Genomic DNA, 230,686 nt, shown 5'->3' on the forward strand with positions numbered 1-230,686 from the left:
AATAATACTTTCAGGCTAAAAAATTAAAACGATTACACTTACAGATAAAACACCAACTCAGCATAGCCATTATACATGACTATAGATCAATAAAAGCAGAGTGAGTTTCTTATGAAATCACCCTGCCATTTATTGATTAACTGATAATTAAATCACATCTCTGAGAATACATTCATAATAATACCACCAGAGATGATCAGCCCCATGGCAAATATTGCCGGGAAGTCAGGCTTTTGCTTATACAAAATCATGGAGACAATTGTCACACCAACGATACCAAATCCACACCATAGTGAATAAGCGATACCGACCGGCACATATCCCATCGCTTTAGTTAAAGCAAAATAACATAAGCAATAAGAAAAAATAACCAGCACAGAAGGAGCTAATTTACGAAAATTATTCGTCTTCTTAATCATTGAAGTACCGGTAATTTCCGAGCCAATCGATAAAGCCAACCATAAAAATCCGACGCTAAGCATAATTCACTCCTTCCTTATTCTTCCGTTCCCATTTTAGAACAGAGATTCATAATAATAATGCCACTGGCAATAACAACCATACCAATAATCGCCGGAAGATCCGGATGCTGGCCGTAAAAAACCATCCCTAATGTCGAAACCATTAAAATACCGGTACCCGACCAAGTAGCATAAGCCAATCCAACCGGTAGATATTTAACAACGTTAGATAAGGAATAATAACAAATGCAATACAATACAACGATCAATGCTAATAATAATATTTTGGTCGTCCCTTCACTATTATCAAACATTTTTAACGTTGATGTTGCCGAGGTTTCTGACGCAATAACCAAGAGTAACCATAGCCATGACTTAGCCTTTGATGACATAAATACACCCCTTATCATTTATTGATAATATTAATAGAATTGTAAATTTTAAAAATGTTGCCCAACCTGTATTAAAATTATTTTTTATTTGATTTTAAATACTCTATCGCCAAATCCGTTAATCTGGTATCCGAATGAATATCGTATCCTCCATGATTATTCATCACATCATTTAATGTAATATACCGATAAGATAAAGCGTCATTATTACCTTGCTCTTGCTCATCAACTGAAGGTATTAATAGCCGCTGCTCCATTTCATTTGCCGAACAAAATTGAATACCGGAAGCGATCAATATTTTTCGATTATTCTCAATCTGGGCCAAGTGAGGCGCATCTGACGCCATGCCCAATATCTGATTCAGCTCACTTTGCGGATTACAGTTATAATCCAAAGCTACCACCGTCATGGCGCGCATCAACGCATAGTTAATCGTTTTAGCACCATCACGACAAAACAGGCCATTCGCAATCTCACCCATGGTGGCAAAATCCATGAAAGGCACCAACACCCCATCATATTTTGCCAATATCGCGGGCAATAAATCAGCACTCGGCTTAATGATCTCGCCGATCCGGCTCCATTTCTCTTCACCGTGATAAATATGGGCATCATCGGTAATCATAACGGAGAAAGAGAAACGCTCGCACTGGCTAAGGCGGGTATATATCTCGTCTTTATAGCCGCCGGCATTGGTCAGTACTATCAGCACTTTTTTTCTGAGCCTTTTCAGGACCTCATCAACCAAACCGTCTATGACTTTCTCATCCATATCCCCACCTGCTTCAACATCATGCAACGATAAATACGCTGTCATTGGATTTTAGCCCTGCTGCATTGGCTTCATCGGTATCAATATGAAACTCCAAAGCAAAGCTCGGCTTAACGCGAACCACCACCTCATCAAATATCAGACTGCGCTGCCCTGCGGTTTTTACCCGTACCGTTTGCCCATTAGTAACATTCAACATTTGGGCATCTCGCTCATTCATATGAATATGTCTTTGAGCACAAATAACCTGAGATTTAAGATGAACATGCCCAGCGGGACCAACCAATAACGCATCGGCAGAATCCGGTAAATCACCAGACTCACGCACCGGTGCTTTCACCCCCAGCACAAAACAATCGGCTTTAGAGATTTCCAATTGGGTTTTATCCCGTGCCGGGCCGAGTACTCGGACATTGGTGATATTGCCTTTTGGCCCGACGATCATCACGCACTCTTTTGCCGCATATTGACCCGGTTGTTTTAGCTCTTTAAACGGTGTTAGTTGATAGCCCGGGCCAAACAATGCCTCAATATCGCCCGCAGAAAGATGCACATGACGATTAGACACACCAATCGGAATTGAGGCTGATGCACTATTTACATTTGCCGTAAAACCGGGCAGTTTTTGATGAATCTTGGCCAGTAAAGACTGATTTATCATTAATTTAACCTCTTGAATAAATTAGCTATTCAAAAATAATCACTTAACCCTATTTTTTGCTTTTCTTACCTTCCGGCTTTTTATCCTTAACGGGATGATTAACAACCGGAGGTTCAACGGGTTGGCTGGCCAAAACAGGCTCAATTACCGGTGCCACCTCAACCGGTGCCTTAACGGCGACCGGTTTTTTTTCAACGTCCATACTCCCTTTTTTACGACCAAACTGATTAAGCAGCTTTACAACGCTACTATCCGGTCGAGCAATCACTAATGAAGAAACCACCAAATCTGCTGGTCTAACGGCAGCAACCCCGTTTTCTATTGCGGCCTGCACCGCGCTCACTTCCCCCTGGAAGCAAACGGTCACTAATCCAGAACCTACTTTTTTATAGCCGATAATCTCTACGCTGGCAGACTTACAAGCTGCATCAGCCGCGCTAATGGTGGCCGTAAGGCCGCGTGTTTCAATAAGTCCAAGACTCATATTCATCATCATCTCCTGATTAGTGCCTGACCAATCTGATATCAAAATCGAACTGGGTAAAGAAATCCGCTAATCGATCTAACTCTTCATCGCTGTAGCTCGGATCGCCTTTGACCGGATAAATCATGTCCAGCTTTTCATACTTGGTTTTACCCAGCTGATGAAAAGGCAGAATATCAATACGCTGGATTTTGCCTCTCTTCGCCAGCTCCATGACATAGTGAATAGCGCCGGTAATGGCATCATAAGAATCGTTGTAGCCTCTGACTAAAGGCATTCTCACCACGATATTGGCGTTAAGTTCCACCAACCGTTCCAGATTCCTTATCACCCCTTCGTTACCAACACCAAATAACGCTTTATGTTGTTCGGTATCAATATGCTTAACATCGAAAAGAAAAAGGTCGGTACACTCAGCCAATTTTTCATAATTAGCCAGGTTCGTAGTGCCATTGGTTTCAATGGCGGTGTTAATCATCATTTTTTTACATTGGGTCAGCAGTGCCGCGGCAAAATCTGCCTGTAGGCTTAATTCACCACCGCCTAACGTCACGCCACCGCCGGAGGCCTGATAAAAGTCATAATCCTGCATAATGACATCCATCATTTCCCGTACCGTAACGTCCTTACCGACGATATCCAGTGCGTTGGTGATACAAACTTCTTCACATTTACGGCAGCCAATACACTCTGCCGTGCGATCGATACGATGAACCGGATTACCTGCTGCATCGGACTGACGGTAGTGCACTCCGGTAGGACATACCTCAACGCATTTACCACAGTTCACACATCTATCCTGTGAGAACATCACTTGAAAAGCGCTGCTAAGCCCTTCAGGGTTGGCACACCAGTCACAACGGATATTACATCCCTTTAAAAAAATCAGCGTACGAATGCCGTCACCATCATAGATAGAGTATTTTTGGACATTAAAAATTCGTCCTTTTTTCTCCAGGATGTCATCCATTGCTCTTTCTCCTCAAAAAAATCAGCTGACAAAAAATCAATTTCAATCGTCATTAAGTGTTTATTGGCCGGTAAAACCGAAGTCTTACCGGCAACAACGTTAGAACTTCTCAATGACCGTACGGCTGATAATTTCGTTCTGTACTTCTTTACATAATTCAACGAAATAGGCGCTATAGCCGGCAACTCGCACAATCAGGTCGCGGTATTTCTCTGGTTCCTTCTGTGCTTGCTTTAATACTTCATTATCAACATAGCTAAATTGCATCTGGCCATTCCCCAGAATCGAAGCGGTTCTCAACAGAGTAATCAAACCGTTTCTACCTTCTGGCGTATCCAGCAAGCCTTTCAGGAATTTGAAGTTATGAACCATACCGATATTCATGGTTTCAACGTTCATTTTACTGACCGACTTGATAATGGCCGTAGGCCCTTGCTTATCCGCACCCTGCGTTGGACTAATACCATCGGATAATGGCATCCAGGCCAAACGACCATTTGGCGTAGCGGCGGTTAATTCACCAATCGGTGTATTATTGGAAATGGACAAGGTGCCGTGGCTAAGCTTGGAATAAAGCATCTGATATTTGCCGCACTCCTTCTCCGTCCACTCGGTAATATCCAGCGCGAACAGGTCGACAGTATCATCGTCATTACCGTATTTCGGTGCGTTCAAGCAGTCTCTTTTCAGCTCATCATAGCCTTCAAAGTTAGCCAGCAAACCATCACGGATATATTCCAGCGTGTACTTCTTATCTTCGTATACCAGCTTACGAATCGCCGCCATGGAGTCGACATAAGTTGCCAAACCGGAGAAGATTAGACCTGGGCCATAGTTTCTTACCGCGCCACCCGCGGCCACATCCAGCCCTTTCTCCATACAGCCTTCCACTAACAGGGACATCAGCGGTTTTGGTGCGACTTCTTTGTGAACTCGCTGACTGATTACCGTACCGATAGCAGATAACTTAACGATATGGGAAATCTGAGTTTTGACCGCACGCTCGAAATCTTCAAAGGTTTTCAGTGAGCTAAGTTCACCCGTATCAATACCCTGATGGCTATCAAACAGAATCATCCGACCACGGTTAAGCACGAACTCAATCGCAATTGGCCATTGGGTATAGCCGGTTGATGTCCACTGGTAGATTCGCCCAGACTTCTGCGGTTCAACACAGCCCATCAGACAGTAGTCTCTGGCATCCTCAAAGCTGAAGCCTTTACCTAACATCATCTTGATATGCGAGTCATCAAAGTGACAGGCCGGGAATCCCATACCCGCTTTCACCACATCAACAATTTTCTCCATGTACTGTTGTGGTGATTGGTTATGAATACGACATGCCAGCGATGGCTGATACACTTTAACGAAGCGAACCGCATCCATAATCAGATAGGTTAAATCGTTCGTTGCGTCTCCACCGGTTCTCTTCTGTCCGCCAACCGTCAGGTTGATAAACGGCTGGTAACCCGCAAAGTATTTCGCCCCCAGTTCGCTGGACATCCACATTAACTCTGCACACTTCAGGATAAATGCCTGTAGCAGTTCTAATGCCTGATCTTGTGTAATACGACCGGATTCAATATCGGCCTGATACATTGGATAACAATATTGGTCTAAGCGACCTAAGGACAATCCGGTTTGGTTTTCTTCCACTTCAAACAGCGACTCTACCGTCCAAACGCTTTGCAGCGCTTCCTGTAGGGTTTTCGGTGGGTTAGCCGGCACATTTTCGTTAGTTTGCGCGATGGTTAGCAGTTCAGCCCGACGAACCGGATCATTCTCAACAGCCGCTAATTCTCTGGCTCGGTCAGCGATGCGCTTAGCATAGGCAACCACCCCTTCACAGGTTTCAATGGCGGCTTTATAGAAATAGATCTTCTCGATATCGCCAGGATTTTCCATGCTCAAGGCCGCCAGTCGCTCTTGCGCGTCGGCTTTAATGCCATTCATCCCTTTAGTGAACAACAGCACGTCATAGCCTGGACAGGTATCGCCACCACCGTTAATTTGGTGATATGACAGGTCACTGACATAGGTTTCACCGCTGAATGCCCAAATTCCGGCTTCGCGATACTGCGCTTCACAAATTTCATCCAGTGAGCGACCTTCCCAGAAAGGTACAATTTCCTCTCTGATCACTTTTTTATCTTCTTCCGAGATGACAAACGGATCCTGAGGGCGAGTCCCCATGGTATCCAGCTCATCTTTCACCCAACGCCAGGCAATATCTGGAGAGAACGCACCCGCTCTAGGCTTACCACACGGATGGCCGACGATCAGCTCTTCATTTTGAATCAGGATAGGTGCCGTTTCACACGATGCTCTGAAGGCCTTGGCCCGTAGCAGAATCGGCGGTAAACCCAAGTTCTTTTTCGTTACTTCAGTAAACGTCACTGCACGATAGATAGAAACGCTAGGACGAGCCTGTAAATAGTTGTCGCGCAGACGCTTCATTCTTGGCGTCAGCCCTTCCATTTCGGAAGTAGAACTTTGATAAGTTGCCGCTGGGGCTGACTGAGACATTGATTCAACGAACTGTGGCTGCCCTGACTGGTGACTGCTAAAGAGTCTGACCTGTAGTCCGTTGTTGTAAGATGCAATGTTCTGACGCGCTGCAAGTAGCATCGCCGACAGTTCGTTTTGCACTACTTCTTTATCATTGAGGCTACCACCGTGTAATAGCCAATCAAACATTGGATAGCCATCCACTTCGCGAGTTGCTCTGACTTCTGATAGTTCACACAGTTTTAGCCATAAGCACTCAATAATTTCATAAGCCTGCTGTGGCGTTAACTTACCGGAGTTAATATCCTGTTGGTACAGCGGATATAGCGCTTTATCAAACCCCATTGGGTTTACCGCAAAGCTGCCGTTCTCCAAATGTAATACCAGTTGGAATAAATAGAATGCCTGACAGGCTTCCTTAAAACTTCCCGCCGGATTAGCCGGCACTTTATTCAGAATTTCAGCAGTTTCCAGCAGTTCAGCTTTACGATAGGGATTACTTTCCATGGTGGCTTGGCTAGCGGCTTTATTCGCAAAAGCCAGAGCCAGATTCATCGCGGCACTACAAGCATAGATAGCAGCTTTGCACTGATTAACTTCATCCAGCGCACTACGGCTAACCGCGCTGCCCAAGCTGCGAACGCGGTCTTCCATACGGGCTTCAATCGCCAAAAAACCTTTGGTGATCACTTCCATATAATCCGGCGATATCACGCTGGCGTTATGGCAGAGAAAGTTAAATACCGAAGGATTTTTCAGCTCTGCTTCACTGTGGAAAATCACGCCGCGCGGATTGGAAGATTGGCTACCCACAATTAATTCATCCTGACCAATGTAGGTCGGGAATTTTTTGACAAATTCATTTAATAATCTGGCATTTTTTATCACCTGCGGCATACCAGAAATTTCATTTGCTAACGCAGCAATAACACTCGCCCGTTCAGTACTGATAGAACTATTTTTAGTTAGTAATCTTTCTGCCAGCAGTTTTACCCGAGGCGTGAGTGAAAATGTAGCCATAATAGAACCTCTCCTGATATTCTTTTTGCGCCGTTTTTATCAAGCTATGAACCTGTCACATTTCAACTCAGCAGCGCTAATAACGTTTATATTCTGTATGTGTTGTCCGTTAATCCGCTTAGGACATGGCAACACCGGCATAGGCTTGTTGGTAAAGTGTTTCCATATCCCAGGCGCTGACGTCACGTGGATTCGTTGGCGTACAGTTATCCTTTAGCGCTTGGTGTACTAAGCTGCTCAGACGCTCAGAGAACGCCGATTCACTAATCCCGACCGCCTTGATACTGGTTGGAATATTCATTTCTTCTTTCAGCACGTTAATGGCCACAATAAGGCTGTTGACTCCCTGTCGGGTTGTCTCGGCGGGTAAAGCCAGCATACGTGCCAGTTCGGCATATTTTCGTGCCGCTTGGTTATCGCAACTGCCGTAAAAATCGGCATTAAACGCAACCACATAAGACATCAATAAAGCATTCGCTTTGCCGTGAGGAATCGCGAACATGCCACCTAATGCGTGAGCCAAACTATGGGTAATGCCTAGCGATGCATTCGTAAATGACATGCCAGCGATACATGAAGCGTTATGCATCTTCTCTCTGGCTAGCGCATTGTTACCGTTGTTGTAGCAATCAATCAGATGACCAAATACCAACTTGACGGTTTTCTCGGCCAGCGCATCGGTAAAGTCATTAGCCTGTCGAGAGACATAAGCCTCAAGCGCATGGCATAACACATCCATTCCGGTATCTGCCGTGATGGCCGGAGGAACAGATTGCACCAATGAAGGGTCGAGAATGGCAATATCAGGCAGCATAAACTCATCAACAATGACCAGCTTTTCGGTGCGGGATTTAATCACCGAGAAGGACGTCACTTCAGAGCCGGTGCCACTGGTAGTGGGAATAGCAATGAAGCAAGGCTTGGTCAGGCCGGTGTCCTTGCGGCAATGCCATAAGGCATAGATAACGGCTTTTGCAGCATCAATCACCGAACCACCACCCAAAGCAATCACCAGGTCAGGGAAGTTTTCATCCATCAATTTCATCCCTTTTACGATGGCTGAAATATCCGGATCGGAGGCCACATCATCATAAAGGCGATAGTTAATCTGCTTTCTTTGCAAAATGGCACAGACTTTGTCCGTCAGGCCAAATTTCACCATCGCTTTATCCGTCACGATAAAAGCATTGCGGCCATCCAGCGTTTCAATACATTCAAGTGCATTGGCGCCAAAATAAATTTTAGGTTTGATCAGAAATTCATTCATATCAGCATCAACTCCTTAACAGTCCCGCTGGACCTTTTCTACGATGGCGACAATCGACATCGCTTTATAACGATCTTTGTTCAGTGCGAAATACTCCTCGACCAGAACCAGATCGCCAGTCCCTGCACCTACACTGTCTACCGCTACGTAAGTCTTATCTTTAATTAACGTCTGATCGTCCCCGATGGCCGTCACTAAAAGTAAATTACAACCTCTCAGTTCATCACTTTTTTGCGTTGCCACAACATGCCCTGTTACCTTTGCGAGAATCATGGTTTTTATCCCAATATAATCAATGCTGCCTGAAACCGCGGTTATCGCCCTATCCGGCCTAAAACCTCTTTAATAATCCGCTCGACGCTCTCTTCGGTAATTTCACCTTTTGCTTCACTGATGGCACATGCACCAAAGCGATCGTCACCGTTGGCATATAACGCTGCCGGCTGGGACGTTGCAGGTATGGCCGCACCGGAGGTAAAGCGATGATCGTCAAAGATACTGGTATTGCTGCTGCAGGCTGGTGCCGTCGCAACCACTGGCTCATTAGCCGATTCCACCACCGGATGTCTCAGATCGTTGATGCTTCTGACGCCATATCCCACTTTACGGACGTTAATCAGGTTTAATGGCCCGACGTTGTCTGAAGTAGAACCGCCGCCAACCGCGCCACACCCAAGGGTTAATGCAGGTATGAGGTTGGTTGTTGCACCAATGCCGCCCAATGCAGCCGGGGTATTGATCAAAATACGGTGAACCGGTTTTTCCAGCGCGAACTGACGAATGACGTCCTGATTCTGAGTATGAATAACCAGCGTGTGCCCCAATCCTTCATTGGTCAGAAGCTCTACCACGCGATCGCAGGCCTTCATCCAATCTTCTTCGATATACAGTCCGAGAACCGGACACAGTTTCTCTCTGGAGTAAGGATTTTTATGCGATACGCTGTCTTGCAGGGAGATCAGCACTCGAGTATCAGCCGGAACGGAAAAACCAGCCCGCTCGCTCAGAGAGATCGCTGTTTTACCGACGATCGCTGGGTTAATCATGCCGTTCGGACGGAGAAGAATGCCGGCAAGTTTGTTCGACTCATCGTCATTCATAAAGTAAGCACCCTGACTGAGTAGCTCACGATGAACATCGTTATAAATACAGCGTTCGACAATAATCGATTGCTCTGATGCGCAAATAACGCCGTTGTCGAAGGTCTTACTGGTGATAATGTCGTTGACGGCCTGCTTAATATCGGCACTTCTTTCAATAAACGCCGGACCATTACCTGGACCACCACTGATGGTTGGTGTGCCCGAGCTATAGGCTGCCCGAACCATACCTTCACCACCAGTTGCCAGAATCAACGAGACATCTTTACTGTGCATCAGTGCCTTGGTCGCTTCCAGGGTCAGTAGCGATAACCCATCAACAATACCTGCTGGTGCTCCGGCTTCTTCTGCCGCTTTTCTCACAATATCGATCGCCCGGCGACTACATTGCTGAGCATTAGGATGGGGGGAAAAAATGATGGCGTTGCCCGCTTTTAAAGCAATGAGCGTTTTATAAAAAATAGTAGAAGTCGGGTTAGTTGAAGGTACCAGCGCGGTCACAATACCCAGCGGCACACCAACTTCCATCACTTTATTGACCCGATCATCGTTGATGATACCAACCGTTTTCAGGTTTTTGATATGCTCATAGACCCGACTGGAAGCAAACACGTTTTTCAGTACCTTATCCTGCCAGTTACCAAAACCCGTTTCTTCATTGGCTAACTTAGCCAATTCTTCTGCGTGCAGATAGGCTTCACGAGCAATATGTTTAACGATACTGTCTATTTTTTCCTGCGAAAACTTTGCATAAATGGACTGAGCTTTTTTAGCGTTTCTAATCAGCTCACGGGCATTTTGTACCGATTGCAGATCGTTATCTAATGCGATCATTAATCATCCCCCATACAGACATTAAATGCGGGCTTAATCAGCCCGGTTATTGATTGTTGAGATTAAGCCTTATGCTGCGAGGCGATTTTCTCGATATCATTATGCGGACGGGCGATAACCCTGGATGACACCACCACACCAATTTTGCCTGCGGCTTCAACCCCGGATTCGACAGCAGCATTCACTGCGCCAACGTCCCCTTTAACCATGACGGTAACCAGACCCGATCCCACATTCTCATAGCCAATAAGCTGTATATTGGCGGCTTTACACATTGAGTCTGCGGCTTCAATTGCAGGTACCAGCCCTTTGGTTTCGATAAGTCCTAGCGCTTCTTTCATCAGTGATACCTTTTATTCAATCACTTTGTACTGGGAAACGATTTTCTGAATATCGTTATGAGGACGAGCAATAACCAGTGAAGTGACCACCTCACCTACTCGTTTGGCTGACTCGGTACCAGACTCTACCGCCGCTTTTACCGCGCCGACATCACCCTTAACCATCGCCGTTACCAGACCTGAGCCCACATTTTCATAACCAATTAATTCAACATTGGCGGCTTTACACATGGCATCGGCCGCTTCAATACAGGCAACCAAACCTTTTGTTTCAATCAACCCTAATGCATCACCCATACTTTCATCCTCCAGAAGACAGGTTTAAGCCTTATGCTTAATCACAATCTTGTTAATATCGTTATGCGGACGGGCAATCACCAGCGACGTCACAACTTCACCAACGCGCTGTGCAGACTCTACGCCAGAATCCACTGCGGCCTTCACTGCGCCGACATCACCCTTAACCATTGCGGTTACCAGACCTGAGCCCACATTTTCATAACCAATCAATTCAACGTTGGCGGCTTTACACATGGCATCGGCTGCTTCAATACAGGCAACCAGACCTTTTGTTTCAATTAACCCTAATGCATCACCCATTTTCATTTCCTCCGTAGAGCAGGTTTATGACTTCACTATATTCAGTCGGCATCTCCCGACTCGATTTGACCCGTTCATAAACATGATTCAATTCACTCGCGAGCCGTTCAAAACCCACTATACCCAGCGCCCCCTGAAACGAAATTTAAATTCAACAAATTGCAATAAATAGAGTTTAATTTTGTTATTTATCTAACCACCCCCAGCTATTTATTTAATCTCTCTAAAAAACAAATAAAAACAGCACTACCAGCCTCGCACTTAAAACGCAGTTATTGATTAAAAAAAACGCTAAAAATCATTGTTAATGGAATGTATCAAAGATGAAAAATACCAGTGGAAGGTGCATTTTTTTCGTCGATTTTTACCCTGACCAGATCAAGTTTGATAAAAAACAATTAAGCCTGTTTTTCACCAAAAATGAGGCAGGTCAAAAGACGAGAAATAACGCTAAATTGATACGGTTATCCAATACATGAAGAAATGGCCAACTGTTGATATCGGATGTTTCAGACAGGCAGTGCTGGGCTTACTGAGGGGAAACCGTTGGCAAACTGGGCGCGGTATCATGAAAAATCATGCAGTGACCATCATTCCCAAGGGTAAAATCGTAGAAACAACGACACGAGGCATGATAAAAAGTCGTCGAATAGTTGTAATACTGAAAATGCGATCGTTGAGTTTTATCTTTTACCCTTTCTATTGAGCGCTAGAATTCAGCCGACAGCTAAGTGAAGCGCTGCTTTGTCTGACTAAATGGCATTAGCCATTTTGAACAACACTTGTGCTGGCCCGTTAGGGAGGGTCTTATGAAATAAGTCGAATAACCAAATCAGCGCCGGTACGTTAACCCAAGCGAAGACACTGAGGGCTGAGGGTGGTCCCCGCTTTCGCAGGGATGACGGTATAAATGTGGGAATGACAATATAAATCATAGTTAAGAATTCATGTTTATTTTTCTGGGGATTCCTCAGCGCTTTCGCAGGGATGACGGTATAAATGCGGGAATGACAATATAAATCATAGTTAAGAATTCATGTTTATTTTTCTGGAAAGCCTTCAATGCAGAGGGCGTTCCCCTAACGCCCTCTACTCGACCACGTATATTGATACTGATTTATTCTCGTGCTGATAGTGGACGACATTTTCGCGGTCATTGAGTTGAACGAACCATCATCAACCCAATGATTACCATTCACCAAAAAACCAATATTCAATAAATTATCTAATGGGTTTTAATGCACAGATATAGAGCGGAGAGTTCAAAGAACTGAGCAACAGCGTTTTATCATTCATCTTTTGCGCTTTAAGCAATAAACCATCATGGCTATCCGACATCTCGCGCATAAAATAATCAAAAACAACGTCAGGTGACTGATCGATAGAGGATTTACTGGCCTGCCAACTTTTCACTCGGTAATAACGTTCCAGTGGAGAAATTCGCTCGGAGGTATAATCAAACTGAACATACCGTTGCAAATAGAGATAACCTTCAGTGGAAGTGGTATACCCTTCAACCACAATTGAGCCTTTCCCTTTGCCAAAAAAGCTGAAATGGATATTGGCGTTTACCGATTGCATTTTTGTATCTTCAAAATGCATGATCGCTTTAGTTGAACAGCTCATCGCGCCATCGCGTATCGGTAACATACGCCATGCTATCGGCAATGAAGTAAATATCAGCATAAAAAGCGCGGCAAAAAAGAATAATTTTCCACAATGATGTTTTACGCTCATCCTTTACTTCCATGCATAATAAAAGTAGTTCTCACAGTAACTAAAGGGATTGTCTTCATGCTTGGCACAGTGCGCCAAAAAAGTTCGCCCTAGTCCGTTGGTTTGTAACTTGTCACCGTAATAAAATAAAAACCGTTCATCTTCCCCACAGTTAATAGAAAGCCGGGTTCGCACCGCGTCGAAACTCTTAATAAACCCTTCTTTAACGGCCGTATTGATCATCTTTTCTATCGACAATAACTCGCATCTGTCATGATCAACCGCCGTCAATTTGATACCTTGGGGCGAAGCGCTTTCTGAAAGGTGGGATATAAAAAACATCACACAGGCAAAAATAAAAATGAATAGCCCGGCATAACCCCAGTTTTTATCAACAGAAATTTCCGTACTCTTTTCTTGTTTCGCTTTATCTGATGTTTCTTGCTGTTTATCGGCCAATTCATCATGAATTAATTGCTGTTGTAAAACCGGGTGAAGGATATTGTTATCAATTACTTCAATCGTCAGAGTCGGATTAATTTCCAGACGGCCTTTCGGTATTGTCACAATAATGTTCTCAATACCATAATTACGAAATGTTTTACGTAGCAGGCTAATATATTGATTTAAATTACTATTTGAAGAAACCAATCCATTATCATCCCAGACCTGCTTCATAACGCTATCGCGCGTCATGACGCCCGGATTTTGGATTAATACATACAGCAGAGCGTTGGCCGTAATTGACAGCGTAGTATCGGATGTACCGTTATCGTCTAACTTTAGTGAACCTTCAGTAGCGTCATAATAGAGAAAGGCATTAATTTTATATTTCATTACAGCCCCCTTTGCTTATGTTACCAACGCCTACTTGTGGTCGGGGAGAACGATGTTTTCATTGCCTCCCCGCGTCATATCCGCCAATCTGCTAACCAGAGCCTGACGTTCAATGGGTGTCATGGTGGGCCCCTCGGTCAATTCAGAAAGCCACAGCCCATCTGCGGCATAGCGCACCAGATTACCAATATAGCTCCGATCAATTTCATCACCGTGCCTGAGATGTTCCAGCATCCAGTCTCTCCAGCACTTACGCAGCACCGTTTCTTTTGGCATAGCGAGTGAAAGTAAGGCTAACTCTCTACTCTCATCCGTCTCGCCCAAGCCAGCAATGTACATCAGATAGGCTCGACTAAAGCGCCCTTCCGGTAGTGGATCCTCTTGCTCAAGGGCGACAATTTTCTTTTCCATTCGGCCAAGAAGATTAGAGAATAAAGCATGAATCAATTCCTGTTTTCCAGGAAAGTGGTGTAATAACCCTCCTTTACTGACGCCAGCTTGCAGCGCAACAGCATTCAGAGAAAGCGCAGCAATACCATCTCGGGCGGCAATAACGCTCGCCGCTTGAAGTAATTGCTCCTGCATACGTTCAGGATCTTTTTTGCGTTGGTAGTTATTATTCATGCGAGGAATCATACCGACTGGTCGGTATGATTGATGTTGATCGAAATCAATCTGTCTGGCGTCGTGTGAAAGTAATCACTCGATATGTTAGCTGGCTCACAATTGGCGGTAGGATTAAAGCAATTCTATAATTTTATTAGCTTTTTATTATCTCCACTTGGGTCTATTCTCCCCACGCTCTCCCTCTATTTTCAATTCAACTGCGCTATTCGACGGCTTAATGATGCACATAAAAAAGCCCGCTAAGCGAACAACAATGACGCGATGCGGGCTTAAAAAATAAACCTATCACTATGATTGATTCATCCCCAATCGCTTTATCTCAATCTTAGGGCACAGATTCATCACCACTTTCAATCCGGCACTCTGTGCCAGTGCTTCCGCCTCATGATTAATCACGCCAATCTGCATCCACAGAACGCTAGCCTTAATCGCAATGGCTTCCTGTGCAATCTCATAAGCTGCATCCGAATGACGAAAGACATCCACCATATCAACCGGACGCGGTATATCCTTCAGGTTAGCAAATACCGGTTGCCCCAACAGCATTTGCCCAGCCAATTTGGGACTAACGGGTATTACGTCATAACCTTGAGATAATAAAAATTCCATAACCACATAGCTGGGACGATCTGGCTTATCGCTGGCACCCACTAAGGCAATGGTCTTCACCTCTCTTAAAATAGTCCATATGTCACGGTCTTCCATCGCGCTCCCCCTCTAATGTTCTTATTTCTATCGCTATTCAGATAAACGAGATTTGTCAGAAACCCATGTCATCTGAACATTAAAATTAGCTAAATGCACACTTTTATCCATTATCCCTTTTTTCTGAAACGGAGTTTCAGTAGTCTATGGGACATAATTATTTCAATAAGGGGTTTGACTGCATATGCAACTGACAACGCGGATAATTTCAGTAGAAAAAAACATTGCCTTGGTTGCTCACGACCACTGTAAACAGTATTTGCTAAAATGGGCTGAGGACAATAAAAACACCTTAGCCAAGCATAAACTTTTTGCCACTGGCACTACCGGTAATTTAATTCAACGAGCAACAGAAATCCCGGTTCACAGTATGCTTAGCGGCCCAATGGGCGGCGATCAGCAGATTGGTGCGATGATTTCAGAAGGTAAAATTGATGTGCTGATTTTCTTTTGGGATCCCCTTAATGCCGTGCCACACGACCCCGATGTGAAAGCGCTTCTTCGTTTAGCTACCGTTTGGAATATTCCTGTTGCCACTAACCGCTCAACGGCAGATATGCTGATTAATTCAGGCCTCTTTGAAAAAGAGATAGAAATCGCCATTCCTGATTATCAAAAATACTTACAGGAACGTTTAAAATAAAACGCCCTCGCTAATTAAGCATCATGTAAAAAGCCTGCCTGTCAGGCTTTTTTAAGGTTTACGTTTCACCGCTACGCCAATATCCGCTAACTGTTTCACAAAAACCGAGGGCGATGCCGTATCCTGCATTAGCCAAACTTGGTGTTTCGCCCGGGTCAGGGCCACGTAGAGTAATCGACGTTCTTCCGCATAGGGAAAGTCGTCAACTTCCGGTAAGAGCACCTGTTCAATCACGGAATGATTCTCCGTTGCCGGAAATCCATCCCTATCGGCGCTCAAACCAAGAATAATCACATATTCTGCCTGCTGCCCTTTACTGGCATGCATGGTCATAAATTCCATATTCAGCTTCGGCCAACGCGTTGATGCATTCGCCAACACTTCCGGTTTGGAATAGTGGTAACGCCCTAAGATCAGGACTTTTTCTTCCGGCCTCACATAACCGCTTAATTTATTCAACAGGGCTTCTAACTGGCTATCCGGCAAGATGGTGATGGCATTTTTATCCCCTTGGTACAAGCTGCCAATTTTGCGCTTAATCTGCGCCGGGTTCTGCTGGATATAACGACTGGTGATATCGTTAATCCCCTGATTAAAACGATAAGTCAGATCCAACGCACACTGTTCGCCCATCCCAAAAATTCGGTTGAAATCGGCTACCAGAGATTGTTCAGACCCGCTGAAACGGTAAATGGACTGCCAGTCATCCCCCACCGCAAATAAGCTACTATCCTGTTGTTGACGACGCAGTGCATTCACTAACGCGGCGCGCTGAGGAGAGATATCCTGAAATTCATCCACCAAAATATGGCGCCACGGGCTAATAAACTTACCTTTCTCGATCAAATTAACCGCCTGATGAAGCAGGCCAGCAAAATCTACCGCTCCCTCTTCTTTTAAGGCTTTCTTCCAGGCTTTAAGTAGCGGAGCCAGTAAGCGCAATTTTTTCTGAAAATCTGTACGTAGATCTTCCGGTGCCAGCGCTAGCATTTCAGCCTGGCTACCACCGTGATTGCGCATTAGTCCGATCCAATAATCTAAACGCGTCGCTAACCGCTCGGATAATCCGCTGTTTTTCCAGAATGCCCCTTCATCCAAAGACCAACCCATATCCTGTGACAGCCAGGTTCGCCAGCCGGACGCCTGACTTTTCTTTTCCGCACACTGAGAGTGCCACTGCTCAATCAGAAAATGCTGGCGAGCTTTACTGCTGGTTTCCAGTTTACTAATAACTGGCACTTTTTTACTGGATTGACTAATAATCGACAGCGCCAGAGCGTGAAAAGTTTTCGCCTGTATCTCCGTCGTCGCCAAGCGCTGTTGAATCCGCGCATTCATTTCATCGGCGGCTTTACGCCCAAACGCTAACAGAAGAATATCTTCGGCTTTAGCCTCTTTACGGTATAACAGCCAGCCGGCACGAGCTACCAATACCGAGGTCTTACCGCTCCCAGCGCCAGCTAAAACCAGAACATTTTTTTCACCGCTAATCACCGCACGACACTGGGTTGGGTTCAACGGTTGAGATTCAATATGTTGGAAAAATGCCTGATGTTGCTGCAACATACGCTGAACCCAACGTTGGTTAGTCGCATCAATGATGTCGGTACCTGAATCTATCCATTCCACACAGCGTTGATAATGCGGATGACAATTAGGGAACTCATGTAAGCGTTCTTTGGGTAGCGGAAGCGAAACAAGGGAAGTATGAATTTCAGCTTGAATGTCGACTAAGTCCTGATGCGTCAACCATCGTTCCTGCTGCAGGCGCTGATCAATCTTTTCCATCTGTTTGAGTAAAACATCGGCGGCAATTTGGCTCATTTCTAAGCCCCACAACTGCCATACCTGCATAAGGTGATGGTAAAAACGTTGAGTTTCATGCCATTCCGTACCGTGAAGTCGCACCACCTTTTGCTGCGGTAGCTCAAACTCCAGCTCTCCCCAGACCAATCCTCTTTTGCAACGAATAGCAATTAACTGATTAAATGGAATGGTATAAGTGTGCTTGGGGCCGCTGACTTCAACGCCAGCGTGGAGCATTTTGACTTTATTATAGGGGTGCTGGGCCAAATGTTGACCAACAGAAGTTGACTTCAATTCCATCACGTTATGCACCACCTATTTCTGTACGTCTGACCATAATGATTCAGTTTACCTTTTATTCCACTCTGCTCTCCAGTTGGAATAGCATAAAAGCGCTGTATTTATAGGCTAAAAAAATGCCAATGTCTCTTTTCCATTGAGTAAAGTGCTATAAACCGTAACAATAGGTACCGGCTATACTTTTATATCCGTTACCTTTTGACGCTTATATGGAGCAACCTGATGCGCAGTATATTAAATATACTCAATTTTATTCTGGGTGGGGTTTTTACTACTTTAGGATGGCTTTTTGCCACTGTTTTAACCGTTGTTTTGATTTTTACGCTGCCATTAACCCGCTCTTGCTGGGAAATTACCAAACTGTCCCTATTTCCATTTGGTAATGAAGCCATACACGTTGACGATCTTAATCCTAATGAACGTAACGCTTTAATGAATGCTGGCGGAACGGCATTGAACGTTTTTTGGCTGGTATTTTTTGGCTGGTGGCTATGCTTGGCCCATATCTGCGCAGGCATCGCCCAATGTATTACCATCATTGGTATTCCGGTCGGCATCGCTAACTTCAAGATTGCCGTTATTGCACTATGGCCGGTCGGTCGCCGAGTGGTGCCTGTTGAAGTTGCTCAGCAAGCTCGTATCGCCAAAGCCAAACGTCAGTTTCAACAATAAAGCTCGCTGAGTCATAGTATTCGCGCAATAAGGTATTGATGTAATGTCATTTATATTAGGGTTACGCCGTTACTTTTATAACAGCAACTTGCTCTATAGCATCCGTATTTTTATTGCGCTTAGCGGCGTGGTATTTGTTCCCTGGTGGTATGGGGAAAGTCTGTTCACCATTCCTCTAACTTTAGGCGTGGTGGCCGCCGCGCTCACCGATCTTGATGACCGTTTAACCGGGCGATTGCGTAATCTGGTGATTACGCTAGCCTGCTTTTTTATTGCCTCAGTCTCAATTGAGCTGCTATTCCCCTATCCGTGGCTGTTTGCCCTTGGCTTATTATTGTCCACCGCCAGCTTTATTTTGCTTGGTTCTTTAGGACAACGCTATGCAACTATCGCTTTTGGTGCCCTGCTTATCGCAATCTATACCATGTTGGGCGTATCCATGTACGACGTCTGGTATGTACAGCCGTTATTACTGTTAATCGGCGCCATTTGGTATAACCTGATTACATTACTTGGCCACCTGATTTTGCCTATTCGTCCCTTACAGGACAATCTGGCCCGCTGTTTTGAAGATCTGGCCCGCTATCTCGATGCCAAATCAATGTTGTTTGATCCCGATGAAGAACACCAGTTTACCGATCAGTTGATTCACGCCACCATGGCCAATGGCAACTTGGTTAACACGCTTAACCAAACCAAAGTCTCATTGCTGACCCGACTGAAAGGCGATCGCGGACAGCGCAACACTCGTCGCATGTTACGCTATTATTTTGTGGCTCAAGATATTCATGAACAAGCCAGCTCTTCCCACGCCCAATACCAGCAACTAAGCAAAAAATTACGCTATACCGATATTCTGTTCCGCTTTCAGCGCTTGATGACGCTACAGTCGAAGGCCTGTCTGAGCATTGCTTACTCAATTCGTTTTCATCAGAAATACGTTTATGATACCTATCAGACGCAGGCCTTAGCCCATTTGGAAAAAAGCTTATCTAACTTACAGGCTAACCGAGACTTACCATCAAGTCTGATTCAATCTTTACATCATTTATTAAAAAATCTGAAAGGTATTGATACTCAGTTGAGCAATATTGAATCAGAACAGACGGTGAATACCCCATCGCCCCAAGATAATACGCTGGCGGATGATAAGCTCACCGGAATAAAAGATATCTGGTCACGCATCGCTCAAAACTTAACGCCTCAGTCTGAACTATTTCGTCATGCCGTCAGGATGTCGATCGTACTTTTTATCGGATACGCCATTATTCAGCTGGCCCATTTACAAAATGGCTACTGGATTATGCTAACCAGTCTGTTTGTCTGCCAGCCTAACTATAACGCGACTCGTGCTCGCCTGACGCTTAGAGTATTAGGAACTATTGCCGGTATTCTGCTCGGCTTACCTATTCTCTACTTCGTCCCTTCTCAGGAAGGACAGTTGATATTAATTGTGATTAGCGGAGTCTTGTTTTTTGCCTTCCGTAACGTTCGATATGCCTATGCCACCATGTTTATTACCTTGCTGGTACTATTTTGCTTTAATTTGCTGGGAGAGGGTTTCCGGGTTGCAATACCGCGCGTTATTGATACGTTGATTGGTTGCGGGATTGCTTGGGCTGCGGTCAGTTTTATCTGGCCAGACTGGAAATTCAGACATATTTCGCTGGTACTTAAAAAAGCCATTGATGCCAACTGCCGTTATCTTGATGCCATTCTCGAGCAATATCATCAGGGTAAAAACAATAGTGTAGATTATAGAATTGTACGCCGTAACGCCCATAACCGAGATGCTGAGTTAGCCTCCGTTATCTCCAGCATGGCAGCAGAACCCCGAAAAGATACGCAACAATTAGATCAGGGCTTTCGTTTGCTGTGTTTAAACCACTCTTTATTAGGATACATCTCGGCCTTAGGTGCCCACCGTGAAAAATTGACCGAAAGCCCTGCAATATTATCCTTATTGGATGATGCAGTTTGTTATATCTGTGATGCTTTGCAGGTTAATTCAGATGATACTCAATCAACAATGCTAGCCTTAGAAAAAATCAATCAACAAATAACCGAAATGAACAGTGCCAGTAGTAAAAACCCACTAGTCACACAACAGTTAGCGTTAATTATAGGATTACTGCCCGAGTTTATTACACTGTCAGATAAGATTTACACGGATATAAAGCAATAAACGCCAGCAACCTCATCATCGCGTAATATATTGAATGATATTGCTCAAACTAAGCAAAGTGGAGATTGAGACAATAAACAGTCAGGAAGTAAAGTCATTCTATTATTAAGTTTGGTGACCGTCTGGGCGATCACCTTTAATATGCAGGTTGTTACACAGAATAATTTACCAGCTCTTTATATTTCGTTTGATCGTGTGTTCTGAGCTGTTCTATCAATTCATTACGTAATGAGTTAGGCAAGGCAGCAACGTGGCAACCTTTGATTGCGCCAGCCAAAGAGAAAAGCAAATCCAACTTAACATCTCGCTTAAATTCACGAAGTTTTATATAAGTCCTTAACGCCCCTAAATGCATTAAATCTTCACGAGTTCTGACGCCTACTTGCCTGAGTAATCTTTCTATTCCGATATTGAGATTTGGCAGATCTTTTAAACGAAGATATTCCTGTATCAGCCTTTCTTCCATATCCGTCATCGCGGAGGACAAAGCATAAGTGACAAATCGTTTTAATATTTCTTCATTCTGCCAGAGTGACTCATTAACATGGTAATACTTCATCAATACCGGTACGCCGCGTTTATTATAGATAAACTGTGACATGCCATAACTAATGAATACCGATTCAAGATACTTGTTTGCCCTTAAATAAAATTTATCGTCAGAAACCAGACCAAACATGACTTTATTTTTACAAATACCATACCCACCAAACATCGAACGGGAGGTGAGTTCACCTAGTTCACTAAAATACCCGATAACATCTTTGACTAAACTTTTTGTATCTTCTCTATTCATACATCTTCTCCGCCTTGAGATTAAAGAGTGAGTAAAAATTAGTGAAACCTGTAACGAGAAACACTTACTCGATTAAATCACACTCAACTTAATTGATTATCAAAATATATCTATAATTAATAGTTAGTTAACGATAATTTGATATAAAATATGCGAAGTACCCTGAAAATAGTTGATTTTCTCCCTCGCCTCTTATACTGTATAAAAACACAGTATATGGAGAGGTCACCAATTTATGCGCTCAACTCAGCAAACTTACAGTAACGCTTTACATACATTGATTAACCCAATGGATAAAAGCTCGCTCGGTCGCTATGGTGCGAATCTGGTTAGCGAAATTGTGTACGACCCACAAAATCCATTTACTCTGCATTTATTGCTTCCTTTCCTGCAACAGCTAGGCCAACAACCACGCTGGCAACTTTGGCTTTCACCTGAACGTCGCTTAAACCGCTATTGGATAAACAGCCTGGGTTTGCCTGAAAAAAAGACGGTTGCTTTAAATACAACCTCTATCGAAATGAGTGTGGAGATGATTGAAAAAGCGTTAAAAAGTGGAAATTTTAGTTCTGTTATAGCCTGGTTACCGTCAATGGCACCGAATGTTAAAGAAAAACTTCGCCAAGCAGCTGTCGATGGGGATTGCTACTGCTTCATTCTGCAACCTTTATCGGCAAATCAAGGGCAATTTTACCAGCCTGACTTATTCAATAGAGCCCATTGGCATTAAAACCACATAGAATAGAGACAATATAACTTTTTCACTTTATCCTGATATGAATGAGCTCAGGCACATTAAGCCTATATTGTTTGAAAACATTCTTTTCTATCAATTAATTGAAATATTAGTTTTGCGTTAAGTTATTACTCAATAAATCACAATAAACAAGTAATGCTTACCAAGAAAAATATAAATCAAGCACTAGCTTAATTAAGAGGCATTATAAATAATTTCTTATAACCGTTAGTAAATAATCACCCAATGTTAATTTAAAAATGATTATCTTCTAATCCCTCTGTCTAACCCGCACTCTTTTTATTTTTACCATTCCCCACTCTTTATCAATCCCCCCCTACTTGATAACACCTAAACCGTCATCTTTACTTAAACTAACATAACATTACATAACGGAAGGTAATGTAATTTTATGTTACATAAAACAATTTCAAAAAATCGTAACACGTTCAATGAGATAATTATCTATTCGTATAACCCTTCATTTATCTCGCTAATAAATGAATCTTTCAATTGTTCTAATATTTGAACAGCGCGCTTAATTAAGTATCAATCTGTAGGTAAATGCATGTTAATATTTATACTAATCATGGTATTTTTATGTTCTTTTAGAACTCAAGACTTGTAACTTTCCTGACACGTTGTAAACTTTACCTTGATTAGGTTGCTTTATGGTTCCGGATTCTCGATGTCAGTCATGGATTGACGTGGGTACTTTATCTTCGAACTTTAAAACCAGAACCGCAAAGCATTAACTTATATCACTACTATTTTAGATGATAACGAGGCGCAAAATGAAAAAGACAGCAATTGCTTTAGCAATGGCATTAACCGGTTTCGCTACTGCAGCGACAGCCGCTCCTCTTGATAACACTTGGTACACCGGTGCTAAAGTTGGTTGGTCTAGCTACCACGACACTGGCTTCTATGATGGCGTACCTAGCAACAACAATGACCACCCTAACCAATTAGGTGCTGGTGCATATGTTGGTTATCAAGCTAATCAATATTTAGGCTTCGAGTTTGGTTATGACTGGTTAGGTCGTATGACTTACCGTGGCGACACCAGCGGTGCTTATAAAGCACAAGGCATCCAATTATCAGCTAAACTGAGCTATCCAGTAATGAACGATCTGGATATCTACACTCGTTTAGGTGCTATGGGATGGCGTGCAGATTCTAAAGTACATTACTCTACCGGTGGTTCTTGGTCAGATAACGATACTGGCGTTTCTCCACTGGCAGCAGTTGGTGTTGAATATGCAATCACTCCAAGCATCGCTACCCGTCTGGATTACCAGTGGGTTAACAACATCGGTGATGGTGATTCAGTTGGTACTCGTCCAGACAACGGCATGCTGAGCTTAGGCGTTGCTTACCGTTTCGGTCAAAACCAACCAGCTCCAGTAGCTGTAGCGGTTCCAGTTGTTGAAACTAAGCGTTTCACTCTGAAATCAGACGTTCTGTTTGCTTTCAACAAATCAAACCTGAAAGCTGAAGGTCAACAAGCTCTGGATCAACTGTACGGTGAGTTAAACTCAATCAGACCACAAGACGGTTCTATCGTGGTTCTGGGTTATACCGACCGTATCGGTTCTGAAAAATACAACCAAAAACTGTCTGAGCAACGTGCTCACAGCGTTGTTAGCTACTTAGTATCTAAAGGTATTCCAGCTGATAAGATTTCTGCTCGTGGTTTAGGCAAATCTAACCCAGTTACTGGTTCTACCTGTGACGGTATGAAGCGTGGCGCAGCTCTGATCGATTGTCTGGCTCCAGATCGTCGTGTAGAGATCGAAGTTAAAGGCGCTAAAGACGTTGTAACTCAAGTTACCGAAGCTGCTAAAGAAGTTATCAAAGCAGTTAAGTAAGTCTTCGAGTTAAAAATTATGAAAACCCCGCTTAGCGGGGTTTTTTTTACTCAAAATTTATTTGCTCAAGCTAAGAAACAACAACAGCACTATTTCATCAAATTGGTACTATTTGTCCTGAGTAAGAATGGCTTTTAGATCCTGTTTCAATAGTGACATCTGATTGGCGTATTGTTCTTTTCTCTCCGCATCTTCAATCAGTTGAACAATTGTCTCCGACAACGTACTTCCTCGACGCTGCGATAATGCGGAAAGCCGCTGCCAAACCAGAAACTCAAGATCGATAGATTTTTTCCGCGTACTCTGATGTTCAGCGTTGAAATGCCGTTTACGACGGGCGCGAATCGTTTGCTTTAACCGATTCAATAAATCAGGATTGATATGCGCATTGATCCACTCTTGTACTTTATGTGGCTCATTTTCCAGTCGTAACAATTCATCGACCATTTCCTGAGCAGCGCTGTACTCCAGATAGCGGGTTATCGCTTCACCTTCACGATGCTTTTTTACTAAATACTTCCACTTCCACCCGCTTTCAAGATTATCTAATTGCTGATATTTCATAATGCACCCAATGAGTGACCGCGTAACATTTGTAGCATAGCAGCTTTTTTAACCTTCTCAAGCCCCTATCCCGATCGTTTTGCTATCATTGTCTATAATATTGTACAGATATAGAGCTAACTGAACACGAGAGTATGAACTCTGCCCGTTTCTTGTATAATCTCGTTTTCCTTTTTGAATAAAACAGCGAATACTTTGACTATCAATCGACTTGAATGGCAACAATTATTGCCCAATACCGCAGACTATAAGAACTTATTCGAACGAGAATATCGTCGCGAGCCGTTAGATATCGCGTTGACTCAACCTCGCTTAAAAAAGTCTTTAGCAACATTTTGTCATCAACATGCCAGCGGCTCACCGTTTATGCTGGTCAAGGCCGTAGACAGTCGTCCCTATCTTGCTTTAATCCATGATGCACTCCAAAGCATCATATCGCCTAAAAATGATGTTATTGGCAGCCGATATGACATCAATAACGGCGTTATTACCCGCTCCGATGCACAGCATCGCGATGATAACTTCGCCGCCACCAGTCACTGTCTATATGAAGAATGGCTGGAAACGGAGCAATTATTCGGTTGCTTACGTAAACAAGGCGATCAATATACTTTAGAGCCGGGTTTAATACATAAAGCTAACGGTGGAATCCTTATTTTATCGGTGCGGACTTTACTCACGCAGCCGCATTTATGGTTCCGTTTAAAACAGGCCGTTACCAGCAAACGTTTTCAATGGTTCTCCGCTGACGATACGCGTCCTTTAGCTTTATCTATTCCCGCTATGCCGCTTGACCTAAAAGTCATTCTTGTCGGTGACCGTTACGGATTAGGTGAACTACAGGAGTTAGAGCCAGAACTGACTGAGCAGGTTCTGTATACCGAATTTGAAACCGACCTGCTTATTAACGAAGAAAGCGATATTGCTACCTGGTGCGAATATGTAAATTCAGTAGCCTGCCACTATCAATTACCAGTTATCGATGCCAGCGCCTATCCTTCGTTGATCAATGCCTCCGTTAGAAAAAGTGGCGATCAGGAAAAGCTTCCCCTGTGCCCTCAAGTGTTAAGCCAAATGCTGAGTGAAGCAACACCGTTTGCCTCACCAAGCATTACGGCAGATGCGATTACTCAAGCCGAGCAAGAAAAACTGTGGCGAGAAAGTTATCTGTCAGAAATGGTGCAAGATGATATCGACCTGGGGCAAGTACACATTGAAACCGATGGATTCGTCATTGGCCAAATTAACGGATTATCCGTTTTAGAATATCCCGGCCATCCGCGTGCCATGGGTGAACCATCACGTATTAGCTGCGTGGTTCATCTGGGCGATGGCGAAATTATGGATGTCGAACGTAAGGCTGAGTTGGGCGGTAATCTTCATGCTAAAGGCATCATGATTATGCAGGCGTTTATTGCCGCAGAGTTAGCCTCTGACCAACAGTTCCCTTTCTCAAGTTCAATCGTGTTTGAGCAATCCTACGGGGAAGTTGATGGTGACAGCGCCTCTTTGGCCGGTTTATGCGCCCTGATCAGCGCGCTATCACTACAGCCAATTAATCAACAAATTGCCGTAACAGGCTCTGTTGACCAGTTTGGCAATGTTCAGACTATCGGCGGCATCAATGAAAAAATTGAAGGTTTCTTTGATGTTTGTAATCGTCGGGAACTAACCGGTTCCCAAGGGGTAATTTTACCCTTAACTAACGTTCGTCACTTATGTTTAAAGAGTGAGATTGTGGAAGCGGTAAAACAGGAGCGTTTTCATCTATGGGGCATTGAGCACGTTCACGATGCATTACCATTATTGATAGGCTTACCTTACGTTGATGAAAACAAACCAAGCATTCTTAGCGCTATTCAGGAAAGAATTTTACAGGCTGGTGGCAATGACCGTAACCGGTTACCGTGGGCTTTACGCTGGCTCAACTGGTTTAATCGTGGCTGATCGGACTTGTTCAGCTTACAACTGTAAGCTAATCTAACCCGATAATATTTCAGGCTACACCGCCATTTTACATTTTCAAAAAATAAGGCTAGTTCAAATATGTTTGAAAAACGCGAATCCTATACGAAAGAAGACCTGCTTGCGTCAGGCCGTGGTGAATTATTTGGTGCAGGCGGACCACCGCTACCAGCACCAAGCATGCTGATGATGGATCGCATTGTAAAAATGACCGAAACCGGCGGACAGTACGACAAAGGCTATGTCGAAGCTGAACTGGATATCAATCCTGACCTGTGGTTTTTTGGCTGTCATTTTATCGGTGACCCAGTTATGCCTGGTTGCTTAGGCCTCGATGCTCTATGGCAATTAGTTGGCTTCTACTTAGGTTGGCTTGGTGGCGAAGGTAAAGGCCGCGCTCTGGGCGTTGGTGAAGTAAAACTGATGGGACAAATTCTGCCTACGGCAACTAAAGTCACCTACCGCTTACACTTAAAGCGTGTGATTAACCGTCGTTTAATTATGGGAATGGCTGATGGCGAAGTATTGGTTGATGGCAAAGTCATTTATACCGCTACCGACCTAAAAGTGGGTCTGTTTAAAGATACCAGCAGCTTTTAATCAATAATTCCTATCTATATAATTTAAAAGGTGATTATCTTAATTGATATCACCTTTTTTATATTGAGTGATATACGGTAATTTCCCTAAAATTAAAATCTCTTAAAATACAACTCAACAAAAAACCTCCCGAAGGAGGTGTCATGGCTTAAATTAATTGAATTACTTTGTTCGCCACATTCGATATTGTCCAGCAACTCCAATTTCAGTTTCATATTCCTGAGTAGCCCCGTCAGCCACAAGGGTGACAGACTTCTTCCATTCTGTTAGAGCACACTTAAATTTTACAGATAAAGAGTGCTCACCGTTTGGTAAATACAAATCTACAAACTGATTCTGCTGCAATCCGACTACATCAATACCATCAACTTTAAGAACCAAAGGACAATCATCAGGAAGACCGGATCCTGATATTTGATTTACTCGATGTATCCTTACGTGTGTCTTGCTTTTGTTCTCAACAAGATATCTAGAATCATAAGTTTCATGAGCGGCCGTGTATGGTCTAGCAGTACATGCTATTCCCATCATGACTGCAATTAATAAAAATAGCTTTTTCATTAAATTATCCTGTTGATATATTTTTTTCATCATATCAACCTGAAGCCAATCAATCACCTGTCGTTGTTACTAGAAATAAAAAACCTCCCGAAGGAGGTTTGATTTATGCGGCTAAAACACATGCGCCGATCTGTTTTATCTTCTCAGTTATCATCCCGTAAGCATCGAACTTCTGTGTTATTGATGCTTTATAGAAAAATATTATGAATTGGTAAGGAATGAAGGAATCGAACGCTCATAAGCGGGGTTGGAAGCCGCCGTAATACTCACTTACTCTCTATTCGTGATATTCCGCCTAGCCCCGGTTCGACCGGATTTTTAACATCTGTCATTTATGGTTACTTGTAATGCAACCAATTAAAAATTTTAGAATATGTAACCCCACAGGCACAGAAACTACGATTATAATGACTAAAGTTGTATATTTGGTGATATTGAGAATGTTTTCCACACTCATGTAATGCATTAGAGGTGTTCGCACTAAGATCTGAAACCCAACTATATAAAATCCGGCCAGAAATATATAAGCAAGTACACTCTTAAACATGAAAATCAGCAATGGCTTTAACCCAAGCTTACATCTCCAATTGAAAGCCTCTTTAACTGTACTAAAGTAATCAAGCATCCTCTATCCTATTGTATTCATGCCAACATGCTTATTTTATTAAAACTATATTATTATCAAGTCCTCTCAGTGAATGAGCCTTGAAATGAAAAGGCCCTGATATCTGAAAAGGCTAAAATTTTCTTCATCGCTGAAATGTTCCTGAATAACTAATTTGCCGTCAGGCGAAAAGCGTCAACGCGGTTATGGTAGAAAATAGAATAGATAATCATTTCACAATGATGGCAGCAAATAGAGCTTTCCCAGACTTCATTTTTATAAGGTGCTCTGGATAAGAGAACTTGCTGACAGTAAGGGCAGTGGTATGACAAAGAAAAGTCATCGCCTTCAGTTTGAACGGTGTTTTTGTGACTACGCATATATTCCTTCTTTAATTCATCTATTCATATCCATCGAATAAAGTTAAAGACGTCACGATAACTAAATAACTTAAATTTTATCTTACAGATGTGTGGGTAAAATTATCGAACCCTACTCTTATCTTTATTTACCGTCGTTTACCCTCACCGTCTAAATACCTTAATCTCCATCAAATCCTGTCAGGTATCTGTAGACTTAACCCCCAACTAATCGCCATAATGGTAAAATTATTCAGTTGCTATGGGGCCATGATGAATCAGGAAAAACTCTACATTGAAAAAGAGCTTAGCTGGTTATCGTTTAATGAACGGGTATTGCAGGAAGCTGCCGATAAAAGTAACCCTCTAATTGAACGCATCCGTTTTTTAGGTATCTATTCCAGCAATTTGGATGAATTCTATAAGGTACGTTTTGCCGATGTGAAACGCCGCATCCTGATTAAAGAAGAGCAAGGCTCCGCCTCCAGTTCCAGACATGTCCTGAAGAAAATTCAGGCTAAAGTACTCAAAACCGATCTGGAGTTTGACAATCTGTATAACGAACTGCTGTTGGAAATGGCACGTAATCAGGTTTTTCTGATTAATGAACGTCAACTATCCGAAAACCAGCAACTATGGCTACGTCACTATTTTAAAAACCATCTCAGACAGCATATTACGCCAATCCTGTTGAATAACGATATTAGCCTGCTTGAATTCCTGAAAGATGATTACACCTATTTAGCGGTTGAAATTATCGTTAACGCTGAGAAAAAAGAGTATGCGCTGTTGGAAATTCCCTCCAACAAAGTCTCTCGTTTCATTACATTACCACCAGAGCCACCGCGCCGCCGCAAGCCGATGATTTTGTTAGACAACATTATCCGCTTTTGTCTGGACGATATCTTTAAAGGCTTCTTTGATTATGATTCATTAAATGCCTACTCGATGAAAATGACTCGGGATGCCGAATATGATTTGGTGAATGAAATGGAGTCTAGTTGGCTGGAGCTGATGTCTTCCAGCCTGAAGCAACGTCTAACGGCTGAGCCAGTGCGTTTCGTTTATCAGCGCGATATGCCGAATGATATGGTAGAAATATTACGTAGGAAACTGGGTATCTCCTCCTATGACTCGGTTATTCCAGGCGGTCGCTATCATAACTTTAAAGACTTCATCAGTTTTCCTAACGTTGGCAAAGCTAATTTGGTCAACAAACCGCTACCACGTTTAAGACACATTTGGTTTAGTCATTTTCGCAATGGGTTTGATGCCATTAAAGAACGAGATGTCTTACTGTATTATCCTTACCATACCTTTGAGCATGTATTGGAATTAGTGCGTCAGGCCTCATTCGACCCTAGCGTACTAGCCATAAAAATTAATATTTATCGTGTCGCAAAAGATTCACGCATTGTGGAATCGATGATCAATGCCGCGCATAACGGTAAAAAGGTTACGGTGGTCGTTGAACTACAGGCGCGCTTTGACGAAGAGGCGAATATTCACTGGGCCAAGCGGTTAACCGAAGCCGGTGTACACGTCATTTTCTCTGCCCCTGGTCTGAAAATTCACGCCAAGCTCTTTTTAATTTCGCGCATTGAAGATGGGCAGATTGTACGCTATGCCCATATCGGTACTGGAAACTTCAACGAAAAAACCGCCCGCTTATATACCGACTTCTCTTTGTTAACCGCGGATTCGCGCATTACTAATGAAGTCCGCCGTGTCTTTAACTTTATTGAAAACCCCTACCGCCCGGTCAGCTTTGAGCATCTGTTAGTTTCACCACAAAACTCACGCTTAATGCTTAATAAATTAATCGATCGAGAAATTTCCTTTGCCCAAGCCGGCCTGAGTGCAGGAATTACATTAAAAGTTAACAGTCTGGTTGATAAAGAGCTGATTGACCGACTGTATGCGGCTTCCGGCGCTGGCGTAAAAATTCGTTTGATTGTACGCGGCATGTGTGCGCTGGTACCGAATATTCCTGGCGTAAGCGAAAACATTCAGGTTACCAGCATCGTTGACCGTTTTCTGGAACATGCTCGCGTCTATATTTTTGACAATCAAGGGGATAACCAAGTATTTATTTCCTCTGCAGATTGGATGACCCGTAACATTGATTACCGTATTGAAGTGGGTGTCGCTATTCTCGATCCGGTATTAAAGCAACGAGTTCTGGATATTATTGACCTACAGCTTGCCGATACGGTAAAAGCTCGAATTATTGATAAAGATCTGAGTAACCAATACGTTCCCAGAGGTAACCGCAGAAAAGTACGCTCACAAATTGCGATTTATGATTACCTAAAAAACCTTGAGCAATCACCCGCTTCAGAATTACCAGATTCAGCAGAGTAATAATAATGCCTTTGAACGACTCAATAACAACAAAACCACAAGAGATCGCAGCGATTGATTTGGGTTCCAACAGTTTTCATATGATTATCGCCCGGGTAGTTAACGGTGCACTGCAAGTTTTAGGCAGGGTCAAACAACGGGTCTATTTAGCCGATGGACTGGATAAAGACAATTACCTGAGTGAAGAGGCCATGGCCCGTGGATTAAGCTGCCTCAGTCTGTTTGCTGAGCGATTACAGGGGTTCTCACCGGATAGTGTACGAGTTGTTGGTACCCATACGCTTCGGCTAGCCGTCAATGGTCAGGAGTTTCTTCAGCGGGCCACCGAGATCCTGCCCTATCCTATTGAGATTATTTCTGGTCAGGAAGAAGCTCGTCTGATCTACATGGGGGTGGCCCATACACAACCAGAGAAAGGCAAAAAGCTAGTCATCGATATTGGCGGTGGTTCTACCGAATTAGTTATTGGTGAAGACTTCTCCCCTATTCTGGCAGAAAGTCGCCGCATGGGCTGCGTGAGTTTTTCTAAACAATTTTTCCCTAATGAAGAGATTAGCAAACAAAATTTTCATAAGGCTCAGCTGGCCACAGAACAAAAATTAGAGAATCTGGCCTGGCAATACCGTCTTCAAGGCTGGCAATACGCTTTAGGCGCTTCAGGTACCATTAAAGCGGTTCATAACGTTATCGTTGAAGAGCTGGCTGAACGGGATGGCATCATCACGCCGGAAAGACTGGCTCAAGTGGTCAACTTAACACTGAAATTTAAATCGTTTAGATCAATCGATCTGGATGGATTATCACCCGATCGCCAGAGCGTATTTGTGCCTGGGCTGGCAATTTTATGCGGTGTTTTTAATGCGCTGGATATTAAAGAGCTTAGATTGTCAGATGGAGCACTGCGTGAAGGCGTTCTGTATGAAATGGAAAGCCGTTTCCGCCATCAGGATATCAGAAGTCGGACAGCCATTAGTCTGGCGGAACACTATAATATCGACAGAGAACAAGCCAGCCGCGTTTTAGACACTACACAACAGCTCTATGCCCAATGGCTAGCCCAGAATAGTTCTCTGGCTAATCCACAATTGGAAGCGCTGCTTGGTTGGGCGGCTATGCTACATGAAGTGGGTTTAAGCATTAACCATAGTAATATGCAACGCCACTCCGCCTATATTCTCCAGAATACCAATCTACCTGGGTTTAATCAGGAGCATCAGCTGCTGTTGGCAACGTTGGTACGTTTTCACCGTAAAGGTATTAAGCTGGATGAACTTCCCAGTTTTAATCTGGTTAAAAAACGTCAGGTTATTCCCCTTATCCAATTGCTTCGTTTAGCCATTTTATTGAGTAATCAACGACAGGCCACGACAGCGCCGGAATACTTATGCCTTATTAGCGATGATTACCATATCACGCTGATTTTCCCTCAAGGCTATATGGATAAAAACAGTCTGGTTGCTGCTGACTTAGAACGGGAACAGGAATATTGGCAAGATGTCGCCGGCTGGAAGTTAAAATTGAAAAGCGATGACGAAAAAGTGAGAGCTGATTAACCCAATAAAAAACGCCAACAAATATGTTGGCGTTTTTTATTTCTTATAACATCGTGGCGATGATTAGAACTTATAACCTACACCGAACATAAATGCCCACGGATCAAGGCGAGTGCTGATGCTGTGATTAGTACGATTACCTGCGGCATCGGTAGAGGTAAAGTTAACGTCAGTATCGATGTTCATCCACCATACTGAAGTATTCACCATCCAGTTCTTATCAATGTTGTAGTCAACACCGGCCTGCAGTGCAACGCCCCAAGAATCATCAACGCTCAGGTTGCTTAAACCAGCGCCTTTACCGGTGTTATTAAATTCTTCACTAAAGAAGGTTGTATAGTTAATACCGGCTCCCAGATATGGACGCCATTGGCTCTCTTTAGTACCGAAATAATACTGTGCCATCAGAGATGGTGGTAAATGTTTAACTGTCGCAATGGTACCCGTCGCTTTTAAACCCACATCGTGTTTAAACGGAGTTGCGCCTAACAGTTCAATACCAATGTTATCTGTCACCATATAACCAAAGGTTAAACCTAGCTGGGTGTCATTATTAACGTTAAATGAACCTAAACCCATTACGTTGTCCGAACCTTCATTTGGTCTTACTGTGACTGACCCGGCACGGAAAAGAAAATCACCAGCTTGATGAGCAAAAGTCAGTGAAGGTGCAAGCGTGGCAGCAATTAAACAAACCAAAGGGAGTTTTTTCATTATCCATATTCCTTGAAGGGTTAATATGCGTGTGAATATACCTATTTAGAAGTAAAATTGATCCAACCCAGATCACAGTTCCTGACAAAAATTGACAAAATAGTGAACTAAACAAGTTAATTGTTTTCCTTTATATTCATATATTTGATTTGGATCAATCTTTCAAAAAACAACTCATGTGAATAAGTATCATGATTAAAATAATCTAAGTGCTAACAGTAACGCTTGTCAGTTAAAATTAATAACAACGAAAGTTTCGCCCACTATCAGTGCAGAGAATAATTTAACGTTGGTATACGTAGCCGAGCAAAGGGCGTTAGGGCGAACGCCCTCTGCATTGAAGGCTCCCCAGCGAAAACTGGGACCTCGACCTTAGGCCAAGCGTGAACATTAAGCTAAAACCTGGATTCCGGTTTTCACCGGAATGACGATAAATCTATGCCGTCATCCCAGCAAAAGCTGGGACCTCACCCTTAGGCCAAGCGTGGACATTAAGCTAAAACCTGGATTTCGGTTTTCACCGGAATGACGATAAATCTATGCCGTCATCCCAGCAAAAGCTGGGACCTCGCCCTTAGGCCAAACGTGGACATTAAGTTAAAACCTGGATTCCGGTTTTCACCGGAATGACAATAAATCTATGCCATCATCCCAGCAAAAGCTGGGACCTCGTCCTTAGGCCAAGCGTGGATATTAAGTTAAAACCTGGATTCCGGTTTTCACCAGAATGACGATAAATCGATGCCGTCATCCCAGCGAAAGCTGGGGAGCTCGACCTTAGGCCAAGCGTGGGCATTAAGCTCCTAGCCATCATATTTATTCCCTGTTATATCGGCAGTATAAACCTCGCTATATTTATTATCCCTTGATGACACAATAAACAGACCCCGCAGTGACAATAAGATGCAAGAGTTATGGCTAACAGGTTACAATCCTTCCCAGCGAACCAAATACCACCATCAACAGGAGACATTATGCCCATCACGGCCAATTCCCTCTTCCGTGACAGCGTAAACTTTATACGTAACCAACTATCCAGTTTTATTATGCTGGCATTACTGGCGTCATTTATTTCTTATATGCTATTTCAGGCCTTGGTACCCAATACCACTGAGCTACATAAAATCATTACTGATGCCATTGGCACCTCTCAAGTCAGTCGCTCAGAACTTCAGAGTGTGATAAATGGCATGTCTCGTGAGCAGCAGTTAAGCATTGTTGAAGCGGCAATGCCGTTATTTGGCGCAATGGGGCTGAGTTTTTTATTGAGTAACTTGTTGCTAATTGGTGGTGTAGTCACGCTGATTATGCAGGTTTCACAAGGCCACAAAACCAGCGCTCTACGGTCAATCGGTTCATCTGCAGCTTCTCTCCCCATGTTGTTGCTATTACTGGTGATTTCACTGCCGCTGATTTTCTTTGGTTTTTCTCTTTATCTGTTACCTGGAATATTTTTTATCTTTGTGTTGGTTATGGCACCCATTATCCTACTGGAGTCCAAACAGGGTCTGATTCATGCGATATCCACCAGTTGGAGCATGGCATTCAGCAACGTTAAGATTATCCTGCCGATAGTGCTATTTACTTTATCAGTTAAATTTATTCTATTTATACTGTCGGTTAATGTAGCGGCCTCATCACCCGTCGCTATCTCACTACTCGTAGATGCCATCAGCTATTTGGTTACCGCATTTATGTTTGTTTATCTATTTCGTCTGTATATGCAGGTCAAAGGTTAATCAGTCAACTAAAACCAAGATCCTGGTTTCCACCGGGATCTTGGTTAATCGGTCATAATGTACAGAGTGAAAATGCTTAATTAGCTGACATTGGGTGTAAACCGGCTTTTACTACACCCACAGCGCTAGACTCACTACTGTTCTTCTGGATTATGAGCACTTTCTTTACTTTGAATGAGTTTCAATGCCAGATAGAGATCCGGTACCAGCAATATATCTTCTTCTTTCATTGCTGGCCGGTTATCTTTAAACCATCGGGTCAGTTCCGTGCGACGCCCCGCCAACACTAATTTAACCTGACGAATCTTAAGATCGCGCTTCAATTCATCAATAGAAGCCAACACACTAATATCCGCATAGGTAAAGCTGGCTACGGCATCAATCACCACCCAACGCGGCTGAAATGGCGTACTGTCGACTAAATTCAAGATCCGGCGTTTAAAATAAGCCACATTAAAATAAGTTAGCGGTGAATTAAAACGATACATCATGACGCCCGGAACGGCTTTAATCGTATTGGTATTTCCTAACGAATGGATCATCCCGTCCTCATTAACACCTAAGAGCTGTTCTGTCGGCCGGAATACCGTGCGTAAGAACTGTAAGAGCCCCAATAGCACGGCTAAACCAATCCCTTGGATCACACCAATAAGCAACACGCAAACAAACGTAAAAATAGCCAGACTAAACGCTTGGCGGTTACGTCGCCGCAGGTTCCAAATGCCCTTGAGATCCATCAATGACCATGCGGCATAAACCAAAACTACGCCAAGAGCGGAAACCGGAATATATTGCAGTGGCTGAGTGAAAAAGATCACCACTAGCCCAATCACTAACGCAGCAATAATTGAGACCAGTTGGCTTTTCCCACCGTTGGCGTCATTGACGGCGGTTCGGGAATCCGCTCCGCTGATAGCAAATCCTTGCGACAATCCCGACATAATATTGGCGATTCCTAAGGCTCTAAACTCCGCATCAGCCTCAATATCATAGCCATTTTTAGCGGCAAAACTTCGAGCTGTCAGCATCAGACTAACAAAACTAATCAATGCCAGGTTTAGCGCGGGTATTACCAACTCACGAATCAAACCCGGCTGAAAACTGCCCCAGTGAACCACCGGTAAGCCAGAATCAAAACCCGAAGAACCAATCGTTTCCACCCCATATTGTTGAAGAGAGAAACCCCAAGCCAAAGCTGTGGCGACAATAATGGCAATCAATGGTGCAGGCCACTGACTGCGGAATTTTTTTATAATGATTAATAGCAGTAAGGTTAATGCAGACATACCCAACGTGGGCAGATGGCTATCCATAATTTGTAGCGGAATAGCCATCATTTTTTCGATCAACTGATTGGCATTGATTTGAATCCCCAAAATCTTAGCCACTTGCCCCACCATAATGGTAACGGCTACCCCATTTAGCAAACCGGTTAATATTGGCTGTGAGAGTAAATCAGCTAAAGCACCTAATCTGAATTTGCTGGCGAGTATGCACCACCCTCCCATAATCAGGGTCATAATAATGGTGAGTTGCCACTGTATTTCACTGTTCCCCGCCGCTAAAGGTGTCACTACCGCAGCAATAACGGCGCAGGTGGTCGCATCCGGTCCAACAATCAATTGACGAGAAGATCCAAATAGTGCATACGCAATCATCGGCAGAACGCAGGAATAAAGACCCACAATCGCCCCCACGTTGGCCAATTCAGCGTAAGCAATAGCGACAGGTAGCGCAACCGCTGCGACAGATAGTCCAGCCCGAACGTCTGCTTTCAGCCAACTTTTATCGTAGGCCAATAGGTTCTGTAATCCTGGCATCCATTTTAAAAGTGCTTTTGAAAACATATTATCCTCAGTGACCGGCCATTCAGCTATTCGGCAACCCTCATCCCAAACATACTACATAATGCATGGTTATCGCGGTTTAACAAAGTGTTGCGTGACTTATTATGCTTATTTTATAACGGGATGACGCTAATTTATGGTTTTGCTTCAGCAGCTCTTAAGTAAAAAACACAAAATATGCTTTCCGATTGCTATAAGAATATATCAACCGCTAAAATTAGCGTTGTTGGGCTAGGTATAATTCCTATTCATCGTTACCATGTGATGAATCACACCGTAATGATGCTTTACCGGCATACTTGGCAATAAATGAGTCGTTCGATAATTCGGCGATAGTGTAAACCTGATGCCAAATCCGGTATAGTCAGCGGCTTACTGACCAATGGAAAGATTTATGAAGCAGTTTTTAGACTTTTTACCCCTGATTGTATTTTTTACCTTTTATAAGCTTTACGACATTTTTGTTGCGTCAGGCGCCCTGATTGTTGCTACTGCCTTGGCTGTGGTTTATAGCCTGATAAAATATCGTAAAGTAGAAAAAATGATGCTCGTGACGTTTGCCATGGTGGTTGTTTTTGGCACGCTAACCATCGTTTTCCACTCCGATGAGTTTATCAAGTGGAAAGTTACCGCGATCTACACCCTATTCTCTCTGGCCCTACTCTTCAGTCAATTGGTTCTGAAAAAGATCTTGATAAAAAGTATGTTGGGGAAAGAAATCACTCTGCCTGAACATGTCTGGTCAAAATTAAACATTGCCTGGGCAGTATTCTTTCTAGGCTGCGGTTTACTCAATATCTATATTGCTTTCTGGCTATCGCTGGATATTTGGATGAACTTTAAAGTATTTGGATTAACCGGTATGACACTGGTCTTTACACTATTAAGCGGAATCTATATTTATCGTCATATTCCAGACGAGCAAAAAAATCCGGCAAAGAATAGGCAAGACTAGGTTGTAGAACCGCAATACTGGATCATAATACAAGAATAACGCTTTAACTTATGCGACTACTCCATCGAGAGTAGCGATGAGTTATGTAAAAATAATGAAAATTGTCGAATCATGGCTGACTAAATCAGCCATTATCTTTAACCAATAACGAACCGAATCAGAAATATATTATGAGTACACAAGAACGCACTCCTCGCGGAGAATTAGTCCTTCGAACCTTAGCTATGCCGGCAGATACTAATGCTAATGGTGATATCTTCGGTGGATGGATTATGTCACAGATGGATATTGGCGGCGCCATTATGGCCAAAGAGATAGCCCGAGGACGAGTGGTTACCGTTGCCGTGGATGCCATTACTTTTCTAAAACCCGTTACGGTGGGTGATGTGGTTTGCTGCTATGCCCACTGCCTTCGCACTGGCCGCAGTTCAATTACGGTCAACATGGAAGTTTGGGTTAAGAAGGTATCGTCAGAACCTATTGGTCAGCGTTATTGTGTCACTGAAGCCGTATTTACTTATGTTGCAGTTAACGATCTCAGTAAAGCCCGCTCTCTGCCTGAAGACAAGAAAAACCTGTCATTTGACTAATCATTGATGAGTTCTGATACATAACCAGCTATATCAGGACTCATCCATTAAGTCAGTTAACGGATCTGAGCCCCACCATCAATCTTGAACACAATAGTCATCTTCTTATCTTTCACCACCACCGGCGTATAGCGCCATTTCTTCAAGGCCGCTTTAATATCCCTCTCAAACATTCGTGGTGGATTAGCAGAAAGAATACGCACGTTCTCAACCCGACCGTCGTCATTGATATCAAACATAATTTCAACCTGCCCTTCAATCCGTCGATCGAAAGCCTGTTTTGGATAAGAAGGTTCTACCTGTTTTAACACTTTAGAGCCACTGGATGGTGCCGCCCCCAAAGTTGATGAGGTTGGGCCACTGGCTACCGGAGCAGTATTAGGACTTACCGCTGTACTTGTCGCCGGTTTATCTACGTTTGACTGCTGAACCGCCTCTTTTTTAGGCTCTTTTTTAGGTTCTTTTTTTCGTTCTTTCTTTGGCTGCGGTTTCGGCTGAGGAACGGGTTTTGGTTCAGGCTTAGGTTTAGGTTTTTCTATTTCAATCGGTTTTGGCTCTGGAATTGGCTCAGGTACAGGGTCTGGTATCGGTTCAACAACTTCAGGTTCACTTTTCGCTTCCGTTGCTGGCACATTTTGCTCCGCAGTCTCCGCTGGAGTCGCAAACATGGCTGGATTGACCATGATTACGTTCATTGGTGCGGATTCTTCAGCAATGGGAAGCATCATCTGATCTTTTATCGACGCGAAAACAAGTCCACCGATAAGCGATGCATGTAAGCAGATTGAAAACGTGAGCGGCCAGGAAAATCGACGCGCTAAAAAGAACTTTTTCAAAAAAGAGCCACTTTTAGGTTTTATGATAGCAATGATTCTAAATGAAAATGGTAATGATATTCAATATCAATTTGATGCTAATCTCAATGCACTGCCGTATCCATATCTAACGTAACATTTTGATTTTCATTTGTTGGCAACCGTAGCCGGCCATAAATTAGCATTGATGTCTTCTCAGAAATCACATAACTTACCCGCTGACGTAACTAACAATAACATTGAGGATGATACCGTGTTATATCTGATTTATGCTGAAGATGTCGCTAATACCCTTGAACAACGTCTTGCCGCTCGCCCTGCCCACTTAGCCCGTATGCAATTATTAAAAGATGCTGACAGATTAGTCCTTGCCGGTCCAAATCCCATTGCTGATAGTGAAGATCCTGGCAGCGCGGGTTTTTCTGGTTCAGTGATTATTGCCGACTTCACGAATTTGGAAGAAGCAAAAGCATGGGCCAGCAAGGATCCGTATATTGAAGCAGGCGTATACCAAAATGTGACGGTTAAACCATTTAAGCGGGTTTTCTAACTCAATCAGGGGTTCTGTTCCAGTACTATTTTGCAGAACCCCAATAAGCATGCTCGCAATATGTTAACACTGCTACTCATAGCTCTGTGCATAAAGCAATGAACGCTGCTGACGACCAAGCTGTTTTTCTGTCCTAATGTGGTGTATTCGGCTATTCCTGCGGGATTGTCCTTCCAACCAGCGGTTACGGCGACGTTGTGCCTGCCGTAGCATACGCCAGCGTCCAACTTCAGTACGGGATCTGTGCATAGTGACCAACATACTTCTGACAAACAAATGGTGGATTATTGTAGCGCATTTGATTTTGACTTTTAGCCAATTAAATCAAAAATTGAGTAACAAAAATCTACCGCTAAAAGTGAAGAAATGTTTTACCTTTTCATTACACTGCGTACACTCAACCTTCTACCACTAAAAGAAAACAGGATAGCGAATCTCCGATGACCACTTTTTATACGGTATTGAGCTGGTTACTGGTATTAGGTTACTGGTTATTAATTGCCGGTGTAACGTTAAGAGTGTTGATGAAACGGCGCTCCGTTCCATCCGCCATGGCCTGGTTGCTGGTCATTTATATTCTTCCATTAGTGGGTATCATTGCTTATCTATTATTTGGTGAACTACATCTGGGTAAGCGTCGCGCAGAGCGTGCTAAAGAGATGTGGCCTTCTACCGCAACTTGGCTGAGTGAATTAAAAAACTGCAAAAATATTTTTGCTACTCATATCAGCCCAGTTTCAGAACCACTGTTTCAACTTTGTGCTCACCGGCACGGTGTACCTGCGGTACGAGGTAACCAGCTTCAACTGCTAACCAGCACCGAAGACACCATGAAATCGCTGATTCGTGATATTGAATTAGCTGAACACAGCATCGAAATGGTGTTCTATATTTGGCAAAGCGGTGGGATGGTCGATAACGTAGCGGAAGCGCTGATGGCGGCTGCTCGTCGTGGTGTTCAATGCCGTTTGATGCTCGACTCAGCAGGCAGCATGCACTTTTTTCGTACCCCCTATCCAGCACTGATGCGCGAATCCGGAATTGAACTGGTCGAAGCCCTAAAGGTTAACGTTTTACGGGTTTTCTTGCGCCGTATGGATCTACGCCAGCACCGTAAAATCGTCATTATCGATAATAATATCGCCTATACCGGCAGCATGAATATGGTCGATCCTCGCTTCTTTAAACAAGGTGCCGGCGTTGGTCAGTGGATTGACTTAATGGCGCGGGCAGAAGGCCCTGCTGCAACAATGTTAGGCATCATTTATGCCTGCGACTGGGAAATTGAGACCGGTAAGCGCCAGCTTCCTGCTCCTCCTGATACCGCGATATTGCCGTTTGAGCAAGAAGCGGGTCATACTGTTCAGGTAATTGCTTCTGGCCCAGGGTTCCCAGAAGAAATGATTCATCAGGCGCTACTGACCTCCGTTTACTCTTCCAGAAAACAGCTCATTATGACCACACCTTATCTGGTGCCCAGTGATGACTTATTGCATGCCATTTGTACTGCCGCTTTGCGGGGAGTCGATGTTAATATTATCGTACCGAAAAAAAATGATTCCCTGATGGTGGGCTGGGCCAGCCGCTCATTTTTCTCAGAACTGCTCGAAGCTGGTGTCAAAATCTATCAGTTCGAAGATGGATTGCTACATACCAAAAGTGTGTTGGTTGATGGGCAGTTAAGCCTTGTTGGTACCGTCAATCTGGATATTCGTAGCCTGTGGTTAAACTTTGAAGTTACCATTGTTGTTGATGATAAAGCGTTTGGTGAAGATCTGGCCTGTGTACAAGAAGATTACATTGCCCGTTCAACATTATTAAACCCTGAAGAATGGTCAAAACGTCCAATGTGGCAACGAATCATAGAACGTTTGTTTTATTTCTTCAGTCCATTACTATAGCGACAAATTTCGACTTACTATTTTTATGGGTACACTAAATGGATATCACAGACTTTGATTTAAATAACCGATTAGATGAAGACGAAACGCTGGATCAAGCGTACGACATCTTTTTGGAACTGGCCTCAGACAACCTTGATCCTGCGGATGTCATCCTGTTTAACCTTCAATTTGAAGATCGTGGTGCTGCAGAACTTCACGATCCTTCAGATGAGTGGATTGAGCACGTAGACTTCGACTTAAATCCAGACTTCTTTGCTGAAGTGCTCATCGGGCTAACTAACGAACAGGATGAAGTTGATGACATTTTTGCCCGGATACTCATTAGCCGGGAAAAAGATCATAAATTCTGTCATATTCTGTGGAAAGAGTAATGTTTCTCTGAATGACCGGTTCAACAGATAATAAAAACCCCGTTGGTTTTAGCCAACGGGGTTTTTATTTGTCATCGTGAAATTAAGCCACTAAACCCGGAAAAGAAACTTTAATGCCGGTGATAATAAACTCAATGCCTAACGACATGAGTAATAAGCCCATAATACGAGTAACAACGTTAATACCCGTCTGACCTAATATACGCACTAACAGCGGTGCCGCTCTAAACAATAACCAGCAACAGAATGAGAAAAAGGCAATAGCAATAAAAAAACCTAGATAATCCATCCAGGTATTATAACGAGTACTCCAGACAATCGTTGAGCTGATCGCCCCCGGACCGGCCATTAACGGCAATGCTAATGGCACCACCCCGACATTATCACGAATAGCGGTTTCCGTTTTTTCCTGTTTATTCTGTTTGTCTTCCCCCAGTTTTCCACTAATCATCGACATCGCAATGGTGACAATCAAAATACCGCCAGCAATACGGAAAGAATCAATAGAAATGCCGAATAAATGTAATATTGCATCCCCCAGAAACAGAGAGCACCACAAAATAATCGCGACGGAAAGGTTGGCCGTTAGATTTGTTTTATCTCTGGCTGCTGGCGACTGATAGTTAGTCATACTAATGAAAACCGGAAGAATACCTACCGGATTAACCAATGCAAACATACCAACAAGGAACTTAATGTATCCCGATAAATCCAGCATGGCATGACCCATTTGGACTCCCTATAAAATAGAACAGTGGGTAAACAACCTAAACGGCGCTAATGTAATTGAGTTATCTTTTAAGGTCTAGCGCAAAAATCAGTTATAGAACCGAATAACCGAAAAAGTACTTAAGTATAAATCTAATATAGCAAAGCTGTTTTTCAAAAACTTAGCATCATCCTCGAAAAACAGTAAAAAACAGCCAAAAACCAAAAGCTGAATGGTGTCAGCATGGCATTATTGTGATACAGATCACGATATAAGCCAATATGAATAGGTAAGCTGTATCACAAGTCATCCATAAGCAGGTTGGGATAATATATTTTAGCTGCTATCAATAAAATATCTTCTGATAACAATAGATTAAGTTAAATTTTTTCAGTAAGTAAATCGTGTTGATATATTAAAACGTTCACCATACTTAATACTGACACCGCGGCCTACTCACTAAAAAAATTTATCAATCTTAGGAGAGTCCCATGATAGTAAGTAACGCTACTGAACTTAATGCACTGGTTGCTCGAGTGAAAAAAGCGCAACGCGAGTATGCTAATTACACTCAGGAACAAGTCGATAAAATCTTCAGAGCAGCTGCGCTGGCTGCGGCAAATGCGCGGATTCCTCTGGCTAAAATGGCCGTTGAAGAGTCAGGTATGGGAATTGTCGAAGATAAAGTGATTAAAAATCACTTTGCATCCGAATACATTTATAACAAATACAAAGACGAAAAAACCTGCGGTATTCTGGAAGAAGATGAGACTTTTGGAACCATTACTATCGCCGAGCCCACTGGCATTATCTGCGGCATTGTTCCAACCACCAACCCAACGTCTACTGCCATTTTCAAGGCACTGATTAGTCTAAAGACTCGTAACGGTATTATTTTCTCACCCCATCCTCGTGCCAAGAATGCAACCAATGAAGCCGCAAATATTGTGCTACAGGCAGCCATTGCGGCAGGAGCACCAAAAGATATTATTGGCTGGATCGACGTACCCAGCGTAGAACTGTCTAATCAGTTAATGCATCACCCTGATATTAACCTGATTCTTGCCACCGGCGGCCCAGGTATGGTTAAGGCGGCTTATAGCTCAGGTAAACCCGCTATTGGCGTTGGCGCAGGTAATTCTCCAGTAGTGATTGATGAAACCGCTGATATTAAGCGTGCTGTTGCCTCTATTCTGATGTCTAAAACCTTTGATAATGGCGTTATCTGCGCATCAGAGCAGTCTGTTATCGTGATAGATAAAATTTATGATGCCGTGCGTGAGCGTTTTGCCTCTCACGGTGGCTATATGCTACAAGGCAAAGAATTAAAAGCCGTTCAAGGCATTATCCTTAAAAACGGTGGGATCAATGCGGCTATCGTTGGTCAGCCAGCGGTTAAAATCGCAGAGATGGCAGGTATTAACGTTCCGGCAACCACAAAAGTACTGATTGGTGAAGTCACTGACGTTGATGAATCAGAACCTTTTGCTCATGAAAAACTTTCCCCCATGTTAGCCATGTATCGGGCTAAAAACTTTAACGATGCCGTTGATAAAGCTGAAAAACTGGTGGCTATGGGCGGTATCGGTCATACCTCTGGCCTGTATACCGATCAAGATAATCAAAGTGAACGTATCGCTTATTTCGGCGATAAGATGAAGACCGCTCGTATTCTCATTAATACCCCGACATCTCAGGGCGGTATTGGTGACCTTTATAACTTTAAGCTGGCACCATCATTAACTTTAGGCTGTGGTTCATGGGGAGGAAACTCTATATCTGAAAACGTGGGTCCTAAACATCTTATTAATAAGAAGACCGTCGCTAAGCGAGCTGAAAATATGTTATGGCATAAACTTCCTAAATCAATCTACTTCCGCCGAGGTTCACTACCTATTGCTTTAGAAGAAGTGGCAACTGATGGTGCTAAGCGCGCATTTATCGTTACCGACCGTTTCTTATTCAATAATGGTTATGCCGATCAAATCACTAATGTGTTAAAACAACACGGTGTTGAAACAGAGGTTTTCTTTGAAGTCGAAGCCGATCCTACGCTGAGCATAGTGCGCAAGGGAGCGGAACAAATGCACTCCTTTAAGCCTGATGTCATTATTGCATTAGGCGGCGGTTCGCCTATGGATGCGGCGAAAATTATGTGGGTGATGTATGAACATCCAGAGACCCATTTTGAAGAGCTAGCCTTAAGATTTATGGATATCCGGAAACGCATCTATAAATTCCCTAAAATGGGTGTGAAAGCGAAAATGATTGCGATCACCACAACATCAGGTACCGGCTCAGAAGTCACCCCATTTGCCGTCGTCACCGATGATAAAACCGGTATGAAATATCCATTGGCTGATTACGCCTTAACACCAGATATGGCGATAGTTGATGCTAATCTGGTTATGGATATGCCTAAATCATTATGTGCTTTTGGTGGTCTGGATGCGGTCACCCACGCTCTGGAAGCCTATGTTTCCGTATTAGCCAACGAATATACCGATGGCCAAGCGCTACAGGCATTAAAACTGCTGAAGGAGTATCTACCCCTTAGCTATAAAGAAGGCGCTAAAAACCCGGTAGCGCGTGAGCGGGTACATAATGCCGCCACCATTGCAGGCATTGCTTTCGCAAACGCTTTCCTTGGCGTTTGCCATTCAATGGCGCATAAACTAGGTTCAGAGTTTCATTTACCACATGGTTTAGCCAACGCCTTGTTGATTTGTAACGTCATTCGCTATAACGCCAATGATAATCCAACAAAGCAGACAGCCTTCAGTCAATACGATCGCCCGCAATCCCGTCGCCAGTATGCAGAAATTGCCGATCACCTTGGTCTTTCTGCTGTAGGCGACCGCACTGGCGCTAAAATCGAGAAACTATTAGATTGGCTTGATGATATTAAGAAACAATTAGATATCCCGGCATCAATTCGTGAAGCGGGAGTGTCTGAAGCTGACTTCTTGGCCAAGGTCGATAAATTATCTGAAGATGCGTTCGACGATCAGTGTACCGGCGCTAATCCGCGTTATCCGCTGATTTCTGAATTGAAAACAATTCTTCTGGATACTTACTATGGCCGCAACTACATGGAACAACAACAGTCCCAAATCGTTGTGGAAACCAAAGCGAAATCCTCAGTGAAAAAGAATAAAAAGTAGTGTGATAAATATCGTTAACAACCGCCTTCACTTCACGAAGGCGGTTTTTTTTATTCTGTTAACCCGTTCATTATCTCGTTTGTGAGTACGTTAAGTACGCTTCATGCTTGCTGACCATGGTGAAACTGCATTATCCAGCCACTGCCTCCCTCTGCTGACTCCATAAGAACAAACTGGCAACACATCTAGTCAGCTTACAAATAGGACAAGGAATATAGTCTTAAAATTAACATATTGATTTTTCTATACTAAAAATAACTCTTAGTTTTTATCATATTAAGTTAAGAATTATGAAGAATTATAAATAAATGTAACATTAGCCAACAACGTCTCTAACATAACCACAATGAGATAAAACACATCATCGCCATATGATGTGACTATCTTAACAATCACTCAGACTCCTCTCTGATATCACCAAAAACATTTTTTCCTTTAAATAGAGAGAGTAACCAGAATAACGCTCAATATTGGCTAATATATATGAGCCCACACCATAATAAGTTGACTCAAAAATGATAAGATTGATAAGGATGTAACGTATATTCTCTACGGGAAAATGACACGATATTACAACATAAACCTAATTTTGATTTTATTTTGAAAGGACTGGAAACATATACCCATTGGTCCTGAGACATAAACAATGGTACCCACCTAAAAAAGCCCCTAGCCCCGGTATTCACGCCACTAAAACGGGAGCCCATGTTTTGATTACATAAAATATATGACGCATGTAAACACGTTAATCCATAGCGGCAAAAAATTTGCACGCTAAGTATTTTTCCTAGAACTATATCTTAAACTCACACTTTTTTATTTACTTACCGGCTATAAAATCACTCATCGTTATAAATATCCCTGCTGATAAATAAACTTTTAACATATCGCCCTCCAACCGATGAAAACCTAGCTAACTTATTAAAATTCAAGATAGTTAGCATTTACAAATAGCAATAATTAAAATTTACGTTAGTCAGTAACCTAATTTATAACTAACCATTATTGATGATTTATGTCTTTTTATTAGTGAAAATCATAACATTAATAGCTTAAATATCTCTTTCCGACTATTATCTATGTGAATTAAAACGCCCTTTAACTGGTCAGGGGATATAGGCCGAAATTTGTTAATCCAGACGAAATGTGTTTTTTTGACCTATTTTCCTCCTTACATTGACAATATTTGACTATCGCTTATAAATAAATTAACTTTATTTATGTAATACCCTATTGCAGAATTTAATTCAGCGTTTTATTATTGATGAAAATTTCAATCCATAATTAATTTGAGAACGATACAATGAGCGAAGCATTAAAAGTCCTTAACAACATCCGTACTTTGCGTGCTCAAGCAAGAGAATGCTCTCTTGAGACTTTAGAAGAAATGTTAGAAAAAATGGAAGTTGTAGTAAAAGAGCGTCGTGAAGAAGAACAGGCTAGCCAAGCTGAAATTCAAGAACGCACTCGTAAATTACAACAATATCGTGAAATGCTGATCGCTGATGGCATTGATCCTAATGAATTACTTCAAACTCTTTCTGCAGCTAAAATCTCAAGTAAGTCTAAGCGCGCAGCTCGCCCAGCTAAATATCAGTTCACTGATGAAAACGGTGAGCTAAAAACCTGGACTGGCCAAGGCCGTACACCAGCAGTTATTAAGAAAGCTATTGAAGAACAAGGTAAATCCCTAGACGATTTCCTGCTGTAATTAGCTAATATTATCCTTAAAAGCCTCCATTTTATGGGGGCTTTTATCTTTTCGGGTGCTAAATATAATATTGTTCTTCTAATCCTTTGCTAAGTATTGAATATTTTACCGGGCCTGTATTAAATCAGCACGCATTCAACGACGCTTCAGTAAATATTCCTAAACATTTTTAGATAATTACAATTGTAACAATACCAATTACAACCAAATGCGTTGATTTTTCCCATATCCGTTATTAAGTATCAATAATAATTAATAAAAAAAGGGCAAAGCCCTTTTTAAATATCATCAGGTAAATATTACCCACTATTGATAAAAGCTCCGGTACCAATCAACAAATCTCTGTACGCCATCTTCAACAGACGTTTGCGGTTTAAAGCCGATCGCTTTATCTAATGCGGAAGTATCCGCACTCGTTTCCAAAACGTCACCTGGTTGCATTGGCAACAAATTCTTTTTAGCTATTTTCCCTAATGCTCTTTCAAGAGATTCAATATATTCCATCAAACGTACAGGTTGGCTATTGCCAATATTATATATGGCATAAGGAGCAGAGCTTGTCGCTGGCGAACCTGTTTCAACCGTCCATGATGGATTAGCTGCTGGGATAACCGCCTGTATACGAACTATCGACTCAACAATATCATCGATATAGGTAAAGTCCCTGCGCATATCCCCATGGTTATAAACATCAATACTTCGTCCTTCAATAATCGCCTTGGTAAACTTGAATAAGGCCATATCAGGACGCCCCCAAGGGCCATAGACGGTAAAAAAGCGCAATCCGGTAGTCGGCAAATTAAACAGATGGGAATATGAGTGAGACATTAGCTCATTGGCTTTTTTAGTCGCCGCATACAGCGAAATAGGATGATCAACCGTATCATTCGTAGAGAATGGTAGCTTACGATTTAATCCATACACTGAACTTGAAGAAGCGTATAGAAGGTGCTCAATTTTATGATGTCGGCACCCTTCCAGAATATTTAAGTGGCCGATAAGGTTTGCATCAGCATAAGCATGAGGATTCTCTAACGAATAGCGCACCCCAGCCTGAGCTGCCAGATGAATCACCCGCTGGAATCCCTCAGCAGCAAACAATGCGGCCATCCCCTCTCTATCAGCTAAATCGAGCTTGATAAAGCGAAACTGAGGGTGTTCTTCAATCAGTGCAAGGCGAGCCTCCTTGAGGCTCACATCATAATAATCGTTAAGGTTGTCGATACCGACAACCTCATGACCTAACGAAAGAAGGCGCTGGCTAACGTGAAAACCAATAAAACCAGCAGCGCCAGTAACTAAAAATTTCATCATAGACCTTAAATAACGGGATTAACGGAGGCTCCGCGGCCGATACCATAATAGGTAAACCCACGTTGGTTCATTCTTTCCGGTTCGTACAGATTACGCCCGTCAAAAACAACAGGATGTTTAAGCGTAGCTTTAATCAAGTCAAAATCTGGCGCACGGAAATTTTGCCATTCCGTACAAATAATTAATGCATCAGCGTTATGCAATGTTGCCTCTTTCGTGCCCATTAAGAGCAAATCGTCACGATTGCCATATATGCGCTGGGCTTCTTCCATGGCTTCTGGATCGAAAGCCTGAACTTTAGCTCCGGCTTGCCATAACGCTTCCATAAGAACCCGACTGGATGACTCTCTCATATCGTCAGTATTTGGTTTAAATGCCAGTCCCCACAGCGCAAACGTCCGACCTTTTAGATCGCCATTAAAATGGCGCTGTACGAAACTAAATAGTTTATGTTTTTGTCTGGCATTAACGGCTTCAACAGCCTGAAGTAGTTCTGGCTGATATCCGATATGTTGAGCAGTACGGATTAACGCTTGTACGTCTTTAGGGAAGCAAGAACCGCCGTAGCCACAACCAGGATAAATAAAATGGTAGCCAATACGAGAATCCGAACCAATACCTTGACGAACTTTCTCGATATCAGCACCCAGCATCTCGGCTAAATTAGACATCTCATTCATAAAGCTGATTTTAGTCGCCAGCATACAGTTGGCGGCATATTTAGTCAGCTCGGCGCTGCGGATATCCATAATCACCATTCTGTCATGATTACGGTTAAAAGGACTGTACAGCTCACGAATCAAATCCAATACTTGCTCATTATCCGTACCGATAACAATGCGCTCCGGTTTCATACAGTCAGAAACAGCGGCACCTTCTTTGAGGAATTCAGGATTTGACACAACGTCAAACGATAGTTCTGACTGACGTTTTTTCAAGGTTTCACTAACAACTTCATGGACTTTGTCTGCGGTTCCTACCGGCACGGTAGATTTGTCAATAATCACTTTATAACTTGTCATATGCTCAGCAATGGTGCGAGCAACAGCGGTGACATATTTTAAGTCAGCGGAACCATCTTCATCCGGTGGAGTACCAACAGCGATAAATTGAATTTCGCCATGAGCAACGCCTTGTTTAGCATCGGTGGTGAAAATCAGCCGTCCTGCTTCATAATTTTCTTTAACCAAAGGGGTTAGCCCTGGTTCAAAAATAGGAATAATACCTTTTTTAAGATTGGCGACTTTAGTTTCATCAATGTCAACGCACATCACATCATGGCCAACTTCAGCCAATACGGCGGCCTGAACCAAACCAACATAACCAATACCAAAAACTGTTACTTTCATCTTATGATATCCACATATACCGTTAATTAGTTCTTCGCAGACAGTTGCAGCTGTTGCAACCAAGAATGAAATTCGCTACCCAGACTTGCATGACGTAAGCCATACTCCACAAAAGCCTGCATATACCCCATCTTGTTGCCGCAATCGTGGCTGCGCCCTCTAATGTGATAAGCATCCACCGGCTGGGACTCCATTAATAATGCAATCGCATCAGTTAACTGGATTTCATCACCTGCTCCCGGTGGAATTTTAGATAACAGCGGCCAAATATCAGCAGACAGGACATAGCGCCCCACAATCGACAGATTGGATGGAGCCTCAGTGACGCTTGGTTTCTCTACCACTTTAATAATTGGCGCACTTTCTCCCGCTGTCAGGGCATAACCATCACAATCAACAATACCGTAATCACTCACTTCGTTAATCGGAACAGGTTCAACCATAATTTGGCTATGTCCAGTTTCTTCATAACGAGAAAGCATCTCACTGAGATTATCTTTCTTCGGATTAGAGTCATACTCATCAATAATCACGTCAGGCAGCACGACGGCAAAAGGCTCATGTCCTACTAGCGGATATGCGCACATAATGGCATGACCTAACCCTTTTGCCAGCCCTTGACGTACATGCATAATGGTCACATTACTGGGGCAAATAGCCTGTACTTCATCTAGTAATTGGCGCTTAACTCGCTTTTCCAAAATAGCTTCCAACTCAAAGCTGGTATCAAAATGGTTTTCTATCGAGTTTTTAGAAGAATGGGTTACCAATACAATATGATCAATTCCGGCCGCAATACATTCATTCACCACATACTGAATAAGCGGCTTATCAACCAGCGGTAACATCTCTTTCGGAATGGCTTTGGTCGCGGGTAGCATCCTGGTTCCTAATCCAGCAACCGGTATGATGGCTTTTTTGATCTTAGGCTGTGACATAGAGTAAATTCTCACTATTCAAAATATCAAGGGCCTGTTCAGAGATAAGACGCTCTGGCGTTCATAACATGAATCCGGCCTTGTTCAGCATTGTCCTGCCCCATATTTAGACATTCAGTGTCATAAGATTATGGAGTATAGCTATTCAGAACAAATAGTTGCCTCAGTATATCAGGTAAGGTGATATTATCCGATAAACTTCCTTATCTTAATAATGCGATAAATCATCAATATCTATGATTAAGGCGTGACATTTAGCTGTAGGCGGCCGCCATTTCCCCATATACGACAACTCCAACGTTCGGCCACCAAACTGGTTTGGCTGGGATAGAGGGTTTGTAATGTTCCCATAGGAACACTATCATTTAATTCGTATTTTCGATCGTTAGCATCAATAGAAATATGCAATCCCGCGGAAACAACCAGTAGCTTTTGCTTCGGCACATGGTAATAGCCAGCTAAAAATGGAAACTGCCCTTCCAGATAAGATTGATGTAATAACTTATTGATACGATTAAGTACCGTCGACATTTGCGGCAAGGCTTCATTCTGCTCGGCTAAATGTTCTTGCAATAAATTATTGAATAAGGCGCGTAACATTAATGCCGCCAGTACCCCTTTATTACCAACTTTAGAGATGTCCAGACAGTAAAAAGCGAAGTCATCGTTAGATAGCGCTGCGATGTCAAAAACAATACCTGGACGATCTACCAACGTTAATTGACGATAGTTGATATTACAGCCAGAAACGACCTGTTGTGCCGGAGGTTGTAACTGCTGCAGCAAGTGCAATGCTTCTTGCGGTTTTTCGCTTAAATCTGCCCAATCTTCCAACATGGCGATTTCATCGCTGGCAGGAGACGAGAAGAGATAGGGATAAAAACAGGCTAATAGTGCCTCTCTCAGGTGATTTAAATCAGAGATTGGCTTGAGTAAAACATCATGAACACCGAGGCGCAGCATTTTATCGACATCGGTGATTTTCTCCGTGGCCGAAATGACAATAACCGGGATCTGACATCCCTGATGTCTCAGGCGGTCAACTAAGGTAATACCGTCCATATTCGGCATATTTAAATCACAAATCATCAATTCCGGTTGAAACTGTTCAACATAGACTAATGCTTGCTCACCATCTTCCGCTTCACCAATGACGGCCCCAAGTGAAGTAAGGTATCCAGCCAGCATTGAGCGGAATACAGCATCATCTTCAACAAGCAATATGTGTTTATTAACTAAAGGGGGTGTCATATCAACTTCCATGCTTCACGGTTTATTATATTTTGGTCCAAAATTGGCACTTATGCCTGCTAAATTCATTATTTATTCTTGATAATTATTATTGTTAGGCTTTTCAATCTTCATCATGAGATTCCTCATTGCAGTTTTCCTGCCACTCTGTTTAAGTTAAAGTTCTGGCTAATCATCTTTCTTATGACACAAAGGAGTTCATATTGTTCAACCCGTGCCCTTGCGATAGTTTAAAAGAGTTCAGTTTATGCTGTCAGCCTCTTATATTAGGACAAACTATCGCATTAACCACGCTGGATTTAATGAAATCCCGTTACAGTGCCTATGTCAAACATGACGTTAATTATTTAATCTCCACATGGCATCCGGACTATCGTCATCCTGAGTTAGCGGAGTCCCTCACCCACAGCTTTGAGAATACTGAATGGCTGGGATTAACCATCATCTCAACCGCAGACGGCTTAAATGAAGGATACGTTGAGTTTATCGCTAAATTTCGTGATACCCAGACACAAGAGCATCATGCCATTCATGAACGTTCTCATTTTATAAAACAGAAAGACAGTTGGTACTATACCTCGGGTGTTAAACCTTCGTTTGGACGTAATGAGCTATGCCCTTGCCATTCTGGAAAAAAATATAAAAAATGTTGCGGAAAATAATTGAATCAAACCATCGGCTATTGAATCGCGGTATGCCACAATGAACGCCGGTTTATACCTATAACCCCCCTTATAATAAAATAAGTAACAGCACACATCCAAAGGCCAGAAAAAACATGCAAAAGAAAATACTACGTACCATTTGCCCTGATGCTAAAGGACTTATCGCCAAGATAACCAACATTTGTTACAAGCATCAATTGAACATTGTGCAAAATAATGAATTCGTCGACCATCGCACTGGCCACTTTTTTATGCGTACAGAGCTTGAGGGATATTTTAACGATCAAACTCTGTTGGCCGATTTAGACGGTGCCTTACCTGAAGGCTCCATCCGCGAGTTGAATGAGGCCGGTAAACAAAAAATCGTTATTTTAGTCACCAAAGAAGCCCACTGTTTGGGCGATTTACTGATGAAGAGCACTTACGGTGGTTTGGATGTTGAAATTGCTGCGGTTATCGGCAACCATGATACATTGCGCACTTTGGTGGAACGCTTTGATATTCCATTTCATCTGATTAGCCATGAAGGCTTAACCCGTGATGAACATGACAAATTAGTGGTTGAGGCGATTGACGAGATTGCTCCTGACTATGTGGTTCTAGCCAAGTATATGCGTATCCTGACCCCTGACTTTGTGCGCCACTATCCTAATCGTATCATTAATATTCACCATTCATTTCTACCAGCCTTTATCGGTGCGCGTCCTTATCACCAAGCTTATGAACGTGGCGTGAAAATTATTGGTGCAACGGCTCATTTTGTTAATGATAATCTTGATGAAGGACCAATTATCATGCAGGACGTTATCCACGTCGACCACACATACAGCGCAGAAGATATGATGCGTGCCGGTCGGGATGTTGAAAAGAATGTATTAAGCCACGGCTTACATCATGTGCTCACTCAGCGAGTTTTTGTTTACGGTAATAGAACCGTCATTCTTTAATTACAATCCTCACTGAAAGTCAGGCGGCATGTCTTGTTCATGCCGCTATAATCAAAAGTACAGTAAACCACCGCTTCACGTTGGAAAAATCAGCAATCACTTATTTTTTCCATCAGAATGCTTTACAGTCCGCCGGACTTTGGTATGATGCGCGTCCCTGCTGTAAAGCAGAATAATAAATATCGTTATTGGTGGGATTCCCGAGCGGCCAAAGGGAGCAGACTGTAAATCTGCCGTCACAGACTTCGAAGGTTCGAATCCTTCTCCCACCACCATCTTATTTGATTCTTATCTTTACCCCATTACTACTCTTGCGCCAATCATTTCTCCTTAGGAGAAGGTTGAGAAGCTTCGACCAAGGTTCGAGCCGAGCAACGCGAGACAACGTTGCGATCAGCAACGGCCCGTAGGGCGAATCACAACGTGATGAGTCATCCTTCTCCCACCACCATCCTTATTCAAGCATCTGGTTTACTCCGCAACTTCTCTGGTGATTATTACTCCTCGGGAGAAGGTGAGAAGCTTCGATTAAGGTTCGAGCCGAGCAACGCGAGACAACGTTGCGATCAGCAACGGCCCATAGGGCGAATCACAACGTGATGAGTCATCCTTCTCCCACCACCATCTTATTTGATTCTTAGTTTTACCTCACCACTCTTATTCCAAAGTGATGCATTAATAGCATCAACAATTCATCGATTTTTTCATCCCTAACTTGAAGCGAGAGATTAAATAAGCTATACCAAGCCCCTTATATTCATTTATCAGGGTGTCTCATGCGTAAAAATATTTGTGTTTATTGTGGTGCTAGCACCGGGAATAATCCTGTCTATGCTGAAGCGGCTCAACAACTTGGAAAAGCCATTGCACAACAAGGTCGTCGCTTAATTTATGGTGGTGGTAACAAAGGTCTGATGGGCATTTTGGCTAATTCAGTATTAGAGGCTGGCGGTGAAGTAACCGGCGTTATTCCTGAGCTTTTGGTTGAGGCCGAAACCGCGCACCATGGTTTAACCAAGCTGGAAATTGTGGCCGATATGCACATTCGCAAAGCACGCATGAGTGAGTTGGCCGATGGGTTTATTGCCCTTCCTGGTGGCATTGGTACCTTTGAAGAGCTATTTGAGGTGTGGACCTGGAGCCAAATTGGCTACCATAAAAATCCGGTTGGCTTATTGAATATTCAAGATTTTTACTCACCGATGAGTCAATTCTTGCAGCATGTTGTTGATGAAGGATTTGTACGCCAGAGCTATCTGAATACGCTATTAGTCAGTGATTCGGCTCATCAGCTGCTGGAACAGTTTGATCAATACCAGCCACATAACCTCGATCGCTGGGCTAAATAATTAGCCTCTGATCTGGCCGATGTAGTCAACAATACTACATCGGTTAATGTAACAATAAGACTCAATCTCTGTTACTATTGTTCAACCTTCTTGGCAGATAAAAGACGATACTCATGAAATTTATATCATTTAATATCAATGGATTAAGAGCCCGCCCGCACCAGCTTGCTGCGATTATTGAACAGCACCAGCCGGATGTGATCGGATTACAGGAAACCAAAGTCCATGATGATATGTTTCCGCTTGAGGAAGTGAGTCAACACGGTTATCACGTCTTTTACCATGGTCAAAAAGGCCATTATGGCGTAGCTCTGTTAACCAAAGCAGAACCACTCGCGGTAAGAAAAGGGTTTCCAACCGATGATGATGAAGCCCAGCGCCGTATTATCATGGCCGATCTCGCTACCCCAATGGGTACATTAACCGTTATCAATGGTTATTTCCCTCAGGGTGAGAGCCGCGATCACGCCACAAAATTCCCTGCTAAACAGAAATTCTACGCCGACTTACAGTCCTATCTGGAACAACAGTTAGATCCGGCTAATCCAGTAGTGATTATGGGCGATATGAACATTAGCCCAACCGATAACGATATTGGCATCGGTGAAGATAGCCGTAAACGTTGGTTACGTACTGGAAAATGCTCATTCCTACCGGAAGAGCGGGAGTGGATGGCTAAACTATTGGACTGGGGATTAGTGGATACTTTCCGTCATGCCCACCAAGAAACAACCGACCGATATTCATGGTTTGACTATCGCTCTCGTGGATTTGATGAAAACCGCGGACTGCGTATCGATCTGGTATTAGCCAGTCAGGCCTTAGCTCCCCACTGCATCGCTACCGGTATTGATTACGATATTCGAGCCATGGAAAAACCTTCCGACCACGCTCCTATATGGGCTGAGTTTAAGCTCTGAACTCCTCAATAGACTAACTGCCTTTCCCTCCCGGGAAGGGCATACCTTTGCTGACCATCATGAAAATCATTAATGTTGTCGCTGCAATTATTGAGCATCAAGATCATATCTTAATCGCCCAACGGGATAACCAAAGCGATCTTGCTGGCTACTGGGAATTCCCGGGTGGCAAAATTGAAGCTAATGAAACACCTCAGCAGGCACTCTGCCGTGAGCTGTATGAGGAGTTGAATATTGAACAGGTAAAGGTCACCGATTACATCGCAACCAGCCACATTCGGCTGCCTGAACGCATAATACAGCTACAGGCATGGAAAGTTGTCGCCTATCAGGGAAATATCCAGCTACATTGCCATACTGACTATCGTTGGGTAACCCCCGATGAGGCTCGACATTACCTGCTGGCTCCGGCAGATATTCCCTTGTTAAACGCCTATTGTCTTACGTTGCTAAAAAAATAGGCTGAATTACTCTTCACTCTTTTTTTTGCTGGTTTTAGCGCGTTTCTTTTTCGGCTTACTTTCCGCTTCGTCTACCGTTGTCTGTATGCCTTTAAACACCTTTGGCATGCGATTACGCTTAGCCTGATAGATCAGTTCCTGCAATGTGATGACCATCGGCTGCATAAAATCCTGATAGCGGCACTGCTTTTCACTAATTTGGGTCAAGGTAGATTCCCAGTGTGCTGTCATATCAGGCCGGGCAGCGGTTTCTGGTAAACAATGGATCAATGCACGTCCCGCTTCCGTAGCGGTAATCGCTCGTCCTTTTTTCTGCAAAAAGCGGCGCTTAAACAACAATTCAATAATACCTGCCCGCGTTGCTTCAGTACCAAGTCCATCCGTTGCTCGCAGGATCTTCTTTAAATCTTTATCCTGAACAAAACGGGCAATTCCCGTCATAGCTGAAAGCAATGATGCATCGGTAAAAGGTCGAGGTGGCTGAGTCTGTTTCTCAACCACTTCGCCATTTTCACACAATAACTCATCACCCTTAGCCACCACTGGTAACGGGGTACCTTCATTCTCTTCATCCCGTTCTTTACTGCCTAATAACACTCGCCAGCCGGCTTCTGCCAGAAAACGGGCTTTGGCAATGAATTTTCCACCGGCGATATCCAGCTCAATCACACACTTGCGGAAAATAGCATCCGGACAAAACTGCATCAGATACTGTCGAGAAACTAACTCATAAATTTTCTGTTCATCCGCTGACAAAGAGACTGATGAACTGCGGGCGGTAGGAATGATCGCATGGTGGGCATCCACTTTTTTGTCATCCCAGCAGCGATTACGTTTTTCAGTATCCATCACCGACAGGGGGAAAAGCTGCGGCTGATGAATTTCAATAGCAGCCAATACCGCATGACGATCGGCAAAATGCTCTTCCGGTAAATAGCGGCTATCGGAACGAGGATAAGTAATTAATTTATGCGTTTCATACAAGCGCTGACACAGATCCAACACTTGCTGGGCGCTTAATCCGTGACGTTTTGCCGCTTCAATTTGTAAGGCAGAAAGAGAGAATGGCAACGGTGCAATATCTGACTCTCGCTTATCATTGTATTCTGTCACATATGCTGGCTGGCCAGTGATGCGTTTAACCACATGCTCCGCCAGAGCACGATTTAATAACCGCCCTTCTTCATCCTGATGAGACTCACAGGATTCACTGGGTTGCCAAATCGCAGTAAAGCGTTCTTCAGCCGGGGTAACAATATGCGCTTTGACCTCAAAAAAATCTTTCGGTACAAAGTTCTCAATTTCTTCATCGCGGCGCACCACCAGCCCAAGCACCGGCGTTTGTACCCGACCTACGGATAACACACCATCATACCCAGCATTGCGCCCTAACAGCGTGTAAGCCCGGGTCATATTAATACCGTAGAGCCAGTCAGCGCGGGCGCGAGCCAAAGCAGAAACACACAAGGGAATAAATTCACGATTATAGCGAAGCTTATCTATCGCCCGGGTAACCGCTTGCGGGTTCAAGTCATTAATCAAACAGCGCTTAACCTGTTGACGTTTTTCCGAATCCAGCTCAAGAAAGTCGAGTACTTCATCGACCAATAGTTGCCCTTCTCTATCCGGGTCACCGGCATGTACCACTTCGCTAGCTTCGGTTAGCAACCGTTTGATCACATTAAGCTGTTTTGCGACCGACTCTCTCGGTTTTAATTGCCATTTTTCAGGAATAATCGGTAGGTCGGCCAGCGACCAACGCGCGTAGCGGGCATCATATTGATCCGGCTGAGCCTGTTCCAGCAAATGACCCACGCACCAGGTTACAACCTGATCGCTGCCACAAACGATATAGCCGTCCTGACGCTTATGCGGTTTAGGTAATACATCTGCAATAGCCCGTGCCAAACTCGGTTTTTCGGCAATAAACAAACGCATTAGTGAATATCATTCAATAAAAAGTCACGAACTTCAGCAAAGTTGCCACGGAAAATAATGCGATCGGCTTTTTTACTAAGCTGATACGCATACATCGGATCATAGTACTCAATCAGTAAAGGCACCAACCAGCTTTCATGTTGTGTACTACCCTTACCTTGTTTCTGAGCTAACAGCGCCATATCCAACTCGTTAAGCAGCACCTGATAACGCTCCATGCCTAATCGCTTACGAATAGCAAACATGCCGTGGCGCAGATATTCGCAGAATTTCTCCCAACCGGATTCAATACCGTAAACCCGTTCAAATTCAGCGCTCATATTATCGATATATTCTTGCTGTAAACGCGCCAGACGAACCTCAAACGGATCTTCAATCACCGCCATCCCCGCTTGCTGCATAGACTCATACATCTCTAACGGAACATGATTTGAGCCGATAGTTTTCCCTTCATCCTCAATCACCCAACGGTTAATACCTGCATGGTGTTTTTTCAGCAAGGTTACCGCGATTCGGTGCTCAAAATTGATCTGGGTACTTTGGCTCACCAGCGTTCGCCCAAAAGAAGAGCCCCGGTGTCGGGCTGCCCCTTCCAAATCAAGACCAAAAGGTAAATCACGAACCAACAGGGTTTTTCCGCATCCGGTATTGCCGCCAATAACCCGTAATGGCATCGTCGCAGCCTGACGATTAATGTCCATCAGACAGTTTCTTAATGCCTTATAACCGCCCTTAACCAGAGGATAATCTACGCCAGCCTCACGTAGCCAGCGTTGGGTTATATGGGAACGTAAGCCACCGCGCAGGCAGTACAAGTATCCCTGCGGATGCTGACGGCAAAAATCTCGCCACTGCTCAATACGTTGTTCACGCGTTTCACCGCTAACCAGCTGTTCTCCCAACGCGATGGCCGCATCCTGCCCCTGCTGCTTATAACAGATACCGACAGCCTGACGCTCATCGTCATTCATCAACGGTAGATTGGTCGCGTGTTCAAACGCACCTTGGATAAATTCAATCGGGGCACGTACGTCTACCAAGGGAAGATCGTTCAGAAAAATATGCTGATAGTCAGCGCTGTCACCACGAAACATCAACAAACCTCAATCAGAGCGCGATCTTGCTGAGCTTCAACTAACTCACCAATAGCCGTTAAGGTTATCTGATGGCGTTCAGCTATTTTACGCACTTCATCTTCAGCCTCAGGCATAACGGCAATTAACAATCCACCAGAAGTTTGCGGGTCACATAATAAATTGCGCTGTAAATCCGTTAATTTACCCACCAAGTGCCCATAACTATCAAAGTTACGTTGGGTACCGCCGGGAACACAGCCTTCTGCAATATATTGTTCAACATCCGGCAGTTTTGGTACCGCGTCAAACCAAACATTAGCCTGAAGCCCGGAACCCTGACAAATCTCGCTTAAATGGCCTAATAAGCCAAACCCGGTGACATCCGTCATGGCCGTTACGCCATCAACTTTAGCTAATTCCGCACCAGGCTTGTTTAATTGGCACATCGTTTCAGTGGCAATACCCTGATGAATATCTTTCAGCTTACTTTTCTTCTCGGCCGTCGTCAGTACACCAATGCCAAGAGGCTTAGTCAGAAATAATTTACAGCCGACTATTGCTGCGCTGTTTTTCTTAATTTGATCGGTACTGACTATGCCGGTGACTGCCAGCCCAAATATCGGCTCTGGCGCATCAATGGAGTGGCCACCGGCCAGAGAAATACCCGCCTGCTGACAAACATAACGACCACCATCAATAACTTTCTGCGCAATTTCAGGCGCCAGCTTGTCAACGGGCCAACCAAGGATGGCAATAGCCATAATCGGCTTGCCGCCCATGGCATAAACATCACTAATCGCATTGGTTGCCGCGATCCGACCAAAATCAAACGGGTCGTCAACGATAGGCATAAAAAAATCGGTGGTACTGATGATGCCAATGCCGTTACCGATATCATAAACTGCGGCATCATCACGGGTTTCATTACCCACTAATAAATGCGGATCGATAAATTTTTCTTGCTCGGAATGGAGAATGGTTTCCAACACCTTAGGTGAGATTTTACATCCACACCCCGCACCATGGCTGTATTGTGTTAAACGGATAGCTTGCTTTGTCATCGTCAATTCCCCTTTCCGACCAAGTCAGTCTTTTGGATTAAGGCTATATAGTAACGCGCCTCACCGCTATTGATAAGACATACCACACAGTTCGTCGATGAACCGCTCAGATTTCAGCCGTTTTCAATAAGATAAACCCGGAAATTTCCGGGTTTTAATTAAGGAACTTCGCCGTTATATTAAAAATACGATACAAAAGGTGAAGTATCTTCGGCTTTCACCTTTGCCGGTTGCACCAACGGCGTACCTAAATAGAGAAAACCAACAATGGCATCCTGCTCACGGCAACCAAATGCGTCTCTGACGATCGGGTTTTCAGTCCAAAATCCACTGCGCCAGATTCCACCGAACCCTTGAGCGACCGCTGCCATCTGCATAGCCTGCACAGCACAACTTGCTGAGGCTATCTGCTCCCATTGGGGCACTTTATGATGCTCAGTGCAGTGTGCAACCACCGTGATAATCATTGGTGCACGTAAAGGTGCCTGTACTGATTTTTCCTGCACCGATTCATCCTGATCGGCATCTAATGCAGCGGCTAGCAACACCTCACCAAATCGGCTACGTGCATCACCTTCAATAATAATAAAACGCCAAGGTTGCAGCATGCCATGATCCGGTGCACGCATACCGGCACGGATAATATTTTCCAGCGCCTCTCCCTGAGGTGCAGGCGCTGATAAACGCGAAGCCGAACGACGATTAAGTAATAATGCTAATGCGTCCATAAGACAGACTCTCCAAATGGGAATGATAGGCAATGATAAAGTTAAAAAACATGTTGATAACACAATATAACGTAAACATTTAACTATTTTACACTGACTTTTTTATCATCAACCTTTAGGATATCCATTATTGTTATTCACAGCTCAAATAACGGAGCAAATATGCGGGCATTGTGGCAAATCATTGTCGCCATCTTCAAACTGAGTTGGCGCGTTCTTAATTTTATCCGTCAGGCCTTTTTCAATCTGATATTTCTCATTGTGTTATTGGTGGGTTTAGGGGCTTACCTTCAGGTTCAAGATGCTAATCAGCGTCCGGAGAAAGGCGCTCTGTTGGTTAACCTAAGCGGGACTATTGTTGACACGCTTAGCTCCGATATCAAGCTACGCCAATTGAGCCAAGAACTCATCGGCGGCAATAACGAGGTACAGGAAAACTCGCTGTTCGATATCGTTAAACAGATTCGTTATGCCAAAGACGACGAAAAAATTAGCGGTATGGTTCTATCATTGAACAACTTTGTCGGCGCCGACCAACCTTCGCTAAAATATATCGGTAAGGCGCTAAAAGAGTTCAGAGACAGTGGTAAACCGATCTATGCCATCGGCGATAGCTATTCTCAGGGACAATATTATCTGGCCAGTTTTGCCAATAAAATTTATCTGTCTCCGATGGGGGATGTTAGTTTGCCTGGTATCGCCACCAACGGTTTGTACTACAAGTCGCTGCTGGATAAGTTAAAAGTCACCACCAATATCTTCCGTGTTGGCACCTATAAATCAGCCGTTGAACCCTTTATTCGTGACGATATGTCACCAGAAGCTCGTCAAGCCGATAGCCGTTGGGTCAATGCCTTATGGTCTAACTACTTGACCGATGTTGCCGCTAACCGTGGCCTTTCCGTTGGCGAGGTTTATCCAGAGCCGACACAATTGATTAAACAGTTGAAAGCCAGCAATGGGAACACCGCTGAGTTTGCGCTAAACAGCAAACTGGTCGATGCCATCCATTCTCGTGCTGACATCGAGAAAGTGCTAACCAAAGAATTTGGCTGGAATGAAAAGAATAAAAACTTCAATTTCACCAGTATTTATAATTATCAGATCCCCGATCCTGAGCCAAAATACGAAAAAGACGCTGAAATTGCAGTTATTTTCGCTAACGGAGCTATCGTTGACGGTCCTGAAATGCCGGGAATGGTAGGTAGCGATACCACTGCCAAACTGTTACGCGATGCTCGTTTAGATGACAATGTTAAAGCAGTCATTCTAAGAGTTAACAGCCCAGGCGGTAGCGTAACCGCTTCAGAAATGATCCGAGCTGAAGTTCAAGCCGTGAAAGATGCCGGAAAACCGGTGGTTGTTTCTATGGGAGGACTGGCAGCATCAGGCGGGTACTGGATATCAACACCTGCTGACTATATTATCTCCAGCCCAAGTACGCTAACCGGCTCTATCGGCATTTTTGGTGTCATTAATACCTTTGAAAACTCCCTTGATGCCATTGGCGTTCATACCGATGGGGTCGCAACATCACCTCTCGCAGAGGCGACCATAACCAAACAGCTGCCGCCGCAATTTGCCGAAATGATGCAGTTAACGATTGAAAATGGCTATAAAACGTTTATCAATCTGGTCGCCAAAGCCCGCAATAAAACACCGGCGGAAGTGGATAAATTAGCCCAGGGAAGAGTCTGGATTGGTTTAGACGCTAAAAATAACGGGCTGGTTGATATGCTTGGGGATTTTGATGATGCCGTTAACAAAGCTGCTGAGCTGGCCAAGTTAGAGAGCTATGATCTTAAATGGACTAAAAATGAACCTGGCTTACGTGATATTTTATTAGGTCAGGCCTCTATTTCAGTCAATAGCTTGCTGCCAGAAGCGTTTAAAATCCAGCTCCCGGCACCGTTACAACAGGTGGCGGATGATATGAATAAACAACCTGGATTTTTCGGTAATATGAACGATCCGGGACATCGTTATATCTACTGCTTAAGCTGTAGCTATTCCAATTAATCCTATTCAAGCCCGGTTCTCACTACCGGGCTTTTTTCTATCCGGCCAGTACGTTTTAATCCCCTGCTGAATCTTCTATAATGAAAATCCCTTCCGGTAAGCGATTTGAATACTCATGCAAAATAAGCAAAAGAAATCGATTTACGTTTCCTATACTGGCGGCACTATTGGCATGCACCGTTCTAAGCATGGCTATATTCCCGTCTCTGGCCATCTACAGCAGCAGTTGGCCCAAATGCCTGAGTTCCATCGGGACGAGATGCCTGAATTTGTGATTAACGAATATCATCCACTGATTGATTCTTCAGATATGACCCCGCAAGACTGGCAAAATATTGCTGATGATATTTATCAGAACTATCAACGTTATGATGGTTTTGTCATTCTACACGGCACCGATACCATGGCTTTCACCGCCTCAGCCCTCTCGTTTATGCTGGAGAATCTTGGGAAGCCCGTTATCGTCACTGGCTCACAAATTCCATTAGCTGAACTGAGGTCGGATGGGCAAACCAATTTGCTCAACGCGCTCTACGTTGCCGCTAATTATCCTATTAACGAAGTTTGTCTGTTTTTCAATAACAAACTATTTCGCGGCAACCGCACCACGAAAGTTCACGCCGACGGCTTTGACGCCTTTGCTTCACCGAATTATCCTGCTTTACTTGAAGCCGGTATTCATATAAAACGCATCGCCTCACCAGACCCATTTGTCCATTCTGGTGCCTTTAAGATTCATCCTATTGCGCCTCAACCGATCGGCGTTATCACTATCTATCCGGGTATTTCGGCGGAAATTATCAGCAATTTTCTACGCCAACCGGTTAAGGCCTTAATTTTGCGCTCATATGGCGTTGGCAATGCGCCACAACGTCCGGATTTACTCGAAGAACTCCGCGATGCTGCTCAACGGGATATTATCGTGGTTAATCTGACACAATGCCTGTCCGGTCGGGTTAATATGGATGACTATGCGACGGGTAATGCCCTATCTCACGCAGGTGTGATCAGTGGATTTGATATGACTGTTGAAGCAGCCCTAACCAAACTACATTTTCTGTTAAGTCAGAACTTACCGGTTAGCGAAGTACGGTCACTGATGCAAAAAAACCTGTGCGGTGAATTAACAGAAAATGAATAATTTAGGAGTGACAATGAAGAAGGCCTTGCTTCTGGTTGACCTACAACATGATTTTTGCCTGAATGGCGCATTAGCCGTTCCTGATGGCGATGAGGTTATTCATGTCGCCAATCAAGCTATCCATGTTTTTCATCAGCGTGGCTGGCCAATTATTGCCACTCTTGATTGGCATCCGGCAAATCACAAAAGTTTTGCCGTTAATTCTGGCGGCCAAATCGGAGAGTCAGGCTTGCTGAACGGCTTGCCTCAAATATGGTGGCCGGTACACTGCGTTCAAAATACCCATGGCGCATCTTTACATGAAAAACTCGAACAACAGCAGATAACCACCTTGATCTATAAAGGTCAAAATAGCGAAACGGATAGCTATAGCGCCTTCTTTGACAATGATAAACGCTCCTCCACACCACTCCATGACTGGCTAACGGAACAGAATATCCGTCAACTGGTTATTATGGGATTAGCCACTGATTACTGTGTTAAATTCACCGTTCTCGATGGTCTGGAATTAGGTTATCAAGTTGAAGTTCTCGCTGCCGGCTGTCGAGGCGTTAATCTACAGCCAACCGATAGTGAACAAGCCCTGACAGATATGATGGAGCAAGGCGCAAAAATCATTCAGCTACAGCAGCTTTAATTCAAGGATTCTTTAGCGTTAATGAAAAAACACCGTTTCTTGCTGAATCGTTTTTGTTAATTATTCGCTAAAAATCAGCCAATACTCTCTTCTCCGGTTTGTTCATCAACAAATTTCATCGATGCAGAGTTGATACAGTAACGTTTTCCAGTTGGCGGAGGTCCATCTGGAAACACGTGTCCTAAATGGGCATCACAATGGCCACAACGAATTTCCACTCGATGCATATTATGAGAGTTATCATCAAGATAACGAACAGCCTCCGGTGAAATAGCCTGAAAGAAACTCGGCCAGCCACAGCCAGAATCAAATTTAGTATCAGAATAAAAAAGTGGAGAATCACAGCAAATACAATAGTAAGTCCCTAACTTTTTATTATGTAAAAGATGCCCTGTATAGGGTGATTCTGTTCCTCGATCCTGCGTAACAAACCGTTGTAGCTCTGTCAGCTGGTTAACTTTATTATTCAATTTGTTAGCCATATATTTCCCCTATACCTGCATGCGGGCAAAAAATTAATTTCCGCGCCAATTATAACAATAAATTAACAACGAAGCAGGGAATTTATTCACTAAAACGTCATTCATTGCCATCCACCACCAATAATTACCAAATTCCCCCTGAAAAGGGTTATAATTATCGAATCGGCACCCGATGAACCACCATTAAAGTACAAAAAAACAGCAGTTCTTTGTGTCTACTGCATAGTGATTTAGCATTTTTTTTGTGATTGCTAACAATGATTGACACGATTCCGCTTGACGTTTTGCAAGGTTTTTGTAATTTTACTGGTAGGTTATGAAATTCACTTCATTCACTAACAAACAAGCTGGTGGAACAATATGACTATCAAAGTAGGTATTAACGGTTTTGGCCGTATCGGTCGCTTCGTATTCCGTGCTGCACAAGAGCGCACTGACATTGAAATCGTTGGAATTAACGACTTGCTCGATGCTGAGTACATGGCATACATGCTGAAGTACGATTCAACTCACGGCCGTTTCAAAGGTACCGTTGAAGTGAAAGACGGTCACTTAGTCGTTAATGGTAAAAAAATTCGCGTGACTGCTGAAAGAGATCCAGCAAACCTGAAATGGAACGAAATTGGTGTTGACGTTGTTGCTGAAGCAACTGGCCTGTTCCTTGACGATGCTACCGCTCGTAAGCACATCACTGCTGGCGCGAAGAAAGTTGTGTTAACCGGTCCTTCTAAAGACGACACACCAATGTTCGTTATGGGCGTGAATGATTCAACTTACGCTGGTCAGGATATCGTTTCTAACGCATCTTGTACCACTAACTGCCTGGCACCTGTTGCTAAAGTACTGAACGATAAGTTCGGCATTGTTGAAGCGTTAATGACCACTGTACACGCAACAACTGCTACTCAGAAAACTGTTGATGGCCCATCTCACAAAGATTGGCGCGGCGGCCGCGGTGCAGCTCAGAACATTATCCCTTCATCTACCGGTGCAGCTAAAGCAGTAGGTAAAGTTATTCCTGCTCTGAACGGTAAATTAACAGGTATGGCGTTCCGCGTTCCAACTCCAGACGTTTCTGTTGTTGACTTAACTGCTCGTATCGAGAAACCAGCTTCTTACAAAGCAATCTGTGAAGCCATGAAAGCCGCTGCTGAAGGTCCATTGAAAGGCGTGCTGGGTTATACCGAAGACGACGTAGTTTCAACTGACTTCTTAGGCGAAAAATGCACTTCTGTATTTGATGCTAAAGCCGGTATCTCTTTAAACGATAACTTCGTGAAAATTGTTGCTTGGTACGATAACGAAATCGGTTATTCAAACAAAGTATTAGACCTGATTGCTCACGTATCTAAATAAGATAGTGAGTCACATCTGATTTTAAGAGGGCAGCTTAACCGCTGCCCTTTTTATTGGCGCTATACTATGCTGCAATTCAAGTATGATAAAAAGGCCAACGCTATGTCAGACTCTCTTTTCTCTCTACCAATAGAACAACAACTCACACCTTCTCTAACGCTACGCAAAAAAGATGATTTATCCATCATCGTGATTAACCATCCAAAAGCAACTGCGGCTATCGCTCTACAAGGCGCGCATCTGCTATCGTGGCAGCCCAAGGGTGAAATGCCTGTCATATGGCTAAGTCAATCCAGCCAGTTTAAAACCGGTGCCGCTATTCGCGGTGGCGTTCCTATTTGTTGGCCTTGGTTTGGCAAAGCAGGGACGCCTTCTCATGGCTTTGCCAGAAATGAGCTTTGGCAATTAACTGAGCACAGTGAAAATGAAGATGGCGTCTGGTTGACGTTTTCACTGGAAGATAATCCACATACCCGCCAAATATGGCCTTATGCATTTCGTTTAATCGCGCGAATAAAAATCAACACCACCTGCGAAATCGAGTTGGAATCTCACGGTGATTATCCTGTCACTTGCGCTTTGCATACCTATTTGAACATTGCCGATATTAGCCAGGTTAATGTTTCAGGCTTGGGTGGTCACTACATGGATAAAGTGATTGGTGGTGAACATGATTCCACTGAGAAGGCGTTAACCTTTAACGGCCCCATCGATCGCATTTATACTCAGCCAGAATCCGTCAGCCTGATTCAGGATCCCGTTGCTGGCCGTTCCATTGAAATTCATCACCGCAATGCGACTGATGTTGTTACCTGGAATCCCGGCGCAGAAGGTGCCAGTGGCATGAGTGATATGGAAAATGACGGATATAAAACCATGGTTTGTGTAGAAACTGCCAGCGTTAGTAATCCTGTGGATGTGCGTAATGATAGACCACAGCGCCTGTCATCGATTATTTTATGTCGTAGGAATTAATTGGGTTGAAATGCTTGTCAGTTAAAATTAATAACAGCGAAAATTTCGGCCGCTATTAGTACAGAGAATAAATCAACATAGGTGTCCGTGGCCGAGCAGAGGCGCTAAGGCGAGCGCCTCTGCACTCCACGCCTTCGCCCCCGAATCCAGGTCGCTGCGCAACTCCCCTCCGCCTTCGCTCGGGTTAACGCACCGGCGCTGATTCGTTCCTGACGAAGCAGCGCCTCATCCTGCATCCTTGCTGGATGTGCTCCCTCTCTCAGTTGTCGGCTGAATTCCAGCGCTCAATAGAAAGGGAAAAAGACAAAACTCACTCATCACATGGTCTTAACCAATCCACATAACAGATAAATCAGCCTCAACGATAAACAAGTCAGCTTTAATCTTTTAGAAAGTATAAGTAATACCGGTAGCGATCAAGGCGGTATATGACTTATCAACCATTGGGCTATCTTTTACTTCACTGTCTAAACGCGTATATCGCGCAGTGGCAAATGCACTCCAGTTCGGGTTAAAGCGATAATTCGCAGTTAATTCAGCGTAAGGAGACCAGCTGCTACCCGCATTATATTGTTCCAGACCGCTACGGCGAGATTCATGCCCTGAAATACCATAGTAGTAATCATTAAAGTTACTGCTATACCAACTAACACCTACTCCCGGTGTCAACTTCAGGTTATCAATATTGAAAGCGTATAAATACGCACCTTCAGCACGTAATCCATTACTGGTATTCAGCATATCAGCAGCAATAGAGGTACGGAGAATACCCCAATCAGCAATATGCTTATATCCTATTCCACCCATCATCGTGGAACGGCGCTTATCCAGCTGTTTCATCTGGTGGTCATCACTTTTACTTGGGCGAAAATGCAAAGGTGAATAATAAACATCCAGAGACAGTTGGTTTTCTGCATCTTTCCAAAGATAGGTGCCAGCAACAGCGCCGCGGAAGAAGAAATTATCCCCTTCATAACCGATCATTGGAAACGGTAAAACGTCGTTATCAACATCTTTATAAGGATACATTTCAATAGCCGCACTGGCCCCTAATGACCATGTATCCGCATTTGCAGCCGGCGCTACCAAAACCATTCCCAATACACACGAACTTAAAAAAACATTACTCGATCTCATTACTATCTCCGTTTGTTTCAGTAACGCAAACAATCACACTAACCATTACGTTACTATCTTAATTACTTTCCATTAATTGTTTAATGACTTAGCAATAGCTTCAGCTTCCTGCTGCCAAGCCTTAGCTAAGGTATGCACTAGCTCATCATAGCCATCTTTTTGTAATGGCATCTCAATATCAAACGGCCTACGAGTAATTTGTTCACCGCGCTGCAATATCCAGTAACCGTTGACCACAGCATATCCATCATAACGACCATGGAAACCATTAATCGTGACGCGTAAAATATCCATATCGCTACTACCACCAATCGGCTGAGCGGATACAATCCATCCGCTAAGTAGCGCGTTCAGATTATTGGTCAACGATTGTTTTAGCTGTTGCTCAAGGCCACTGCCCCATAAGTTATTATTAGCAATCGTGTATTTTACATCGCTGGTCTGATAAGCAATGCCAGTTCCGGTCAAGAAGTCCGCAACAGTGACATTTTCAATCCAAAGCTGCTTACCGGAATTAACCGCAATTTCAGCTACGCTGTTTGTTTTAGCCGCAACCGCTGGCAGTTGATAATAAGATACCTGAGTCTGACTGCTACAAGCACTTAATAGCAGCGCAATGGCTATAATATTCTTTTTCATCATTTGCTATTGGCCTTTTTGGGCTGAGGATCATTAGCACTTGGCGCTTCGAATACCAGTGCATTACTCTTTTGGTTTAATTTCTGCAAGATAGGCTGTAATTCGCGCATCACCTGTTCGAGACGCTGCATATCAGAAACCATAGAACTGTATGCTGTCGATCCCGGTTGGAATCCTTTCAAACTGCGATTCAGTTCATTAAGCGTTTTCTGCATATCTTTCGGTAAGTTATTGGTTTCTTTACTGGAAAGAATAGCATTCAAGCTAGCCATAGTTTTGCGGGTTTCTTTCAATGTCTGCGTCATTTCAGCCAACATTGGCTCAACCGGCATATTATTAACTTTATCCAAAACCTGCATCAGACGTTTTTGAATTTCGGTCAACCCACCACTTACCGATGGAATCAATGGATGTCCGTAAACCTCTTTCGGCCCTTTCCACGGTTTAGCATCAGGATAGAAATCCAAATCGACAAACAGAGAACCGGTTAACAAGTTGCCCGTCTTTAATGATGCTCTTAGCCCGTTATCAGTGACTGAGGAAAGTAAATGAGCCTTCAGATCGAAATCTTTGCCAAAACGATTCTGAATTCTATCCGGTTCAATACGAATTAACACCGGAACGTAGTAGTTCTTATTCTTGGTCATTTTCAATTCAGGCATATAGAACGGCACTTCCGAAACCGTACCCACTCTGATACCACGAAACTCGACCGGAGCGCCGGGAATCAGACCGCGAATAGAATCTTCAAAATAGAGTAAGAAATCTTCATGTCGGGTATATAACGATTCCTGGATGCTTTTCTGATCGGCATAAAGCTCAAATTCATCCAAGTCTTTTACCGGATCGCCCATCGACCAGCCGTTTGGTAAATCAAAACTGACTCCACCGGTCACTAACGTATCCAGTGAAGCCATCTCAACCCGAACCCCCTGAGATGACATATCAAATGCAATACCGCTATCTTGCCAAAAACGCACGTTGCTGGTCACCAGACCACGATAAGCGTCCATAATAAACAGCTTATAGCGCATCACACGCTCTTTAGCGTCAAACTCGCTGCTTTCAACGGTCCCTACGCGAAAACCACGAAACAGCACCGGATCACCGGCATTCAGGCGACTGGGTTGTTTACTTTCCAGTTCAATACGCAAACCTTTGGTATCTGAAGAGGCTAAAGGAGCAGCGTCTTGCAGAGTAAATTCGTTTTCTACCTGCTTATCCTGCCCCGGTAATAATTCAATATACGCACCGGATAACAGCGTGCTTAAACCCGAGACCCCTTCTCGACCAATCTGTGGCTTCACAACCCAAAATACCGAACCTTTGTTCAGTAGTTTTTCCATACCATCATGGAGGCGAGCCGTGATAATAACCTGCTTTAAGTCCTCACTTAAGTTAACCGTTTCTACCATCCCGATATCAACGTTACGGCTTTTGATGGCCGTTTTTCCCGCATCAATACCTTCAGCAGATACCGCAATTAAGGTGACCTTTGGCCCTTGTGTACTAAAATGGTAAAACAGAATCCATGCACCAATAAGTACGGTGACAATAGGAATGATCCACACCGGCGACCAGCGCTTTATTTTTTCAATTTTTGCTACGTCCTGATAATTATCCTGCACAATCAGGCTCCTTATTTATTAGTCACTTTATTACGATCCCACAAAAGACGGGGATCAAACATCATAGCCGCAAACATGGTCAAAATAACCACCATCGCAAACAGTATTGCACCAACATCTGGATAAACACTCATCAATTTTCCCATACGAACCAGTGCAGATAATACACCGATCACAAATACATCGATCATTGACCAACGACCAACGAATTCAACAATTTCATAAATAAAATGCATCTTTTCCCGATCGAGATGATTGTTTGACTTTCCTTTATCCGATGCGTCATAGCAAAGCCAGGCAATGGCCAGAATCTTCAAAGTAGGCACCATAATACTGGCAATAAATATCACCAAGGCAACCGGATATGAACCATCCTGCCACAATAAAATAACTCCGGACATAATGTTGGATGCTGATGGATTTCCCAGTACTTCGGTCACCATTATCGGTAATATATTGGCCGGAATATAAATAATAACCGAGGTTAGCAATAACGCGAGAGTCCACTGCAAGCTATTGGCACGCCGAGCATGTGCAACGGTATGACAACGTGGACACTTAGTTTCCTCTGCGGGTAGAATCGCCATACAACATGGACAAGAGCGCAAACCTTGCTCTAAGCCAGACAGGCCAACTTGAGGTGTTTTGGTTAAAGGAGGAGGCGACTGAATATTCTGCCAAAGCCAATAACGATCCAAACACTGAAATGCTCTTACCTGCAGTAAACAAAACAAACAATAGGGTATAAAACTGGCGCCGATACCAATATCACCGTAAGCCATTAACTTAACGAAACTCACCAAGACGCCGACTAAAAATATCTCAACCATGCACCAGACTTTAGCCTGATAAATCATCCGCCCCATCATCACTTTTAAGCGATAAGGCAGCTTCACCTTAAGGCACAACAGGATAATCGCCACCATACAAAATGCGGGTATCAGTTGCACAAAAATAACGAATAGTGTGGCCAAGCTAGCATAATCGTCGCTGACCATCGCTTGAGGGATCTCAATCAATCGAATCTGATTATAAATGCCGGATACCCGCATATTGATAAACGGAAATAAATTGGCAAATAACATCATAATCAGGGCACTGGCCGCACAGGTAACAGGTTGTAATACTGGCTCAACCCACCGAGCACTGAGCGTAGTGTGGCAGCGAGGACAAACGGCCTTATCCCCTTCTTGAATATCCGGCAGTTGCACCATCAAATCACACTGTGGGCATAAAACCAGCTTGTCCGTTTTTTCTTCCACTACTGCATGCGGCTTTCCACTGCCAGTTTGCTTAACATCCGCCCGTGGCAGCGATGCATGAGAACAGCCTGCATCTGTACACATAACTACCACCTTTTATTGTCAGAAAGAGAATCCATCATTTACGAACAAATTAATACGATTAAATGAAAATACCAAGACTGGTGATGTGTAATTTATTTCATCACACATCACCAAGAATGATAGGTGTAACACAATATTAAACGCTTTCATTAGCTTTGAGCGCTACCGTCACCGCCGTATCTATTTGCTAATGTGACATTTCAATACGCGCTTATTAACCATTTTTCTGCGATTCAAGCTCTTCCCAGCGGAGAAAAGCATCTTCAAACGCCTTCTCTGCCGTCGCTAAATCCATCAATGTCTTTTGTGTTACTTCATGAGACTGATTAAAAAATGAAGCATCACCAACCTGAGCCTGTAATGTAGCAACCTGAGCTTCCAACTGCTCAATTTTAGCCGGTAGCCCTTCCAACTCACGCTGTTGGTTATAGCTTAGCTTACTGGCCGTACGCTTTTTCTCTTCATTTTTTTGAACGACAGGCTTAGCCTCTTCCGCGAAAGCTGGAGCCTTCAACGTTTGCACATTGGCCTGTTGATGATGAGCGTCAAAATACCCACCAACATACTGTTTTATCACGCCCTGACCTTCAAAAATCCAACAATCGGTCACTGAGTTATCAACAAATTGCCTATCGTGACTAACCAGCAACACGGTACCGGTATAATCATTCAGCAGTTCTTCCAATAGCTCCAGTGTTTCGATATCAAGATCGTTAGTTGGTTCATCCAGAATCAGTAAATTACTCGGTTTTAAAAATAAACGAGCTAACAACAGTCGATTTCTTTCCCCACCGGATAAAGCCCTCACTGGCGTCATGGCCCGTTTAGGATGGAACAAGAAGTCCTGTAGATAACCCAATACATGGCGTGAACGGCCATTAACCATTACTTCCTGTTTGCCATCTGCCAGATTATCAATCACGGTTTTATCCGGATCCAATTCAGCCCGATGCTGATCGAAATAGGCCACCTCGAGTTTGGTACCACCACTCACTGTACCACTGTCAGGTTTTAACTGTTGTAGCATTAATTTTAATAAGGTGGTTTTACCACAACCGTTCGGTCCAATCAGGGCAATTTTGTCACCGCGTAGCACCTGAACAGAGAAGTCTTTGACCAACGTTTTTCCACCAACGCTATAGCTAACGTTCTCCAGCTCAAAAATAATTTTTCCGGAGCGCAGGGACTCTTCCGCTTGCATTTTTGCCGTACCCATAGTGGTACGACGCGCTGCGTGCTCATTACGCATCGCTTTTAATGCCCTAACGCGGCCTTCATTACGCGTTCGACGCGCCTTAATCCCTTGGCGGATCCAAACCTCTTCCTGCGCTAAGCGACGATCGAATTCGGCATTTTGTAGCTCCTCGACTCGTAACGCTTCTTCTTTACCTTGAAGATAAAGATCGTAGTTACCTGGCCATGACACCAGCTTGCCGCGATCCAGATCGACAATGCGCGTTGCCATATTGCGAATAAATGAACGGTCATGGGAAATAAAAATAATGCTGCCCTGATACTCTTTCAGAAATTCTTCTAACCACGAGATCGTTTCAATATCCAAATGGTTAGTCGGTTCATCCAGCAATAAAACATCAGGTTCAGAAACCAGTGCTCGGGCCAGTGCAGCTTTACGTAACCAACCGCCCGACAGCGAAGAGAGCAACGCATCAGCCGATAGCTCTAACTTAGCCAACACGCTTCTTATTCGGCTATCGATCAGCCAAGCTCCCTGATGATCCAGTTCTTCCTGTAAGACAGCCAGTTTGTTCAGATTCTGTTCGCTGGGATCCTGCCCGATGATCTGGGACAGATGATAATACTCTTTTAATTGCCCAGCCTGCTTCTCTACTCCTTCGGCCACAAAATCAAACACACTTCCCGCAACATTACGCGGAGGATCCTGTTGCAGGCGAGAAACCACCAGATCTTGTTCAAATATCAACTGGCCATCATCCAACGGTAACTCCTTGTTGAGAATCTTCAACAGGGTAGATTTTCCAGCTCCGTTACGGCCAACCAGACAAACCCGCTCATTGGGTTCAATATGCAGTTCAGTGTTATCCAGTAAAGGCGCATCGCTAAATGACAGCCATGCGCCGGACATATTAATTAAAGACATCGGTTACTTACCTTCATTAGCATGGCTTAACAGCCAGCAATTATGGATTTGTCGGTTACGAGCAAAATCGGTAGACAGCGTTTTTTCTGATATCTCTTGCGCCGTTAACCCTAATTTGGCTAAGCCGTCTAGATCCATCTTAAAACCACGCTTATTGTTTGAGAACATGATGGTTCCCCGCGGGCGTAGCATTCTCTTTAGATCGGTCATGAGCGCTAAATGATCGCGCTGAACGTCAAAGCTATTCTCCATACGCTTGGAGTTAGAGAACGTAGGAGGATCAATAAAAATCACGTCAAACTGTTCATTTGTCTGGTTCATCCAGCCTAAACAGTCAGCCTGAATCAGACGATGCTGTCGGCCTGTCAGGTCATTCGCCCGCAGATTGCGCTCTGCCCACTCCAGATAAGTACGCGACATATCAACCGTAGTGGTACTGCGCGCACCTCCGACACCCGCATGCACGCTGGCAGAACCGGTATAGGCAAAAAGATTCAGAAAATCTTTATTCTTACACATCTGTCCTAGCATACGACGCGCAATACGATGATCGAGGAACAGTCCGGTATCCAAATAGTCGGTCAGATTCACCCACAGTTTAGTGCCAAATTCGTTAACCAGGAAAAATTCACCTTTTTGCGCCAGTTTTTCATATTGGCTTTTGCCTTTTTGCTTTTCACGCACTTTAAGGATCAGCGCGCTGGCCGGTAAATTTAACACCGCCAGCGTGGCGTTAATCGCATCAAACAAACGTTGGCGAGCTTTTTGCGGATCGACACTTTTCGGTGGAGCATATTCCTGCAACACATACTTACTGCCATAGCGGTCCAATGCTAAATTATATTCTGGTAAATCAGCATCATACAGACGGTAACATTCAATACCTTCTTGTTTCGCCCACTTGTCCAATTTTTTGACATTTTTACGCAGGCGATTAGCGAAGTCAGCGGCGATCTGCACCGATTGTTCAGGAGGCTGTTCATGTCCAGCAATCTTATTCTCCTGACTGTCAGCACCTTGGCGCATATTCTCCGACAACTGATAATTTTTCTGTACGCAATCCAGAGGGCCATTCTTCGCTTTAAACTGACGTCCCGCTCGCAACTGCAAACAGCTAAGTAAGTCCGGTGAAGCACTAAACAGTGAAAGATTCCAACCACCAAAATCACGTTTCATGATTTGGCCAAGGGCACTGTGCAAAGCAATCAATGCCGGTTCACTGTCCAAACGTTCACCATAAGGAGGGTTGCTCAATACCGTACCGTGCGTTCCCGCAGGTAATGGATTGACCAGACGTGTTAGTTCTTGCGTTTCAAAATGGATTAAACTGGCAACGCCAGCCCGACGCGCATTGACTTTAGCAATTTCAATCACTCGACGATCGTGGTCATAGCCATAAAAACGAGATTGGGTGTTATTGACCCCACGGCTCGCCCTAACCTGAGCTTCTGCTAATAACTCACGCCATAGTTCCGCGTTATGACCCAGCCACTGATTAAAGCCCCAGTAATCCCGACGCAGACCTGGTGCAATATCAGCAGCCATCATAGCCGCTTCAATCAACAACGTACCTGAACCACACATCGGATCAACCATCGGCGTTTCCGGCTGCCAGCCAGAACGCATCACAATCGCCGCCGCCAAATTCTCTTTTAACGGCGCCAGCCCCGCAGCATCACGATAACCACGTTGATGTAATCCATCGCCGCTTAAGTCGATAGCAACGCTGGCTCGCTCTTTCTGCAAGAAAACATTAATTCGAATATCTGGCTGTAGCTTAGCAACATTCGGACGCTGCTGAACCTTACGTGTAAAGCTATCAACCACCGCATCTTTTACTTTCAGCGCACCATATTGGCTATTACGAATTTCTTCGTTAGTGCCGGTAAAATTAACCGCGAAGGTTTTATCTACACCGAACATCGCTGGCCAATTGATCGCATTCACCCCAAGATACAGATCCATATCGCTGTATACTTTGAATTCATTCAACGGCATAAGAATACGCGAAGCCAACCGGCTCCATAGCAAACTGGTATACATCAGGCGTTCGTCGCCTTCAAAATGCACGCCTCCCTGAACCACTTTACAGGCACTTGCTCCCAGCGCTTCTAGCTCAGTTTTTAATAGTTCTTCCAGACCACGCGCCGTACTGGCAAACAGAGAGATCATAACGTCATAACACCACATAATAAAAATAGTGCTGCATTATAGCCAATCCATGCGCTTTGTCATAAAGTTACCCTTTATTTATTACTGAATTCTCCAATCCGTTGGGTCTTTCTGGTTACTGGATCCTGGCAACCCTGCCATTTATTCACTCAGACCAAGCCCTTAGCAGCAGAAATCAGTACATTCATTAAGTCATCAATGGAGCTTTCGCGTGGTTACTCTTTCCCGTTTATATGTACACCCGGTTAAATCAATGCGCGGGCTGGAACTTTCCCATGCTCAGGTTGGCGAAAGCGGCTTAGCCTTTGACCGTATTTTTATGGTGACCGATCCTGACGGGACTTTTATTACTGCTCGACAATATCCGCAGTTGGTTCGTTTTATTCCTGCTCTGTTGATTAACGGTATTTCCATCACTGCCCCTGATGGCCAACATCAAACCGTCGCTTTTAGCGACTTCTCTGCTGATATGTCACCCACGGAAGTCTGGGGTAATCATTTTTCTGCCCATATTGCCCCAGAAAGTATCAACCAATGGCTCAGCAGCTATCTGCGCCACACGGTTCAACTACGTTGGGTTGGGCCTGAGCTAACCCGTCGGGTAAAAAATCGTCCGGAAACACCGCTGTCATTTGCTGATGGCTTTCCCTATCTGTTGATTAATGAAACCTCTTTTCAGGCACTACAAGCTCGTTGTCCCAGCAATATTGTGATTGAGCAATTTCGGCCAAATTTAATTATTCGCGATGCCGCTCCGTTTGCCGAAGATAACTGGCAAACCATTCGTATTGGAGAGGTTATTTTCGATCTGGTTAAGCCCTGTAGCCGCTGTATTCTAACCACGGTAAACACTGAAAATGGGCGTAAACATCCTCAAGGTGAACCGTTACGCACCCTGCAACAGTTTAGAACTGCGGAAAATGGCGATGTTGATTTTGGTCAAAACCTGATTGCCCGTAATAGTGGTGTGGTAAGACTGGGGGATAAAATCGAGATTCTGGCAACCCATCCCGCCAGAGTGTATAAATCCAGTCAACCAATAGAAACCATAGAACAAGAAAGCGTTGAGCCCAAAGATGTGGTTATCAGCTATGGCGAACATACTTTCCTCGGTAATAATCAACAGGTATTACTGGAACAGTTGGAACAAAATGGTATCCAGATTCCTTATTCCTGCCGGGCGGGTATTTGTGGATGTTGTAGAATCAAGCTGGAAACAGGGGAAGTCAGTGCGTTAAGAAAAGGGGCAATCAAAAGAGATGGGTCTGTCCTTGCCTGTAGCTGCATACCTAAAGGCAATATCAAACTAGCTTAATAATTTAAGCTAGTTTATTTATACGGCTCGTGCCAATGAATGGCTTTGTGAATCAGTATTCTCAATCACTACGGTCATCATTCTGTCATGCATTACTTTAATCGCATCACCTAACTGTAGACATTTACCAGAGAGCGCCATGTAAGACTGAGCTACCAGGCACAGACTGGCGTTCTCACCGGCATCGACCACCAGCAAAATAGCGGTTTCACCATTTTCAATCAGGGTAACGGCTACCAGGTCGCCACACTTAGGCTGGAGATCCACACCCTGCTGAACAAAATACCAGCTTTTAGGCATCAGCGGTTTAAGAAAGCGATGAGCCGATAGCGCATTTAGCGTTAACTCTGCACGCTGATCGTTAGTTAAAGGCAAGCAACGGCAGCATTCTTCCAATTCAAAAAATAGCGCGGCATCGTCAACACAAAATGCGGATTCGGTAAACGCATCAGGCGTCAACATCTTGGTAGAAAAACGCGAACGAAAAATCATTTCATTAGATAAATCTAACATCAATCGATCGTGTTCTTCATCAAAATACCAGCGCCAGTTATCGTCTGGCTTAATCCTCATTATTCTTTCCTTAAACTATAAAACAAAATGAATGTATTTTTACGGCTTATGGCTACATTAAATATCGCCTATTAGCGTAGTAAAAATGAGATATTCATAACCGAAGTGATAAATATAATATCAAACTATTAAAATATAGAACAACCGGAGGAAAAAATAAACCCCCGGCTCTTAATTAAAATAAATAAAACTAAATATGAGTAAGAATTTCTTTAACTAAAGCTGGCCCCTTAAAAATAAAGCCGGAATAAATTTGAATTAATGAAGATCCCGCCGCTATCTTTTCTCTGGCGGAGATCAATGAATCGATCCCACCCACGCCGATAATAGGTAACCGCCCATTTAACTCTATCGCTAAACGGTGGATCATTTCAGTACTCTTTAATTGTAAAGGACGTCCACTTAAACCACCGATTTGATCGCAATTAATTAATTCATTCACCAGAGATCTATCTAACGTGGTATTTGTTGCAATAACACCATCAATATTATGTCGTATTAAACTATCCGCAATCTGGATCAATTCTTCTTCAGAAAGATCCGGCGCGATCTTAACGGCAATTGGAACATATTTAGCATGGCGTTTTGCTAATTCAGTTTGTCTATTCTTAATCGCCATTAATAGATCGTCTAATGCTTCACCATATTGCAGAGTACGTAATCCAGGTGTATTTGGAGAAGAGATATTAACGGCAATATAACCCGCGTAAGGATAAACTTTATCCATACAAATCAAATAGTCATCTTTCCCTTGTTCTACCGGGGTAACTTTATTCTTACCAATATTAACGCCAATAATGCCATTAAAATGGCTCTTCTTTATATTCTCGACTAAATTATCAACGCCGAGATTATTGAAGCCCATTCGGTTGATCAAGCCTTCAGCAGGTAGGATCCTGAATAACCGTGGCTTATCATTTCCGGGCTGAGGTTCCGGAGTTACAGTACCCACTTCGATCGATCCAAACCCCATGGCACCTAATGCATCAATACACTCGCCATCCTTATCTAAACCCGCCGCCAGACCCAGTGGATTCTTAAATGTAAGTCCCATACAGGTAACGGGTTTATCAGGCACCGACTGGCGAATAAGAAATTGTAATGGCGTACCATTAATACGATGAAGCAACTGAAATGTGAATTCATGTGCACGTTCAGGATCAAGCTGAAACAGCGCTTTCCTGATGAAGGGATAGAACATTACTCTCTCCTTAAATCCGGCTATCAACCGGGGGCACATTATTCAGTAATCTGTGGTTAAAATAAATGATCAATGACAGAAATTAAGTTTAATGGCAGCGAATATTTCGTCCACTATCAGTACAGAGAACAAATCAACGTCCATATACGTGGCCGAGCAAGGGGCATTAAGGACGAACGCCCCCTGCATTCCAGCGCTCAAAGAAAGGCCAAAAGAAAAAGCCAACTCATCAAATGTTCTTAACCAACAAACACTATCGAGCTGGCTTAATATTACCTAGAATGATTTATTTAGCGTTTTACTTATCTTCTCAAATAGATCCCCTGACAGGTTATCCAAACCTCTCAACTTCTCTAAAGCATTACGCATAAGCCCCTGACGCACTTGATCATAACGACTTAAACGGATCAACGGTTCAATCAACCGTGAAGCCACCTGCGGGTTACGTTGATTAAGATCCACCAATACCTCAGTTAAAAACGCATAGCCTGAACCATCTTTCGCATGAAATGCCGATGGATTAGCAGAAGCAAAAGCGCCGATCAATGAACGGATCCGGTTTGGGTTATTCATGCTGAAAGATCGATGATTAAGTAACGATGTTATATTCTGCAATACATGACGATCCGGACTACTGGCCTGCAAAATAAACCACTTATCCATCACCAAACCATCCTGATGCCAGCGCTCATCAAAGGCTGACATTAACGCATCCCGGCAAGGTAACTGAGCAGCAACCGCCGCAGACAAGGCGGCAAGAGAATCGGTCATATTATTCGCTTGATGGTACTGCTGGCTTACCAACCCGTCGGCAAATTCGCTTTCGGTAAAAGCCAGATAGCTTAAGCACACGTTACTCAGCGCTCGTTTGGCAATATCACCATGTTCAATCCGATAAGCTTTGGTTCTGTTAGCCAGATAAACCGCCAACCACTCATCCTGCATTTCCCGAGCAAAGGTATTCACCAATTCTGCTTTTACTGTATGAATGGCGTCTGGATCGATAACCTCAAACAACTCAGACATTTCATTCTCTGATGGCAGTGTCAGGATCTGCGCCGCCAAGGCCGGATCCAACTTATCGCTCAGTAGAATGGCGCGGAAAGCATCAATCACATGTAGAGGTAGCTCAAACGGTTTACCTTGCTGTATATCTGCAACATTCTGCTTAATATATTTTGCCAGCAGCATTTGAGCAGCATCCCAGCGAGCAAAATCATTGCTGGCATGCTGCATCAGAAACGCTAGCTGCTCATCGCTATATGGATAGTCCAGCTTCACCGGGGCTGAAAACTCTCTCAACAACGAAATAATTGGTTGCTGTGGCACATTATCAAACACAAAGGTTTGCTTGGCTTCCGTCAGGTTAAGAATAGGATTAACCAATTTCCCTGCCGTATAAAGCGGGATTACTTCACCGCCGTTGCCATAGAGCTCAATATCTAATGGAATATGCAGAGGTAACTTTTCTGCCTGATCTTGAGTTGGTGGCGTCATTTGGCTCACCGTCAGGCTATACTGCTGTTTATCCGCATCATAGCTGTCAAGTACCGTTAGCTGCGGCGTACCGGACTGGCTATACCAACGTTTGAACAGCGTTAAATCGATACCGGAAGCTTCTTCCATGGCCTGCACAAAATCATCGCAGGTGGCTGCGCTACCGTCATGGCGCTGAAAATAAAGCTTCATACCCGCCTGAAACTTCTCTTCTCCCAGTAACGTATGCATCATACGGATCACTTCCGATCCTTTCTCATACACCGTGAGAGTATAGAAGTTATTCATCTCGATAACTTTATCCGGGCGAATTGGATGCGCCATTGGGCTAGCATCTTCAGCGAACTGCGCACCGCGCATCACTCTAACGGAATCGATGCGGTTTACCGCTCGCGAGCCCAAATCTGAACTGAATTCCTGATCGCGGAATACCGTCAGTCCCTCTTTCAGGCTGAGCTGGAACCAGTCGCGACAGGTAACGCGGTTTCCGGTCCAGTTATGGAAATACTCATGACCAATCACCGATTCTATATTCAGATAATCTTTATCCGTTGCGGTTTCGGCTTTTGCCAGCACATATTTGGAGTTAAAGACGTTTAATCCTTTATTCTCCATCGCGCCCATATTGAAGAAATCAACGGCCACGATCATATAAATATCCAGATCGTACTCTAGCCCAAAACGGGTCTCATCCCATTTCATGGCATTTTTCAACGAGGTCATCGCCCAGTCCGCACGATCGAGGTTACCGCGGTCAACATATAATTCCAGATCGACGCTACGCCCAGAGCAAGTAACAAACTTGTCGCGTAAGACATCAAAGTCACCGGCTACCAGAGCAAACAGGTAACTCGGTTTTGGGAAAGGATCCTGCCACTGGATCCAATGGCGCCCATCTTCCAGCTCCCCTTGGTCGATCCGGTTACCGTTGGATAACAAATAAGGGTAGCTTTTTTTATCCGCTACGATCCGAGTGGTAAAGCGAGCCAGCACATCCGGACGATCCAGATAATAGGTAATATGTCGGAAACCTTCAGCTTCACACTGGGTGCATAGTGCATCACCAGAAACGTAGAGCCCTTCAAGTGCGCTATTGGTCGCCGGATGAATATCATTAACAATCTTCAGGGTAAAACTGTCGGGAAGATTGTTCAACACCAGCTGACCTTCCTTTTGTTGATAATCCGTCCAGTCTTGATCATTCACACTAACGGAGATCAGCGTTAGGCTTTCCCCATCGAGTACTAATGCCGCACTATTTTTTCCATTGCGCTGCACCTGACTTACCGCCGTTACTCGAGTGGTTTCCGGCGCTAAATCAAAATCCAAGTCAATATCAGTAATAATAAAATCAGGTTTACGATAATCCTGGCGATACTTTGCCTGTGGTTTCTGTGTCATAAAAAAACCTATGTTGTTCAATCAATTCATAAACTGAGTCTATGCTTCTTCCTCGTCAGTTGCAAAACCGCGCGTGGCTAAATAAGAAAAATAATCATTTTCTTCCTTACTATTGTCTGACTAACCGAAAATATCAGGATAGCAACCGCAATAAACCTTTTACCTAAGCCCAACATTACCGCTGGGCACTCACCTGTTTTTAGGTACCCTCGATAGAAGGGCTTTATACAACCGTTTTATTTGATGAAATATAAAAGGTATACTCCCCAGACATTTCAGAGCGTCACTTAATGAGAAAACAGTAACCGCAACATGAAACCACAGGCAAGCCCCATTCTTACTTCATTATTAGATACCGATGCTTATAAGCTGCATATGCAGCAGGCTGTTTTTCATCATTACCGTAATACTACCGTGGTTGCGGAGTTTCGCTGTCGCAGTGAAGATGCTCTGGGTGATTATGCTGATGAAATTCGCCAACAAATCTTTTTAATGCAAGACTTGGCGTTAACTGAAGACGAGTACCACTATCTGGCCTCTCTTCCCTTCTTTCATCAAGACTATCTGGACTGGCTGAAAACATTCCGCTTCAATTCAGATCAGGTACAAGTCACCAATGAAAACGGGAAATTACAGATTCGTATTACCGGACTGTGGTATGAAGCGATTCTGTGGGAAGTTCCTCTGCTGGCGGTTATCAGTGAAACTATTCATCGCCACAGAACACCTGAAATTGGTCGCCAACAGGCAATCGATTTCCTGCATAACAAACTTGCCCATTTTCGTGCTAATTACGCTGACGTCGATTTATCACAGTTTAAAGTATCCGACTTCGGTACACGCCGTCGCTACAGTAAAGATGTGCAGCAAGCGATTGTGACCGTATTACAGCAATCGTTCTCTCCTTACCTGATTGGCACCAGTAATTACGATCTGGCGCGCCGCCTGAATCTGTCACCGATTGGCACTCAAGCCCATGAATGGTTTCAGGCTTTCCAGCAAATTAGCCCGGTTCTAGCCAATAGCCAGCGAGCCGCTTTACAAGGTTGGTTGGATGAATATCCAAATCAGCTTGGTATTGCCCTGACTGACTGCATTACTATGGACGCATTCCTGCATGATTTCGGTATCCAGTTTGCTACTCAATATGAAGGGCTGCGTCATGACTCCGGCGATCCCTTTGAATGGGGCGAAAAGGCTATTGCTCACTATCAGAATCTTGCTATTGATCCATTAACGAAAACCTTGGTTTTTTCTGATAATCTCGATTTGGACAAAGCGCTGGCGCTATACAAACGCTTTCACACTCGAGTCAAACTGGTTTTTGGCATTGGAACGCGCCTAACCTGCGACATTCCAGGCGTTAACCCGCTGAATATCGTCATAAAACTGATTCAATGTAACGGTAAACCCGTTGCCAAGCTGTCTGATAGTCCAGGAAAAACCATTTGTCAGGACAAAGGATTCGTTAAAGCACTGCATAAAGCCTTTAATTTACCTTTAGTAAAACGTGACAACTGATATTCTGGCAATATATATGAAAGAAAAGCCGCCTTACTACTGTAAATGAGCGGCTTTTTTTAGTACCTTTACTGGTTAGTTCAGTTTCCGCAAACTTATGGGTCAAAACCTGAGTGCTAAGGTAAGTTGTTGTATCTTACTATGCTGCGGATATTGCTGTTTTCTGATTGTCAGTTAACATGCAGAAAATAATACAGAGTTCAGGCCATTGCGTTACCAACGAATAGGTAACCGGCCTTAAGTCATCATTCAGATAAATTAACATCATAAGAGAGAAATTTATGAGCGTAGTGCCTGTAGTCGACGTACTGCAAGGCCGTGCCGCGGTTGACAGCGAAGTCACCGTACGCGGTTGGGTACGTACCCGGCGAGATTCTAAAGCCGGTATATCCTTTTTAACCGTTTATGACGGTTCCTGCTTTAATCCATTACAGGCTGTTATCAATAGTTCTCTGCCAAATTATCAGGATGAAGTTTTACACCTGACAACCGGCTGCTCGGTCATCATTACCGGTAAAGTGGTCGCATCTCCCGGTGAAGGCCAGTCTTTTGAACTACAAGCGACTGATGTCAAAGTTGCTGGCTGGGTAGACGATCCAGACACTTATCCAATGGCGGCTAAACGCCATACTATCGAATATCTGCGTGAAGTCGCCCACTTACGTCCGCGCACTAACATCATTGGTGCCGTTGCCCGTGTAAGACATACGCTGGCTCAGGCAATTCATCGTTTCTTTGATGAACAAGGTTATTTCTGGGTTTCCACCCCGATTATCACAGCAGCCGATACCGAAGGTGCCGGTGAAATGTTCCGCGTTTCTACGCTGGATCTGCAAAATCTACCGCGTACCGATAAAGGTCAGGTTGATTTCAGTGAAGACTTCTTTGGTCAAGAGTCATTCCTGACGGTTTCTGGTCAGTTAAACGGCGAAGCTTACGCCAGTGCTTTATCCAAGATCTATACCTTTGGCCCGACCTTCCGTGCAGAAAACTCGAATACCAGCCGCCATTTAGCAGAATTCTGGATGGTTGAGCCGGAAGTGGCCTTTGCCGACCTGAATGACGTCGCCGCATTAGCTGAAAGCATGTTGAAGTATGTGTTTAAAGCGGTTCTTGAAGAACGTGCTGATGATATGGCCTTCTTTGCTGAGCGTGTAGACAACGAGGCCGTTTCTCGTCTGGAAAAATTCGTGAACTCTGATTTTGCTCAGGTTGACTACACCGATGCCATCACGATTCTGGAAAATTGTGGTCAAAGCTTTGAAAACCCGGTTAGCTGGGGCATCGACCTCTCCTCCGAGCACGAACGTTATTTAGCAGAAAAACATTTCAAAGCGCCGGTGGTGGTCAAGAACTATCCGAAAGATATCAAAGCCTTCTATATGCGTATGAACGAAGACGGCAAAACCGTTGCCGCCATGGACGTTCTGGCACCGGGCATTGGTGAAATTATCGGTGGTTCCCAGCGTGAAGAACGTTTGGAAGAGTTCGATCGCCGTCTGGCAGAGCTCGGCATGAATAAAGAAGACTATAGCTGGTATCGCGATCTGCGTCGCTATGGTACCGTTCCTCATGCTGGCTTTGGCTTAGGATTTGAGCGTTTAATCGCTTATGTCACCGGAGTGCAAAACGTTCGTGACGTGATTCCGTTCCCAAGAACGCCAAGAAACGTTTCATTTTAAACGCAACAAAAAGCGTTTAAAATTCGTTCAACACCCAAAGGGCCAAATATTTTGGCCCTTTGTTTTTTAAAAATTAGAGACTTATCACAAAGTTCATTCCTATTCACATTTAGAAACAGCTATTTTCCCCTTGTAACTTCTTTAGTATATTAGTAGCATTTAAAGGCTAGATTAACTGCCGCACGAATGAAAAACTGCGGGTGGTTTAAAAAATGCATCAATTGTTATCAGCTATAAAGCTGAATGCAGTGGCCGATGCTAGACAACTCCAATGAGGGAAGTTAATAAAATGATGAAACGTAAAATTTTAGCAGTTATGGTACCAGCAATGTTAGTTGCCGGTGCAGCAAACGCAGCCGAAGTGTATAACAAAGACGGCAACAAGTTAGATATCACCGGTAAAATCCAAGGTTCTCACCTGTTCTCCGATGATAAAAGTGCTGATGGCGATAAGAGCTACGTTCGTTTCGGCATTAAAGGCGAAACTCAGGTTAGCGATCAGGTTGTTGGCTATGGTTTCTACCAAGCAGAACTGAAAGCCGACAAGAAAGAAGGCGATAACTCTCAGAAGACTCGTTTAGCTTACGCTGGTCTGAAAGTGGGTGATGCGGGTTCTTTCGACTACGGTCGTAACTACGGCGTTCTATATGACATCGGCGGCTGGACTGACGTTCTGCCTGAGTTCGGTGGCGACTCTTTCCAACAAACTGACGTCTTTATGACTCAGCGTGCTGGTGGCTTAGCAACTTACCGTAATAAAAACTTCTTTGGTATGGTTGATGGTCTGAACTTTGCCGTTCAATACCAAGGTCGTAACGACTCTGGTGACCGTAACGGTTCTGATCGTAACGGCGACGGTTGGGGTATGTCTTCTACCTATGATTTAGGTATGGGTCTATCTTTAGGTGCAGCTTATGCATCATCTGATCGTACTGATGGTCAAACTGCAGATCACCGTGGTGACCGTGCAGATGCCGCTACTGGTGGTATCAAATACGACGCTAACAACATCTACTTGGCTGCTATTTATGGCCAAACTTACAACATGACTCGTTTTGGTACCGACAACAAATTTGTTGCTAACAAAACCCAAAACGTTGAGTTAGTTGCTCAGTATCAATTCGACTTCGGCCTGCAGCCATCTCTGGCTTGGGTTTACTCAAAAGGTAAAGACTTAGGCTATACTGATGGCGTACACAATTTCGATAGCGAAGAATTAGCAAACTATATCGATGTTGGCGCTAACTACTACTTTAACAAAAACATGTCTGTTAAAGTTGACTATAAAATCAACCAGTTAGATGATAACAGCTTCACTAAAGCTGCTGGCATCACAACTGATGACGTTGTAGCTGTAGGTCTGGTTTATCAGTTCTAATTTATCTTTAAATAAGATAACAAAAGGCACCTTCGGGTGCCTTTTTAATTGGCTTTAAAAATATTTCTATCGTAATTCAACAAGGTTATTAGATTTTTCAATATATATAGCAACTTTATAGTTTTATTTACTTTTTCTTGTTAAATCATTGTCAAATCCGACAAATTAACGATACTCTGGCTATACTATTGTTTTCCCCCTGTTACTCTAATTCATGGAAGCCATCTACTATGTTTGAACATATTAAAGCCGCGCCTGCTGACCCGATATTAGGATTGGGAGAGCTGTATAACGCCGAAGCCCGCCAGAATAAAATTAACCTTGGTATTGGTGTATATAAAGATGAAACAGGTCACACGCCGGTTCTTGATAGTGTAAAAAAAGCTGAGCAGTATTTGCTGGAAAATGAAAATACCAAAAACTATCTCGGTATTGCTGGTCTAGCAGCATTTGCCAGCTGTACTCAAGAATTACTGTTTGGTGCGGGTAATTCAATTATCGCTGACAAACGTGCTCGTACCGCCCAATCACCGGGTGGCACCGGAGCCCTGCGTATTGCAGCAGACTTTATAGCAGCCAATACCAGCGCAAAACGCGTCTGGATCAGTAACCCAACTTGGCCAAATCATAAAAATGTCTTCCAGGCGGCGGGATTAGAAACCCCTGAATACCAGTATTACAATGCGTCAGAGCATGCGCTGGATTTTGAAGGGATGTTGGCCAGCTTAGAGAAAGCCCAAGCGGGTGATGTGGTACTGTTCCACGGCTGCTGCCATAACCCTACCGGTATCGATCCAACGGCAGAGCAATGGCAAATACTGGCTAAACTCTCCGCTGAACGCGGTTGGCTGCCTTTGTTTGACTTTGCCTATCAGGGATTTGCTAACGGTTTAGAAGAAGATGCTCAGGGACTGCGTGTTTTTGCCGCTACCCATTCTGAGTTGATTGTTGCCAGTTCCTATTCAAAGAACTTTGGCTTATATAATGAGCGCGTCGGTGCATTTACCTTAGTTGCTGCCGATAGCGAAACCGCTGAACGTGCCTTTAGTCAGGTAAAATCTGTTATTCGTGCCAACTACTCCAATCCGCCATCCCATGGTGCTTCTGTGGTTGCCACCATATTGAGTAATCCAACCCTACGCGCTACTTGGGAGCAGGAATTAACCGATATGCGTCAGCGTATTCATCGTATGCGTCAGCTGTTCGTTAATACTCTGCAGGAAAAAGGCGCTCAACAGGACTTTAGTTTCATTATCCAACAAAATGGTATGTTCTCCTTCAGTGGGCTGTCTCAAGAGCAGGTGCTGCGTTTAAGAGACGAATATGCTATCTATGCGGTTAACTCAGGGCGTATCAACGTTGCCGGAATGACGTTAGATAATATGGCTCCGCTGTGTGAAGCAATTGTTGCTGTGCTTTGAGTTGGGAGGGAGACTGACGCTTAGGTGTAATGTTTGTTAGTTAAGGATCCCACTCTGTATGCAATAACTGATAAATTCCGTCATCTCGGTTTTCACCGGGATGACGGGGTAGATGGAATAAAAACGCTTAACTGATCGGCATTACGCTTAAGCGTCCTTTTCTATTTCTATTTTCTCTCTTATCTGACAGCACTATCCGCTACAAACGGATTAGTCAGGCGTTCATCGCCGAATGTTGACATTGGCCCATGTCCGGGAATGAACTGGACGTCGTTGCCTAAAGGCCAGAGTTTTTCACGAATTGAGTTAATCAGATCGGTATAATTACCGCGAGGGAAATCGGTTCGCCCTATTCCACCAGCAAATAACACATCACCGACGGAAGCTAATCTCGATGACTCTGAGAAGAAAATCACGTGCCCCGGCGTATGGCCAGGAGTATGACGAACAAATAGCGTTTCATTACCCACGCTCACTTTATCCCCCTCTTCTAACCAACGATTAGGGGTAAAAGGCGTACAGTTTTCTAAACCAAACCGAGCACTTTGTTCTGCCAAACTCTCTAACAAAAAAGCATCATCTCTGTGTGGGCCAACAATGGGCACGTTGTAACGTTCAGCCATTTCTTTTGCCGCACCAACATGATCCAAATGACCATGGGTCAATAGCACTTGCTCTAAGGTTAACCCCAAACTATCGATTGCCCGCATTAATAACGTGGCTTCACCACCCGGATCAACAATGGCCGCTTTATTGGTCTCTTCACACCAGAGTAATGTGCAATTTTGCTGAAAAGGGGTAACGGGAATAATTTTATATTTCAAAGACCTTCTCCATCGTAACTCATATTATTTTCTGATCATGAAGCAATACTACTGCCTTCTGTCGACTTTGTTTAGTATTCCAGCAGAAATAAAAAAGGTGCCTGAAAAATCGGCACCTTAATCATCAATCAATATTTTGCGTTACCAGTTTCTCACTGGGCCCGTATCCACATGAACAAAGTTACTTGAAGGATAATAACCCACGCCACCCGATTTCATTTTTAACGCCGCATCGCGCAGCGTTTTTAATGGAACACCAACAATACGGATATCTGCCGCTTGACCAAGGGTATGATAGCTATGTTTAGCAACGCCACGTTTGCTTGCTCTCATTTGATTATTACTATTGACGCTACGATAACCGCAAATCAATTCAAGTTCTTTATTGCCAAACTGCTTTTGTAGATAATAGAGTTTATCATACAGCTTTGGATCAATAGTGATGACCTGATTGGTTCGACGATCGCGGAAGATATGATTTAAGCGAGCCAACTCTTTTTTATCGTAGCTCTTACCGTTGAAATAGGTAGACTTGATCGTTTCATTGGTATTGATATTCTTAACCAGCAAAGTTCGGGTTCGTACCTGACTTTTGCTTTTAGTTGTAGAGGTTTTAGTTGGAGCCGCCAATACAACATCAGGAATAAGTACTAAACCTAAAGTCGCTCCGCCAATTGCCAGCCACTTCCGGCGATGATGATCAATTTTATCCATATATCTGTTTATACTCAGTAACGCTGTTTACATTGTGAATCGCATTCGTTGGTTGCTTATCAGCTGATTAACACTATCTGCTGAAATAAGCTACTCGCCATACTGGCAACAGAAAACCAACGAATATGATTTAATATCAATAAGTAGAGTAACCTGTAATTGAAAACAGTCCAGCATTTGACTGTTTCACGGGCGCTTAAAATGTAAGCGCCCGTTAATACATGTTTATTATGACAACAAAAACGAGAGGATTACTGCATTAACGCAATAATTTTTCTACCTGAGGTAATTCTTTAATCCCTTCTTTTGCTGCACGATCGTAGCCATAGATATCACTACGAAACTCAGGATTACCCTCCGCAGACACCCAGGCAGTCATATAGTATAACTGAACCGGTATTTTTTCACGGATAGGGGCATAAGTAGTATTACCTCGCTTAAGCGTTCCCTGAATTTTATTATCGTCCCATCCGGCCTCATTTAATAACATATTTGCCAGTTCAGACGCTTTATTCACCCGCACACATCCCGAACTTAATGCGCGCATGCTCTTATCAAACAAGCGATGGTTAGGGGTATCATGCAAATAGATAGCATCATTATTCGGCATATTGAACTTAAATCTGCCCAGTGCATTACCGCGGCCAGGTGCCTGCTGTAGACGATAGTTTCCACCCTCAGACCAATCAATGGTACTTGGGTCAACAACCTCAGCATCCCTTCCCCAACCGGAGTAAACGGTATAGCCCTGACGCTTCAAGTATTCTGAATCACGTTTAGCTTTTGGTACCAAATCTTCACGGATCAGTTTCACTGGCACGTTCCATGGTGGGTTAACCACCACGTTATTTAGCGCACTGCTCATCAACGGTGTTTTACGTCTGGTTGAACCTACAATCACTTTCGATTCAAGGATCAACTTACCATCAACATAGTAAGCCAGCGAGTAATCTGGAATATTCACAAAAATACCGTGATCCAGTGTCGCCGGTAATAAGCGTAACCGTTGGATATTTAGCGCTAATACCGCCGCTCGGATTTGTGGCGCCATATTCAAGGCATCGCGGGTACTGTTGCCAATGACTCCATCCGCATCCAGACCATACATTTGCTGAAAACGCTTCACCGCATCAACCAATTCAGGAGAATAAACCAGAGATACGGGTTTCTTGACCTTAGTTGTGGTTTCATCAGCCAATGGCGCGTTATCTTCAACGGCAGTCTCTTCCCCCGCCATAACACCGCTACGGATAAGAATTTCTTTTAATACCAGAACATCTTTGCTGCTGTTACCCGGACGCAAACTTTGCTTAGATGCAGTCAGCTGTGGCCAAGCCTCTGTAGGTTGAGCACTTGCCACCAGCGATTTCAGCGCATGGTGCATTTTATTATACTGAGAGCTCTGTGGTGCTAAACCTTTAAGAAAAGCGCTAACATCACCACTGTGAACTGCCTGTTGCCATTGCTGAATAGCGACCGATGATGGCGCAGCCATCTTATAAGAACCGAAGTTATACAGCCAACGATTGCCATTGGCATAAGCACCGTGAACAAAGTGCAGATAACCCAGTAAAGCATCAGATAAAATCGCATCACGCGCTAAACCAGTAATTTCTGGTTCAGATAGCAGCTTAGCCCATTGACCAAACTGAGGAGCAATACCGGACAAGGCGATTTCGGCCAGCTGTTGCTGAAACTGTTGTTGTACTTTTTCATCAGCCCACTGCGCCTTCATCTCTGAAGCCGCATAAATCACGCTTAGTTCCGACAGATATTTTAATTGTACTTCTGCAGGTAAAGCTTTTTGTAACGCTTCACGAGCATGAATGACCGTTATTGAACTTTCAGGTTGAGCTTCAGCGACAGTTTCCGATAAGGTCACCGCAGCTTCAATTGGCGCATTAACTTCTGCTTGATTAACTACCGCAACTTCATCAGCCCATCCTAAGGCCGGGAATGTCACTAATGTAGCTAACGTACACTTTATCGTTAAGCTTTGGAGAATTTTTCGTTTTACCAACAACATCCTTTGTCTCCTACTTTGTAAAAACTAACCATTATTCACTATGCCTCATTTGAGTTTTACTATGGCTTGATAAATATGATTTTTACCACACTGAAAAGCATCTCTACCAAAACATCCCTATAAATTGGCATTCGAAAAATTAGGCCGCCAAATGGCGACCTAATAAACAGATTATCGCAGTGAAATAGGAATATACAACTATCTCACACGCTTTTATTGTAACAACTCTTCAGAAAGATCTTCATCGTCGCTGTTGGGCTCATCATCTAATGGTTTGGCAGGTTCCTTCTCTGTACCAAAGCCGCGCAGACCAACCACGTGAACGTGCTCATGATTCTGGAATACCTTACGCACCAACTTGTAGGTTGTACCCTTCTCCGGACTAATATTTTCCGGCGCGGCAATCACCAACTGCATATCCAAACGTTCGCAAAGTTCAAATAACGTCGCGATGGAGTTAGCATCCAGACGCGCCGCTTCATCCAGGAACAGTAAACGACACGGCAGAATATCTTTGCCTCGTAAGCGTTTAGACTCTTCTTCCCAGCTTTGCACCACCATCACCAGAATTGACATCCCGGTACCAATAGCTTCCCCGGTAGACAGTGCGCCACTTTCTGCGCGTAACCATCCGTCAGAACCGCGGAATACTTCAACCTCAAGCTCCAGATAGTTACGGTAATCCAACAGCTCTTCACCAATGGTCTGCGGCGTCCGCTGCCCCATATCGATATGCGGATTTAGACGCTGATACAACTTCGCCAGCGCTTCAGAGAAGGTTAAGCGATTGCTGCTAAACAGATCCTGATGCTGTTCTTGCTGTTCCGATAATACATCCAACAAACCCGCATGAGCTTCGCGTACATTAACGTTTAAACGCACACTCTTAACCTGACCAAAGGCAACGGCCTGTAACCCTTGGTTAAGCATACGAATACGGTTCTGTTCGCGCTGAATGGTCTTGCGAATAATGTTCGCCACGCTCTTGGAACTGATCGCCAGCTTCTGTTCGCGCGCCGTCAGTTCTTCCGTTAAGCGAGCCAACTCAATTTCCATTTGTTCAATGGCTTCTACCGGATCATCGGTGCGAATAATATCCTGACGAATACGCTCACGCAGATGCTGATAAACGGCAATATAGAACTGAATTTTCTTCTCTGGACGCTTAGGATCTTCTGAACCACGTAATACATCGCGTAAATGTTCATTATCGGCAACCGCCAAACGCAGAGCACCTAACGCTTTATCCGACATGGAACGCAAATCTTCGGCATCCATATAGGCCAGTTCGCGGCGGTGTAAACGACGTTCAACGTCATTGTCTTTTACCAAGCGCATCACCAGACACCAGCCAGCTTTGGCTGTCACTACCTGTTCCCGTACCTGATGATAATCACGCTCAACCTTGCGCAGTTTCTTCTGTAGGCTATCCATCTCCGCTTCACAGAAGGTTATCTGCTTCTCCAGTTGATTGCAGCGTTGGCGATTCTGACTTAATCCAGTGTAAAGCTCGTCACGACGTTGCTTAGCTCGCGCTTCTGCATTCGGGTCAGCCTGAACACCAATATCCTGTAATTCCTGCCCTAACTCTTTCAGCATGTCGCGTTTAGCTTCATAAGAGCTCTTCAGCGATGCCAATACTTGATTAAACTGGGCAGACTGCGCCTGATAAGAACGCAGTTGTTCTCTGTAACGGCTACGCTCTGCTTCCGCATGCTCCAGGCGCTGACGCAATTTATCATTCAGATCAGAGTTTTCTGTCAGCATGCCAGCAGAATCGCTATAACTGAAGTGAACTCGACGTTGCACTATTTCGGTTAATGCGAAGGCCTGCTGTTTTGCCTGACGCTGTGTATTCTGTGCCTGCGTATAGCTGGCCTGTAAGTTTTCATGCTGAGTCGGATCGCTTTGCAATACTGAAACGATCGGCTCTAATTTCGCCAACGTTACACCATGTTGTTGAACATAGCGTGCCGCTTCTTGAGCCTCTTCTAAATCTTCACGAATGACTTCAACTCGTTCAATCAGCGTATCATCCGCCATTAAGTGCAGCTGAGGCATAATACGGTTTAGCTGACTGATACCTTCTCGGACCTGATCAAGCTGCTGTTTATGCTGGCGTTCCTGCCCTTCATGGCCGTTAAGCTCACGCTCAATTTCACCGCGACGAGAAGTCAGCAGGCGAATTTCCGCTTCCGGATCGCTTTCAAATACCACCGAAAGATGGCTACCAACAAAGCGGCTAAAGCTCTGATGTAAACGTTGGGTCTTTTGAACGTCAAAAGAAACGGTAGCGTAACGTTCAGCCAGTTCCTCACGTTGAGCATTCAAAATTTCAAGACGATTCTCTCGGGCTGCACGACCAAAAAGAGGTACTTCCGGGAAGCGGGAATAACGCCATTGACGATCCGATACCTTAACGACAATGGCACCGGCAACTTCTTCCGCCTCAAATACACTGTCATCAAACGACTGCGGATCCCCTTCAATAAGATAGAGATCTTCCGGACAATCGTCTAAAGACTCCAGATGTTCACGAATTAAAGAGAGATCGGGAACCACAATACCGTGACGCGCCGGTCCATATAGGGCCGAGAAATAAGGTGCATCATCCAGCACCACATCGTCATAAATTTCTGACAGTAGAACACCACCGAAACGTTCAGCCAACGCCAATAAGCGCCCATCTTCTGCACCGCTTGGCTGGCTTAACCGTTCAATTTGTTGTTCAACTTCACGTTTCTGTTGGGCTATTTGATCGCGTTCAACCGTTGTTTCACGCTCACGCTCCAACAGATACTGCATCTGTTCAGTAATTTGGGCGCTGTCTTCCAGCGACTCACCACACTGCTCACTTAACTGAGACAGTGCATCCTGAGCCGCAATCCAGGTTGGCGCTCTTTCGGACAAAATTTTAATTTTGCCGTTAGCCTGTTCCAACTCTTGGCGCAGCACCATTCGTTGCTCACTAAAACTTGCTGCCCCTTGGGATAGCTCTTCCAGACGACCTTCCAGTTCACTGCGAACGTCATCCAGTTCTTCCAGTTGGTAATCCTGAGCAGATTTTTTACAAAACTCCTGCAGTAACCGTTCAGCATTTTGCTGTTCACGCAACCGCTGCTCCAGCTCCGAGAGCTGAATACGCAGACCATTGACCCGCTCTGCCTGATGCTGTTGCGATGACCAGTCGCGTAATAGCTCACGCGCAGTTTTCCACGCATCAGCACGGCTGACTTCTCCCGCCATTTTGCAAACTAACTGGTAGGCTTCTTCAAACTGACTATGGGCTGCATCGGCGACGCTAAGTTTCTGCTCCAGTTCTAATAATGCTGCCGTTGCTTCTTGCTCACGGGCAGAGAATGTTTCTAACCATTCATCAGCATTTTCACTGGTTAATTCTGGCAACTGGCAAACGGCACGAGCACGTTCTAAAGCTTGAAGCGCCTGTTGATATTGAATAGCGCGGGTTTGTTGCACATCTAACGCCTGCTGATAATCAGCAAGCTGACTTTTTAGCTCATCCACTTCCAGTTCAGACGCTTCCGCTCTGGCCTGGTGTTCTTCAAGATGCTCATTAGATTCTGCAACCACTTCATTTTGTTCTTCCAAACGGTAGGTCAGCTCGTCTAAATCGCTTTGATAACGCTCGATTTTTTCCTGCTGGCGCATGGCCGTCTGAACCAAATTGAGATGATCGCTGGCGGCCTGATAGTCCATCTCAAGATCGGACTGCGCACCAGACTGCTCGGCTAACTCACGAGACATCTCAACATGGCGATATTGTTCGCTAACCAACTGTGTCCGACTGGTAAACAGCTCACGACGTAGCACCAGCGCCCCATCCAAATGAACCCGACGTTCATTGGCATGACGCATATAGTCCGCGGCTACATAAGACGTGGCTTCTGTAATCAGGTGCTTAAACAAATCCCGGTCAGATTGCGTAACGCGAATAGCTTCCAGCGTCATGCGGTTTTCCCGCAGCGCAGATTCCATATCCTGGAATGCCTTACGCACGCCACTGTTTTCTGGTAATAAATAGTCACGCAAAGAACGGGTTATCGCGCTGGAAATACCACCGTAAAGAGAAGATTCAATCAGACGATAGAATTTACTACGGTCAGATGAAGAGCGCAGGCGTTTAGGAATCACTCCTAAATCAAACATCAGTGCATGATAATCAGCAATGGAGTTAAATTGCTTAAACTGTACGCCTTCTATTGCCTCAACCCGATCTTTAAGCTCCGGCAGCGGCAATACTCTGGCCTGACGCTCACCGACGGTTTCGGTCAAAATTTGTGTCGGTTGAATAGAAGCAGGTAAACCAGAAATCATAAACGGCTTGATATCAACTTTCTTGTCGCGCCCGGCCACCTGTTGTAAACGCACACCGCACAGCACGCGCTGGTGCCGGGAGTTAACCACATCTAAGGTGGCATAACAGACGCCGGCTTTCAGCTTACCGTATAAACCTTTATCTCTGGAACCGCTGGTAGCACCCGCTTCCGTAGTATTACGGAAATGCAACAGCGTCAGGTCGGGAATCAGAGCCGTGACAAAAGCCGCCATGGTGGTGGACTTACCTGCGCCGTTACCACCAGAAAGTGTCGTTACCAGTTCATCAAGGTCAAACGTTCGGGCAAAAAAACCGTTCCAGTTAACCAGCGTTAACGAGCGAAACTTACCGCGTTCAATCATTCCTGTTCTTCCTCCGCGTTCTCCGCTGTGTTCTCAGTATTTTGGTCATCATCAGACAAGGATAGCTTGTTTTCCAACGGCATTGCCTCACCATCACGTATCATACGTAACTGGGCTTCACGCGGATCATCACTACTGCGAACATCGGCACCAAAGCGGAAAACCGACTCATTAATACGAAACTTGCTGCTATCAGTCCCTACAAAAGTCACCATGCCCAGACGTCGCAAGCGATTCAGGGAAGTTCGCACTTTCTCCTGCAGTTTTTGGCGATCGACATCAGAACCGGTTGAGCGCTGATTAACATATTTCAATAGTTTGCTTTCATCAGAGAGCGAAATCAGTTCTTCATACAACTCCTGACCGCTAAAAATTCCCTCTTGAGCCAGCCTTTCCGGGCTAAGGTAGAGATAGCACAGAATTTTACCAACCATCATATCCAGTTCAGACAGTACCGAACGAGCAATCAGGGTGGTAGACCGAGGACGTAGGTAGAAAAAACCCTCCGGCGCACGAATCAACTCGACGTTATAACGCTGATAAAACAATTCCAGCTCATCCTGATAGTCCATCAAGAAAGCATGATTGTCTAACTCGTCGATACCAATATGACGACCCGCGCGTAATAGGCTATCCAACGCGGGAAACAGCGGATTTGCAATAGCTTGGGCCAGCTTAGCCGGCATATTTTGTTCAATATTTGTCGATGACATGGGCCTGCACCTTGGCTCCGAAATCGTTAATTGACTGCCATTCGGCAGGCAATCCGGAGAAATCAGCATCTGCTACCCCTAATCTAACGGCCTGATCGACTAACAGTCGAGCAACGTCAAAATGGCGGGAGCGTGGGAATTGAGTCAAATAACTGCGCATTACCGCACCGAGATCGAGCGGACGCGCATCGCGCCGATATACCTCAAGTGCAACTTCAATATGCGCCGCAATCTGTTCTCGCATTTCAGTAAATTCTTCAAATTCTAAATCTGGCGGTAGTTCACCGGTGACTTCCTCACTGCGTAGAGCCAGCTCCTCATCACGCATGTCATACAAACGTTCCGCATTGGCATAGGTTAAAGCCCACGGCTGATCAAAATAGGTTTGCAGAGTTTGACGAAGACGTTGAGAAAACACGCGGTTTTTATCCATATCGATAGCGGTACGGATAAACTTATGAACATGTCGATCGTAGCCAATCCACAGATCGATAGCCTGTTGACCCCAGCTAATAATACGATCCAGTTTGGACTGGAGATCCATCACTAGCTTATCAACAAAGTGTAATTCAAGATTGTCTACGGTAGCATCCTGAATACGCAGTAAATTGGCCTGCAGTTTATCCCCTGCCGCCTCCAGCGTATCCTGAAGTTCACGTAAGGTGCCGGAGGTTTCCATTAACAGTAATTCACAGCTAGAGATGGCGGCACGCCAATCCTTACCTAACAGGGCAGCGATATCATCTTTTACATTTTGCTGCTGCTCATCCATTATGCGCTGGGTTAAATCGATACTGTCAAAAATCTCCGCAACGGAATATTTTAATGGCGCAAAAACGTTACGATGCCAATGGAAATCATCTCCGCCCTCTTCAGCCGCTTCAGCCGCGCGCTTCAATTCCTGAGCCACAATAGATAATTGCATTGACAAACGTAGCGTGGAGAACTCACGCTGACGAATATAATAATCAGTAATACCAATCCCCAAAGGGGTTAAACGATAAATGGCATTACCGTCTGCCAGTTCGCTGGTAAAGCGGTTTAAAAGTCGCTGTTTAACCAGATCGTTAATGGCATTGTTTGCACGTACGGCTACCGTTTCATTCGTTTGCTCAAACGCTTTACTGACCAGCCTAAAGGCGTCAACCAACTCACCTTCATTCATTTCACCGTCCAGACGATCGCTATTCAGCGTCGCGATGGCCAACAGAAATGCCAGACGCTCCGTCGGTAATGACAATGAGAAATCATTTTTACGTGCCCAGGCGACCAGTTCAGGTACAGTCTGGGAAAACTCACTCATAATTCATCCTTTACGTTTGATTCGTTTGGCTTTTGTGCCATAACATGAATATAACGCCCCAAACTGACAAACGGCTCTTGCTGGCAATAACGTAGTTCCAATGCCAATAAGGCAGCAAAATCCTGTTGTTGTTGCTGTTTATTCTGTGCGTAGTCATGGAATACCCGAACGCCGCTTTTACTGATGATTGACAGCTGCATATCCTGTAACCAGTCATAAACCTGTTGAGGGTGTAATGGCCGATCTGGAGACAACGTTCGCTTTTTCTTCTTCTGCATTCCGGCATCAATATAGCCAAAATTGCCGAGGGTAATATTTCTAAATAGCAAAGCATCATAATTATAAAACATTAATGACAGCATACCTTCCGGTCGCAGACATTGAGTTAATGCTTGCAATGCACCTCGCTGATCCTGAATCCATTCCAAAACCGCGTGAAACAATATCAGATCTACCGGCTGTTCTAAATGAACGGATATATCCTGAACAGCACAGTGTATAAATTGTATATTATGGCTAACGCCTTTTTCTATGGCGGCCTGTTCTGCTCTTTTCAGCATCTCTATGGAAATGTCACAAAAAATGACCTGATGACCGCGGGCAGCCATTTCACAAGCCATCACGCCTTCACCACCACCCGCATCAATAATACGCAATTGACGCTGTGGTATCAAAGATAGCCAACGTTCCAGATCTTGCCAAAGCACCGCCTGACGGATCTCCCCTTTGGTTGTGCCATAAATATTACGAGAAAACTTCTCCGCAATATCATCAAAGTTACGATCTTTTATGGCATCCAAATTTAACCCCGTTGGTACTTATTATACTGGCTAATATTTAACTTATCGGTTTATCAACCTGCTATTTTGACACAGGCTGATATAGAATAAATCTTATTCATTGTGACATGATGCCTAAATGGCTTATTTTTGTACAACACATCGGAAACTCAATGTTATTCATCCTGAAAAAAATCATTGGTAATCTACTGCTTCCTTTACCTTTCCTGCTCTTATTGATGGCGATTGCCTTGGCTCTACTGTGGTTTAGCCGTTGGCAAAAAAGTGCCAAAGTATTACTTAGCCTCAGTTGGTTAAGCTTACTGCTACTCAGTATACAACCTGTAGCCGATCGGTTGTTGATGCCGTTGGAAAATCACTATTCGACCTATCAGGAAAAAACACCGGTTGATTACATTGTGGTACTCGGTGGTGGCTATACTTACAATGCCGACTGGGCTCCCAGCTCCAACCTGTTCTCCAATAGCCTACCCAGAGTAACTGAAGGCGTACGGCTTTATCGAGAACATCCCGGAGCCAAAATGATTTTTACTGGCGCAGAAGCCATATCCAACCCCGTTTCAAACGCCAAAGTTGCCGCTATGGTGGCAGAGAGTTTAGGTGTACCTGAGCAGGATATTATTGCCTTACCTCAAGCCAAAGACACCATAGAGGAAGCTCAGGCTGTTGCTCAACTCGCAGGCCAAAAGAAAATATTATTAGTCACTTCCGCCAACCATTTACCCAGAGCAATGAAAATATTTCAGTCTGCCGGATTAGATCCTATCCCCGCGCCTGCAAATCAACTTGCCACACAGGGACCGCTTAATCCTTGGGAGAAAATATTCCCTTCCGCCAACTACCTGTCACACAGCGAACGGGCATGGTATGAAACGTTAGGTAGTTTATGGTTAAATCTGAAAGACTGACCCGATCTTCTTAATCTACATCAAATCTGTTTACCGGCCATTCCATCCTGATTGGCCGGTGATTTTTCTGTCAGACAAGCTCAACGTGTATGGCCCAGCACTTTCCGCACATGGTCTAAATCTTCCTGAGTATCGACACCAACCGCCGGAATCTCTTTAGCCGCTTCAACGTGAATCTTCTCGCCGTACCATAGCACGCGTAATTGTTCTAACATTTCTACTTGTTCTAACGGACTGGGTGCCCAATGAATATAGCGACGAATAAAACCGGCACGATAAGCATAAATGCCGATATGTCGTAGATAAAAGTCACCGATATCCTGCTGTGAAACCATAAAACGATTTCTGTCCCAAGGAATGGTCGCACGTGAGAAATAAATAGCGTAACCCTTACTATCAATCACCACTTTAACCGCATTAGGGTTAAACGCTTCCTCAACAGAAGTGATAGGAACGGCCAGCGTCGCCATTCCTGCATCAGAATGAGCTAAATTATCGGCAACCTGATGAATAATCGCCGGTGGAATAAGTGGCTCATCACCTTGGACGTTGACAATAATTTCATCATCACTAAATTTATAATGCTCAATAACCTCAGCCAAACGCTCCGTTCCGGAACTATGGTCTGGGCTGGTCAGACAAACTTCACCGCCTGCGGCCTCAACCGCCTGCTTAACGTCAAGATGGTCCGTTGCCACGATCACTCTGGAGGCACCAGATGCTAACGCCTTCTCCATCACGTGAACCACCATCGGCTTACCGGCAATATCCGCCAGTGGTTTGCCTGGTAAACGGGTTGAAGCAAAGCGGGCGGGAATAATCGCGATAAAACTCATGCGGTTTTCTCATCAACAGTTAATTGACGCGCTTCGGTTTCCAGTAAAACCGGAATACCATCACGGATGGAGAAAGCCAAACCATCGACTTTACAAACCAGCTCTTGATGCTCTTTATTAAAAGCCAGTTTTCCGTTACAAACCGGACAGGCAATGATTTCCAGCAGACGATGATCCATGCGCGACCTCTATTTATCGAACAATTAATTCAATTTCTATAACCGCAAAGAATATCATATTTCCCCCGAAGATTTAACGATAAACGTATACTTAGCTGGCGCGATCGCCACAGGCAAAAAATGAAAGAAAAATGAAATCAGATAAGCCAAAACAGACTAGCTATTTTTTTGCGGGATCTTAGCCAGAATCAAGCCAAGCAGATTTAGCCCATCATCAGTAGGCAGCTCCGCATCCACCGGTAAATACCACCAGTTTTGTGCGGCGAAACTACGGCATTTGACCGCATCTTTTTCCGTCATCAGTAAAACCTGTCCAGCGTTAGCTAAAGGAGAAAGCAGTGATTCACTATAAGGTTGATGATCGGCAAAAGCATGGGTTTGCTCCGGGACAATATTTAAGCTCGCCAATGTTTGAAAAAAACGGGGAGGATGACCAATACCGGCCATGGCAACAATGTGCTTTAAATCGGTTACTGCTTTACGTTCACCACTCACCAGATTAATGGCTTCTCCCGGCTTCAGTACCATGGGTATTTCATTACGATGGGCCAGACCACCATTGGTAATTATCGCATCTACCGACGCTAACCGCCCTGCTCGTTCACGCATCGGCCCAGCCGGTAACCACCAACCATTACCAAAACGACGGACACCATCAATAACCACCAGCTCAATATCGCGCTGTAAAGCATAATGCTGGAGTCCATCATCAGTAATGATCACATCCAACGGATATTGGCTCAATAAAGCTTTCACCGCAGAGGCGCGATCGGGTGCTACCGCAACGGGCGCGCCAGTCCGTTGAAAAATCAGTACCGGTTCATCCCCGGCCATATCCGTTGTTGTGGTCTGTTCCAATACCAAAGGGTAACGTTCGGCTTTTCCACCATAACCTCGGGAAACGACACCAACCTTGATTCCCTGCTGTTGTAGGTTTTCTACCAGCCAAATCACTACCGGTGTTTTTCCATTGCCACCGGCAGTCATATTACCCACCACCACAATCGGTAACGGGGCTCGCCATGATTTCAATAATCCACAGCGGTAACCAAGCCGTCTGATACCACTCACCAGTCCATACAACCACGATAGCGGCAACAGCAATAAATACCACTTTGATTCGCCGGACCAGATGCGCTCAATCATTGGCTAAACTGCATCCGGTGCAATTGAGCATAAGCGCCACTGTTGTTAATTAACGTTGCGTGATTACCCCGTTCAACAATACGCCCATCTTCAATCACCAAAATTTCATCGGCTTTCTCAATGGTTGACAGACGATGAGCAATAACTAATGAAGTACGGTTTTTCTGTAGTTCATCCAGTGCTGCCTGGATTGCACGCTCAGACTCCGTATCCAACGCAGAGGTTGCCTCATCCAGAATCAATATCGGGCTGTCGCGTAATAAAGCTCGCGCTATCGCAATACGCTGGCGCTGTCCACCGGAAAGCAGCACGCCATTTTCACCGATAACCGTATCCAGGCCATTATCCATCTTCTTGATGAAATCCATGGCATAAGCCATGGTCGCCGCTTTCTCTATATCTTCACGGGAATACTGTTCAGTACGCGCATAAGCAATATTATTGGCGATAGTGTCATTAAACAGGTGAACGTTTTGAGAAACCACAGCAACCTGATCGCGTAATGATGGCAGGGTGTACTCACGAATTTCATGGTTATCAATCAGGATTTCACCCTCCTGAATGTCATAAAACCGCGTCAACAAGTTAGCAATAGTTGATTTACCCGAACCAGAACGGCCCACTAAAGCCACAGTTTTACCCGCAGGAATCTTGAAGCTGATATTTCTCAGAGCGGGTTCATCTTTGGTTGGATAGGTAAACGTCACATTGCGTAACTCAACATCACCGTTAACACGCTCAGCGGTTAACTTGCCGGTATCCTGTTCAGGTTCCATATCTAAAATAGCAAACAGCGTCTGGCAGGCTGCCATACCACGCTGGAATTGAGCGTTAACATTGGTGAGTGATTTCAATGGTTTCATTAACGCCACCATTGAAGAAAATACCACCGTAATGGTACCTGCCGTTAACGTATCCATAATGCTGGGGAAACTGGCCGCAAACAATACCAACGCCAACGCCGTTGAAGCAATAAGTTGCACAATAGGATCGGAAATAGCGGAAGCCGCAACCATTTTCATACCCTGCTGACGCATTCTATTACTCACCTTATTAAAGCGAGTGGTTTCAACTTCCTGACCACCAAACAGCAGCACCTCTTTATGGCCCTTCAGCATTTGCTCAGCGCTAGCGGTCACCTGCCCCATGGTATTTTGCATATTCTTACTGATATTACGAAACCGTTTGGAAACATAACGAATCACAAAAGAGACCACTGGCGCCAGTACCACCAAAATCAATGATAACTGCCAGCTGTTATAAAACATGATAGAAAACAGCGCTAAAATATATGCGCCTTCTCTAACCACGGTAATCAGTGCCCCCGAAGAAGAGGATGCAACCTGCTCAGAATCATAAGTAATTCGGGACAGTAAGGTACCGGTTGACTGCTGATCAAAAAACGATACTGGCATATTCATCATATGACCAAACAAACGGCGCCGGATAGTCATCACCACTTTGCCTGAAACCCATGACAGACAATAGGTTGAGACATAGCTGGTAATGCCACGCATCACCATTAGGCCAAGCACGACCAATGGCATCCAAACCAAGACGTTGCTTCCCGCTTTACCAAAACCGTCATCCAGCAATGGTTTTAACAGCGAAAGCATCATGGCATCGGTGCCGGCATTAAAAATCAGAGCTACAGCAGCAACAATCAAACCCAGCTTAAAAGGTCGGATTAATGGCCATAACTGGCGAAACGTTTCCCACGTGGAGAGGTCTTTATCATTCAACATTAGTTACCAACATTATGCGAAATAGCGCGTTATTCTACTCATTATAGGGCGAAGAACCAAACCACTGGTGATACCAACGGGGCATAAAATGTACTCTTAACGTAAGAAATTTATAATAATCCTTATAAAACAATACGCTAACCTGACCAAATTTTGCCGTAGAAATCCATTCTACCTGCGCTTTTTTATACCTTTTCACGACATTCTCCGCAGGCAAGCGCCAGGGATTGTAGCGAGATACTGACGTCAGTGTCATTTTGGGATTAACTGCCTGTATAAATGAAGCTGTCGATGATGTCTTACTGCCATGATGTGGCGTTTGCATCACATCACTCTTCAACTTATCACCATATAGTCTAATTAAACTCAGTTCCTGTGCTTTTTCCAGATCGCCGGTCAGCAATATACTATACCGACCATCGCTGACGCGTATGACACAGCTATGTGCATTATAGGCTCTTTCCACCCTGCTCTGCGGCCAAAGAACATAAAAGGTCAATCCTCTCCAGCGCCAACTATCCCCTTGTTGGCAACTCTCGCCCAACGATAGCGTTGAAGTCCGCAGCCAGGCATCAGGATAAGCCTGTTGTAAATCACTTAAACCACCGGCGTGGTCTGAATCTTGATGGCTGAGTATAATGCCCTCCACCGTTAGTCCATGCCAACGCAGAAAGGGTAAAATCTCTCGTTCCGCCATAGAACCATTACGCCAGCGGTTGCCCGTATCATAAATGATAGCCCGATTCCCTTGCCTGATGACCATGGCTAATCCATGCCCAACATCTAGCATATCAATTCGCCAATTTTCATCGTCTCGCTGCCACAGCGGAAGCAAAGTCAGGAGAAGTATAATCCAGGGCGTAAACAACCCGCATCGCCACAGTGATAAACGCCAGCATATAATTAGCAGCCAGCCGGAAAAACTGATAAGTATCATTTGCTCAGTCACGGTTTCCCAACCATGCTGCAACTTCTCAAGGAGAAAAAGTGTGATGATTATCGAACGATCGGCAATCCACCAGAAAAAAACAGCTAGCGACTGACTCCAACATAGTAGTAAACCGGATAAAATTGCCGGTACGCTAATAAATGAAACAACCGGAACCGCCACCAAATTCCCCAATAAAGCCGTCCAACTAATACCGTGAAAAATGATGATCTGCATTGGAATCAGCAAAATCATCATGGCTATCTGCAAATAGACCCAAAGCACAATTGACCGATAGCGATAACCTATTTGAGCGGGTAAAGGTACCCATTGAAACCAGAAAATTATTCCAGCAACGGCCAGACAAGATAGCCACAGGCTGTCAGATAACACCATTAGCGGATCGGAAATAAGTAACAACGCCACAATCCGTAACCAGACTTGCCAAGGGGTCCAGTTCATCCCATGCCAGCGCAATACCATCCAGATGGATAAAGCAAAAAAGGCCCTTAATGCCGGAGGATTAGCCCCCGATAACCAGACATACAAGGTCGCAATACCCCATCCCACTAACAATGGGAAACGAGGCCCCAAATATCTTACTGAGAATAAAAACTGTATGCCTCGGGCAATTCCCCATCCAAACAACGCTGCTAAAGAAATATGTAGCCCTGATATTGCCATTAGGTGAGCGGTACCGCTTTTAAGAAATACCTGTCGTCTATCCGGTTGGATCATTCCCCGCTCGCCAAAAGCCAGAGCCAATAAAATATCCTGAGATTCTAACGCCTCAGTAAGCTGATAAATGCGGTTAATTAGACTTTGTCGTAGACTTAGCGATGAATCCAATATTTCAGCCGATTTAACCAACCCGGTTAACGGTTGGTGATTGGCCATCGCCCAGCGCTGCTGGTCATATCCACCTTGATTTAAGCGGCTATGAACGGCTCTAAAGAGTATGTTGCCCTGCCATAATTGTCCGGCAAACATCTGCTGGGCAATATCCTGCTTATTGATAGAAAAATAGAGCGGTAGCTGAAACTTTTCCAGCATTGACAGCTCCCTGCCATTAATTTGCCTGATTTGAAATAGAACGCTGCGCTGACCTTCGGCATTGATATTGGCACTGATAACCTTCCCCTGAATATGCGCTGATTGATCCGCATAACGTTCAACCTGCTGCACCATTTGATCTGCGCAAAGAACAGCCCAGAGAAAGCTAAGTAAAAATACTGCAACCAATCTGATTAAAGCCTGGTTAAACACCGCTGCCAGTAGAGCAAATACCGCCAATAACCACCAAATAAACATCGGTGGCAAGGCAGACATGAATAATAACGGCAATATTCCAGCAATCGCAGCAATGGCAATGTGGTCTAAGGATAATGTTGAATACAAGGTAAAATTCCTGAGTAGTTTCTGGCGGCCGTGCCGTCATCAGGAATCGTTTTAAAAAATAGTGGGATTCAATGCTACAGATAACTGATTATTTCTCAGTGCTAATAGCATTTTTTCTCTGTCCAGACTGAACGTTACAATTATATTGCGGGAGAATTCAAAACTTATTGAACACAAATTCTAGGCATAAAAAATCCAGAGATGGTTACCCACTCTGGATTTTATTAGATCATTACCTTTAGTCGAACAGGCTTTATTTACCGCTAATTAAGCGTAAATATTCGCACGATCGCGTAACTCTTTACCTGGCTTAAAGTGTGGAACATATTTGCTTTCCAGCTCCACTTTCTCACCAGTTTTCGGATTACGTCCTACACGCGGGGCTCGGTAGTGAAGAGAAAAACTGCCAAACCCACGGATCTCAATGCGTTCACCACCGGCTAAAGTTACAGCCATATGTTCCAGCATCTCTTTCACTGCATCTTCAACAACTTTTGTTGGTAAATGAGTGTGTCTACTAGCGAGTCTTTCTATAAGTTCAGACTTGGTCATCGTTCCTCCAAGCTTATCAGCTCAACTACCGAAGGGGCGGCAAAACCGCCCCTCGCCATTATTCGCCTTTAGCTGCTTTAAATGCTTCAGCCATAGCGTTAGAGAATCCACCTTCTTCTTGCTTGCCACTGTTATTATTATTAACAGTAGCAACGGCTTCTTTCTCATCTGCTTCATCTTTAGCACGTACAGACAGGCTGATTACACGGTTTTTACGATCAACACCAGTGTATTTTGCTTCAACTTCGTCGCCAACGCTCAGAATAGTTGTCGCATCTTCAACACGCTCACGGCTTGCATCAGAAGCACGCAGGTAACCTTCAACACCACCCGCTAATTCAACTGTAGCACCTTTTGCGTCAACTGCTGTAACTTTACCAGTAACAATTGTACCTTTCTTGTTGATAGCCAGGTAATTGTTAAATGGATCTTCAGCTAATTGCTTAACGCCCAGGGAGATACGCTCACGCTCTGCATCAACTTGCAGAACCACAGCGGCGATTTCGTCACCTTTCTTATAGTCACGAACCGCTTCTTCACCAGCAACGTTCCAAGAGATGTCAGACAGGTGAACCAGACCATCAATACCGCCATCTAAACCGATGAAGATACCGAAGTCAGTGATTGACTTGATCTTACCTTCAACACGCTCGCCCTTATTATGGGTTTCTGCGAATTGCTGCCATGGATTCATCTTGCACTGCTTCAGGCCTAAGGAGATACGACGACGTTCTTCATCGATATCCAGAACCATAACTTCAACCACGTCACCCACGTTAACAACTTTAGATGGGTGAATGTTTTTGTTGGTCCAATCCATTTCTGAAACGTGAACCAGACCTTCAACGCCTTCTTCGATTTCTACGAAGCAACCGTAATCAGTCAGGTTAGTCACACGACCAGTCAGCTTAGTACCTTCTGGGTAACGCTTAGCAATTGCTACCCATGGATCTTCGCCTAACTGCTTCAGACCCAGTGAAACACGGGTACGATCGCGGTCGAACTTAAGAACTTTAACGTTGATTTCGTCACCAACATTAACGATTTCGCTAGGATGCTTAACGCGTTTCCAAGCCATATCAGTAATGTGTAACAGACCGTCAACACCACCCAGATCAACGAATGCACCGTAGTCAGTAAGGTTCTTAACGATACCTTTAACTTCCATGCCTTCTTGCAGGTTTTCTAACAGTTGATCGCGCTCTGCACTGTTTTCAGACTCGATAACAGCACGGCGGGAAACAACAACGTTGTTACGTTTTTGGTCAAGTTTGATAACCTTGAACTCAAGCTCTTTGCCCTCTAAATGCAGCGTGTCACGGACAGGACGAACGTCAACCAGTGAACCTGGTAAGAACGCACGAATGCCGTTAAGCTCAACGGTAAATCCACCTTTGACCTTGCCATTGATAATACCAATAACAGTTGCAGCTTCTTCAGAAGCTTTTTCCAGCGTGATCCAAGCTTCGTGACGCTTAGCTTTCTCACGAGAAAGCAGAGTTTCACCAAAGCCGTCTTCAATAGCGTCTAACGCTACGTCAACTTCATCACCAACCTGGATTTCCAGTTCGCCCTGAGCGTTTTTGAACTGTTCTACTGGGATTGCAGATTCTGATTTCAGACCCGCGTCGACCAGAACAACGTCTTTATCAATAGCGACAACAACGCCGCGTACGATTGAACCCGGACGGGTTTCAATTGTTTTCAGGGATTCTTCAAAGAGTTGAGCAAAAGATTCAGTCATGTTGTTAATCTTCAGGATTCTTTAATTTAACGTCCATCTAACATCCGGTCCGATGGGGTTGTTATACATACCCTGCTTACATCCATGCAACAGAGTTATTCACAAAAGCTCGCCGCTCAAAAATTGAGCACCGAACATGAATTTATTTTAGCACGTCTTGCACATAAACTAATGCCTGTTGAATCACTTCATCCACCGTCATATGGGTGGAGTCCAACATCAGCGCATCTGCCGCTGGCACCAGTGGCGCTACTGTCCGGTTACGATCGCGGTAATCCCGTTCTTGTATTTCGGACAAAAGACATTCAAATTTAACACATTGCCCACTCGCCTGCAACTGATGCATGCGTCTTCTGGCGCGCTCTTCGGCACTAGCATCAAGAAAGATTTTGACCGGTGCATCGGGGAAAACAATCGTTCCCATATCTCGCCCGTCAGCGATCAGTCCAGGTAGTTCCCTAAAAGCGCGTTGACGACGTAACAAAGCTTCACGCACACGAGGAAATGCCGCCACCTTAGAAGCCGCGCTACCAACGGTTTCATTGCGTATTTCGTTGGTGACCGTTTCCCCTTCCAGAATAACTTGAAGCTGGTTTTGTTGTGTCACAAAGCGAACATCCAGATGAATAGCCAATGGAACCAATGCTTCTTCTGAAGCTAAATCGACCTTATGATGCAACGCTGCTAATGCCAAAACGCGATAAATAGCACCTGAATCCAGTAAATGCCAACCCAGCTTTTCAGCCAAAGCCTGACAGAGCGTTCCTTTTCCCACTCCACTTGGGCCGTCAACCGTTATTACCGGCACAACTGCTGCCATATCGAGCTCCTTCAGCCAGAGAAATGATGATTGATACAAATATTATCCGCGCCGATTATACCTATCATCGAGATGAACTGACAGGTTACGAATGACTTAAGATCGTCTGTAATTAACGCAATGTCTTATATATCAATAGGAAAAAGAAACAAAAAAATCAGAATAAATAAACAAGCAGATATGATTAACCGAGGTCATCAGGAAGGAGTGAACTGCGCTATACAGAACAATACGTTGACTGTACAGCGCAGAGAGGCAATATTTACGCCTGTTGGCTTAAGCGGGCGAACTGCTTAAAATAGTCCGGGAACGTTTTGGCAGTACATTTAGGATCCAAAATTGTCACCGGCGTATCCGACAGTGCCACTAACGAAAAGCACATCGCCATACGGTGGTCGTTATAGGTTTCTATTTCTGCATGCTTCAGTTCAGTCGGTGGAGTCACCAGAATATAATCTTCCCCTTCTTCCACCTGCGCTCCGACTTTACGTAATTCCGTTGCCATCGCGTTTAACCGATCGGTCTCTTTAACCCGCCAGTTATAGATATTACGAATACGGGTATCGCCCTTAGCAAACAGTGCCGCCGTTGCAATCGTCATCGCAGCATCCGGAATATGGTTCATATCCATATCAATACCGTTCAATTCACCACGCCGGCATTCAATAAAATCATCACCCCAGATGATTTTAGCCCCCATGGCTTCAAGAACGTCCGCAAAACGAATATCGCCCTGTACACTTTTTTTACCAATGCCGGTAACGCGTACACTACCGCCTTTAATCGCAGCAGCCGCCAGAAAATAGGAGGCAGAGGAAGCATCCCCTTCCACTAGATAGTGCTCGGCAGCGCGATATTGTTGACCGCCTTTAATATGGAAAACCTGATAGTTATCGTGAGTAACCTCAACGCCAAAATCACGCATCATATGTAAAGTAATATCGATATAAGGTTTAGAGACCAACTCCCCTTTAATGGCGATATGCGTATCCTGTGCCGCTAACGGCGCCGTCATCAGTAATGCGGTTAAAAACTGGCTGGATACGGAACCATCAACGGCGATCTCTCCCCCTTGAAAACCACCGCGTAAACGCAATGGTGGATAGTTCTCTTGCTCCAGATAGTCAATTTGTGCACCACCCTGACGTAATGCATCAACCAAATGACCAATTGGACGCTCTTTCATTCTCGGTTCGCCGGTCAAAATAATATCATTTTGTCCCAGACTTAAAGCCGCTGCCAATGGGCGCATTGCCGTACCGGCATTACCTAAAAAGATTTCCAGTGCACTGTGAGCTTTTAAGGCACCATTAACGCCTTCAATATCACAGATGGTGTGACAATCAGACAGTTGATAATGAACCCCCAGCGCTTTCAATGCGGTTAACATATGACGAACATCATCACTGTCCAGTAAATTGGTCAGTCGAGTCTTGCCTTTCGCCATCGCCGCTAACAGCAATGCTCGGTTAGAAACGCTTTTCGAACCGGGTAAATTGATCGTGCCGTCAAATTTGGCAATAGGTTGTAAGGTTAACGATTCCAACATGAATAAATGTTCTCTTAATAGCTATATTTTTGGTTATAAGTATGTGTTTGCTCAATATAACATTAGGGCTTCAGCGATATTTCAGCGGCCTGAACGGCATGTATCTCTGCGGTATCATAAAGTGGCACGCTGGCATCTTCTGCACTCACCAGTAGACCAATTTCGGTACAGCCCAAAATAATCCCTTCAGCGCCCTGACTGGCTAATTTCTGCATGATTCGCTGAAATTCCCGACGCGATGCCGCATCAATCTTTCCAAGGCATAATTCTTGATAAATCACTCGATGAACAATCTCACGGTCGGCTTCATCAGGTACAATCACCTTGATACCATGATTCTCGCTCAAACGCCCTTTATAGAAATCTTGTTCCATGGTAAAGCGAGTACCCAGCAAACCAACCGTTTTTATCCCATCCTGTTTAATCACGTCAGCCGTCGCATCCGCAATATGACATAACGGAATTGAAACCGATGCCCCGATCAGGTCATACACTTTGTGCATGGTATTGGTACAAATAATCAAAAAATCGGCACCTGCGGCCTCAAGCCGTTGTGCAGCATCAGCCAAACGTGCCCCTGCGGCGGCCCAATCACCCTGATGTTGCAGATGTTCTATCTCTTGAAAATCTACGCTATACAGCACAACTTTCGCTGAGTGCAAGCCACCTAATTTTTGCTTAATCGTTTCATTAATATGACGATAATAAGGAATAGTTGATTCCCAACTCATCCCCCCAATAAGTCCAATAGTTTTCATTGATTCGCTCTCCTAGCTTCAATGTGCATTTCTCAATCGAATAAACTCATCAATATGAAAATGCTTTTATTTCAACGGGCACGTATATTGCCCGTTGGTACACTAAATAAAGAAATCATTCATTCGTCTGAACAATTAGCCATGGCGACGTTCAAAATCAGCCATGAACTCTGTTAAAGCCTGGATACCAGCTAACGGCATCGCGTTATAAATAGAGGCACGCATTCCACCCAATACCCGGTGCCCTTTTAACGCATGTAAACCCGCCGCATTCGCCTCTTCCAGAAACACTTTATCCAGCTCACCGTCCGCCAGTTGGAACGGCACGTTCATCCAAGAGCGGTTAGCTATTGCGATGCCGTTACGGTAGAAATCACTGTTATCAATAAAGTTATATAAATGAGATGACTTCTCTTCATTACGGCGAGCCATCTCGGTTAACCCACCCTGCGCCTTCAACCATTTGAACACCAAACCTGACAGATACCAGGCAAAGGTTGGCGGTGTGTTAAACATCGAGTCATTAGCATCCAGTACGCTATAGTCCAAAATGGATGGCGTTTCTTTACGCGCTTTCCCTAACAAATCTTCGCGCACAATAATTACGGTGATACCTGCGGGTCCGATATTTTTTTGTGCACCGGCATAAATCAGGCCAAAGCGGCTAACGTCAATCGGCCGAGACATGATGGTGGAAGAAAAATCTGCGACCACCACCTTGTCACCGAAATCAGGCTGTTCATCAATCGCTACGCCATCAATGGTTTCATTCGGGCAGTAATGAACGTAGGCGGACTTATCATTCAGTGCCCAGTCTTTCATTGGCTTAATACCCATCAAGCCATTAACGTTAGTTTTCACATCAATAACGTTAGGATTACAGTACTTTTCGGCTTCCTGAACGGCACTGTGCGCCCAGTAGCCACCGTCAATATAATCAGCCTGATTATGATTCCCCAGAATATTCAAAGGTACTGCGGCAAACTGCGCCCGAGCACCACCGTGAGAGAACAGCACTTTATAGTTGTCTGGTACTTTTAACAGGTCACGTAGATCCTGTTCAGCCGTCTCTGCAACCTGAATAAACTCTTTACTGCGGTGACTAATCTCCATGACCGAGGTGCCCAAACCTTGCCAATCACAGAGTTCCTGTTGCGCTTGACGTAACACCTCAACCGGTAACATCGCCGGCCCTGCACTAAAATTAAATACCTGCGCCATTTATCTTCACCGCCCTGATTAAAGATTATTTCAATGAGATTATTACAAACGAGATTATCGGTTTTATCATTCACTTAGATTTGCTGCAATGCTTATTGTGAATATGACTAGATTAAATTTTCTCTGAAAGATAAATAGTCAGTTCAGCTCCTACAGGATGTTACCCCTATATGATTTTAAAAAACGAATGAATAATCCAGACATAGAAAAAACAATAGCGAATAACATCGATTTACCCGCAATTTAAAGGGAAACTTATTTTCAAATAATCTGTTGTACAAGGCGCTGCAGTCTTTTCTGCATACTGCTTATTAACCTGATTATCCTTCAGATAATCCATTACGCTACTGGATGTCAGCTTAAAGGTAGGTGAAATATCCATTCCGGCGCTTTTCAATCCTTTAGCCGTCCATTTATTGCAGGTGTTCAAAATATAATAACGACCGACGGCCGCATAGAATTGACTATTGCCATAAATTCCACGTTTTAAGGGAATAATTTTTTCCTGTTCATCCTTCTCAAAACTGTTAGCAATAAACCTCATCAAACTATTCAATTGATTATCTGTCAGCTGAATGCCAAACACATCGCTTTCACGAAAAAACTGTTGTGGATTTGTTGGTACCGAAACAACGTGCATCACAGCTCCCGAGGACCAAAACATAGCCTGTAAAGTGAGTCCTGAAGTTACTTCCTGTGCCTGATAAAATCCCTTATCTCCCCAACCAAACTCATACCAGTTTCCATCACTGAAGCGATCGGATAACGATGGAACATAAACATTCATTTTTTTAGCGGGAACAATGATACCAGTATGCCAACCGTGACTAACAATATATGCCTGATGAGAAACTGTATTTTCTGATTCTGGCAAAGACGTGACAACAGAAGGTAGAGAGGAACAGCCGGTCAGAAAAAAGGCGGTAGCAACAAACAGTAAATGAAAGGTTTTAAGCACCTGAAATATCCTTCTAATAAATAAACTTATCCCTAATCAGGCCAGCTTAAAATAAAACAACGGGCACCGTGTTTGAGTATGCCCGTTGTCTAAATCACTCACCATATAGCCAATCAGTATTGATTAAATATTTTCTGAATTTCAGCCCGATCGTTAGTTTTGGTTAATGCCAATTGCAGCAGTACCCGTGCTTTCTGAGGATTCAGGGTGCCTGATGCCACAAAACCATATTTGACATCATCCACCTCGGCATCTTGAGTTGTTGCCCCCAGAGGTACTCGAGAAGAACGTACCACGGCAACCCCTTGTTTTCTCGCCTCAACTAAAGCCTCAAAAATTGAATTATACAGGTTACCGTTACCCACACCGGCACTCACAATGCCTTTAGCCCCTTCGCTAATCAAGGCTTTTACCGGTGCCGCAGACGCATTGGCATAACTATAAACAATATCGACTTTGGGCAATGACGTCACTTTACTGATATCAAAAACATTGTTCGGGGCATGTAAACGGGTTGGCATACGCTGATAATCAACTTTACCGTTATGGATATAGCCTAAAGCGCCGTAGTTAACGTTCTGGAAGGTTTGTACTCCCGTAGTGCTGGTTTTGACTACATCGCGAGCTTCCAACACCGCATCATTCATGGCGACCAACACACCACGACCAACCGAGTTTTTATCCGCAGCCACCACCACCGCATTATAAAGATTAAACGGCCCATCGGCGCTCATCGCTGTTGCCGGACGCATTGAGCCCACCATGACAACGGGCTTATTGCAGGTTACCGTTAAATTAAGAAAGTATGCAGTCTCCTCCATCGTATCGGTACCATGAGTCACCACAAAACCATCGCTGGTAGCACAACGCTCATTTATCGTCTTAGCCAATTTAAGCCAAACCTGATCATTCATATCTTGTGAGCCAATATTAACGATTTGCTCACCTTTAATATCAGCAATATCTTTTAACTGTGGAACGGCATCCACCAAACGTTCAACACCAAACTGACCCGCGACATAGTTAGATTTCGTTTCAGATATCCCTCCACCGGCAATGGTTCCTCCGGTTGCCAGAATAGTGATAGTCGGTAACTTGGCCAATACGGGAACCGCAAGACAACAAAGCAAAGCACCAAGTGCAGACTTCTTGAATACTGACATACATAATCTCCTGTCGAGGTTATTCCAACCCTGAATAATAAAAACCGTTGAGATAATAAACATTACGCTGAAGGTACCGTTTAACTTAGCCTAACCACATATTGAAAAGCCATGGTCAGCTCAAATAGGTCCTTACATTCCAATATCATTAAATTTGATAGCTAATATCTAAACGGCATTATGGTTAATTTATTAAATCCATCCCACGGATTTTTACTGACAATATAAAACTAACTGTATTATCAATAAGATTGATCTTTTTTCTGTGATGCCCCGCTAGAGATACAACATTACTAGAGCTAAAGATAAAAACCCCGTATGATCTGTGATTCTAAAACCAGTCGGATACCAACCGTTAATCCATCAAACCCGAGAGCCTGAACATCAAATGCAAACAACCAAGCAAACTTTTATTCCCGGTAAAGATGCGGCCCTGGAAGACTCCATCTCCCGTTTTCAACAAAAGCTCACTCAATTAGGATTTAATATTGAAGAGGCTTCCTGGCTTAATCCTATCCCCAATGTTTGGTCGGTACACATTCGCGATAAGGATTGCCCTCTGTGTTTTACTAATGGCAAAGGCGCAACCAAGAAAGCCGCTCTGGCCTCAGCTTTGGGTGAGTATTTCGAGCGGTTATCAACCAACTATTTCTTTGCTGACTTCTATTTGGGTAAAAACATTGCCGAGAGCGAATTTGTTCATTATCCCAATGAGAAGTGGTTTCCCCTGCCATCAGATAACAGCCTGCCTACGGGTATTCTGGATGAACAACTACATCAATTTTACGATCCAGACCAGAGTTTAGCCGCAAGCGACTTGGTTGATTTACAGTCGGGCAATGGTCAGCGCGGCATTTGCGCCCTACCGTTTGTCCGTCAGTCGGATCTTGAAACGGTTTATATTCCGATGAATATTATTGGCAACCTGTACGTTTCTAACGGTATGTCGGCCGGTAATAATCGCGATGAAGCCAGAGTCCAAGCGCTGTCAGAAATTTTTGAACGCTTTGTGAAAAACCGGATTATTGCCGAAGCCATCAGCCTGCCGGAAATTCCTAATGAAGTCATCAAGCGTTATCCTCCGGTAACCGAAGCCATCGAAAAGCTGGAAGCAGAAGGTTTTCCTATCTATGCCTATGACGCATCGTTGGGGGGGCAATATCCGGTGATCTGTGTGGTGCTCTTTAATCCGGCTAACGGTACCTGTTTTGCCTCATTCGGCGCACACCCAGACTTTGGTGTTGCACTGGAACGTACAGTGACTGAACTCTTACAGGGTCGTAGTCTGAAAGATCTGGATGTGTTCAATGCCCCTACTTTTGATAATGAAGAAGTCGCTGAATACACCAATCTGGAAACACACTTTATCGATTCCAGCGGTTTAATCTCGTGGGATCTGTTTAAGCAACAGCCAGACTATCCATTTGCAGATTGGAATTTCAGCGGAACCTCTGAACAAGAATTTGTTACGTTAATGCAAATTTTCCGCCAGCAACAAACCGACGTGTATATTGCAGATTATTGTCACCTTGGCGTTGATGCTTGCCGTATTATTGCTCCGGGCATGTCCGAAATCTATCCGGCAGAAGATCTGTTGATGGCCAATAACAATATGGGCCAGCATTTAAGGGATACCATTCTTAGCCTACCTTCCAGCCAATGGGAACCCGAAGCTTATCTGGCCTTGATTGAACAATTAGATCAGGAAGGCCTTGATGACTTTATTCGCATCAGAGAACTGTTAGGTATCGCTACGGGGTCTAATAACGTCTGGAGCAGTTTACGTATTGGTGAATTGAAATCTATGCTGGCTCTGGCCGGTGGCGATCTGGATCAGGCCCTAAGCTGGGTGGAATGGACGCAGGAGTTCAATGCCTCTTTATTTACTGAAGAACGCCGTAATTATTATCGCTGCCTGCAAACCCTACTGTTGATGGTGTTGGATGCTGAAGACCGGGAACCTGAACAATTCAATCCAGCGTTCAATCGTATGTACGGGGCAGAAACCGTTACAACGGTTTGGAAAAACATTCATGGAGAACAGCGCTTTTACGGGCTTATTGATGTGGATCAAGATTTAACGGTTCTTCCTGCTCATCAATCATTGTTGCATGCTTATAATAAATTACAGATGGCTAAACGGCTGGCTTAGATAATTGATTAAATAACAAGACCCTTTATGAAAATAGAGGGTTTTGTTTTTTTATTTTTAAAAGTAAAATAAAAAGAACCAATGTTAAACGTTAGTTAAATAATGCTTAATTACCCCCCATATTCAATACAATATTTATAATTTATTAACAGTTCACAATATCATTTCACGCTCTTATTAAAATTAAATTGTAAATTTTAAAAAAAATTTTATTTAATAAATTCAATGTGATACGTGCAAAAATAGCATTATCCTTCCATATTCCATGGTTATAGATTTTACTCACAATGATCGACATCAATTTTTACAGTATACTGCTTTGTTAATATCACCGACGAAATTTAGTCTTTATTAGGCGCACGAGATTTTATTCAGTGAAAACAGAGAATCCTATTGCATCATTATCTCCAGCAGCGATGGCTCAAGTAGCCGAGAATGCCGGGATATATAAAGCAACGAAACGTCCAATCATTACATTCTGCTCAGCGATACTGGCTGGCGTCTTTATTTCTATCGCTTTTGTTTTTTATATTACCGCAACAACCGGAACCGCCGCCGTCCCTTTCGGTATGGCAAAATTTTTGGGGGGCGTTTGCTTCTCTCTCGGTTTGATGCTGGTGGTTGCCTGTGGAACCGACCTCTTTACCTCAACCGTCTTAACCTGCATTGCTAAAGCAACCAAACACATTACCTGGGGTCAAATGTTCCGTAACTGGACCAACGTTTACTTTGGCAACCTGGTCGGCGCATTATTATTCGTCGGAATCATCTTTCTTGCAGGTCAAATCACTGCCGCTAACGGATTATGGGGGCTAAATGTGCTGCAAACCGCCAACCATAAATTACATCATACCTTTGTAGAAGCGGTAGCTCTTGGTACACTGGCTAATCTGATGGTGTGCTTGGCCGTGTGGATGAGCTACGCAGGACGTAGTCTGACGGATAAAATGTTTGTGATGATTCTGCCCGTGGCCATGTTTGTTGCCAGCGGCTTTGAACACAGTATTGCGAATATGTTTATGATTCCAATGGGGATCGTGATTAAGAATTTTGCTGCTCCTGAGTTCTGGCAGATGATTGGCGCAACGCCGGAGCAATTTTCAAGCCTAACAGTAAGTAACTTTGTTTTCGATAACCTTATCCCCGTCACGATTGGCAATATTATCGGTGGGTTGATGGTAGGTTTGCCTTACTGGGCAATGTATTTACGTGGTGAGAAGCACTAGTCCAACGCTTCTTATCAATCAAGGTTAATTCTATTTCCTTAGTATATGAAAGGTAGGTGAAAAAATGACCGAGCTTAATCAAAAGTTTGTCAAAGCATGGGAAGGATTTAAAGACGGCGACTGGCAGAACAAAGTTGACGTTCGTGACTTCATCCAGAAAAACTACACCCCTTATGAAGGCGACGAATCTTTCTTAGCCGGTTCCACTGAAGCAACCGATAAGCTTTGGGACAAAGTGATGGATGGCATCAAAATCGAAAACCGCACTCATGCACCGGTTGATTTTGATACTGATGTTGCTTCGACTATTACCTCTCACGATGCTGGTTACATCACCAAAGAGCTGGAAACCATCGTTGGTTTACAGACTGATGCACCATTAAAGCGCGCCATTATCCCGTTCGGCGGCATCAAAATGGTTGAAGGTTCATGTAAAGTTTACGGTCGTGAACTGGATCCTCAACTGAAAAAAATCTTCACTGAATATCGTAAAACCCACAACCAAGGCGTTTTCGATGTTTACACTAAAGACATTCTGAACTGTCGTAAGTCTGGTATTCTGACCGGTCTGCCTGACGCTTATGGCCGTGGTCGTATCATTGGTGACTATCGTCGTGTTGCCGTATACGGTATTGACTACCTGATGGCTGATAAATATGCCCAATTCAACTCTCTGCAAGATAAGTTGGAAAACGGCGAAGATTTAGAAATGACCATCCAACTGCGCGAAGAGATTTCTGAACAGCATCGTGCTTTGGGTCAAATGAAAGAAATGGCTGCAAAATATGGTTTCGATATTTCTGCACCAGCAACTAACGCACGTGAAGCCGTTCAGTGGACTTACTTTGCTTATTTAGCCGCGGTTAAGTCTCAAAACGGTGCAGCAATGTCGTTTGGTCGTGTATCTACATTCCTTGACGTTTATATCGAACGCGATATTAAAAACGGTTTAATCACTGAAACCGAAGCTCAAGAACTGATCGACCACCTAGTTATGAAGCTGCGTATGGTTCGTTTCCTACGTACTCCTGAATATGATGAGCTGTTCTCTGGTGACCCAATCTGGGCAACGGAATCTCTAGCAGGTATGGGGGTTGATGGTCGTACTCTGGTTTCTAAAACCAGCTTCCGTTTCCTGAACACGCTATACACCATGGGTCCATCTCCGGAACCAAACATGACCATCCTGTGGTCAGAAAAACTGCCTTTAGCATTCAAAAAATATGCGGCTAAAGTGTCTATCGATACCTCATCTGTACAGTATGAGAACGATGACCTGATGCGCCCTGACTTCAACAACGATGACTATGCTATCGCGTGTTGTGTAAGTCCAATGATCGTTGGTAAGCAAATGCAGTTCTTCGGTGCTCGTGCAAACTTGGCCAAGACCATGCTTTATGCTATCAACGGCGGTGTGGATGAGAAGTTAAAAATGCAGGTTGGCCCTAAAGAAGCGCCAATGATGGACGACGTTCTGGAATACAACAAAGTCATGGAGCGTTTAGACCACTTCATGGACTGGTTAGCAAAACAGTATGTGACTTCACTCAACATCATCCACTATATGCATGATAAATACAGCTATGAAGCTGCTTTGATGGCGCTTCACGATCGTGATGTTGTGCGTACTATGGCGTGTGGTATTGCCGGTCTGTCTGTTGCTGCTGACTCACTGTCTGCAATCAAGTACGCTAAAGTTAAACCTGTTCGTGATGAAGACGGCTTAGCGGTTGACTTTGAAATTGAAGGTGAGTATCCACAGTTCGGTAACAACGACTCTCGCGTTGATGATATCGCCTGTGATCTGGTTGAACGTTTCATGAAGAAAATTCAGAAACTGCGTACCTATCGCCACTCGATCCCAACTCAGTCAGTTCTGACCATCACTTCTAACGTTGTTTATGGTAAGAAAACCGGTAATACGCCTGATGGACGTCGTGCTGGCGCACCATTCGGACCAGGTGCTAACCCAATGCACGGCCGTGACCAGAAAGGTGCAGTTGCCTCTCTGACTTCCGTTGCTAAACTACCGTTTGCTTACGCCAAAGATGGTATTTCTTATACCTTCTCTATCGTACCAAACGCACTGGGTAAAGATGATGACGTTCGTAAAGCTAACCTTGCCGGCCTGATGGATGGATATTTCCACCATGAAGCGAGCATCGAAGGTGGTCAGCATCTAAACGTTAACGTTATGAACCGTGAAATGCTGTTAGATGCAATGGAAAATCCTGAGAAGTATCCTCAGTTAACCATCCGCGTATCTGGTTATGCTGTACGTTTTAACTCGCTGACTAAAGAGCAGCAACAAGACGTTATCACTCGTACATTTACTCAAACCATCTAACTGGTGATATTGATTTAGACGGTGATAGTAACGTTAAAAGCCCCACTTTCTAGTGGGGCTTTTTTATTCCCTATTCCGCCCAACATGTGTTTATACATAAAAGATATTTATCACGCATTTTATAGCGAATAAAGGTAAGATCGTGACTGCGGATATCGAACAATTACGCCAACAATAAACGATGATTTAGCCATACTAAATACAAAATTTGACACCACATGAGTATGTTAAACTCATTAATGTCAACGCCCAGAGTAATATCTACTTTTCAGCACCATACAGAACTATTTGGAATTTTATGAGCAACGTAACAGACCGTTTATCACCAGAACCTCTGATGCCTGATGAGCATAACCAACCGGTACAAGGCCGCATTCACTCCTTTGAATCCTGCGGTACCGTTGATGGGCCGGGTATTCGCTTTATCGTTTTCTTTCAGGGTTGTCTGATGCGCTGTCTTTACTGCCATAACCGCGATACCTGGGATACACACGGTGGTAAAGAAGTGGCGGTTGACGATCTTATGAAAGAAATCGTTACCTATCGCCACTTTATGAATGCCTCTGGTGGTGGCGTAACCGCTTCCGGCGGTGAAGCAGTTCTACAGGCTGAGTTTGTTCGCGATTGGTTCCGAGCCTGTAGAGCCGAAGGCATTCATACCTGTCTGGACACTAACGGTTTTGTGCGCCGCTATGATGCGGTAATTGATGAATTACTGGACGTTACCGATCTGGTGATGCTGGACTTAAAACAATTAGACGATAGCGTTCACCAGAATCTGGTGGGGGTATCCAACCATCGTACCCTCGAGTTTGCCCGCCATCTGGCCAAACGCGGTCAAAAAACCTGGATACGCTATGTGGTGGTTCCGGGCTGGTCGGATGATGAGAAGTCTACCCGCATGTTAGGCGAATTCACCAAAGATATGACCAACATTGAAAAAATTGAGCTATTGCCTTACCACGAGCTAGGTAAACATAAATGGATTGCTATGGGTGAGGAATATGGGTTAGAAGGCGTTAAACCCCCTACCAAAGAAATGATGGATCGGGTTAAATCCATTCTTGAAGAATATGGGCACAAAGTCATTTACTAACGCAAATACCAGACAAGGATAGTTATGCAAAACACATCAGGAAATGGGATAAGCACTCACGTTCCGCCAGAAGTTCAAGGTTGGAACTGGGGAGCATTCTTCCTTCATTTTATTTGGGGTATTGGCAACAATACCTTTATCGCATTCTTAATCTTCGTGCCGTTCGTCAATTTAGCCATGCCTTTTATACTTGGCGCTAAAGGTAATGAATGGGCGTGGCGCAATCGTCACTGGGCCAGTATTGAAGAATTCAAACGCGTCCAACGCTTATGGTCCCGCTGGGCTATTGGCATCTTTATTACCATCACTCTATTTTTTGCCCTGCTCTTTACCACAATATATTGGGCGGTGACGTCCGCCTTAAAAAGCTCAGAGATTTATCAGCAAAGCGTGATTTTAGTAAAGTCTAATCCATCCGCTATGCAAGCCCTAGGCTCCCCGATTTCTACCGGTACTCCAAGAGGTAATATTTCGGTCAACGGAGACTTCGGTGAAGCAAAAATCAGCTTTAGTATTGAAGGGAGCAAAACCAGTGGTATTCTCTACGTCTCCGCAGAGAAAGAATGGGGCACCTGGCAGATGCATTATAATAAACTCAGACTGGATAATTCCGGTGAAATTATCGATCTGCTAACGACAGAACAAGAATCCCAGCCTGACCTGTAAATAACGTTACTCAGAATCAACTCACCATCAGGAATAGGATTATCGCCATGACTATTAGCTATAAAAACGATGCTCTCCTTACGCCAGAAATCGTGATTGCTCTCTATCGTAAATGTTCCCTTGGTGAAAGACGCCCGGTTGATAAGCCTGAGGTGTTTAAAAAAATGATCGATAATTCCAACCTAATCATTACCGCTTGGGATGGCAGTAAATTGGTTGGCATTGCCCGCAGCCTGAGTGATTTTAGCTACGTAACCTATCTGGCTGATTTGGCGGTTGATGAAAGCTACCAGAAGCAAGGTATCGGGAAACAGTTAATGAGAGAAATGCAGAAATGCACACCGGCAGGCTGTAAAATTGTGTTACTGGCAGCACCAACGGCAAACGATTATTACCCTGCCCTTGGGTTTGAACATAATCCAAGAGCCTGGATATTAGATAGCCCCCTGTAATGACTACTGCATTGCTAAAGGGTTGTGGTGGCGATCGGCCTTACTGAACAGCATCGCCATAAATATAACCGCAGCAACGGCAATAACGATAAACAATTGCCGATCTGAATAGTACTGCATTAAAGCAGCTGTTAGCGCAGGTCCCGCCAAGCTTCCTACCGTATAGCTTAGTAATAATGTTTGATTCATCGCAACCAGCTCATCCGGAGCGGCTTTTTCACAAGCCCATGCCATGGCTATCGGATAAAGGGTAAAACCGGCTAATCCCAACATAAAGAGTGCTGGAGCCAACGAATAGCTATTCAATACCGCCAGTGAACTCATAATGATAGCGAACACCTGAATACGTAGAACAAATAACCGGCCATAGCGATCGGCCATGCGGCCCATTGGCAATTGTCCCATAATACCGGCGCAAACCATAAGTGCCATCCAATACCCTACATCCGCATCCTGATATCCACTATGGGCAAGATATAACGGCAATAAACCGTACAGTGACCCCAGCACAACACCAGAAATCACACAGCCATTAATGCCCAACCGAGCATCACGACGCTTTAACATCCCCCAAATATGCTGCTGCTTACCTTCAGCCTTTGGCTTTTCGAAACGGGCAAATAATAACGGTAGAATGGCCGCCAGCAATATTGCAATAACCCAAGGTAAAACACTGCTCAGTAACGTAGGCACCACGCCCAACAACAGTTGACCGAACAGCGTTCCGGCGTAATAAACCACCATATAAGCCGCCAGCAATTGTCCACGGACTTTAATGGTACCGCTGCGTAATAACGCACTTTCCACCACTACCCAGATAATTGCACAGGCGATACCGGCGATCAGACGCCATAACGTCCAGCTCATAAAGCTGACCGAGATACCCAGTAACAACGTGGCTACGGTAAATAAAATGCAGGCATAATGGTAAGTACGATTAAAACCAAATCTGTTAATACAAAAACCAGCAACTAATGTTCCCACCAAATTGCCAGTAAAATACGATGAGCTAACTACACCGATTTGCCAGGTAGACAAGGCGTCATGAATTAACCAAAGGGGAACCAGCGTATTTAATACCGCCATTGATGTGGTAAATAACAGTAGCCCAGCCAACAGTAACAGCACAGGGCGAGTAAACGCAGACATTGTTTTGCCAAACGGGTGAGACCAATAATGATGCGCATCATCCCACTACGATATTAAAAGTCAATCTGCAAAATGACAGCAAATGAATTAATCATCATGGTTTCATACTCGAACCATTTATTTCCATAAAATACAAATAGTTAAAATTTAATTGTTCATTTATTTTTTTAGTTTTTCTGGTTATAAAAAAACGATTAACGCTATACAAACAATATAAAAGCGGTACCAATAATATATTGGTACCGCATCATAATAACTCGCGAAATAACCCTATAATAACGACAGGTTATATTTTTCTTTCTATAGTCAGGCTGATTCTAAAGTTAATCATCATTCTAACTCCCCCCTGTTTTCAGACCACAGTCATTCAAATAGCTATTGTCCAAAATTGAGTGCTGCATCAATAGCCGCTCTTCGGTTAGATTGTTGCTGATGGTTTTCCTTAGATTCACGTTCAGAGCCGTTGTTTATCGCCTCCTGTACCTGGCTATCAAAATTAATCGCTTCATCAATGGCTGACTGTCTGATGAGTTGCTGTTGCTTGTTATCCGGCGTGAATTTCGCAAAAACAACAGCACCGCGAGTGGGAATCACACTCGTGGACGACTCTGTCATGGTCATGCCTTCAGGTAAATCAAAGTCATCAACGCTAAGCGTATTTTCCCGATAAGGTGTCAGATAGCTCACCAACGCATAACCCCGGCTATCCGTCGTCACACCAAACTGATTATTGACGCCAACATCTTTGGTAGAGGTAACCTCAACCAATCCCATGGTTTCTCCCAGACTTTGCCCCAACGTAATACCACCGGCATGAGCCATTAAACTTCCTTCAATATCGGCATTATATTGGGTTACTGCACTGCCTTTAGTCGCCCCTAAACTCAATTGACCCGCATTATGTTGATATTGAATGCTGCCATTCACATTATCACCGTAGCGCGAATCATGCTGGGTGCCTAGCTGATAGCCAAGACTATAATTCTCCAGGGCGTAACCACTTATGCCTATGTCACGGTTCTGTGAGCCATTATGGGCAGCCGTTTGCGAATAGTTCAGCTTCATGTTGCTTGAATCAAATATATTCAATGGAATACTGACTCTCACATTAATTTCAGATGTCGTGTCCTGATCGGGATAGCGGTTATAGCTCGCATATACGTTATAATTGATATCATTAATCTCATCTGAAAAACCAAACGAAATGCTGGTTTCTTTATTATGATCTTGTTTCCGATAGGTCTCCTGATAAAGCGTGAGGTAAACGTTAGCTTTTTCAGTTAAATTTCGGTTTAAGTTAACTTCCCAGCGATAGCGTTTTTCAGCCTCTTCCTCACCATCCCACACCCCGTCATCCCAATCCCACCACCAGGTTTTTTGCTGAGTAATGGCCCGATCAAAATCCCGATAACGTTGCCCGGCAGGATAATAACGAAACTGCGTCATTAAACTGGTTTCAGCACTAAAGAAGGCTTTAGCATAGCGAAGCCGATACATACCGCCCTTATCGTCTTCTGCTCGCCGAGGCTGCTGGGCTTTACTCTGACTATAGTCAATGGAAATCGCTCCCCATTGATTCAGATTTTTACCCAAGCCTATCGCATGGTTTTGGTAAATATCAGATTTAATGCCACCGCCAAACAATGAAATATTACCGGGTAGTCCCCAGTTAGCGGCCACTTGAGTAAATCGGGGTTCTTCATCATCACTCCCCCGCCAGGGTTTATAAGTCCCGACAATAGTTTGATAGCTAAAATTTCCCGAGTGAACCAAATTCGGCAGCGCCGTATAAGGTAGAGAACGGACGGTTTCGGTCCCGTTACTCTCTTTAATGGTCATCTCCAAATCACCATCAACTTCTGGCGGAGAAACGTCACGAAGGATAAAAGCCCCAGGCGGAACAAAGGTTTGATAAATAACGGTGCCATTCTGCCTTACGGTTATCTCCGCATTACTGTTAGCAAAACCTTTTAACCATGGCGAAAAAGAACGCCAACTGTCCGGCAGCATTTTTTCATCGGTTTTTAACATGATTCCGCGAAACGGCAGGCTTTTAAACAGGTTGGATGGCGTATTGGCATCGCCCAATACCAAACTGCTGCCGATGCTTTTGATATCCCTGGCTAAATACATATCACGACTATAAGAGCCATGGTCACCATAGGCATCACGAAAAATGGTAGAATGATGGCGTAGTCGCCAAGCATCCAGATTTAAGCCAGACTCTAGTTCTACATAAGTGCTGCTGTTATTCTCCTGATACTGAAAAGCCTCCCCTTCATTAAAAGCATAGTTGAGATGATAATTAACAAATAAAGCATTAACTCCATCACTCCAGCTACTTATATCAATTTTATCTTTTTGTGACTCAATGAGCGTCTGGGGAATATCAACTATCGTTAGTGAAACAGAGGCGTCGTTGAAATAAAAAATATTCAAACGATCCAGTTCATCCTTAGGCAGGCAGCCTGAAGGCGTAAAGTTAAATTTAGATGAGAATGCCGGTTTCACGCCCCAAGTCTCTAGCAATGAACGCTTCAGACAAGGAAGATCATCCGTAATCTCTAATTCTATTTGCCCCATATCAAGGTTATTGACGATAACCCACTGATTATTCATTTGAGCCTTAACAGAACCCATAGAAATAGTGAGCCAACAACTGGCAAAAGCGATTGAACGAGTTAGCTGCATACTGGATACACAAATAGAGATACCGTCATAAATGACGGTATCTCTATTATATTAAGTTAAAATATAAGCGAATTAACGCTTAGATGCCGCTAACTCTGCACGAGCAGCTTTCAGCTCTTGCTGAACTGCCTGCACTTCAGCTTGTTTCTCTGCTAATTTAGCCTGGTACTTAGCCACTTTCTTAGCATCACCCTTCGCTTTAGCTTTGTTCAAATCAGCTTTAACTTCCGCTACATCGCTTTTCTTATCAGCCAATTTTTCCTCTAACTTTTGAACTTTCTTCTCTAAGCTTTGAGTTACATTGCCGCTGTTATTGTTATCAACACAGTAAGCATTCACGTTAGCCAATGCTCTTTTCAGAGAATTAACTTTATTGATATTACCGTATTGCTGAGCGATGCGAATTTGGTTTTCAAGAGCAGCGCGCTTAGCATTACAATTTTCGTATGCGCTAGCCATTGTGGAGTAACCAGCAGTCAGTGCCAACACCAATGGAATTAAACTTAATTTCTTAATGCTCTTCATAACAAACTCCTTGTTTTACATATTCAATTTATTGAATAAAAAGGTTTATTCCTCTCTATTCGTCTGAGACTTAACAATACTGGTTATATGTCAGTCTCATCAACGCTCCGGCTTCCTAAAGGTCGTGTAGGAACGGATGATAAAGTTGTAGTCCCTGTCATTTACAGCATCAAAAAACATTCAAGCTCTTGTTTTAAAATAATTATCTCATTATAGACTTCAGAAACCCTAGCTGCGGTTAACGGTGCTTCCTGTTGTTCCAAGCGCTGACATTGACTAATTAACGACTTTGCCCCAATTAACTGCAATCCACCTCGAATGCGATGTAAAGTTTGACGAACTAATTCATCATCTATCTGGGCACTCTGCTGAGCGGCGGATAACGTGGCAATATCCTGAGATAACGTCTCTGTCAATAGCTGAATAAATTGCTGGCGAGTCTCCACATTACTTAATTCAATCAGTAATTCACTGGGATCAAAATGAGAAAAGGTAGGTTCTGGCTCCTGCGATAGCTCGCTCAATTTATCGGCCAGCGCATTCAGACTAATCGGTTTGAATAAGCAATCATTCATTCCAGACGCCAGACAACTGTCATGGATGGTTTTTTGGGCGTTCGCCGTTAAACCCCATATTGTCAGCGCCTTAGTTTTCTGCTTTTCTTCCAACTGACGGATATAGCGAGTCAGGGTATAACCATCCATCTCTGGCATAGAACAGTCGGTAATTAATAAATCAACCTTATGGGTTTTTAACATCGCCAGCGCATTATGGCCATTTACGGCGCACTCGACATGATGCCCTAAATATTGAAGCTGCTTCATCAGTAATAAACGGCTGGCTGGGTGATCTTCGGCAATAAGAATGTTCAGGCTGGCGACAGGTAATTTACTTTTTTCAGAAGCCTGGCTAACCAGACCGGTATTTGCTAAACGCGATAAATATAGAATAACGCTGACTTCCGTACCGATACCAATCTGACTGCTTAAAGTAATATCGCCCCCCATCATCTGTGCCAGACTTCGACAAATATACAGCCCTAATCCGGTTCCCTGATATGAACGCTCATCCCCTTGAACAAAAGGCTGAAATAATCGTGATTGGGTCTGTTCATCAATACCGCACCCCGTATCTTGAATCACAATATGCAGCTCAAGCTGTTCATGATTGCTATTGATTAAATGCGCCTGTAATACTATTCGCCCACGTTCAGTAAATTTAATGGCATTACTGAGTAAATTAGACAAGATTTGCTTAAAGCGCATAGGATCGATTAATACATTATCGATAATGTCAGCATCAATCTCTAACTGAAACTGCAACTCTTTCTGGCGAGCGACCCCTTCAAACATCATCGCAACGGATTCAATAAGCTGACGTATATTGGCCCGTTCAGGACGCAGCATAAATTTATCCGATTCTATTTTTGATATATCTAATATGTCGCCAATTAATGTTAATAGCGATAGCGCTGAATCATGAGCAATTCTGATCGAATCCCAATCGGCAGATTCATTGGTTTTTCGCCGTAATAACAGTTCAAGCATGCCGATAATCGCCCCTAACGGCGTACGAATCTCATGACTCATGGTGGCTAAAAATGTACTTTTTGCCCGGCTCGCCTTATCGGCAATCTCTTTGGCATGCTTAAGTTCAATAATCAGCTTTTCTCTTTCCGTGACATCAATCCAGCCACCGATATAACCCCAAACATCCCCGGAAGGTGATAAAAACAACTGGTTCCACTGATGGATAGTGTGAAGTTGATCATGCAGATTAACCTGCTTAGTAATAAAAACGGGCTCTTGAAAATTAACCGAAAGAGGAACCGACTTCATTCCATCTAATCCGTCCGGCAATAGCGTAAAGTCCTGCCCAATAGTCTGCTCTTTTGTCAAATTCAACTCGGTTAAGAAACGCTCGTTAACGTAAGTTAACCCTCCCTGATAATCCATAATATAAACAGGGAGAGGAATGGCATCTAACAACGTTTGTCGAATATGATTGCCCTCCCTTTTAATCGCATGATACTGGCGATAGACATAAACGATGACGATAAATAACAGTATGATTAAAATACCGTTAAGCACCGAAGATGCCAGATTAAATCTGGATGGGCTAACCGCAGAAGCCTCATTAATGGTGTTAAATAAATTGGTGTTGGTATACCAATTGCTGATAACCGCATGTAAATCTTCTGGTGGAATATTTAAAATCGCTTTGTCTAAAATAGTGACCAAAGGATAATTCTTTGGTGATACTGCCAAAACAAAACTGGCAGGATCGCGGTCAAGGCTAGCAATAATCTCCAGACTATCGGCATAAAATCGCGGCAACATAAAGTCAGCGCTAATGAGAGGCAGAACCATCATATCCACCTTCTCATCTTTTACCCAATCTAGCCCAATACGCAACGTTGAAGCCCGTATAATCCGACTCCCTGGATAGGCATCGGTTAAGTCATTATCTAACGGATAGCCATCCATAATGACAATAGTCTTAGGCACCGACTGTCGACTAAATCTATTCTTCTTCCCCACCAATACTCTGGAGTTAAGAAAAAATGATCGGGTTGCTAATAAATCATTAGGCAGTGCAGAATCTAAGGTGATGCCACCAATAACAATATTGCTGCCGGTTCGTGCGTACTCCAATGCTTTCTGCGATGATTGGAGTTTAGTTACCTTGAACTTTAGTCCGGTACGGATAGTGATTGCTGTCAGTATATCGGCAACTACGCCATGAAGTTTCCCTTTAGCATCAAAGAAATAGAGGGGAGGTATCTCTTCACCAATAACAACCTGCACCTCTTTGTTTTCATCTATCCACTTGCGCTCAAGTGAGGTAACAAACGGATGGCTATCGCTTAAAGATAAAGGAATGCCTCCATTCCAACGACGTTGAATATCCACCCGAATGTTTTCAGGAATAACGCTTAAGGTTTTATTAATAATATTGATTAGTTTTTTATTATCATTTATCGCTGCAAATGATAATCCGGGCAAATTAAAATCCAGTAATGGATACATCGTCAGATTATTCAAATTAGATTGATTAATCAGATATTGCACCGAATTCTCTTCACCAATAAAAATATCAACATGTTTAAAAGAGAGTTCCTCTAATGCCCTACGATCGGAATTAAAGGTAATAAAATTAGCATTAGGATAATATTGCCGAATTGCCTCTACGTTGGCATAGACAGGTGATAATACAACATTAACCTTTTCTCTATTTTCTCTGTCAGGATTTAAATTAACAACAATTGATGGCACATTAGTAATATAGGGACGACTTAATAGTAAGTTATACGTTTCTTTTTCGTCATAGCCTGCATTAATAATCAAATCAATTTTCCCACTATTTAAATCCGCTATCATATCTGCGTAATTTAAGTAATAGAAAATCTTTGGCTTAACGTTTAAATTCCAGGCTATTAACCCCAAATAGTCAGCACTGACACCGGTAAAATCCCGATGTTCAGTGGTAATATCATAAGGTGGGAAGTTATAAGCATAAACGCCGACCTTCATGATGCGTTTTTTATGTAACCAAGCCCATTCATCCGGCGTTAGCTCCATATCAAACAAAGTGATTTGCGTTCGTCCCAACAGGCTTAACTCACTAAAAGCCGCCGTGGAACCTTGAGGTTTATCATTTGCCAGAACAACCAGCGAATTGATGAATATCAATAATAACAAAACGATACGATGCAGCATTAGTACTATCCCTGATACTCATTTTCCATAATTTTTTTCAGTTCATTGAGATCTGTGGTATTGGTTTTTTCAAACAACCTAGACTTATAAGTACTAATGGTTTTATTGCTTAATAAAAGTAGGTCACCAATCTCTTTATTGGTTTTCCCTTCAATTAAATAGCGTAGTACAGCGATTTCACGATCGGACAGCTTCTCCATCATACTGATATTATTATGGTGAGAGGCATAGTAAATCAGTCGCTTTAAACAAAAGGACGGAAAACAGCTATAGCCATCAATAACCTGCTGGCAAATTTGGCCTATCTGCTTTAAGTCATAATCTTTACTAACAAATCCATCAGCTCCTGCACGTAAAGCACGTTCAGAATAAATCTCCGGATTTTGCCCGGTGAGAATAATCACCTTTATCTTTTCATTAAACTGTTTAATGCGGCTGAGAATTTCCATCCCATCCATAACCGCCAAAGAAATGTCAAGAACAACAATTTCAACATCATGATCTTTAATAAAGCTCATTGCTTTAATACCATCAGTAACTGACTGAACAGAAAAATCATGATTTGCTTCCAATACCGCTTTCAAGGCAAAACAAATCGCGGGATGGTCATCTACAATCAACACATTAACCATCGCAATCTCCATATTATGCGCTGTTTATAATAATAATGTTAATTGATGAAAAATAAATACTCAATAAGTAATTATTTATTTTACCCACCAGAAAAGACAAATAATGATAAATGAAATAAAAAGAGACTTTCAATGAAATAATGAAATCTAAATATCAAATTAAAGTAAAAAGCAACAAATTAAAAATGTTGCTTAGTTTTTTACCTATCATGGAAAAAGTGACATTAAACAATTTCAAATAGTGAACGATTAAGCCCTATATCGGGCAACTGGAAAAATGATATTTAATACATTGAGTTAGCTAACAGTTCTTTGCCAAAACAGGATCATGATAAGAATAATATGTTGCGGTTGAATATATAAAACCAAGTCAGCCAGTCGAAATTAACTCACATGAGAAGGCGAAATAATCAACCACCTAAACACTAGAAAAAGATATCTTTATTGATAACGGTAGGATGCAGGCGAGCTTGCCAATCATTTAACGTCACTCGGGTTAATCGAGCTATCCCCTGATAAAACGGATGTTCAGTCTTTTCCTCCAACAGCGCCACAAAACGATGGCTCCACGGTAGCAAATGTTCACCCAGTAACGTCCCGATTTGCTCCGGCTGATTCTCAGCTAACCATGCCGCCAACATCAACAATAAACCAATATGATCTTCCGGTTCACGATGTTGCTGTTGTACTTCAATCCCTAATGTTGACTGCCAGCGACGTAAATCAAGGGTAGAATCGCCAAAAATAACGCTCTCACGATCTAAATAAACTGAGCCCCAAGGCGGTGCCGGTAACGAATCAGGGCCAATAAACAGACGCTGAAACTCTTCAGATAATAATGGGCGGCTTCCCTCGGCTAAACCTAAATTAATTAAAACCGCTGCCTGCTGAATATCAACCTTCGCTCCACAAGGCCACTCATCAACCCAGCCATCATGATTCAACCATGCTAGCAGAGAAAGCACATCTTGCTGTTCAGGAGGATAATACAATAAAGCCCCCAACATCCGGCCAGTTAATGAAATATCATCAATATCTGCCAAACTCGGCATAGGAAGAGAACGCATAAATAACCTTTGTCTTATTTAGAGAAAAAAGCGTGCGGCAGCCTATTTGCTACCGCACACAATATCATTCGTTATCCACCAAAGGTAACGCCAACCGTCATATGTAAATTATAAAATACTGCCCGTCCAATAAGTTCACCACAGACGACCAGAACAAATCCCAGCATCATAACTGCAGTTCCTGCCCGCTTTTCTGACAGCATAGGGACAATCCATAAGCTCAAGCCAGCAGCCACCATCACCAAACGTAGTGCCATTAACTGGCCATACTGTGGAACCAATACGGTGGCGGAGGTGACTGAACTGTGTAAACTCACCAGTTCACTCCCCTGCATTAACCCTGAACAGGCACTGATGATTAACGCAATAACGCCGATCGCCGCCAGCCCTTTACCACGACAATCGCCGTCACTATTTTTCAGCATACTCCCCAGCAACGAGCCACCAATCAACATTGTCAGGAAAAAATTCAGCGTGGTATAGCCGTTATCCCAGGTTGGTACCGTTTCTATTTGATAGACCCGACACATAGCGTAAACAAAAGCCACACCGGCAATCATAGCAATAACCAGCCATACTTTACCCAAGGCTTTAGGCATCTTGCCCAGTATGGCAACTAACCAATAAATGCCACCAATGGCAAAAAATATCGAACCAAAGGCAATCTCATTACTTAATCCTGATTCGCCAATACGATTCAACGAGTTAAATGCTCGACTCATGGTGCCTAAATGCATTACCGAGGCCAAAAAGGCGATGCCCATCAGCACCCAGATAAAAAACATCCCCCGATGAATCGATTTCCTCTGGCGCTCATCGGTTTTACCGCATAATAACGCCAGCGCCAGTACAATGAATCCACCGACAGCACACTGCCCCAGTACGGTAAATAACATTAACGGCCATTCATGCCATCCCAGTTCCATATTAAACCTCCTTCGGATTGGATAAATGACCGGTAGTATCACCCACCGGGCGACTACAGGCGTTTGGTTTTAGAACAATATTCGGCTGAGTATATTTGGCTGCCGGGAGTGGTGCCACCGCCGCCAGATTGCCGTGTTTTGCCCGCAGTTCTTCAATTGGACCAAAATCCAAAGCTCGCAATGGACAAGACTCAACACAGATCGGTTTCTTGCCTTCATTAAGCACCCGCTCATGACAACCATCGCACTTGGTCATATGACCTTTAGCCGCATTATATTGCGGCGCACCATATGGGCAGGCCATATGGCAATAGCGACAGCCGATACACACTTCTTCATTAACCAGTACAAAGCCATCTTCCCGCTTATGCATCGCTCCGCTTGGGCAGACTTTGACGCAGGCCGGATCGTCACAGTGATTACAGGCAATAGATAGATAGTAAGCAAATACGTTCTGATGCCACACATCACCGTCTTTCTGCCAGTCTCCGCCAGCATATTCGTAAATACGCCGAAAGCTAACGTCCGGCGTTAAATCTTTATAGTCCTTGCAGGCCAGTTCGCAGGTTTTGCAGCCCGTGCAACGACTTGAATCGATATAAAAACCATATTGCGTTGTCATTGATGGCTCCTTAAACTTTTGCGACTTCAACAAGGTTAGTGTGTTGCGGATTACCTTTCGCCAGAGGAGAAGGTCGTAACGTGGTTAGCACATTAATGCTACCGGCATGATCAACGCCTTTTGCATCGGGTGAATACCAAGCCCCCTCGCCCAATGCCACTACTCCGGGCATCATGCGGGGAGTAACTTTGGCATTAATTTGCGTTTCACCACGACCGTTATATATACGAATCATGTCACCGTTTTTGATACCGCGTTGTTGTGCATCGATTGGGTTCATCCAGATTTCCTGACGAGCCGCTGCTTTAAGGACATCAATATTGCCGTAGGTTGAGTGACAACGAGCTTTATAATGAAAACCGATTAACTGGAGAGGATACTGCTTCCTCAGCGGATCATCTGAACCCTCAAAAGTAGACACATGAATAGGTAGAGGTGAAATAACATCCCCTTTAGGCAGCTCCCAGCTTTTTGCCATGTCAGCCAAACGCTCAGAATAAATTTCAATTTTTCCTGATGGTGTATTCAATGGATTAGCAACAGGATCTTCCCGGAAGGATTGATAAGCAATGAAATGACCATTCGGATCTTTACGCTTATATACCCCCATTTGACGGAATTCTTCAAACGTTGGCAGTAGTGGATCTTTCTCACAGGATTGTTGATACAGATGACGTAACCATTCTTCCTGTGTACGCCCTTCAGTAAATTGCTGTTCAACGCCCATGCGTTTCGCAATCTCAGACGTCATTTCATAAATAGAGCGGCATTCAAACTGTGGTTCAATCGCTTTATCAGCAAAAATAACGTAGCCCATATTGCCGGATGAAGCATCCAGACAGAAGTCCATCTGCTCTGATGTCGTCAAATCTGGCAGCAAAATATCAGCACAGCGAGCGCTGGCGGTCATATGGTTTTCAATCACCACAATCATTTCACACTTGGTTTCATCTTCCAGAATTTTCAGCGTGCTGTTGATATCTGAATGCTGGTTAACCATGCTGTTACCGGCATAGTTCCAGATAAACTTAATCGGTTGTTTCAGCTTATCAGTGCCTCGTACCCCGTCACGCGTAGCAGTCATCTCTGCGCCGCGCATAATGGCATCGGTCCACAGGAAAAAAGAGATACTGTCTTTAACCGGGTTTTCTAAGGTTGGAAAACGAACAAATGGAATAGCATAAGAGCCTTCACGTGCTCCGGTATTACCGCCGCTGATCCCGATGTTACCGGTTAAGCAGGCTAAGGTGGCGATAGACCGAGCCACCATTTCACCATTAGCATGGCGCTGCGGCCCCCAGCCCTGACAAATATAGGTCGGTTTCGCCGTCCCGATTTCACGCGCTAATTTGATAATTCGCTCGGCAGGAATAGCGGTAATTTTTGCCGCCCATTCAGGGGTCTTAGCAATACCATCATCACCTTCACCCAAAATATAAGCTTTGTAGTGACCATTGCGCGGCGCACTTTCCGGTAGCGTTTTTTCATCAAAGCCAACGCAATATTTATCGAGGAATGGCTGGTCAATCAGGTTCTCAGTAATTAAGACGTAAGCCATACCGGCAACCAATGCCGCATCCGTTCCCGGCGTGATAGGAATCCACTCATCTTCTCGACCGGCAGCCGTATCGCAATAGCGGGGGTCAATAACGATCATTTTTGCATTGGAGCGTTCGCGTGCCTGCTCCAACAAATAGGTAATCCCACCGCCGCTCATCCGTGTTTCTGCCGGGTTATTACCAAACATCACCACCAGTTTGGTATTTTCAATATCAGAAATACTGTTACCGGAACCGCCACCGTAGGTATAGCTCAATCCCGTGGTAATTTGCGCCGTACTGTAAGTGTTATAGTGATTCAGATAACCACCACAGCAATTCATTAAGCGGGCAATCAGCGAGTTACCCGGTGGCCATGAACGGGTAACCGTTCCACCCAGCGTGCCGGTGGCGTATTGTAGATAAACCGCTTCGTTACCATAATCCTTAATGATGCGCTTTAGATTATTGGCGATTTCATCGTAGGCTTCTTCCCAAGTGATACGCTTAAATTTACCCTCACCGCGCTTGCCTACTCGTTTCATGGGGTATTTCAGGCGATCGGGATTGTATACCCGACGACGCATTGAACGACCGCGTAAACAGGCTCTAACCTGATGTAATTCCTGATAAACATCTTCACCAGTATTATCCGTTTCAACGTATTTAATTTCACCGTTACTTACATGCATTCTCAATGGGCATCGGCTACCGCAGTTCACGGTACAGGCGCTCCAAACCAGCTTTTCGTCGGTTGCAGCATTTTTTCCATTCATTTCTTCAGCATTAGCCGAACCAAAGGGTAAAGAAACACCACCGGCCACCGCGGCTAAACCACCCAGTGCGCTGGTTTGTACGAACTTACGTCGGCTTACTGGTATCAATACCGGGCTGTTCTGATCGTCAAGGCTCATAAGTCACCTATTGCTTTATCATTAAAGAGTCAATTGAGTTAAATTATTTTTATTAAAATTTTGTCATTAGAAAAAACAGGTAATAGGAAAGTGATTAGTGCCGGAAGCTATCAAGCCAGATAAATACATCGCGTTTATCTGAGAAGGAATAAGAGTCGTTGTTATTAATCTTTCCTAATTTAGATTAATCATATTACTTAATCACCGAGCCTGAATATTGCTCTCAATCAATGATAGAGGGATTAGTAATGCCTTTAGCATCAGCGTAATGCATGCGGATCAATAGATAACATCACAGCTACAAAATTGATTACGCACGCTAACAATTTGTGTTATTAGTCTATTAATAAAAGATAATGAGTACCGTTATCAAAATAAAAATATTTTAATATCAAATAAGAAATTGAATTCAATAAAATAACGATATTTTTTATATAGTAAATTTAGCGGCCAAAATTAAAAGGTACATGCTTAATATGCGGAAAATAAAAAGGCCCTGAAAATCAGGGCCTTTTTTAAACCAAAAATAAAATCAGTATGATTAACCGATATATTCTAAACCACCCATATATGGGCGCAGCACTTCCGGTACTTCAATACGACCATCGGCTTGCTGATAGTTTTCCAGAATCGCCACTAAAGTACGGCCAACCGCCAAACCAGAGCCATTCAAGGTATGAACCAACGTGGTTTTCTTGTCATTCTTACCGCGGAAACGAGCCTGCATACGGCGCGCCTGGAAATCCCACATGTTAGAACATGAAGAAATCTCGCGATAAGTATTTTGGGCAGGTACCCAAACTTCCAGGTCATATGTCTTGCTTGAGCCAAAGCCCATATCACCGGTACACAGTAAAACTTTACGGTACGGTAAACCCAGCAGTTGAAGCACTTTTTCCGCATGACCGGTCAGTTCTTCCAATACATTCATGGAATCTTCTGGACGAACAATTTGTACCAGCTCAACTTTATCAAACTGGTGCATACGGATAAGACCGCGAGTATCGCGACCGTATGAACCTGCTTCAGAACGGAAACATGGCGTATGAGCCGTCATTTTTAGCGGCAGAACATCTTCATCAAGAATCTCACCGCGCACCAAGTTGGTCACAGGGACTTCAGCCGTTGGAATTAAACCATAGTTGCTGGTTTCAGCCTCTTCAGACAGCGGTTGAGTATGAAACAGATCTTCGCCAAACTTAGGCAATTGACCGGTACCAAACAATGTCGCCTGATTAACCAGATAAGGGACATACATTTCAGTATACCCATGTTCGGTAGTATGCAGGTCTAACATAAATTGAGCCAGTGCACGGTGCATACGGGCAATCTGCCCTTTCATCACCACAAAACGTGCGCCGGTTAATTTCACCGCGGCGGCAAAATCCAAACCACCGTTGGTTTCACCCAACTCAACGTGATCGCGAACCGGGAAATCAAACTTACGCGGTTCTCCCCAACGACTCACTTCTAGATTATCGTTTTCATCTTTACCAAATGGTACTGACTCATCTGGAATATTGGGAATAATTGAAACTGAATCGTGAATCTCTGCCTGTAACTTCTCAAGATCGGCTTTCGCTGCATCCAGTTTTTCACCCAGCAGATTCACTTCACGACGCAGTGGTTCAATATCTTCACCGCGCGCTTTAGCATCACCGATGGACTTGGATCGAGCATTACGTTCAGCTTGTAGGGTTTCTGTTTCTACCTGTAAAACTTTACGGCGCTCTTCCTGCTTACGTAAAGTATCCACATCCAGTTTAAAGCCTCTGCGAGCCAGTTTTTCCGCCGTTGCGTCCAGCTCATTACGTAATAAATTCGGGTCCAGCATGCTAATCCTATGCCTATGTATTTTAATATTAATCAAGATTCATGCCCGCTGACTAACTGACAGCGCGACATACTGTTTTCGCTAATTACCTTACCGCAACCCAAAGGTTAACGGTAGCGTTTTATCGAGCTATTTTGATCCTGCTCAGCCAACCAGTTCAGCTTTTCAGCGATTTTGGTTTCCAGCCCACGCGGTTCAGGGAAATAATAGCGCTGACCGCTCATTTCAGCGGGAAAGTAGCTCTCACCGGCAGCGTATGCGTTAGGCTCATCATGAGCATAACGATATTCTGCCCCTAACCCCATCTCTTTCATCAATTTGGTTGGCGCATTACGCAGATGCTCAGGAACGTCAAAATCACCGCCGTGTTGCGCATCTTTCATCGCCGCCTTAAACGCGGTATAAACCGCATTACTTTTCGGTGCGCAGGCTAAATACACTATCGCCTGAGCAATCGCTCTTTCCCCTTCTGCCGGGCCAACGCGAGTAAAGCAGTCCCAAGCCGCAATAGCCACCTGCATACCGCGCGGATCGGCATTACCCACATCTTCAGATGCAATTGCCAATAAACGACGGGCGACATACAGTGGATCGCCTCCCGCACTGATAATTCGTGCATACCAGTAGAGTGCAGCGTCAGGTGCGGAACCGCGCACTGATTTATGCAGTGCGGAAATCAAATCATAGTAGCGGTCACCTTTGTTATCAAAGCGTGCGCTACGTTCGCCAGAGATCTCTTTCAATAGCTCAGGGGTTAATACTCGCTGACCATTGGCAGAAATCTCAGCCATATCCGCCATCATTTCTAAACTATTTAACGCGCGTCGCGCATCACCATTAACCAGTTCCGATAACATGCGACGAGTTTCATCCGGCAACACGATATTCTGTTCACCGTAGCCACGCTCTTTATCCTGCATGGCCTGCAACAAGACTTGCTCAATATCTGGGCCATCTAACGATTTAAGCAGATAAACTCGGGCGCGGGATAACAGTGCCGAATTAAGTTCAAACGATGGATTTTCGGTGGTTGCGCCAATAAAAGTAATGGTGCCATCTTCAATATGCGGCAGAAAGGCATCCTGCTGGCTTTTATTAAAACGATGAACTTCATCCACAAACAGGATCGTTCTTCTGCCAGCATCGCGGTTATTGCGAGCACGCTCAATCGACTCTCGAATCTCTTTAATACCCGAGGTTACTGCTGAAATGCGTTCCACATCAGCATTACCATAATGACCAATAATTTCAGCTAACGTGGTTTTACCGGTGCCCGGCGGCCCCCAAAGAATCATTGAGTGTAAATGACCGGCCTCTATTGCTCGCGGTAATGGCTTACCCGCAGAGAGAAGATGGCGCTGACCAATATACTCAGCGAGCGTACGGGGGCGCATCCGCGCCGCCAACGGTTGAAATTCATTCTGAGAAAAATCGAGTGAAAGAGTGCTCACCATGCCTCACTTGCGTTGATCGTCTATCGTCACGCCTTTTGGTGGTGTAAAAGTAAACTGTGCCGCATCGACAGAACCGGTTTGTTGGCCTTTCAGCGCATAGCTGCTGCGCTGGCCGTCCTGTTCAACTGCCACAAAGCCTTTGATGATACCGTCTGGCGTTACGTTAATCGAAAAGGCTTTTAGATTACCTTTTATCGCTTTTGGCGTTAATTGAAACTCATTGCCTTGCTGTTGCACATTATATTTGCTCCAGTCGGTAGCGCTATTACGCGTAATCAACATAAACGGCGTATCGCCGGTTACGCTATCTAACCATGTGACCGTCGCCTGCTCAACAAACGGGTTAAAGAACCATAAGGTTTTACCATCAGAAACCAGAATACTTTCATCCGGTGATGTCATATGCCAGCGAAACAAATTAGGGCGCTTAACCCAAAGTTCGCCTTCACCTTGCTGTATCGCCGCACCGCCAGCATCCTTTACCGATTGAGAGAAACTGGCATGGAAGCTATTCACCTTATTCAGACGGTTTTGCAAATCTGAGCGAGCGTCAGCTAATACGGCTGAGGACACCAGACCAGACATCAGGCAACAGGTGATAAGTAGTTTCTTCATTGTTGCAATTACTCCAATCTATTATCGAGAAAACGTAGGTTAAACGCATTTTGAATCTATCTGTGGCACTCTACCTGACAATAGCGGGCAAGGTACAGGCTAATGCCATTAAGTATATGATCTTTTACTTATCTTTTCAGTTGAAATAAGGGCCGCATAAGCGGCCCTATCGTTAAGCAATGACGGTCAACTAATCAAACTGTGAACGCGCCAGTACCTCACGGTTACCGTTATGCCCAGGCGGGCTGACAATACCTTGAGCTTCCATCTGATCGATAATCCGAGCTGCTCGGTTATAACCAATACGGAACTGGCGCTGAATACCAGAGATAGACGGTTTCTTCTTCTCAACCACAAAAGCAACCGCCTGATCGAACAGAGCATCCAGTTCTTCATCAGCATCAAAACCAAAGCCACCTTCACCTTCTTCTGACGTGGCGGTAATACTATCAATATACTGCGGACGACCGCGCGCTTTCCAATCTTGTACCACGGCGTGTACTTCCTGATCGCGCACAAAAGCACCGTGAACACGTACCGGCATAGATGAGTTTGGCGGCAGATAGAGCATGTCCCCCATCCCCAGCAGTGATTCTGCGCCCCCCTGATCGAGGATGGTGCGTGAGTCAATTTTACTGGAAACGGTAAACGCCATACGCGTAGGAATGTTCGCTTTAATCAGGCCAGTAATAACGTCGACGGAAGGTCGTTGTGTAGCCAGCACCAAATGGATACCCGCAGCACGCGCCTTCTGTGCCAAACGGGCAATCAACTCTTCGACTTTTTTGCCCACTGCCATCATCAGGTCGGCAAACTCATCAACCAACACCACAATGTACGGCAGTTTTTCCAGCATCGGTGGGGAGACATCCATACTTTCGCTTGGCTTCCAGAACGGATCGGGAATTGGGCGACCAAGCTGCTCCGCTTCCTGAACCCGGTCATTATAGCCCGCCAGATTTCTCACGCCCAATGCTGACATAAGCTTATAGCGTCGTTCCATTTCACCAACGCACCAACGTAGCGCATTAGCGGCATCCTTCATATCGGTAACCACTTCAGTCAACAGATGCGGTATACCTTCATAAACCGATAACTCCAGCATTTTCGGGTCGATCATGATAAAACGAACGTCTTCCGGTTTTGCCTTATACAGCATACTCAGAATCATGGCGTTTACCCCGACCGACTTACCGGAACCGGTGGTACCAGCAACCAATAAGTGAGGCATCTTCGCCAAATCGGCCGTCACCGGCTGTCCGGAAATATCTTTACCCAATACAACGGTTAATGGAGAAGAGGCGCTACTGAATTCAGGTGAATTCAAAACTTCTCGCATATATACCGTCTGGCGGTGTTCATTCGGCAGTTCCAGACCGACATAAGGTTTACCGGGAATCACTTCAACCACCCGCACTGCCGTGACTGACAGTGAACGAGCTAAGTCTCTGGCTAAGCTGGAAATACGTGCGGCTTTGACACCCGGCGCTAAATCTAATTCAAAACGAGTAATTACCGGCCCCGGTAAAATATCAACAACATGGGCTTTCACTCGGAAATCGGCCAATCGACGTTCAAGTAAACGCGCAGTTTCTTCCAGCGCTTCCATATCAACTGGCGCCTGATTGGTAGGCGGAGCTGATAATAGATCTAACGATGGCAGCGGTGTCGTTGGTTTTTCCAATGGACGATCGTTACGCATCAAGAACGGATGGATTAACCCATCCATCGATGGCTGTTCCGGCTGACGTTCTTCTGGAACAGCGGCTGGCTGAGGTGGTACGGCACCCATTGAGCCAGAATGCGTTGATGTTTGGCTTACCGGTGGTGCAGCATGACTCTGAGCCGGTTGTTGATAAGCATAAGGTGATGTCGAAGTCGGCGCTACCGGCAATACATCATTAATATTGCCTAAAGGTACTTCATCCGCGCGCTCCACATCGCTTACCTGCGAAGGTAAGGTAAACAGCGGCTCAATTGGACGATTGTCGACGGTCTCTTCGTCATCATCTCTGGCAGAAACACCGTATAAAGGATTATCCGTTACCGCTTGGTCGTTATAACCGCCGTCATCTAACTGGTATTCTTCGCCATAGCGCTGGCGCTGCTCTTCAGCAAAAGCTTTTCTCAGCGACTCTTGCTGCATAGCATCAAACTCATCTTCACCGTTGGTGGCAGATGGCATATTGTCAGGCTGTGACTGCCCTTGAGCCAGACGCTCGCGCTCCCGTTGCTCAGCTTCCCGCTGTGAAGGGAGCTTAATGCCATACGAAGCTAATTCGCGACGCGTTGGAATTCGTACCGGATTAGGGCGTGGTAATTCTGGACCGATACCCTGCTTGATCTGCGGCTGCCCACTGCTCACGGCAGGCGTGAACGCGATTGTTGGTGCTGAAGCCGAAGAGACGGTGGATGCAACACTGGCAGCGGCTGAAGCCGCAGAAAGTGCATTAAACGCCGACGACAAATTACCGGCAGGATCGCTTTCAGGTTCATCCGACATCGCCGCGCTAAAGCTACCTGCGGGCAAGTTAGATGAACCATTATCCGTTGCATCGTCAGCCGGGAAATACTCATCAGGAATAGCGTCATGCAGACTAAACGGATACTCGGTTTCACTCTCAGCAGGTACCGTACTTTCAGAAGGTTCTACCGGTTGAGAATTACTAAAGGTAAATGTTGCCGGGCCAAAAGAAACCGCTGATGGCTCAGAAACCGCCCTTTCTGACATATTGTCGTTATGAGATGAAAATGGATACGTTGCGGCTGTTGTAAACTGAGGTTCTGGTTGTTGTTCGCTCTGCCCAATAACGGAATTGGCCGTTGTCTCAGGCTGAGCTTGAAATGAAGCTGACGGAGTAGCGACATTTGATGTACCAAACAACGTGGGCTCAACGGGTTCAGATGCAGCACCATCTTCCGGTCGTTCATCATCGCTCATCGCAGCAGAGAAAGAGAGTTCCTGTTGTAGCTCATTTTTAAAATGAATGGATGGGTCTTGCTCTTCATCGCTATCTGCATCAGTGAAACCATAGCTTTCGCCCGCCCTTACCCCTGGCGCGCTAAATAACACATCATCGCTATTAGACTCGGAAAATGAATGACTATCACTAACCGGAATGACCGCATTCTTGTCATCAGCGATATCGGTTTCATAATCCGGCTCTTTGCGCGTACGGTTGGTAACAAAAGTCAGCGCTCCCATGACAAAAGCACCAATCTTTTCTGCAATCGTTAACCACGACCAACCGGTAAATAGCGTCAGGCCAATCGCCCATACGCACAGCAGAATCAGCGTTGCACCCACCCCATTAAAATGAGGTAATAGCGCACTATTCAATAAGCTGCCGATAACGCCACCGGATGCAAAATAATACCAGTCATCAATGCTGATGGCCGATAGCCCGCAGGAAGAGAAAATCAGCGCCAGCAAACCAATAAAACGCAGCGATAGAGCAAAGAAATCAACGGGTTTCTCATCGCGTTCATGGCGATACAGCACCCAGCATTGGAAAACCATCAGCAGCGGTACCACATAAGCCAGTACGCCGAATATAAATAAAAAGGTGTCGGCCAGCCAAGCTCCGCTTTCGCCACCAATATTATGAATCGGCTCGTGCCAAGCGGTTTGCGACCAGCTGGGATCGGCAGGATTGAAACTGACCAGTGCCACCATAAGATAAATGGCAAAAATAACCACCACCAATAAACCGGCTTCAAAAAGCCGCTGGCGGCTATTCAACTTCTTCAACTTAGGCTCTTTGTCTTCTATATATTCCTGGCTCAAGAAAGGCTCTCCAGGTTACCGTAGCAATGCATGAACGGCAGCGCCAGAATTACCCAGCGCTGAAACTGTATGAATACACAGGAGTGTAACGGAAGTTTGCAGATTTTGCACCTGCTATGATGAATTATCGCGTTTTGATAACCAAGTGGTTACTCTGTTTAACTTCTTCCATAACTACGTAGGTACGCGTGTCGTTTACACCGGGTAAACGTAACAGCGTTTCACCTAATAGTTTTCTATACGCGGACATATCTGATACGCGCGTTTTCAGAAGATAGTCAAAATCACCAGAAACCAAGTGACACTCCTGAATTTCCTCTAATTTTTGTACAGCCGTATTGAACTGTTCAAAAACATCAGCCGCACCGCGATTCAGCGTGATTTCAACAAAAACCAGCAGCGACGCGTCTAAATAATGAGGATTCAGTAACGCAGTATAACCTTGAATAAATTTCTGTCTTTCAAGACGACGTACCCGCTCCAAACACGGCGTTGGTGATAAGCCAACACGTTTTGACAGCTCAACGTTAGAAATGCGTCCATCCAACTGCAATTCATTCAAAATATTACGGTCAATTCGATCAAGATCTTTACTCGGGCGTTTTTTATTGTCTACCATTTTTCTTCTCTCAATATCTTCCTTGTTTCTGATACACCGCTAACTCTCCTAAAGATTTTACGGCGCTTCTGTCCAAGCCAATAACTGTAGTTATATACCAGCCAGAAACCAGGTGTTCTAGTTATTATCTGTAGCCAACAGCACAAGATATCTATCTAACCACTTAGTTTTATTACATTAATGATCTTCAGCCATCACCAATGTAAATCAGGGTACTGCTCAAAACTACAACCTGAACATATTGTATTATGCGGTTAATCTATACATATAAAGAGTAAGTATCTGTTACCTTGCCAAAACACTTACCTTATAAACTTCGTCAATATAGTTATCAGCGTAATCACAGAATAATGTTTTCGCAAATACCTGCGTTATTGTCAAAGTAAATGAGTAAAAAAAAGCACAATTCTCTATATAAATTCATAACTGCGTCATTTTAACTCCAAAATCGCACATTTAATAGAAAAAACCTATCACAATGATTGGTAACAAACCCGATCATGACTTTTTTTAATGTTGTATTTTCCTTACAATCACATAAATTATTCGGTCTTACCCTCACAGAGGAATTATCGCTATGGTCAAGCACTGTAAGTTACTCATTTTAGGTTCAGGCCCAGCGGGTTATACCGCCGCGGTTTATGCCGCACGCGCAAACCTCAATCCGGTATTAATTACAGGTATTGAACAAGGTGGGCAACTAACCACCACAACCGATGTAGAAAACTGGCCTGGCGATGCAGAAGGATTAACCGGTCCTGGTTTAATGGATCGTATGCGCGAGCATGCACTCAAATTCCAGACCGAGATCATTATCGACCATATTCAGCGGGTTGATTTACAGACTCGTCCTTTCCGTTTGTTTGGTGATAGCGAAGAGTACACCTGTGATGCCCTGATTATCGCTACCGGTGCTTCTGCCCAGTATTTAGGATTACCTTCTGAAGAAAACTTCAAAGGCAGAGGCGTTTCAGCCTGTGCCACCTGTGATGGTTTCTTCTATCGCAATCAAAAGGTTGCCGTAGTGGGTGGTGGTAATACCGCCGTCGAAGAAGCGCTGTACTTATCCAATATTGCTGCCGAAGTTCACCTGATTCACCGTAGAGACAGTTTCCGGGCAGAAAAAATCCTTATCGACCGCATGATGGAAAAGGTCCGCAACGGCAATATTATTCTGCATACGGATAGAACGTTAGATGAAGTTTTGGGTGATGACATGGGCGTTACTGGTGTTCGTCTAAAAGATACCAACACTCACGTCACTGAAGAACTGACGCTTACCGGCGTATTTATTGCTATTGGACATCGTCCAAATACTGATATTTTTACCGGCCAGCTTGAACTCCGAGATGGTTACCTGAAAACACATTCGGGTACGCAAGGTAATGCCACCCAAACTAGCATCCCAGGCATTTTTGCTGCTGGCGACGTTGCCGATAATATTTATCGCCAAGCGATCACTTCTGCAGGCAGTGGTTGTATGGCTGCGCTGGATGCAGAACGTTACCTCGAAACACAAAATAACGGCTAATCGCTATTTGTGTCACATGTTGGTATAACACCACATGTTTAAGGCGGCTAACGGCCGCCTTATTCTTTTGCGGATACTAATGGTATCCTTATCCCAACTTTGCTAATCAGACCCCGTCCAAACTTATGTCTAATATGAATAAAACAAGACAGCGTGAGTTGATCCGCTGGTTAAAATCTCAGGGCGCTCCGGCACAACGTTGGTTACGGATATCTACCCTGTTGGGATTACTCAGTGGAATATTGATTATCGTGCAGGCTTGGTTACTGGCAACGATTCTCCATGCATTGATTATCGAAAATATTCCTCGAGATACGTTGATCGGCTATTTTATCCTGATTATTGTTACCGTTATTTTTCGTGCGCTGTTAGTTTGGCTCAGAGAACGCGTGGGCTTTATTTACGGTGCCGCTATCCGACAGCGAATTCGTCAGCAGGTACTCAATCGCCTTGAACAACTGGGGCCGGCCTGGATTCAGGGTAAACCGGCGGGAAGCTGGGCAACCATGATCCTTGAGCAAATTGAGGATATGCAGGACTTCTACTCCCGTTATCAACCACAAATGATGCTGGCGGCCATGATTCCGATCTTAATACTGGCGGCAGTATTTCCGATTAACTGGGCTGCAGGACTGATTCTATTTGTCACCGCACCGCTGATACCGATATTTATGGCGCTGGTAGGCATGGGTGCCGCCGATGCCAACCGACGTAATTTTATCGCACTGGCTCGACTAAGCGGTAACTTCCTCGATCGATTAAGAGGCTTGGATACCCTAAGACTATTTCATCGGGGGCCGGCCGAAACCGAACAAATTAGTCAAGCCTCAGAAGATTTTCGCTCCCGCACCATGGATGTGTTAAAGCTGGCTTTTCTCTCCTCCGCTGTTTTAGAGTTTTTTGCTTCGGTATCCATCGCCGTGGCCGCCGTCTATTTTGGTTTCTCTTATCTTGGGGAACTAAATTTTGGATCGTACGGTATGCCAGTGACCTTATTTGCTGGTTTTCTGGTGTTAATTTTGGCTCCCGAGTTTTTCCAACCGTTACGCGATCTTGGCACTTACTATCATGCCAAAGCTCAGGCGATTGGTGCTGCTGAGTCATTACAAACCTTTTTGGAAGCTGAAACCGATCAATCCAATGGCCAGGGAGTCAATGAGTTACCGGTCTGTGATAGCATCACCCTTCGCGCCAACAACCTCACCATTATTTCTCCTGATGGGAAAACGCTGGCTGGACCGCTAAATTTTGTGCTGACCCCGGGGCAACGCATTGCCATCGTCGGCCACAGTGGCGCAGGAAAAAGCTCACTGCTTAATCTGCTGCTAGGTTTTATGCCCTATCAAGGTTCAATTACGATCAATGATATTGAACTGAATAGCCTACAACCGACTTGCTGGCGGAAACACCTCAGTTGGGTTGGTCAGAACCCGCACTTACCGGCACACACCGTACGCGATAATATTTTGTTGTCCGATCCCCTGGCGTCAGATGAAGCGTTAGCGCAGGCCATCAAACGGGCTTATGTTGATGAATTCCTCCCGCTCCTTCCCGATGGACTAGACACTATCGTTGGCGACCATGCTGCTCGCCTCTCGGTTGGGCAAGCTCAACGGGTCGCAGTTGCCCGAGCCCTGCTTTCCCCTTGCCACCTGTTGATATTGGACGAACCCACCGCCAGTTTAGATGCCAACAGCGAAAGATTAGTGATGAATACCTTGAGAGAGGCCTCAATGTGCCAGACCACTCTGCTAGTCACCCATCGACTTGAAGATCTTGACGGATACGATCAGATTTGGGTCATGGATAAAGGGGAGATTGTTCAGCAAGGGGATTTCACTACCCTTAATCAATCATCAGGCCCATTTAGCGTGCTGATGTCTGGCCGGAATGCGGAGGTTTAAACATGAAGACGTTACTTCCTTTTTTAGCGCTGTACCGCCGACATTGGTTCCGTCTCTCTTTAGGCATTGTGCTGGCTATTGTCACCATTCTGTCCAGTATTGGTTTGCTGACCTTATCCGGTTGGTTCCTTGCTGCCTCTGCTCTGGCAGGGTTAGCAGGACTACTTACCTTTAACTATATGCTACCGGCTGCGGGCGTTCGGGGCTCAGCCATTATTCGTACTGCCGGACGTTATGCTGAACGTCTGGTTAGTCATGATGCGACGTTTAGAGTCTTGGCCCACTTACGCACCTTCACCTTCCAAAAGTTAATGCCCCTTTCCCCGGCGGGCATTGCCCGTTTCCGTCAGGCTGAGCTACTCAATCGACTCGTCGCTGATGTTGAAACCCTCGATCACCTCTACTTACGGCTGATCTCCCCGCTGGTTAGCGCTATTGTGGTCATTGTAGTGGTCACTTTTGGGCTCAGCTGGCTTGATGTAACGCTGGCCTGTACGCTAGGCGGCATTATGTTAATCCTGCTGTTTGCCCTACCGACCATTTTCTATCGTGCAGGTAAACCCATTGGTGCTGATTTAACCGCCCTACGCAGCGATTACCGCGGACAACTCACCTCATGGCTACAAGGACAAGCGGAACTGGTTATTTTCGCTGCCTTACCTGCATTCCGGCTTAAATTGGACTTAATTGAACAACGCTGGCTGGAACGCCAAAAACAACAGGCCACTTTGGCTGGAGCATCCCAAACCTTAATGATTCTGGCCACCGGATTTACGCTGGTACTCATTCTTTGGCTTGCATCGGTAGGTATCGGTGATAACCCGCAGCCCGGTGCATTTATTGCGCTGTTTGTGTTTATCTCTCTGGCCGCTTTTGAAGCGCTGGCCCCTGTCGCTACCGCCTTCCAACACCTCGGTCAAGTGATTGCTTCCGCTGAGCGCGTTAATCAGTTAATTGAGCAAAAGCCAGAGGTCACCTTCCCACAACAGCCGATCGCCCTCTCTTCAGAGGCCTCTGTTTCGTTGAATGACATAAGCTTTACTTATCATGGGCAGCCTTTTCCTGCGATCAACAATCTGACTTTGCAAATCGCTAACGGTGAACATATTGCATTATTAGGTCGTACCGGCTGTGGTAAATCAACGCTACTTCAGCTGATGACCAGAGCATGGGATCCGCAGCAAGGCTCTATCCAATTAAATAATCAGCCACTGAATATCTATGATGAAGCTACCTTGCGTCAAATGATGGTGGTGGTCAGTCAGCGGGTACACATCTTTAGTGCAACCTTGCGGGACAATCTGATATTGGCTGCGCCTCAGGCAAGTGATAGTGAACTGGAATCTGCCTTAGATAAAGTTGGCTTATCCGCACTGCTGGAACAAGATGGCTTAAACGCTTGGGTGGGTGAAGGCGGGAGACAGCTTTCCGGCGGCGAACAACGCCGAATTGGACTGGCCAGAGCCATACTCCATTCCGCACCGCTGATTCTATTGGATGAACCAACAGAAGGTCTGGATGCTGATACTGAAAATCAAATACTGACCATGCTGAAACAACACTGCCAGCATAAAACAGTGATGATGATTACTCATCGATTATCCGGTTTGGACAAAATGGACCGAATATACGTGATGGATGCCGGAGAAATTATCGAGCAAGGTACACACCAACAATTGCTTGAGCAGCAAGGTCAATATTACCGCTTCCACCAGCGTTAAATCACTGTTGATCGTCTGAATCATACGCCGAGTCCAATATGACTCGGCGTAATTATTTGGCCTCCACGACAATAAAGCCTATCAATACGCAAAATAAATTTTATACCTCCCCTTGACGAAACCAATCATCATCTGGTTAAGTACTCACTTATAATGAATATTAATTCACAAGGATGCTATAAGATGTACTTTAAAACCACTTTACGTAATATTTTATTCACTCTCTCCGCCCTGTTTATTTCCACATCCGCAGTACATGCTGCGGACGCTGTCTCTCCTCAGGCCGAACCAGAAGTCATCTTTATCTGTACCGGTAATACAGGCCGTAGCCCAATGGCTGAAGCGCTGGCTAAACAATTAACAGCAAAGAATCATTGGAAAATGAATATCGAATCACGGGGCGTTAATGTCAACCCGAAAGAAACTACGCCGGAAAAAGGCACACAAACCTTACTGAAAGAACGCGGTATTGATATTTCGGATCACCGAGCACAGTCTCTCACCGAACAAGATATTGCCAAGGCGCAATATTTGCTAACCATGACCGCCTCCCATAAAGAGAAAGTACTGAAGAATTATCCTCAGTCTGCCGGAAAAGTGTTTACTCTGGCCGAGTTTGCTAAAAATGAGCAGAAAGATTTAGACGACCCGTGGGGCAAACCAATGGACGCTTATGAGAAGGTCGCCTCTCAGCTTGATACCTATCTCCCTCTGGCTCTGGCTAAAATCGCCGCAGCTAAACCAGCAAAATAATGCTATTGCCCGCCGCTTTCTGCGGCGGGTCTTTTCAATCTTGTATCTATTTACGCTCTCGGTACGTCTTATCTGTTAAACTAAAATACATCTGCCGCTAACCCGGTGATTATTTAAACACCTTGTTTTTATGAGTATTGATTTACTATGCCTCTGATTCAGTTATCTGCAGATTCATATGATTTCCCACCCGTTGACTATGCGCTAAACGATCCAAATGGACTACTGGCGCTTGGCGGTGACCTGTCGCCCCAAAGGTTAATCAGTGCTTACCAAAACGGCATATTCCCATGGTTCAGCTCCGATGACCCTATTTTGTGGTGGTCCCCTGACCCAAGAGCAGTTTTGATACCACAACAGTTACACATTAGCCGCAGTATGGCGAAGTTCATCAAAAAGACACCGCTCAGTGTGACCATCAATCAAGCCTTTGAGCAGGTCATTAGCGCCTGTTCCAGTGAGCGTGATGAAGGAACCTGGATTGACCTTTCCATTCAACAATCTTATTGCCAGCTTCATCAACAAGGAATAGCCCATTCGGTAGAGGTTTGGCATGAAGGCGATCTGGTTGGCGGTTTATACGGTGTTGAGCAAGGCGCGCTGTTTTGTGGTGAGTCAATGTTCAGCAGACAAACTAACGCTTCCAAGTTGGCGCTATATGCTTTTTGCTGTCATTTTCTCAGTTACGGCGGAAAATTGATCGACTGTCAGATATTAAACGATCATACTGAGTCATTAGGGGCGATGGAAATTCCGCGCGCGGATTATTTACAATTTTTATACAAACTCCAGCAGGAGTCATTACCACAGGCCTGTTGGACCTCGCAGAAATTACGCTAAATCAACACAAATTACGTAGATAGAGCAAAAGTAAAGCAAAGTAACTGCGTTTTCTTTAAACTCTATCCTTTACTCTTCGCTCGTTTTTCGGCATTATCTTGCCGGTTAAAAACTAAGGTAGTTACACCTAGAGGATTCGATGGCCAAAGAAGATAATATTGAAATGCAAGGCACGATTTTAGATACGTTGCCTAACACGATGTTCCGCGTTGAGCTAGAAAATGGCCACGTGGTCACTGCCCATATCTCCGGTAAAATGCGTAAGAACTATATCCGCATTCTAACGGGTGACAAAGTCACTGTTGAGCTGACCCCGTACGACCTGAGCAAAGGCCGCATCATCTTCCGTAGCCGATAATAAACGGCTTGCCGCATAACATTGCGCAAAGCTGATGGAGTTTGACTCCTACGCCCTTACCTATCGGCAAGGGCGTTTTATTTATGCTATGGACGAATTAATGTACGGCCTTCTCAATTTTCGGTTTCTTTACGCTTTCAAACTGGTAAACCAGTCCACCTGCCTGATTATCCAGGGTGACACTAACGGAACCACCGTTAACTAAAGAACCAAATAACAGTTCATTGGTTAGTGGTTTCTTCAGATGTTCCTGGATTGTTCTGGCCATTGGGCGTGCGCCCATCGCCTTGTCATAACCTTTTTCTGCCAGCCAATGACGGGCATCCTGACTCACCTCAAGGGAAATTCCCTTGGCATCCAACTGTGCCTGTAACTCAACAATAAATTTATCGACCACCTGTTGAATAACTTCAGCAGATAAATGATTAAACCAAATAATATTGTCCAGACGGTTACGAAACTCTGGCGTAAACAATTTTTTGATTTCGCCTAGCGCATCAATACTGTTGTCCTGCTGTTTAAAACCAATCGATTCACGCTGAGTTTCTCGAACACCAGCGTTGGTGGTCATTACCAGAATCACGTTACGGAAATCAGCCTTACGCCCATTATTATCCGTCAACGTACCGTTATCCATTACCTGTAGCAGTATGTTAAACACGTCCGGATGGGCTTTTTCAATTTCATCCAACAACAGCACGGAATGAGGATGTTTAATAACGGAATCAGTTAACAGGCCGCCCTGATCGAAACCAACATAACCGGGAGGGGCACCAATCAAACGACTAACCGTATGTCTTTCCATATATTCAGACATATCAAAGCGCAATAGCTCAATGCCCAGCGCCTTAGCTAGCTGTACCGTCACTTCGGTCTTACCTACCCCCGTTGGGCCAGCGAACAGAAAAGAACCCACAGGCTTGCGCTCATCGCCTAATCCGGCACGACTCATTTTGATGGCCTCGGTTAAAGCTTGTATCGCCTTATCCTGACCAAAAATCAACATACCCATGCGTTCGGCCAAGGTTTTCAGCGTACTGCGGTCATTAGCTGAAACCGTTTTTTCCGGAATGCGAGCAATACGCGCAACAATCATCTCAATGTCACTGACGTTAACCGTTTTCTTACGCTTGTTGGCGGGCATTAATCGACAATACGCACCAGCTTCGTCAATCACGTCTATCGCCTTATCCGGCAGATGACGATCGTTGATATGTTTTACCGACAGTTCTACTGCTGCACGCAGCGCCTTCAAGGTATAACGCACATCGTGATGCTTTTCGTATTTAGACTTAAGCCCGATCAGAATTTGTACCGTATCTTCTACGGATGGCTCAGTAATATCTATCTTCTGGAAGCGACGAGCCAATGCCCGGTCCTTTTCAAAAATATTACTAAATTCCTGATAAGTAGTAGAGCCCATCACCCGAATCCGACCATTAGACAACATTGGCTTAATCAGGTTTGCCACATCGACCTGACCACCTGACGCCGCACCGGCACCAATAATGGTATGGATTTCATCAATAAACAGAATGCTATTCTTGTCAGCTTCCAGCTGTTTTAAGAGCGCTTTGAAACGTTTCTCAAAATCGCCGCGGTATTTGGTACCGGCTAACAGCGAACCGATATCCAGCGAATAAACCGTACAGTCAGCCATGGCTTCAGGGACATCACCTTGGATGATTCTCCAGGCCAGACCTTCCGCAATGGCGGTTTTACCGACTCCGGACTCACCAACTAGTAGCGGATTATTTTTACGGCGACGGCAAAGCACCTGAATGGTTCTTTCCAGTTCCATTTCCCGCCCAATTAACGGATCGATACCGCCATTTTGCGCTAGTTGATTCAGATTGGAGGTAAAGTTGTCCATGCGGTCTTCTGCACTGGTTTGCTCGTCTTCACTCGGAATGGAGCCTTGAGGGCCTGATTCATCCTGAGAACCATCTTTACGGGTACCGTGGGAAATAAAGTTCACAATATCCAGACGGCTGATATCGTGTTTACGCAGCAAATAAGCCGCATGGGATTCCTGCTCGCTAAAAATCGCCACCAAAACGTTAGCGCCACTCACTTCAGTGCGCCCGGATGACTGAACGTGGAACACCGCCCGCTGTAATACTCGCTGAAAGCTTAAGGTCGGCTGAGTTTCAGATTCAGCACTTCCCTCTGGCAGGCGTGGAGTGTTCTGATTAATAAACGATTCCAACTCGTGATGTAACGCGACAATATCAACCTGACAGGCGTCAAGTGCCTCTCTTGCTGCCGGATTACTCAATAAAGCCAGCAACAGATGTTCAACGGTCAGGTATTCATGACGCTGTTCCCTGGCTGTAGCAAACGCCATGTTGAGACTGAGTTCCAGTTCTTGATTTAGCATGGGCACCTCCACATAGTTCGCCTTTTCAGGCTTTTTCTAACGTACACAACAATGGATGCTCATTCTCTCGCGCATAGCGATTAATTTGCGTTACTTTAGTTTCTGCAATCTCTGCAGTAAACACTCCACACGTTGCCTTACCTTGATAATGCACGGTTAACATCAGCTGCGTTGCCCGCTCAATATCATACGAAAAGAATTTCTGTAATATCTCTACCACAAACTCCATCGGTGTATAGTCATCGTTATTCAGTATAACCTGATACATCGGTGGAGGCTGTTTCAGCTTCTCTTCTAAATCGGAGTCGGCTATCTCTTCCAAGCTTAGCCAATCATGTAAATTATTCATATCTTAAGTGTCATTTTGTTCAGCTACTTACCATAATCGGGACGTCTGTCAGATATTTTGCCTGAGTTATTGTAAAAATAGGTATTTAAATTTAAAGATAGATTATTCTTAATAGATGTCCCGTTCTTTTTATTCCCGTCTTACCAACAATAGTCGTGTTATCATAGTATAACCACATCGCTAATTAGGTAGAGTCAGCTTAACGAAAGCAAGGCGCAATAACATCAGAAAAATAAGCTGATATATCTGAAATATTCAAATAGTTGATCACAGAAAAAGACGGAAAACCCTACTCAACAACAGAACCAATAAGGCAAGCCTTAGACCAAATAAACTCAAGACAATGAATAAATAAGCCAACACCAATAATAAATAAGGGTTATGCCGAGTGAAATAAACAAATACATTGGTCTGGATAAAATTTGCGTTTCAATTATAATCCCAAAAATAAGTAACAATAAGTGATCAAATAATAAATTGCTCAACCTAAAAAACTAACACGGATAAGTGCTTTACAATGAAACAAATTCCAAAGAGTGCAAAGGACTTAATGATTTCTTTGGTGAAAGGTCGCATTTGTCCTAATGACATATGGAAAAAGAAGTCTTACCGCACCAAATTTCTGCTTCGCAGTCTGCTCGTCTCCAGGCAAACGCTTCCCTTGCTACAATCGTTGGTGAAGTATCCTAACTTGTCTGCCATTCTGGCTGTCCAACCCAGCTTACCTTGCAAGTTGCATCGCCCCTATCTGGCCGCAAATTTAAGCAAAAAGCAGGCAAGAAAAGCGTTAGAAAGTCACTATCAAAGCGTGTTCAGCCATTTCCCGGCTCAGCTTAGAGAGGGGATGCTGTCAAAAAAGCGGTATCGATTAGCTGACATAAAGGGTAAGGATGATACTCCCCTTTCTGTTTCAATAATGAGTGACGATCGCTGTAATCGGGAAGGTGAAATAACGCTTTTTGTTCAGGATCATCAAGATATTACTCTGGCAAAAATCACCTTTACCATTGTTCGGTTGGATGGAAAAATATGCCTGTTTATTGGTGGTTGCCAGGGCGCAAATCAGAATATCGATCATACCATTATTCAACAAGCCACAAAGGTCAGCCACGGGCTTTTCCCTAAACGAATGGCGCTGGAAGGCTTACGTTCTTTAGGTCGTCACCTACACTTCGACCATATCGTTGCTGTCGGGGATAATACCCATATTTATCACAACTGGCGCTATCGCATTAAGCGCAAAGAAATGCATGCCAGTTATGATGAATTTTGGCGTTCTCAGGAAGGCGAAAAAGACCTAAATGGTTATTTCCATTTGCCACTTTCCGCCAATCATAAAGCCATTGAGGATATTGCCAGTAAAAAGCGTGCCGAGTATCGTCGACGCTACGCCTTACTTGAACAATTGGATCAAGAAATCGGTAAACACTTTACTACCAATAACCTCAATAATCAGACTGATGCCACAGTCCAGGCTGCCGTATCCAAATCACAACCTGAACCACAGAACTGAGAAACAAAAGACATCAGCGGCTGGCTCTGCCACGAGCCAGCCATAATATCCGAGAAAACATTTTCTTCAGCAGTGGAGGTATACTCTCAATTCCTAACTGCCCTGCTTTCTCCGCAACCTCAATGGCTAAATCTGGCTTAGAGCTATGTTGAATCGCTTTACCAATGATTCTCCGCATCGGCATATGAACATTGGTAGGCAAAACCGCAGCGTCGTAGTACACATCGCTGAATCCTTCCTTAAACATAAAATTTTCCATATCTAATGCCGGAAGCTGTGTCAGCCTATCCCGCTCAGTATCTTCAGAACCGTTAATAAATAACCGAACGGTTTCTGCATATTTTTTACCGGCATCGTCACCATCAACCAACACATGCCACTCAATTCCCATTCGGCTGGCATATTTCAGCAGCGGTTTTAATCCACTTTGAGCAAACTCAATCACCTTAATGCCTTCAGTTTCAAAATGATATCCACACTGGCGAGCCAACTCCGTTAACAACCAAACCTCTGTTTCCCCCTCTACCAATAACCAGCTTCTGGCAAATAGCGAAGACGCCCGATTTAATCGAATATGAAAAGAAATTCGCCGGCGTTCCTGAATATTCAGCTCCCCTGCATCAATCCGAAAAGCAGCAATACGATTCGACTGACGAACCAAACGATAAACGCTTTCTAAAGGAACCAAAGACAGTAGATCCCCTGAATTGGTGGTGGTGATTTTTTGCAACGGTAGATTATTGAGCAGCCCCCATGCAGCAGATAGCATAATAGGATGCAAACGACTTTCGGGATCTTCGATCAACAACAGTGGTACCGCGCGGGTATCTAAATGCTCCGTGCCTTGAGCCTGAATCAAGGTTGAAAACACACCGAGCAGTATCATCCGCATGTTGCGGCTTTCTGGTTCAGAAATTAGTTGATTCAGATAATTAAGTGACTGCCACAGCTCACTATTTTGTCGATATCGTCCATTTTTATATCGAACGGCAGCGCTATTCTCTTTAGCATCCAGCGCGATAAAATAGTGCTTAAGCAAAGCATGAATCGCCTGTAATCCCTGTTTTAAATCCTTATTACTCAATTTCTGCGGATTACATTCCAGCTCTTCAGATAATTTTGTCAGCTGTTGGGTTAACGGATCATTTTCCTGATCGGGCAAAATTCCTCCCTGCCGAAACCGCTGACCAAAACGCGCATCGCGCAGTCTCAACACCGGATGTAGGCGGACAATCTCTCTGGCCAGCTCATCCACATTTTTCAGCTCTAGCGCATGTCCGGCTTCGTTAAGAAAGGAACGTGAAGTACTAACATTGCCATCCGCCTGAACCTCCCCTTCCAAACGATAAATAATACGCGATAAGCCATTATTACCCTTTACCCACAGCGGCCGCAGATGATGAAACTTCGGCATCTCTGGTGAATCGATTTCTCTGGCATAAAAGGTCAAAACGATATGTAGATGATTCTGCCGGGAAGCTTCATCTCCTAACGGATAATGAAAATCGTCCGGCTTGAAATGATAGAGATCGGTTCCCGGAGAGAAGAGCAATGTCAGCGTATCCAGTAGACTTGATTTCCCCCAGGCATTTTCTCCTATCAATACCACGTTATCATTCAACATCAATGACAGACGATTAATACCCCGAAACCCAACTATCTCGATGCGCTCTAAGTACATATTCTCTCCGTTATTGGTAACAAAAAGTCCATCATTGTGGTAACAATCTACTGAGTAACCAAATAATTATATGTTAGCCTGCGCCAAAAACTATGATTCACCGTAAAAAACAGCCGTTATTTATTTTTAAATCAATCACTCTATCCCCAGCGGATCGCTCTTTACGCTTCAGTCAGTTTTAATTAGCGTATAATAGTCATATCCAGTGCTCTCTATAATATGCAAAGTTCATTATGTACTCAGGTTTAGCTATCATTCTATTACCATTAATTTTTGGCTATTTAATCCCGATAAAATGCCTTGATCTGCTGCGCACCATCAACCGATTACTCAGCAGTATGGTGTACGTGATCCTGTTTTTTATGGGGATCAGTCTGGCATTTCTGGATAATCTTAGTGCCAATCTGCAAATGATATTTCTCTACGCCAGCGTATTTTTCATTTGCATCTTCAGCAGTAACATACTGGCCTTAATGCTTCTGGACCGGCAATGGCCATGGCGCAACCGCCAGCATCAGAAGAAACTGCCTTCGCGTTTGCATATGGTGCTGGAATCACTGCGGTTATGTGGCGTGGTTGTCATTGGTTTTTTGTTAGGACTAACCCATATATCATGGCTAACCTATGCTTCTCAGGCCAGCCAGTTTGCGCTGATTTTTTTGCTTGTTCTGGTAGGTCTTCAGCTACGAAACAGCGGCATGACACTCAGAGAAATTACGCTAAACAAGCGCGGAATGGTTGTCGCCTTGATCGTGGTTATCAGTGCCTTTGCCGGTGGTGCAATTGGCGCATTACTGCTTGGCTTACCGGTTAAAACCGGTCTGGCCATGTCTTCGGCCTATGGTTGGTACTCCCTGTCGGGTATCTTACTGACGGATGCACTGGGCCCGGTATTGGGTAGTGCAGCCTTCTTCAACGATCTTGCCCGAGAGTTGGTGGCTATTATGCTGATCCCCACCTTAATTCGCAGTCATGCATCGACTGCCTTAGGCATTTGTGGCGCAACGTCAATGGATTTTACGCTACCAGTTTTACAACGTAGCGGCAGCGTAGAAATTATCCCGGCGGCGATCGTACATAGTTTTATTCTCAGCCTGCTAGCCCCTATTCTGATGGCGTTTTTCTCTGCCCCCTGACATTACCCAGCATTAATATTAATAATTATTATCAATAAGATAATCAACCTTAATCCATTCAAACCTTATGGGCTTTAACACCGTTTGACCAGTATATATTGATTTAAATCAAGTAATGTTAAAGTTGCATTAAAAACTCCTTTTTAACTTGTCAACGTAGTCTTATGCTTAAACATGAATATAAAATACAACTTATAAAGGTGCTATCGCTATGTATTGCGTACAATGTGAACAAACAATTCGTACTCCAGCTGGAAACGGTTGCTCTTATGCTCAAGGGATGTGCGGGAAAACGGCTGAAGTTTCAGACCTACAAGATTTATTGGTTGCGGTATTAGAAGGTCTATCCGCCTGCGCGGTAAAAGCTCGTGAACTCGGTATTATCGACCATGCTATTGATGCATTTGTACCCAGAGCTTTCTTCTCCACCTTAACTAACGTCAACTTTGATTCCGAGCGCATTATTGGCTATGCCAAAGAAGCCATTGCTCTGCGTGAGTCATTGATTACTCGCTGTCGTATCGTAGATAGTCATGTCCAAATCGATCATCCCACTGCCTCATTACAACTTGCCGATAATCTGCCTGCGCTATTAGAACAGGCGACCGAATTTGCACTGAATAAAGACAAAGAACAAATTGGTGATGATATTCATGGTCTGCGCATGCTATGCCTGTACGGACTCAAAGGTGCCGCCGCCTATATGGAACATGCGCTGGTTTTAGATCAATACGATGATGAAATCTACAGTGAATTCCACCAATTAATGGCTTGGCTGGGAACGCATCCTTCCGATATGGCAACCTTGCTGGATAATGCCATGAACATCGGCAAAATGAACTTTAATATCATGGCCATTCTGGACTATGGTGAAACCAGTATCTATGGCGACCCTACGCCAACTTCCGTTAACGTTAAGCCCGTTGCCGGTAAAGCCATTCTGATCTCGGGTCATGATCTGAAAGACCTACGTATGCTGTTGGAGCAAACGGAAAATACCGGCATCAATATTTATACTCACGGTGAAATGTTACCGGCTCACGGCTATCCGGAACTGCGTAAATACTCACATCTGGTCGGTAACTATGGCAGCGGCTGGCAAAACCAACAAACTGAATTTGCCAAATTTCCAGGCCCTATTGTGATGACCTCTAACTGCATCATTGATCCTAACGTAGGCAACTACGGCGATCGTATCTGGACGCGCAGTATTGTCGGTTGGCCTGGCGTTAACCATCTTGACGGTGATGATTTCAGCGCCGTTATTCAGCAGGCTCAATCAATGAATGGTTTCCCTTACAGTGAACTCGAACACCTGATCACCGTTGGATTTGGACGCCAAACGCTGTTAAACGCGGCCGATACGGTTATCGACTTGATTGCCCAGAAAAAACTGCGTCACGTATTTTTAGTTGGCGGCTGTGACGGTAGCCGCGATGAGCGCAGTTACTACACTGATTTTGCCCGCAATATTCCTCAGGACTGCCTGATTATGACGTTGGCCTGCGGTAAATATCGGTTCAATAAGCTAGATTTTGGCACGCTGGAAGGATTACCGCGCCTGTTGGACGTTGGACAGTGTAACGATGCCTATTCCGCCATTATGCTGGCGGTCAAACTGTCAGAAAAATTGGGCTGCTCAGTTAACGATCTGCCGCTCACACTGGTGCTTTCTTGGTTTGAACAAAAAGCCATTGTGATCTTACTGACGTTGCTAGCACTTGGAGTTAAAGATATTTATACCGGCCCTACCGCGCCAGGCTTCCTGACCGATAATCTGCTGAATATTCTGCAAGAAAACTTTGGTATGCGCTCGATCACCACCGTAGAACAGGATATGCGCGACATTCTGGCCGCATAGTTTTATGTTTAATTTCCCGGGAGTGGACAAACGCTCCCGGTAATACAAGGTTTATTGTATGACCATGCCAACCTCCCTCTGCCCCAACCCCATGCAAATTCACAGCATCCAGCAGGAAACGGCCGATGTCTGGACGCTGGAATTGATAGCACAGGACTTTTATCCCTACCTACCAGGCCAATATGCTTTAGTCAGCATTCGTCACAGCGATACCACTCTTCGGGCTTACACCCTATCTTCTTCGCCGGGACTGAGCCGTTTTATCACCTTAACCGTTCGCTGCCTGTCAGGTGGAGAAGGTTCAACTTGGTTAACCCGTGAAGTCAAAGTTGGCAACACTCTCTGGTTGTCCGATGCACAAGGGGAATTTACCTGTTCACATATTGCCGATAGTCACTATTTAATGCTGGCCGGAGGCTGTGGCGTCACGCCGATTATGTCGATGAGCCGCTGGATTCTGGCTAATCAACCAACCTGCGATTTAGTGGTATTTTATAATGTACGTAGCCCAGCTGATGTGATTTTTGCCCAAGAATGGCAGCAACTGGCAGAACGCTACCCGTCACAATTTACCCTCTATTTGATGGCGGAACATGACGTAGCAACAGGATATTTATCTGGTCGTATATCAAAAGAGTTACTACAGCAGAAAGTCAGCGATATCTCTCAACGTACCGTCATGACTTGCGGGCCAGCCGTTTATATGAGTGAAGTGGAGAAAATCAGTCTGGCATTAGGCGTTCCTGCCAGTCGTTTCCACAAAGAACAGTTTCACACGGCGGCGGAGTGTATCAGCGACAGCGATCCGCTGGTTAATCTGACAATTCATCGCCTTAATAAGCATTTTACCGCACCTATTGGAACCACGTTATTATACGCGCTGGAACAACACCAGGTTCCGGTGATTGCCGCCTGCCGAGCCGGCGTTTGCGGTTCCTGCAAAACACAGATTGCGAAAGGTGATTACACCACCACCAGCCAAATGACATTAACGGATAACGAAATTGCTCAGGGTTATGTTTTAGCCTGCAGTTGCCAGTTAACTGGAGATGTTGAACTGGTATAGCTATTCACAGGCAGGGGCTTAATTTAAGCCCCTGCTTTTAAGTTCTGTTATATGTCAGTACTAAACTCACTTTCCCAACATACTGCTCAGTTTATATGAAGTGATAACATCCCGTTCCTTTCTTATGCTAAAGTTCACATTAGATAACATCTTCATAACGTAATAAAAACAGATTAAAGGCCCACTTATGACGCCACAACGCATATTAGTGCTCGGAGCCAGCGGTTATATCGGGCAAAATCTTATCCCTTATCTGAGTGCCCAAGGGCATCAAGTTACTGCGGCGGCCAGACGTATTGAATGGCTAAAAGAGCAGCAAATCCCCAATGTCACCTGCCGGTATATTGACCTATTTCAACCGTCAACGATCCCACCAGTACTGAACAATATTGATGTCGTCTATTATCTGGTTCACAGCATGGGGGAAAAGGCAGATTTCCTCCGCAAAGAAAAAGAAGCGGCTCAAAATTTACAGCAGGCTCTGCGCTTTTCAAACGTTAAACAGATTATTTTTCTGGGCGCAATTCAGCCTAAGGAAGGCAGTACAACACAACATCTGTTAGCGCGAAAATTAACCGGTGAAGCACTGCGTGCCAGCGGTATTCCTGTTACCGAATTGCGAGCTGGTATTATTATTGGTGCCGGTTCAGCGGCTTTCGAAGTGATGCGCGATATGGTTTATAGCCTACCTATCCTCACGCCACCACGCTGGGTTCGCTCCAAGTCTTCTCCTATTGCACTAGAGAACCTGCTGGTTTATTTAACCGAAATTCTTAATCACCCATCCAATGAAAATCGCATATTTGACGTTGCTGGCCCGGAGTACATCAGTTATCAAAATATGTTTGAACGGTTTATTGCTATTACCGGAAAAAAGCGGCTGTTGATTCCGATTCCATTCCCAACACGGCTGATTTCCGTTTACTGGCTCAATATGATTACCACCGTGCCAACGACCACGGCGAAGGCGTTAATTGAAGGGCTTAAGCATAATCTTCCCGCAGACTCCGAACCGTTACAGGCACTGATACCGCAAAAGTTGATCAACTACGAAGAAGCGGTATTAACCACCATGCATAAAGAGCAATCGGCGGTAAACTCTGCCGACTGGGGTTACGATCCTGAAGCCCGAGCCCGCTGGCGTCCCGGCTATGCTTTCTATCCTAAACATGCTGGTTACACCCTGCGAACCACCGCCAGCGCCGAAAGTATTTGGCAGGTGATGCAGCAGATCGGCGGAGAGGAAGGTTATTTTTATGCTAACTATCTGTGGAATATCCGCGGCTGGATGGACGATATCATCGGCGGAGAAAACCACTATGGCAGACCGGATACGCAGGAATTAAAAGTCGGCGACCGCATCGACTCATGGCGCGTTATCTCCATCAAACCACTGCGCCAATTAGCAATGCTGTTTGGTATGAAAGCGCCCGGACTTGGACGATTAACGCTGAACATCAATGACACCGGCCAATATCGTGAAATTGACGTACGCGCCTGGTGGCACCCTGCCGGATTTGGTGGCCTGCTTTACTGGTTTATTATGATGCCAGCCCATCTGTTTATCTTTAAAGGCATGGCAAAGCGCATCGCCTTTTTGTCTGAGCAGCTAGACCGCCAAACTGCAAAAAAACCATAATAAACGCATCTGCCGCACCATGAATTTGATGCGGCAGAATTTTATCACCGGCGATATTTCTCCAGCAAAGCGTCTAAAATAGCCAAGGTTTCAGCATCAGGATGACCGGAATATTTATCCTGACGAAAGTGCATTTGAAAGGCCTTAATCACCCGACGAGTTTCATCATCCAGTTGGCCAGTCTCGGGAACTTTATAGCCATATTTCTTTAAATTAACCTGTAATTCAGCGATATCAATGGATGTTTCTGCTTCGCGTAATCGCTGATAATACTGCACTCGCCCAACATCCGGCCAGGCACCGATTCCCACCTGAGCCAGCCTGTCCCATGGAAACAGTGGACCAGGATCAATCTTACGCTGAGGAGCAATATCGCTGTGCCCGACCACATTTGCCGGATCAATATGATGACGCTGAATAATATCCCACGATAAAGCAATCAATAAATCAATTTGCCGCTCGTTGTAAGGCTCCCAACTGCGTTTATTGCCAACTTTATGATAGCCTGCATTGACTATCTCAACACCGATGGAAGTATCGTTTAGATTATTCCTGCCTCGCCAAAAACTCGCCCCTGCGTGCCACGCTCGCTGCGCTTCGGGAACCAACTGTAAAACCACCGGACGACCCGACATCTGTTCCGGTTGATGATTAATTAAATAATGAACGCTTACGTTATTACCGCTCAGAATTCTCAACGAATTCTCATCATTTTCTGCCGTATAGTGAAAAACCAGAAATTGAACGCGCGACTCCTGCCCTAAAGCAACATGGCTTTCATCAACCCAATAATCACCAGCATCGCGTAAGTTGCTACAGCCCGAGCAAGTCAGCACCAGCAAACAAAAACATGCCTGAAAGAAAAACTTAACCTGCTTCAATATAATTCCTATCATTAACATTGATATTATCTGCGTTATAACCTAACACTGACTTATTACCAACATATATCAATAACATCCTGAGTTTAATTGGTTAACTTAATTAACATCGTACTCACCATTGATTCGTTTACTAATCATACAGTTTGCATAAATTTAATACGCTTATCGATTACCTTTAGGATTAATATCAAATAGTGGTCTAATTTTGCTGTTAAAAGCACCCAAAAACTGATTTACTTGAGTAACATTTGTAAAAACACCCGTTTAAGAAAGGACTCTGATGACGCTCTTCTTACAAAACTGTTTATCTTACCCGGTCATTATTTTCAGTGGTTTGTTATTAATTGTCCTGTTTTATTGGGTCTGTGCCGCCTTTGGCCTGTTGGACATTGATATTCTCAACATTGACAGTCCGGATATGAATATTGACAGCCTTGATGCCTCAGCCTTAGCGGGCTGGCTAACCAAGCTCGGCCTTGCCGGTATCCCCCTCACCGTTATTATTACCTTAGTGACGCTCATTGGCTGGCTACTCAGTTATTTTAGCGTACACCTGATGCTGCGCTGGATAGAGACTGACTTTATTCGCTACTTATTAGGCACTGCCGCTTTCCTACTGATTGCGTTTATCGCCCTCCTGCTGACTTCAATGTTATTGAAACCATTGCGACCGATACTGGCCAATCATAATAAATCTAAAAGCGTGACCGGACTTATTGGCAAAATCGCTGAAGTTCGCTCTTCCATTGTCACCCTTCAACGTGGTGAAGCACTGATGGAAGACGGCGGAGGTGGTTTAATCCTACAAATACGCGCCCCGGAAGATGCTGGTATTGTCAGAGGCGATCGCGTGGTATTAATCCGCTATGATGCGGCAACACATAGCTATGAAGTGGTGAGTGAAACCGAGTTTAATCGGCTATAAGTCACACCAAACAATTTTATTTGTAAACCTAACTATCTGACGGCCCTAAAGTCATTTGGGCTTAGATGAATAGTCAATTAAGTCCTTGTGGGACTCAGGACCCTAACAACATGGAGAAACACCTATGGTCATGGCAGATATAATGCCGTTCTTAACCATTATTGCATCGGTCATCATTGTAATTTTGGGCCTTTTTGGATTGTTTAAAGCGTTTTATATCAAAGTACCACAAGGCACCGCCCTGATCGTCAACGATATGTCATCGCAACCTAAAGTCCATTTTACCGGTGCGTTGGTTTATCCGGTCATTTACAAAAAAGAGTTTATGCGCATCTCTTTGCTGACGCTGGAAGTTGACCGTCGTAGTAAAGATGGCCTGATCTGTAAAGATAACCTGCGTGCTGACATCACCGTTGCCTTTTACCTACGCGTGAATGAAACCACCGAAGACGTGTTAAAAGTGGCCAAAAACATTGGCGTTGAACGCGCATCGGATCATCAGGCGGTTAGTGCCTTGTTTAGTGCTAAGTTCTCTGAAGCACTGAAAACGGTTGGTAAGCAATTTGAGCTGTACAAGCTGTTTGAAGATCGGCAGAACTTCCGCGATCGCATCATCGATGTAATTGGTAAAGATCTGAACGGCTATGCGCTGGAAGATGTCGCGATTGACTACTTAGAGCAAACGCCAAAGAGCTCACTGGATCCGAATAACATCTTCGATTCCGAGGGTATCCGTAAGATCACCGAGATCACCGCGATTCATAATATCGAAACCAACCAGAAAGAGCGCGATCAGGAACTGGCGATTAAAAAGAAAAACGTGGAAACCCGCGAAGCCAGTCTGGCCCTGGAACGCCAACAGGCCGATGCTGAAGCACGTCAACAGCGTGAAATTGAAAGCATCAGAGCTCGTGAAGCTGCTGAAACACTGCGCGTTAAAGAAGAAGAACGCCTGAAAGCGGAACAAGCCCGAATTCAAACTCAGCAGGAAATCGAAATCCGCGAAGAAAATCGCCTGCGTGAAGTTGAAGTTGCTCAGCAAAACCGTACTCGTGCAGTCACCATCGAAATCGAGAAAGTCACCCGGGCAAAAGATCTGGAAGTGGTTTCTCGTGAGCGTGAAGTAGAACTACAACGTATTGAAAAAGAAAAAGCGTTGGAAGAAGAGCGCAAAAACATTGCTAACGTTATTCGTGAACGCGTTGCGGTCGAAAAAACCGTTGCTCAGGAAGAAGAACGAATTAAAGAAGTACGCATGATATCTGACGCCGATCGCCAGAAACAAGTCACCATCATTCAAGCTCAGGCAGAAGCCGAGCAAGAGTTGGTGCGTCAGGTGAAGCAAGCCGAAGCCGATGAAAACAGTGCTAAACATAAAGCTCAGGAAATCAGCACCATGGCTCAGGCTGAGCTTGAGGCTGCCGCTAAACAATCCGAAGCCAAAAAACGCATGGCGGAAGGTATCGAGGCAGAGCAGGCCGCTCTGGGTCTGGCAGAAGCCCGAGTCCGTCAGGCTCAGGCCGAAGCGGAAGAAAAAGAAGGCTTAGTGCTGGCTAACGTCACCGCAGAGAAACTGCTAGCAGAAGCCCGCGGTTCTCAGGAAAAAGGCTTGGCCGAAGCGAGAGTGAAAGAAGCTCAGGCTGCTGCCGCAGAGAAACAAGGTCTGGCTGAAGCTAAAGTACTGGAAGAAAAACTCACTGCTCAAGCGCGCGGTGATGAACAACAAGCTCTGGCGAAAGAGAAACTGGGTCTGGTTGATGCCAAAGTATTGGAAGAAAAACTGGTAGCTCAGGCTCGCGGTGAAGGTCAGCTAGGTTCAGCCCAAGCGGAAGTTGTACGTCAGCGTCTTAAAGCTGAAGCGGATGGTTTAACCGATAAATTTACCGCTATGGGTAACCTGAATACCACGGCTCGCGAGCACGAAGAGTTCCGTATGCAGTTGGAAAAACACTTTGAGCAAAGCATGGCTTCTATCGCCGCCAATAAAGAAATTGCCAGAGAGCAAGCCGATGTTCTGGCGGCGGCACTCAGCAAAACCAACATCGATATTGTGGGTGGCGACGGCAGCTTCTTTAATACCTTCTCTAAAGCCCTTAGCGTTGGTAAAGCCATTAATGGCGTAGTAGACAAGAGCCCACTGGTACAAGACGTTGTGCAGAAGCTGTTAACCAGCGATAAAGCGGGTCAGAAACTCGATCTGGACGCGTTATTACAAAACCCGGAAGTTCAGGCGTTGATTCAGCAATTCACCGCTGCCAAAACGCTACCGGCTGCTGCACCAAAAAATAACTACGATTCACAAGAGTAATGAATAAGCCAGACTACTGCGGTTCACCGCAGTAGTCTGGTCGCTTCATGGCATTAATTAAGATAAGCCTATTATTTCCATGGGCTTATCTTAGTTAATTTCTCCGTCAATACAGCATGTCGCATGACCAGACAGGACGTTTGCGCCATGATACGGAACCCGAGTTAACGCTTATAAAGTCAACTTCGATCAAGGGAACGTTAAACGCCATGTCAGATAGCCAAGTGAATAATCGCGAGCAAGAATTACTGGATAACGCCGTTGCTGAAGGCGGTGCCTATGATATTTTACGTAAGCGTTTATCTGAACAGGGTCAACAAATACACGACAAAGCGCACCAGCTAAACCAACGCCGTCTGGAAGAGTTTGGCAAAAGCCAGATGGATATCATTGGGCGTATGCGCATCCGTACCGAAAATAACTGCGTCGCCCGGGATATTGTACGCGTTGGCGACTGGTTACTCTTCGGCTATAACGTTTTCATTGGACTCAAGAAAGAAACCCGCATTGAAGACGTATTTTCACTGTATCGACTAAAAGAAGAAAACGGTGAATATGATGTTGAGTCGGTTCCTTTAACCGGCACTTTCCTGAATATCACCAGCTTCGTTCAAGACTTTAATGAACTGTATACCTATTATAAAAACACCCAGTTACTGCAATTAGTTGAACGTGACGGCAAGCTGCTGGCCAGCTTTCAAATCGGTGAGCGCATTACCGATATTCGGGTGTTTCGCTGGTCCATTTCCAGTGATAAAACTGAAATAAAATATATTGATAACCGTGGTGAGCGAGATATCGCCCTGCCCCCGGCCTATGATTTTGAATGGCAAAAAACCACTCGCGAAAATGCGATTAACGGCCGCCATCCACACATGAACATTCTGGATACCGTCTTCGTTGAAACTATCGGTGGTGACCTGACCATCAAGTGTGAAAACAATACTGAAGATGGACTGGGAATTTACCGTGAGGCGGTGTTAGACAAAACCCAATCGCTGGATGATGCACAGATTGAGTATGCCCAAACCGGTAGCCTGATTCTGCTAAAAATTCTGCCTTACCGAGAAGATACCTGGCGGTATCTGGTTTATAACACCATCACTCAAACCGTACAGCGTATTGATGCGATTGGTTCTGCCTGTATTCAGCTTCCGGAAGATCACGGTATTATCTTCCCCGGTGGCTATTATCTACAAAGTGGTGAATACAAAACGTTTGACCAGCCGATGGATGGAATGCGTTTCCGTCGTATTCGTCGATCGCCTAATGGCGAAGACGTGATGTATATTTTTTACGAACCCAATTTCGGTCGATTGGCGTTGTTTAACTACAACATGATTGAACGTAAATTGCAGAATCCGCTATTCGGCCATGGTTATGCCATGCTGGAAGATGGCCGTATGGTTCTGTTTGAAGGTCAATCAGATGAGCCAACGCGTATTCACCCGATGCAGGTTTGGCAAACGCCATTCTATTCCGATGAATTTGCTGCGCTACAGCCGGCTAAAAATAGCTTCTTTGGACGCATTGGCAACGCCGAGCTGGTACGCGGAATATCCGACCTCTACCATATTGCCAAAGAGATTGAACAGCAGCAGATATCTTCACAGCTGTATGAAAAACTGTGCCAAGACGCTCGCCGACTGATCGATCTTTATTACTGGCTCAATGATGAACACAGCCTGAATGCCACTATTCTGCTGAAAGAAATCGCCAACACTGGCGAACTGGTACTGGATGAATACGAGAAAGTAGAAAGTATTCGTCGTCAGTCAACCAGAGCCATGAATGAGGCCACATCGCGTCAGAAACAGCTCTTGTCTCTGATGTTGCCTGACAGTTGGCATAACGCCCAGCAGTTTGTTGATGCGCTGAATGATCTCAGCGTGCAACGAGGTCATCTGATTACCCTGCGCGACTACCGCTATATTGATTTGTCTCGTCTTGATGAGATGGAACAACAATTGGCTGAAAGTCAGGAACGCATCTCATTGGCTACGGCGGAGTTCCTTGCCAGCGAGCAAGCCCTGCAACCGTTCACCGATCAATTGCAGGCGTTAGATAAGCAAACTCAGGCCGCCGCCAACAGTTCACAACTGGTTGAGCCGATGGCCGGCATGGACAAGATGTCTGCTGATTTGGATATGCTCTCGAATTTGATGGCTTCACTAAAGTTCGAAGACACCACACAGCAAACCCATATCATCGAGGCGATTTCAGAAATCTATGCCCGCCTGAATCAGGCGCGAGCACGTTTACAGCAGCGCCGTAAAGAACAGAGTTCGGTGGAGTCTGTCGCCCAATTTGGCGCTCAATTTAAACTTTTCAGCCAGAGCATTACCAATGCGCTGACGCTGGCGACGGATCCTGAACGCTGTGACGAACAGCTCTCGCGTCTGCTGGTGCAGTTGGAAGAACTGGAAACCCAATTCAACGAACACGAAGAATTCCTCAATGACATTCTAAGCAAACGCGAAGAAATGCTGGAAACCTTCGAAACCCATAAGCAATCGCTACTGGATGAACGTCAACGCAAGTCACAGAATTTACAGGTTGCCGCTGAACGGCTGCTGGATAGCCTACAGCGCCGAACGGCCAAGTTCACTACTCTTGATGAGCTAAATGCGTTCTTTGCTTCCGACCCCCTGTCATTAAAAACCCGGGAAATTGTCGAGCGTTTACGCGCACTCAAAGACAGCGTTAAAGCTGACGATATTGATGCCAAATTTAAGGCTGCCCGCGATCAAGCGATTCGCAGCCTGCGCGATAAATCCGAAATATTTGAAGACGGTGGTAACGTAATTAAACTGGGTCCGCGCCATCGTTTCAGTGTCAATACACAGGAACTGGATCTGACCATTTTGCCAAGAGGCGATCGACTATATCTGCACCTGACGGGTACGGATTATCAAGAGCCTATTGATAGCCCTGAATTAGAAGCCCTGAAAGAGTACTGGCAAATATCGCTGGAGTCAGAATCGCCGGATATTTACCGGGCCGAGTATCTGGCCTACTCACTAATTTACGCCGCCAGCAAAGAATTGGATGGACTGAGCCTCGAGAACCTAAAAGCGCTGGTTAATAAACCAGAAGCGCTAGAAAAATTGGTCCGTGATTTTGCCTCACCACGCTATAAAGAAGGCTATGAGAAAGGCATCCACGATCACGATGCGGTAGCCATTTTACAGAAACTGATCCCCGTTGGGGAAAGTGCCGATCTGTTACGCTTTAATCCACATGCTCGCAGCATTGCCGTCCTTTTCTGGCAGCATGTTCATAGCCAAGAGTTACCCGCTCTTTGGCCAGAGCGAGCGCGTACCAGCATCAATATTCATCAGCTATTTCGTAACGATGCCGGTTTACTGGATCTTCAAGCTGAAATTGAAGCGGAACTCAGCCTATTTCTTGAACAATACCCAATTGCCTGCCAGCCTTATCAACAATCACAGGCTGCTGAATACTTGAGCTTCGCATTAGGCCGAACACCGGTTGAATTCAGCTTTAGCAAATATGCTCGTACCCTGTCGGAAGGCTTACAGTCCCAGTTAGAAAAAGCCCATATGTGGGGCGACTTCAACCGCTCACAGCAGAATTTAGCCAAACGCTGGTCACAACGTTGGTCATTGGCAGACAATTGGTTGCAAGGGCTTTGCTCTCTGCCAGAATATCAAAATCTAAAAAGCTATATTTCGGAAGCCATCGTCATCCTGCTGTTAGATAAAGGCATAAAGACCCGGTTTAGTGAAGTCGACTTGCACTTCACCGTGACAAACCTGATGGGTGAGCATCCTCTGATTCAAAACCAATCCCTGACGCTTAGCCTGGATGATTATTTCAGCCGGATGCGTAAACAACGCAAGCAGTTCATTCCAGCCTACCATCGCTATCAGGAACTGCGTCAGGAAGTCTTAAGCCAGCAGAGAAATCAGCTGCGTCTGCATGAATTTAAGGCTCGCCCTCTCAGTTCATTCGTGCGTAATAAGCTGATCAATGACGTTTATTTGCCGATCATCGGCGATAATCTAGCTAAACAAATTGGTGCGTTGGGTGAAGGAAAACGTACCGACCTGATGGGCTTACTATTAATGATCTCGCCGCCCGGCTACGGTAAAACCACACTGATGGAATATATCGCAAATCGCCTAGGCCTGATATTCATGAAGATTAATGGACCAGCCTTAGGTCACGATGTGTTGTCGCTGGATCCACAGCAAGCCCCGAATGCCACCGCCCGTCAGGAATTAGAGAAATTAAATCTGGCACTGGAAATGGGCAATAACGTTATGCTGTATGTCGATGATATCCAGCATACCAATGCCGAATTCCTGCAAAAATTCATCTCTCTTTGTGATGGTACCCGGCGAATTGAAGGGGTATGGAAAGGCAAGACCAAAACTTATGATATGCGCGGGAAAAAATTCTGTGTCGTGATGGCGGGTAACCCTTATACCGAATCAGGCGAAGTGTTTAAAATTCCTGATATGCTGGCCAACCGCGCGGATATTTATAATCTCGGCGAAGTTCTGGGTGGCATGGAAGAGGCATTTGCCCTGAGCTATATTGAAAACAGCTTAACCTCTAATCCGGTACTGGCACCGCTGGCACTGAGAAACATGAGCGATCTGTATTTATTTGTTGATAAAGCAATGGGTAAACCGTTCTCTAATAATGCGCTGAGCTATCAATACAGTGAAGCGGAGATCGCCGAAATTGTTGCCATTCTTGAACGATTAATCACGCTGCGAGACGTGGTGTTAAAAGTGAATCAGCAATATATCGCCAGTGCTGCACAGTCAGATAAATACCGTACTGAACCGAGCTTTAAGCTTCAGGGTAGCTATCGTAATATGAATAAACTGACGGAGAAAATTTCGGCGGTGATGAATCCGGCCGAAGTTCGCCGCATTCTTGACGATCACTATTTAGGTGAAGCTCAACTGCTAACCAGTGGCGCAGAAGAAAACTTATTAAAGCTGGCTGAAATCCGCAATATCATGTCACCTCAGGAAGAGCAACGCTGGGGACTGATAAAGCGTGACTTTATGAAGAATAAAGCACTGGGCGGAGATAATGCGGAAGTTGGCGATCGCGTCGTAGCTCAACTGGCCGATCTGGTAGAAAGTGTACAAGCCCTGAGGAATTGATTGACCAGTGAAGCAGTGGATAAAACAGCGCATTAAACTACTTGGCATATTGGCGATCGTCTTGATCGCCATTCAGTGCCTGAATACGCTGACTAGTGGTTATTTAAACCAGTTTGGTATACTTCCTCGTACCAGCCAAGGGTTAGTGGGTATTCTATTTTCTCCTTTTCTACACGGTGACTGGGGACATCTGCTTAGCAATCTTCCGGTGCTATTAATTTTAAGCGGATTATTACTCAGCAATTCTATTCGCTACTATATTTCAGCCAGTGTTTTTATCATTTTACTGGAGGGATTATTAGTCTGGCTATTTGCGCGTTCGGCTATTCATATTGGTGCCAGCGGCTGGATTTTTGGCTTATGGTCGCTATTGTTAATCAATGCCTTCACTCAGCGCAGAATACGAGATTTTATTTTGGCGCTGCTTATTTTAGTTTATTTTGGTGGCATGGCGTCAGGACTACTCCCCAGTGAACCAGGCATATCAACAGAAGGCCATATTGCAGGCGCCATTGCTGGAGGTGCGTTTGCTTTTATTAGTAGAAAATTCATGAGAAAAAAAAGTCACCACACCCCTTAATTTATTATTTCCCTCATTCCCTTTCCTATTATCGCTAAAGATTTTTATATTAAAAATTACCAAAGAAATGATCACCTGTTAAAAAATTGAGTTAATACCATCAAAAAAATGAAAAAAAATCCACTCATGTCAATTTTTGAGATCAAACTCTTTATTTTATTATCCAATTATCGCAAACTACGGTTATAAGGCTTAATTAAATAAAAGATAAAATAATAGCAATAAAATAACGTGATCCAGTTCAAAAATATTTGGAATATCGCGTAATGAAAATTAAATCTACTTGATTATTGTTTTATGGATAGAAACAGGTAATGGAAAATAAAGAACTGGAGTTATATCTGAAGAGTACGCTGGCTGATTTAACATTAAGCCACAGTGAACGTACTCAGTTAAGAGAATTAAGCCAATCCTTAAGTACTGAACAATCCGGCTTTATGCGTAATCTTGCCTTTGATTTAGTCAGAGAACAGCTTGATACCGCACCTCAAAACCTCCTGCCAGTATTAAAATGGTTAGAAACCGTCATAAAGACCTTCGATATTGCCAACCAACAGAAGCAAAGCCACTCTACCGCCTACTTCTCACCAGGAGAAACCTGTCGGGAAAAAATTCGATCAATGCTTTCTCAGGCGACGAAAAAAGTCGATATATGCGTTTTTACTATTGCCGATGACGCTATCACCGAATCTATCCTCAGTGCCCACCAGCGCCAGGTTCAGATACGTATTATCACTGATAATGATAAATCAGAAGATCAGGGAAGTGATATTGATTACCTGCAACATAAAGGGATCTCCATCGTTACCGATAATAGTCCTTATCATATGCACCATAAATTCGCTATTTTCGATGATACTTACCTGCTAAACGGCAGTTTTAACTGGACCAGAAGCACATCGCTGCACAACTGCGAAAATATTCTGATCACCGATTCCACTGAACTTTTAACCCGTTATCAACAAGAGTTTATTAAGCTGTGGCAGAGGTTTAGTTGATGAATAATCTGCTGAAAATAAAGCAAATGGAGGTAAAAAAATCAAAGACCGCTTTTCAGTTTACCCCTCAAAAAAAGGTAGATATACTCCCTCAAAAAGGAAGTGTCACTCTACGCAATGATTGCATAAAGTTCCCTCGGTTTGATGTCCCTTTATGTAATATCGTGACTTTCTATAAAAATAACAGAAACACTATGAATAATAATATAAAACGTATAACGCTTTGCTGTGGTATTGCTCTCGTTCTGGCGGCTTGTTCTAATCCACCATCTCGAAAGAACTTTGACTACGAAATTTCTCAAGGAAATCTGGAAGTAGCACAAAAGATCGCACTAACTGAAGGCGTCACCGCTGAGACTGATGCAACCACCGAGCTATTATGGTCGCTGGAAGCAGGTGCTCTGCTACGTATGACTAATCAGCTTGATCGTTCAACCAAAGTATTTGATGGTGCAGAAAACCTGATCAAAGATAACGAAACTCAGAATTTAGCCGCATCCGGTTTCAGCCAAGCTGCATCCATGGTAGTTAACGACAACATTATGGATTACACCCCGCGAGTTTATGACCGCGTGATGGTGAATACCTATAAAGCCCTTAACTTTTGGCAGCAGTCTGATTTCGCTAATGCCCGAGTAGAATGGAACCGCGTCGATGACCGTCAACGCCGTGCCGCAGAGTATTTCTCCAAAGAAATTAATGCACAAAAAAATGAAGTAAAAAGTAATAAGCTTGGGGAAAGCTACTCTAAATCCATGGAAACGCTTGAAGGATCGGGTATCGATGTTTCAAAATGGGCGCCCTATGATGGTTATATTAACCCGGCCTCACTCTATCTGCATGGTCTCTACTTCCTGATTAACAATGAAAGTGCCGCTGATTTAAATAAAGCCAAAGAGAGCCTAAAACGCGCCTATGCATTGACCAGAAGCAAGCAAATTCGCGCTGACCTTAATTTAGCCAACAAAGGTCGTAGCGTAGCACCCGGGGTTTGGGTTATTTTTGAAAATGGAACCTCGTCTAAAAAAGTAGAACGCCGCGTCGATTTACCATTAATTTTAGTCACGAGTCGTGTAGCTTATGCCGGTATTGCTTTACCGACCCTTGAGTCAGGTAGCCCGGCGTTTTCTAATCTTTCAGTCAATGGAGGAGGCAAAACGGAATCCTTCGCCAACATGGATAAAATTATCCAGGGTGAATTTAAAACGGAATTTACCGGTATCCTTATCAAGGAATTAGCCAGAGCGGTGCTAAAAACTGCAGCACAAGCTTCGATGATGAATTCCGACAACAGTACCGTAAGGATACTCGGCGCTATCACCGGTATCGCTCAAGCGGTAACCACGCAGGCTGATATTCGTAGCTGGCATACGCTGCCTTACGATTTTCAGGTGACCTACGTGAAGTGGCCAAAAAGCGGTCAAGTGCAATTAAGTCCGTCGGGCGGAGCGCCAATAACTGTCGATTTACCGGCAACGCCTCAACCCGTTGTTGTTTATGTGCGTGCTCTGAATGCGAGTACCACACCGCAGGTTAACGTGTTAACCAGTAAGAATGCGATGTAGACCTATTCAGTTAGGCACCGTTATCGCACTGACCTTTAAACTGTATTGAGAACTTTGATGATGAATATTTTAAACAAAAAAACGTTTCTTGCCGCGGCCTTTGCCCTTTCTTTAACCGGCTGTGCTCAGGAAGGCGCTTACTATGTTGATAGTAAGAACGATAACGTTGCCGTGATGGGACTGGACTATAAAGATTTTGAAATGGCTGCCCAAAATATGGTTGACGACATGTTAAGTTCAGACTTACTTGTTCATCCACAAGGCGGTCGTTATGTGCTAACCGTAACCGGCATTGTTAACGACACTGACCAACGTATCGATACCGATCAGTTAACCAAAAAAATCCGCTCTAGCCTGTTAAACTCAGGTCGTTTTGTGGTTACAACAGCGATTACCGCTAATGGACCAGAAGATGAAATGACGCGTAAAGTACGTCAGCTGCGTAAATCTAAAATGGTTAACCAAAAAACCGTTAAGAAAGATGGCCGTGTAATCGCACCAGACTTCTCATTAACCGGTAAAATCATTCAACAAAACCAACGTGTTAACTCTAAAACACAGCAAGTTGAATACTATTTCCAGCTAACGCTGACCAATCTGGACGATGGCTTAGCCTATTGGGAAAAAGAGTATCCAATCATCAAGCGTGGCGACAACCGCACCGCAAGCTGGTAATCGGCTACTGTCACTATTCTGGCGTTATGCCGCAGAACCACAATCGTTCTGCGGCATAACATAAACGTGTTTAATCCATTAGGGCTTTCTTAATGAAAAAATGGATCTTGGTACTGGTTGGTCTTTTGGCGTTTTCACCTGCAGTTTATGCAAAAATTGAAACCGTTGAAGCACAGGGATATGGTGAAACCTACGAAAAAGCGGTTGATTCGGCTTTAGCGGATGCCGTTCGTCAGGTTAACGGAATGACCGTAAGTACGCAGTCAGAACGCGCTGGTGATTTTGTTCGTGTCAAAGATAAAGTTGATGCCACTATCGAAGGAAAAGGCACCTACGTTCAGAACGAAAAGAACAAAGATGACTCTTTTTTGGGTAACAAAGGCGTAGACAGTACTTATACAGAAAATCTCGATGTTAACGTAGGCGGTAACGCTAATCGTGACTTAACCGTTAATACCGGCAAAAGTGCGCAAATCGATACGCGCAGCTCGGGTACCGTTAAAGGCTATAAAGTTAAAACTCGTGATTGTGATGCCAAAGGCTGTACCGTTGTTTTGACCGTTGAAATCGATAAAGTTGAACGTAAAACATCACAAGCTTCGTCCAAACGCGATCGTTTAGCCGTTATTACTACCGGTAACCGTAGTCGTTCAGCATTTGCTAACACTCTACGTCAGGAAATCACTGACCGTATCGTGCAATCACAACGTTTTACCGTATTAGATCGTAGCTCGACGAATGACAAAGCGTTTGAACAGGAAGAGAAATTTCTGGAAGGCCGTCTAAATAACTCTATTGATATTAAGCAAAGCGCCCTTCCCGCTGATTATATTCTGGTTATTAACGTCACTGAAGCCGGTGTGAAAACCACCACTAAAGTAACCAGCGTTGATTTAACCGGTGAGTTTGATGTTAGCAGTTCGCACAAAACCAAAGTTACCGTACGTTACTCGCTGCTTGAAGCGGCAACCCACGGTATCCAGTGGTCTGACTCCAGCGTATTTGAGCAAGGTGGCAGATACATTGAGACAGCGCGTAAGCAAATTAGCGACGTTATTGCTGATAAAATTGTCAACAAATTAACCCCCGCTAAAGTTGTCGCAGTAACCAACGGACAAGTGATTATCAACCGCGGTGAAGCCATGGTTTACGATGGCGATCGCTTTGATATCTTCTCTCAAGGCGAAGCTCTGGTCGATCCAGATACCGGTGAAGTACTCGGTGCGGCTGAAGAAAAAGTAGCAACTATTGTCATTAACTCGATTAAAGACAAAATTTCTTACGGCATCGTAGAAAGCGGTAAAATTGACGCCGTTGAGAAAGGGGCTATTGCCCGTCTGGCTGCCCCTCTTCCAGTAGAGAAGAAAGCAGCAGAGGCGAAAACGACTCAAGCTAAACCTAAAGCTAAGCCGAAACCAAAAGCTGATGCTCAAAGACTGGGTGACTCAGGTGGCGTCTTCCTGAAATAGTGGGATGACAAATCTGAAAAATAAAAATAGCCAACTTCGGTTGGCTATTTTATTGTCAAACCTTGGTTAAATTAGGTTCTATGGATATTCTGCTCGTCATTAATCGAATCCTAAACTAATCCTCACTCAAAGAAGACGCTTCAATCCCCTTGCCATTGTTTCTGATTACATAGCCAAAGCTTAAGAACGTATGCAGCAACAGCGTAGAAAATAGCAGCACGCCAAAAATGTCCACTACAGGCAGATAAAATAGCCCACAAAAGGCCAATAGCAGGCCGATCGCAATCCATCCTAACCAACCCCATACCTTACCGTCAGAAATAGCGCCTAGCGTTAATGTCGCGCTCAGAATTAAAGTAAACAGTATCGGTTGATGCCACTTCTGTTCCCAAGTGCCTTCATGGTGAATATAATAGAGCACGATACCAAATAGCAGCACGCCTCCCGTCGCCAGCAGCTTAATCGATACCGGAAAGACCTTACCCGGTTTAATATTTGGTTCTTTTAACCGTAAAAACCGAAAAAATGGTAGGTTACTGGCCCAGAATGGATTATTGGTTTTGGTCGTCTTCGGTACACCATAAACAATGCTGACCTCGGTTAATTCCGGCTGGAAACTCCCAAACAACTTATCCCACCACAAAAACGTGCCGCCATAATTGGTGTTGATATACTGCTTATTGGCACCATGATGAATACGATGATGTGCTGGAGTAATCATAAAGCGCTCCAGAATGCCCGAATGGCCGACAACATCATTATGGTTATAAAACTGTACCGCATAATGAATGCTCGATACGGTAATGAAAATCTCCAGCGGCACACCCATCACTGCCAAAATGGTAAAAAACGGGATAGAACTTAATGAGGAATACCACGAGTTACGAATTCCCAAGGACAAATTATAGTGTTCTCCCTGATGATGAACTTCATGGATAGCCCATAAAAAGCGCCACTGATGATGCAACCGGTGTAGCCAATAAAAACAGAAATCCCAGGCGAAAAAGGTAAATACCCAACACACCCAAGGGCTAACCGATGAAAACAAATCAAAGCTGAAATAATTAAGTACCCAGGCAAAACAGGCAATTTCCACACCGCGAAATAGCCACATTAAAATATGACCGGAATTCAGATTGAAAATAACATCAACCCAAGGAATAACCTGCCCGCGAAAGTTTTTTAATACCCACAGCTCAAATAACATTAGGCCAATCATAACCACCAACGGTATTGCCAGTGCATTCATTTTTAGACTCCTTTCCTTACTCTTCCTGATGACAACATGCTGATATTCGCTTCCTCACCTTCCTATCGGTAAGCCTTAAGCAAATCCATCCAGATATCACGGCCAACGCGATACCACCGCCAAGATCTATCGCCAAATGTCTACGGGTTTGAATGATTGAATAACAAATAGCGATTCCCCAAAGGCTAGCCACTACGCGATAAACCTTGCGCCGATTTCCCAACATAGCCCAGCCACACAGCAACGTTAGCGCTGCATGTAATGAAGGAAAACAGTTCTGACTTGAATCAACTGTAGCCATCAAGCGCCATATCTCGTCATTAAAATCACTACCGGTAACCGGCGGATAATCCAGCGTTGTTGGAAATAATAAAAATAGTGCGCCGCTAAAACAGGCACACAGTTGCATTGAGCGCCTTAACCAAAGAATTCGATTGCTGTCGGCCAACCAAAAAACCGCTGGGATAAAGAGAAAAAATGAACAGTAAAGCCAAATCCCGGAGGTACTAAAAGGAATTAACCGGTCAATAAAAGATTCGCCGATCGTTCGAGCCGGTGCCTGAATCAGCCCGGTAGTGGCATAAACGATACCAACAAACCCCCAACCATATATCAGCTGTCGCAGTCGACCTTGAAAGTCCATTATTCCGCATCTCGAATATGTAATATGCGCCGCCTTTTCTGCATAAAAGTCGCTGAAGTTAGCTGCGAAGACAGACTCCAACTCAGGCGGGAAGTCTCCACACCCAACTGCTCAAATGTCTGAATCAGTCTCTGCTGACACTGTACAACCAACGCGTCATCCCCTTCGACCGACAGGGTAATATGGGTTTGTTGACTTAAAGTAAGCTGATAATCTGCCGTTAACGGTAACGTCTGAGCAAAGACCCGTGAGCATACGTCGGCAAAAACCGAAATAACTGAGCTATTCTCTTTACCCGGTAGAGTTAATACGTCATCACAGCGCCCTTCTATACGCTCAATCGCCATGCTATGGCTACCGCATGGGCATGGCGTATTACGTTTGATAAGGACGTCATCCAGACGATAACGAACAATCGGCTGCGTAGTGCGGGTAAAATCGGTAATGATAGGCACAAAACGCTGTTCATCCAGCCACTGCGGTTCGAAATGAATAAACTCTTCGTTTAAGTGCATGGTGCCGTGGGCGCAGGTCACGCCGAGAAATCCTTCCGTTGCCTGATACACTTCCCGCACATCACCGAAAACCTCTTTTAATAAAGCTTTATCTATCGGTTCCAATACTTCCGCAACGGAAATTACGCACTGTGGTTTTAGGGTCGTCTGCTTATTCACCACGGCCAAAGCCAGCGCTCTTAATACCTGAGCCGGTGCCACCACAATGGTTGGTGAATACCTTTCAAGCTGTCGAATGTGGTGGTCAAAAGGGGAAAACAGATCAAAAAATCGGAAAGAAATCCAACGGCTGTCTATCGATGAATAAAGATTATTATTAGCCCTTAAGAATAGAGCTACTCGTTCGCCGTAGAATAAACCTCTGGGTAATAATTTAGCCAATAATGTGCCAGCCCAACGCGTCTGTTCCTGCGGACTCACCACAAACACACCACGACGGTGGGAAGTCCCGGAGGAAAGTCCAACACTATAGCCGTTCACCGTCGGTGAAAAATCCCGTGAATTCTCTGATTGCAAAGCACAATTCAATACCTGTTCCAGCTGTAAACCCGCGGTATTCATCTGATCAAAGTTAGCCATCATGACTGCCTTATCCATCATCGGCCATTCAGTTCTGGGCTGATTCACATAATGTTGAAAATAAGGACTGGCAGACATCACCCGCCGGGCAAAATGGACTAAGCGGCGGTCTTGGTAATTTTCCAATGCTTGTCGGTTAGCAAAATGACGTTTTCTGGTCTGGTAATAGGACCAGAGTATTTTCACCAGACGCATTACAAATTACCCTCATGACTTAAATATATTCTGACATTTCCTTTATCTAGCTGATGCAAATCACTCAGGGTTCGATAATAAGCTTTGCTATCCGCCATGATGATATTTGCCAGACGGGAAGGTCCCCTTAATTCACGATAGTTTTTATCCGACCAAGCTGCATCAGCGGCAAGCAACACCCACCCTTCAGCCGTGAGCACAAAGGCGCCAATATGCCCTGCCGCATGGCCAGGCAGTTCAACCAGCATCACTTCCTTATTACTGTCCGGTAATACATAAGCACGTTGAAATGGCCGTAACTCAGCAGGTAAATCAACTTGCTCAAACTGCTCAATAAAAGAAACTTGAGATTCAAAAGACGCTGGAATTAACGCTGGTACAAAACCCTGCTTCAACGCACTAAACCCGGTTAAGGGACGAATATCATGCCATCCGCTACCAGAGCAGATATAGCGGGTATCGGTAAAGTCACGTAATCCAGCAATATGATCGCCGTGGAAATGAGAAAGAATCAGACCATTCAGATCCTGCGGTAAGATTCCTTTTTGCCTCAACTGGTTGGCAATCGATGCTGAAGATTCAAAATAGACCGGGGTAACCTTACGGTAAAGAGCAAATACGCCATGGCGAGTCGCATCATAGAAATGGGTTGCATATCCGGTATCCCACAGCCAACGTCCAGAACCTGCCTCTATCAACCAAGTTCTGGCCGGAAAGGCGCAGACGGATAAACCTGCCCCTTTCAATGCGACGCAGGCAACGTGAGTACAGTATCCAGCTTCAAACGAGGTAATGGTTGCCATACGGTTTATGCTTCCCCATTCTCTTTCAGCCACTGAGCTGTCAGCGCCAATCCCTGCTCCATACTATAACGCGGGAAATACCCCAGTTCTCTTTGGGCTTTCGATGAATCCAACGTCATATCAAAATTCAATGCCCCCATACTATATCGGGTAAACGCCGGCTCACGGTGGCTATAACCAGAATATCTTTCCATCAGTCCAGCCACACGACTGAGCAACCAATAAGGAACAGACTTAATCCGGTATTGCATATTCAGCATGTCCAATAGCTGGCCTACGGCTTGCTTCAACATCACCGGCTGTTGGTTAGTAATATTATAAACCGCGCCAGAAGGAAGCGGCTCCACATGCGTTGCCAGTTCCATCGCATGAACCACGTTCATCACATAAGTCATATCCATCAGCGCTTCTCCTCCTCTGGGTAAAGGAAGAACGCCCCGACGTTTTTTCAACAGCGATAAAATACGAGGAAGCAATACGCGATCCTGAGGCCCAAACAGCGCTCTGGGACGCAGGATAATAAATCGAGTGTCCGGATATTGAAGGACTAAACGTTGGATCTCCCGTTCCGCTAATAGCTTTGTTACTGCATAGTGATTAACCAACTTAGCGGACTTGAAAGTTTCAGGAATATCACGGAAGTGGCGATAGTTAAAATAGATAGAAGGCGTGGAGATATGAACAAAGCGTTTAACTTTCCGCTCTCCCGCCATGGTGGCCAATAAACGAGTGGCTGTCACATTGGCTGAAAAGAAATCGGTGTAATCTCCCCAAGGAGAAGACTTTGCAGCACAATGCCAAACGGTATCTACCCCATCAAACAATGCGTCTTCCTGCTCAGGCGTTATCATGGATAAATCGGCCTGTACAAAAGGCACGTCGAGCTGTCGCAGTTTTTCACCCTGTTCAATATCTCGCCCAGTGGCAATAACAGGGGTATTATGTTGTTGTAAATACTCTACCGCATTTCTACCCAATCCGTGCGTTGCACCGGTTACTAATATCGTCATACCGTCAACACCATCCCACCCAACGTTAGGCCGGCCGCAGTACCGACAAGTAAGACTTTAGCACCTTCCGTCAAACGTCCGGTCACCATCGCTTCATGTAAAGCCGTTGGTATCGATGCCGATACCTGATTACCATGACTGTGATAAATATCAATGATCGCACTTTGGGGCAGCCCTAAACGCCGGGACATATGCTGCATTGACAGATAACTGGCCTGATGAGGAACCACTAAATCAACCTCATGATAGTTATAACCTAAAGGTTCAAATAGTCTATCCAGAAAGCCTTCCATCAGTTTCGATGCCAGCTTAAAGACTTTTTTGCCATCCATATGAAATAAGAAATCACTGTCTTTCATGCCGCTGGTTGGATTACAGCGTGTGCCACCGGCCAGAATCTCGCAGTAGGTTTTCCCTTCAGGATAGGTTTCCATGCGGTAAGCTTGGCACCCTACCGTCTCCGATCCTATTTCAACGATGGCCGCTGCTGCGCCATCGCCAAAAATCAGCGAGCTCTCTGGGTCGCTCCAATCAAGCCCACGTGACGGGATCTCTGCAGAGACAATGGCAATACGCCGATACGTTCCGCTGTTTAATAGCGTCGCCGCAAGCTGTAAGCCCGCCATGAATCCTAAGCAACTCGCGTTGATGTCAAAAGCGCTTATCCCAGCAGGCAAGCCTGCTGCCTGCATAATTCGGCAGGCCATCGAGGGCAAGGCTTGATCGGGAACCGCTGAAGTAGACAGGAGTAAATCGATTGAAGATGAGTGGATCTGAGCTGCATTAATAGCATCACGTAATGCTGCCGCAGCCAAATCAGATTGGAAATCATTCACTGAAGAAAAATAACGATAATCTACCCCTGATTTTTTCTTAACAAATCCACTTGTTTTATTTAAACGTAAATCAAGTTCTGAAGAGGATATCTTTTCTGCAGGCAATGCCTTACCGGTTGATATAATCCTTATAGGTAACATAAATTCCTCTTTACCCGTCCTTAGAGGAGGGGGATATTACGTTTCCCCCGCCAAAATAGCACTAAGCCAGAACTTATTTTTACCAAATAAAAACTTAAATAAGTATTAGTAAAGGTAACTGAGTATTATTTTACTCATCGATTGATCTACAGATCCGATATAACATTTAGATAACAGATATAAAAAACGAGGATAGTTATGTTCAATTTCGATTACTACAATCCAACTCGGATTATTTTCGGTACCGAGCGTATTAAGGATCTTGATCTACATATTCCGGCTAATGCAAACGTACTGATCACCTATGGTGGAGGCAGTGCCAAAAAATTCGGCACGATTGATGAAGTCAAACAGGCACTGGGCTCACGTAATTATATTGAGTTTGGGGGTATTGAACCCAATCCACATTACGAGACGTTAATGAAAGCCGTCAACATTGTAAAATCTGAAAAAGTCGACTTCCTTATTGCCGTTGGTGGTGGCTCGGTTATTGATGGCACTAAGTTTATCGCGGCGGCAGCCTATTTTGAAGGTGATGCTTGGGAGACCTGGATCAGTAATCCACCACTGGATCGCGTCTTACCTATGGGTTGTGTTGTCACCCTGCCGGCCACCGGTTCTGAAATGAATGGCACTGCCGTGATCAGCAATACAGCCTTAAATGCAAAGTTAAGCCACAAACACCCTCTTCTTTTTCCACGCTTCGCTATTCTCGATCCAAGAAAATCCTATACGCTACCGACCAAACAAATTGCTAATGGTGTGGTTGATACTTTCGTACATATCGCAGAACAGTATTTGACTTATCCGGTATATGGCAAGGTTCAGGATCGTTTTGCCGAAGGATTAATGCTGACTCTGATAGAGGAAGGTCCAAAAGCGCTGGCTGAACCGGATAATTACCATGTCAGAGCGACAATTATGTGGAGCGCAACTCAGGCCTTGAATGGACTGATTGGCGCGGGTGTTCCCCAAGACTGGGCAAGTCACCGTATCGGTTACTATTTTACTATTCATCACGGACTCGATCATGCCCAGACACTCGCTATTCTGCTTCCCGCCGTCTTGGATGTTCAAAGGGAAAGTAAGCGCCTCAAATTACTCCAATATGCTGAAAGAGTATGGGGAATCACGCAGGGGAGCGATGATGAGCGGATAAATAGTGCCATACAATTAACAAGAAAATTTTTTGAAAATATGGGTCTTCCTACCTACATAAGGGCGTATGGCATACCAGAATCATCCATTGACGAAGCAATTAACTATTTAAAAAGATTTAATTTATTACCCCTAGGTGAACATAAAAACATCACAGCGATTGAAGCCAGGAAAATTCTGAGCTTAAGTTACTAAATGAAGCGACAGGAAATAATAACGTTATAAAGACTTGTTCATTTCCTGTCGACATACTATTATATATAGCGTATCAGGTTAGATTACCTGCCTATACACTGTATATAACTCACCAAGCATTCTACCACCTGACGTAACATTCGTTATCAATGCTACAGTGTCTCGCTTGGGCTACCATTTAATTAAGTCTGAAATAAAGTAAATATAATGAGCGATATCGATTATTTAATGATGTTCCGTAAATGTTCTAATCACGATAGCTTAGAACGCCTGTATGACAAACTAAACTATTCTTTAGTAGATAATAATATACTAGCTAATATGTATCGTGCTGCCGATCATCGCCGTGCAGAACTAGTTGCTGGCAAGTTATTTGATTTAGGTAAAGTACCAAAGACTATTTGGTCTCAGGTAAAGTAACCTTATTTAAGCAAGACAATATATAAATAGTTTATAAATTATCATCAGTCTTAAGCGCTACGGATGATTGTATGATTAATATCTATTGTACTGCTTTATGCTGTTACTAAGTGTTTAACCCTTATATACAGTAAATCATTATGATCGCTATCTACCATTAGCTATCCTGACACGATAGCTACTTGTGCTGGTTAATGCACATTATCTCTTCATCCACTGACGATACTTCATAAAATTTAAGTCCTTATATAATACGAACCTCGAAATAAAGATATCTAAAGTAATACTCTTTCTGTTTAGTATTACATTGTCTTTATCACCTGATAAAACAAACCAAATAGATATAAAAATAACGGGGAAAAGCCTATCATTATTCCTTTAACTTCTCTTTAATAGACATTAAATATGAGTTTTTATTCTTCCTCCCCTATTAAAATCTTACTAAACCTCAATTATTTCTAACTCGCAGCGACCATGTAAGCACCATAATATGCCTACACATATAAAATAGAATAAATTAGCTCATCATCTTGACCTGGCTCAATTATTATTGAATGTTTAGATAACGGGTTAATGATTTACATCTTGCTCACAGAATTTTTCATTTTTAACTAATTCATCACTTTTATTCAGTATATAAATTGCCAGCACAAGACAAAACCAGACTATCTACAACCTGTTTAAACTATTCTGGCTAATATCATGATAGTTTCTTAAGCCAGACCAGCCTGACAATAGCTTTAACTATCTGCTTATCTTTTAAGGTTTATTACCCCGCTAACTCTGGCTGATTTTTTCTAACGGCCCATCGCCATACATCTAAAAAGTCACTAAAAACGATACAACGTCTTGGAAGGGACAAAACAGGCCAATGATAAAGAGAAGTGCTCTCGGAGCTACCAACGTCATCATTTCCCGAGGAAAGCATATCTTCCAACTGACAGGATAGTTAAACAATCACGCAGCATAAAAAATCAGCCAACTCGACAGTAATTTTGTTTAACATCACACCAATTTGCTCAGTTGATGAACACACAAACAGAAGATGATAATTTAGCGTTGACAGCCCCAATAGAGATAGATATGATTCGCCCCGTTCAAACGATTCCTCTGTAGTTCAGTCGGTAGAACGGCGGACTGTTAATCCGTATGTCACTGGTTCAAGTCCAGTCAGAGGAGCCATATTAGCATTTCAGATAGTTTGGATGCGTCCATACAAGACCTGAAATGAATAAAGTTAAAATCCTCCTTTTGGAGGATTTTTGCTATCTGGCGGTAAATAACAGCGTTAGTTGTTTTAGGCCAGCATACAAACGCAATATCACTTCTGTAAACCTACCCTAGTCTACTTCCAGCAGTTATATCAGTTTCCTTAACACAGCAACCGGCTCATATTCTCATGATGCTATTTATCATAGATGGGTATCGGCCACTCATTTAACGGTATTGGTCGTCCAAAATAATATCCCTGCCCTCTCGGGCAGCCAAGTTCACGAAGCTGTTCTGCAACCTCGGCGGTTTCAATCCCCTCAGCAACCAACGGCACGGACAACCCAGAGGCTAAACGAATAACCGAAGAGATAATCGCCTGACTTCGGGCATTCTCCAATACACCGCTGACAAAATCCCGATCTATCTTCAAACAGTCAAACTTCAGACGATATAGATAGGAAAGGCTGGAGAATCCTGACCCAAAGTCATCTATGGCTATCGAGACACCCAACGCCCGAATACGCTCAAGCTGTTCAGTAATAATGGTCCTTTTTTCAACAAACAGGGATTCCGTTAACTCTAACGTTAGATTAATCGGGGAAAGGTTAAATTCACTGATGGTTTCAACGATTAAATCATAGAAATCAGCCTGCATTAATTGCCGAGCAGAGACATTAATATGAATATCGAAATCAGCAGGCCAGCCAGACTGAATTTTTAATGCCAGTTGGCGGCAGGACTCTCTTAAAATCCATCGGCCGATAGAAAGAATCAATCCCGACTCTTCTGCCAATGGAATAAATACATTAGGAGGTACCATTCCGTACGCTTTACTACGCCAACGAATCAGTGCTTCAGCGCCGACAATATAGCTATCACTTAAATTAACGATAGGTTGAAAATAAACCAGTAATTCATCATTATTTTGTGCCTGACTAAGCTCCGCCAACATTTGAGTATTTTCAACCGCTCGACTCATCATTTCAGGATGATAAACCTCATAGGCGCCGCTGCCTTTCTTTCTGGCGGCAACGAGTGCCACCGAGGCATTTCTCAGGCTATCAGCCAAAGACCGATCGTCAAACTCATCCTGTAAGAATCCAATATTGCCTGAAAACAATAAGTGTTCACCTTCATAGCCCTGAGAACGCGCATACAGTTGAATATATTTATTCATTTCCTGAGAGCAGGCTTCACTACTACAGGTTTTTGGATAGCAAATAGCAAACTCCACATCATTGACCTTTGCTAATAAAGCGTCTGGAGGAACGATGGCTAACAGGTGCTTAACAAACTCACGTAATAATGATTCTCCTTTCTGGTAGCCAAGACTATTGTTCATTTCAGTCATATTATCCAGACTAACCAGAATCAGGCATTTCCACTGTTGCTGTTCCCCCTGAGCCACCAGCTCACGCATTCTTTCCTGTAATCCTTCTTTACTCAATAACCCGGTAACAGAATCGTAATACACTTGATGTTTTAAGCTGGAAAAGGCTTTAGATAACGTTGATGACATATCATTAAATGCATCATTTAACAGCTTAATCTCTTTAATCTCAAAATGGGATTGCTGGGTCGGCGACCATTTCAATTTAGCAATCAAACGGGCTTGCTTAGCCACTTGCAGAATAGGCGTGGTAATTTTTGATAAGATTATCCAGGCTAACGCTACCCCTACGATAAAGATAAACAGGATCAGTGAAATAGTCACTTTACGGTTAACATCGAGAAAACCGACAAAATCACTACGAGGGACAGCAACGATAATCCGCCAGTTATGCAGCCCTAACTCCTCACCAAAAGGAACCATTCGCCCATAATAGGTTTCATCTCCAACGGTAAATTTAGTTTTATGGATGCTCATATCAGACAGGTAAGGTGCCATTGTACGCACAATGATACTTTCGCTATCTACCGGCTTAAGTAATTGCACATTTTCCTGCTGGGTCAATTCCGACGTTTGTATGGTGGTCTTTTTTTCATCGGTTGAATGTGAAATGATTTCGTTGGCACCATTCACAATAAAAATGACACCATTGCCTAAATTAGGTAACTCCTGCAAATAACGATTAAATTTATCTAGTTTAATATCCGTAGAAACAACCCCAACATAGCGCTGTTCAATATCATAAACCGGGGTGCTATATGAAATACTGATCCCCCTGACCGCATCTAAGTCCCAGTATGCTGTGGTCCAGAATGATTTTCTGGTTTTATCCGCCATCCTAAACCAAGGACGCACTCTGGGATCATAGTCACGAACGCGATTAATCACCGGCGTATTCACATCCAGTCCGGAATAAAAATTCAATACCCCATGCGTTCGTTGGTCTTTTAAAATTAAAGTCAATTTATAAGTGACGGTTTCACGACTAACACCAATATAGTCGCCATTTACCGAACCAAAGGCGAGCAGACTAAGCTGAGGGGAGTAAGGAAAAACGCGTTGTAGAGTTCCAATCAGTGACGGTTCCAGCTTCATCATATCAACGCTATCGCCGGTCAAAGCCTGTTGCATACTCATTTCAACCGATGCATTGGCCTGTATCGGGACTTTAAGAAAGTTAAATAAATTAGTCTGAACAGATTCAATATAAGCAGAAGTCACTTTGTCACTGAGACTATCAAAAACCCGGTTTTCGCTGCGAAGCTGTAAGAAAACGGCTAAGCCAAACATAATGGTCAATATAGAAACAAAAAGCGATATAACAACCAGTTTTAATGATACTGTGTTTAATAATCGCACATACTCACCACTCACATATATAAAAAATAATCAGCGTTTAAAAACAATAATGACGCTATCATCAAGATGATAGCTAATGTTTTTTACCCGAGTTAAATGCCTCCTGCATGACCTGTTTTAAGTCTATATCACTTTCTGTTATTACTACACTGAACATCAACACATTTTCTGACAATTATCCGTTTTCTTCATTTTTCTCGATCATAAAGCCAGTATTGATTTTACCCACAGTGAATTAGCTATGATAAAATTTCATGCCGAATAATTCAGCTAACTGATTAAAATAAAAGCGGATAAGCCTAATTCTGCACGAAGTATAAGCAAACGCACCGGATTAATTTTTTGATCGGTTGACAGAGTTCCGGTTGGCAGATATCATGCGCCCTGTTCAGACAATTCCTCTGTAGTTCAGTCGGTAGAACGGCGGACTGTTAATCCGTATGTCACTGGTTCGAGTCCAGTCAGAGGAGCCAAATTCGAAGAAGCCCGCTTTTTAGCGGGCTTTTTTATTGCCTGTCATTCTGTAGCAGCTCAAAAACGACAATAAAAAAGCCCCAACAAGAGATTGTCAGGGCTTTAGGATAAAACATATTGTAAATTAAACATTAATACTTCAATTAATTATCACTAACACAACTAGATGTACAAGTTTTTCATAAGAGAAAAATTAAGCATTTATAGTTAAAAATCCCTCCGATTTATTGACCGAAACACTATACTTTTCTACACATTTAAACCAATGATGTTAGTTCGTTTCCAATATTCGACTAACTCAGTACACCACCTGCGTAACAAGCTTCCAACTCACCAGTCTGAAACTGCTACACGCCCTTTCGTTCCCAGTACGCGATGTTACTTTAACCTACATGACCTGACTTCTATCGCGATGCAAACAGTACTAACTTAATAACAAACCTCAATCGCGATTTATTTCAAATTAACATCCGTTAACTACAAGGCCCTTATCGCGTTTTAACTAACGCGCCGACGCTATTGAATCAATCCAGAAGACTGATTGCGCCTGCGTTACAGACCAATTTAACCCTTTATTTAATCCTGTCAATACTGTTTTTTAATACAGTAAAAATAACATCTCAGAGCATAAATTTTTTGCCATCCAAACAATCATTTACCCCCCTACTCTAAATTACTGTCACAGATAAATTTCAAGATACAGGCTTTAGTATTCTCATCTCAATGTGAATACATTTGCATTCTGCAAGCGAATGATTAAACAGCGACTATACTTGTTTAAAAGCTGAATATCGCAACAGCCATAAACTATATATTCAATTGATTTATATAAATTTTATCAAAACAAAGCATACGGAATATTTATACGAATTTAGAGATTTGTGACAATAGTCACCTTATGTTAACAACATTTATTTTACGCTATAAAATAAATAAGCTAAGTGAAATTACCCGTTAAATTTAAACTTGTTCTCAACTAACAACACACCAATTTAAACCATAGATTATTCTGGAGTACTTCCATGTTTAAAAACCTCTTTGCAAATTTGCAAAAAGTCGGCAAGGCACTGATGTTACCCGTATCAGTTTTGCCTATCGCCGGTATTCTTTTAGGTGTTGGTGCCGCTGATTTTAGTTGGTTACCCACCATTGTATCAAAAGTCATGCAGCAGGCTGGTGGCTCCATTTTCGATCAAATGCCCCTCTTATTTGCTGTAGGTGTCGCTCTGGGCTTTACCAATAATGATGGTGTTGCTGGTCTGGCATCCATTGTTGGATACGGAATTATGGCCGCTACCCTCAAAGTTATGGCTGAAACTCTTGGCGTTGCCAAAATTGACACCGGTGTTCTGGGCGGGATTCTGGTTGGTGGTTTAGCGGGTTATTTATTTAATCGCTTCTACCGTATCCAGCTACCGGATTATCTCGGCTTCTTTGCGGGTAAACGGTTCGTGCCAATTATTACCGGCTTTGTTTGTATTGCGCTGGGTATCATCCTGTCATTTATTTGGCCTCCGGTAGGAAATGCAATTAGTGCGTTCTCTCAGTGGGCTGCTTACCAGAACCCGGCGATGGCTTTTGGTATTTATGGTGTGGTTGAACGATCGTTGATTCCTTTCGGCCTACACCATATCTGGAACGTGCCGTTCTTCTATGAGGCAGGCCAGGCTTGCGTAATTAATAACAAAGTCGTGGCCGGTATTGCTAATGAAGCAGCCTGTACCGCCGAGAATGGTCGGTGGATCACCGGTGAAATCCAACGTTACCTTCAGGGCGACCCAACGGCAGGCAATATGGCCGGTGGTTATCTGTTTAAAATGTGGGGCCTGCCAGCGGCTGCCATCGCAATGTGGCACACCGCGAAACCAGAAAACCGTGCTAAGGTCGGCGGTATCATGGTATCTGCTGCACTAACCTCATTCCTGACCGGTATCACAGAACCTATTGAATTCGCCTTTATGTTTGTGGCTCCGGTTCTGTATGCTATTCACGCCCTACTTGCTGGTCTGGCCTATGTGATAACCATTCTGTTGGGGGTTAAACATGGTATGACCTTCTCGCACGGTGCGATTGACTTTACACTGTTCTACCATCTATCAACCAAAGGCTGGATGTTCTTTGTTCTTGGCCCTCTATATGCCCTGTTCTATTACGTTGTCTTCCGTTTTGCTATTGTAAAACTCAAGCTTAAGACGCCTGGCCGTGAAGATGATACTTCCGCTGAAACAATAACTGGCACCAGTAACGGTATCGCCGCCGATCTGGTTGCGGCTTTCGGCGGTAAAAACAATATTACCAATCTGGATGCCTGTATTACCCGTTTACGCGTTGGTGTCGCTGATGTGTCTCAGGTCGATCAAGATAAACTGAAAAAACTGGGCGCCGCCGGTGTTGTCGTTGCGGGCTCGGGGATTCAAGCTATTTTCGGAACCAAGTCTGATAATCTGAAAAGTGATATGGATGAATATATCCGTAACCATTAACCGTTTCTCTGGTTAAACGTACGAAAATGCCGTGTTTAACACGGCATTTTTATTTCTTGAATCAAGGATATTCTATTCATATTCAGTGCTCTGTTTACCTGTCAGTAGAATCCCAGACATAAAAAAGCCCCGCATAGCGAGGCCTTAGCAATAAAAATAAATACTTATTTCACTTCGGACTTAGTTTTCATTTTCTGAGAGATATCGCGACGCTCTTTGGAGAGTTCAGCATTTTTGATGATGTATTCATCAACGCGCTCTTCATAGTCGCCTTTCATGTTGGCGATAATCGCCTGAATATCCTCAATGCTCATACCCGGCTTGATGTATTCGCTCAGGTTCTCAAGCAGTAATACGCGCTTTTGGTTATCACGGATTTTCTTTTCGTTATCCACAATTTCACGTTTTAGTTTATTTTTACGGCGGGACAAGCGTACATACTCCAGCACATTTTGAAATGAAGGTTTCGCGTTTTCCATCATAATACCCTTACTTAATAAATAAACAGTTCATCATCACAACGTTAACGACGATACTACGTAAGTCAGACCTGAACTGCTACTGAAATGATATCTTTCTGCTCTATCGACTATAGATAAAAAATCCGGACTATGCCGGATTTTTAATTTCATCAAAATTAACTTATTCCATCCACTCGGTATGGAATACGCCATCTTTATCGATACGCTTATAGGTATGAGCCCCGAAGTAATCACGCTGAGCCTGAATCAGGTTAGCTGGTAATACTTCTGCACGATAGCTGTCGTAATAAGCAATCGCCGCTGAAAGGGTTGGCGTTGGAATACCGTGTTGTACCGCATAGGCAACAACATCACGCAGCGCCTGCTGATATTCATCAGCGGTTTTCTTAAAGTAGCTAGCCAATAACAGGTTAGCAATATCACCATTTTCAGCATAAGCATCGGTAATTTTTTGCAGGAACTGGGCGCGAATAATACAACCAGCGCGGAAGATTTTCGCTATCTCACCGTATTGTAAGTTCCAGTTATACTCGTCTGAAGCCGATTTCAATTGAGCAAAACCTTGCGCGTATGAAACGATCTTACCTAAATACAAGGCACGACGAACTTTCTCGATGAACTCGGCTTTATCACCAGCAAATGCCTGAGCTTTAGGTCCGGTCAGAACTTTTGAAGCAGCCACACGCTCGGTTTTCAATGCTGACAGGAAGCGGGCAAACACAGACTCAGTAATCAGCGATAAAGGTACTCCGAGATCCAGCGCGCTTTGGCTGGTCCATTTACCGGTACCTTTCTGAGCGGCTTCATCCAGAATAACATCCACTAAATAATTGCCGTCTTCATCTTTCTTACGGAAAATATCGGCGGTAATTTCAATCAGGTAGCTATCCAGCTCACCTTTGTTCCATTCAGTAAAGGTTTCAGCCAATTCGCTATTACTCAGGCCAACAGCCTGTTTCAATAGTGAGTATGCTTCAGCAATCAGTTGCATATCGCCATATTCAATACCGTTGTGTACCATCTTCACGTAGTGACCTGCACCGTCGGAACCGATATAAGTAATACACGGTTCACCGTTTGCTCTGGCTGCAATTTTCTCCAGAATCGGGGCCACTAACTGATAAGCTTCTTTTTGTCCGCCCGGCATGATTGAAGGCCCTTTTAGTGCGCCCTCTTCACCACCGGATACGCCAGTACCAATAAAGTTAAATCCTTCGGCTGACAGCTCTTTATTACGACGAATAGTGTCTTGGTAATAGGTATTACCGCCATCGATTAAGATGTCACCTTTGTCCAAATAAGGTTTCAAAGAGTCAATGGTTTTATCCGTTGCCTCACCTGCTTTTACCATTAACAAAATACGACGCGGTTTTTCTAACGAATGAACAAACTCTTCAACGGTATAACAGGGAACCAGTTTTTTTCCTGGATTCTCAGCAATAACTTCATCAGTTTTATCGCTGGAGCGGTTAAAAATAGAAACAGAATAGCCACGGCTTTCAATATTTAACGCTAAATTGCGGCCCATTACCGCCATTCCAACGACACCAATTTGCTGTTTAGACATAAAGACTCCTAGCTGACAGGACATATTCACCGGTTAAAATCGGACGACAAGTGAACAACTTATTTATAACAAATATCATAACTCACGAAAGTGACAATTGGTACGATAGAAATCGCTATCGCAGTAATTGCTAACCATGATGTTGACTAGCTCATCAATCAGAAAAAACTATCGGGTCACGCAGAATCAATCGATTAAATTGATATTGATTAATGGATAAATTTTCCGAACAGCGCTACAGGCGAATAAAAAAGGTCAAATTATCAGCAACCAACCGACCATTGCGCTTCAGCAAGCATTAACCATGAGATAAATTATTGTCGTCATCACATTTACCCCCTACAATCATTGCCGCAGCATGTGCTGTCAATCTGAAGGTAACCACCTGACTTATGGAATGGATCGCTGATCCAACAATTTGGGCCGGCCTCGCAACCCTGGTTGTGCTCGAAATCGTTCTGGGTATTGATAACCTTGTCTTCATCGCTATTCTGGCGGATAAGCTCCCTAAAAAGCAACGTGACCGCGCACGCGTCGTTGGTTTAGCCCTCGCTTTAGTTATGCGTTTAGGGCTGTTAGCCAGTATTTCCTGGCTTGCCACGTTAACCGCGCCTTTATTCATCATTTTTGAACAGCCTTTTAGCGGCCGTGATTTGATCATGCTGGTTGGTGGTCTATTCCTGTTGTTCAAAGCCACCATGGAGCTAAATGAACAATTAGAAGGTAAGGATCACCAGGACTCATCCCAGCAAAAAGGGGCTAAATTCTGGGCCGTTGTTGCCCAAATTGTGGTGTTGGATGCTGTTTTCTCCCTAGACTCCGTCATTACTGCGGTAGGTATGGTCGATCACTTGGCGGTAATGATGATCGCCGTGTGTATTGCTATGAGCCTGATGTTAATGGCCAGCAAGCCGCTAACCCGTTTTGTCAATGCGCACCCGACCATTGTTATTCTGTGCCTAAGTTTTCTGTTGATGATTGGCTTTAGCCTGGTCGCTGATGGTTTTGGCTTCCATATTCCGAAAGGCTACCTCTACGCGGCTATTGGTTTCTCCATTCTGATTGAAGTGTTCAACCAGCTATCGATAGCTAACCGTCGTAAATATTTGTCATCCAGCCGCCCGCTACGCCAACGTACCGCTGAGGCGGTTCTCCGTATGCTCAGTGGTAAACATGAAGAAGCCGAGCTGGATAACTATAGTGCTAATCTGATCGCTGATAAGCCAAGCGATGAAGTCTTTAACCAACAGGAACGCCATATGATTGAGCGAGTGTTGGGACTGGCTCAGCGCTCGGTTGGCAGTATCATGACTTCTCGTCATGATATTGAAAACATTGATTTAAGCGAATCCGATGAAGAGATTCGTCAAATTCTGCATAAAAATCAGCATACGCGTTTGGTTGTGACGGAAGATGGATCGGTTGATGAACCGCTCGGGGTGATTAATGTTAACGACCTGCTGAAACAGCAATTGGAGCAGTCTGAGCTGGATATTCGCTCATTGCTCAAGCAACCGGTCATTTTCCCAGAAACGGTTTCGTTGCTAATGGCGCTGGAACAGTTCCGTCAGGCGAAAACTCACTTTGCCTTTGTCGTTGATGAATTTGGTTCTGTTGAAGGTATCGTTACCCTAACTGACGTCATGGAAACTATCGCCGGTAACCTACCAGTTGATGGTGAAGACATTGATGCACGCCACGATATTCATCATGAAGCCGATGGGAGTTGGATTGTGAACGGTTATATGCCGCTAGACGATCTGGCTATTTATGTTCCAATCGATATCGAAGAGAAACGCGAATACCATACGGTCGCCGGTCTTCTTATGGAGCATACTCAGCGAATTCCTGACGTGGGTGAACAAATTAAAATCGGTGACTGGTTATACGAACCACTGGAAGTCAGCAGCCACCGCCTTCTTAAGGTACGAATAACTTGCTTGCGAGAACCGGAACCTGACGAGGAATAGTTGAAAAATAGACAATAAAAAAGGCGCAAATAGCGCCTTTTTTATTTTATCCCTCAGAAGCATCAGAATATTTTATCCAACAGCTTCTTAACCTCTTGGGTTTCTTTCTTATCTTTATTCTTATCGATCCACTTATCGATCGCTTTCCCAACCTGCCCTTTTATCTGGTCACGTAGTAATTGCTCAACGTTAAGCTGATAACTTAACTTACTCCAGGGGCCATAAATCCGCAGGGGAATCGTACTATTTTGCAGAGCGGTCACAATATCTGACTTACCGCTCCATCCTTGGGTTACGCGAATTTTCAAATTCATATCACAGGACTTTCCAGGCAAATTCAATACGCCAGTACCCGCAACCGCCAGCATCTCAGAAGCACCATTTAACCGAGTGATTCTAACCTGTCCTTGATTCAATACCGTATCAACTACCAGACGTTGTACTTCTGTATAACGCTCATAGCGCTCTGCCCCTTTTACATCTTTATTACTGCGGGACACGGCCTGTTGAATAAGCTGTTGTATATTTAAACCGTGTAAGCGAGCGCCATCAATTGCGATATGGGCATTCCCCTGCCAGTCCTTATCAAACCGGCTGATATCATTCCCAATGTTGTGAAAGGTACCTTGCAGGCTCAATTGCCCGGTTAACGTTTCGGGATAATTTAACGCTTTTAAAATATCGCCCATGGCAACATTCTGCACTATCGGTTTAAGCGTGATTTTTGGCGTCGCTGCCGTGGTATCTACCGTTCCCGTCACGCTAACTGAACCGCCAACCACATTGCCTTTTAGGGTTTCAATGATCGCGGTACCCTGCTGATTATTCGCCTTCAACACCAGATTACCAACGGATAGATTGCGAAACGCCAGCTGACTAACCTCAACTGACAGCTTGGCGTTAAAATCCTTCAGGAAAGAGAGATCGGGTTGCTCCGATAATCCATTAGCTGAAGAGATAACTGGTGCTGGTGTTTCCTTGCTCTCATTACCTGACGTTGATGCATCGGTTGATACCACAGGAAAAATTTGATCCAAATTAAGACTGTCAGACTTGATTGCCAAATCGTATTGAGGAACATCACCGAGTGAAGCTGAAATATCCAGCGTTAGCTGATTATCATTAAAAGTTAAATTCATCGGTGAAATTTTGATGCTTTGAGGTGCACTTTGATACACCAAACTAAATGCACTCGTTCCTTTAAATCCCTCACTTGGGATATCCGCCCCCTCAAGCTGATAATCAATATTGCTAATATCAAGCCCTAACGTTTGCGGAAAGTGGCGTAAGTCGACCGCACCGTCTAAAGAAAAACTTAATTCTCGCTGGTCACGGTTAATACGTGCCTGTGCCGAGATATCCGCCTGCCGCGCTTCGGTGCGCGATAATGTCAGATTAATATCCCTGACATTGATAATATCATTTTCACTGCGCTGCCAAACTAACAGGCTATCAGTAACAATTATTTTATCCAGTTCCAACGACCAGCCGGATGCCGATGCTGAAACAGTAGGCTTACTTTCATGGCTATTGCCCGGAGCGATGGGTGCATTTTGCTCTGTCTGCATTTGGCTTTCAGGCAACAGTTGAATAACCCCGCCCTTCAATACCACATTCTTGACCACTAATTGATGGGAAAGCAGCGGAAAAAGCTCAACGTCCAAACGCATATTATCTGAACTGACCAGTGGCTTGGTTGCACCTGGCGCCGTCAACGTCATTTGACCGGCTAAAATACTGAGCTGAGGCCAAACATGCCAGCGTAAATCGCCATCGATTTTGAGCTGGTAGCCGGTTTTATCCTCAACTTTCTTAACCATATAGCCACGAAACTCATTGGGATTGACCAACAGAATAAGGGCGGCCATTCCGGCGAGGAGTACCGCCAGAATAATGGCCAATACGGTTAAAAGTCGTCTCATGGTATATTGTCCCCAACGGTAACGATTATAAACTTAATCCATTAAAAAAATTGGTTTAATCTTTATCAATACGGCTGGCAACCGCGCCTTGCTGGTCTTTATACTTAGCATCTTCTCGGCGATGATAAGGTCGAGCCGCCGGGCCACTCAAGGGCTCAAAACTCAATGCACCAATAACCATGCCCGGGCGCAAAGCCAACGGTAGCTTACCTGAGTTATAGAACTCCAACACAATATTGCCCTGCCAACCAGGATCAATTCGATGGGCGGTCACATGAACCATCAATCCTAACCGCGCCAGCGAAGAACGACCATCCAACCAACCCACCAGATCGTCAGGAATAGAAACCGACTCCAGCGTTACCGCCAATGCCAGCTCTCCTGGATGTAAAAAGAAGGCTTGGTCTGCAGATAAATTAATCTCATCACTCATCACCCGTTCAAGCGCTGCTGAGACTTCTTCTTTTGGCCCACTCAGATCGATATAAGCTGCCGTATGACCGAGAAACACACGAAATTGATTGCCTAAACGTACATCAACAGTTGCACCATTAATGCGTTCAACAGGTGGTCTTGGGGTAATTTCCAGCTTGCCGCTGTCGAGGTAAGCTTCAATATCCCGATCGCATAATCTCATTCCGGTCATTCTCCTGTTTTTATTCTCTAATAACTGATGGATTCAATACTGATTGTTGGCACGGTTCAAACTTTTACGCGCTAACGAATACCTATTATATTATCACCAGTTGGTAAGAGTATCCTTTTAATAATAGCGAGATTTTTCCGTCACCCACGGATTAAGCGAGAAAAAACTATCCTGCTTATCTGTCATAACAGATAAACGAAAAATATCGACCTGATGATGGTGAGGGTAAAGAACTACGCCAGACTCCGTGACGGGCTGGCGTATCTTATATAAAGCGTTTAACGATAGATCACCGTTAAAGCATAGTTCTGATATTAATTTCTGACGGAATCGCCTGACCTTGCCAGTAAAGCTCAGCAGCCACGTTTGCCGCAAGCTGACGATAAAGCTGGCTATACTCACTTGCCGGATTAGAAACAACCGTTGGTTCACCACGATCCAAATCTTCACGAATACTGATATGTAACGGAAGTTGCCCCAGCAGTTGGCTACCGTGTTTAGCAATCAGCTTTTCAGCACCGCCGGTACCAAATATCGCTTCCTGATGACCACAGTTGCTACAAATATGAATGCTCATATTCTCAATAATGCCCAGCACTGGCACATGAACCTTCTCAAACATCACCAGACCTTTCATCGCGTCGACTAATGCAACGTCCTGAGGGGTGGTCACGATAACAGCGCCGGTAACTGGAATATTCTGTGATAACGTTAGTTGTATATCCCCGGTTCCCGGCGGCATATCAATCACTAAATAATCCAGATCGGGCCATAATGTATCTTGTAATAGTTGCAGTAACGCCTTACTGGCCATCGGACCACGCCATACCATCGCGTTGCCGTCTTCCACTAAATAACCAATCGAGTTAGTCGCCAAACCATGAGCCATAATCGGCGCCATATGCTCGCCATCCGGCGAGGTTGGTCGTTCACTTACCGTCCCCAACATGGTTGGAATAGATGGGCCATAAATATCCGCATCAAGAATACCCACTTTGGCACCTTCAGCCGCTAAGGCTAACGCTAAATTCACTGCCGTACTGGATTTACCGACGCCGCCTTTACCGGAACTAACGGCAATAATATTTTTTACGCCTTTAACGCCGGCCTGATCGTTCGCCCGTTTTAACGTGGAAATATTGTGCTGTAAACGCCATTCAATTGAAGCTGCACCGGTGAGCTTGATGATCTCAGCGGTTTTTTCAGCTTTTAGTGCCGCAAAGCCACTCTGCCAGGCAAACGGCATGTGTAATTCGATATGCAGTACATTATCAAGCAGTGCACAGTGATGAAGCGCTTTTAATTGAATTAGATTTTTCTTCAGCGTTGGATGGGCAAAGGTGGCAAGCAGTTCTGTTACCTGATGATTTAACGCTTCTGGCGTTAATGGGCCCTGGGATTGTTGATTCATCCCTACTCCTTTTTTATTATCAGTGATGTTAACTACAACTATTATGAATGACGACACATATTGCCATTAGCATAACAGAAGCTGAATAAAAACGCGTAAGCAACTGCACACCAGAACAAACTTTATCGTGCCTCCTGCATCGTTAAAATCCCTCCAGCCCCCGACCGATTATAAATTTATCACGGTCAGAACCGAATACGCCCTAGCCGAGTTAGGTTCAATCAGTTAACATCATCAGTTCCCATTGATTACACATTCAAAAGATAAGACTCACACTATGGCTCAAGTCGCGAAAAAAATACTGGTGACCTGCGCGCTCCCATACGCAAACGGTTCAATTCATCTCGGTCATATTCTCGAGCATATTCAAGCAGATATTTGGGTTCGCTATCAACGAATGCGCGGACATCAGGTTAACTTTATCTGTGCTGACGATGCCCATGGCACGCCAATCATGCTTAAAGCTCAACAGCTTGGCGTGACGCCGGAGAGTATGATTGATGAAATGAGCCGTGAACACCAGCAAGACTTCGCCGGCTTTGCTATCAGTTATGATAACTACCACTCTACGCACAGCGAAGAAAACCGTGAGTTATCCGAACTTATCTATGGTCGTTTAAAAGCCAATGGCTTTATTAAAAACCGGACCATTTCTCAGCTATTCGATCCTGAAAAATCGATGTTTCTGCCAGACCGCTTTGTTAAAGGCACCTGTCCGAAGTGTAAAGCACCGGACCAATATGGTGATAACTGTGAAGTCTGTGGCGCAACCTATAGCCCTACCGAGCTGATTAATCCGCGTTCGGTGGTCTCCGGTGCCACGCCGGTGATGCGTGAAACAGAACACTTCTTCTTTGACCTGCCAGCGTTTCAAGACATGCTACAGGCCTGGACCCGCTCCGGAGCCTTGCAGGAGCAAGTGGCTAATAAAATGCAGGAGTGGTTTGATTCCGGTCTGCAACAGTGGGATATCACCCGCGATGCCCCTTACTTCGGCTTTGAAATTCCGGATGCGCCGGGCAAATATTTCTATGTCTGGCTAGATGCACCAATTGGTTATATGGGGTCATTTAAAAACCTGTGTAATAAGCGCGATGACTTAAGTTTTGACGAGTACTGGCGCGAAGGTTCTGACGCGGAGCTGTATCACTTTATTGGTAAAGATATTGTCTACTTCCATAGCCTGTTTTGGCCGGCCATGTTGGAAGGTAGCCAATTCCGTAAACCCACTAACCTGTTTGTTCACGGTTATGTGACAGTGAATGGCGCGAAAATGTCGAAATCTCGCGGCACCTTTATTCAGGCCAGCACCTATCTGAAACATTTGGATCCGGACTGTCTGCGTTACTACTATGCCGCTAAACTCTCTTCACGCATTGATGATATCGACCTGAATCTGGAAGATTTCGTACAGCGCGTTAATGCCGACATCGTCAACAAAGTGGTCAATCTGGCTTCACGCAACGCCGGCTTTATCAATAAACGCTTTGGTGGCCAACTATCGGCTAAATTAGCGGATAGCGAACTGTATAAAACCTTTACCCAAGCAGCGAAACAAATCGCTGAATACTACGAGCAGCGTGAGTTTAATAAAGCCATTCGTGAAATTATGGCGCTGGCCGATATTGCCAACCGCTATGTTGATGAACAGGCTCCGTGGGTGGTCGCGAAAGAAGAAGGTCGTGATGAAGACCTACAGCTAATTTGTTCGATGGGCATCAATATGTTCCGCGTATTAATGACCTTCCTGAAGCCGGTACTGCCAGCGCTGTCAGAACGAGCTGAAGCCTTCCTGAATCAGGAACTGCACTGGAAAAATATTGAACATCCGCTGTTAGACCACAAAGTAAATGGCTTTAAAGCGCTGTTTAATCGTATTGACCGCGATAAGGTTGATGCCATGGTGGAAGCGTCCAAAGCAGATCTGTTGGCAACCCATGCAGCCCCTAAAGCGGCAGTCAGTGGCCCGCTGGCGGAAGAACCTATTTCCGAGACCATTACCTTTGATGATTTCGCTAAAGTAGATTTACGCGTAGCGTTAATCAAGCAAGCTGAAAACGTCGAAGGTTCCGATAAGCTGTTAAAGCTGACCTTGGACCTCGGTGGTGAAATCAGACAGGTGTTCTCCGGTATTAAGTCTGCCTACCCCGATCCGAAAGCCCTTGAAGGTCGCCTGACGGTAATGGTGGCTAATCTGGCACCAAGAAAAATGCGCTTTGGTGTATCAGAAGGCATGGTCATGGCAGCAGGTCCTGGCGGCAGCGATATCTTCCTGCTAACCCCAGACAGCGGCGCTCAGCCGGGAATGTCAGTTAAATAATTCCCATCGAAATAAACGTAAAAAGGCTATGGTAACTCCATAGCCTTTTTGTTTACCTCAGGACATCTATCAGAATGAATAGTCCGCAGCAACGAAGTAACGACGCCCTTCTTCGTTATAGCTGTACACATCCCTATCCAGATCTTTATCAATCAGGTTAAGAACCCCAGCACGTAATTTAAGATTTTTAGTCGCCTGATAGGCTCCACCGGTATTCCAAACCACATAACCTCCCGGCGTCTTGCTGGCTGAGGTCGTTGCCCGTTGTTTGCCGGTATAGTTAGCCGCTAAATAGAAAGACCAGTCGTCTACCGGTTTCCAGTCCAACGTTCCATTTGCCGTATGGAATGGGCGCTCTTTCAACGGCTTATTACCACCATTACTTAAATCACGCGCATCGTTATAGGTATAGTTTAACTTCGCTTTCCAGGCATCGTTAATCGGTACCGCTAACTCGGTTTCAACACCGCGGACTCTGGCTTTATTCACGTTATAATAAGCAAACACTGGCTTTCCGGTAGTGGGATCAAAACCAACAAAGTTCGGGTAGCCCGGTGCATCCGCTTTATTTTGCGTCCGATTAATACTGATCATATTATCGAGGTTGTTTTCGAATACGGTAACGCTACCGCTGACGCCATCCAGAATCCCTTCATCTCCGGCATAATAAAGGCCGAGCTCGTAGTTCTCACTGGTTTCCGGCTTCAAATCCTGGCTACCAACAATAGTACAGGCACCACGACACGAATTTGATTGCCAGTCTGGGCTAAGCTGTAAGAGCGATGGTGCTTTAAATGCTTTCGCCCATCCGCCTTTCACCGTTACCGTATCCGTTGCGGAATAAACCAAATAAGCCCTCGGGCTCCAGTGATTACCATAGTTCTCGTGATCGTCAACCCGCGTACCGGCAGTTAATGCCAAGCTTTCCAGAATACGCCATTCATCTTCAATAAACAGCGCATGCTGTTTGGCTGAGGTCGAGCCACTGCCTTTTAGGTTCACCGTATCTTTCAGTTCATCCTTTCTCAACTCACCACCAAAGGTCAGCGTCTGATTAATTGCGTCAATAGGCAGAACAAATTTACCATCGGCAGAGTTACTTTCAGACGTTAATTTGGCCGTGCTGTAGTTATCAATTTTTTCACCATAGAAACGGAGCTCTGAATTAGCAAAACCCCAATTACCATTATGAGAAAGGCCATAGTTCTGGCGCTCAAGACGAGTGCTGTCTAATGAGTCTGACTCACGATCCTGCCGGTCAAAACCATAATTGACCAAAAACTCATGATCCTGATTCGGAGTAACAGAAAATTCGACGTTACCATCACGGCTCTTATATCCTTCGATACCGCCGGTAATACCATCAGCCGCCGTTGCGGATTTATTTGGCGCGTCTTTATCTCGATAAGCGAAATTACCATAGGTTTTTACCGACAACAGGTCATCAATCAATGGACCGCTGGTATAAATACTGGTGTTATAGCTATCCCCTTTATCACGGTTCTCCTGAATGGTACCATCTACGCTCACGGTTCCAGTCCAAGTCTTCTTCACTTTTTTGGTGATAATATTCACTACACCACCTAGTGCATCAGAGCCGTATAACGATGACATTGGCCCGCGAACCACTTCAATACGCTCAATCGCATTGACCGGAACCCAACTTAGGTCATAGTCATTATGACGAAACACCGCATTACGGGAGTTTACGCGTTTACCATCAACCAAAATCAGCGTATAGCTGCTATCCAGCCCCCGAATGCTGACGCCTTTACGGTTATCCCCTTCATTCGTCAATTGAATACCCGGAACTTCCTGCAAAATATCCTTCAAATTTTGAACCGGTTTCTTTTGTAGTTCTTCCGCCGTAATCACGCTGATACTGGCTGGTGCATCCTTTACGTTTTGAGCAACTGACGATGCGGTGACTACCATCGTGTCATCGGTAGCGGCAACAAGTGATGCACTGGTCAATAAAAGTGGGGCAAATATTCCTGCCCGGGTAATTGGGTTAAATCTTAACCTTGCCATCTGAATCCTCATCCTCAATATATTGATATCATTATAATAATTATTATTTTATGTAATTAGTTAAATGCTCACTTAACCTAATACGCAAAATGAGCCCATACATTAATAGAAATGGTTATCATTATCAACAGTTAAAATAACAAGATTATATATTGATTTATATGGTTATTTTTAAGAAATGCAGGAGGGCGGCCAGCAAAATAGTCTGGCTCATTATTTAAGCTCGTCATGTTACTGTAAATGGCCGAGCGTCAAGTTAAGGTATCAGTCCTAAGAGGAGTAACGGATAGTTATCGTTATCAGCCCGGTAAACAAGGAACGAAATCTATAAATTTTATTAGACTTAATTGAATCATTCCCTCGGCTAAAATTAATTATTAAGAATGATAATAAATATCATACTTATTTAATATATTGTTAGTGATTTTTTGCGATAGAAATCTAACTTTCTGTTGAATCTAACGGGTTTTAATTGACCGATTGCTCAACCAAACCATCAATCAATACTTGGGGCCGTCCTTGTGAGCAACACTCTATACGACCGCATACACCATACACTTTTGCTAAACTATCTGGCGTAATCACCTTGTCAGGTTTACCATCAGCGATAAGTTGCCCATTTTGCAACATCAAAACATGATCTGCATGGCGCAGCGCAATATTAATGTCATGGACCACTACCACCGTGATGATGTTGCGCTTTTGCGTTTCTTTACGTACCAAATCCATCACATGGAATTGATAGTTGAGATCCAATGCACTGAGCGGCTCATCCAATAATAACAGCGAAGGCTGACGAATCAGAGATTGAGCCAGGCCGACTAGCTGTTTTTGACCGCCGGAAAGCTGATCGAGATAGTTTAATGCCAAATGAGAGATGCCTAACTGCTCAAGTAAAGCCATGACTTCCGCTTCACCCTTTTCAGAGTGCCCATCACCCGATGCCCGTTGTGCAACGACAATCGACTCCAATACGTGTAAATGTACGCCCGCAGGTAATGACTGCGGCAAATAGACCACACTTTTTGCCCGTTGAGCAAAAGGCTGCTGCATCAGATCTTGACCATCTAACAAAAGCTCACCGGTTGCATGATTCAATCCGGCCAACGCTCGTAACAGCGTTGATTTTCCACTACCGTTAGGACCAAGCAATACAGTAATTTCCCCTCTGGACAAATTAGGGATCGACAAATCGGTAATGATTTTCTTTTTCGGATAACCCGCATTGAAATGTTTTGCCTGTAAACCGCTCATCATACTTGCCCTCTATGGCGCAGAATGATGCTCAGAAAGAACGGAACGCCAACCAATGAAGTTACAATACCAACAGGAATAATCACGCCCGGAATCAGATTTTTGGAAGCAACGGACGCCATAGATAATACCAGCGCCCCAATCAGAGCACTGGCAGGAAGATAGAAACGGTGATCTTCGCCAAAAATCAGGCGAGCAATGTGTGGAGCAACCAAACCAATAAAGCCGATTGGCCCCACAAAAGCCACCGCCAGCGCCGACAGAATACTAATACGTAACAAGGTCGTTAATCGTAAGCGACGGACATCAATACCAAAGCTGATGGCCCGATCTTCCCCTAATCTGAGGGCAGTTAGTTTCCAGGCATTCCACATCGACCATGGGAATAACACCAGAAACACCACCAGCAGAATAGCCAGTTTAATCCACGTCGCTCTTGCCAGACTGCCCATGGTCCAGAACACCAAACCTTGTAAGGTATCTTCTGAAGCAATGAACTGCATCATGGAAACTAATGCGTTAAAACTAAATACCAGCGCGATGCCAAACAACACCACGCCGGAGGTCGCAACACGAGTCCAACGGGTAACCGCATCCAGCATAAACGCCGCCAATAGCGCAAAAATAAACGCATTGGCCGAGATAAACCATTGCGGATCGATACCAGGAATACCAATGCCCAATACGATGGCTAATGCCGCACCAAATGCCGCAGCCGAAGAAACACCCAACGTAAATGGACTGGCTAAAGGGTTATTCAGAATGGTCTGCATTTCCGCACCAGCGAGTCCCAGCGCCATCCCAACCACAATCGCCATTAAGGCATACGGCAGCCGAATATCCCATACGATAACTTGCGTACCGGCATCCACACTCTCCGGATGCCATAACGTTTGCCATAATTCCGCTATCGTGAGGCCCGAAGGCCCCAGGATAAAATCAAGCACAAGGGATCCAATAATGGCTAATAACACCACGGCCAGGATCATTAAGCGTTTCCGTAAAATATGACGATAACGCCCCATTACACCCGTTTCTGCCTGGGCTTTGGCTTCAGCTATTGGATCTGTACTTATGCTCATTCAATGACAACCGTTGTGACTCTAATTATAAATTATTTACGTTCTTCAGTCGGTAAACCAACCCAATAGGTACCTGATGGCTCAATGGCCAGAAACTCTTTATATAAGGTTTCCATGGTTTTCTGCGTATCAATATCTTTAAATTGTTCAGGATAGAACCATTTACCAAACTCTTGAATCGCCAGAACATTATAAGGAGAGTTATAGAAACTGTGCCAAATAGCGTAAGTCTTACCCTCTTTTACTGCGGGTAACGTATCAATTCCTTTGCGTTTTAATACGCTGTTTAAACTATCACGAGCAACCTGATAAGGTACGTCTGCGCCCAGTTTAACCCCAGGACCTTTCGCATCAGTGGCGCGAGCACCGCTGGCAATATAAACATCAGGATTGGTAGCTATAATTTTTTCAAGGTTAACCGTGCCTAATGCACCCGGTAATAAACCTTTAGCAATATTAATGCCGCCAGCCTGATCGATGAAGTCCCCCATATTACCGTTACCGGCAGTACCACAGCAGTCTTCCGCAGTACCGGCTTTCAGCTCGATAAAGACTTTAGGTTTCTTATCTTCAGGAATATTTTTGGTTACGTCGGTAATTTTCGCCACGTTATCCTGATAAAACTGGATATAACGTTCAGCCTGCTGCTCTCTGTGCAGTGCTTTACCTAAAATACGCATGCTTGGCACGGTATTTTTCAACGGCGCAGTACGGAAATCAATAAACACAACGGGCACACCCGCTTTTTCCAACTGGGTCACCAATTCACTATTACGGCCAGGCCCATGACCTGACAAGCCGAAAATGGCCACGTCCGGTTTTAGCGTCAATACTTTTTCCGGACTGATACTTTCAGCCGTTGTGTTGCCAATCAGTGGAATTTTATCAATTTCAGGAAATTTGGCTTTATAAGCCGCGTAGGTATGAGGATCAAGCTTACGAAAATCACCTTGCCAACCAGCAATACGCGCCAATGGCTTATCGCCTTCTAATAGTGCAACGGCGTAAATCAGACGCCCTTCACCCAGCAAAATCCTATCGACTTTCTTTGGTAATTCAACCTTGCGGTCTGCAATATCGGTAATCGTTTCAGCCCATGCGCCTGCACTTAACAGCAGTGAACTACCTAACAATAAGGATACGCCGAAATGTTTGGTCAACGAACGCTTAAGTTGCCTCATAATGATGTCTCTTCCCTACGGGTTTAAAGAATGCAAACAATAATGCAAAAGAGAACGATTATCAATAACAAACACAATAAAAGCGACAAAATATAGAGCTTGATCGTTAAGCAGGAAGGGATTTTGATACAATCGAGGAGGTTATTTAATGCTAAAAACAACAAACCGGAAATGGCTGCGATCGACATCACGCCCATTTCCGGTCTTAAGAACTAAAACGACATCAACAAAAAACTATTCAGCTACGCTCTTTTTAGGTGCATAGGTCGCAATATATTGCTGTGCTAATTTTTTGGAAGAAGCGTATTTACCCACTTTGCTCAGAGAAGGTACTAACCTTTTCATCACCATCTTAGCGGTTTCTGCTATCTCAGCATTACCATATTCAGCAACAGTGGCATACCAGGCATAAGCTAACTCATCGTTCTTATTAATGCCCCGGCCTAAATAATAAGAACCAGCCAGATTAAACTGAGCTTCCGTAATACCCTGATTAGCAGCTTTGGAATACCAATAAACCGCCCGCTCAGCATTTTTCTTCACGCCTTCGCCATGAGTATAAGCAGCACCCAGATTATTTTGAGATTTAGCGATACCTTTTTCAGCGGCCAATCGATCCCAATGGATGGATTGTTCAAGGTTATATGCCGTTCCCTTACCATTTAAATAGAAGGAAGCGACCTGCCCCTGTGCATGGGCATTGCCCTTCTCAGCGGCTTTCTTATACCAAACGAACGCTTCAGCATAATCTGGTAGCAGATTCATACCGTTAACATACATATCACCCAGTTTAACCTGAGCATCAACATCGCCGTTATTCGCTGCATCTTTCAGCCACTGTATGGCTTTTTGCTTATCACCAGACGCTAAAAAAATCTCACCCATCTGACGCTGAGCCTGCTGATTTCCCGCATTCCCTTGATTTTGCAATTGAGAGAGATATTGCTGTAACCCTCCCAGCATATCCTGCCGAGAAACGTCGATCGGCTGACCAAACGAAGAGTCTTCTCCCAGCTCCTGTTTTTTGGTCGCTACACAGCCAGACAAGATCAGAGATAAAATCCCCAATACCAGCGCATAGTGACAGCCTTTAATCCGCATAACGGTTATTTCCTATCAGCTTGCTGTAACAATAAGGTAAAGATCTGGTTGTCAATTAATTGGCAGCTACGGGCAAGCTTTGCCTGATAAACGCTATCCATAACGTTAACCATATCTGGTGAAAGCGTGGCGCGCATTGACAGGTATTTGGTCGCGGATTGCATATCCGCATCCATTACCATTTTGTTTTCATTGTAGCTATTCCAGTCCAGCTTTTTTAATGCTTCAAGTCTGGTCATGCATCCCTGAAAACGTTGACTATAGGCCGACTGTTCACTCACAGCCGCTGCCTGAGGAACTTTCTTCTTTTGCAAATTCGCACAACCGCTGGCACTAACAATCGCAACTCCCAACGTGGCCAACATCAATGTTCTTTTCATCAATCTGTTACCTTAAATAAATTGATTGCAGTTTTATGAATTATAATTAAATAGCAATGCACAAACCAAGATCTATCACATACTATGTGAGCAATGAATTGAATATGACTAACAAATCTCAGCTCATGTTGAGCGTTAAATAACGGTAAAACGGCTATCTAAAGCAATTCTCACTCAATACTTTGCCTAGTTTAATATAACACCGCCAAAAGAGATACGATTAAAAAGGCTCTGAAGATTACGGATATTCAGATCGTTAAATTAAACCAGCCCAGATAGCGAATGCTTATTTGCTTAATAATTATTCATCCCGCCGATTAAACGAAAAAGCGGCATATAAAATGCCGCTCTGTTCTCAGGATAATGACGCTTATTCCTTAGTAATCTGATCGCCAGGAAAATCCATCTCTTTATACTTAACAAATTTGGTTCGCTTAGCAATTTTATAACCAAACCAAATCGCTAAAAATAGCGGTATACCAATATAAGTGGCCGCAACCCCTGCCCAGTCAATATTATCTTCCAGGAATGCCTGATAGTTTTGCCCAAGGGTAATAATCAAGCACAGTACGAAAGCAAAAATAGGACCCAGCGGGAAGAAACCTGAACGATAAGGCAAGTCACTCAAAGAACGCCCCTGAGCAATATATCCTCTGCGGAAACGGTAATGACTAATGGCAATACCCAACCAAGCAATAAATCCGGTCATACCCGAGGTATTCAACAACCATAAATAGACTTGCTGATTACCAAACATTGAAGTCAGGAAACAAAGTCCAGCAACAACGGTGGTGGCAATCAGTGCATTACGCGGTACACCACCGGATGAGAGTTTGGCAAAAATCTTCGGTGCTTTACCTTCCGCGGCCAGCGCATACAACATGCGTGTTGATGCATACATACCGGAGTTACCAGCAGACAGCACCGAGGTTAAAATCACCGCATTCATTATCGCAGCAGCGGATAACAGACCGGCATGCTGGAACACCAGGGTAAACGGACTCACGCTGATATCAGTTTCATCATTGCGCAATAGGCTAGGATCGGTATAAGGAATTAATACGCTGACAATCAAAATGGCAAAGATATAAAACAGCAGAATACGCCAGAACACCTGACGCACAGCACGAGGAATATTTTTTCCTGGATCCGCTGACTCACCGGCGGCAATACCAATCAGTTCCGTTCCCTGAAATGAGAAACCCACGATCATCGCTACCCCAATCATGGCGGAGAAACCGCCGGAGAATGGCGCATCACCAATCGTCCAGTTATGCCAACCTGACTCTGGCCCACCTTTCATGATGCCAAAAATCATTAAGATACCGAGCCCAATAAAAATGATCACCGTGACCACTTTAATCAGCGCAAACCAAAATTCAGCTTCACCAAATCCTTTAACTGAAATGTAATTCAGTAAGAATATTATGGATAAAAACAGCGCACTCCAGATCCAAGTGGGCAACCCAAACGGCGGTTCCGGAAACCAGTATTGCATCACCAACTGCGCAGCAACCAAGTCAACCGCTACTGTTACCGCCCAGTTATACCAATAGTTCCATCCCAGTGCGAAACCAAAACCCGGTTCAACATATTTAGCGCCATAGGTAGAAAACGAGCCGGAAACCGGCATATAGGCAGCCAGTTCACCCAAGCTGGTCATCAAAAAATAGACCATTAGACCAATCAGTGCATAAGATAACAGCGCGCCACCCGGTCCAGCCTTCGCAATAGTTGCACCGGATGCCACAAACAAACCAGTACCAATCGAACCGCCAACGGCAATCATAGTTAAATGCCGAGCTTTCAATACCCGGCGCAATCCCGGTGCTTGTTTGCCCTGTGAACTCTTAGTCTCTACCGATGCCATTCGTAACCTATCTGTCTACACATAAAAAGAGCGCGATTGTAACAAAGGATAGGTTTACCGATAACCGATAACCTCTCAATATTAGATTCGTTCATAATTAAACAAATATTATTAGCAAAACCCTATAATGTTACTTTTTATTGTCGGTTACTCTGGACGCTGAATTTCATTCAGCACCTCAGTAGAAAAATCACAGTAGGTTAAAAAACGCCGTAAACTGGCGGAAATGTGCTTTTGACGATGATAAATCAGGTACAGCGTGCGCTTCAACGGAGCAAATGGAATGGTTAACTCAACCAGAGAACCACTTGCAAGCTGTTCTTCTACCACTCTGCGGGACAGACAGCTAATACCAATACCATGCCGTACCGCATGTTTTATGGCTTCAGAATTACCCAGTTCCAAAATGGGCCGTGCTTTGGGTAAGTGTGACATCAAGCTATGCTCTAGAACGTCACGCGTACCCGACCCTGTTTCTCGTAATATCCACGGTGCATTGGCCAAGTCTTCAATAGAAATGGAGCCTTTGGTTAAAGGGTGACCTGCGGCGGCAAACACCACCAGCTCATCACTCAGCCATGGGCGAGAAATTAGATCCGGACTGTGGCAAGGGCCTTCGATTAATCCTAAATCTACCCGAAAATCTGTCGCCGCCTGAATCACATCACGGCTATTACCGACGATCAACTCTAATGGCGTATGAGGAAAGTCCTGACGATAGTGAGCAAGAATTTCAGGCAGCATATAATTGCCAATAGTGGTACTGGCACCAATTCTTAGGGCACCACTATGTTTATCAAATAGTTGTTCTACTTCCTGAGCCTGCTCCAATAGTATCAACGCCTTTGGGTACAGTAGCCGACCATTTTCATTCACCACCAAACGCTTACCCACCCGATCAAATAGAGAAGCATTTAGTTGCCCTTCCAAATCGGCAAGAGCAGCACTAACCGCTGATTGAGACAATGACAATGCGGATGAAGCCTGAGTGGTCGATCCACTTTTCAACACGCTGACAAATATTTCAAGCTGACGCAAAGTAATATGCATGTTCTGTTCCTTACCACTTATAGCGATAGGTTATAAATATATAATCAATTTCTCTTTTATAGCTAATTACTTTATTTTGTAGACCTATCTCAGTTACTCAGGCCGTTTTGACTTATGCCACAAACCAACAATCAGACTACCGCAGAACATACTCCACCAAAACTTATTATTCGGTTATTACCGGGTCTACTGCTTACTGGTGCTATTACCGGACTGTCTATTTACGCAGCAAACCAACCCGCCATTGCACAGCTTGGTCTTAGTGCCCTGACGCTGGCCATTGTTATCGGTATGGTACTGGGTAATGTGGTATATCCTTCCATTGCATCGAGTTGTGATGCCGGTGTCCATCTGGCCAAACAAAAACTCTTGCGTTTAGGCATCATCCTGTATGGTTTTCGCCTTACTTTTCAGCAAATCGCTGATGTTGGCGTCAGCGGTATTATTATTGATGCCTTAACGCTGATTTCAACCTTCTTCTTAGCCTATTGGTTAGGAATGCGTATTTTCAAAATGGATAAACAGACCACCATTTTGATTGGTGCCGGCAGCAGTATTTGCGGTGCTGCTGCGGTAATGGCTGCCGACCCGGTGGTTAAAGCTGAATCAAGTAAAGTGGCGGTTGCCGTAGCTACCGTGGTCATCTTCGGTACCATCGCCATGTTTCTTTATCCATGGCTCTATCAACTGGACATGCAATACCATTTGTTAGGCTTTTCTGACAATGAGTTCGGTATTTATATTGGCTCAACTATTCATGAAGTTGCTCAGGTTGTGGCCGCCGGACGTGCCATCTCTGATGATGCCGGAAATAGTGCAGTTATTGTAAAAATGATTCGCGTTATGATGCTAGCTCCCTTTCTACTAATACTCTCCAGCTATATAAGCCGAGGAGAACAAGCGACACAACTGGGCAGTGGTGAAATACAGAAATCACCCATCGTCATTCCATGGTTTGCAGTATTTTTTATCATGGTTGCGGGATTCAACTCACTAAACTGGTTACCTCATGCCGTTGTTAGTGCTCTGGTCTATATTGATACCATTATGCTATCCATGGCGATGGCCGCTTTAGGCCTGACAACTCACGTTAGCGCCATTCGACAGGCGGGTATCAAACCCATGTTACTGGCTTCTATCTTATTTATCTGGCTTATTGCCGGCGGTGCCTTAATCAACATGGCCATTCTTCATTTTGGTATCTAAACTCACCTGATTCTCCTGCTGTTAAGGTTAAAGATTTGTTAATAGGTGTCACAGGGTAAAATGTGAGATAATCAAAGCCGATAACACAGGAGAATAAATATGAAGTTTGTTGGTGCGCACGTTAGTGCATCCGGTGGGGTAGATCAGGCAGTGATCCGCGCTCATGAGTTAGAAGCTACAGCGTTTGCATTATTTACTAAAAATCAACGCCAATGGCGGGCTGCACCGCTAACGGAAGAAGTGATTAGCGCTTTCCGCCATGCCTGTGAAAAATACCACTATGAAGCCAAACAGATTTTACCCCACGATAGCTACCTGATTAATCTTGGTCATCCCGTAGAAGAGGCGCTACAAAAATCTCGTGAAGCTTTTATTGATGAAATGGAACGTTGCCAGCAGTTGGGTTTAACGCTACTGAATTTCCATCCGGGCAGTCATCTGCTACAAATCGATGAAGATGAATGCTTGGCTAAAATCGCTGAATCAATCAACATTGCCTTAGATAAAACCCAAACTGTCACGGCAGTCATTGAGAATACCGCCGGTCAAGGAAGTAATCTGGGGTTCAAATTCGAACATCTGGCGGCAATTATTGACGGTGTGGAAGATAAAAGCCGAGTTGGCGTTTGTATTGATACCTGTCACGCCTTTGCCGCTGGTTACGACCTTCGTACTGAAGAAGCTTGTGATAAAACCTTTGCCGATTTTGACAGAATTGTCGGTTTTCAATACCTACGCGGTATGCATTTAAACGATGCTAAAAGTGAATTCGGTAGTCGAGTCGACCGCCATAATAGTTTGGGTGAAGGCAATATTGGTAAAACGCCATTCAGCTATATTATGCGCGATAGTCGCTTTGATAATATTCCGCTGATATTAGAAACCACTAATCCTGATATTTGGAAAGATGAAATCGCTTGGCTAAAGAGCCAACAGAAAGTGACAGAAACGGCATAATCAGCCAGTCCGCCAATCAAAAAGCCACTGATTTTATCCAGTGGCTTTTTAATACTCTGAATCTATCAACCATTAGTTAAAGGGCTTTAACTCAACTTTCGACATCATCGATGCCAGTTGCATCCGATCTTTAATGCCGACGTTGCTCTGACTAACAGCCAAGACCGCCACCGCAGTGGCCAAACGCAATGTATGTTCGCTGGATTCACGCATCAGCAAACCATAAATCAGGCCACCTACCATCGAATCACCGGCACCGACGGTGCTGACAACTTCACAAGTTGGCGGTTTCGCTAACCAAGCACCGGAGGCATTAACCCATAACGCCCCTTCGACACCAAGGGAGATCACCACATGGGCAATACCATCTTCACGCAACGCATGAGCCGCTTCCACCACATCTTCCAGTGTTGGTAATGGACGCCCCATCCAAATCTCCAGCTCGCGTCGATTAGGCTTAACTAACCACGGAGAGGCTTTCAAACCGGCAGAAAATGCTTCCCGACTACTATCAAAAATAATGCACGGACACTGGCTACGTAGTTGGCGCATCCAGTCGCTAAATGATTCGGGATCAACACCGGCAGGTAGACTACCGCTGACGGCAACCATATCAAACTGCCCTAACCACGACAGGGAGTCCGCCATAAAGCGCTGCCAATCAGCCGGACTCACTTCAAAACCTGAAAAATTAAAGTCAGTCACATCATTATTTGCTTCAGTCAACTTCACGTTAATTCGGGTGCGCCCCGGAACAACCTGAAAGCGGTTGGCAATACCCAGTTCACTGAATAACTGCTGAAAACCATCCTGATTATCTTTTCCTAAAAAACCACCGACGGTGACATCAATACCTAAGTCTTTTAATACCTTAGCGACATTGATTCCCTTACCGGCCGCATGTAACCCTGCCGTTCTCACTAAATTAACATCACCCAAAGCAATATTTGGGCAATAGCCAACTAAGTCATAAGCAGGATTTAAGGTTATTGTCGCTACACGTCTGTTCATCGATCTCTTCTTTCATCTGTCAAATCTGTCAGCCACCACCGTTTAAAAAGCAAAAAACGCTGATGCGTTCCCCTGTTTATCTTTGGTGGATCGTTTCAGGTGATTCTAGCGTGATTTTTGTGCAATTGCTCGACTATTACCTGAATATTTGATTTTGATAGAGGAAATTTACCGTTCGATTAACAAGGTGTGGTTAATATTTCTAGTTCTCGCAGATAATCCAGTGCTTCATCCCGGTTATTCAAGCACATATCAAGACAGGGCTTTAACTGAGCACACACTTTAGGTCGTTCAGGATGATGAAAAATATTGCAGCGGAAATTCTGATCTAAATGGATACACGGAACATCAGCAGGTTTACCGTCAGGCATGCCGGGAATAGGACTGGATATTGATAATCCGATACAACATGCACCACAACCAGAACGACATTCCATGGAACATTTTCCGTAATAACAAGAGCAGGCGGTGACCATAGCAGTCCTGCATCATAATAACCAGTGGTTACTAATAGACAGGTTAAAATAGCTAACCCACCGCGAACAAACCGGTTTAATTATCGCTATCGACAAACAAAAATTTGTTTACAAAAACCGGCATCCGCGTATCATCCCACTAGTACAATACAACATCCAATCAGGAAAGCATTAACATGTCCCAAACCCAGCCTTTTAAGCGCCCTTCTGTCTTCGGTGGCGCGATGATCATTGCCGGTACTGCCGTTGGCGCAGGAATGTTCTCGATTCCTATTGTTACCTCTGGCGTTTGGTTCAGTGGCTCGACACTTATGCTTATCTATACTTGGTTTTGCATGTTTATGTCCGGGTTAATGTTGTTGGAAGCTAACCTCAATTACGCGATGGGCTCTAGCTTTCATACGATGGTGAAGAGCCTGTTAGGCAATCTGTGGAACACCATCAATGGCTTGTCCGTCGCCTTTGTGCTTTATATTTTGACCTATGCCTATATTTCAGCCGGTGGCTCGATTATCAGCCATACCTTAACGTCGGTCTTACCGATTAATCAGACCATGGCCGGGCTGATATTCGCGATCTTAGTCGCATTTATCGTTTGGTTATCCACCAAAGCCGTTGACCGAATTAATAGCATTCTTATTGGCGGTATGGTGATTACTTTCGTTTTTTCCGTTAGCGATATGTTTACGCAAGTTCAGCCAGACGTGCTATTCAATCGGAATGAAAGCCATGCTGAATATCTGCCTTATGCGCTGGCAGCCTTACCTTATTTATTAGCTTCATTTGGTTATCACGGTAATGTGCCGGGCCTGGTGAAATATTACGGCCAACATACCCAGTCAGTGGTTCGTAGTCTGTTGTTTGGTACCTTAATTGCGTTGGTGATTTATTTACTGTGGCAGTTCGTTATTCAGGGAAACATCCCTCGTTCAGCCTTTAAACAGGTAATTTCTGAAGGCGGTAATATCGGGAATCTTCTGGCACAGTTGGATAATGGCACCGTAACCCCAATTGTAAAACAACTGCTTAACGCTTTCTCTTATATGGCATTAGCCAGTTCATTTTTGGGTGTATCCCTGGGTTTACTCGACTATATTGCTGATTTCTTCAAGTTTGAAGATACCTCCAGCGGCCGGACAAAATCGGCGTTAGTGACCTTTGTTCCACCGACTCTGGCCGCATTATTCTTTCCTGATGGCTTTCTCTATGCCATTGGCTTTGCGGGTTTAGCCGCGACCATCTGGGCAGTCATTGTGCCTGCCATGTTGGCGCGTTCAAGCCGTAAGCGGTTCCCAGCAGCGAAATATCATGCCCCTGGAGGCAATTTCATGATCTATTTCGTTATTCTGTTCGGCGTGATAAACATCATTGCCCACATTAGTTCAATGCTTAACCTGCTGCCCGTCTATAAATAACCCACTCAGGCATCAGACGTTTTGCTCAGTTCTGATGCCTCAACCACCTCCATCGACTGTTTATGACTTTTATTTGTTTGCTGACATCTTTTTTCTTGCCAGTTTTCCTGCTCACGAGTAATTTGTCGCCAATCATTCTAATCAGTGAAAAACAGGTCACTTTATATGCCAAGAGCAAATGAAATAAAACGCGGTATGGCGGTTAACTACAATGGAAAAATGTTGTTAGTGCGCGATATCGAAGTCCAGAGCCCAAGCGCCCGCGGTGCAAGTACACTCTATAAAATGCGTTTCTCGGATATTCGTACCGGACTTAAAGTAGAAGAACGCTTTAAAGGTGACGACATTATCGATGAAATCAACCTGAGCCGTCGTCAGGTGACATTTTCCTATATTGATGGTGATGAATATGTCTTTATGGATGATGAAGACTATACCCCGTACATCTTCAAAAAAGAGCAAATTGAAGAAGAGCTGTTATTCATTCCTGAGGGTGGCATTCCTGGTATTCAGGTATTGACCGTAGAAGGTCAAGTCATTGCGCTTGAATTACCGCAAACCGTCGATATGGAAATTATTGAAACGGCACCCGGCATTAAAGGCGCCTCAGCCAGTGCCCGTAATAAACCGGCAACGATGAGCACAGGTTTGACGATTCAAGTGCCTGAATATCTGGAATCCGGCGAAAGAATTCGAATTCATATCCCAGAACGTCGTTATATGAGCCGTGCAGATTAATAACCTATAAAAACGCCCTGTCTGCAACGACAGGGCGATTCTTGATAATTCCAGCTATTTATAGGTAACTTCGGTTATGCCCAGCCCTTTCGCTTTATCTAACCAGTAAAAATGGACATTCGAAGAATGATCGACAGAAGCCATCTCTACATTATCCCGCGTTTTACTGATCGCCATCTGGCTTGTCACGACCTTATTACCTTTTGCACAAGTTTGGGTAATACCTGTATCGTTAGTTGAAAATTGGCACCCGGTGTCTACTACAACACCATAAAATGTAATTCGACCAGTATTATCTGCGTAAGTCACTGATAACGGTACAATCCATGTAATAAGTAATAAAAGCGCTTTCGCACAGAACGAGGTTTGATATTTCATAATGAATATCTCCACCAGTATACTTATTAACAAACGAACCTTTAGCAGTCACTCCTATATAACTCGTTGTTACCCCATATCCCTTCGATGCCAAAGAACCTAGTAAGATATAGCGGCTATTAATAACCAAACTTAAGTAAGCCATCCAAAAGGAACCAATCACCATCGTGTTTAGTCACCTTTTATTACTAAGTTATAGTTTGCTATTGCAATAAATTCAGCCCTCATCCGTAAAGTAACGTAAATATTTATTACTCAGAATGGCATCGCCTCATAAAGCACAATACAAATAGGTAATTAACAATCATTCGCTTATTCTTTCCACCTTATCTATAATTCCGGGCGTTGTTTAGCCCTGATGGAGAGCCTGATTCATGACCAATGTAAACTTAATTACCGGATTTCTCGGCAGTGGGAAAACAACAACCATCCAACACTTACTGAACCAAAAACCGGAACATGAAAACTGGGCTATTTTGGTTAACGAATTTGGTGAAATTGGTATTGATGGTGCACTGTTAGCCAATCAAGGTGCGGTCCTGAAAGAAATTCCCGGCGGTTGTATGTGCTGCGTGAATGGGTTACCAATGCAGGTTGGTTTGAATATGCTGCTAAAACAGGCCAAACCCGATCGATTACTGATAGAACCTACAGGTTTGGGCCACCCAAAACAGATATTAACCATGTTAACTTCTGAAGTTTATCAACCATTGCTCAATCTTCAGGCCACGCTATGCCTGCTCGATGCCCGACAATTATCAGAAGAGCGCTATCAGGAAAACGAAAATTTCCGCGATCAATTGGCCGCAGCCGATATTATTTTAGTTAATAAATGCGATACCTATAGCGTAGAAAATAAAAACACCTTTATGCAATGGTATGAAAACAATGGGCTTAATCGGCCATTTCACTATATTGAGCAGGGGAATATTGCGGCGGAATTACTCAATAGCCCACGCCTTAATATTCAGGCATTACCAGACGGTAACCACCATCACTCACCTCGCCCAAACGGTCTGGCCGCGCTTCAACTACAAAATAATAAGGGTTGGCGTCGCGCCCTTAATCAGGGCCAGGGTTATACCAGTTGCGGATGGATCTTTGATGCAGAAACCTGCTTTTCAACAGCAGCGCTGCTGGATTGGGTCAGACTTTCTCCGGTTGATCGCGTAAAGGGTGTAATGCGTATTCCGGAAGGAACAATTGTCTTTAATCGCCAAGGTTTCGATCTTAAGATCGAGACCCAGCCAGTGGCTCCAGTCGACAGCCGGGTTGAATTAATTCACAGCGCTGATGCTGCATGGAACGATTTGCAAAACGCACTGTTAAAAGCCCGTGTTAATATAGAGTAACTCACCGGAGCTCCGGAAAGGGTAATTATTTGTTAATTTTAAAAGGTATTTCAATGAGCTTTCGCCAACTTCCTGCGATTCTATTACTCAATATATTTGGCATAGGTTTATTCCTTTCCTGGTATTTACCCGAAAACCATGGTTTTTGGTATCCAATAGATTCCACCATTTTTTACTACTTTAATGCCCATCTGGCGGATAACTCAGGGTTTCTAAAGCTGGTAGCAATCACTAATAATCGAGCGTTCGATGGCGTTTCCCTACTCGCTATGGGCATTCTGTTTCTACACTTTTTCCTTAAGCAAGATGCAACAGGAAAACGCAGAATGATTATTATGGGTGTGGTTATGCTACTTACTGCGGTTATTCTTAACCAATCTGGACGACTTTTTCCGATTGAACGCCCCAGCCCAACGCTGACCTTCAGCGGAATTAATCGAGTAAGTGAATTAACGGGTATCCCAACTAAAGACGCTTCCCGAGATAGCTTCCCTGGCGATCATGGGCTAATGCTGATGATTTTCGCTGGATTTATGCTGCGTTATTTTACTCGCTGGTCATTTTGCATAGCCGTAGTGTACGTCGTTGTCTTTTCCTTACCACGCATTATGATTGGCTCCCATTGGTTTACCGATATTTATGTGGGTGCACTCAGTATGGTCTGCATCGTATTGAGCTGGTGGCTACTCACCCCGGCTTGTGATGCTGTTATCGATGGAATCAATCGACTTATTCCAGGTAAACACAGGCCTGTAAAGTAATTATCGCAACAGGCCGGTTCTGTTTTTAATACCGGCCTTAGCTCACAAAACAGCCAAAAAAATCGTTTTGTAACACTTTTAAAGTAAAAAAAATCTCGCAATCGCGCTTTTAATCAAGTAGTCTCCCAACGTTTGTGCGCATTAATTGCGGATAAGAGCATAGTTGAGAGGTTAATTTTCTCTGGTGTCATGCTCAAGTATAAGTGTTTGATGTTTCCATATCGGAGAGCATCAAACCAGATTACAAACCCGTTGAATAACGACTTTGTCGTTAAGGACTACACAGGAATTCCACAAAAATGGTCAAATCTCAACCAATTCTGAGATACGTTCTACGATTAGCGCCTGCCGTAGTCGCAATCGTAATGCTATCTGGCTGTGGCACGCTTACCTCAACGGCAGAGGCGTCGAATTCAAGAAATTCACAAACGCACGCTGCTAAAGAAAGACAGGGTTTAGCTCTACAAACGTCTCAGGATGAGTTTGAATCAATGGTTAAGAACGTTGACATCAAGTCGCGTATCCTTAATCAATATGCTGGTTGGAAAGGCGTCCGTTATCGGATGGGCGGTTCCACCAAGAGTGGCGTTGACTGCTCCAGCTTTGTGCAAATTACCTTTCGTGAACAGTTTGGTTTGACGCTACCGCGCTCTACCTCTATGCAGCAAAGCGTCGGTAAACAGATTAATCGTGGGAAGTTACGTCCGGGCGATTTAGTTCTGTTCCGTGCCGGCTCTACGGGTCGTCACGTCGGCATTTATATTGGGAATGATAACTTCGTTCATGCTTCAACCAGCAATGGCGTCATGATTTCCAATCTGAATGAAAAATACTGGAACAACCGTTATCATCAGGCTCGTCGAGTATTAAGTAAAAGTTAATTTATTAAAAAAGCCAGCCTGAATACATTCAGGCTGGCTTTTTTATTCAGTTTTTTCATCATCCCCTCTTTCCTTTGCCGATTCCGCACTATCTTCCCACTGAACCAACTATATAACCGCCATAACATGTTATATACTAAACAATACCTTATGCTAACAGTGTCACGGTGAGCAGGGCGTGTTTGTCTGATATATTATGCCTCTCTCATTTACGAGTCAGAAACCCTTATGAATACATTGCAGTCAAATCAGTGGAAAAAGTTAACCGCCATTTCCTTTCTTCTATTTATCTTGATATCTGCATTAGTATTCAGTGGCAGTTCGTGGGCAGAAGCAACCCCGGATACTTCTAAAGTAAAAGAAAGCTTTTCCCTTTCACTATTGGGAACACCAAAATACCCCAAAGACTTTAAGCACTTCGACTACGCTAATCCAAAAGCGCCCAAAGGCGGAAAGATCACGTTACCGGCTATCGGTACCTATGATAACTTCAACGTTTATGCCTTACGCGGTAATCCGCTAAGTGGCTACGAGCGGCTCAACGATACGCTGTTTACCTCTTCAGAGGATGAAATCAGCAGCATCTATCCACTGATTGGCTTATCCGTCCGCTATAGCGATAGCTACCAGTGGGCAGAGGTTTCCATCAATCCTGATGCTCGTTTCAACGATGGAACAGCAATTACCGCAGAAGATGTAGCATTTACCTTTGAAAAGTTCATGACAGAAGGCGTTCCCCAATTTCGTAGTATTTATAAAGGCGTCAAAGTTCAGGCAGTCTCTCGCTTAGTGGTGCGGTTTGAACTGCCTAAACCAGACCGAGATCAAATGCTTGGCCTAATCGGTGGACTTCCGGTATTACCTAAACATTTCTGGCAACATCACAGTCTTGGCGAACCTCTGTCCACCCCGCCCCTCAGCAGTGGCCCCTATACGATTAGCGACTATAAATTAGGCCAATACATCGTTTATCAACGGGCTGAGAATTATTGGGCAGCCAATCTGCCAGTCAATCAAGGGCGCTATAACCTGAATACCATTCGCTACGACTACTATCTGGACGATAATGTGGCACTGGAAGCCTTTAAAGCCGGCGCTTACGATCTGCGTGTCGAGTCTTCCCCTAAAAACTGGACCACCCAGTATCAGGGCAAGTTTTTTGATCTCGGTTATATCGTGAAGAAAGATCTGGAAAATCACTCGGCTCAGGATACGCGCTGGCTGGCGTTCAACGTTAAGCGCCCTATTTTTGCCGATCCGAAAGTGAGACAAGCGCTTATCCTCGCCTTTGATTTCCACTGGATGAACAATGCCCTGTTTTACTCTGCCAACCAACAACCGCGCAGCTTTTTTCAAAATACCACCTATGAAGCCACTGGTCTGCCTGATAAAGATGAGCTGGACTGGCTAATGCCGTTAAAAGATAAAGTGCCGGAGGAAGTGTTTACTCAAACATATCAACCTCCCATCACCGATGGCTCCGGCAATAACCGCCGCAATTTACTTCAAGCCGTTAAGCTATTGCAGCAGGCCGGCTGGGAAATAAAAAATAATCAGTTGGTTAATAGTAAAACCGGTCAACCTTTTACCTTTGAGTTACTGTTGCTCAGCGGCAGCGATGCACTGTACGTTTTACCCTTCCAACAAAGTTTGGCCAAGCTGGGAATTAAAATGAATGTCCGAACCGTTGATAGTTCGCAGTATGTCAGCCGTTTACGCAGTCGTGATTTTGATATGATTCCCCGTCGTTACCCAGGCATGGAATATCCATCAACCTCACTGTTGATTTATTGGAACACCGCTTATCTCGACTCTACGTACAATACCCCTGCTCTTAGCGATCCGGCGGTGGATGAGCTAACGCAAAAAATTTCCGATCATCAGGGGCAGGAAAAACCGCTGCTCTCCCTTGGTAGAGCCTTGGATCGGGTATTAACCTGGCATTATCTGATGATTCCAATGTGGTACACCAATCACGACCGTTTTGCCTATTGGAATAAATACGCGATGCCAGCGATACGTCCCAAAAGTTCACTGGGATTAGATACCTGGTGGTACGACGCCGATAAAGCCGCTCAGTTACCTGAACAGCGTCGCTAAGGAGCACTTGTGATTTCATACATACTTCGCCGACTTCTGCTGCTTATTCCCACCCTATGGGCAATCATTACCCTTAACTTTTTTATTGTACAAATCGCCCCTGGCGGTCCAGTTGATCAAGCGATTGCCACCATTGAACTCGGTCATCAGAGCGGATTTGGCGCAGGAGGACCGAGTTTAACCGGTCCCGAAAAAGGGGGGCAACTTCCAACAGGCGATCGACAATATCAAGGCTCCAGAGGATTAGATCCTGAAGTGATTGAGGCCATTAAAAAACGCTTTGGTTTTGATAAGCCCTTACACGAGCGTTACTTCGACATGCTGTGGAGCTATATCCGCTTTGACTTTGGTGACAGCCTGTTTAGAGGCTCTTCCGTCATGGGACTGATTAAGCAATCTCTGCCGGTCTCCATTACCCTTGGCCTATGGAGTATGTTAATCACTTACCTGATATCCATCCCGCTGGGTATCAAAAAAGCGGTGCGCAGCGGTTCCTCTTTCGACGTTTGGACCAGTAGCATGATTATTGTTGGCTACGCGATTCCTTCATTTCTGTTTGCCGTCTTACTGATCATCATTTTTGCCGGCGGTGGCTATCTGGACTGGTTTCCTCTACGCGGACTGACCTCAAATAATTTTGATAGCCTGCCTTGGTATGGCAAAGTTACCGATTACCTATGGCATATCGTATTACCGGTAACAGCAACGGTTATCGGTGGTTTTGCCACCCTAACCATGTTGACCAAAAATTCATTTATGGATGAAATTCATAAGCAATATGTGATTACCGCCAGAGCCAAAGGATTAGAAGAAAAACGGATTCTATACGGTCACGTATTCAGAAATGCTATGTTGCTGGTTATCGCTAGCTTCCCGGCAACATTTATCGGCATGTTCTTTACCGGTTCACTCTTGATTGAAGTCATATTCTCCCTGAATGGATTAGGCCTGTTAGGTTACGATGCCACCCTGCAACGCGACTACCCGGTAATGTTCGGTACGCTGTATATCTTTACCTTGATCGGATTACTGTTGAATATTATTAGTGATATTACCTATACGCTGGTTGATCCAAGAATTGATTTTGAGGCCCGAGGATGAGTAGATTAAGCCCCATTAATCAAGCCCGCTGGCTAAAGTTTAAGCATAACCGTCGTGGTTACTGGTCCCTATGGATCTTTGCTATTTTGTTTATCGTCAGCATGGGGGCTGAGCTTATTGCCAACAACAAACCACTGCTGGTTAATTATCAAGGGCAATATTACACACCATTTCTGGTTAACTACCCTGAAACCACTTTCGGCGGTGAGTTTCAGACCGAAACCGATTATAAAGATCCCTATGTCGTCGATCTGATTAACAAAAACGGCTGGGCTATTTGGCCACCGATTCACTTTAGCTACAATACCATTAACTATCAGAGCTCATCCCCTTTCCCCGCTCCTCCGTCACTCTCTAATCTATTGGGGACTGACGATCGTGGTCAGGACGTGCTCGCTGGTATTTTATATGGCTTTCGTATTTCCGTTTTATTCGGCCTGTCTCTGACGTTGATCTCCAGCGTTATCGGTATCTCCGTTGGCGCAACTCAGGGGTATTACGGTGGTAAAATCGACTTGGTTGGTCAACGATTAATCGAAGTATGGTCCGGTATGCCCACCCTATTTTTGATTATTCTGCTTTCCAGCGTTATCCAGCCGAATTTTTGGTGGCTACTGGCCATTACCGTGCTATTCGGTTGGATGGGATTAGTGAGCATTGTCCGAGCTGAATTTCTACGCACCCGAAATTTTGACTATGTCAGAGCCGCCAGAGCAATGGGGGTAAAAGACAAAACAATTATGCTGCGCCACATCCTGCCCAATGCCATGGTGGCAACGCTAACTTATCTGCCTTTTATTCTGTGTGCCTCCATCACGCTGTTAACTTCGCTGGATTTTCTGGGATTTGGTTTACCTTTAGGTTCCCCGTCTCTCGGTGGGTTACTCCTACAGGGAAAAAATAACCTTCAAGCGCCATGGCTGGGTATCAGCGGATTTATCGTACTGGCACTTTTATTATCACTGCTGATTTTTATTGGCGAAGCAGTACGCGATGCATTTGACCCGGCTAAGGCTTACTAATATGACAATGAAACCGATACTGGATATTCAAGACCTGAGCATCGCTTTCCGTCAAAACGGTCAGGAAAATCAGGTTGTCGACCGGCTCTCTTTACAAATTGAAACCGGTGAAACGTTGGCGCTAGTCGGTGAATCTGGCTCGGGCAAGAGCGTTACTGCGCTATCGGTCTTGCGCCTGCTGCCGACGCCCCCGGTTGTCTACCCTTCTGGTGATATTTTGTTTAACGGCGAATCACTGCTCCATGCCGACGATAAAACGTTACGCTATCATCGCGGTAACAGTATCTCTATGATATTTCAGGAGCCGATGGTTTCTCTTAACCCGCTACATCAAATTGAAAAACAACTATCGGAAGTGTTATTGATTCACCGCGGTATGGGAAAGCAGACGGCCAGAGGCGAGATTCTTGAAGTTCTACAGCGTGTACGCTTGCGCGATGCCAAAGCACGCCTGAATGCCTATCCTCACCAACTGTCTGGCGGTGAGCGTCAACGGGTGATGATAGCCATGGCTATTCTTACCAAACCTAAATTATTAATTGCCGATGAGCCAACCACCGCACTGGACGTGTCTGTTCAGGCTCAGATTCTACTGCTACTCAAAGAGCTTAAGCAGGAAATGAACATGAGTATGCTGTTTATTACCCATGACCTGAATATCGTGCGTAAACTAGCGGATAATGTCGCCGTCATGCATCAGGGGAAATGTGTTGAACAAAACTCTCGAGATAAGCTGTTCAGCTCTCCACAACACGACTATACCCGAAAACTGCTTAATTCTGAGCCTAAAGGCCAACCCTTACCCATTCCGGAAAACAGCAAAACTTTGCTGGAAATAAAAAATCTGACTATCGGTTTTCCTCGCCCTGCTGGATTTCTCAAGCCAAGAATTGAAAATCGAGTGGTTAACAACATCAGTTTTTGTATCCGCAAAGGAGAAAGTCTGGGTTTAGTTGGGGAATCCGGCTCAGGAAAAAGTACTACCGGTCTGGCCTTGTTACGCCTGTTAGCATCCCAGGGAGAAATCTGGTTTGATGGTCAGCCACTTCATACGCTGAATATGCGCCAAATGCTGCCTTATCGCAGTCGAATACAAATCGTGTTTCAAGACCCTTTCTCTGCTTTAAACCCACGCTTAACTATCAGTCAGATTATCGCTGAAGGCCTGGAAGTTCATCAGACTCTGTCTTCGCAAGAACGGGAAAGTCGAGTAATAAAAACTATGCAGGAAGTCGGACTCGATCCTGATACTCGCCACCGCTATCCGACAGAATTTTCAGGCGGCCAGCGACAGCGCATCTCCATTGCCCGAGCGCTTATTTTACAGCCTGAACTCTTGATATTGGATGAACCAACCTCCTCGTTGGATCGTTCCGTACAAGCACAAATTCTGGCGCTACTAAAAACGTTGCAACAGCAGTACCAGCTCACGTATTTATTTATCAGTCATGACTTACAGGTAATACGCTCACTCTGTCATCAGATTATCGTGATGCGTAATGGCGAAATTGTTGAGCAAGGAGCCTGTGAAAGCGTCTTTAACGCACCACAGCATCCTTATACCCAAAACTTATTGGAAGATTCTCGCTAAACAGTTTCGGCTATGAGGGCAAACAGAAAACGTCAGAAGTGAAGAACAATTAATAGCGCATTGCCACTATTAATTGTGGGGTTGAAGAGGAATAAAGTCAGCAATCGCAACACCCAGGTTTTTCAAATAACCTAATGCAATCGCTTCATCGTTGGAGTTGACGAACAGGCAAGGCTCACCATCAACTTCAATAACGCTATTTTGGATATTGATACCGTTTAGATACTGACTAATTTTGCCCATCACTTCCCATGAATGAGCACTAGGATAACCTAATAGTTTTAAACCAATCAGATTACCGTTATTACCCATACCATCATCAAATACCTCGGGTAATTCCGTTGGCTCGACTCGACTTCCTACCTCTCCGGCATACCAATGGTAGAATTGAGGCAAGCGCTGAAGAACAGATAGCTTCATAAAATCCACTCAATACTCATAAAATAATATACAATTTTTTCACAAATTAATCACATCGTAAAGGACATTCCTTATTATTCTTCTGTTTTTATATAAATAACCAAACCTAACTGAATAAACAGAAACATCCCCTAATTTTCACCCAAAAAAATGCAATAAAACGTACATATTAAGAAACAGATAAATCAACCCTTTATTTTTACTGCTGTTTATACAGCAAATCAAAACTATTTATACTCTGATAAATAATCACTTGAGTCATTAATCCAGAAAATATCTAAGGGGGAGATTTCAACAAATATATCGTTTGATTATGTCGCCGTTAAGACGACATATAGATCAGGAAAACTTTAAGCTTTAGTTAAATTAATGTGTATTTTTGCGCCATGAACGCCAATAGAAAAATACGGCACCTATCACGCAAAATGCCATGGAAGAAACCATTGGCCAAGCGGTATTCGCAGTCATTA

182 protein-coding genes, 3 tRNA genes and 2 other RNA genes (1 of these 187 cut by a window edge) are annotated in these 230,686 nt (G+C 44.3%); 79 read left to right on the forward strand and 108 right to left on the reverse strand.

The genetic code is table 11. The features are described from left to right. Nucleotides 1-152 precede the first annotated feature (152 nt). The 17 genes from EL341_RS10190 to EL341_RS10270 all read right to left on the reverse strand — a co-directional run bounded on the left by EL341_RS10190 (nucleotide 153) and on the right by EL341_RS10270 (nucleotide 15,296). Nucleotides 153-482 carry a DMT family transporter gene (locus tag EL341_RS10190; RefSeq protein WP_047781272.1) on the reverse strand — a complete coding sequence of 110 codons (330 nt, stop codon included), beginning with the start codon at nucleotides 480-482 and terminating at the stop codon, nucleotides 153-155. A 14-nt stretch (nucleotides 483-496) separates the two neighbouring features. After that, nucleotides 497-853, reverse strand: coding sequence for a DMT family transporter (locus tag EL341_RS10195; RefSeq protein ID WP_047781273.1), 357 nt, complete (start codon nucleotides 851-853; stop codon nucleotides 497-499). 77 nt (nucleotides 854-930) lie between these two features. Next, on the reverse strand, nucleotides 931-1,671 hold the full coding sequence (locus tag EL341_RS10200) for a hypothetical protein (protein ID WP_126467723.1): 741 nt from the start codon (nucleotides 1,669-1,671) through the stop codon (nucleotides 931-933). Continuing rightward, on the reverse strand, nucleotides 1,646-2,287 hold the full coding sequence (pduL, locus tag EL341_RS10205; RefSeq protein ID WP_047781275.1) for a phosphate propanoyltransferase: 642 nt from the start codon (nucleotides 2,285-2,287) through the stop codon (nucleotides 1,646-1,648). Before pduL ends, EL341_RS10200 begins: the two co-directional genes overlap by 26 nt. Nucleotides 2,288-2,336: 49 nt before the next feature. After that, complete coding sequence (locus tag EL341_RS10210) at nucleotides 2,337-2,771, reverse strand: BMC domain-containing protein (RefSeq protein ID WP_373876071.1); 435 nt, start codon at nucleotides 2,769-2,771, stop codon at nucleotides 2,337-2,339. A gap of 19 nt (nucleotides 2,772-2,790) precedes the next feature. Next, nucleotides 2,791-3,741, reverse strand: coding sequence for a choline TMA-lyase-activating enzyme (cutD, locus tag EL341_RS10215; RefSeq protein WP_047781277.1), 951 nt, complete (start codon nucleotides 3,739-3,741; stop codon nucleotides 2,791-2,793). Between the two features lie 99 nt (nucleotides 3,742-3,840). Further along, nucleotides 3,841-7,269, reverse strand: a complete 3,429-nt coding sequence (cutC, locus tag EL341_RS10220; protein WP_126467725.1) for a choline trimethylamine-lyase — start codon at nucleotides 7,267-7,269, stop codon at nucleotides 3,841-3,843. A gap of 118 nt (nucleotides 7,270-7,387) precedes the next feature. After that, nucleotides 7,388-8,536, reverse strand: coding sequence for a 1-propanol dehydrogenase PduQ (locus EL341_RS10225; RefSeq protein WP_126467727.1), 1,149 nt, complete (start codon nucleotides 8,534-8,536; stop codon nucleotides 7,388-7,390). Between the two features lie 15 nt (nucleotides 8,537-8,551). Then, nucleotides 8,552-8,809, reverse strand: a complete 258-nt coding sequence (locus tag EL341_RS10230; RefSeq protein WP_047781280.1) for a EutN/CcmL family microcompartment protein — start codon at nucleotides 8,807-8,809, stop codon at nucleotides 8,552-8,554. 41 nt (nucleotides 8,810-8,850) lie between these two features. Next, nucleotides 8,851-10,470, reverse strand: coding sequence for an acetaldehyde dehydrogenase (acetylating) (locus EL341_RS10235; RefSeq protein WP_053007612.1), 1,620 nt, complete (start codon nucleotides 10,468-10,470; stop codon nucleotides 8,851-8,853). Between the two features lie 62 nt (nucleotides 10,471-10,532). After that, nucleotides 10,533-10,811 carry a BMC domain-containing protein gene (locus EL341_RS10240; RefSeq protein ID WP_047781281.1) on the reverse strand — a complete coding sequence of 93 codons (279 nt, stop codon included), beginning with the start codon at nucleotides 10,809-10,811 and terminating at the stop codon, nucleotides 10,533-10,535. 12 nt (nucleotides 10,812-10,823) lie between these two features. Next, on the reverse strand, nucleotides 10,824-11,108 hold the full coding sequence (locus EL341_RS10245) for a BMC domain-containing protein (RefSeq protein WP_047781282.1): 285 nt from the start codon (nucleotides 11,106-11,108) through the stop codon (nucleotides 10,824-10,826). A 24-nt stretch (nucleotides 11,109-11,132) separates the two neighbouring features. Next, nucleotides 11,133-11,411 (reverse strand): BMC domain-containing protein, encoded by a 279-nt coding sequence (locus EL341_RS10250; protein WP_004249182.1) that lies wholly within the window; start codon nucleotides 11,409-11,411, stop codon nucleotides 11,133-11,135. A 1,221-nt stretch (nucleotides 11,412-12,632) separates the two neighbouring features. Continuing rightward, nucleotides 12,633-13,148, reverse strand: a complete 516-nt coding sequence (locus EL341_RS10255) for a FidL-like protein (RefSeq protein ID WP_053007613.1) — start codon at nucleotides 13,146-13,148, stop codon at nucleotides 12,633-12,635. 3 nt (nucleotides 13,149-13,151) lie between these two features. Then, complete coding sequence (locus EL341_RS10260) at nucleotides 13,152-13,964, reverse strand: winged helix-turn-helix domain-containing protein (RefSeq protein WP_126467729.1); 813 nt, start codon at nucleotides 13,962-13,964, stop codon at nucleotides 13,152-13,154. A 30-nt stretch (nucleotides 13,965-13,994) separates the two neighbouring features. Beyond that, nucleotides 13,995-14,600 (reverse strand): TetR/AcrR family transcriptional regulator, encoded by a 606-nt coding sequence (locus EL341_RS10265; protein WP_126467731.1) that lies wholly within the window; start codon nucleotides 14,598-14,600, stop codon nucleotides 13,995-13,997. A 279-nt stretch (nucleotides 14,601-14,879) separates the two neighbouring features. Then, entirely contained in the window at nucleotides 14,880-15,296 is a 417-nt protein-coding gene (locus EL341_RS10270) for a CoA-binding protein (protein ID WP_126467734.1), read from the reverse strand. A gap of 184 nt (nucleotides 15,297-15,480) precedes the next feature. On the opposite strand from EL341_RS10270, the gene EL341_RS10275 reads away from it, so the two are divergent. Next, nucleotides 15,481-15,939, forward strand: a complete 459-nt coding sequence (locus EL341_RS10275; protein ID WP_047781287.1) for a methylglyoxal synthase — start codon at nucleotides 15,481-15,483, stop codon at nucleotides 15,937-15,939. Nucleotides 15,940-15,990: 51 nt separating this feature from the next. Here the strand turns inward: EL341_RS10275 and helD are convergent, their stop codons facing one another. Then, nucleotides 15,991-18,045, reverse strand: a complete 2,055-nt coding sequence (helD, locus tag EL341_RS10280) for a DNA helicase IV (RefSeq protein WP_126467735.1) — start codon at nucleotides 18,043-18,045, stop codon at nucleotides 15,991-15,993. 222 nt (nucleotides 18,046-18,267) lie between these two features. On the opposite strand from helD, the gene EL341_RS10285 reads away from it, so the two are divergent. Together EL341_RS10285 and yccS are read left to right on the forward strand one after the other, a co-directional pair. Next, nucleotides 18,268-18,717, forward strand: coding sequence for a YccF domain-containing protein (locus tag EL341_RS10285; protein WP_047781289.1), 450 nt, complete (start codon nucleotides 18,268-18,270; stop codon nucleotides 18,715-18,717). Between the two features lie 43 nt (nucleotides 18,718-18,760). Further along, the gene (gene yccS / locus EL341_RS10290) at nucleotides 18,761-20,902 is read left to right on the forward strand and encodes a YccS family putative transporter (RefSeq protein WP_047781290.1); all 2,142 of its coding nucleotides are present in this window, start codon (nucleotides 18,761-18,763) and stop codon (nucleotides 20,900-20,902) included. A gap of 151 nt (nucleotides 20,903-21,053) precedes the next feature. Here the strand turns inward: yccS and EL341_RS10295 are convergent, their stop codons facing one another. After that, complete coding sequence (locus tag EL341_RS10295; RefSeq protein WP_047781291.1) at nucleotides 21,054-21,698, reverse strand: TfoX/Sxy family DNA transformation protein; 645 nt, start codon at nucleotides 21,696-21,698, stop codon at nucleotides 21,054-21,056. A 235-nt stretch (nucleotides 21,699-21,933) separates the two neighbouring features. On the opposite strand from EL341_RS10295, the gene EL341_RS10300 reads away from it, so the two are divergent. Continuing rightward, entirely contained in the window at nucleotides 21,934-22,428 is a 495-nt protein-coding gene (locus tag EL341_RS10300; protein WP_053007614.1) for a cell division inhibitor SulA, read from the forward strand. 800 nt (nucleotides 22,429-23,228) lie between these two features. Continuing rightward, nucleotides 23,229-24,305 (forward strand): porin OmpA, encoded by a 1,077-nt coding sequence (gene ompA, locus EL341_RS10305; protein WP_074823542.1) that lies wholly within the window; start codon nucleotides 23,229-23,231, stop codon nucleotides 24,303-24,305. Between the two features lie 108 nt (nucleotides 24,306-24,413). Here the strand turns inward: ompA and matP are convergent, their stop codons facing one another. Beyond that, on the reverse strand, nucleotides 24,414-24,869 hold the full coding sequence (gene matP / locus EL341_RS10310) for a macrodomain Ter protein MatP (RefSeq protein WP_047781293.1): 456 nt from the start codon (nucleotides 24,867-24,869) through the stop codon (nucleotides 24,414-24,416). Nucleotides 24,870-25,064: 195 nt separating this feature from the next. On the opposite strand from matP, the gene EL341_RS10315 reads away from it, so the two are divergent. Both EL341_RS10315 and fabA read left to right on the forward strand, forming a co-directional pair. Then, entirely contained in the window at nucleotides 25,065-26,816 is a 1,752-nt protein-coding gene (locus EL341_RS10315; protein WP_074823545.1) for an AAA family ATPase, read from the forward strand. Nucleotides 26,817-26,915: 99 nt separating this feature from the next. After that, nucleotides 26,916-27,434 (forward strand): bifunctional 3-hydroxydecanoyl-ACP dehydratase/trans-2-decenoyl-ACP isomerase, encoded by a 519-nt coding sequence (gene fabA, locus EL341_RS10320; protein WP_047781295.1) that lies wholly within the window; start codon nucleotides 26,916-26,918, stop codon nucleotides 27,432-27,434. Between the two features lie 162 nt (nucleotides 27,435-27,596). Here fabA and EL341_RS10325 read toward each other — a convergent pair whose 3' ends face one another. Then, nucleotides 27,597-27,995: a hypothetical protein gene (locus EL341_RS10325; protein ID WP_074823715.1), complete on the reverse strand. Its 399-nt coding sequence runs from the start codon at nucleotides 27,993-27,995 to the stop codon at nucleotides 27,597-27,599. Nucleotides 27,996-28,769: 774 nt separating this feature from the next. Beyond that, nucleotides 28,770-28,979: a hypothetical protein gene (locus tag EL341_RS10330; RefSeq protein ID WP_047781296.1), complete on the reverse strand. Its 210-nt coding sequence runs from the start codon at nucleotides 28,977-28,979 to the stop codon at nucleotides 28,770-28,772. A gap of 252 nt (nucleotides 28,980-29,231) precedes the next feature. Between EL341_RS10330 and ppk1 the strand changes: the two genes are divergently transcribed. Together ppk1 and ppx are read left to right on the forward strand one after the other, a co-directional pair. Then, entirely contained in the window at nucleotides 29,232-31,322 is a 2,091-nt protein-coding gene (gene ppk1, locus EL341_RS10335) for a polyphosphate kinase 1 (protein WP_126468264.1), read from the forward strand. Nucleotides 31,323-31,327: 5 nt separating this feature from the next. Then, nucleotides 31,328-32,875, forward strand: coding sequence for an exopolyphosphatase (ppx, locus tag EL341_RS10340; protein WP_126467739.1), 1,548 nt, complete (start codon nucleotides 31,328-31,330; stop codon nucleotides 32,873-32,875). A gap of 63 nt (nucleotides 32,876-32,938) precedes the next feature. Here ppx and ompW read toward each other — a convergent pair whose 3' ends face one another. Continuing rightward, nucleotides 32,939-33,589 (reverse strand): outer membrane protein OmpW, encoded by a 651-nt coding sequence (gene ompW / locus EL341_RS10345; protein ID WP_047781299.1) that lies wholly within the window; start codon nucleotides 33,587-33,589, stop codon nucleotides 32,939-32,941. Nucleotides 33,590-34,563: 974 nt separating this feature from the next. On the opposite strand from ompW, the gene EL341_RS10350 reads away from it, so the two are divergent. Then, a complete protein-coding gene (locus EL341_RS10350) occupies nucleotides 34,564-35,328 on the forward strand; it encodes a YciC family protein (RefSeq protein ID WP_164720457.1) in 765 nt (254 codons plus the stop codon). A 134-nt stretch (nucleotides 35,329-35,462) separates the two neighbouring features. Here EL341_RS10350 and EL341_RS10355 read toward each other — a convergent pair whose 3' ends face one another. After that, on the reverse strand, nucleotides 35,463-37,175 hold the full coding sequence (locus tag EL341_RS10355) for a SulP family inorganic anion transporter (RefSeq protein ID WP_126467743.1): 1,713 nt from the start codon (nucleotides 37,173-37,175) through the stop codon (nucleotides 35,463-35,465). Between the two features lie 394 nt (nucleotides 37,176-37,569). Between EL341_RS10355 and EL341_RS10360 the strand changes: the two genes are divergently transcribed. Together EL341_RS10360 and yciA are read left to right on the forward strand one after the other, a co-directional pair. Next, complete coding sequence (locus tag EL341_RS10360; protein WP_047781302.1) at nucleotides 37,570-38,130, forward strand: septation protein A; 561 nt, start codon at nucleotides 37,570-37,572, stop codon at nucleotides 38,128-38,130. Between the two features lie 170 nt (nucleotides 38,131-38,300). Then, a complete protein-coding gene (gene yciA / locus EL341_RS10365; protein WP_047781303.1) occupies nucleotides 38,301-38,720 on the forward strand; it encodes an acyl-CoA thioester hydrolase YciA in 420 nt (139 codons plus the stop codon). A 56-nt stretch (nucleotides 38,721-38,776) separates the two neighbouring features. Here yciA and EL341_RS10370 read toward each other — a convergent pair whose 3' ends face one another. After that, nucleotides 38,777-39,448: a TonB family protein gene (locus EL341_RS10370; RefSeq protein WP_232036553.1), complete on the reverse strand. Its 672-nt coding sequence runs from the start codon at nucleotides 39,446-39,448 to the stop codon at nucleotides 38,777-38,779. 340 nt (nucleotides 39,449-39,788) lie between these two features. Between EL341_RS10370 and EL341_RS10375 the strand changes: the two genes are divergently transcribed. Next, entirely contained in the window at nucleotides 39,789-40,085 is a 297-nt protein-coding gene (locus EL341_RS10375; RefSeq protein ID WP_126467747.1) for a YciI family protein, read from the forward strand. A gap of 72 nt (nucleotides 40,086-40,157) precedes the next feature. Here the strand turns inward: EL341_RS10375 and EL341_RS10380 are convergent, their stop codons facing one another. Then, nucleotides 40,158-40,334, reverse strand: a complete 177-nt coding sequence (locus EL341_RS10380; RefSeq protein WP_126467749.1) for a YciY family protein — start codon at nucleotides 40,332-40,334, stop codon at nucleotides 40,158-40,160. 191 nt (nucleotides 40,335-40,525) lie between these two features. Here EL341_RS10380 and cls point away from each other — a divergent pair, with 191 nt between their 5' ends. Further along, nucleotides 40,526-41,986 (forward strand): cardiolipin synthase, encoded by a 1,461-nt coding sequence (cls, locus tag EL341_RS10385; protein WP_114986760.1) that lies wholly within the window; start codon nucleotides 40,526-40,528, stop codon nucleotides 41,984-41,986. 38 nt (nucleotides 41,987-42,024) lie between these two features. Beyond that, on the forward strand, nucleotides 42,025-42,360 hold the full coding sequence (locus EL341_RS10390; RefSeq protein ID WP_047781306.1) for an HI1450 family dsDNA-mimic protein: 336 nt from the start codon (nucleotides 42,025-42,027) through the stop codon (nucleotides 42,358-42,360). 82 nt (nucleotides 42,361-42,442) lie between these two features. On the opposite strand, the gene EL341_RS10395 is transcribed toward EL341_RS10390, so the two are convergent. Further along, nucleotides 42,443-43,090, reverse strand: a complete 648-nt coding sequence (locus EL341_RS10395; protein ID WP_047781307.1) for a YchE family NAAT transporter — start codon at nucleotides 43,088-43,090, stop codon at nucleotides 42,443-42,445. Between the two features lie 470 nt (nucleotides 43,091-43,560). On the opposite strand from EL341_RS10395, the gene adhE reads away from it, so the two are divergent. Both adhE and hns read left to right on the forward strand, forming a co-directional pair. Next, nucleotides 43,561-46,233, forward strand: a complete 2,673-nt coding sequence (gene adhE / locus EL341_RS10400) for a bifunctional acetaldehyde-CoA/alcohol dehydrogenase (protein ID WP_126467751.1) — start codon at nucleotides 43,561-43,563, stop codon at nucleotides 46,231-46,233. Nucleotides 46,234-47,536: 1,303 nt separating this feature from the next. Beyond that, nucleotides 47,537-47,944 (forward strand): histone-like nucleoid-structuring protein H-NS, encoded by a 408-nt coding sequence (gene hns / locus EL341_RS10405; protein WP_047781309.1) that lies wholly within the window; start codon nucleotides 47,537-47,539, stop codon nucleotides 47,942-47,944. Nucleotides 47,945-48,250: 306 nt separating this feature from the next. On the opposite strand, the gene EL341_RS10410 is transcribed toward hns, so the two are convergent. From EL341_RS10410 to rssB, 4 genes are all read right to left on the reverse strand, one after another. Continuing rightward, nucleotides 48,251-49,255, reverse strand: coding sequence for an NAD-dependent epimerase (locus EL341_RS10410; protein ID WP_074823718.1), 1,005 nt, complete (start codon nucleotides 49,253-49,255; stop codon nucleotides 48,251-48,253). Between the two features lie 8 nt (nucleotides 49,256-49,263). Beyond that, on the reverse strand, nucleotides 49,264-50,607 hold the full coding sequence (locus EL341_RS10415) for a UDP-glucose dehydrogenase family protein (RefSeq protein ID WP_074823569.1): 1,344 nt from the start codon (nucleotides 50,605-50,607) through the stop codon (nucleotides 49,264-49,266). A 26-nt stretch (nucleotides 50,608-50,633) separates the two neighbouring features. Next, nucleotides 50,634-51,545, reverse strand: coding sequence for a UTP--glucose-1-phosphate uridylyltransferase GalU (gene galU / locus EL341_RS10420; protein ID WP_047781312.1), 912 nt, complete (start codon nucleotides 51,543-51,545; stop codon nucleotides 50,634-50,636). A gap of 240 nt (nucleotides 51,546-51,785) precedes the next feature. After that, the gene (gene rssB, locus EL341_RS10425; RefSeq protein WP_114986763.1) at nucleotides 51,786-52,796 is read right to left on the reverse strand and encodes a two-component system response regulator RssB; all 1,011 of its coding nucleotides are present in this window, start codon (nucleotides 52,794-52,796) and stop codon (nucleotides 51,786-51,788) included. 203 nt (nucleotides 52,797-52,999) lie between these two features. On the opposite strand from rssB, the gene EL341_RS10430 reads away from it, so the two are divergent. The 8 genes from EL341_RS10430 (at nucleotide 53,000) to EL341_RS10465 (ending at nucleotide 57,138) form a co-directional block, all read left to right on the forward strand. Beyond that, nucleotides 53,000-53,458 (forward strand): YchJ family metal-binding protein, encoded by a 459-nt coding sequence (locus tag EL341_RS10430; protein ID WP_126467753.1) that lies wholly within the window; start codon nucleotides 53,000-53,002, stop codon nucleotides 53,456-53,458. A 116-nt stretch (nucleotides 53,459-53,574) separates the two neighbouring features. Further along, nucleotides 53,575-54,408, forward strand: coding sequence for a formyltetrahydrofolate deformylase (purU, locus tag EL341_RS10435; protein ID WP_047781315.1), 834 nt, complete (start codon nucleotides 53,575-53,577; stop codon nucleotides 54,406-54,408). Between the two features lie 190 nt (nucleotides 54,409-54,598). Next, a tRNA-Tyr gene (locus EL341_RS10440) sits at nucleotides 54,599-54,683 on the forward strand. A 45-nt stretch (nucleotides 54,684-54,728) separates the two neighbouring features. Beyond that, nucleotides 54,729-54,859: non-coding RNA, RtT sRNA (locus EL341_RS10445), on the forward strand. A gap of 43 nt (nucleotides 54,860-54,902) precedes the next feature. Next, nucleotides 54,903-55,032, forward strand: a non-coding RNA gene (locus tag EL341_RS10450) — RtT sRNA. Between the two features lie 152 nt (nucleotides 55,033-55,184). Further along, a complete protein-coding gene (locus tag EL341_RS10455) occupies nucleotides 55,185-55,757 on the forward strand; it encodes an LOG family protein (protein ID WP_074823577.1) in 573 nt (190 codons plus the stop codon). Nucleotides 55,758-55,870: 113 nt separating this feature from the next. Then, entirely contained in the window at nucleotides 55,871-56,677 is an 807-nt protein-coding gene (gene xthA / locus EL341_RS10460) for an exodeoxyribonuclease III (RefSeq protein WP_047781317.1), read from the forward strand. A gap of 59 nt (nucleotides 56,678-56,736) precedes the next feature. Continuing rightward, the gene (locus EL341_RS10465; RefSeq protein WP_074823579.1) at nucleotides 56,737-57,138 is read left to right on the forward strand and encodes a pyrimidine (deoxy)nucleoside triphosphate diphosphatase; all 402 of its coding nucleotides are present in this window, start codon (nucleotides 56,737-56,739) and stop codon (nucleotides 57,136-57,138) included. 6 nt (nucleotides 57,139-57,144) lie between these two features. On the opposite strand, the gene EL341_RS10470 is transcribed toward EL341_RS10465, so the two are convergent. The 4 genes from EL341_RS10470 to EL341_RS10485 all read right to left on the reverse strand — a co-directional run bounded on the left by EL341_RS10470 (nucleotide 57,145) and on the right by EL341_RS10485 (nucleotide 61,941). After that, nucleotides 57,145-59,076, reverse strand: a complete 1,932-nt coding sequence (locus EL341_RS10470; protein ID WP_126467755.1) for a DNA topoisomerase III — start codon at nucleotides 59,074-59,076, stop codon at nucleotides 57,145-57,147. Then, nucleotides 59,076-60,170 (reverse strand): tRNA 2-selenouridine(34) synthase MnmH, encoded by a 1,095-nt coding sequence (mnmH, locus tag EL341_RS10475; RefSeq protein WP_047781319.1) that lies wholly within the window; start codon nucleotides 60,168-60,170, stop codon nucleotides 59,076-59,078. The genes EL341_RS10470 and mnmH overlap by 1 nt, the downstream gene beginning before the upstream one ends. After that, entirely contained in the window at nucleotides 60,170-61,213 is a 1,044-nt protein-coding gene (selD, locus tag EL341_RS10480) for a selenide, water dikinase SelD (RefSeq protein WP_047781320.1), read from the reverse strand. The genes mnmH and selD overlap by 1 nt, the downstream gene beginning before the upstream one ends. Nucleotides 61,214-61,392: 179 nt before the next feature. Next, nucleotides 61,393-61,941, reverse strand: coding sequence for an NAD(P)H nitroreductase (locus tag EL341_RS10485; RefSeq protein ID WP_074823584.1), 549 nt, complete (start codon nucleotides 61,939-61,941; stop codon nucleotides 61,393-61,395). Nucleotides 61,942-62,103: 162 nt separating this feature from the next. On the opposite strand from EL341_RS10485, the gene sppA reads away from it, so the two are divergent. The 3 genes from sppA (at nucleotide 62,104) to pncA (ending at nucleotide 65,738) form a co-directional block, all read left to right on the forward strand. Beyond that, on the forward strand, nucleotides 62,104-63,960 hold the full coding sequence (sppA, locus tag EL341_RS10490; protein ID WP_047781322.1) for a signal peptide peptidase SppA: 1,857 nt from the start codon (nucleotides 62,104-62,106) through the stop codon (nucleotides 63,958-63,960). A 115-nt stretch (nucleotides 63,961-64,075) separates the two neighbouring features. Then, the gene (gene ansA, locus EL341_RS10495; RefSeq protein WP_047781323.1) at nucleotides 64,076-65,101 is read left to right on the forward strand and encodes an asparaginase; all 1,026 of its coding nucleotides are present in this window, start codon (nucleotides 64,076-64,078) and stop codon (nucleotides 65,099-65,101) included. A 13-nt stretch (nucleotides 65,102-65,114) separates the two neighbouring features. Continuing rightward, the gene (gene pncA, locus EL341_RS10500) at nucleotides 65,115-65,738 is read left to right on the forward strand and encodes a bifunctional nicotinamidase/pyrazinamidase (protein ID WP_074823590.1); all 624 of its coding nucleotides are present in this window, start codon (nucleotides 65,115-65,117) and stop codon (nucleotides 65,736-65,738) included. A 74-nt stretch (nucleotides 65,739-65,812) separates the two neighbouring features. Here pncA and msrB read toward each other — a convergent pair whose 3' ends face one another. Further along, nucleotides 65,813-66,220 carry a peptide-methionine (R)-S-oxide reductase MsrB gene (gene msrB, locus EL341_RS10505; RefSeq protein ID WP_074823593.1) on the reverse strand — a complete coding sequence of 136 codons (408 nt, stop codon included), beginning with the start codon at nucleotides 66,218-66,220 and terminating at the stop codon, nucleotides 65,813-65,815. A gap of 360 nt (nucleotides 66,221-66,580) precedes the next feature. Between msrB and gapA the strand changes: the two genes are divergently transcribed. Together gapA and EL341_RS10515 are read left to right on the forward strand one after the other, a co-directional pair. Continuing rightward, nucleotides 66,581-67,576: a glyceraldehyde-3-phosphate dehydrogenase gene (gapA, locus tag EL341_RS10510; RefSeq protein ID WP_047781326.1), complete on the forward strand. Its 996-nt coding sequence runs from the start codon at nucleotides 66,581-66,583 to the stop codon at nucleotides 67,574-67,576. A gap of 102 nt (nucleotides 67,577-67,678) precedes the next feature. Further along, the gene (locus EL341_RS10515; protein WP_074823721.1) at nucleotides 67,679-68,551 is read left to right on the forward strand and encodes a D-hexose-6-phosphate mutarotase; all 873 of its coding nucleotides are present in this window, start codon (nucleotides 67,679-67,681) and stop codon (nucleotides 68,549-68,551) included. Between the two features lie 387 nt (nucleotides 68,552-68,938). On the opposite strand, the gene EL341_RS10520 is transcribed toward EL341_RS10515, so the two are convergent. From EL341_RS10520 to rlmKL, 6 genes are all read right to left on the reverse strand, one after another. Then, nucleotides 68,939-69,688, reverse strand: a complete 750-nt coding sequence (locus tag EL341_RS10520) for a MipA/OmpV family protein (protein ID WP_074823597.1) — start codon at nucleotides 69,686-69,688, stop codon at nucleotides 68,939-68,941. A 72-nt stretch (nucleotides 69,689-69,760) separates the two neighbouring features. Next, nucleotides 69,761-70,330, reverse strand: coding sequence for a membrane integrity-associated transporter subunit PqiC (gene pqiC, locus EL341_RS10525; protein ID WP_047781328.1), 570 nt, complete (start codon nucleotides 70,328-70,330; stop codon nucleotides 69,761-69,763). Then, the gene (pqiB, locus tag EL341_RS10530; RefSeq protein ID WP_047781329.1) at nucleotides 70,327-71,955 is read right to left on the reverse strand and encodes an intermembrane transport protein PqiB; all 1,629 of its coding nucleotides are present in this window, start codon (nucleotides 71,953-71,955) and stop codon (nucleotides 70,327-70,329) included. Before pqiB ends, pqiC begins: the two co-directional genes overlap by 4 nt. An 11-nt stretch (nucleotides 71,956-71,966) precedes the next feature. Then, nucleotides 71,967-73,169, reverse strand: coding sequence for a membrane integrity-associated transporter subunit PqiA (pqiA, locus tag EL341_RS10535; protein WP_047782669.1), 1,203 nt, complete (start codon nucleotides 73,167-73,169; stop codon nucleotides 71,967-71,969). Between the two features lie 346 nt (nucleotides 73,170-73,515). Then, nucleotides 73,516-75,420, reverse strand: coding sequence for an ABC transporter ATP-binding protein (locus EL341_RS10540; RefSeq protein ID WP_047781330.1), 1,905 nt, complete (start codon nucleotides 75,418-75,420; stop codon nucleotides 73,516-73,518). A 3-nt stretch (nucleotides 75,421-75,423) separates the two neighbouring features. Continuing rightward, nucleotides 75,424-77,592 carry a bifunctional 23S rRNA (guanine(2069)-N(7))-methyltransferase RlmK/23S rRNA (guanine(2445)-N(2))-methyltransferase RlmL gene (rlmKL, locus tag EL341_RS10545; protein ID WP_074823725.1) on the reverse strand — a complete coding sequence of 723 codons (2,169 nt, stop codon included), beginning with the start codon at nucleotides 77,590-77,592 and terminating at the stop codon, nucleotides 75,424-75,426. 211 nt (nucleotides 77,593-77,803) lie between these two features. Between rlmKL and EL341_RS10550 the strand changes: the two genes are divergently transcribed. After that, entirely contained in the window at nucleotides 77,804-78,907 is a 1,104-nt protein-coding gene (locus EL341_RS10550; RefSeq protein WP_126467757.1) for a YcbX family protein, read from the forward strand. An 18-nt stretch (nucleotides 78,908-78,925) separates the two neighbouring features. Here EL341_RS10550 and EL341_RS10555 read toward each other — a convergent pair whose 3' ends face one another. The 3 genes from EL341_RS10555 to pepN form a co-directional block, all read right to left on the reverse strand. Then, entirely contained in the window at nucleotides 78,926-79,480 is a 555-nt protein-coding gene (locus EL341_RS10555) for a cell division protein ZapC (RefSeq protein ID WP_047781332.1), read from the reverse strand. Between the two features lie 190 nt (nucleotides 79,481-79,670). Beyond that, nucleotides 79,671-80,681, reverse strand: a complete 1,011-nt coding sequence (gene pyrD / locus EL341_RS10560) for a quinone-dependent dihydroorotate dehydrogenase (protein WP_047781333.1) — start codon at nucleotides 80,679-80,681, stop codon at nucleotides 79,671-79,673. A 276-nt stretch (nucleotides 80,682-80,957) separates the two neighbouring features. Then, entirely contained in the window at nucleotides 80,958-83,579 is a 2,622-nt protein-coding gene (gene pepN, locus EL341_RS10565; protein ID WP_074823603.1) for an aminopeptidase N, read from the reverse strand. Nucleotides 83,580-83,891: 312 nt separating this feature from the next. Here pepN and pncB point away from each other — a divergent pair, with 312 nt between their 5' ends. The 4 genes from pncB (at nucleotide 83,892) to EL341_RS10585 (ending at nucleotide 89,581) form a co-directional block, all read left to right on the forward strand. Further along, nucleotides 83,892-85,100, forward strand: a complete 1,209-nt coding sequence (gene pncB / locus EL341_RS10570; protein ID WP_074823606.1) for a nicotinate phosphoribosyltransferase — start codon at nucleotides 83,892-83,894, stop codon at nucleotides 85,098-85,100. 281 nt (nucleotides 85,101-85,381) lie between these two features. Then, a complete protein-coding gene (gene asnS, locus EL341_RS10575; protein ID WP_047781336.1) occupies nucleotides 85,382-86,782 on the forward strand; it encodes an asparagine--tRNA ligase in 1,401 nt (466 codons plus the stop codon). Between the two features lie 292 nt (nucleotides 86,783-87,074). Beyond that, nucleotides 87,075-88,160 carry a porin OmpC gene (gene ompC, locus EL341_RS10580; protein WP_074823730.1) on the forward strand — a complete coding sequence of 362 codons (1,086 nt, stop codon included), beginning with the start codon at nucleotides 87,075-87,077 and terminating at the stop codon, nucleotides 88,158-88,160. Nucleotides 88,161-88,390: 230 nt separating this feature from the next. Continuing rightward, the gene (locus EL341_RS10585) at nucleotides 88,391-89,581 is read left to right on the forward strand and encodes an amino acid aminotransferase (protein ID WP_074823609.1); all 1,191 of its coding nucleotides are present in this window, start codon (nucleotides 88,391-88,393) and stop codon (nucleotides 89,579-89,581) included. A 179-nt stretch (nucleotides 89,582-89,760) separates the two neighbouring features. Here the strand turns inward: EL341_RS10585 and EL341_RS10590 are convergent, their stop codons facing one another. The 7 genes from EL341_RS10590 to cmoM form a co-directional block, all read right to left on the reverse strand. Next, nucleotides 89,761-90,405 (reverse strand): MBL fold metallo-hydrolase, encoded by a 645-nt coding sequence (locus EL341_RS10590; RefSeq protein WP_074823613.1) that lies wholly within the window; start codon nucleotides 90,403-90,405, stop codon nucleotides 89,761-89,763. Nucleotides 90,406-90,546: 141 nt separating this feature from the next. Next, a complete protein-coding gene (locus EL341_RS10595) occupies nucleotides 90,547-91,119 on the reverse strand; it encodes a YcbK family protein (protein WP_047781339.1) in 573 nt (190 codons plus the stop codon). 259 nt (nucleotides 91,120-91,378) lie between these two features. Continuing rightward, nucleotides 91,379-93,145 (reverse strand): L,D-transpeptidase, encoded by a 1,767-nt coding sequence (gene ldtD / locus EL341_RS10600; protein ID WP_114986775.1) that lies wholly within the window; start codon nucleotides 93,143-93,145, stop codon nucleotides 91,379-91,381. Nucleotides 93,146-93,358: 213 nt separating this feature from the next. After that, the gene (mukB, locus tag EL341_RS10605) at nucleotides 93,359-97,843 is read right to left on the reverse strand and encodes a chromosome partition protein MukB (protein WP_074823616.1); all 4,485 of its coding nucleotides are present in this window, start codon (nucleotides 97,841-97,843) and stop codon (nucleotides 93,359-93,361) included. Next, nucleotides 97,840-98,556: a chromosome partition protein MukE gene (mukE, locus tag EL341_RS10610; protein WP_047781341.1), complete on the reverse strand. Its 717-nt coding sequence runs from the start codon at nucleotides 98,554-98,556 to the stop codon at nucleotides 97,840-97,842. The genes mukB and mukE overlap by 4 nt, the downstream gene beginning before the upstream one ends. Next, complete coding sequence (mukF, locus tag EL341_RS10615) at nucleotides 98,537-99,859, reverse strand: chromosome partition protein MukF (protein ID WP_126467759.1); 1,323 nt, start codon at nucleotides 99,857-99,859, stop codon at nucleotides 98,537-98,539. Before mukF ends, mukE begins: the two co-directional genes overlap by 20 nt. Further along, nucleotides 99,856-100,650 carry a tRNA uridine 5-oxyacetic acid(34) methyltransferase CmoM gene (cmoM, locus tag EL341_RS10620; RefSeq protein ID WP_047782673.1) on the reverse strand — a complete coding sequence of 265 codons (795 nt, stop codon included), beginning with the start codon at nucleotides 100,648-100,650 and terminating at the stop codon, nucleotides 99,856-99,858. The genes mukF and cmoM overlap by 4 nt, the downstream gene beginning before the upstream one ends. 161 nt (nucleotides 100,651-100,811) lie before the next feature. Between cmoM and elyC the strand changes: the two genes are divergently transcribed. Further along, the gene (gene elyC / locus EL341_RS10625; protein ID WP_114986776.1) at nucleotides 100,812-101,567 is read left to right on the forward strand and encodes an envelope biogenesis factor ElyC; all 756 of its coding nucleotides are present in this window, start codon (nucleotides 100,812-100,814) and stop codon (nucleotides 101,565-101,567) included. Nucleotides 101,568-101,647: 80 nt separating this feature from the next. Here the strand turns inward: elyC and kdsB are convergent, their stop codons facing one another. From kdsB to ansB, 13 genes are all read right to left on the reverse strand, one after another. Further along, nucleotides 101,648-102,403, reverse strand: coding sequence for a 3-deoxy-manno-octulosonate cytidylyltransferase (kdsB, locus tag EL341_RS10630; protein ID WP_047781344.1), 756 nt, complete (start codon nucleotides 102,401-102,403; stop codon nucleotides 101,648-101,650). Beyond that, nucleotides 102,400-102,582, reverse strand: coding sequence for a Trm112 family protein (locus EL341_RS10635; protein ID WP_047781345.1), 183 nt, complete (start codon nucleotides 102,580-102,582; stop codon nucleotides 102,400-102,402). The genes kdsB and EL341_RS10635 overlap by 4 nt, the downstream gene beginning before the upstream one ends. Nucleotides 102,583-102,738: 156 nt before the next feature. Next, entirely contained in the window at nucleotides 102,739-103,728 is a 990-nt protein-coding gene (gene lpxK, locus EL341_RS10640) for a tetraacyldisaccharide 4'-kinase (RefSeq protein WP_126467761.1), read from the reverse strand. After that, nucleotides 103,725-105,473, reverse strand: coding sequence for a lipid A ABC transporter ATP-binding protein/permease MsbA (gene msbA, locus EL341_RS10645; RefSeq protein WP_074823622.1), 1,749 nt, complete (start codon nucleotides 105,471-105,473; stop codon nucleotides 103,725-103,727). Before msbA ends, lpxK begins: the two co-directional genes overlap by 4 nt. A 34-nt stretch (nucleotides 105,474-105,507) precedes the next feature. After that, on the reverse strand, nucleotides 105,508-107,799 hold the full coding sequence (locus EL341_RS10650) for a DNA internalization-related competence protein ComEC/Rec2 (protein WP_074823626.1): 2,292 nt from the start codon (nucleotides 107,797-107,799) through the stop codon (nucleotides 105,508-105,510). A 267-nt stretch (nucleotides 107,800-108,066) separates the two neighbouring features. Continuing rightward, nucleotides 108,067-108,351, reverse strand: a complete 285-nt coding sequence (ihfB, locus tag EL341_RS10655; protein ID WP_047781349.1) for an integration host factor subunit beta — start codon at nucleotides 108,349-108,351, stop codon at nucleotides 108,067-108,069. Between the two features lie 58 nt (nucleotides 108,352-108,409). Further along, nucleotides 108,410-110,095, reverse strand: a complete 1,686-nt coding sequence (rpsA, locus tag EL341_RS10660) for a 30S ribosomal protein S1 (RefSeq protein ID WP_074823629.1) — start codon at nucleotides 110,093-110,095, stop codon at nucleotides 108,410-108,412. 142 nt (nucleotides 110,096-110,237) lie between these two features. Next, on the reverse strand, nucleotides 110,238-110,915 hold the full coding sequence (gene cmk, locus EL341_RS10665) for a (d)CMP kinase (protein WP_047781351.1): 678 nt from the start codon (nucleotides 110,913-110,915) through the stop codon (nucleotides 110,238-110,240). A gap of 262 nt (nucleotides 110,916-111,177) precedes the next feature. After that, nucleotides 111,178-112,464 (reverse strand): 3-phosphoshikimate 1-carboxyvinyltransferase, encoded by a 1,287-nt coding sequence (aroA, locus tag EL341_RS10670; protein ID WP_126467764.1) that lies wholly within the window; start codon nucleotides 112,462-112,464, stop codon nucleotides 111,178-111,180. Nucleotides 112,465-112,526: 62 nt separating this feature from the next. Next, nucleotides 112,527-113,222 carry an aspartate/glutamate racemase family protein gene (locus EL341_RS10675; protein ID WP_047781353.1) on the reverse strand — a complete coding sequence of 232 codons (696 nt, stop codon included), beginning with the start codon at nucleotides 113,220-113,222 and terminating at the stop codon, nucleotides 112,527-112,529. A 135-nt stretch (nucleotides 113,223-113,357) separates the two neighbouring features. Then, nucleotides 113,358-114,443: a 3-phosphoserine/phosphohydroxythreonine transaminase gene (gene serC, locus EL341_RS10680; RefSeq protein ID WP_126467765.1), complete on the reverse strand. Its 1,086-nt coding sequence runs from the start codon at nucleotides 114,441-114,443 to the stop codon at nucleotides 113,358-113,360. Nucleotides 114,444-114,675: 232 nt separating this feature from the next. Further along, on the reverse strand, nucleotides 114,676-115,401 hold the full coding sequence (locus tag EL341_RS10685) for a TIGR02117 family protein (RefSeq protein WP_232036554.1): 726 nt from the start codon (nucleotides 115,399-115,401) through the stop codon (nucleotides 114,676-114,678). A gap of 113 nt (nucleotides 115,402-115,514) precedes the next feature. Further along, a complete protein-coding gene (gene ansB / locus EL341_RS10690) occupies nucleotides 115,515-116,564 on the reverse strand; it encodes an L-asparaginase 2 (RefSeq protein WP_047781355.1) in 1,050 nt (349 codons plus the stop codon). Between the two features lie 388 nt (nucleotides 116,565-116,952). Between ansB and ycaO the strand changes: the two genes are divergently transcribed. The 6 genes from ycaO (at nucleotide 116,953) to EL341_RS10720 (ending at nucleotide 124,503) form a co-directional block, all read left to right on the forward strand. Then, entirely contained in the window at nucleotides 116,953-118,716 is a 1,764-nt protein-coding gene (ycaO, locus tag EL341_RS10695) for a 30S ribosomal protein S12 methylthiotransferase accessory factor YcaO (protein ID WP_126467767.1), read from the forward strand. A gap of 416 nt (nucleotides 118,717-119,132) precedes the next feature. Continuing rightward, complete coding sequence (focA, locus tag EL341_RS10700; RefSeq protein ID WP_408634904.1) at nucleotides 119,133-119,942, forward strand: formate transporter FocA; 810 nt, start codon at nucleotides 119,133-119,135, stop codon at nucleotides 119,940-119,942. Between the two features lie 64 nt (nucleotides 119,943-120,006). Then, nucleotides 120,007-122,289, forward strand: coding sequence for a formate C-acetyltransferase (gene pflB, locus EL341_RS10705; protein WP_047781358.1), 2,283 nt, complete (start codon nucleotides 120,007-120,009; stop codon nucleotides 122,287-122,289). Nucleotides 122,290-122,626: 337 nt separating this feature from the next. Then, nucleotides 122,627-123,385 (forward strand): pyruvate formate lyase 1-activating protein, encoded by a 759-nt coding sequence (gene pflA / locus EL341_RS10710; RefSeq protein WP_047782675.1) that lies wholly within the window; start codon nucleotides 122,627-122,629, stop codon nucleotides 123,383-123,385. A 24-nt stretch (nucleotides 123,386-123,409) separates the two neighbouring features. Beyond that, nucleotides 123,410-124,051: a cytochrome c oxidase assembly factor Coa1 family protein gene (locus EL341_RS10715; RefSeq protein ID WP_047781359.1), complete on the forward strand. Its 642-nt coding sequence runs from the start codon at nucleotides 123,410-123,412 to the stop codon at nucleotides 124,049-124,051. A 47-nt stretch (nucleotides 124,052-124,098) separates the two neighbouring features. After that, a complete protein-coding gene (locus EL341_RS10720; RefSeq protein ID WP_074823636.1) occupies nucleotides 124,099-124,503 on the forward strand; it encodes a GNAT family N-acetyltransferase in 405 nt (134 codons plus the stop codon). 3 nt (nucleotides 124,504-124,506) lie between these two features. Here the strand turns inward: EL341_RS10720 and EL341_RS10725 are convergent, their stop codons facing one another. From EL341_RS10725 to lrp, 14 genes are all read right to left on the reverse strand, one after another. Next, nucleotides 124,507-125,652 carry an MFS transporter gene (locus EL341_RS10725; protein ID WP_074823638.1) on the reverse strand — a complete coding sequence of 382 codons (1,146 nt, stop codon included), beginning with the start codon at nucleotides 125,650-125,652 and terminating at the stop codon, nucleotides 124,507-124,509. A gap of 375 nt (nucleotides 125,653-126,027) precedes the next feature. Then, the gene (locus EL341_RS10730; protein WP_074823641.1) at nucleotides 126,028-128,343 is read right to left on the reverse strand and encodes a fimbria/pilus outer membrane usher protein; all 2,316 of its coding nucleotides are present in this window, start codon (nucleotides 128,341-128,343) and stop codon (nucleotides 126,028-126,030) included. 72 nt (nucleotides 128,344-128,415) lie between these two features. Further along, nucleotides 128,416-128,868, reverse strand: a complete 453-nt coding sequence (locus tag EL341_RS10735; protein WP_175474941.1) for a DUF1090 family protein — start codon at nucleotides 128,866-128,868, stop codon at nucleotides 128,416-128,418. Nucleotides 128,869-129,029: 161 nt separating this feature from the next. After that, nucleotides 129,030-132,587 carry an ATP-binding protein gene (locus tag EL341_RS10740; protein WP_074823643.1) on the reverse strand — a complete coding sequence of 1,186 codons (3,558 nt, stop codon included), beginning with the start codon at nucleotides 132,585-132,587 and terminating at the stop codon, nucleotides 129,030-129,032. 5 nt (nucleotides 132,588-132,592) lie between these two features. Further along, nucleotides 132,593-133,219, reverse strand: a complete 627-nt coding sequence (locus EL341_RS10745; protein WP_047781363.1) for a response regulator transcription factor — start codon at nucleotides 133,217-133,219, stop codon at nucleotides 132,593-132,595. A gap of 425 nt (nucleotides 133,220-133,644) precedes the next feature. Then, nucleotides 133,645-134,286 (reverse strand): Tat proofreading chaperone DmsD, encoded by a 642-nt coding sequence (dmsD, locus tag EL341_RS10750; RefSeq protein ID WP_232036555.1) that lies wholly within the window; start codon nucleotides 134,284-134,286, stop codon nucleotides 133,645-133,647. A 71-nt stretch (nucleotides 134,287-134,357) separates the two neighbouring features. Next, nucleotides 134,358-135,212 (reverse strand): DmsC/YnfH family molybdoenzyme membrane anchor subunit, encoded by an 855-nt coding sequence (locus EL341_RS10755; RefSeq protein WP_126467769.1) that lies wholly within the window; start codon nucleotides 135,210-135,212, stop codon nucleotides 134,358-134,360. 1 nt (nucleotide 135,213) lies between these two features. Continuing rightward, nucleotides 135,214-135,834, reverse strand: a complete 621-nt coding sequence (locus EL341_RS10760) for a DMSO/selenate family reductase complex B subunit (RefSeq protein WP_047781365.1) — start codon at nucleotides 135,832-135,834, stop codon at nucleotides 135,214-135,216. Nucleotides 135,835-135,844: 10 nt separating this feature from the next. Further along, nucleotides 135,845-138,286, reverse strand: coding sequence for a DmsA/YnfE/YnfF family dimethyl sulfoxide reductase (locus EL341_RS10765; protein WP_074823654.1), 2,442 nt, complete (start codon nucleotides 138,284-138,286; stop codon nucleotides 135,845-135,847). A 541-nt stretch (nucleotides 138,287-138,827) separates the two neighbouring features. Then, complete coding sequence (serS, locus tag EL341_RS10770) at nucleotides 138,828-140,120, reverse strand: serine--tRNA ligase (RefSeq protein ID WP_047781367.1); 1,293 nt, start codon at nucleotides 140,118-140,120, stop codon at nucleotides 138,828-138,830. A 107-nt stretch (nucleotides 140,121-140,227) separates the two neighbouring features. Continuing rightward, nucleotides 140,228-141,571 carry a replication-associated recombination protein A gene (locus EL341_RS10775; protein ID WP_126468267.1) on the reverse strand — a complete coding sequence of 448 codons (1,344 nt, stop codon included), beginning with the start codon at nucleotides 141,569-141,571 and terminating at the stop codon, nucleotides 140,228-140,230. A 6-nt stretch (nucleotides 141,572-141,577) separates the two neighbouring features. Then, a complete protein-coding gene (gene lolA, locus EL341_RS10780) occupies nucleotides 141,578-142,189 on the reverse strand; it encodes an outer membrane lipoprotein chaperone LolA (RefSeq protein WP_047781369.1) in 612 nt (203 codons plus the stop codon). A 190-nt stretch (nucleotides 142,190-142,379) separates the two neighbouring features. Further along, on the reverse strand, nucleotides 142,380-145,976 hold the full coding sequence (locus tag EL341_RS10785; protein ID WP_126467771.1) for a DNA translocase FtsK 4TM domain-containing protein: 3,597 nt from the start codon (nucleotides 145,974-145,976) through the stop codon (nucleotides 142,380-142,382). A gap of 124 nt (nucleotides 145,977-146,100) precedes the next feature. After that, a complete protein-coding gene (lrp, locus tag EL341_RS10790; RefSeq protein ID WP_047781371.1) occupies nucleotides 146,101-146,595 on the reverse strand; it encodes a leucine-responsive transcriptional regulator Lrp in 495 nt (164 codons plus the stop codon). 577 nt (nucleotides 146,596-147,172) lie between these two features. Here lrp and trxB point away from each other — a divergent pair. From trxB to infA, 6 genes are all read left to right on the forward strand, one after another. After that, nucleotides 147,173-148,126: a thioredoxin-disulfide reductase gene (gene trxB, locus EL341_RS10795; RefSeq protein ID WP_047781372.1), complete on the forward strand. Its 954-nt coding sequence runs from the start codon at nucleotides 147,173-147,175 to the stop codon at nucleotides 148,124-148,126. Between the two features lie 134 nt (nucleotides 148,127-148,260). Next, nucleotides 148,261-150,030: a heme ABC transporter permease/ATP-binding protein CydD gene (gene cydD, locus EL341_RS10800; RefSeq protein WP_074823664.1), complete on the forward strand. Its 1,770-nt coding sequence runs from the start codon at nucleotides 148,261-148,263 to the stop codon at nucleotides 150,028-150,030. A 2-nt stretch (nucleotides 150,031-150,032) separates the two neighbouring features. Beyond that, a complete protein-coding gene (gene cydC / locus EL341_RS10805) occupies nucleotides 150,033-151,751 on the forward strand; it encodes a heme ABC transporter ATP-binding protein/permease CydC (protein WP_047781374.1) in 1,719 nt (572 codons plus the stop codon). A gap of 183 nt (nucleotides 151,752-151,934) precedes the next feature. Beyond that, nucleotides 151,935-152,504: a low molecular weight protein arginine phosphatase gene (locus tag EL341_RS10810; protein WP_164720458.1), complete on the forward strand. Its 570-nt coding sequence runs from the start codon at nucleotides 151,935-151,937 to the stop codon at nucleotides 152,502-152,504. 147 nt (nucleotides 152,505-152,651) lie between these two features. After that, the gene (gene aat / locus EL341_RS10815; protein ID WP_114986792.1) at nucleotides 152,652-153,344 is read left to right on the forward strand and encodes a leucyl/phenylalanyl-tRNA--protein transferase; all 693 of its coding nucleotides are present in this window, start codon (nucleotides 152,652-152,654) and stop codon (nucleotides 153,342-153,344) included. Nucleotides 153,345-153,483: 139 nt separating this feature from the next. Further along, complete coding sequence (gene infA, locus EL341_RS10820) at nucleotides 153,484-153,702, forward strand: translation initiation factor IF-1 (protein ID WP_029093554.1); 219 nt, start codon at nucleotides 153,484-153,486, stop codon at nucleotides 153,700-153,702. 97 nt (nucleotides 153,703-153,799) lie between these two features. Here the strand turns inward: infA and clpA are convergent, their stop codons facing one another. Beyond that, the gene (gene clpA / locus EL341_RS10825) at nucleotides 153,800-156,082 is read right to left on the reverse strand and encodes an ATP-dependent Clp protease ATP-binding subunit ClpA (protein ID WP_074823674.1); all 2,283 of its coding nucleotides are present in this window, start codon (nucleotides 156,080-156,082) and stop codon (nucleotides 153,800-153,802) included. A 25-nt stretch (nucleotides 156,083-156,107) separates the two neighbouring features. Next, the gene (clpS, locus tag EL341_RS10830) at nucleotides 156,108-156,431 is read right to left on the reverse strand and encodes an ATP-dependent Clp protease adapter ClpS (RefSeq protein ID WP_047781377.1); all 324 of its coding nucleotides are present in this window, start codon (nucleotides 156,429-156,431) and stop codon (nucleotides 156,108-156,110) included. A gap of 517 nt (nucleotides 156,432-156,948) precedes the next feature. On the opposite strand from clpS, the gene EL341_RS10835 reads away from it, so the two are divergent. Next, the gene (locus EL341_RS10835; RefSeq protein WP_074823677.1) at nucleotides 156,949-157,944 is read left to right on the forward strand and encodes a VirK/YbjX family protein; all 996 of its coding nucleotides are present in this window, start codon (nucleotides 156,949-156,951) and stop codon (nucleotides 157,942-157,944) included. A 13-nt stretch (nucleotides 157,945-157,957) separates the two neighbouring features. Here the strand turns inward: EL341_RS10835 and EL341_RS10840 are convergent, their stop codons facing one another. After that, complete coding sequence (locus tag EL341_RS10840; RefSeq protein WP_074823680.1) at nucleotides 157,958-159,625, reverse strand: ATP-dependent nuclease; 1,668 nt, start codon at nucleotides 159,623-159,625, stop codon at nucleotides 157,958-157,960. Between the two features lie 233 nt (nucleotides 159,626-159,858). Here EL341_RS10840 and EL341_RS10845 point away from each other — a divergent pair, with 233 nt between their 5' ends. The 4 genes from EL341_RS10845 to EL341_RS10860 all read left to right on the forward strand — a co-directional run bounded on the left by EL341_RS10845 (nucleotide 159,859) and on the right by EL341_RS10860 (nucleotide 165,327). Beyond that, complete coding sequence (locus EL341_RS10845; RefSeq protein WP_126467777.1) at nucleotides 159,859-160,761, forward strand: lysine exporter LysO family protein; 903 nt, start codon at nucleotides 159,859-159,861, stop codon at nucleotides 160,759-160,761. Nucleotides 160,762-160,972: 211 nt separating this feature from the next. Next, nucleotides 160,973-162,622, forward strand: a complete 1,650-nt coding sequence (hcp, locus tag EL341_RS10850; protein ID WP_074823686.1) for a hydroxylamine reductase — start codon at nucleotides 160,973-160,975, stop codon at nucleotides 162,620-162,622. Between the two features lie 58 nt (nucleotides 162,623-162,680). After that, complete coding sequence (gene hcr, locus EL341_RS10855) at nucleotides 162,681-163,688, forward strand: NADH oxidoreductase (protein WP_074823689.1); 1,008 nt, start codon at nucleotides 162,681-162,683, stop codon at nucleotides 163,686-163,688. 187 nt (nucleotides 163,689-163,875) lie between these two features. Next, nucleotides 163,876-165,327, forward strand: coding sequence for a DUF2867 domain-containing protein (locus EL341_RS10860; protein ID WP_074823692.1), 1,452 nt, complete (start codon nucleotides 163,876-163,878; stop codon nucleotides 165,325-165,327). 44 nt (nucleotides 165,328-165,371) lie between these two features. On the opposite strand, the gene EL341_RS10865 is transcribed toward EL341_RS10860, so the two are convergent. Continuing rightward, nucleotides 165,372-166,208, reverse strand: a complete 837-nt coding sequence (locus EL341_RS10865; protein WP_232036556.1) for an N-acetylmuramoyl-L-alanine amidase — start codon at nucleotides 166,206-166,208, stop codon at nucleotides 165,372-165,374. Between the two features lie 283 nt (nucleotides 166,209-166,491). Here EL341_RS10865 and EL341_RS10870 point away from each other — a divergent pair, with 283 nt between their 5' ends. The 8 genes from EL341_RS10870 (at nucleotide 166,492) to EL341_RS10905 (ending at nucleotide 179,878) form a co-directional block, all read left to right on the forward strand. After that, on the forward strand, nucleotides 166,492-167,136 hold the full coding sequence (locus tag EL341_RS10870) for a ubiquinone biosynthesis protein UbiH (protein WP_047781383.1): 645 nt from the start codon (nucleotides 166,492-166,494) through the stop codon (nucleotides 167,134-167,136). 124 nt (nucleotides 167,137-167,260) lie between these two features. Continuing rightward, nucleotides 167,261-169,444: a flotillin family protein gene (locus tag EL341_RS10875; RefSeq protein WP_047781384.1), complete on the forward strand. Its 2,184-nt coding sequence runs from the start codon at nucleotides 167,261-167,263 to the stop codon at nucleotides 169,442-169,444. A gap of 209 nt (nucleotides 169,445-169,653) precedes the next feature. Continuing rightward, nucleotides 169,654-174,591, forward strand: a complete 4,938-nt coding sequence (locus EL341_RS10880) for a DNA repair ATPase (protein WP_114986798.1) — start codon at nucleotides 169,654-169,656, stop codon at nucleotides 174,589-174,591. Nucleotides 174,592-174,598: 7 nt separating this feature from the next. Further along, nucleotides 174,599-175,171, forward strand: coding sequence for a rhomboid family intramembrane serine protease (locus EL341_RS10885; RefSeq protein ID WP_074823698.1), 573 nt, complete (start codon nucleotides 174,599-174,601; stop codon nucleotides 175,169-175,171). Nucleotides 175,172-175,485: 314 nt separating this feature from the next. Beyond that, the gene (locus EL341_RS10890; RefSeq protein ID WP_126467779.1) at nucleotides 175,486-176,169 is read left to right on the forward strand and encodes a phospholipase D-like domain-containing protein; all 684 of its coding nucleotides are present in this window, start codon (nucleotides 175,486-175,488) and stop codon (nucleotides 176,167-176,169) included. Between the two features lie 194 nt (nucleotides 176,170-176,363). Next, nucleotides 176,364-177,734 carry a COG3014 family protein gene (locus EL341_RS10895; RefSeq protein ID WP_126467781.1) on the forward strand — a complete coding sequence of 457 codons (1,371 nt, stop codon included), beginning with the start codon at nucleotides 176,364-176,366 and terminating at the stop codon, nucleotides 177,732-177,734. Nucleotides 177,735-177,791: 57 nt separating this feature from the next. After that, entirely contained in the window at nucleotides 177,792-178,409 is a 618-nt protein-coding gene (gene lpoB / locus EL341_RS10900; RefSeq protein WP_197723504.1) for a penicillin-binding protein activator LpoB, read from the forward strand. A gap of 92 nt (nucleotides 178,410-178,501) precedes the next feature. Next, entirely contained in the window at nucleotides 178,502-179,878 is a 1,377-nt protein-coding gene (locus EL341_RS10905; protein ID WP_047781389.1) for a hypothetical protein, read from the forward strand. 115 nt (nucleotides 179,879-179,993) lie between these two features. Here the strand turns inward: EL341_RS10905 and EL341_RS10910 are convergent, their stop codons facing one another. Genes EL341_RS10910 through EL341_RS10935 form a run of 6 tightly spaced genes read right to left on the reverse strand, consistent with a single transcriptional unit; the run spans nucleotide 179,994 to nucleotide 185,849 of the window. Beyond that, nucleotides 179,994-181,127, reverse strand: coding sequence for a sterol desaturase family protein (locus EL341_RS10910; protein ID WP_074822819.1), 1,134 nt, complete (start codon nucleotides 181,125-181,127; stop codon nucleotides 179,994-179,996). A 16-nt stretch (nucleotides 181,128-181,143) separates the two neighbouring features. Beyond that, nucleotides 181,144-181,770: a phosphatase PAP2 family protein gene (locus tag EL341_RS10915; RefSeq protein ID WP_074822817.1), complete on the reverse strand. Its 627-nt coding sequence runs from the start codon at nucleotides 181,768-181,770 to the stop codon at nucleotides 181,144-181,146. After that, a complete protein-coding gene (locus EL341_RS10920; RefSeq protein WP_126467783.1) occupies nucleotides 181,770-183,059 on the reverse strand; it encodes a F390 synthetase-related protein in 1,290 nt (429 codons plus the stop codon). Before EL341_RS10920 ends, EL341_RS10915 begins: the two co-directional genes overlap by 1 nt. After that, entirely contained in the window at nucleotides 183,059-183,862 is an 804-nt protein-coding gene (locus EL341_RS10925; RefSeq protein WP_047781392.1) for an MBL fold metallo-hydrolase, read from the reverse strand. Before EL341_RS10925 ends, EL341_RS10920 begins: the two co-directional genes overlap by 1 nt. A 5-nt stretch (nucleotides 183,863-183,867) precedes the next feature. Further along, complete coding sequence (locus tag EL341_RS10930) at nucleotides 183,868-184,872, reverse strand: NAD-dependent epimerase/dehydratase family protein (protein ID WP_047781393.1); 1,005 nt, start codon at nucleotides 184,870-184,872, stop codon at nucleotides 183,868-183,870. Beyond that, the gene (locus EL341_RS10935) at nucleotides 184,869-185,849 is read right to left on the reverse strand and encodes a 3-oxoacyl-[acyl-carrier-protein] synthase III C-terminal domain-containing protein (protein ID WP_074822810.1); all 981 of its coding nucleotides are present in this window, start codon (nucleotides 185,847-185,849) and stop codon (nucleotides 184,869-184,871) included. Before EL341_RS10935 ends, EL341_RS10930 begins: the two co-directional genes overlap by 4 nt. 198 nt (nucleotides 185,850-186,047) lie before the next feature. Between EL341_RS10935 and EL341_RS10940 the strand changes: the two genes are divergently transcribed. From EL341_RS10940 to EL341_RS10950, 3 genes are all read left to right on the forward strand, one after another. Continuing rightward, nucleotides 186,048-187,202: an iron-containing alcohol dehydrogenase gene (locus EL341_RS10940; protein ID WP_074822806.1), complete on the forward strand. Its 1,155-nt coding sequence runs from the start codon at nucleotides 186,048-186,050 to the stop codon at nucleotides 187,200-187,202. 207 nt (nucleotides 187,203-187,409) lie between these two features. Next, nucleotides 187,410-187,622, forward strand: coding sequence for a transcription modulator YdgT (gene ydgT, locus EL341_RS10945; RefSeq protein ID WP_047781396.1), 213 nt, complete (start codon nucleotides 187,410-187,412; stop codon nucleotides 187,620-187,622). Nucleotides 187,623-188,728: 1,106 nt separating this feature from the next. Continuing rightward, nucleotides 188,729-188,804, forward strand: a tRNA-Asn gene (locus EL341_RS10950). Between the two features lie 223 nt (nucleotides 188,805-189,027). Here EL341_RS10950 and EL341_RS10955 read toward each other — a convergent pair. Beyond that, complete coding sequence (locus tag EL341_RS10955) at nucleotides 189,028-191,583, reverse strand: bifunctional diguanylate cyclase/phosphodiesterase (RefSeq protein WP_126467785.1); 2,556 nt, start codon at nucleotides 191,581-191,583, stop codon at nucleotides 189,028-189,030. 397 nt (nucleotides 191,584-191,980) lie between these two features. Here EL341_RS10955 and EL341_RS10960 point away from each other — a divergent pair. After that, nucleotides 191,981-192,056, forward strand: a tRNA-Asn gene (locus tag EL341_RS10960). Between the two features lie 1,023 nt (nucleotides 192,057-193,079). Beyond that, a complete protein-coding gene (gene ptsG / locus EL341_RS10965; RefSeq protein WP_047781398.1) occupies nucleotides 193,080-194,540 on the forward strand; it encodes a PTS glucose transporter subunit IIBC in 1,461 nt (486 codons plus the stop codon). A 164-nt stretch (nucleotides 194,541-194,704) separates the two neighbouring features. Here the strand turns inward: ptsG and tmaR are convergent, their stop codons facing one another. Both tmaR and gndA read right to left on the reverse strand, forming a co-directional pair. Beyond that, nucleotides 194,705-195,019, reverse strand: a complete 315-nt coding sequence (tmaR, locus tag EL341_RS10970) for a PTS system regulator TmaR (RefSeq protein WP_047781399.1) — start codon at nucleotides 195,017-195,019, stop codon at nucleotides 194,705-194,707. A 163-nt stretch (nucleotides 195,020-195,182) separates the two neighbouring features. After that, nucleotides 195,183-196,589 (reverse strand): NADP-dependent phosphogluconate dehydrogenase, encoded by a 1,407-nt coding sequence (gene gndA, locus EL341_RS10975; RefSeq protein WP_047781400.1) that lies wholly within the window; start codon nucleotides 196,587-196,589, stop codon nucleotides 195,183-195,185. A 392-nt stretch (nucleotides 196,590-196,981) separates the two neighbouring features. Here gndA and EL341_RS10980 point away from each other — a divergent pair, with 392 nt between their 5' ends. Next, a complete protein-coding gene (locus tag EL341_RS10980; protein WP_047781401.1) occupies nucleotides 196,982-198,559 on the forward strand; it encodes a TerC family protein in 1,578 nt (525 codons plus the stop codon). Nucleotides 198,560-198,621: 62 nt separating this feature from the next. Here the strand turns inward: EL341_RS10980 and asmA are convergent, their stop codons facing one another. From asmA to apbC, 3 genes are all read right to left on the reverse strand, one after another. Further along, nucleotides 198,622-200,481 carry an outer membrane assembly protein AsmA gene (asmA, locus tag EL341_RS10985; RefSeq protein WP_074822797.1) on the reverse strand — a complete coding sequence of 620 codons (1,860 nt, stop codon included), beginning with the start codon at nucleotides 200,479-200,481 and terminating at the stop codon, nucleotides 198,622-198,624. Between the two features lie 55 nt (nucleotides 200,482-200,536). After that, nucleotides 200,537-201,118 (reverse strand): dCTP deaminase, encoded by a 582-nt coding sequence (gene dcd / locus EL341_RS10990; RefSeq protein ID WP_047781403.1) that lies wholly within the window; start codon nucleotides 201,116-201,118, stop codon nucleotides 200,537-200,539. Between the two features lie 304 nt (nucleotides 201,119-201,422). Continuing rightward, nucleotides 201,423-202,538, reverse strand: a complete 1,116-nt coding sequence (gene apbC, locus EL341_RS10995; protein ID WP_047781404.1) for an iron-sulfur cluster carrier protein ApbC — start codon at nucleotides 202,536-202,538, stop codon at nucleotides 201,423-201,425. 277 nt (nucleotides 202,539-202,815) lie between these two features. On the opposite strand from apbC, the gene metG reads away from it, so the two are divergent. Further along, on the forward strand, nucleotides 202,816-204,858 hold the full coding sequence (metG, locus tag EL341_RS11000) for a methionine--tRNA ligase (RefSeq protein WP_074822794.1): 2,043 nt from the start codon (nucleotides 202,816-202,818) through the stop codon (nucleotides 204,856-204,858). 69 nt (nucleotides 204,859-204,927) lie between these two features. Here metG and cirA read toward each other — a convergent pair whose 3' ends face one another. The 8 genes from cirA to yieE form a co-directional block, all read right to left on the reverse strand. Continuing rightward, the gene (cirA, locus tag EL341_RS11005) at nucleotides 204,928-206,889 is read right to left on the reverse strand and encodes a catecholate siderophore receptor CirA (protein ID WP_074822791.1); all 1,962 of its coding nucleotides are present in this window, start codon (nucleotides 206,887-206,889) and stop codon (nucleotides 204,928-204,930) included. Between the two features lie 468 nt (nucleotides 206,890-207,357). After that, nucleotides 207,358-208,146 (reverse strand): ABC transporter ATP-binding protein, encoded by a 789-nt coding sequence (locus tag EL341_RS11010; RefSeq protein ID WP_047781407.1) that lies wholly within the window; start codon nucleotides 208,144-208,146, stop codon nucleotides 207,358-207,360. Continuing rightward, nucleotides 208,143-209,225 (reverse strand): FecCD family ABC transporter permease, encoded by a 1,083-nt coding sequence (locus EL341_RS11015; RefSeq protein ID WP_047781408.1) that lies wholly within the window; start codon nucleotides 209,223-209,225, stop codon nucleotides 208,143-208,145. The genes EL341_RS11010 and EL341_RS11015 overlap by 4 nt, the downstream gene beginning before the upstream one ends. Before the next feature lie 32 nt (nucleotides 209,226-209,257). Then, entirely contained in the window at nucleotides 209,258-210,406 is a 1,149-nt protein-coding gene (locus EL341_RS11020; protein WP_047781409.1) for an ABC transporter substrate-binding protein, read from the reverse strand. Nucleotides 210,407-210,640: 234 nt separating this feature from the next. Continuing rightward, on the reverse strand, nucleotides 210,641-211,507 hold the full coding sequence (locus EL341_RS11025) for a tetratricopeptide repeat protein (RefSeq protein WP_053007622.1): 867 nt from the start codon (nucleotides 211,505-211,507) through the stop codon (nucleotides 210,641-210,643). Nucleotides 211,508-211,512: 5 nt separating this feature from the next. Then, complete coding sequence (locus EL341_RS11030; RefSeq protein WP_074822789.1) at nucleotides 211,513-211,887, reverse strand: hypothetical protein; 375 nt, start codon at nucleotides 211,885-211,887, stop codon at nucleotides 211,513-211,515. 370 nt (nucleotides 211,888-212,257) lie between these two features. Beyond that, nucleotides 212,258-213,757 carry an amino acid permease gene (locus tag EL341_RS11035; RefSeq protein WP_074822787.1) on the reverse strand — a complete coding sequence of 500 codons (1,500 nt, stop codon included), beginning with the start codon at nucleotides 213,755-213,757 and terminating at the stop codon, nucleotides 212,258-212,260. A 147-nt stretch (nucleotides 213,758-213,904) separates the two neighbouring features. Beyond that, nucleotides 213,905-214,807 carry a DNA-binding transcriptional regulator YeiE gene (yieE, locus tag EL341_RS11040; protein ID WP_047781412.1) on the reverse strand — a complete coding sequence of 301 codons (903 nt, stop codon included), beginning with the start codon at nucleotides 214,805-214,807 and terminating at the stop codon, nucleotides 213,905-213,907. Between the two features lie 114 nt (nucleotides 214,808-214,921). Here yieE and EL341_RS11045 point away from each other — a divergent pair, with 114 nt between their 5' ends. Together EL341_RS11045 and nfo are read left to right on the forward strand one after the other, a co-directional pair. Continuing rightward, the gene (locus EL341_RS11045; protein ID WP_074822784.1) at nucleotides 214,922-216,013 is read left to right on the forward strand and encodes a YeiH family protein; all 1,092 of its coding nucleotides are present in this window, start codon (nucleotides 214,922-214,924) and stop codon (nucleotides 216,011-216,013) included. A 99-nt stretch (nucleotides 216,014-216,112) separates the two neighbouring features. Further along, nucleotides 216,113-216,970, forward strand: coding sequence for a deoxyribonuclease IV (nfo, locus tag EL341_RS11050; RefSeq protein ID WP_047781414.1), 858 nt, complete (start codon nucleotides 216,113-216,115; stop codon nucleotides 216,968-216,970). Nucleotides 216,971-217,042: 72 nt separating this feature from the next. Here the strand turns inward: nfo and fruK are convergent, their stop codons facing one another. Further along, complete coding sequence (fruK, locus tag EL341_RS11055; RefSeq protein ID WP_047781415.1) at nucleotides 217,043-217,981, reverse strand: 1-phosphofructokinase; 939 nt, start codon at nucleotides 217,979-217,981, stop codon at nucleotides 217,043-217,045. Between the two features lie 179 nt (nucleotides 217,982-218,160). Further along, the gene (locus EL341_RS11060) at nucleotides 218,161-218,418 is read right to left on the reverse strand and encodes a YkgJ family cysteine cluster protein (RefSeq protein WP_074822781.1); all 258 of its coding nucleotides are present in this window, start codon (nucleotides 218,416-218,418) and stop codon (nucleotides 218,161-218,163) included. A 215-nt stretch (nucleotides 218,419-218,633) separates the two neighbouring features. On the opposite strand from EL341_RS11060, the gene mtr reads away from it, so the two are divergent. Together mtr and yeiP are read left to right on the forward strand one after the other, a co-directional pair. Further along, nucleotides 218,634-219,872 carry a tryptophan permease gene (gene mtr, locus EL341_RS11065; RefSeq protein WP_074822778.1) on the forward strand — a complete coding sequence of 413 codons (1,239 nt, stop codon included), beginning with the start codon at nucleotides 218,634-218,636 and terminating at the stop codon, nucleotides 219,870-219,872. Nucleotides 219,873-220,037: 165 nt separating this feature from the next. Next, entirely contained in the window at nucleotides 220,038-220,610 is a 573-nt protein-coding gene (gene yeiP / locus EL341_RS11070) for an elongation factor P-like protein YeiP (RefSeq protein ID WP_047781417.1), read from the forward strand. Between the two features lie 54 nt (nucleotides 220,611-220,664). Here yeiP and EL341_RS11075 read toward each other — a convergent pair whose 3' ends face one another. Beyond that, nucleotides 220,665-220,988, reverse strand: coding sequence for a hypothetical protein (locus tag EL341_RS11075; RefSeq protein ID WP_047781418.1), 324 nt, complete (start codon nucleotides 220,986-220,988; stop codon nucleotides 220,665-220,667). A 374-nt stretch (nucleotides 220,989-221,362) separates the two neighbouring features. Here EL341_RS11075 and EL341_RS11080 point away from each other — a divergent pair, with 374 nt between their 5' ends. From EL341_RS11080 to yejF, 7 genes are all read left to right on the forward strand, one after another. Further along, complete coding sequence (locus EL341_RS11080) at nucleotides 221,363-222,340, forward strand: CobW family GTP-binding protein (protein WP_074822775.1); 978 nt, start codon at nucleotides 221,363-221,365, stop codon at nucleotides 222,338-222,340. Nucleotides 222,341-222,393: 53 nt separating this feature from the next. Beyond that, nucleotides 222,394-223,101: a phosphatase PAP2 family protein gene (locus EL341_RS11085; RefSeq protein WP_047781420.1), complete on the forward strand. Its 708-nt coding sequence runs from the start codon at nucleotides 222,394-222,396 to the stop codon at nucleotides 223,099-223,101. Nucleotides 223,102-223,400: 299 nt separating this feature from the next. Beyond that, the gene (gene mepS, locus EL341_RS11090) at nucleotides 223,401-223,982 is read left to right on the forward strand and encodes a bifunctional murein DD-endopeptidase/murein LD-carboxypeptidase (protein ID WP_126467787.1); all 582 of its coding nucleotides are present in this window, start codon (nucleotides 223,401-223,403) and stop codon (nucleotides 223,980-223,982) included. Between the two features lie 228 nt (nucleotides 223,983-224,210). Next, a complete protein-coding gene (locus tag EL341_RS11095; RefSeq protein WP_126467789.1) occupies nucleotides 224,211-226,082 on the forward strand; it encodes an extracellular solute-binding protein in 1,872 nt (623 codons plus the stop codon). Nucleotides 226,083-226,091: 9 nt separating this feature from the next. Then, complete coding sequence (locus EL341_RS11100) at nucleotides 226,092-227,183, forward strand: microcin C ABC transporter permease YejB (protein ID WP_047781422.1); 1,092 nt, start codon at nucleotides 226,092-226,094, stop codon at nucleotides 227,181-227,183. Then, nucleotides 227,180-228,205 (forward strand): ABC transporter permease, encoded by a 1,026-nt coding sequence (locus tag EL341_RS11105; RefSeq protein WP_126467791.1) that lies wholly within the window; start codon nucleotides 227,180-227,182, stop codon nucleotides 228,203-228,205. The genes EL341_RS11100 and EL341_RS11105 overlap by 4 nt, the downstream gene beginning before the upstream one ends. Nucleotide 228,206: 1 nt before the next feature. Continuing rightward, nucleotides 228,207-229,796 (forward strand): microcin C ABC transporter ATP-binding protein YejF, encoded by a 1,590-nt coding sequence (yejF, locus tag EL341_RS11110; RefSeq protein ID WP_126467792.1) that lies wholly within the window; start codon nucleotides 228,207-228,209, stop codon nucleotides 229,794-229,796. A gap of 69 nt (nucleotides 229,797-229,865) precedes the next feature. Here the strand turns inward: yejF and EL341_RS11115 are convergent, their stop codons facing one another. Both EL341_RS11115 and EL341_RS11120 read right to left on the reverse strand, forming a co-directional pair. Continuing rightward, nucleotides 229,866-230,216 (reverse strand): YejG family protein, encoded by a 351-nt coding sequence (locus EL341_RS11115; RefSeq protein WP_053007623.1) that lies wholly within the window; start codon nucleotides 230,214-230,216, stop codon nucleotides 229,866-229,868. Nucleotides 230,217-230,582: 366 nt separating this feature from the next. Then, nucleotides 230,583-230,686, reverse strand: partial view of a Bcr/CflA family multidrug efflux MFS transporter gene (locus tag EL341_RS11120; RefSeq protein ID WP_082119030.1) — the final stretch only. 1,030 nt of this gene lie beyond the right edge of the window; the window shows 104 of its 1,134 coding nt (coding positions 1,031-1,134); its start codon lies beyond the right edge, outside the window — the gene reads right to left on this strand; its stop codon occupies nucleotides 230,583-230,585.

The sequence above is a fragment of the Pragia fontium genome (assembly GCF_900638655.1).
GTDB lineage: Bacteria > Pseudomonadota > Gammaproteobacteria > Enterobacterales > Enterobacteriaceae > Pragia > Pragia fontium.

What these genes read in the sequence shown, in the direction of transcription:
- mukF (WP_126467759.1), bottom strand. Translation starts at nt 99,859, where the DNA reads ATGAGTGAGTTTTCCCAGACTGTACCTGAACTGGTCGCCTGGGCACGT.
- clpA (WP_074823674.1), bottom strand. Translation starts at nt 156,082, where the DNA reads ATGCTAAATCAAGAACTGGAACTCAGTCTCAACATGGCGTTTGCTACA.
- EL341_RS10390 (WP_047781306.1), top strand. Translation starts at nt 42,025, where the DNA reads ATGGATATCACAGACTTTGATTTAAATAACCGATTAGATGAAGACGAA.
- EL341_RS10415 (WP_074823569.1), bottom strand. Translation starts at nt 50,607, where the DNA reads ATGAAAGTAACAGTTTTTGGTATTGGTTATGTTGGTTTGGTTCAGGCC.
- EL341_RS10355 (WP_126467743.1), bottom strand. Translation starts at nt 37,175, where the DNA reads ATGTTTTCAAAAGCACTTTTAAAATGGATGCCAGGATTACAGAACCTA.
- lrp (WP_047781371.1), bottom strand. Translation starts at nt 146,595, where the DNA reads ATGGTAGACAATAAAAAACGCCCGAGTAAAGATCTTGATCGAATTGAC.
- ompA (WP_074823542.1), top strand. Translation starts at nt 23,229, where the DNA reads ATGAAAAAGACAGCAATTGCTTTAGCAATGGCATTAACCGGTTTCGCT.
- ppx (WP_126467739.1), top strand. Translation starts at nt 31,328, where the DNA reads ATGCCTTTGAACGACTCAATAACAACAAAACCACAAGAGATCGCAGCG.
- cutD (WP_047781277.1), bottom strand. Translation starts at nt 3,741, where the DNA reads ATGGATGACATCCTGGAGAAAAAAGGACGAATTTTTAATGTCCAAAAA.
- matP (WP_047781293.1), bottom strand. Translation starts at nt 24,869, where the DNA reads ATGAAATATCAGCAATTAGATAATCTTGAAAGCGGGTGGAAGTGGAAG.
- EL341_RS10735 (WP_175474941.1), bottom strand. Translation starts at nt 128,868, where the DNA reads ATGAAGAGCATTAAGAAATTAAGTTTAATTCCATTGGTGTTGGCACTG.
- EL341_RS10585 (WP_074823609.1), top strand. Translation starts at nt 88,391, where the DNA reads ATGTTTGAACATATTAAAGCCGCGCCTGCTGACCCGATATTAGGATTG.
- EL341_RS10915 (WP_074822817.1), bottom strand. Translation starts at nt 181,770, where the DNA reads ATGGACTTTCAAGGTCGACTGCGACAGCTGATATATGGTTGGGGGTTT.
- EL341_RS10210 (WP_373876071.1), bottom strand. Translation starts at nt 2,771, where the DNA reads ATGAGTCTTGGACTTATTGAAACACGCGGCCTTACGGCCACCATTAGC.
- EL341_RS11025 (WP_053007622.1), bottom strand. Translation starts at nt 211,507, where the DNA reads ATGCGGATTAAAGGCTGTCACTATGCGCTGGTATTGGGGATTTTATCT.
- EL341_RS10235 (WP_053007612.1), bottom strand. Translation starts at nt 10,470, where the DNA reads ATGATCGCATTAGATAACGATCTGCAATCGGTACAAAATGCCCGTGAG.
- tmaR (WP_047781399.1), bottom strand. Translation starts at nt 195,019, where the DNA reads ATGGAAAACGCGAAACCTTCATTTCAAAATGTGCTGGAGTATGTACGC.
- EL341_RS10725 (WP_074823638.1), bottom strand. Translation starts at nt 125,652, where the DNA reads ATGTCTGCGTTTACTCGCCCTGTGCTGTTACTGTTGGCTGGGCTACTG.
- mukE (WP_047781341.1), bottom strand. Translation starts at nt 98,556, where the DNA reads ATGTCATCGACAAATATTGAACAAAATATGCCGGCTAAGCTGGCCCAA.
- EL341_RS10930 (WP_047781393.1), bottom strand. Translation starts at nt 184,872, where the DNA reads ATGACGATATTAGTAACCGGTGCAACGCACGGATTGGGTAGAAATGCG.
- mtr (WP_074822778.1), top strand. Translation starts at nt 218,634, where the DNA reads ATGTCCCAAACCCAGCCTTTTAAGCGCCCTTCTGTCTTCGGTGGCGCG.
- apbC (WP_047781404.1), bottom strand. Translation starts at nt 202,538, where the DNA reads ATGAATCAACAATCCCAGGGCCCATTAACGCCAGAAGCGTTAAATCAT.
- msbA (WP_074823622.1), bottom strand. Translation starts at nt 105,473, where the DNA reads ATGTTGAATGATAAAGACCTCTCCACGTGGGAAACGTTTCGCCAGTTA.
- cydC (WP_047781374.1), top strand. Translation starts at nt 150,033, where the DNA reads ATGAAGACGTTACTTCCTTTTTTAGCGCTGTACCGCCGACATTGGTTC.
- cydD (WP_074823664.1), top strand. Translation starts at nt 148,261, where the DNA reads ATGAATAAAACAAGACAGCGTGAGTTGATCCGCTGGTTAAAATCTCAG.
- adhE (WP_126467751.1), top strand. Translation starts at nt 43,561, where the DNA reads ATGATAGTAAGTAACGCTACTGAACTTAATGCACTGGTTGCTCGAGTG.
- helD (WP_126467735.1), bottom strand. Translation starts at nt 18,045, where the DNA reads ATGGAATTGAAGTCAACTTCTGTTGGTCAACATTTGGCCCAGCACCCC.
- ansA (WP_047781323.1), top strand. Translation starts at nt 64,076, where the DNA reads ATGCAAAATAAGCAAAAGAAATCGATTTACGTTTCCTATACTGGCGGC.
- yieE (WP_047781412.1), bottom strand. Translation starts at nt 214,807, where the DNA reads ATGCATATTACTTTGCGTCAGCTTGAAATATTTGTCAGCGTGTTGAAA.
- EL341_RS10870 (WP_047781383.1), top strand. Translation starts at nt 166,492, where the DNA reads ATGACGCTCTTCTTACAAAACTGTTTATCTTACCCGGTCATTATTTTC.
- cmk (WP_047781351.1), bottom strand. Translation starts at nt 110,915, where the DNA reads ATGGCAGCAGTTGTGCCGGTAATAACGGTTGACGGCCCAAGTGGAGTG.
- yciA (WP_047781303.1), top strand. Translation starts at nt 38,301, where the DNA reads ATGAGTACACAAGAACGCACTCCTCGCGGAGAATTAGTCCTTCGAACC.
- EL341_RS10910 (WP_074822819.1), bottom strand. Translation starts at nt 181,127, where the DNA reads ATGAATGCACTGGCAATACCGTTGGTGGTTATGATTGGCCTAATGTTA.
- EL341_RS11080 (WP_074822775.1), top strand. Translation starts at nt 221,363, where the DNA reads ATGACCAATGTAAACTTAATTACCGGATTTCTCGGCAGTGGGAAAACA.
- EL341_RS10595 (WP_047781339.1), bottom strand. Translation starts at nt 91,119, where the DNA reads ATGGATAAAATTGATCATCATCGCCGGAAGTGGCTGGCAATTGGCGGA.
- EL341_RS10410 (WP_074823718.1), bottom strand. Translation starts at nt 49,255, where the DNA reads ATGAAATTTTTAGTTACTGGCGCTGCTGGTTTTATTGGTTTTCACGTT.
- elyC (WP_114986776.1), top strand. Translation starts at nt 100,812, where the DNA reads ATGTTATTCATCCTGAAAAAAATCATTGGTAATCTACTGCTTCCTTTA.
- ptsG (WP_047781398.1), top strand. Translation starts at nt 193,080, where the DNA reads ATGTTTAAAAACCTCTTTGCAAATTTGCAAAAAGTCGGCAAGGCACTG.
- cirA (WP_074822791.1), bottom strand. Translation starts at nt 206,889, where the DNA reads ATGGCAAGGTTAAGATTTAACCCAATTACCCGGGCAGGAATATTTGCC.
- EL341_RS10920 (WP_126467783.1), bottom strand. Translation starts at nt 183,059, where the DNA reads ATGCGTCTGGTGAAAATACTCTGGTCCTATTACCAGACCAGAAAACGT.
- nfo (WP_047781414.1), top strand. Translation starts at nt 216,113, where the DNA reads ATGAAGTTTGTTGGTGCGCACGTTAGTGCATCCGGTGGGGTAGATCAG.
- ycaO (WP_126467767.1), top strand. Translation starts at nt 116,953, where the DNA reads ATGCAAACAACCAAGCAAACTTTTATTCCCGGTAAAGATGCGGCCCTG.
- EL341_RS10520 (WP_074823597.1), bottom strand. Translation starts at nt 69,688, where the DNA reads ATGAGATCGAGTAATGTTTTTTTAAGTTCGTGTGTATTGGGAATGGTT.
- EL341_RS10935 (WP_074822810.1), bottom strand. Translation starts at nt 185,849, where the DNA reads ATGTTACCTATAAGGATTATATCAACCGGTAAGGCATTGCCTGCAGAA.
- EL341_RS11105 (WP_126467791.1), top strand. Translation starts at nt 227,180, where the DNA reads ATGAGTAGATTAAGCCCCATTAATCAAGCCCGCTGGCTAAAGTTTAAG.
- EL341_RS10245 (WP_047781282.1), bottom strand. Translation starts at nt 11,108, where the DNA reads ATGGGTGATGCATTAGGGTTGATTGAAACAAAAGGTTTGGTTGCCTGT.
- rlmKL (WP_074823725.1), bottom strand. Translation starts at nt 77,592, where the DNA reads ATGATCTCTCTGTTTGCCAGTACGGCGCGTGGTCTGGAAGAACTATTA.
- EL341_RS10230 (WP_047781280.1), bottom strand. Translation starts at nt 8,809, where the DNA reads ATGATTCTCGCAAAGGTAACAGGGCATGTTGTGGCAACGCAAAAAAGT.
- EL341_RS10720 (WP_074823636.1), top strand. Translation starts at nt 124,099, where the DNA reads ATGACTATTAGCTATAAAAACGATGCTCTCCTTACGCCAGAAATCGTG.
- EL341_RS10715 (WP_047781359.1), top strand. Translation starts at nt 123,410, where the DNA reads ATGCAAAACACATCAGGAAATGGGATAAGCACTCACGTTCCGCCAGAA.
- EL341_RS10330 (WP_047781296.1), bottom strand. Translation starts at nt 28,979, where the DNA reads ATGCGTAGTCACAAAAACACCGTTCAAACTGAAGGCGATGACTTTTCT.
- EL341_RS10860 (WP_074823692.1), top strand. Translation starts at nt 163,876, where the DNA reads ATGACGCCACAACGCATATTAGTGCTCGGAGCCAGCGGTTATATCGGG.
- msrB (WP_074823593.1), bottom strand. Translation starts at nt 66,220, where the DNA reads ATGGCTAACAAATTGAATAATAAAGTTAACCAGCTGACAGAGCTACAA.
- EL341_RS11075 (WP_047781418.1), bottom strand. Translation starts at nt 220,988, where the DNA reads ATGAAATATCAAACCTCGTTCTGTGCGAAAGCGCTTTTATTACTTATT.
- pflB (WP_047781358.1), top strand. Translation starts at nt 120,007, where the DNA reads ATGACCGAGCTTAATCAAAAGTTTGTCAAAGCATGGGAAGGATTTAAA.
- lolA (WP_047781369.1), bottom strand. Translation starts at nt 142,189, where the DNA reads ATGAAGAAACTACTTATCACCTGTTGCCTGATGTCTGGTCTGGTGTCC.
- EL341_RS10980 (WP_047781401.1), top strand. Translation starts at nt 196,982, where the DNA reads ATGGAATGGATCGCTGATCCAACAATTTGGGCCGGCCTCGCAACCCTG.
- EL341_RS11095 (WP_126467789.1), top strand. Translation starts at nt 224,211, where the DNA reads ATGAATACATTGCAGTCAAATCAGTGGAAAAAGTTAACCGCCATTTCC.
- cutC (WP_126467725.1), bottom strand. Translation starts at nt 7,269, where the DNA reads ATGGCTACATTTTCACTCACGCCTCGGGTAAAACTGCTGGCAGAAAGA.
- EL341_RS10755 (WP_126467769.1), bottom strand. Translation starts at nt 135,212, where the DNA reads ATGGAACTGGGATGGCATGAATGGCCGTTAATGTTATTTACCGTACTG.
- pepN (WP_074823603.1), bottom strand. Translation starts at nt 83,579, where the DNA reads ATGACACAGAAACCACAGGCAAAGTATCGCCAGGATTATCGTAAACCT.
- EL341_RS10465 (WP_074823579.1), top strand. Translation starts at nt 56,737, where the DNA reads ATGAAAATCATTAATGTTGTCGCTGCAATTATTGAGCATCAAGATCAT.
- asmA (WP_074822797.1), bottom strand. Translation starts at nt 200,481, where the DNA reads ATGAGACGACTTTTAACCGTATTGGCCATTATTCTGGCGGTACTCCTC.
- EL341_RS10840 (WP_074823680.1), bottom strand. Translation starts at nt 159,625, where the DNA reads ATGTACTTAGAGCGCATCGAGATAGTTGGGTTTCGGGGTATTAATCGT.
- EL341_RS10225 (WP_126467727.1), bottom strand. Translation starts at nt 8,536, where the DNA reads ATGAATGAATTTCTGATCAAACCTAAAATTTATTTTGGCGCCAATGCA.
- EL341_RS10240 (WP_047781281.1), bottom strand. Translation starts at nt 10,811, where the DNA reads ATGAAAGAAGCGCTAGGACTTATCGAAACCAAAGGGCTGGTACCTGCA.
- pflA (WP_047782675.1), top strand. Translation starts at nt 122,627, where the DNA reads ATGCCTGATGAGCATAACCAACCGGTACAAGGCCGCATTCACTCCTTT.
- EL341_RS10275 (WP_047781287.1), top strand. Translation starts at nt 15,481, where the DNA reads ATGCAACTGACAACGCGGATAATTTCAGTAGAAAAAAACATTGCCTTG.
- EL341_RS10925 (WP_047781392.1), bottom strand. Translation starts at nt 183,862, where the DNA reads ATGGCAACCATTACCTCGTTTGAAGCTGGATACTGTACTCACGTTGCC.
- gapA (WP_047781326.1), top strand. Translation starts at nt 66,581, where the DNA reads ATGACTATCAAAGTAGGTATTAACGGTTTTGGCCGTATCGGTCGCTTC.
- EL341_RS11020 (WP_047781409.1), bottom strand. Translation starts at nt 210,406, where the DNA reads ATGAGGCAACTTAAGCGTTCGTTGACCAAACATTTCGGCGTATCCTTA.
- pqiA (WP_047782669.1), bottom strand. Translation starts at nt 73,169, where the DNA reads ATGGTGCAACTGCCGGATATTCAAGAAGGGGATAAGGCCGTTTGTCCT.
- EL341_RS11010 (WP_047781407.1), bottom strand. Translation starts at nt 208,146, where the DNA reads ATGATGAGCGGTTTACAGGCAAAACATTTCAATGCGGGTTATCCGAAA.
- EL341_RS10740 (WP_074823643.1), bottom strand. Translation starts at nt 132,587, where the DNA reads ATGCTGCATCGTATCGTTTTGTTATTATTGATATTCATCAATTCGCTG.
- EL341_RS10295 (WP_047781291.1), bottom strand. Translation starts at nt 21,698, where the DNA reads ATGAATAGAGAAGATACAAAAAGTTTAGTCAAAGATGTTATCGGGTAT.
- EL341_RS10455 (WP_074823577.1), top strand. Translation starts at nt 55,185, where the DNA reads ATGCGTAAAAATATTTGTGTTTATTGTGGTGCTAGCACCGGGAATAAT.
- mepS (WP_126467787.1), top strand. Translation starts at nt 223,401, where the DNA reads ATGGTCAAATCTCAACCAATTCTGAGATACGTTCTACGATTAGCGCCT.
- EL341_RS10265 (WP_126467731.1), bottom strand. Translation starts at nt 14,600, where the DNA reads ATGATTCCTCGCATGAATAATAACTACCAACGCAAAAAAGATCCTGAA.
- galU (WP_047781312.1), bottom strand. Translation starts at nt 51,545, where the DNA reads ATGTCACAGCCTAAGATCAAAAAAGCCATCATACCGGTTGCTGGATTA.
- EL341_RS10195 (WP_047781273.1), bottom strand. Translation starts at nt 853, where the DNA reads ATGTCATCAAAGGCTAAGTCATGGCTATGGTTACTCTTGGTTATTGCG.
- pncB (WP_074823606.1), top strand. Translation starts at nt 83,892, where the DNA reads ATGAAACCACAGGCAAGCCCCATTCTTACTTCATTATTAGATACCGAT.
- EL341_RS10760 (WP_047781365.1), bottom strand. Translation starts at nt 135,834, where the DNA reads ATGACAACGCAATATGGTTTTTATATCGATTCAAGTCGTTGCACGGGC.
- xthA (WP_047781317.1), top strand. Translation starts at nt 55,871, where the DNA reads ATGAAATTTATATCATTTAATATCAATGGATTAAGAGCCCGCCCGCAC.
- EL341_RS10325 (WP_074823715.1), bottom strand. Translation starts at nt 27,995, where the DNA reads ATGAAAAAGCTATTTTTATTAATTGCAGTCATGATGGGAATAGCATGT.
- serS (WP_047781367.1), bottom strand. Translation starts at nt 140,120, where the DNA reads ATGCTGGACCCGAATTTATTACGTAATGAGCTGGACGCAACGGCGGAA.
- trxB (WP_047781372.1), top strand. Translation starts at nt 147,173, where the DNA reads ATGGTCAAGCACTGTAAGTTACTCATTTTAGGTTCAGGCCCAGCGGGT.
- rpsA (WP_074823629.1), bottom strand. Translation starts at nt 110,095, where the DNA reads ATGACTGAATCTTTTGCTCAACTCTTTGAAGAATCCCTGAAAACAATT.
- EL341_RS10260 (WP_126467729.1), bottom strand. Translation starts at nt 13,964, where the DNA reads ATGAAATATAAAATTAATGCCTTTCTCTATTATGACGCTACTGAAGGT.
- EL341_RS11015 (WP_047781408.1), bottom strand. Translation starts at nt 209,225, where the DNA reads ATGAGCATAAGTACAGATCCAATAGCTGAAGCCAAAGCCCAGGCAGAA.
- EL341_RS10300 (WP_053007614.1), top strand. Translation starts at nt 21,934, where the DNA reads ATGCGCTCAACTCAGCAAACTTACAGTAACGCTTTACATACATTGATT.
- pqiC (WP_047781328.1), bottom strand. Translation starts at nt 70,330, where the DNA reads ATGATGAAAAAGAATATTATAGCCATTGCGCTGCTATTAAGTGCTTGT.
- EL341_RS10895 (WP_126467781.1), top strand. Translation starts at nt 176,364, where the DNA reads ATGAATAATAATATAAAACGTATAACGCTTTGCTGTGGTATTGCTCTC.
- pyrD (WP_047781333.1), bottom strand. Translation starts at nt 80,681, where the DNA reads ATGTTCTATCCCTTCATCAGGAAAGCGCTGTTTCAGCTTGATCCTGAA.
- ldtD (WP_114986775.1), bottom strand. Translation starts at nt 93,145, where the DNA reads ATGTTGTTGGTAAAACGAAAAATTCTCCAAAGCTTAACGATAAAGTGT.
- asnS (WP_047781336.1), top strand. Translation starts at nt 85,382, where the DNA reads ATGAGCGTAGTGCCTGTAGTCGACGTACTGCAAGGCCGTGCCGCGGTT.
- EL341_RS10940 (WP_074822806.1), top strand. Translation starts at nt 186,048, where the DNA reads ATGTTCAATTTCGATTACTACAATCCAACTCGGATTATTTTCGGTACC.
- selD (WP_047781320.1), bottom strand. Translation starts at nt 61,213, where the DNA reads ATGACAAAGCAAGCTATCCGTTTAACACAATACAGCCATGGTGCGGGG.
- EL341_RS11060 (WP_074822781.1), bottom strand. Translation starts at nt 218,418, where the DNA reads ATGGAATGTCGTTCTGGTTGTGGTGCATGTTGTATCGGATTATCAATA.
- ydgT (WP_047781396.1), top strand. Translation starts at nt 187,410, where the DNA reads ATGAGCGATATCGATTATTTAATGATGTTCCGTAAATGTTCTAATCAC.
- yccS (WP_047781290.1), top strand. Translation starts at nt 18,761, where the DNA reads ATGTCATTTATATTAGGGTTACGCCGTTACTTTTATAACAGCAACTTG.
- mnmH (WP_047781319.1), bottom strand. Translation starts at nt 60,170, where the DNA reads ATGTTTCGTGGTGACAGCGCTGACTATCAGCATATTTTTCTGAACGAT.
- EL341_RS10350 (WP_164720457.1), top strand. Translation starts at nt 34,564, where the DNA reads ATGCCCATCACGGCCAATTCCCTCTTCCGTGACAGCGTAAACTTTATA.
- metG (WP_074822794.1), top strand. Translation starts at nt 202,816, where the DNA reads ATGGCTCAAGTCGCGAAAAAAATACTGGTGACCTGCGCGCTCCCATAC.
- EL341_RS10835 (WP_074823677.1), top strand. Translation starts at nt 156,949, where the DNA reads ATGAAACAAATTCCAAAGAGTGCAAAGGACTTAATGATTTCTTTGGTG.
- pduL (WP_047781275.1), bottom strand. Translation starts at nt 2,287, where the DNA reads ATGATAAATCAGTCTTTACTGGCCAAGATTCATCAAAAACTGCCCGGT.
- EL341_RS10905 (WP_047781389.1), top strand. Translation starts at nt 178,502, where the DNA reads ATGAAAAAATGGATCTTGGTACTGGTTGGTCTTTTGGCGTTTTCACCT.
- EL341_RS10255 (WP_053007613.1), bottom strand. Translation starts at nt 13,148, where the DNA reads ATGAGCGTAAAACATCATTGTGGAAAATTATTCTTTTTTGCCGCGCTT.
- yejF (WP_126467792.1), top strand. Translation starts at nt 228,207, where the DNA reads ATGACAATGAAACCGATACTGGATATTCAAGACCTGAGCATCGCTTTC.
- ihfB (WP_047781349.1), bottom strand. Translation starts at nt 108,351, where the DNA reads ATGACCAAGTCTGAACTTATAGAAAGACTCGCTAGTAGACACACTCAT.
- kdsB (WP_047781344.1), bottom strand. Translation starts at nt 102,403, where the DNA reads ATGAGTTTTATCGCGATTATTCCCGCCCGCTTTGCTTCAACCCGTTTA.
- EL341_RS10370 (WP_232036553.1), bottom strand. Translation starts at nt 39,448, where the DNA reads ATGATGCTTCCCATTGCTGAAGAATCCGCACCAATGAACGTAATCATG.
- EL341_RS10810 (WP_164720458.1), top strand. Translation starts at nt 151,935, where the DNA reads ATGTACTTTAAAACCACTTTACGTAATATTTTATTCACTCTCTCCGCC.
- EL341_RS10730 (WP_074823641.1), bottom strand. Translation starts at nt 128,343, where the DNA reads ATGCAGCTAACTCGTTCAATCGCTTTTGCCAGTTGTTGGCTCACTATT.
- EL341_RS11115 (WP_053007623.1), bottom strand. Translation starts at nt 230,216, where the DNA reads ATGAAGCTATCTGTTCTTCAGCGCTTGCCTCAATTCTACCATTGGTAT.
- mukB (WP_074823616.1), bottom strand. Translation starts at nt 97,843, where the DNA reads ATGATTGAACGCGGTAAGTTTCGCTCGTTAACGCTGGTTAACTGGAAC.
- EL341_RS10360 (WP_047781302.1), top strand. Translation starts at nt 37,570, where the DNA reads ATGAAGCAGTTTTTAGACTTTTTACCCCTGATTGTATTTTTTACCTTT.
- EL341_RS10845 (WP_126467777.1), top strand. Translation starts at nt 159,859, where the DNA reads ATGTACTCAGGTTTAGCTATCATTCTATTACCATTAATTTTTGGCTAT.
- ppk1 (WP_126468264.1), top strand. Translation starts at nt 29,232, where the DNA reads ATGAATCAGGAAAAACTCTACATTGAAAAAGAGCTTAGCTGGTTATCG.
- EL341_RS10555 (WP_047781332.1), bottom strand. Translation starts at nt 79,480, where the DNA reads ATGAGGATTAAGCCAGACGATAACTGGCGCTGGTATTTTGATGAAGAA.
- EL341_RS10515 (WP_074823721.1), top strand. Translation starts at nt 67,679, where the DNA reads ATGTCAGACTCTCTTTTCTCTCTACCAATAGAACAACAACTCACACCT.
- dmsD (WP_232036555.1), bottom strand. Translation starts at nt 134,286, where the DNA reads ATGCGTTCTCTTCCTATGCCGAGTTTGGCAGATATTGATGATATTTCA.
- hcp (WP_074823686.1), top strand. Translation starts at nt 160,973, where the DNA reads ATGTATTGCGTACAATGTGAACAAACAATTCGTACTCCAGCTGGAAAC.
- aroA (WP_126467764.1), bottom strand. Translation starts at nt 112,464, where the DNA reads ATGTTGGAATCGTTAACCTTACAACCTATTGCCAAATTTGACGGCACG.
- EL341_RS11085 (WP_047781420.1), top strand. Translation starts at nt 222,394, where the DNA reads ATGAGCTTTCGCCAACTTCCTGCGATTCTATTACTCAATATATTTGGC.
- rssB (WP_114986763.1), bottom strand. Translation starts at nt 52,796, where the DNA reads ATGACACCCCCTTTAGTTAATAAACACATATTGCTTGTTGAAGATGAT.
- EL341_RS10875 (WP_047781384.1), top strand. Translation starts at nt 167,261, where the DNA reads ATGGTCATGGCAGATATAATGCCGTTCTTAACCATTATTGCATCGGTC.
- aat (WP_114986792.1), top strand. Translation starts at nt 152,652, where the DNA reads ATGCCTCTGATTCAGTTATCTGCAGATTCATATGATTTCCCACCCGTT.
- EL341_RS10635 (WP_047781345.1), bottom strand. Translation starts at nt 102,582, where the DNA reads ATGGATCATCGTCTGCTGGAAATCATTGCCTGTCCGGTTTGTAACGGA.
- pncA (WP_074823590.1), top strand. Translation starts at nt 65,115, where the DNA reads ATGAAGAAGGCCTTGCTTCTGGTTGACCTACAACATGATTTTTGCCTG.
- ompC (WP_074823730.1), top strand. Translation starts at nt 87,075, where the DNA reads ATGAAACGTAAAATTTTAGCAGTTATGGTACCAGCAATGTTAGTTGCC.
- EL341_RS10540 (WP_047781330.1), bottom strand. Translation starts at nt 75,420, where the DNA reads ATGTCTTTAATTAATATGTCCGGCGCATGGCTGTCATTTAGCGATGCG.
- EL341_RS10890 (WP_126467779.1), top strand. Translation starts at nt 175,486, where the DNA reads ATGGAAAATAAAGAACTGGAGTTATATCTGAAGAGTACGCTGGCTGAT.
- EL341_RS10380 (WP_126467749.1), bottom strand. Translation starts at nt 40,334, where the DNA reads ATGCACAGATCCCGTACTGAAGTTGGACGCTGGCGTATGCTACGGCAG.
- EL341_RS11045 (WP_074822784.1), top strand. Translation starts at nt 214,922, where the DNA reads ATGCCACAAACCAACAATCAGACTACCGCAGAACATACTCCACCAAAA.
- EL341_RS10470 (WP_126467755.1), bottom strand. Translation starts at nt 59,076, where the DNA reads ATGCGTTTGTTTATTGCCGAAAAACCGAGTTTGGCACGGGCTATTGCA.
- EL341_RS10395 (WP_047781307.1), bottom strand. Translation starts at nt 43,090, where the DNA reads ATGGGTCATGCCATGCTGGATTTATCGGGATACATTAAGTTCCTTGTT.
- clpS (WP_047781377.1), bottom strand. Translation starts at nt 156,431, where the DNA reads ATGAATAATTTACATGATTGGCTAAGCTTGGAAGAGATAGCCGACTCC.
- EL341_RS10880 (WP_114986798.1), top strand. Translation starts at nt 169,654, where the DNA reads ATGTCAGATAGCCAAGTGAATAATCGCGAGCAAGAATTACTGGATAAC.
- gndA (WP_047781400.1), bottom strand. Translation starts at nt 196,589, where the DNA reads ATGTCTAAACAGCAAATTGGTGTCGTTGGAATGGCGGTAATGGGCCGC.
- yeiP (WP_047781417.1), top strand. Translation starts at nt 220,038, where the DNA reads ATGCCAAGAGCAAATGAAATAAAACGCGGTATGGCGGTTAACTACAAT.
- lpoB (WP_197723504.1), top strand. Translation starts at nt 177,792, where the DNA reads ATGATGAATATTTTAAACAAAAAAACGTTTCTTGCCGCGGCCTTTGCC.
- fabA (WP_047781295.1), top strand. Translation starts at nt 26,916, where the DNA reads ATGTTTGAAAAACGCGAATCCTATACGAAAGAAGACCTGCTTGCGTCA.
- EL341_RS11035 (WP_074822787.1), bottom strand. Translation starts at nt 213,757, where the DNA reads ATGGCATCGGTAGAGACTAAGAGTTCACAGGGCAAACAAGCACCGGGA.
- dcd (WP_047781403.1), bottom strand. Translation starts at nt 201,118, where the DNA reads ATGAGATTATGCGATCGGGATATTGAAGCTTACCTCGACAGCGGCAAG.
- EL341_RS10270 (WP_126467734.1), bottom strand. Translation starts at nt 15,296, where the DNA reads ATGGAAGACCGTGACATATGGACTATTTTAAGAGAGGTGAAGACCATT.
- ompW (WP_047781299.1), bottom strand. Translation starts at nt 33,589, where the DNA reads ATGAAAAAACTCCCTTTGGTTTGTTTAATTGCTGCCACGCTTGCACCT.
- EL341_RS10250 (WP_004249182.1), bottom strand. Translation starts at nt 11,411, where the DNA reads ATGGGTGATGCATTAGGGTTAATTGAAACAAAAGGTCTGGTTGCCTGT.
- EL341_RS10190 (WP_047781272.1), bottom strand. Translation starts at nt 482, where the DNA reads ATGCTTAGCGTCGGATTTTTATGGTTGGCTTTATCGATTGGCTCGGAA.
- lpxK (WP_126467761.1), bottom strand. Translation starts at nt 103,728, where the DNA reads ATGATTGAGCGCATCTGGTCCGGCGAATCAAAGTGGTATTTATTGCTG.
- ansB (WP_047781355.1), bottom strand. Translation starts at nt 116,564, where the DNA reads ATGTCAGTATTCAAGAAGTCTGCACTTGGTGCTTTGCTTTGTTGTCTT.
- EL341_RS10285 (WP_047781289.1), top strand. Translation starts at nt 18,268, where the DNA reads ATGCGCAGTATATTAAATATACTCAATTTTATTCTGGGTGGGGTTTTT.
- infA (WP_029093554.1), top strand. Translation starts at nt 153,484, where the DNA reads ATGGCCAAAGAAGATAATATTGAAATGCAAGGCACGATTTTAGATACG.
- EL341_RS10200 (WP_126467723.1), bottom strand. Translation starts at nt 1,671, where the DNA reads ATGACAGCGTATTTATCGTTGCATGATGTTGAAGCAGGTGGGGATATG.
- serC (WP_126467765.1), bottom strand. Translation starts at nt 114,443, where the DNA reads ATGGCGCAGGTATTTAATTTTAGTGCAGGGCCGGCGATGTTACCGGTT.
- EL341_RS10745 (WP_047781363.1), bottom strand. Translation starts at nt 133,219, where the DNA reads ATGGTTAATGTGTTGATTGTAGATGACCATCCCGCGATTTGTTTTGCC.
- fruK (WP_047781415.1), bottom strand. Translation starts at nt 217,981, where the DNA reads ATGAACAGACGTGTAGCGACAATAACCTTAAATCCTGCTTATGACTTA.
- purU (WP_047781315.1), top strand. Translation starts at nt 53,575, where the DNA reads ATGCAAAAGAAAATACTACGTACCATTTGCCCTGATGCTAAAGGACTT.
- EL341_RS10485 (WP_074823584.1), bottom strand. Translation starts at nt 61,941, where the DNA reads ATGGACGCATTAGCATTATTACTTAATCGTCGTTCGGCTTCGCGTTTA.
- focA (WP_408634904.1), top strand. Translation starts at nt 119,133, where the DNA reads ATGGCTCAAGTAGCCGAGAATGCCGGGATATATAAAGCAACGAAACGT.
- cls (WP_114986760.1), top strand. Translation starts at nt 40,526, where the DNA reads ATGACCACTTTTTATACGGTATTGAGCTGGTTACTGGTATTAGGTTAC.
- hns (WP_047781309.1), top strand. Translation starts at nt 47,537, where the DNA reads ATGAGCGAAGCATTAAAAGTCCTTAACAACATCCGTACTTTGCGTGCT.
- EL341_RS10765 (WP_074823654.1), bottom strand. Translation starts at nt 138,286, where the DNA reads ATGAGCCTTGACGATCAGAACAGCCCGGTATTGATACCAGTAAGCCGA.
- EL341_RS10675 (WP_047781353.1), bottom strand. Translation starts at nt 113,222, where the DNA reads ATGAAAACTATTGGACTTATTGGGGGGATGAGTTGGGAATCAACTATT.
- sppA (WP_047781322.1), top strand. Translation starts at nt 62,104, where the DNA reads ATGCGGGCATTGTGGCAAATCATTGTCGCCATCTTCAAACTGAGTTGG.
- EL341_RS11030 (WP_074822789.1), bottom strand. Translation starts at nt 211,887, where the DNA reads ATGAAAAGAACATTGATGTTGGCCACGTTGGGAGTTGCGATTGTTAGT.
- hcr (WP_074823689.1), top strand. Translation starts at nt 162,681, where the DNA reads ATGACCATGCCAACCTCCCTCTGCCCCAACCCCATGCAAATTCACAGC.